Origin of the sequence: Paraburkholderia phymatum (assembly GCF_040965635.1) — a bacterium.
GTDB classification, from domain to species: Bacteria; Pseudomonadota; Gammaproteobacteria; order Burkholderiales; family Burkholderiaceae; genus Paraburkholderia; species Paraburkholderia phymatum_B.
The window spans coordinates 172,661-403,346 of record NZ_JBFRCH010000005.1; the positions used below are offsets into that span (position 1 = coordinate 172,661).

198 protein-coding genes, 6 tRNA genes and 3 pseudogenes are annotated in these 230,686 nt (G+C 63.6%); 147 read left to right on the forward strand and 60 right to left on the reverse strand.

What is annotated here, in order from left to right; translation table 11 throughout:
* Positions 1-72 precede the first annotated feature (72 nt).
* The 5 genes and pseudogenes from AB4Y32_RS12495 to fixL form a co-directional block, all read right to left on the reverse strand.
* On the reverse strand, positions 73-1,071 hold the full coding sequence (locus tag AB4Y32_RS12495) for a DUF2950 domain-containing protein (RefSeq protein ID WP_368721644.1): 999 nt from the start codon (positions 1,069-1,071) through the stop codon (positions 73-75).
* Positions 1,072-1,145: 74 nt separating this feature from the next.
* Positions 1,146-2,360 carry a DUF3300 domain-containing protein gene (locus AB4Y32_RS12500; protein WP_439899783.1) on the reverse strand — a complete coding sequence of 405 codons (1,215 nt, stop codon included), beginning with the start codon at positions 2,358-2,360 and terminating at the stop codon, positions 1,146-1,148.
* Positions 2,361-2,536: 176 nt separating this feature from the next.
* Positions 2,537-2,743, reverse strand: a pseudogene (locus tag AB4Y32_RS12505) (DUF3300 domain-containing protein); the annotation flags it as partial.
* Between the two features lie 274 nt (positions 2,744-3,017).
* Positions 3,018-3,662: an oxygen response regulator transcription factor FixJ gene (fixJ, locus tag AB4Y32_RS12510; RefSeq protein ID WP_087735494.1), complete on the reverse strand. Its 645-nt coding sequence runs from the start codon at positions 3,660-3,662 to the stop codon at positions 3,018-3,020.
* On the reverse strand, positions 3,659-6,175 hold the full coding sequence (gene fixL / locus AB4Y32_RS12515) for an oxygen sensor histidine kinase FixL (protein WP_368721645.1): 2,517 nt from the start codon (positions 6,173-6,175) through the stop codon (positions 3,659-3,661). Before fixL ends, fixJ begins: the two co-directional genes overlap by 4 nt.
* Before the next feature lie 275 nt (positions 6,176-6,450).
* On the opposite strand from fixL, the gene aceE reads away from it, so the two are divergent.
* The 4 genes and pseudogenes from aceE (at position 6,451) to lpdA (ending at position 13,147) form a co-directional block, all read left to right on the forward strand.
* Complete coding sequence (aceE, locus tag AB4Y32_RS12520; protein ID WP_368721646.1) at positions 6,451-9,150, forward strand: pyruvate dehydrogenase (acetyl-transferring), homodimeric type; 2,700 nt, start codon at positions 6,451-6,453, stop codon at positions 9,148-9,150.
* A gap of 85 nt (positions 9,151-9,235) precedes the next feature.
* Positions 9,236-10,915 carry a dihydrolipoyllysine-residue acetyltransferase gene (aceF, locus tag AB4Y32_RS12525; RefSeq protein WP_368721647.1) on the forward strand — a complete coding sequence of 560 codons (1,680 nt, stop codon included), beginning with the start codon at positions 9,236-9,238 and terminating at the stop codon, positions 10,913-10,915.
* A 177-nt stretch (positions 10,916-11,092) separates the two neighbouring features.
* Positions 11,093-11,254, forward strand: a pseudogene (locus tag AB4Y32_RS12530) (biotin/lipoyl-containing protein); the annotation flags it as partial.
* Positions 11,255-11,410: 156 nt separating this feature from the next.
* Positions 11,411-13,147, forward strand: a complete 1,737-nt coding sequence (gene lpdA / locus AB4Y32_RS12535) for a dihydrolipoyl dehydrogenase (protein ID WP_368721831.1) — start codon at positions 11,411-11,413, stop codon at positions 13,145-13,147.
* 391 nt (positions 13,148-13,538) lie between these two features.
* Here lpdA and AB4Y32_RS12540 read toward each other — a convergent pair whose 3' ends face one another.
* Positions 13,539-14,123: a phasin family protein gene (locus AB4Y32_RS12540; protein ID WP_368721648.1), complete on the reverse strand. Its 585-nt coding sequence runs from the start codon at positions 14,121-14,123 to the stop codon at positions 13,539-13,541.
* 767 nt (positions 14,124-14,890) lie between these two features.
* Between AB4Y32_RS12540 and pbpG the strand changes: the two genes are divergently transcribed.
* Positions 14,891-16,054 (forward strand): D-alanyl-D-alanine endopeptidase, encoded by a 1,164-nt coding sequence (pbpG, locus tag AB4Y32_RS12545; RefSeq protein ID WP_368721649.1) that lies wholly within the window; start codon positions 14,891-14,893, stop codon positions 16,052-16,054.
* Between the two features lie 120 nt (positions 16,055-16,174).
* Here the strand turns inward: pbpG and AB4Y32_RS12550 are convergent, their stop codons facing one another.
* On the reverse strand, positions 16,175-16,984 hold the full coding sequence (locus AB4Y32_RS12550) for an IclR family transcriptional regulator (protein WP_087735487.1): 810 nt from the start codon (positions 16,982-16,984) through the stop codon (positions 16,175-16,177).
* 200 nt (positions 16,985-17,184) lie between these two features.
* On the opposite strand from AB4Y32_RS12550, the gene AB4Y32_RS12555 reads away from it, so the two are divergent.
* Both AB4Y32_RS12555 and AB4Y32_RS12560 read left to right on the forward strand, forming a co-directional pair.
* Positions 17,185-17,907 carry a (Fe-S)-binding protein gene (locus AB4Y32_RS12555; RefSeq protein WP_368721650.1) on the forward strand — a complete coding sequence of 241 codons (723 nt, stop codon included), beginning with the start codon at positions 17,185-17,187 and terminating at the stop codon, positions 17,905-17,907.
* Positions 17,908-17,989: 82 nt separating this feature from the next.
* Positions 17,990-19,402, forward strand: a complete 1,413-nt coding sequence (locus tag AB4Y32_RS12560; RefSeq protein ID WP_368721651.1) for a lactate utilization protein B — start codon at positions 17,990-17,992, stop codon at positions 19,400-19,402.
* Between the two features lie 127 nt (positions 19,403-19,529).
* Here AB4Y32_RS12560 and AB4Y32_RS12565 read toward each other — a convergent pair whose 3' ends face one another.
* Entirely contained in the window at positions 19,530-19,955 is a 426-nt protein-coding gene (locus tag AB4Y32_RS12565) for a hypothetical protein (protein WP_368721652.1), read from the reverse strand.
* A gap of 318 nt (positions 19,956-20,273) precedes the next feature.
* Here AB4Y32_RS12565 and AB4Y32_RS12570 point away from each other — a divergent pair, with 318 nt between their 5' ends.
* The 10 genes from AB4Y32_RS12570 (at position 20,274) to iscX (ending at position 27,407) form a co-directional block, all read left to right on the forward strand.
* The gene (locus AB4Y32_RS12570; RefSeq protein ID WP_368721653.1) at positions 20,274-20,510 is read left to right on the forward strand and encodes a hypothetical protein; all 237 of its coding nucleotides are present in this window, start codon (positions 20,274-20,276) and stop codon (positions 20,508-20,510) included.
* Between the two features lie 103 nt (positions 20,511-20,613).
* Entirely contained in the window at positions 20,614-21,141 is a 528-nt protein-coding gene (locus AB4Y32_RS12575; protein WP_368721654.1) for a low molecular weight protein-tyrosine-phosphatase, read from the forward strand.
* 110 nt (positions 21,142-21,251) lie between these two features.
* Complete coding sequence (iscR, locus tag AB4Y32_RS12580) at positions 21,252-21,776, forward strand: Fe-S cluster assembly transcriptional regulator IscR (RefSeq protein ID WP_368721655.1); 525 nt, start codon at positions 21,252-21,254, stop codon at positions 21,774-21,776.
* Between the two features lie 69 nt (positions 21,777-21,845).
* Positions 21,846-23,069: an IscS subfamily cysteine desulfurase gene (locus AB4Y32_RS12585; RefSeq protein ID WP_368721656.1), complete on the forward strand. Its 1,224-nt coding sequence runs from the start codon at positions 21,846-21,848 to the stop codon at positions 23,067-23,069.
* Between the two features lie 56 nt (positions 23,070-23,125).
* The gene (gene iscU, locus AB4Y32_RS12590; RefSeq protein WP_368721657.1) at positions 23,126-23,542 is read left to right on the forward strand and encodes a Fe-S cluster assembly scaffold IscU; all 417 of its coding nucleotides are present in this window, start codon (positions 23,126-23,128) and stop codon (positions 23,540-23,542) included.
* A 149-nt stretch (positions 23,543-23,691) separates the two neighbouring features.
* A complete protein-coding gene (gene iscA, locus AB4Y32_RS12595; protein WP_013588922.1) occupies positions 23,692-24,015 on the forward strand; it encodes an iron-sulfur cluster assembly protein IscA in 324 nt (107 codons plus the stop codon).
* 115 nt (positions 24,016-24,130) lie between these two features.
* The gene (hscB, locus tag AB4Y32_RS12600) at positions 24,131-24,658 is read left to right on the forward strand and encodes a Fe-S protein assembly co-chaperone HscB (RefSeq protein ID WP_152757626.1); all 528 of its coding nucleotides are present in this window, start codon (positions 24,131-24,133) and stop codon (positions 24,656-24,658) included.
* A 137-nt stretch (positions 24,659-24,795) separates the two neighbouring features.
* Positions 24,796-26,667 carry a Fe-S protein assembly chaperone HscA gene (gene hscA / locus AB4Y32_RS12605; protein ID WP_368721658.1) on the forward strand — a complete coding sequence of 624 codons (1,872 nt, stop codon included), beginning with the start codon at positions 24,796-24,798 and terminating at the stop codon, positions 26,665-26,667.
* A 185-nt stretch (positions 26,668-26,852) separates the two neighbouring features.
* Positions 26,853-27,194 (forward strand): ISC system 2Fe-2S type ferredoxin, encoded by a 342-nt coding sequence (gene fdx, locus AB4Y32_RS12610; RefSeq protein WP_368721659.1) that lies wholly within the window; start codon positions 26,853-26,855, stop codon positions 27,192-27,194.
* Positions 27,195-27,209: 15 nt separating this feature from the next.
* Complete coding sequence (gene iscX / locus AB4Y32_RS12615; protein ID WP_087735476.1) at positions 27,210-27,407, forward strand: Fe-S cluster assembly protein IscX; 198 nt, start codon at positions 27,210-27,212, stop codon at positions 27,405-27,407.
* A gap of 114 nt (positions 27,408-27,521) precedes the next feature.
* Here the strand turns inward: iscX and AB4Y32_RS12620 are convergent, their stop codons facing one another.
* The 6 genes from AB4Y32_RS12620 to AB4Y32_RS12645 all read right to left on the reverse strand — a co-directional run bounded on the left by AB4Y32_RS12620 (position 27,522) and on the right by AB4Y32_RS12645 (position 35,180).
* Positions 27,522-28,349, reverse strand: a complete 828-nt coding sequence (locus AB4Y32_RS12620; protein ID WP_368721660.1) for a glycine zipper 2TM domain-containing protein — start codon at positions 28,347-28,349, stop codon at positions 27,522-27,524.
* 391 nt (positions 28,350-28,740) lie between these two features.
* Positions 28,741-30,282 (reverse strand): lysine--tRNA ligase, encoded by a 1,542-nt coding sequence (gene lysS / locus AB4Y32_RS12625; protein WP_368721661.1) that lies wholly within the window; start codon positions 30,280-30,282, stop codon positions 28,741-28,743.
* A gap of 103 nt (positions 30,283-30,385) precedes the next feature.
* Positions 30,386-31,490, reverse strand: a protein-coding gene (gene prfB / locus AB4Y32_RS12630; RefSeq protein ID WP_368721662.1) for a peptide chain release factor 2 whose coding sequence is annotated in 2 segments (ribosomal slippage) — positions 30,386-31,408 and positions 31,410-31,490 — 1,104 coding nt in all. Because the reading frame shifts where the segments join, the coding sequence is not laid out codon by codon here.
* A gap of 480 nt (positions 31,491-31,970) precedes the next feature.
* Positions 31,971-32,273, reverse strand: coding sequence for a hypothetical protein (locus AB4Y32_RS12635; protein WP_368721663.1), 303 nt, complete (start codon positions 32,271-32,273; stop codon positions 31,971-31,973).
* A gap of 53 nt (positions 32,274-32,326) precedes the next feature.
* Positions 32,327-34,033, reverse strand: coding sequence for a single-stranded-DNA-specific exonuclease RecJ (gene recJ / locus AB4Y32_RS12640; RefSeq protein WP_368721664.1), 1,707 nt, complete (start codon positions 34,031-34,033; stop codon positions 32,327-32,329).
* 46 nt (positions 34,034-34,079) lie between these two features.
* Positions 34,080-35,180 carry a regulator gene (locus AB4Y32_RS12645; RefSeq protein WP_368721665.1) on the reverse strand — a complete coding sequence of 367 codons (1,101 nt, stop codon included), beginning with the start codon at positions 35,178-35,180 and terminating at the stop codon, positions 34,080-34,082.
* A gap of 307 nt (positions 35,181-35,487) precedes the next feature.
* Here AB4Y32_RS12645 and AB4Y32_RS12650 point away from each other — a divergent pair, with 307 nt between their 5' ends.
* The 9 genes from AB4Y32_RS12650 (at position 35,488) to ftsB (ending at position 46,597) form a co-directional block, all read left to right on the forward strand.
* On the forward strand, positions 35,488-36,741 hold the full coding sequence (locus AB4Y32_RS12650; RefSeq protein WP_368721666.1) for a lipoprotein-releasing ABC transporter permease subunit: 1,254 nt from the start codon (positions 35,488-35,490) through the stop codon (positions 36,739-36,741).
* Positions 36,734-37,489 (forward strand): lipoprotein-releasing ABC transporter ATP-binding protein LolD, encoded by a 756-nt coding sequence (gene lolD / locus AB4Y32_RS12655; protein WP_439899779.1) that lies wholly within the window; start codon positions 36,734-36,736, stop codon positions 37,487-37,489. The genes AB4Y32_RS12650 and lolD overlap by 8 nt, the downstream gene beginning before the upstream one ends.
* 53 nt (positions 37,490-37,542) lie before the next feature.
* On the forward strand, positions 37,543-38,331 hold the full coding sequence (locus AB4Y32_RS12660; protein WP_368721667.1) for a TatD family hydrolase: 789 nt from the start codon (positions 37,543-37,545) through the stop codon (positions 38,329-38,331).
* 99 nt (positions 38,332-38,430) lie between these two features.
* Positions 38,431-40,965, forward strand: coding sequence for a DNA internalization-related competence protein ComEC/Rec2 (locus tag AB4Y32_RS12665; RefSeq protein ID WP_368721668.1), 2,535 nt, complete (start codon positions 38,431-38,433; stop codon positions 40,963-40,965).
* Between the two features lie 60 nt (positions 40,966-41,025).
* The gene (locus tag AB4Y32_RS12670) at positions 41,026-41,820 is read left to right on the forward strand and encodes an alpha/beta fold hydrolase (RefSeq protein ID WP_368721669.1); all 795 of its coding nucleotides are present in this window, start codon (positions 41,026-41,028) and stop codon (positions 41,818-41,820) included.
* Between the two features lie 236 nt (positions 41,821-42,056).
* On the forward strand, positions 42,057-43,718 hold the full coding sequence (locus AB4Y32_RS12675; protein ID WP_368721670.1) for a CTP synthase: 1,662 nt from the start codon (positions 42,057-42,059) through the stop codon (positions 43,716-43,718).
* Positions 43,715-44,575, forward strand: a complete 861-nt coding sequence (gene kdsA / locus AB4Y32_RS12680; protein ID WP_368721671.1) for a 3-deoxy-8-phosphooctulonate synthase — start codon at positions 43,715-43,717, stop codon at positions 44,573-44,575. The genes AB4Y32_RS12675 and kdsA overlap by 4 nt, the downstream gene beginning before the upstream one ends.
* Positions 44,576-44,716: 141 nt before the next feature.
* Entirely contained in the window at positions 44,717-46,000 is a 1,284-nt protein-coding gene (gene eno, locus AB4Y32_RS12685) for a phosphopyruvate hydratase (protein ID WP_368721672.1), read from the forward strand.
* A 168-nt stretch (positions 46,001-46,168) separates the two neighbouring features.
* Positions 46,169-46,597, forward strand: a complete 429-nt coding sequence (ftsB, locus tag AB4Y32_RS12690) for a cell division protein FtsB (protein ID WP_090864899.1) — start codon at positions 46,169-46,171, stop codon at positions 46,595-46,597.
* A 159-nt stretch (positions 46,598-46,756) separates the two neighbouring features.
* Here ftsB and AB4Y32_RS12695 read toward each other — a convergent pair whose 3' ends face one another.
* From AB4Y32_RS12695 to AB4Y32_RS12705, 3 genes are all read right to left on the reverse strand, one after another.
* Complete coding sequence (locus AB4Y32_RS12695; RefSeq protein ID WP_368721833.1) at positions 46,757-47,104, reverse strand: hypothetical protein; 348 nt, start codon at positions 47,102-47,104, stop codon at positions 46,757-46,759.
* A gap of 175 nt (positions 47,105-47,279) precedes the next feature.
* Positions 47,280-48,230, reverse strand: a complete 951-nt coding sequence (gene hslO / locus AB4Y32_RS12700; protein ID WP_368721673.1) for an Hsp33 family molecular chaperone HslO — start codon at positions 48,228-48,230, stop codon at positions 47,280-47,282.
* 62 nt (positions 48,231-48,292) lie between these two features.
* The gene (locus AB4Y32_RS12705; protein ID WP_368721834.1) at positions 48,293-48,817 is read right to left on the reverse strand and encodes a gamma carbonic anhydrase family protein; all 525 of its coding nucleotides are present in this window, start codon (positions 48,815-48,817) and stop codon (positions 48,293-48,295) included.
* Between the two features lie 190 nt (positions 48,818-49,007).
* Here AB4Y32_RS12705 and AB4Y32_RS12710 point away from each other — a divergent pair, with 190 nt between their 5' ends.
* The 10 genes from AB4Y32_RS12710 (at position 49,008) to AB4Y32_RS12755 (ending at position 58,022) form a co-directional block, all read left to right on the forward strand.
* Entirely contained in the window at positions 49,008-49,862 is an 855-nt protein-coding gene (locus AB4Y32_RS12710; protein ID WP_368721674.1) for a ferritin-like domain-containing protein, read from the forward strand.
* A 90-nt stretch (positions 49,863-49,952) separates the two neighbouring features.
* A complete protein-coding gene (locus tag AB4Y32_RS12715; protein WP_368721675.1) occupies positions 49,953-50,837 on the forward strand; it encodes an alpha/beta fold hydrolase in 885 nt (294 codons plus the stop codon).
* Positions 50,838-50,923: 86 nt separating this feature from the next.
* Positions 50,924-51,754 (forward strand): 3',5'-nucleoside bisphosphate phosphatase, encoded by an 831-nt coding sequence (locus AB4Y32_RS12720; RefSeq protein WP_368721676.1) that lies wholly within the window; start codon positions 50,924-50,926, stop codon positions 51,752-51,754.
* A gap of 78 nt (positions 51,755-51,832) precedes the next feature.
* Positions 51,833-52,468: an L-threonylcarbamoyladenylate synthase gene (locus tag AB4Y32_RS12725; protein ID WP_368721835.1), complete on the forward strand. Its 636-nt coding sequence runs from the start codon at positions 51,833-51,835 to the stop codon at positions 52,466-52,468.
* A gap of 58 nt (positions 52,469-52,526) precedes the next feature.
* Positions 52,527-53,189 (forward strand): site-2 protease family protein, encoded by a 663-nt coding sequence (locus AB4Y32_RS12730; RefSeq protein WP_368721677.1) that lies wholly within the window; start codon positions 52,527-52,529, stop codon positions 53,187-53,189.
* 9 nt (positions 53,190-53,198) lie between these two features.
* Complete coding sequence (locus tag AB4Y32_RS12735; RefSeq protein ID WP_368721678.1) at positions 53,199-54,401, forward strand: tryptophan--tRNA ligase; 1,203 nt, start codon at positions 53,199-53,201, stop codon at positions 54,399-54,401.
* A gap of 19 nt (positions 54,402-54,420) precedes the next feature.
* The gene (locus AB4Y32_RS12740; protein ID WP_368721679.1) at positions 54,421-55,035 is read left to right on the forward strand and encodes a class I SAM-dependent methyltransferase; all 615 of its coding nucleotides are present in this window, start codon (positions 54,421-54,423) and stop codon (positions 55,033-55,035) included.
* A 42-nt stretch (positions 55,036-55,077) separates the two neighbouring features.
* Positions 55,078-55,986 carry a 4-hydroxy-tetrahydrodipicolinate synthase gene (gene dapA / locus AB4Y32_RS12745; RefSeq protein ID WP_368721680.1) on the forward strand — a complete coding sequence of 303 codons (909 nt, stop codon included), beginning with the start codon at positions 55,078-55,080 and terminating at the stop codon, positions 55,984-55,986.
* Positions 55,987-56,091: 105 nt separating this feature from the next.
* A complete protein-coding gene (gene bamC / locus AB4Y32_RS12750) occupies positions 56,092-57,240 on the forward strand; it encodes an outer membrane protein assembly factor BamC (protein WP_368721681.1) in 1,149 nt (382 codons plus the stop codon).
* An 8-nt stretch (positions 57,241-57,248) separates the two neighbouring features.
* A complete protein-coding gene (locus tag AB4Y32_RS12755; protein WP_368721682.1) occupies positions 57,249-58,022 on the forward strand; it encodes an MBL fold metallo-hydrolase in 774 nt (257 codons plus the stop codon).
* A gap of 120 nt (positions 58,023-58,142) precedes the next feature.
* Here AB4Y32_RS12755 and AB4Y32_RS12760 read toward each other — a convergent pair whose 3' ends face one another.
* The gene (locus AB4Y32_RS12760; RefSeq protein WP_090864886.1) at positions 58,143-58,841 is read right to left on the reverse strand and encodes a Bax inhibitor-1/YccA family protein; all 699 of its coding nucleotides are present in this window, start codon (positions 58,839-58,841) and stop codon (positions 58,143-58,145) included.
* A gap of 300 nt (positions 58,842-59,141) precedes the next feature.
* On the opposite strand from AB4Y32_RS12760, the gene ndk reads away from it, so the two are divergent.
* The 17 genes from ndk (at position 59,142) to AB4Y32_RS12845 (ending at position 78,841) form a co-directional block, all read left to right on the forward strand.
* Entirely contained in the window at positions 59,142-59,567 is a 426-nt protein-coding gene (gene ndk, locus AB4Y32_RS12765; protein ID WP_368721683.1) for a nucleoside-diphosphate kinase, read from the forward strand.
* 115 nt (positions 59,568-59,682) lie between these two features.
* A complete protein-coding gene (rlmN, locus tag AB4Y32_RS12770; protein WP_368721684.1) occupies positions 59,683-60,831 on the forward strand; it encodes a 23S rRNA (adenine(2503)-C(2))-methyltransferase RlmN in 1,149 nt (382 codons plus the stop codon).
* A gap of 210 nt (positions 60,832-61,041) precedes the next feature.
* Positions 61,042-62,151, forward strand: a complete 1,110-nt coding sequence (locus tag AB4Y32_RS12775) for a helix-turn-helix domain-containing protein (RefSeq protein ID WP_368721685.1) — start codon at positions 61,042-61,044, stop codon at positions 62,149-62,151.
* 124 nt (positions 62,152-62,275) lie between these two features.
* The gene (ispG, locus tag AB4Y32_RS12780) at positions 62,276-63,589 is read left to right on the forward strand and encodes a flavodoxin-dependent (E)-4-hydroxy-3-methylbut-2-enyl-diphosphate synthase (protein ID WP_368721686.1); all 1,314 of its coding nucleotides are present in this window, start codon (positions 62,276-62,278) and stop codon (positions 63,587-63,589) included.
* 32 nt (positions 63,590-63,621) lie between these two features.
* Positions 63,622-64,962: a histidine--tRNA ligase gene (hisS, locus tag AB4Y32_RS12785; RefSeq protein ID WP_368721687.1), complete on the forward strand. Its 1,341-nt coding sequence runs from the start codon at positions 63,622-63,624 to the stop codon at positions 64,960-64,962.
* A gap of 88 nt (positions 64,963-65,050) precedes the next feature.
* A complete protein-coding gene (locus AB4Y32_RS12790) occupies positions 65,051-65,680 on the forward strand; it encodes a tetratricopeptide repeat protein (protein WP_368721688.1) in 630 nt (209 codons plus the stop codon).
* Positions 65,681-65,748: 68 nt separating this feature from the next.
* Entirely contained in the window at positions 65,749-66,894 is a 1,146-nt protein-coding gene (gene bamB, locus AB4Y32_RS12795) for an outer membrane protein assembly factor BamB (RefSeq protein WP_152757563.1), read from the forward strand.
* 517 nt (positions 66,895-67,411) lie between these two features.
* Positions 67,412-68,749 carry a ribosome biogenesis GTPase Der gene (der, locus tag AB4Y32_RS12800; RefSeq protein ID WP_368721689.1) on the forward strand — a complete coding sequence of 446 codons (1,338 nt, stop codon included), beginning with the start codon at positions 67,412-67,414 and terminating at the stop codon, positions 68,747-68,749.
* A gap of 165 nt (positions 68,750-68,914) precedes the next feature.
* On the forward strand, positions 68,915-69,151 hold the full coding sequence (gene hfq, locus AB4Y32_RS12805) for an RNA chaperone Hfq (RefSeq protein ID WP_007580427.1): 237 nt from the start codon (positions 68,915-68,917) through the stop codon (positions 69,149-69,151).
* Between the two features lie 73 nt (positions 69,152-69,224).
* The gene (hflX, locus tag AB4Y32_RS12810; protein WP_368721836.1) at positions 69,225-70,454 is read left to right on the forward strand and encodes a GTPase HflX; all 1,230 of its coding nucleotides are present in this window, start codon (positions 69,225-69,227) and stop codon (positions 70,452-70,454) included.
* 30 nt (positions 70,455-70,484) lie between these two features.
* Positions 70,485-71,900 carry an FtsH protease activity modulator HflK gene (hflK, locus tag AB4Y32_RS12815; protein ID WP_368721690.1) on the forward strand — a complete coding sequence of 472 codons (1,416 nt, stop codon included), beginning with the start codon at positions 70,485-70,487 and terminating at the stop codon, positions 71,898-71,900.
* 11 nt (positions 71,901-71,911) lie between these two features.
* Complete coding sequence (gene hflC / locus AB4Y32_RS12820; RefSeq protein WP_368721691.1) at positions 71,912-72,832, forward strand: protease modulator HflC; 921 nt, start codon at positions 71,912-71,914, stop codon at positions 72,830-72,832.
* Positions 72,833-72,875: 43 nt separating this feature from the next.
* Complete coding sequence (locus tag AB4Y32_RS12825) at positions 72,876-73,067, forward strand: DUF2065 domain-containing protein (protein WP_087735440.1); 192 nt, start codon at positions 72,876-72,878, stop codon at positions 73,065-73,067.
* Between the two features lie 279 nt (positions 73,068-73,346).
* Entirely contained in the window at positions 73,347-74,498 is a 1,152-nt protein-coding gene (locus AB4Y32_RS12830; RefSeq protein ID WP_368721692.1) for an ATP phosphoribosyltransferase regulatory subunit, read from the forward strand.
* Between the two features lie 224 nt (positions 74,499-74,722).
* Positions 74,723-76,069, forward strand: coding sequence for an adenylosuccinate synthase (locus AB4Y32_RS12835; protein WP_368721693.1), 1,347 nt, complete (start codon positions 74,723-74,725; stop codon positions 76,067-76,069).
* A gap of 3 nt (positions 76,070-76,072) precedes the next feature.
* The gene (locus tag AB4Y32_RS12840) at positions 76,073-76,657 is read left to right on the forward strand and encodes a phosphoribosyltransferase (protein ID WP_087735437.1); all 585 of its coding nucleotides are present in this window, start codon (positions 76,073-76,075) and stop codon (positions 76,655-76,657) included.
* Between the two features lie 297 nt (positions 76,658-76,954).
* Complete coding sequence (locus AB4Y32_RS12845) at positions 76,955-78,841, forward strand: potassium transporter Kup (protein WP_368721694.1); 1,887 nt, start codon at positions 76,955-76,957, stop codon at positions 78,839-78,841.
* A 176-nt stretch (positions 78,842-79,017) separates the two neighbouring features.
* On the opposite strand, the gene AB4Y32_RS12850 is transcribed toward AB4Y32_RS12845, so the two are convergent.
* A complete protein-coding gene (locus tag AB4Y32_RS12850) occupies positions 79,018-81,354 on the reverse strand; it encodes a Tex family protein (protein ID WP_368721695.1) in 2,337 nt (778 codons plus the stop codon).
* A 162-nt stretch (positions 81,355-81,516) separates the two neighbouring features.
* On the opposite strand from AB4Y32_RS12850, the gene AB4Y32_RS12855 reads away from it, so the two are divergent.
* The 3 genes from AB4Y32_RS12855 (at position 81,517) to AB4Y32_RS12865 (ending at position 85,211) form a co-directional block, all read left to right on the forward strand.
* Positions 81,517-82,548 carry a colicin transporter gene (locus AB4Y32_RS12855; protein WP_368721696.1) on the forward strand — a complete coding sequence of 344 codons (1,032 nt, stop codon included), beginning with the start codon at positions 81,517-81,519 and terminating at the stop codon, positions 82,546-82,548.
* Between the two features lie 116 nt (positions 82,549-82,664).
* On the forward strand, positions 82,665-82,883 hold the full coding sequence (locus tag AB4Y32_RS12860) for a DUF465 domain-containing protein (RefSeq protein ID WP_087735434.1): 219 nt from the start codon (positions 82,665-82,667) through the stop codon (positions 82,881-82,883).
* A gap of 69 nt (positions 82,884-82,952) precedes the next feature.
* Positions 82,953-85,211 carry an ATP-dependent DNA helicase gene (locus tag AB4Y32_RS12865; protein ID WP_368721697.1) on the forward strand — a complete coding sequence of 753 codons (2,259 nt, stop codon included), beginning with the start codon at positions 82,953-82,955 and terminating at the stop codon, positions 85,209-85,211.
* A gap of 279 nt (positions 85,212-85,490) precedes the next feature.
* Here AB4Y32_RS12865 and AB4Y32_RS12870 read toward each other — a convergent pair whose 3' ends face one another.
* Together AB4Y32_RS12870 and AB4Y32_RS12875 are read right to left on the reverse strand one after the other, a co-directional pair.
* Complete coding sequence (locus AB4Y32_RS12870) at positions 85,491-85,763, reverse strand: hypothetical protein (protein ID WP_368721698.1); 273 nt, start codon at positions 85,761-85,763, stop codon at positions 85,491-85,493.
* A 231-nt stretch (positions 85,764-85,994) separates the two neighbouring features.
* Positions 85,995-87,242, reverse strand: a complete 1,248-nt coding sequence (locus tag AB4Y32_RS12875; RefSeq protein WP_368721699.1) for a JmjC domain-containing protein — start codon at positions 87,240-87,242, stop codon at positions 85,995-85,997.
* 32 nt (positions 87,243-87,274) lie between these two features.
* Between AB4Y32_RS12875 and AB4Y32_RS12880 the strand changes: the two genes are divergently transcribed.
* Positions 87,275-87,826 carry a peptidylprolyl isomerase gene (locus tag AB4Y32_RS12880; protein ID WP_368721700.1) on the forward strand — a complete coding sequence of 184 codons (552 nt, stop codon included), beginning with the start codon at positions 87,275-87,277 and terminating at the stop codon, positions 87,824-87,826.
* On the opposite strand, the gene AB4Y32_RS12885 is transcribed toward AB4Y32_RS12880, so the two are convergent.
* The 4 genes from AB4Y32_RS12885 to AB4Y32_RS12900 form a co-directional block, all read right to left on the reverse strand.
* Positions 87,806-89,194, reverse strand: coding sequence for a hypothetical protein (locus AB4Y32_RS12885; RefSeq protein WP_368721701.1), 1,389 nt, complete (start codon positions 89,192-89,194; stop codon positions 87,806-87,808). The two genes, AB4Y32_RS12880 and AB4Y32_RS12885, sit on opposite strands and share 21 nt — an antisense overlap.
* A complete protein-coding gene (gene mutS / locus AB4Y32_RS12890) occupies positions 89,181-91,859 on the reverse strand; it encodes a DNA mismatch repair protein MutS (RefSeq protein ID WP_368721702.1) in 2,679 nt (892 codons plus the stop codon). Before mutS ends, AB4Y32_RS12885 begins: the two co-directional genes overlap by 14 nt.
* Before the next feature lie 126 nt (positions 91,860-91,985).
* A complete protein-coding gene (gene lplT / locus AB4Y32_RS12895; RefSeq protein ID WP_368721837.1) occupies positions 91,986-93,284 on the reverse strand; it encodes a lysophospholipid transporter LplT in 1,299 nt (432 codons plus the stop codon).
* A 204-nt stretch (positions 93,285-93,488) separates the two neighbouring features.
* Positions 93,489-94,292, reverse strand: coding sequence for an inositol monophosphatase family protein (locus AB4Y32_RS12900; protein WP_368721703.1), 804 nt, complete (start codon positions 94,290-94,292; stop codon positions 93,489-93,491).
* Positions 94,293-94,716: 424 nt separating this feature from the next.
* Between AB4Y32_RS12900 and AB4Y32_RS12905 the strand changes: the two genes are divergently transcribed.
* Together AB4Y32_RS12905 and cysE are read left to right on the forward strand one after the other, a co-directional pair.
* The gene (locus AB4Y32_RS12905; RefSeq protein ID WP_439899780.1) at positions 94,717-95,538 is read left to right on the forward strand and encodes an RNA methyltransferase; all 822 of its coding nucleotides are present in this window, start codon (positions 94,717-94,719) and stop codon (positions 95,536-95,538) included.
* Positions 95,539-95,883: 345 nt separating this feature from the next.
* A complete protein-coding gene (cysE, locus tag AB4Y32_RS12910; RefSeq protein ID WP_368721704.1) occupies positions 95,884-96,702 on the forward strand; it encodes a serine O-acetyltransferase in 819 nt (272 codons plus the stop codon).
* A gap of 158 nt (positions 96,703-96,860) precedes the next feature.
* On the opposite strand, the gene AB4Y32_RS12915 is transcribed toward cysE, so the two are convergent.
* The 4 genes from AB4Y32_RS12915 to AB4Y32_RS12930 form a co-directional block, all read right to left on the reverse strand.
* On the reverse strand, positions 96,861-97,661 hold the full coding sequence (locus AB4Y32_RS12915; protein WP_368721705.1) for a UDP-2,3-diacylglucosamine diphosphatase: 801 nt from the start codon (positions 97,659-97,661) through the stop codon (positions 96,861-96,863).
* 68 nt (positions 97,662-97,729) lie between these two features.
* A complete protein-coding gene (locus AB4Y32_RS12920) occupies positions 97,730-98,224 on the reverse strand; it encodes a peptidylprolyl isomerase (protein WP_368721706.1) in 495 nt (164 codons plus the stop codon).
* A gap of 274 nt (positions 98,225-98,498) precedes the next feature.
* The gene (locus tag AB4Y32_RS12925) at positions 98,499-99,080 is read right to left on the reverse strand and encodes a peptidylprolyl isomerase (protein WP_368721707.1); all 582 of its coding nucleotides are present in this window, start codon (positions 99,078-99,080) and stop codon (positions 98,499-98,501) included.
* Positions 99,081-99,155: 75 nt separating this feature from the next.
* Entirely contained in the window at positions 99,156-99,959 is an 804-nt protein-coding gene (locus tag AB4Y32_RS12930; RefSeq protein ID WP_368721708.1) for a tetratricopeptide repeat protein, read from the reverse strand.
* A gap of 274 nt (positions 99,960-100,233) precedes the next feature.
* Between AB4Y32_RS12930 and cysS the strand changes: the two genes are divergently transcribed.
* From cysS to AB4Y32_RS12995, 13 genes are all read left to right on the forward strand, one after another.
* A complete protein-coding gene (cysS, locus tag AB4Y32_RS12935) occupies positions 100,234-101,631 on the forward strand; it encodes a cysteine--tRNA ligase (protein WP_368721709.1) in 1,398 nt (465 codons plus the stop codon).
* Positions 101,632-101,678: 47 nt separating this feature from the next.
* Positions 101,679-102,758, forward strand: a complete 1,080-nt coding sequence (locus tag AB4Y32_RS12940; protein WP_368721710.1) for a DNA-3-methyladenine glycosylase — start codon at positions 101,679-101,681, stop codon at positions 102,756-102,758.
* A gap of 123 nt (positions 102,759-102,881) precedes the next feature.
* The gene (locus AB4Y32_RS12945) at positions 102,882-103,853 is read left to right on the forward strand and encodes an acetyl-CoA carboxylase carboxyltransferase subunit alpha (RefSeq protein ID WP_368721711.1); all 972 of its coding nucleotides are present in this window, start codon (positions 102,882-102,884) and stop codon (positions 103,851-103,853) included.
* 45 nt (positions 103,854-103,898) lie between these two features.
* A complete protein-coding gene (tilS, locus tag AB4Y32_RS12950) occupies positions 103,899-105,326 on the forward strand; it encodes a tRNA lysidine(34) synthetase TilS (protein ID WP_368721712.1) in 1,428 nt (475 codons plus the stop codon).
* Between the two features lie 469 nt (positions 105,327-105,795).
* Positions 105,796-107,046: an aspartate kinase gene (locus AB4Y32_RS12955; RefSeq protein ID WP_368721713.1), complete on the forward strand. Its 1,251-nt coding sequence runs from the start codon at positions 105,796-105,798 to the stop codon at positions 107,044-107,046.
* A gap of 206 nt (positions 107,047-107,252) precedes the next feature.
* Positions 107,253-107,346 (forward strand) — tRNA-Ser (locus AB4Y32_RS12960).
* Between the two features lie 647 nt (positions 107,347-107,993).
* Complete coding sequence (locus AB4Y32_RS12965) at positions 107,994-108,182, forward strand: hypothetical protein (protein WP_368721714.1); 189 nt, start codon at positions 107,994-107,996, stop codon at positions 108,180-108,182.
* A gap of 156 nt (positions 108,183-108,338) precedes the next feature.
* On the forward strand, positions 108,339-108,629 hold the full coding sequence (locus AB4Y32_RS12970; protein WP_368721715.1) for a hypothetical protein: 291 nt from the start codon (positions 108,339-108,341) through the stop codon (positions 108,627-108,629).
* Positions 108,630-108,995: 366 nt separating this feature from the next.
* Positions 108,996-109,979, forward strand: coding sequence for a hypothetical protein (locus tag AB4Y32_RS12975; RefSeq protein ID WP_368721716.1), 984 nt, complete (start codon positions 108,996-108,998; stop codon positions 109,977-109,979).
* Positions 109,933-111,483, forward strand: a complete 1,551-nt coding sequence (locus tag AB4Y32_RS12980) for a hypothetical protein (RefSeq protein WP_368721717.1) — start codon at positions 109,933-109,935, stop codon at positions 111,481-111,483. The genes AB4Y32_RS12975 and AB4Y32_RS12980 overlap by 47 nt, the downstream gene beginning before the upstream one ends.
* Positions 111,480-111,782, forward strand: coding sequence for a hypothetical protein (locus AB4Y32_RS12985; RefSeq protein WP_368721718.1), 303 nt, complete (start codon positions 111,480-111,482; stop codon positions 111,780-111,782). Before AB4Y32_RS12980 ends, AB4Y32_RS12985 begins: the two co-directional genes overlap by 4 nt.
* Position 111,783: 1 nt before the next feature.
* Positions 111,784-112,335 (forward strand): hypothetical protein, encoded by a 552-nt coding sequence (locus AB4Y32_RS12990; protein ID WP_368721719.1) that lies wholly within the window; start codon positions 111,784-111,786, stop codon positions 112,333-112,335.
* Between the two features lie 625 nt (positions 112,336-112,960).
* A complete protein-coding gene (locus AB4Y32_RS12995) occupies positions 112,961-113,308 on the forward strand; it encodes a hypothetical protein (RefSeq protein ID WP_368721720.1) in 348 nt (115 codons plus the stop codon).
* Positions 113,309-113,437: 129 nt separating this feature from the next.
* Here the strand turns inward: AB4Y32_RS12995 and fabI are convergent, their stop codons facing one another.
* A complete protein-coding gene (gene fabI / locus AB4Y32_RS13000) occupies positions 113,438-114,229 on the reverse strand; it encodes an enoyl-ACP reductase FabI (RefSeq protein ID WP_368721721.1) in 792 nt (263 codons plus the stop codon).
* A 109-nt stretch (positions 114,230-114,338) separates the two neighbouring features.
* Here fabI and AB4Y32_RS13005 point away from each other — a divergent pair, with 109 nt between their 5' ends.
* The 5 genes from AB4Y32_RS13005 to AB4Y32_RS13025 all read left to right on the forward strand — a co-directional run bounded on the left by AB4Y32_RS13005 (position 114,339) and on the right by AB4Y32_RS13025 (position 120,936).
* Positions 114,339-116,261 (forward strand): extracellular solute-binding protein, encoded by a 1,923-nt coding sequence (locus tag AB4Y32_RS13005; RefSeq protein ID WP_368721722.1) that lies wholly within the window; start codon positions 114,339-114,341, stop codon positions 116,259-116,261.
* A gap of 77 nt (positions 116,262-116,338) precedes the next feature.
* Positions 116,339-117,379: a microcin C ABC transporter permease YejB gene (locus AB4Y32_RS13010; RefSeq protein ID WP_368721723.1), complete on the forward strand. Its 1,041-nt coding sequence runs from the start codon at positions 116,339-116,341 to the stop codon at positions 117,377-117,379.
* 1 nt (position 117,380) lies between these two features.
* Positions 117,381-118,487 (forward strand): ABC transporter permease, encoded by a 1,107-nt coding sequence (locus AB4Y32_RS13015; protein WP_368721724.1) that lies wholly within the window; start codon positions 117,381-117,383, stop codon positions 118,485-118,487.
* A gap of 23 nt (positions 118,488-118,510) precedes the next feature.
* Positions 118,511-120,115, forward strand: coding sequence for an ABC transporter ATP-binding protein (locus AB4Y32_RS13020; RefSeq protein WP_368721838.1), 1,605 nt, complete (start codon positions 118,511-118,513; stop codon positions 120,113-120,115).
* 149 nt (positions 120,116-120,264) lie between these two features.
* Positions 120,265-120,936: a C40 family peptidase gene (locus AB4Y32_RS13025; RefSeq protein WP_368721725.1), complete on the forward strand. Its 672-nt coding sequence runs from the start codon at positions 120,265-120,267 to the stop codon at positions 120,934-120,936.
* Positions 120,937-121,082: 146 nt separating this feature from the next.
* Here AB4Y32_RS13025 and AB4Y32_RS13030 read toward each other — a convergent pair whose 3' ends face one another.
* Entirely contained in the window at positions 121,083-122,036 is a 954-nt protein-coding gene (locus AB4Y32_RS13030) for a patatin-like phospholipase family protein (RefSeq protein WP_439899781.1), read from the reverse strand.
* Between the two features lie 404 nt (positions 122,037-122,440).
* Between AB4Y32_RS13030 and gltX the strand changes: the two genes are divergently transcribed.
* The 7 genes from gltX to AB4Y32_RS13065 all read left to right on the forward strand — a co-directional run bounded on the left by gltX (position 122,441) and on the right by AB4Y32_RS13065 (position 125,366).
* Positions 122,441-123,850, forward strand: coding sequence for a glutamate--tRNA ligase (gene gltX / locus AB4Y32_RS13035; protein WP_368721727.1), 1,410 nt, complete (start codon positions 122,441-122,443; stop codon positions 123,848-123,850).
* 141 nt (positions 123,851-123,991) lie between these two features.
* Positions 123,992-124,067 (forward strand) — tRNA-Ala (locus AB4Y32_RS13040).
* A gap of 143 nt (positions 124,068-124,210) precedes the next feature.
* A tRNA-Glu gene (locus tag AB4Y32_RS13045) sits at positions 124,211-124,286 on the forward strand.
* Between the two features lie 79 nt (positions 124,287-124,365).
* Positions 124,366-124,442 (forward strand) — tRNA-Asp (locus tag AB4Y32_RS13050).
* 66 nt (positions 124,443-124,508) lie between these two features.
* Positions 124,509-124,584, forward strand: a tRNA-Glu gene (locus AB4Y32_RS13055).
* A 75-nt stretch (positions 124,585-124,659) separates the two neighbouring features.
* Positions 124,660-124,736 (forward strand) — tRNA-Asp (locus AB4Y32_RS13060).
* A 165-nt stretch (positions 124,737-124,901) separates the two neighbouring features.
* Positions 124,902-125,366: a GNAT family N-acetyltransferase gene (locus tag AB4Y32_RS13065; RefSeq protein WP_368721728.1), complete on the forward strand. Its 465-nt coding sequence runs from the start codon at positions 124,902-124,904 to the stop codon at positions 125,364-125,366.
* A 108-nt stretch (positions 125,367-125,474) separates the two neighbouring features.
* On the opposite strand, the gene AB4Y32_RS13070 is transcribed toward AB4Y32_RS13065, so the two are convergent.
* Positions 125,475-126,362 carry an AraC family transcriptional regulator gene (locus tag AB4Y32_RS13070; RefSeq protein ID WP_368721729.1) on the reverse strand — a complete coding sequence of 296 codons (888 nt, stop codon included), beginning with the start codon at positions 126,360-126,362 and terminating at the stop codon, positions 125,475-125,477.
* A 167-nt stretch (positions 126,363-126,529) separates the two neighbouring features.
* Here AB4Y32_RS13070 and rraA point away from each other — a divergent pair, with 167 nt between their 5' ends.
* Together rraA and AB4Y32_RS13080 are read left to right on the forward strand one after the other, a co-directional pair.
* Positions 126,530-127,024 carry a ribonuclease E activity regulator RraA gene (gene rraA, locus AB4Y32_RS13075; RefSeq protein ID WP_368721730.1) on the forward strand — a complete coding sequence of 165 codons (495 nt, stop codon included), beginning with the start codon at positions 126,530-126,532 and terminating at the stop codon, positions 127,022-127,024.
* A gap of 47 nt (positions 127,025-127,071) precedes the next feature.
* Positions 127,072-127,479, forward strand: coding sequence for a gamma-glutamylcyclotransferase (locus tag AB4Y32_RS13080; RefSeq protein WP_368721731.1), 408 nt, complete (start codon positions 127,072-127,074; stop codon positions 127,477-127,479).
* 201 nt (positions 127,480-127,680) lie between these two features.
* On the opposite strand, the gene aceB is transcribed toward AB4Y32_RS13080, so the two are convergent.
* On the reverse strand, positions 127,681-129,273 hold the full coding sequence (aceB, locus tag AB4Y32_RS13085; protein WP_368721732.1) for a malate synthase A: 1,593 nt from the start codon (positions 129,271-129,273) through the stop codon (positions 127,681-127,683).
* Between the two features lie 90 nt (positions 129,274-129,363).
* Positions 129,364-130,164 (reverse strand): haloacid dehalogenase type II, encoded by an 801-nt coding sequence (locus AB4Y32_RS13090; RefSeq protein WP_368721733.1) that lies wholly within the window; start codon positions 130,162-130,164, stop codon positions 129,364-129,366.
* Between the two features lie 154 nt (positions 130,165-130,318).
* Between AB4Y32_RS13090 and AB4Y32_RS13095 the strand changes: the two genes are divergently transcribed.
* Complete coding sequence (locus tag AB4Y32_RS13095; RefSeq protein ID WP_368721734.1) at positions 130,319-131,221, forward strand: LysR family transcriptional regulator; 903 nt, start codon at positions 130,319-130,321, stop codon at positions 131,219-131,221.
* A 258-nt stretch (positions 131,222-131,479) separates the two neighbouring features.
* Complete coding sequence (locus AB4Y32_RS13100; RefSeq protein WP_368721735.1) at positions 131,480-131,914, forward strand: universal stress protein; 435 nt, start codon at positions 131,480-131,482, stop codon at positions 131,912-131,914.
* Between the two features lie 311 nt (positions 131,915-132,225).
* On the opposite strand, the gene aceA is transcribed toward AB4Y32_RS13100, so the two are convergent.
* The 3 genes from aceA to AB4Y32_RS13115 form a co-directional block, all read right to left on the reverse strand.
* Entirely contained in the window at positions 132,226-133,533 is a 1,308-nt protein-coding gene (gene aceA / locus AB4Y32_RS13105; RefSeq protein ID WP_368721736.1) for an isocitrate lyase, read from the reverse strand.
* Positions 133,534-133,924: 391 nt separating this feature from the next.
* Positions 133,925-135,598: a DEAD/DEAH box helicase gene (locus AB4Y32_RS13110; protein WP_368721737.1), complete on the reverse strand. Its 1,674-nt coding sequence runs from the start codon at positions 135,596-135,598 to the stop codon at positions 133,925-133,927.
* A 400-nt stretch (positions 135,599-135,998) separates the two neighbouring features.
* Complete coding sequence (locus AB4Y32_RS13115; RefSeq protein ID WP_368721738.1) at positions 135,999-136,268, reverse strand: acyl-CoA-binding protein; 270 nt, start codon at positions 136,266-136,268, stop codon at positions 135,999-136,001.
* Positions 136,269-136,427: 159 nt separating this feature from the next.
* Between AB4Y32_RS13115 and tsaB the strand changes: the two genes are divergently transcribed.
* The 4 genes from tsaB to AB4Y32_RS13135 are packed head-to-tail and all read left to right on the forward strand — an operon-like array spanning position 136,428 to position 139,783.
* Complete coding sequence (gene tsaB, locus AB4Y32_RS13120; RefSeq protein ID WP_368721739.1) at positions 136,428-137,258, forward strand: tRNA (adenosine(37)-N6)-threonylcarbamoyltransferase complex dimerization subunit type 1 TsaB; 831 nt, start codon at positions 136,428-136,430, stop codon at positions 137,256-137,258.
* Positions 137,255-137,749 (forward strand): ribosomal protein S18-alanine N-acetyltransferase, encoded by a 495-nt coding sequence (rimI, locus tag AB4Y32_RS13125; RefSeq protein ID WP_368721740.1) that lies wholly within the window; start codon positions 137,255-137,257, stop codon positions 137,747-137,749. Before tsaB ends, rimI begins: the two co-directional genes overlap by 4 nt.
* The gene (locus AB4Y32_RS13130; protein ID WP_368721741.1) at positions 137,736-138,803 is read left to right on the forward strand and encodes a uracil-DNA glycosylase; all 1,068 of its coding nucleotides are present in this window, start codon (positions 137,736-137,738) and stop codon (positions 138,801-138,803) included. Before rimI ends, AB4Y32_RS13130 begins: the two co-directional genes overlap by 14 nt.
* A complete protein-coding gene (locus AB4Y32_RS13135; protein ID WP_368721742.1) occupies positions 138,800-139,783 on the forward strand; it encodes a DUF1853 family protein in 984 nt (327 codons plus the stop codon). Before AB4Y32_RS13130 ends, AB4Y32_RS13135 begins: the two co-directional genes overlap by 4 nt.
* Before the next feature lie 56 nt (positions 139,784-139,839).
* On the opposite strand, the gene thiD is transcribed toward AB4Y32_RS13135, so the two are convergent.
* Complete coding sequence (gene thiD, locus AB4Y32_RS13140; protein ID WP_368721743.1) at positions 139,840-140,646, reverse strand: bifunctional hydroxymethylpyrimidine kinase/phosphomethylpyrimidine kinase; 807 nt, start codon at positions 140,644-140,646, stop codon at positions 139,840-139,842.
* Between the two features lie 115 nt (positions 140,647-140,761).
* Positions 140,762-142,069 carry a lysophospholipid transporter LplT gene (gene lplT / locus AB4Y32_RS13145; RefSeq protein WP_368721744.1) on the reverse strand — a complete coding sequence of 436 codons (1,308 nt, stop codon included), beginning with the start codon at positions 142,067-142,069 and terminating at the stop codon, positions 140,762-140,764.
* Positions 142,070-142,288: 219 nt separating this feature from the next.
* Between lplT (AB4Y32_RS13145) and alr the strand changes: the two genes are divergently transcribed.
* The 3 genes from alr to AB4Y32_RS13160 all read left to right on the forward strand — a co-directional run bounded on the left by alr (position 142,289) and on the right by AB4Y32_RS13160 (position 145,200).
* Complete coding sequence (gene alr, locus AB4Y32_RS13150; protein WP_368721745.1) at positions 142,289-143,359, forward strand: alanine racemase; 1,071 nt, start codon at positions 142,289-142,291, stop codon at positions 143,357-143,359.
* 59 nt (positions 143,360-143,418) lie between these two features.
* Entirely contained in the window at positions 143,419-144,795 is a 1,377-nt protein-coding gene (gene radA / locus AB4Y32_RS13155) for a DNA repair protein RadA (RefSeq protein WP_368721746.1), read from the forward strand.
* Between the two features lie 141 nt (positions 144,796-144,936).
* Entirely contained in the window at positions 144,937-145,200 is a 264-nt protein-coding gene (locus AB4Y32_RS13160; RefSeq protein ID WP_368721747.1) for a DUF2866 domain-containing protein, read from the forward strand.
* A gap of 93 nt (positions 145,201-145,293) precedes the next feature.
* On the opposite strand, the gene AB4Y32_RS13165 is transcribed toward AB4Y32_RS13160, so the two are convergent.
* Together AB4Y32_RS13165 and AB4Y32_RS13170 are read right to left on the reverse strand one after the other, a co-directional pair.
* Entirely contained in the window at positions 145,294-146,364 is a 1,071-nt protein-coding gene (locus AB4Y32_RS13165; RefSeq protein WP_368721839.1) for a CaiB/BaiF CoA transferase family protein, read from the reverse strand.
* Between the two features lie 89 nt (positions 146,365-146,453).
* Entirely contained in the window at positions 146,454-148,406 is a 1,953-nt protein-coding gene (locus AB4Y32_RS13170) for an ATP-binding cassette domain-containing protein (RefSeq protein ID WP_368721748.1), read from the reverse strand.
* Positions 148,407-148,534: 128 nt separating this feature from the next.
* Between AB4Y32_RS13170 and AB4Y32_RS13175 the strand changes: the two genes are divergently transcribed.
* Positions 148,535-149,026, forward strand: coding sequence for a glutathione peroxidase (locus AB4Y32_RS13175; protein ID WP_368721749.1), 492 nt, complete (start codon positions 148,535-148,537; stop codon positions 149,024-149,026).
* Positions 149,027-149,111: 85 nt separating this feature from the next.
* Here the strand turns inward: AB4Y32_RS13175 and AB4Y32_RS13180 are convergent, their stop codons facing one another.
* The 6 genes from AB4Y32_RS13180 to dapC all read right to left on the reverse strand — a co-directional run bounded on the left by AB4Y32_RS13180 (position 149,112) and on the right by dapC (position 155,794).
* A complete protein-coding gene (locus tag AB4Y32_RS13180; RefSeq protein ID WP_368721750.1) occupies positions 149,112-150,704 on the reverse strand; it encodes a cardiolipin synthase in 1,593 nt (530 codons plus the stop codon).
* A gap of 339 nt (positions 150,705-151,043) precedes the next feature.
* Positions 151,044-151,928 carry a 50S ribosomal protein L3 N(5)-glutamine methyltransferase gene (gene prmB / locus AB4Y32_RS13185; RefSeq protein ID WP_368721751.1) on the reverse strand — a complete coding sequence of 295 codons (885 nt, stop codon included), beginning with the start codon at positions 151,926-151,928 and terminating at the stop codon, positions 151,044-151,046.
* A 15-nt stretch (positions 151,929-151,943) separates the two neighbouring features.
* Complete coding sequence (gene dapE / locus AB4Y32_RS13190; protein WP_368721752.1) at positions 151,944-153,083, reverse strand: succinyl-diaminopimelate desuccinylase; 1,140 nt, start codon at positions 153,081-153,083, stop codon at positions 151,944-151,946.
* Between the two features lie 182 nt (positions 153,084-153,265).
* On the reverse strand, positions 153,266-153,637 hold the full coding sequence (locus AB4Y32_RS13195; RefSeq protein ID WP_368721753.1) for an ArsC family reductase: 372 nt from the start codon (positions 153,635-153,637) through the stop codon (positions 153,266-153,268).
* Entirely contained in the window at positions 153,637-154,464 is an 828-nt protein-coding gene (dapD, locus tag AB4Y32_RS13200; protein ID WP_087735384.1) for a 2,3,4,5-tetrahydropyridine-2,6-dicarboxylate N-succinyltransferase, read from the reverse strand. The genes AB4Y32_RS13195 and dapD overlap by 1 nt, the downstream gene beginning before the upstream one ends.
* A gap of 103 nt (positions 154,465-154,567) precedes the next feature.
* Positions 154,568-155,794, reverse strand: coding sequence for a succinyldiaminopimelate transaminase (gene dapC / locus AB4Y32_RS13205; RefSeq protein ID WP_368721754.1), 1,227 nt, complete (start codon positions 155,792-155,794; stop codon positions 154,568-154,570).
* 515 nt (positions 155,795-156,309) lie between these two features.
* Between dapC and AB4Y32_RS13210 the strand changes: the two genes are divergently transcribed.
* The 3 genes from AB4Y32_RS13210 to AB4Y32_RS13220 all read left to right on the forward strand — a co-directional run bounded on the left by AB4Y32_RS13210 (position 156,310) and on the right by AB4Y32_RS13220 (position 162,369).
* Positions 156,310-157,275 carry a DMT family transporter gene (locus tag AB4Y32_RS13210; RefSeq protein WP_368721755.1) on the forward strand — a complete coding sequence of 322 codons (966 nt, stop codon included), beginning with the start codon at positions 156,310-156,312 and terminating at the stop codon, positions 157,273-157,275.
* 174 nt (positions 157,276-157,449) lie between these two features.
* Positions 157,450-160,968: a chromosome segregation protein SMC gene (gene smc / locus AB4Y32_RS13215; protein ID WP_368721756.1), complete on the forward strand. Its 3,519-nt coding sequence runs from the start codon at positions 157,450-157,452 to the stop codon at positions 160,966-160,968.
* Between the two features lie 162 nt (positions 160,969-161,130).
* On the forward strand, positions 161,131-162,369 hold the full coding sequence (locus AB4Y32_RS13220; RefSeq protein WP_368721757.1) for a cell division protein ZipA C-terminal FtsZ-binding domain-containing protein: 1,239 nt from the start codon (positions 161,131-161,133) through the stop codon (positions 162,367-162,369).
* 184 nt (positions 162,370-162,553) lie between these two features.
* Here AB4Y32_RS13220 and AB4Y32_RS13225 read toward each other — a convergent pair whose 3' ends face one another.
* On the reverse strand, positions 162,554-163,396 hold the full coding sequence (locus AB4Y32_RS13225; protein WP_368721758.1) for a hypothetical protein: 843 nt from the start codon (positions 163,394-163,396) through the stop codon (positions 162,554-162,556).
* A 208-nt stretch (positions 163,397-163,604) separates the two neighbouring features.
* On the opposite strand from AB4Y32_RS13225, the gene ligA reads away from it, so the two are divergent.
* Positions 163,605-165,656, forward strand: a complete 2,052-nt coding sequence (gene ligA, locus AB4Y32_RS13230; protein ID WP_368721759.1) for an NAD-dependent DNA ligase LigA — start codon at positions 163,605-163,607, stop codon at positions 165,654-165,656.
* Positions 165,653-166,186: a peptide deformylase gene (def, locus tag AB4Y32_RS13235; RefSeq protein ID WP_368721760.1), complete on the forward strand. Its 534-nt coding sequence runs from the start codon at positions 165,653-165,655 to the stop codon at positions 166,184-166,186. Before ligA ends, def begins: the two co-directional genes overlap by 4 nt.
* 80 nt (positions 166,187-166,266) lie before the next feature.
* On the opposite strand, the gene AB4Y32_RS13240 is transcribed toward def, so the two are convergent.
* The 4 genes from AB4Y32_RS13240 to map form a co-directional block, all read right to left on the reverse strand.
* Positions 166,267-167,595, reverse strand: a complete 1,329-nt coding sequence (locus tag AB4Y32_RS13240) for an IS4 family transposase (RefSeq protein ID WP_368721761.1) — start codon at positions 167,593-167,595, stop codon at positions 166,267-166,269.
* Between the two features lie 142 nt (positions 167,596-167,737).
* Positions 167,738-169,621 (reverse strand): pseudouridine synthase, encoded by a 1,884-nt coding sequence (locus AB4Y32_RS13245; protein WP_368721762.1) that lies wholly within the window; start codon positions 169,619-169,621, stop codon positions 167,738-167,740.
* A gap of 6 nt (positions 169,622-169,627) precedes the next feature.
* Positions 169,628-172,207 carry a [protein-PII] uridylyltransferase gene (locus AB4Y32_RS13250; RefSeq protein WP_368721763.1) on the reverse strand — a complete coding sequence of 860 codons (2,580 nt, stop codon included), beginning with the start codon at positions 172,205-172,207 and terminating at the stop codon, positions 169,628-169,630.
* A gap of 19 nt (positions 172,208-172,226) precedes the next feature.
* Positions 172,227-173,039 carry a type I methionyl aminopeptidase gene (gene map, locus AB4Y32_RS13255; protein ID WP_368721764.1) on the reverse strand — a complete coding sequence of 271 codons (813 nt, stop codon included), beginning with the start codon at positions 173,037-173,039 and terminating at the stop codon, positions 172,227-172,229.
* Positions 173,040-173,477: 438 nt separating this feature from the next.
* Between map and rpsB the strand changes: the two genes are divergently transcribed.
* The 16 genes from rpsB to AB4Y32_RS13335 all read left to right on the forward strand — a co-directional run bounded on the left by rpsB (position 173,478) and on the right by AB4Y32_RS13335 (position 189,799).
* The gene (rpsB, locus tag AB4Y32_RS13260; protein WP_087735373.1) at positions 173,478-174,230 is read left to right on the forward strand and encodes a 30S ribosomal protein S2; all 753 of its coding nucleotides are present in this window, start codon (positions 173,478-173,480) and stop codon (positions 174,228-174,230) included.
* A 187-nt stretch (positions 174,231-174,417) separates the two neighbouring features.
* Complete coding sequence (gene tsf / locus AB4Y32_RS13265; RefSeq protein ID WP_368721840.1) at positions 174,418-175,299, forward strand: translation elongation factor Ts; 882 nt, start codon at positions 174,418-174,420, stop codon at positions 175,297-175,299.
* A 244-nt stretch (positions 175,300-175,543) separates the two neighbouring features.
* Entirely contained in the window at positions 175,544-176,257 is a 714-nt protein-coding gene (gene pyrH / locus AB4Y32_RS13270; protein ID WP_090864794.1) for a UMP kinase, read from the forward strand.
* A gap of 96 nt (positions 176,258-176,353) precedes the next feature.
* Positions 176,354-176,914 (forward strand): ribosome recycling factor, encoded by a 561-nt coding sequence (gene frr, locus AB4Y32_RS13275; RefSeq protein ID WP_209930341.1) that lies wholly within the window; start codon positions 176,354-176,356, stop codon positions 176,912-176,914.
* Positions 176,915-176,987: 73 nt separating this feature from the next.
* Positions 176,988-177,770 carry a polyprenyl diphosphate synthase gene (gene uppS, locus AB4Y32_RS13280; protein WP_368721765.1) on the forward strand — a complete coding sequence of 261 codons (783 nt, stop codon included), beginning with the start codon at positions 176,988-176,990 and terminating at the stop codon, positions 177,768-177,770.
* Complete coding sequence (locus AB4Y32_RS13285) at positions 177,764-178,585, forward strand: phosphatidate cytidylyltransferase (protein ID WP_368721766.1); 822 nt, start codon at positions 177,764-177,766, stop codon at positions 178,583-178,585. Before uppS ends, AB4Y32_RS13285 begins: the two co-directional genes overlap by 7 nt.
* A gap of 22 nt (positions 178,586-178,607) precedes the next feature.
* Positions 178,608-179,813, forward strand: coding sequence for a 1-deoxy-D-xylulose-5-phosphate reductoisomerase (locus AB4Y32_RS13290; RefSeq protein ID WP_368721767.1), 1,206 nt, complete (start codon positions 178,608-178,610; stop codon positions 179,811-179,813).
* Between the two features lie 7 nt (positions 179,814-179,820).
* Complete coding sequence (gene rseP / locus AB4Y32_RS13295) at positions 179,821-181,212, forward strand: RIP metalloprotease RseP (protein WP_368721768.1); 1,392 nt, start codon at positions 179,821-179,823, stop codon at positions 181,210-181,212.
* A 65-nt stretch (positions 181,213-181,277) separates the two neighbouring features.
* Complete coding sequence (bamA, locus tag AB4Y32_RS13300; RefSeq protein ID WP_368721769.1) at positions 181,278-183,590, forward strand: outer membrane protein assembly factor BamA; 2,313 nt, start codon at positions 181,278-181,280, stop codon at positions 183,588-183,590.
* A 41-nt stretch (positions 183,591-183,631) separates the two neighbouring features.
* Positions 183,632-184,183: an OmpH family outer membrane protein gene (locus AB4Y32_RS13305; RefSeq protein ID WP_439899782.1), complete on the forward strand. Its 552-nt coding sequence runs from the start codon at positions 183,632-183,634 to the stop codon at positions 184,181-184,183.
* A 126-nt stretch (positions 184,184-184,309) separates the two neighbouring features.
* Positions 184,310-185,386, forward strand: coding sequence for a UDP-3-O-(3-hydroxymyristoyl)glucosamine N-acyltransferase (lpxD, locus tag AB4Y32_RS13310; protein WP_368721771.1), 1,077 nt, complete (start codon positions 184,310-184,312; stop codon positions 185,384-185,386).
* Between the two features lie 151 nt (positions 185,387-185,537).
* The gene (gene fabZ, locus AB4Y32_RS13315; RefSeq protein WP_087735362.1) at positions 185,538-185,999 is read left to right on the forward strand and encodes a 3-hydroxyacyl-ACP dehydratase FabZ; all 462 of its coding nucleotides are present in this window, start codon (positions 185,538-185,540) and stop codon (positions 185,997-185,999) included.
* A 204-nt stretch (positions 186,000-186,203) separates the two neighbouring features.
* The gene (gene lpxA / locus AB4Y32_RS13320) at positions 186,204-186,992 is read left to right on the forward strand and encodes an acyl-ACP--UDP-N-acetylglucosamine O-acyltransferase (protein ID WP_368721772.1); all 789 of its coding nucleotides are present in this window, start codon (positions 186,204-186,206) and stop codon (positions 186,990-186,992) included.
* Between the two features lie 3 nt (positions 186,993-186,995).
* Positions 186,996-188,165: a lipid-A-disaccharide synthase gene (gene lpxB, locus AB4Y32_RS13325; protein WP_368721773.1), complete on the forward strand. Its 1,170-nt coding sequence runs from the start codon at positions 186,996-186,998 to the stop codon at positions 188,163-188,165.
* Complete coding sequence (gene rnhB / locus AB4Y32_RS13330) at positions 188,162-188,914, forward strand: ribonuclease HII (RefSeq protein WP_368721774.1); 753 nt, start codon at positions 188,162-188,164, stop codon at positions 188,912-188,914. Before lpxB ends, rnhB begins: the two co-directional genes overlap by 4 nt.
* 84 nt (positions 188,915-188,998) lie before the next feature.
* Positions 188,999-189,799 carry a TrmH family RNA methyltransferase gene (locus AB4Y32_RS13335; RefSeq protein ID WP_368721775.1) on the forward strand — a complete coding sequence of 267 codons (801 nt, stop codon included), beginning with the start codon at positions 188,999-189,001 and terminating at the stop codon, positions 189,797-189,799.
* Between the two features lie 17 nt (positions 189,800-189,816).
* On the opposite strand, the gene ppsR is transcribed toward AB4Y32_RS13335, so the two are convergent.
* The gene (ppsR, locus tag AB4Y32_RS13340; protein WP_090864781.1) at positions 189,817-190,632 is read right to left on the reverse strand and encodes a posphoenolpyruvate synthetase regulatory kinase/phosphorylase PpsR; all 816 of its coding nucleotides are present in this window, start codon (positions 190,630-190,632) and stop codon (positions 189,817-189,819) included.
* 429 nt (positions 190,633-191,061) lie between these two features.
* Here ppsR and ppsA point away from each other — a divergent pair, with 429 nt between their 5' ends.
* From ppsA to AB4Y32_RS13355, 3 genes are all read left to right on the forward strand, one after another.
* A complete protein-coding gene (gene ppsA / locus AB4Y32_RS13345) occupies positions 191,062-193,467 on the forward strand; it encodes a phosphoenolpyruvate synthase (RefSeq protein WP_368721776.1) in 2,406 nt (801 codons plus the stop codon).
* A gap of 118 nt (positions 193,468-193,585) precedes the next feature.
* On the forward strand, positions 193,586-194,035 hold the full coding sequence (locus AB4Y32_RS13350) for an NfeD family protein (RefSeq protein WP_368721777.1): 450 nt from the start codon (positions 193,586-193,588) through the stop codon (positions 194,033-194,035).
* 90 nt (positions 194,036-194,125) lie between these two features.
* Positions 194,126-195,052, forward strand: coding sequence for an SPFH domain-containing protein (locus AB4Y32_RS13355; RefSeq protein ID WP_368721778.1), 927 nt, complete (start codon positions 194,126-194,128; stop codon positions 195,050-195,052).
* Between the two features lie 113 nt (positions 195,053-195,165).
* Here the strand turns inward: AB4Y32_RS13355 and smpB are convergent, their stop codons facing one another.
* Positions 195,166-195,612, reverse strand: a complete 447-nt coding sequence (gene smpB / locus AB4Y32_RS13360; protein WP_368721779.1) for an SsrA-binding protein SmpB — start codon at positions 195,610-195,612, stop codon at positions 195,166-195,168.
* 131 nt (positions 195,613-195,743) lie between these two features.
* Here smpB and AB4Y32_RS13365 point away from each other — a divergent pair, with 131 nt between their 5' ends.
* Entirely contained in the window at positions 195,744-196,181 is a 438-nt protein-coding gene (locus AB4Y32_RS13365) for a type II toxin-antitoxin system RatA family toxin (RefSeq protein WP_090864776.1), read from the forward strand.
* A complete protein-coding gene (locus AB4Y32_RS13370) occupies positions 196,178-196,510 on the forward strand; it encodes an RnfH family protein (RefSeq protein WP_368721780.1) in 333 nt (110 codons plus the stop codon). The genes AB4Y32_RS13365 and AB4Y32_RS13370 overlap by 4 nt, the downstream gene beginning before the upstream one ends.
* 131 nt (positions 196,511-196,641) lie before the next feature.
* Here the strand turns inward: AB4Y32_RS13370 and AB4Y32_RS13375 are convergent, their stop codons facing one another.
* Positions 196,642-197,628, reverse strand: coding sequence for a DMT family transporter (locus tag AB4Y32_RS13375; RefSeq protein WP_368721781.1), 987 nt, complete (start codon positions 197,626-197,628; stop codon positions 196,642-196,644).
* 285 nt (positions 197,629-197,913) lie between these two features.
* Here AB4Y32_RS13375 and guaB point away from each other — a divergent pair, with 285 nt between their 5' ends.
* From guaB to AB4Y32_RS13395, 4 genes and pseudogenes are all read left to right on the forward strand, one after another.
* Positions 197,914-199,374, forward strand: coding sequence for an IMP dehydrogenase (guaB, locus tag AB4Y32_RS13380; RefSeq protein WP_368721782.1), 1,461 nt, complete (start codon positions 197,914-197,916; stop codon positions 199,372-199,374).
* Between the two features lie 6 nt (positions 199,375-199,380).
* Entirely contained in the window at positions 199,381-200,163 is a 783-nt protein-coding gene (locus AB4Y32_RS13385; RefSeq protein WP_368721783.1) for a hypothetical protein, read from the forward strand.
* Between the two features lie 254 nt (positions 200,164-200,417).
* Positions 200,418-202,001, forward strand: a complete 1,584-nt coding sequence (guaA, locus tag AB4Y32_RS13390) for a glutamine-hydrolyzing GMP synthase (RefSeq protein ID WP_368721784.1) — start codon at positions 200,418-200,420, stop codon at positions 201,999-202,001.
* Positions 202,002-202,547: 546 nt separating this feature from the next.
* Positions 202,548-202,761: pseudogene (locus tag AB4Y32_RS13395) on the forward strand (tetratricopeptide repeat protein); the annotation flags it as partial.
* 230 nt (positions 202,762-202,991) lie between these two features.
* Here AB4Y32_RS13395 and AB4Y32_RS13400 read toward each other — a convergent pair.
* Positions 202,992-203,648 carry a glycine zipper 2TM domain-containing protein gene (locus AB4Y32_RS13400; RefSeq protein ID WP_368721785.1) on the reverse strand — a complete coding sequence of 219 codons (657 nt, stop codon included), beginning with the start codon at positions 203,646-203,648 and terminating at the stop codon, positions 202,992-202,994.
* Positions 203,649-203,930: 282 nt separating this feature from the next.
* Here AB4Y32_RS13400 and AB4Y32_RS13405 point away from each other — a divergent pair, with 282 nt between their 5' ends.
* The 11 genes from AB4Y32_RS13405 to AB4Y32_RS13455 all read left to right on the forward strand — a co-directional run bounded on the left by AB4Y32_RS13405 (position 203,931) and on the right by AB4Y32_RS13455 (position 213,306).
* Positions 203,931-204,329, forward strand: coding sequence for a DnaJ family domain-containing protein (locus AB4Y32_RS13405; RefSeq protein ID WP_368721786.1), 399 nt, complete (start codon positions 203,931-203,933; stop codon positions 204,327-204,329).
* A gap of 98 nt (positions 204,330-204,427) precedes the next feature.
* Positions 204,428-205,036: a tRNA adenosine(34) deaminase TadA gene (gene tadA, locus AB4Y32_RS13410; RefSeq protein WP_368721841.1), complete on the forward strand. Its 609-nt coding sequence runs from the start codon at positions 204,428-204,430 to the stop codon at positions 205,034-205,036.
* A gap of 1 nt (position 205,037) precedes the next feature.
* Positions 205,038-205,964 carry a muramoyltetrapeptide carboxypeptidase gene (ldcA, locus tag AB4Y32_RS13415; RefSeq protein WP_368721787.1) on the forward strand — a complete coding sequence of 309 codons (927 nt, stop codon included), beginning with the start codon at positions 205,038-205,040 and terminating at the stop codon, positions 205,962-205,964.
* A 346-nt stretch (positions 205,965-206,310) separates the two neighbouring features.
* Positions 206,311-207,027, forward strand: coding sequence for a GntR family transcriptional regulator (locus tag AB4Y32_RS13420; protein WP_368721788.1), 717 nt, complete (start codon positions 206,311-206,313; stop codon positions 207,025-207,027).
* A 379-nt stretch (positions 207,028-207,406) separates the two neighbouring features.
* Complete coding sequence (locus AB4Y32_RS13425; protein WP_368721789.1) at positions 207,407-208,903, forward strand: NCS1 family nucleobase:cation symporter-1; 1,497 nt, start codon at positions 207,407-207,409, stop codon at positions 208,901-208,903.
* A 44-nt stretch (positions 208,904-208,947) separates the two neighbouring features.
* The gene (locus AB4Y32_RS13430) at positions 208,948-209,832 is read left to right on the forward strand and encodes an aspartate/glutamate racemase family protein (RefSeq protein ID WP_368721790.1); all 885 of its coding nucleotides are present in this window, start codon (positions 208,948-208,950) and stop codon (positions 209,830-209,832) included.
* A 155-nt stretch (positions 209,833-209,987) separates the two neighbouring features.
* Positions 209,988-210,941, forward strand: coding sequence for an allantoinase PuuE (gene puuE / locus AB4Y32_RS13435; RefSeq protein WP_368721791.1), 954 nt, complete (start codon positions 209,988-209,990; stop codon positions 210,939-210,941).
* Positions 210,938-211,459 carry a 2-oxo-4-hydroxy-4-carboxy-5-ureidoimidazoline decarboxylase gene (gene uraD, locus AB4Y32_RS13440; protein ID WP_368721792.1) on the forward strand — a complete coding sequence of 174 codons (522 nt, stop codon included), beginning with the start codon at positions 210,938-210,940 and terminating at the stop codon, positions 211,457-211,459. The genes puuE and uraD overlap by 4 nt, the downstream gene beginning before the upstream one ends.
* A 97-nt stretch (positions 211,460-211,556) precedes the next feature.
* Complete coding sequence (gene alc / locus AB4Y32_RS13445) at positions 211,557-212,570, forward strand: allantoicase (RefSeq protein WP_368721793.1); 1,014 nt, start codon at positions 211,557-211,559, stop codon at positions 212,568-212,570.
* Entirely contained in the window at positions 212,567-213,079 is a 513-nt protein-coding gene (locus AB4Y32_RS13450; protein WP_368721794.1) for an ureidoglycolate lyase, read from the forward strand. Before alc ends, AB4Y32_RS13450 begins: the two co-directional genes overlap by 4 nt.
* Before the next feature lie 44 nt (positions 213,080-213,123).
* Positions 213,124-213,306, forward strand: coding sequence for a hypothetical protein (locus tag AB4Y32_RS13455; protein ID WP_368721795.1), 183 nt, complete (start codon positions 213,124-213,126; stop codon positions 213,304-213,306).
* Between the two features lie 310 nt (positions 213,307-213,616).
* On the opposite strand, the gene AB4Y32_RS13460 is transcribed toward AB4Y32_RS13455, so the two are convergent.
* Positions 213,617-214,810, reverse strand: a complete 1,194-nt coding sequence (locus AB4Y32_RS13460; protein ID WP_368721796.1) for a urate hydroxylase PuuD — start codon at positions 214,808-214,810, stop codon at positions 213,617-213,619.
* A gap of 226 nt (positions 214,811-215,036) precedes the next feature.
* On the reverse strand, positions 215,037-215,390 hold the full coding sequence (gene uraH, locus AB4Y32_RS13465) for a hydroxyisourate hydrolase (protein ID WP_368721797.1): 354 nt from the start codon (positions 215,388-215,390) through the stop codon (positions 215,037-215,039).
* A gap of 612 nt (positions 215,391-216,002) precedes the next feature.
* On the opposite strand from uraH, the gene AB4Y32_RS13470 reads away from it, so the two are divergent.
* The gene (locus tag AB4Y32_RS13470; RefSeq protein ID WP_368721798.1) at positions 216,003-217,412 is read left to right on the forward strand and encodes an 8-oxoguanine deaminase; all 1,410 of its coding nucleotides are present in this window, start codon (positions 216,003-216,005) and stop codon (positions 217,410-217,412) included.
* 76 nt (positions 217,413-217,488) lie between these two features.
* Here the strand turns inward: AB4Y32_RS13470 and AB4Y32_RS13475 are convergent, their stop codons facing one another.
* Positions 217,489-218,418, reverse strand: coding sequence for a LysR substrate-binding domain-containing protein (locus AB4Y32_RS13475; RefSeq protein WP_368721799.1), 930 nt, complete (start codon positions 218,416-218,418; stop codon positions 217,489-217,491).
* A 268-nt stretch (positions 218,419-218,686) separates the two neighbouring features.
* Between AB4Y32_RS13475 and AB4Y32_RS13480 the strand changes: the two genes are divergently transcribed.
* From AB4Y32_RS13480 to AB4Y32_RS13495, 4 genes are all read left to right on the forward strand, one after another.
* A complete protein-coding gene (locus AB4Y32_RS13480) occupies positions 218,687-220,312 on the forward strand; it encodes an ABC transporter ATP-binding protein (RefSeq protein ID WP_368721800.1) in 1,626 nt (541 codons plus the stop codon).
* A gap of 131 nt (positions 220,313-220,443) precedes the next feature.
* Positions 220,444-221,544, forward strand: a complete 1,101-nt coding sequence (locus AB4Y32_RS13485) for an ABC transporter permease (protein WP_368721801.1) — start codon at positions 220,444-220,446, stop codon at positions 221,542-221,544.
* Between the two features lie 22 nt (positions 221,545-221,566).
* Entirely contained in the window at positions 221,567-222,496 is a 930-nt protein-coding gene (locus AB4Y32_RS13490) for an ABC transporter permease (protein WP_368721802.1), read from the forward strand.
* Between the two features lie 73 nt (positions 222,497-222,569).
* Positions 222,570-223,664: a BMP family ABC transporter substrate-binding protein gene (locus tag AB4Y32_RS13495; RefSeq protein WP_368721803.1), complete on the forward strand. Its 1,095-nt coding sequence runs from the start codon at positions 222,570-222,572 to the stop codon at positions 223,662-223,664.
* A 231-nt stretch (positions 223,665-223,895) separates the two neighbouring features.
* On the opposite strand, the gene AB4Y32_RS13500 is transcribed toward AB4Y32_RS13495, so the two are convergent.
* Positions 223,896-224,105 carry a dodecin gene (locus AB4Y32_RS13500; RefSeq protein ID WP_342937153.1) on the reverse strand — a complete coding sequence of 70 codons (210 nt, stop codon included), beginning with the start codon at positions 224,103-224,105 and terminating at the stop codon, positions 223,896-223,898.
* A gap of 188 nt (positions 224,106-224,293) precedes the next feature.
* Here AB4Y32_RS13500 and AB4Y32_RS13505 point away from each other — a divergent pair, with 188 nt between their 5' ends.
* The 5 genes from AB4Y32_RS13505 (at position 224,294) to AB4Y32_RS13525 (ending at position 230,606) form a co-directional block, all read left to right on the forward strand.
* The gene (locus tag AB4Y32_RS13505) at positions 224,294-225,187 is read left to right on the forward strand and encodes an NAD(P)-dependent oxidoreductase (RefSeq protein ID WP_368721804.1); all 894 of its coding nucleotides are present in this window, start codon (positions 224,294-224,296) and stop codon (positions 225,185-225,187) included.
* Positions 225,188-225,282: 95 nt separating this feature from the next.
* On the forward strand, positions 225,283-226,875 hold the full coding sequence (locus AB4Y32_RS13510; protein ID WP_368721805.1) for an ABC-F family ATPase: 1,593 nt from the start codon (positions 225,283-225,285) through the stop codon (positions 226,873-226,875).
* Positions 226,876-227,047: 172 nt separating this feature from the next.
* A complete protein-coding gene (locus tag AB4Y32_RS13515) occupies positions 227,048-228,484 on the forward strand; it encodes an aldehyde dehydrogenase family protein (RefSeq protein WP_368721806.1) in 1,437 nt (478 codons plus the stop codon).
* A gap of 195 nt (positions 228,485-228,679) precedes the next feature.
* Complete coding sequence (locus AB4Y32_RS13520; RefSeq protein WP_368721807.1) at positions 228,680-229,870, forward strand: NAD(P)H-dependent flavin oxidoreductase; 1,191 nt, start codon at positions 228,680-228,682, stop codon at positions 229,868-229,870.
* 91 nt (positions 229,871-229,961) lie between these two features.
* Entirely contained in the window at positions 229,962-230,606 is a 645-nt protein-coding gene (locus tag AB4Y32_RS13525) for an OmpW family protein (RefSeq protein ID WP_368721808.1), read from the forward strand.
* Positions 230,607-230,686 lie beyond the last annotated feature (80 nt).

Genomic DNA, 230,686 nt, shown 5'->3' on the forward strand with positions numbered 1-230,686 from the left:
CGAGGCAAGCGGCCAGTGCGACGCGTGGTCATCGCGAAGATTGCAACGCGCGTCCGGGGTACGCTCGCGCGTTCAGGGCTGCGTCGCCGTCCACGACGAATCGGGATTGAACGACGTGATCGCGCTCGCCGCGTGTGACGTCTGCGCGCCGAGATTCTTCTGGTAGACCTGACCGTTCTGGTTGACGATGAAACTCATCACGCCCGTCTTGCCGTATTCCGCCGGCCACGCGACGAGGCCGAAGCCTTTCGACAGCGCGCCGTCCTGCACGTAGTTCTGTGCGCCGCCCTCGGCGTTCGCGCCCTGCGACGTGAGGATGCGGTAGTGATAGCCGTTGTACGCCTCGCCCGGCGCGACCTGATGCGGCATCGTCGCGGCAAGCGGCCCAAGCGGGCTTTCGGGCTCGCCAGGCGCCGTGGGCCAGTAGAGTCCGTCGCGCTGGCCGGGCGAGCTGATGAACTTTTGCGCGTAGCGCTGCATCTGGCTTCGATAGTCGTTTTGCGCATCGACGTATGCGAGCGACGTGAGAATCGCCGCGCGCTCGTTGCGGCCGATGCGGCGCGTGAGCATTTCGTCGGTGGCGGCGGGCGTGTCGAATTGCCAGCCGCGCGCATTCTGCACGATCGGAATCGGCAGCGTCCATCCGTCCGTGCCGACGGCCAGATGCACGCTCTTGCGGCCGTGGCGCGGCGCCGGATCGTCGACGATCTGATGGCCATTCGCCCATTGCCCGAGGAACGCATAGATGTCGTCCTCGCCGATGTTGGTGGTCGGGATGTAGCGGCCGTAGTTCTTGCCGAGCACTTTCTCCATCGCCGGATGGTCGTTCGTTGCGAGGGCGTCGGCAAATGCGCTGGCGGCGGCGTCGGGCGTCGGATAGACGGCCTGTGCAGCGGCGGGTTGCGCGGCGGCGAACATCGTCACCGTGACGACGGCCGCGAGCGCATTCGATGCGCGCGCAACCGGCAAGACGGCTGAATCGGGTGGAACCTGTGAAAGGGCAGCGCGCGACGCAGTCTGACGCGCGCGAAGCAGCGCGCGCAGTGCGCGGCAGGTCGAAATGCGGATCATGTGTGCCTCCTGTCGATCGTTCGTGATCGCTAGCGACGTGTTGCGATTGCTCGTGACGGTTCGTGATCATTCGCTCAGCGGCGATGGAACTGGCGTCCACCGCCACCGCCCGCGCCGCCGCCAAAGCCGCCACCGCCCCTGCTTCCGCCGCCTGCGCCGCCGCTGAAGCCGCCGCCTGCCTGTCCTGCGCCGCCGGCCCCGAGCCGGCCGCCTCCCGCCTCGCCGCCGCCGAACTGCTGACCGCCGCCGCCCGCGCCGACACGGTTGCTCGCGCCACCGTTGCTTGCGAGCGACTGACGGCTCGCCTGTCCGCGCTGTAAATCCTGCCGCGAGCCCGCGCTATCTCCCGCGCCGCGCAACGCGTTGTCGCGGTTCAGGTTCTGCGCGCTGTTGCGAATCTCGCCCGCGTTCGCGCCGCCCTGATGGATGTTCTGCACGCGCTGGCTCGCGTTGCCGCTCAGGTTCTGGCCGGTGCGGTTCTGCAGCGTCTGCTGCGCCTGCGCGCGCGATGCGTCGCGTCCGCGATATTGATCGCGTTGCGCAGCCAGATTGTTGTTGACGTTGGCATTGTTGCGATTGATGTTCGCGTTGTTGCGGTTGACATTCGCGTTGCGATTCCAGTTGGAGGTCGCGGTGTTCGAATTGATCCGGTTGTTGACGTTGACGTTGTTGTAACGATTGACGTTGATGTTGACGTCATGGTTGTTCCAGTTGAATCCGCCCCATAGCGAATTGACGACGGCCACGCCCGCACCGAATGCAAGCCCCGCCGCGAAGCCCGACGCGATCGCGTAACCGGGAGGAGGCGGCACATAGACGGGCGGATAGGCGGGATAAGGCCACGCGCCGTACACGACAGTCGGGTTGTACGTCGGCACATAGACCACTTGCGGATTGGCCGGCTGGATCTGGATCGTGTTCTGCTCGACGATCACCTTCTGCTGCTCAGTCGTCTTCAGATTGCCTGACGACTGCGCCTGCTTGCGCAGCCGCTGCACGGAGTCCATCACATCGTTCGGCTGCGCGAGAAACGCATTGCCGAGCTGCGTGACCCAGTCGGGCTTCGAGGCCATCGTCGCGAGCACTTGCGGGAATGCGACGAGCGATTGCACGCTCGGGTCCCACGGTTCCGATGCGACGGCTTTGACGGCATCGTCGCCCTTGTACTGCGAGTTCGACTTCGACCACGCGGCGGCCGCATCGACGTCCTGCGGAAAGGCTCCTTGCTGCGTTCTGAGCGCGGCGGGTGTCAGTGAATTCCGACATGCCGCGACGCGCGTTGTGGCAATGGAGCGATGGGGGAACGACGATGTAAATCGACTGATAATGGAAGTGACGTGCGCGCGCAAGCGCGATGTTGAACCGGCGATATGCGCGATGTCAGCGCTGTATGTCACGTGCATCGCAGCAGCGTTGATGGCGGAAACGGCGACAGAGCGAGGACGACGTATGAAAACGCGGTTCGGGTCGACGCCATCAGCACCTGCGCGAGCAGCGCATCCGGGTAGAGGGCGATGGGCGCCGTCAGCGAATCGAGTTGCTGGCTCGAGATTTTCGCGGGTGTCTGCGCGACGGCGTCAACGGGCGCGACGATGCCCGCGGCGAGCGGTATGCCCGCAAGCGCCGCACAAAGCAGCCATGTGCGGGGCCGGTAGCGTTCGTATCGATTCACGGTGAGAACCGTCGTGCGATCCGGTTTAGTCTGGATGACTAATGAAGGGCGTCATGCGCGAGCGACGGGAGCCGATGGAGGCGGAGCGCGAAGACGCGTGAAGCGGCGTAAAGAGGGGGCGCGACGAATCGACGAAGGACGCCGCGAAAGCAGCGCCGCGTGATGGTGTCAACGATGCTTCGGACGCCCGCGCAACACGCAAGAGAAACGGCGGGCGAGGGCTCCGGGCTGCGGGGCCGCCATCACGCGATGACGCCCGCATGGCGCGCCGGCGTTATTGCGCCTGCTGCGGCTTGTTAGACAACGCGAGACGCAGCAGGTCGGCCACCGTGTTCACGTTGAGCTTTTCCATGATGTTCGCGCGGTGCGCTTCGACCGTCTTGATGCTGATGCCGAGATCGTCGGCGATCTGCTTGTTCAGGCGGCCCGCGATGATGCGCTCGAGCACCTGATGCTCGCGCGCCGTGAGCTTGCCGAGGCGCTCGGCGGCGGCGCGCTGCTGCTGGACGCTGCTGCTTTCGCTGCGGGCCTTGTCGAGCATGCGCTCGACGAGCTTGCGCAGTTCGGCTTCGTCGAACGGCTTCTCGATGAAGTCCATCGCGCCCTTCTTCATCGTCGACACGGCCATCGGCACGTCGCCGTGACCCGTCACGAAGATGATGGGCAGCAGCGTGTTGTCGGCGATCAGGCGCTCCTGCAATTCGAGGCCGCTCATGCCCGACATCCGCACATCGAGAATCAGGCACGCGATCTGGCCAGGATGCTGATGCGGCTGCCATGCGTCGAGGAACTGCTCCGCGGCGGAGAAGCATTGAACGCGATAGCCGTTCGCCTCCAGCAGCCAGCGCAGCGAATCTCGCACCGCTTCGTCGTCGTCGACGACAAACACGGTTTCCTGTGTGGTAACTGGGGTGTTCATAGCTCTCCCGTAACGGTTTGTGGTGTCGGCGCCTCGGACCCGCCGTTGCTCGGGCCGTCAGGCTCTCCAATAGGCAGACTGCAATGGAAAGTGGCGCCCGTGATGTGGCCGTCGGATTCGACGTTGTTCACCACCCACAGGCGTCCGCGATGCGATTCGATGATCGAACGGCAAATGTTCAGCCCCATGCCCATGCCGTCGGACTTGGTGCTGTAAAACGGTTCGAAGAGACGCTCGGCCGTGGCTTCGTCGACGCCCGGACCCTGATCGACGACGCTGATGCACACGAAGCCGGAGTCGAGCCGTACGACGACGCGAATCACGGGATCGACGGCATCGGGCCGCGCGTCGTGCATCGCTTCGGCCGCGTTCTTCAGCAGGTTCACGAGCACCTGTTCGATCAGCACGGGATCGACATAGATGACGGGCAGGCGCGAGCGCATGTCCGTCACGATGCGGATGCGGCGCTTGCGCGCTTCGATCTCGGCGAGACCCACGGCGTCGGCGACGATGTCGGCGACGCGGGTAGCCTGTCGTTTCGGTTCGCTGCGTTTCACGAATTCGCGGATGCGCTTGATAATCATGCCGGCCCGAACCGCCTGCTGCGCAGTCTTTTCGAGGACTGGTAACAGGTTGTCGGGAGTTGTCCGACCAGATTTAACCAGCGCCACGGTTCCAGAGCAATAGTTATTGATGGCCGCGAGAGGCTGGTTCAGCTCGTGCGCGAGCGACGACGCCATCTCGCCCATGGTCATCAGGCGGCTCGTGAACTGCAGCTTTTCGTCCTGCTGGCGCGCGAGTTCCTGCGCCTGCTTGCGCGTCGTGATGTCGGTTGCGATCTGCATCTGCGCGAGATGGCCATCGACCCACTGGATGTACTGGCGGCGTACTTCGAACCATTTCTGGATGCCCTGGACGTAGACTTCCTGCGCGTCGGCGGTGCTTTCGGTGAGCGCGGCGGCGGGCAGGCCCGCGAATGCGTCGACCATGTCGATCGAGTCCGACGACGCAGCGGAGCTGTCGAAGCTGCCGCCGCCCGCGAGTTCGAGATGGCCGTCGGGGCGGATGCCGAACAGATGCCGGTAATAGCGGTTCGCGAACAGCAGTTCGGCTTCGTCGGCGGCGAGCACGGAGACAGCGGCATCGAGGCTTTCGAGCACCGTCGTGAAGCGTTCGTGCGCGGCGGCCAGTTCTTCGCGCGCGCGCTTCGGCTCCGTGATGTCCGTCATCGACGACATCCAGCCCGTTTGCCGTCCTGAACTGTCGATCAGCGGCGACACATACAGGCGCGCATGGAACAGCGAGCCGTCCTTGCGGCGCACGCGCAGCTCGAAACCGGAAGAGGGCGCCTTGCCGCGCAGCGTCATGTCGAGCTGCCGCTGCATCTCCGGGTACGAGTCGCGCGGCCAATACGGAAACGGCGCGTTCTTGCCGACGAGATCGCTTTCGTCCCAGCCCGTCATCCGGCAGAAAGCCGGGTTCACGTGCGTGATGCGGCCGTGCATGTCGAGCACGCGCATGCCGATCAGCACGGAGTTTTCCATCGCACGCCTGAAGAACGCCTCGGCGTACAGCGCCTGCTGCGCCTCGAAGCGCTGGCGCGTGTGCTTCCATAGGCTCCACAGACTCCACAGCACGAAGCACGACAGCCCCGCGACCAGCCACACGAGCGTGTTGTTCGTGAAGTTGGTCATCTGCGGATACGCGTAGACGCGCACCGACACGCCCTGGCCGGGCGGATCGAGCGGCAGGTCGTAGTATGCGTCGCGCGGCAGGCGCGGGCGCGTCGACGTCGTGGCCAGCTCGCGGTTGTTGACGTCGATGATCGAGATCTTGTACTTCGCCGACAGCTCGGGCGGGATGTCGCGCTTCAGTATCCCTTCGATCGAGAACACGGCCGCGATCGTGCCGAGGAAGTCGCGGTCGCGATAGACAGGGGTTTGCAACGTGATGTAGCCGTTGCCGACATCGTCGTACATCAGCGGCGAATAGACCTGGCGGCGCGTGTTGCGCGCTTCGGCGAAAGCGGCCTTGACGGCTTCGTCCATCTGCTGGTCATTGGGCTTCGCGAGGCGCTGGCCCAGGCCGGGCAGCGCGTTGTTCGGCCAGCGCGGCTGTTGCGCGCTCGTGTACCAGTTCATGTAGAGGATTTCGGGATGCCCCTGCATGATGTCGGCCGTCGACACCTGGAAAGAATGCGGGTCTGCGCGGCCGGAGACGAGATCGCGCGAAAGCGCCTGCAACTGCTCCTGCGCGCCCGTCATCGACAGCCGGATCTGCTGCTGCGCCCACGCGACATTGCGGTAAAGGGTGTCTTCCTGCTGCTGCTGTTCGCGCCGGTTCAGGCTCCACAAAATCAGGCTCATGACGACCAGGAAAACGAGGATCGACAGGAGCGGCGTCAGCAAATAGGAATTCGACCACCAGGGTCCGTGGTGCCAGCGAGAGGGCGACGAGTCCGCCGACGAACCGGCGGAACGCGCCGAGCGTGCGAAAAGCCGATCGGTCAACATGGCTCGCATTGTAGCGCAGCGGCTGACACGTAATTGCCGCAAAAAAGCGATGAAAGTCGCGCAATTCGGCGCAAACTAGCCGACGTACTCGCTGATGGGCAGTCAAACCAGGGTGCGCCGCAACAATTTTCCGCATTATGAGAAACGCTCTCGTAATCCGAAAATTTCCTTGCGCAGGCGTTGTGGGCCTTATTACAATCGGCCGGAAGCTGCCGCGGTCGAGGTTCGTCCGCGTCGCATGTTCACAGTGCGTTCCCCATATCCAGGAGACGAGCATGTCCGCTGTACCCGACGAAGTCATGAAGTACGTCGCCAACACCAAAGACGATGGCGACCCGCAAGAAACCGCCGAATGGCTCGAAGCGCTAGATGGCGTGATTTCTGCTGTCGGTCCCGACCGCGCTCACTACCTCATCGAGAAGCAGATCGAATTTGCCCGCGTGCATGGCGAGCATCTGCCGTTCTCCGCCAACACTCCGTACATCAACACGATCCCTGTCTCGAACCAGGCGAAGATTCCCGGCGACCAGGACGTCGAGCACCGCATCCGCTCGTACACGCGCTGGAACGCGATGGCGATGGTGCTGCGCGCCGGCAAGGAAACCAACGTCGGCGGCCACATCGCATCGTTCGCGTCGGCCGCGACGCTGTACGACGTCGGCTTCAACCACTTCTGGCACGCGCCGTCGCAAGATCACGGCGGCGACCTCGTGTTCGTCCAGGGCCACTCGTCGCCGGGCGTCTACTCGCGTGCGTTCCTGCTCGGCCGGTTGTCCGACAAGCAGCTCGACAACTTCCGCCAGGAAGTGGGCGGCGAGGGCATCTCGTCGTATCCGCACCCGTGGCTGATGCCCGATTTCTGGCAGTTCCCGACGGTGTCGATGGGACTCGGCCCGATCATGGCGATCTACCAGGCGCGCTTCATGAAGTACCTGCAGGCGCGCGGCATCGCGAAGACGGACGGCCGCAAGGTGTGGGCGTTCCTCGGCGACGGCGAAACGGATGAACCGGAATCGCTCGGCGCGATCGGCATGGCCGGCCGCGAGCGTCTCGACAACCTCGTGTTCGTCATCAACTGCAACCTGCAGCGCCTCGACGGTCCCGTGCGCGGCAACGGCAAGATCATCCAGGAACTGGAAAGCGAATTCCGCGGCGCAGGCTGGAACGTCATCAAGGTGATCTGGGGCAGCCGCTGGGATGCCCTCTTCGCGCGCGACAAATCGGGCGCGCTGATGCGCCGGATGATGGAAGTCGTCGACGGCGAATACCAGACGTACAAGTCGGAGTCGGGCGCGTTTGTTCGCGAGCACTTCTTCAACACGCCGGAGCTGAAGGCGCTCGTCGCCGACTGGTCCGACGACGACATCTGGAACCTGAACCGCGGCGGCCACGATCCGCACAAGATCTACGCGGCATTCCACGCCGCGACGCACAAGAAGGGCCAGCCGACCGTGATCCTCGCGAAGACGATCAAGGGCTACGGCATGGGCGAAGCCGGCCAGGCGATGAACATCACCCACCAGCAGAAGAAGATGCAGGTGGAGGCGCTCAAGCACTTCCGCGACCAGTTCCGTCTGCCCGTCTCGGACGACGAGATCGCGCACGTGCCGTACCTCACGTTCGAGGAAGGCTCGAAGGAACTCGAGTACATGCGCGCCCGTCGCCAGGAACTGGGCGGCTACCTGCCGGCGCGCCGCCAGAAGGCGGAATCGCTGCCCGTCCCGGCACTCGACGCATTCGAGCCGCTCCTGAAGGGCACGGGCGAAGGCCGCGAGATTTCGACGACGATGGCGTTCGTCCGCATCCTCAACATCCTGTTGAAGGACAAGGCGATCGGCAAGCGCGTCGTGCCCATCGTGCCGGACGAATCGCGCACGTTCGGCATGGAAGGGCTGTTCCGCCAGATCGGCATCTGGAATCAGGACGGCCAGAAGTACGTGCCGGAAGACTCCGACCAGCTGATGTTCTACAAGGAATCGGAAACCGGCCAGATCCTGCAGGAAGGCATCAACGAAGCGGGCGGCATGTCGGACTGGATCGCAGCGGCGACGTCGTACTCGACGCACGGCGAGATCATGATCCCGTTCTACATCTTCTACTCGATGTTCGGCTTCCAGCGCATCGGCGATCTGGCCTGGGCCGCGGGCGACATGCGTTCGCGCGGCTTCCTGCTGGGCGGCACGGCGGGCCGCACGACGCTCAACGGCGAAGGCCTGCAGCACGAAGACGGCCACTCGCTGCTGTGGGCGGCATCGGTGCCGAACTGCCTCAGCTATGACCCGACGTTCGGCTACGAACTCGCCGTCATCATGCAGGACGGTCTGCGCCGCATGGTGCAGGAGCAGGAAGACGTGTTCTATTACGTCACGGTGATGAACGAGAACTACGAGCACCCGGCGATCCCGCAGGGCGAGAGCGTGGCGAAGGACATCATCAAGGGCATGTACGCGTTCCGCAAGGGCGCGGACAACGCGAAGGCGCCGCGCGTGCAGCTGATGGGCGCGGGCACGATCTTCAACGAAGTGATCGCCGCCGCCGACCTGCTGAAGAACGACTGGGGCGTTGAGGCCGACCTGTGGAGCGTGCCGAGCTTCACGGAGCTCGCTCGCGAAGGCCACGAAGTGCAGCGTCAGAACCTGCTGAACCCGCTGGCTGAGAAGAAGCTGTCGCACGTCGAGAAGCTGTTGAAGGACGCGAAGGGCCCCGTCGTCGCCTCGACCGACTATGTCCGCGCGCTCGTCGAGCAGATCCGCGCATTCGTGCCGCAACGCTTCGTCGTGCTGGGCACGGACGGCTTCGGCCGTTCGGATACGCGCGAGAAGCTGCGTCACTTCTTCGAAGTCGACCGCTACTGGACCACGGTCGCTGCGCTGAACGCGCTGGCCGACGAGGGTGCGATCGAGCGCAAGGTCGTGGCCGACGCGCTGAAGAAGTACAACCTCGATCCGTCCAAACCCAACCCGATGACCGTCTAAGGCATCGCCCCCGCGAGCCCCTGACGCGCACCTCGTCGCCCGAAGCGGGCGGCCGAGGTGCGCGCGGCCCTGGAGACAGAAAACAATGAGCCAAGCGATCGAAGTCAAGGTACCGGACATCGGCGATTACAAGGACATTCCTGTAATCGAGGTGCTGGTGAAGGCGGGTGATACCGTCGAGAAAGAGCAATCGCTCGTCACGCTGGAATCCGACAAGGCGACGATGGATGTGCCGAGCCCGGCGTCGGGCACGGTGAAGGAAGTGAAGGTCAAGCTTGGCGATACGGTGTCGGAAGGCACGCTGATCGTGCTGCTCGACGGCGAAGGCGGCGCAGCCGCCGCGAAGCCCGCGCGAGGCAACGGAGCGGCCGCGCCCGCGCCTGCCTCAGCGCCTGCTCCGGCTCCCGCTGCAGCCCCGGCTCCCGCTCCCGCTGCTGCATCGAAGGCAGGCGGCGGCGTGCAGGAAATCAAGGTGCCGGATATCGGCGACTACAAGGACGTGCCCGTGATCGAAGTCGCCGTGAAGGTCGGCGATCGCGTCGAGAAGGAGCAGTCGCTCGTCACGCTCGAATCGGACAAGGCGACGATGGACGTGCCGAGCCCGGCGGCCGGCGTCGTCAAGGAAGTGAAGGTCAAGGTCGGCGATGCCGTTTCCGAAGGCACGCTGATCGTGTTGCTCGAAGCGGAGGGTGGAGCGGCTGCACCGGCTCCCGCACCCGCTGCCGCGAAGCGCGAAGAAGCGCCGTCCGACGCGCCCGTCGCGCCGTCGCCGGCTCCCGCTCAACCGTCCGCGCTCGCGCAGGCGCCCGTCATTCCGGCGGGCGAAGGCGGCGCGTATCGCGCGAGCCATGCGTCGCCGTCGGTGCGCAAGTTCGCGCGCGAACTGGGCGTCGACGTGTCGCGCGTGCAAGGCACGGGTCCGAAGGGACGCATTACGCAGGACGACGTCACCGCGTTCGTCAAGGGCGTGATGACGGGGCAGCGCGCGGCGCCTGCTGGGGCTGCCGCGCCGGCTGCCGCGGGTGGCGGCGAGCTCGGCCTGCTGCCGTGGCCGAAGATCGACTTCACGAAGTTCGGCCCGATCGATCCGAAGCCGCTGTCGCGCATCAAGAAGATTTCCGGCGCGAACCTGCATCGCAACTGGGTGATGATTCCGCATGTCACGAACAACGACGAAGCGGACATCACCGACCTCGAAGCGCTGCGCGTGCAGCTGAACAAGGAACACGAAAAGGCCGGCGTGAAGTTCACGATGCTCGCGTTCGTGATCAAGGCCGTCGTCGCGGCGCTCAAGAAGTTCCCGACGTTCAATGCGAGCCTCGATGGCGACAACCTCGTGTTCAAGCAGTACTACCACGTCGGGTTTGCCGCCGATACGCCGAACGGTCTCGTCGTGCCCGTGATCCGCGATGCGGACAAGAAGGGTCTCGTCGATATCGCGAAGGAAATGGCGGAGCTGTCGAAGCTCGCTCGCGAGGGCAAGCTCAAGCCCGATCAGATGCAAGGCGGCTGCTTCTCGATCTCGTCGCTCGGCGGGATCGGCGGCACGAACTTCACGCCGATCATCAATGCGCCCGAAGTCGCGATCCTCGGCCTGTCCCGCGGCGCGATGAAGCCGGTCTGGGACGGCAAGCAGTTCGTGCCGCGTCTGACGCTGCCGCTGTCGCTGTCGTATGACCATCGCGTGATCGACGGCGCGGAAGCCGCGCGCTTCAATGCGTATCTTGGGTCGATTCTTGCCGATTTCCGGCGTGTGATTCTTTGATTGTTGAGTGACGGCCGCCGCCTGAACGTCGCATCGATGCGTGCGTTCAGGCGTCTTCGCTGAACCCGCTTTGCCGTATCGCCTTTGCCGGTGGACGGCATCGGGGCTGCGCTTCGTGTCGCGGGTTCAGCGTTTTCGCGGCCTCTTTCAACACGGTCAATAAGAGAAGGGGACACTATGAGTCTCGTCGAAGTGAAGGTGCCGGACATCGGCGATTTCAAGGACGTCGATGTCATCGAAGTCAATATCAAGCCGGGTGACACGATCGAAAAAGAGCAGTCGCTGCTGACGCTCGAATCGGATAAGGCGTCGATGGAAGTGCCGAGCGACACCGCCGGCTCGGTCAAGGAAGTTCGCGTCAAGGCCGGCGACAAGGTCTCGCAGGGCACCGTCATCGCCCTCGTCGAAACGTCGGGTGAAGCCAAAGCCAGCAAGGAACCGGAGAAGGCCGCACCTGCGCCCGCGCCCGCTGCCGCATCGACGGCTGGCGGCGGCGTGCAGGAAATCAAGGTGCCGGATATCGGCGACTACAAGGATGTGCCCGTCATCGAAATCGCCGTAAAGGCCGGCGACCGCGTCGAGAAGGAGCAGTCGCTCATCACGCTTGAATCGGACAAGGCGACGATGGACGTGCCCAGCCCCGCGGCTGGCGTGGTCAAGGAAGTGAAGGTCAAGGTCGGCGATACCGTTTCCGAAGGCGCTGTGATCGTGCTGCTGGAAGGCGCGGGTGGCGCGGCTGCGGCCGCACCGAAGGCAGCGGCTCCTGCGCCGGCTCCCGCTGCCGCGCCTGCGCCGCAAGCGGGCAGCTATTCCGGCTCGGCCGACATCGAGTGCGACATGCTCGTGCTCGGCGCGGGCCCCGGCGGTTACTCGGCTGCGTTCCGCTCGGCCGACCTCGGCATGAAGACGGTGCTCGTCGAACGCTATCCGACGCTTGGCGGCGTGTGTCTGAACGTCGGCTGCATTCCGTCGAAGGCGCTGCTGCACACGGCGCTCGTCATGGACGAAGTGGACGAACTCGCCGCCCACGGCATCTCGTTCGGCAAGCCGCAGATCGATCTCGACAAGCTGCGCGACTTCAAGTCGGGCGTCGTCAAGAAGCTCACGGGCGGTCTCGCCGGCATGGCGAAGGCGCGCAAGGTCGAAGTCGTCACGGGCGTCGGCACGTTCGTCGATCCGCATCACATGGAAGTGCAGGGCGAGGGCGGCAAGAAGGTCGTCCGCTTCAAGCAGGCGATCATCGCGGCCGGCTCGCAAGCCGTGAAGCTGCCGTTCATTCCGGAAGATCCGCGCGTCGTCGATTCGACGGGCGCGCTCGAACTTCCTCAGATTCCGAAGCGCATGCTCGTGATCGGCGGCGGCATCATCGGGCTGGAAATGGCGACGGTTTATGCGACGCTCGGCGCGCAGATCGACGTCGTCGAAATGCTCGACGGCCTGATGCTGGGCGCGGACCGCGATCTCGTGAAGGTCTGGGAGAAGTTCAACAGCCAGCGCTTCACCAACGTGATGCTGAAGACGAAGACCACGGCCGCCGAAGCGAAGGCGGACGGCATCTATGTGTCGTTCGAAGGCGAGAAGGCGCCCGCCGAGCCGCAACGCTACGACCTCGTACTCGTCGCCGTGGGCCGCAGCCCGAACGGCAAGAATATCGGCGCGGACAAGGCAGGCGTGGCCGTGACGGATCGCGGCTTCATCGAAGTCGACAAGCAGCAGCGCACCAACGTGCCGCACATCTTCGCAATCGGCGACGTCATCGGCCAGCCGATGCTCGCGCACAAGGCCGTGCATGAAGGCCACGTCGCGGCGGAAGCGGCGCATGGCGAGAAAGCGTACTTCGATGCACTGCAGATTCCGTCGGTGGCCTATACCGATCCGGAAGTGGCGTGGGCGGGCAAGACGGAAGACCAGTGCAAGGCCGAAGGCATCAAGTATGGCAAGGCTGTGTTCCCGTGGGCCGCATCGGGCCGCGCGATCGCCAACGGTCGCGACGAAGGCTTCACGAAGCTGATCTTCGACGAGGAGACGCATCGCGTGATCGGCGGCGGCATCGTCGGCCTGAATGCGGGCGACCTGATCAGCGAAGTGTGCCTCGCGATCGAGATGGGTGCCGATGCAACGGATATCGGCAAGACGATCCATCCGCACCCGACGCTCGGCGAATCGATCGGCATGGCCGCCGAGCTGTATGAAGGCGTCTGTACGGATCTGCCGCCGCAGAAGAAGAAGTGAGCGGCGGCGGCGTGAGCTCGTCGCGCCGCTTTCGCGTTCAGTGCATGTGATAACGGCGCGTCCCTCGAAAGAGGGGCGCGCCGTTTTTTCATGGTGTCGCGATTGCAGCCGCCATGCGTTTGCGCCTTTGCACGAAATGCGCGGCAAGGAAGATGGCGAAGCGAACGCTCACCGAGCGGGAAAAAAAAATCCCGGCCTGAGCCGGGGAAACGATACGCTGTTTAACGTATCGGAGCGTCTGGCCGCCCGGTCGCCGAAGCGTTGACCGTGCGGCGCCATTCCGCTCCACCAGTCACTTCGACAGTGTCTCTGGCGGCTGCGCCTCGACGGATGATGGGGCATCCGTCAGGCGCGGGTGAGGCCCGATCCGTTGAAACCGTTTCGTTGATTCTTAGACAGCAGCCTTCTTGGCCGATGCTGCCGTACGCGAAGCCTGAGCAGCAGCTTGCGAAGCGGCCTTCGATGCAGCCGTTGCAGCCGCGTTGAAGTTGCTTTCAGCGATTTCGACAGCTTGCTTCGTTGCCTTTTGAACCGTTTCGTACGTCGTGTTAGCGGCCGTGATGGCCGACTTGATCACGGCGACGGCCGTTTCCGAACCAGCAGGTGCGTTCTTCGCGACGTTCTCGACGAGCGCTTGCACCTTCTTGTTCTGCTCTTCGTATTGAGCTTCAGCGACGCGTGCGAATTCAGCTTGCGTAGCCGATGCGATTTCGTACAGGTGACGGCCATACGACAGAACCTTCTCTGCCACGGGCTGCGTCAGGCCCGCTTGCAGCGCGAGCAGTTCTTGCGCGTCTTTCACCGACAGCGCGCGTTGTGCGTTTTCCTGGCTTTCCGCGATTGTCGACTTGACGACTTGAAGATTCAGCTCGACCAGCTTTTCGACGCCTTCGAATGCCTTCGAGGTCAAGCCGAACAGGGTTTCGAGGTTGGCCTTCTGCGCTGCGGCGAATTGCTCAGGGGTCAGCAGAGTCATGTTTACGCTCCTGGATTACCGGCCCGTCTATTGCGGACCGAGTTGGGTTAACTGCAGATCGTGATGGGTTCGCTGTTCCGCAGTGCGTTGTGCGTCGCAGCAACGGTTCCCATTTTAGGACGGCTCTGATGGAAGTCAAGAATTATTTGGTGCAACGCACAACGCATAGAAATTGCCGTTAAAACAGCAGGTTATGTAGCGTTTATGACATTGTGGTGAAGCGTCCGCACACTAGGGTTTGCACTGATGTGGTGCCGCAAAATACGCGCTCTCCCAAGCCGCGAAAGGCGGTGACGCACCAGCGGCGCGTTTTCGGTCAAAAAGGTAAAATTCTCAAGTAAACCGAAAACCGTAGCGGAACGTTAAAACTCCATTCCGGTCGAATGCGCGATGTGCTGTTTCCAGTAGTCGCTTAAAAGTCGGGCGGCTTGCAGTGTCTGCGAAACTCGCATTAGGTGCGGACGGCAACGTTCCGGGACGTTTGCGGGTCGGATCGATTCTCTACCGTACGCGACCGTACTTCCCCTGATCAAGTTTGTGTCGAATATGCCGATATGCTGATCGAGTGAGTCCCGTTCAGTGGCAAGGCAGTGGCGACGTGCCGGCGTGTCATTGGCATTTTCGATGGCGCACGCGTGGCTTATTGTCTTTCTTAACGAAGCGTAACAACTTGGTTTAAGGAAGGTCGATAAGTGCTTAATATTGCTAATTTTTAACTGTTTTACTACACTGGCGAAAACTCTCTCGCCGCTCCAACCAGAACACCAATGAAAACCGACATGTTTTCGTCACTAAAAGTGATGCACGGCGCGGCGCTCGGCACCGCTCTGTCGGTGGCCGCCTCGGTGGTCATCGCAGCGGCTTTTGCCGCCCCCGTCGACGCGTTCGCCGCGTCCGCCACGGCGCCCGCCAAAACCGCGAAAGCAGGCAAGAAGTCGTCTAAAAAGGCGGCCGCTGAGAAGGTCTCCAGCCGGTCGTCGAAAGCCGTAAAGGCAGCGGCCGCCGACGACGAAGAATCCCGTCCCGTTGCGAAGAAGCGCCGTGTCGCGTACACGATGAACGGCCGGCATCACACGGCTGTTCGCCGGGTCGCGTTCGAGCCGCGTCAGCCGTCCGTCGGCACTGCGTTCGGGCTGCACGAAACCCCGGACGCGCTGATGCTGCGCTCGAGCGTCGCTTACGTGGTCGACCAGAACACGTCGGAGACGCTGTTCGACAAGAACTCGCGCGCGGTCGTGCCTATCGCGTCGATCACCAAGCTGATGACCGCAATGGTCGTGCTCGATTCGAAGGCGCCGATGACCGAGCAGATCGAAGTCACGGACGAAGACCGCGACTACGAGAAGAACACGGGCTCGCGTCTGTCCGTCGGCTCGGTGCTCTCGCGCGAAGACATGCTGCATATCGCGCTGATGGCGTCGGAAAACCGCGCGGCCGCCGCGTTGTCGCGTTATTTCCCGGGCGGCCGTCCCGCTTTCATGTCGGCGATGAACGCGAAGGCGAAAGCGCTCGGCATGACGGATACGCACTTCGAGAACCCGACGGGCCTGACGAGCCAGAACGTTGCGAGCGCCCGGGATCTCGTGAAGATGGTCAACGCCGCGTATCAGTATCCGATGATCCGCAGGTTCTCGACGGATCGCAGCTACGATGTCTATACGGGCAAGCGCACGATCGCGTACAACAGCACGAACGCGCTGGTGCGCAATTCGTCGTGGGATATCGGCCTGCAGAAGACGGGCTTCATCAACGAAGCGGGCGAGTGCCTCGTGATGCAGGCAACGATTCACGATCGTCCGATGATCCTGGTGCTGCTCGACTCGTCGGGAAAGTACTCGCGATTCGCGGACGCTCAGCGTCTGCGCACGTGGCTCGATAACGGTGGCGAGCAGCGCATCACGAGCGCGGATGCCAACGGCGCAGGTACTTGAGCGCACGCCGCATCTCGACGAAACACAACAGAAAGCCCCGCATCAGCGGGGCTTTTTGATTGCGTCGGTTCTGACGGCTTGCGGGTGTGCTTGCGAGCTTATTACGCGGCAAATCGTAAATCACGCGGACTGCGCCGACGATGCAGCCGCCTGTTGCTCCTGCGGGTGATAGCCGAGCGACTCGGAAATCACGAGCGCCGTCTTGCTGAGCTGACCGAGCCACGAATCCTGTAGACGGTCGGCAGGCGCGGAAAGCGACAGGCCCGCGACCAGCTTGCCCGTGTCGTCGTAGATGCCCGCCGCGATGCAGCGCACGCCCAGTTCCAGCTCCTCGTTGTCGCGCGCGCAGGCCTGCTGGCGTACGTGCAACAGCTCGCGTTCGAGCTTCGCGAGATCGGTGATGCTGTTCTGCGTATGGCCGGACAGGCCGGTGCGCGTCGCGTACGCGCGCACACGGGTCGATTCGTCCGCGGCGAGGAAGAGCTTGCCGACGGACGTCAGATGCAGCGGCGCGCGGCCTCCGATCGCGCGCACGACCTGCATGCCCGAGCGTTCGGAGTAGGCGCGTTCGATATAGACGATCTCGTCGCCCTGGCGCACCGACAGGTTCACGGTCTGGCCAGTAAGCCGATGCAGTTCGCGCATCGGCATCAGCGCGGCGTCGCGCACCGACAGGCGCGCCTTCACGAGATTGCCGAGTTCCAGCAGCCGCATGCCGAGGCGGTACGTGCCGGGGTCCGAACGGTCCACGAGCCGGCACGTCACCATGTCGTTCAGGATTCGGTGGGCGGTAGAGGGGTGAAGATCGGTGCGCTGCGCGAGTTCCTTCAGGCTGACAGGGTCGCTGTGCGCGGCGAGGGCGTCCAGCAGGCGCATCATGCGTTCGATCACCTGGATCGAGGTTTTGGGGTCCGGGTTCGTGTCGCTCATAAGACTAAACGGTTGACGCGTCAAACAGCGGAAGACCGATTGTATCTCGTATTGTGAAAAAAGCGAACGTCGGTCGACATTGTCGTCGGGGCGTGGCATCGCGCGGCGCATTGCGGATTCATTGCGCGTAGGGGCCGTCACGCGTTGGTATTGCGCGCCAAACAGCGGATAATCAGGGACGTTTCCCCGGAGGAGCACTCATGCGAGTCGGTTTTTTCGTCACCTGCCTGATCGATCTGATGCGCCCCGAAATCGGCTTTTCCGCGATCAAGCTAATCGAGCGCGCGGGCTTCGAAGTCTTCGTGCCACCGGCGCAAACGTGCTGCGGGCAGCCGGCCTACAACTCCGGCGACCGCCGCATTGCGCGCGATCTCGCGGAAAAGACGCTGCGCGAATTCGAGCAGTACGATTACGTAGTCGTGCCGTCGGGGTCTTGCGGCGGAATGATCCGCACGCACTACGGCGATCTCTTCGCGGACGATCCCGAGCTGATGGGCCGCTTCGCGCGTCTGCGTCCGAAGGTCTACGAGCTGACCGATTTTCTTGCCACCGTCGCGAAGATCGAATTGACGCCAGGCGAGTTCCGGGGACCCGTCACGTATCACGATTCGTGTTCGGGGTTGCGCGAACTGGGCGTCAAGCAGCAGCCGCGCGCGCTGCTCGCGCAGGCGGGCGTCGTCGTGACCGAGATGAAGAACTGCGAGCACTGCTGCGGCTTCGGCGGCACCTTCGCGCTGAAGTTCGGCGATATCTCGACGGCGATCGTCGACGAGAAATGCGGCAACATCCAGGCAAGCGGCGCGAATACCGTCGTGCTCGGCGACCTCGGCTGCATGCTGAACATCGAAGGGCGCCTGCGCCGCACGGGCGATACGACCACGCGCGTGCTGCACATCGCGCAGGTGCTGGCGGGCGACGCCTAAGGCGCGCGTTCTGGCCTGAGCACGCAGTCAACGGCAGTCAGCAACTGGCAATCAACATCGATAACCCGATCCCAAGGCCGTCATGCAAGTCCAAACGATGCAGTTCAAGGCGCGCGCGGGCCAGAAGCTCGCCGATCAGCGCCTTCAGCAGAATCTGACCAAGCTGTCGACGAAATTCGTGTCGGCGCGTGCTTCGGCGATGACTGCGATCGACTTTCCGGCGACGCGCGCCGCGCTCAAGGAGCGCCGCAACCGCGCGCTGGAGAACCTCGACGTCTGGCTCGAAACGTTCGAGCGCGAGGCGACGCGGCGCGGCGTCACCGTGCTGTTCGCCGAGACGACGCAGGACGCCGCGAAGCTCGTCGCCGATATCGCCCGCAAGCACGACGTGAAGAAGGTGATCAAGACGAAGTCGATGGTGTCCGAGGAAATGCGCCTGAACGAGGTGCTCGGACAGATGGGCGTGCAGTCGATCGAAACCGATCTCGGCGAGTACATCCTGCAGATCAACGACAACGAGCCGCCGAGCCACATCATTGCGCCCGTCGTTCACAAGGACAAGGAAGAGATCGCCGATCTGTTCGCGAAGACGCACCAGCGGCCGCGCCTGACCGAAATCCCCGAGATGACGCGCGAAGCGCGCGAGATGCTGCGTCCGCATTTCATGACGGCCGACATGGGCGTGACGGGCGGCAACTTCGTGATCGCGGAAACGGGCTCGGTCGCGCTCGTGACCAACGAGGGCAACGAGGGCATGTGCACGGTGATGCCGCGCGTGCACGTCGCGGTCACGGGCATCGAGAAAGTGCTGCCGACGCTCGAAGATCTCGCGACGGCCATGCGTCTGCTGCCGCGCTCGGCGACGGGGCAGGACATCTCCAATTATTTCTCCGTGCTGACGGGGCCGCGCGCCGCGGACGATCAGGACGGGCCAGAGCATATGTACGTGGTGCTCGTCGACGGCGGGCGCACCGGGCTGATCGGCGGCGACTTTCAGGAGATGCTGCGCTGTATCCGATGCGGCGCGTGCATGAACCACTGCCCGGTGTATCAGAAGGTCGGCGGCCACACGTACGGCTGGGTCTATCCGGGGCCGATGGGCTCGGTGCTGACACCGAGTTACGTCGGCATCGAGAAGGCGCTCGATCTGCCGCAGGCCGCGACGCTTTGCGGCGAATGCAATAGCGTGTGTCCCGTCGGCATTCCGCTGTCGGACCTGCTGCGCAAGCTGCGCGAGCGGCAGATGGAGCGTCACCTGCGGCCGTGGCAGGAGCGGTTCGGGCTCGCCGTCTGGGGCTATCTCGCGATGCACCCGACGGCTTACGGACTCTTTACCAGGCTCGGCGTGCGAATCCTGGAGCGGATGGGCGGCAGCAGGAAGTCGATCGCGAAGCTACCGCTCGGCGCAGGCTGGACGAGTACGCGCGAGATGCCCGCGCCTGTCGGGCGCACGTTCCGCGAGCTGTATGCCGCGAGCAAGACGCATATCGGATAGCGGGCTGCCTGCTCGTCGAAGGCATCGGTACCAGCATCGAAGGCATCAACAGAAAGAGGCTGCATCGCGTGAGCGATGCAGCCTCTTATTCTTGGGCCCCTGATAGAAGCCTGTTGGCGGGCGCTCGTCAGTGCCAGGTGCTGGTTTGGCCGCCTGCTCTGCGATCTCCGCCGCCCGGGTTGCCGCCTTGCGGTTGTACCCCGCCCGGCTGAACGGGTGGCCGGACGCCGTGCCCGCCGCCGCCCGCGTTCATCGGAGGGCTGTTCGCTTGCGGCGGCGGCCCGTGCGGCGCGCCGCCGCCGTTCGGTCCTCGGTGATCGTTCCCGTTTCCGCGATCGTGATCATGGCCACGGTCGCCCCAGCCGCCCCAGTGACGGTGGTCGTAGTCGCGGTAACCGCCACCGCCGAAGCCGAGGAACAGGCTCGATTGCACGGGCGGCTCTGCATAGCCGTATGCCGGCGCGCCGTACGGATCGTAGTAGCCATCGCTGTAGCCATAGGCGGGCGCTCCGCCATACGGATAGGCGGCACAGCCACCGAGTGCGGCGGCCACGCAGACAACTGCGGCAACGGGTGCGAGAGAAGGAATAAGACGTTTCATTTGAGTGTTAGACAGACAGACAAAAGGCACATTACCCATACCTTATTTGTAGCGCCAGCTGAGTATTACCTGTGTGTGCTTTTGTAAGGATTTCTTTCGGCTCCCGAAAGGCACAAGCTGGCGGCTGCAAATGGATCAGTGGTCCGACTGTTCATCCGATTGCAACGCAGTGTTGTCCTGCGGTGAGTTTTTCCGGATTGCACTCTCAACTACCATTTCGACTGGGCGAGGTGCGCCTATGCACCTCGGTCCCCTTGAGAGAACGACATCATGAAAAAGAAAATATCGGTGTATTGGCCTTGGGCCATCGTCGTGCCGCTTGCGGCCGCTGCGTATCTGCATCTGCACAACGACGCGGGTGCGCAATCGTCGCAGTCGCCGCTCGCTGCCGACCGCGTGTCGGCGGAACTGGCGCGCACGGTGTCTTACGGATTTGTCGGCGGCGAAGCGTCGATGCCCGCCACCACGATGCACCCGGCCGCCCGCATGCCTGCGCAGCCGCTCTGATCGGCAAGGCTGGCGCGGCGCCGGCGTGATTTTGCACGGCTTTGTATAATCGCGGCACTGTTTCACCTTTTATGACATATGCGGCTGGGCCGCTCAGCCATCGATGAATACCGTCGCCATCTGCTTCGTGTGCCTTGGGAACATCTGCCGTTCCCCGACTGCGGAAGGCGTCATGCGGCACATGCTGGCCGAGGCGAAGCTGACTGATCATGTGATCGTCGATTCGGCGGGCACGGGCAACTGGCACATCGGCGAAGCGCCCGATGAACGCGCGCAGCGTGCAGCCAAAAGCCGCGGTTACGATTTGTCGACATTTCGTGGCCGTCAGATCACCGCTGCCGATTTCGAACGCTTCGATCTGATCATCGCGATGGACGACAAGAACGTCGCGGCGCTCAGACAAATCTGTCCACCGGGGCAGGGCGACAAGATTCGTCTGCTTATGGAATTCGCGACGGACAGGGCCGTTTCGGCCGCGAACGAAGTGGAAAAAGTTACGCCAGGTTTCGATATGCGCGAAGTCGTCGACCCGTACTTCGGTGGCGGCGAGGGATTCGAAACCGTGCTGGACCAATGCGAAGCCGCCTGTCGTGGTCTCATCGGGGCACTTCGGCCCCGACTGACCCTGTAACAAAAGTTTTCGTTAAGCGAATGACCCAAATCACGCTGGGGATACTTGACTAAATTCGTCATGTATTTATACTTGACCAAACTTGTCGAGAATTGCGGTTCCCACCACATATGAGACTCACCACGAAAGGCCGTTTCGCCGTCACGGCGATGATCGACCTGGCTTTGCGCCAGGAGCAGGGCCCGGTGACGCTTGCGGGTATCAGCCAGCGCCAACACATCTCCTTGTCCTACCTCGAGCAGTTGTTCGGCAAGCTGCGCCGGCACGAGATCGTCGAATCCGTGCGCGGGCCGGGCGGCGGCTACAACCTCGCGCGTCGCGCCGAGGATGTGACGGTGGCGGACATCATCATCGCCGTCGACGAGCCGCTCGATGCCACGCAATGCGGCGGCAAGGGCACGTGCGAGGGCACGAAGCATCACGACGGCCATTGCATGACGCACGAGCTGTGGTCGACGCTGAATCAGAAGATGGTCGAGTATCTCGACTCCGTTTCCCTGAAAGACCTGGTCGAACAGCAGCGCTCGCGCGAAGGCGCAACGGCCGTGCTGCGCGACCGGCGCACCGAAGCGCCCGCCGTCGAGCCGCGCGCGGTGCCAAAAGGTCCGAATTCCGTTTTCAATATGGCCGGCTGACAGAGCGCGCAATCAGACGCGCACGCCAGACCCGCAAAGCCAAATGCACTGATGTCCCCGGAGCGATTGATGAATAACGACATTCCCCACCTGCCCATTTACATGGACTACAGCGCGACGACGCCTGTCGATCCGCGCGTGGTGGACAAGATGATTCCGTATCTGCGCGAGCAGTTCGGCAACCCGGCATCGCGCAGCCATGCGTATGGCTGGGACGCTGAGCGTGCCGTCGAGGAAGCGCGCGAGAACGTCGCGGCGCTCGTCAACGCCGACCCGCGCGAAATCATCTGGACGTCGGGCGCGACGGAATCGGACAACCTCGCGATCAAGGGCGCTGCGCACTTCTACAAGTCGAAGGGCAAGCACGTGATCACGGTGAAGACCGAGCACAAGGCCGTGCTCGACACGTGCCGCGAGCTCGAGCGCGAAGGCTTCGAAGTGACGTATCTGGACGTGAAGGACGACGGCCTGATCGATCTGGAAGTGTTCAAGGCAGCGCTGCGCCCGGACACGATTCTCGTGTCGGTGATGCATGTGAACAACGAGATCGGCGTCATCCAGGACATCGAGACGATCGGCGAGATCTGCCGCGAGAAGGGCATCATTTTCCACGTCGACGCGGCGCAGGCGACGGGCAAGGTCGAAATCGACCTGCAGAAGCTGAAGGTCGACCTGATGTCGTTCTCGGCGCACAAGACGTATGGCCCGAAGGGTATCGGCGCGCTGTACGTGCGCCGCAAGCCGCGCGTGCGCATCGAAGCGCAGATGCACGGCGGCGGCCACGAGCGCGGCATGCGCTCGGGCACGCTCGCGACGCACCAGATCGTCGGCATGGGCGAAGCGTTCCGTATCGCGCGCGAAGAAATGGCGACCGAAAACGAACGCGTCCGCATGCTGCGCGACAAGCTTCTGCGCGGGCTGCAAGAGATCGAAGAAACGTATGTGAACGGCGACATGGAGCAGCGTGTGCCGCACAACCTGAACATCAGCTTCAACTTTGTCGAAGGCGAATCGCTGATCATGGCGGTGAAGGATGTTGCGGTGTCGTCGGGCTCGGCGTGCACGTCGGCTTCGCTGGAGCCGTCGTATGTGCTGCGCGCGCTCGGCCGCAACGACGAGCTGGCGCACAGCTCGATCCGCTTCACGGTCGGCCGCTTCACGACGGAACAGGACGTCGAATATGTGATCAACCTGCTGAAGAGCAAGATCGCGAAGCTGCGCGATCTGTCGCCGCTGTGGGAAATGCACAAGGACGGCATCGATCTGTCGACGATCCAGTGGGCCGCGCACTGAGCGCGCCCGAATCAGTCGATCACGAACGCAGGTTGAATCGAACAAGGAGTGACAACATGGCATATAGCGACAAGGTTCTGGACCACTACGAAAACCCGCGCAACGTCGGCTCGTTCGCGAAGGACGACGATGCCGTCGGTACGGGCATGGTCGGCGCACCCGCTTGCGGCGACGTGATGAAGCTGCAGATCCGCGTCGGCGCGGATGGCGTCATCGAGGACGCGAAGTTCAAGACGTACGGCTGCGGTTCGGCCATCGCGTCGAGCTCGCTCGTCACGGAATGGGTGAAGGGCAAGACGCTCGATCAGGCGCTCACGATCAAGAACACGCAGATCGCCGAAGAGCTGGCGCTGCCGCCCGTGAAGATCCACTGCTCGATTCTCGCGGAAGACGCGATCAAGGCAGCGGTTGCCGACTACAAGCAGCGTCATGGCGAAACGGCCGCAGCAGCGAGCGTCGAGCAGTCGGCGTAAGCACGCGTTGCGCGTTGCTTTGAGCGCGATAGTGGCGCGGCGGGACGATCGATGCTTGAAATCGTCGCCCGCCGGAACGATTTGAGATGCAGGCAGGGTCGCGACACGGGTCGTGAGGAACGACGGCGTGCCGCACATTGAGAAACGCTATGGCAATTACGTTGACCGAAAAGGCAGCACAGCACGTGCAGAAATATCTGACCCGGCGCGGCAAGGGTGTCGGACTGCGCCTCGGTGTGCGCACGACGGGTTGCTCGGGCCTCGCATACAAGCTCGAGTACGTCGATGAACTCGCACCCGAAGACCAGGTGTTCGAATGCAATGGCGTGAAGATCGTGGTCGACCCGAAGAGTCTCGCCTATATCGACGGCACCGAACTCGACTTCGCGCGCGAAGGGCTGAATGAAGGCTTCAAGTTCAATAATCCGAACGTGAAGGACGAATGCGGCTGCGGCGAATCGTTCCGCGTGTAAGCGCGCGAATTACGCGGAAAAGGCGGCCTGTGCCGCCTTTTTTCAATTTCGCCATGAACACCGCAAGATGCCTGCCTGACCTTCGCCACGCGCTTTCGACGGACAAACCAAACTGATGGCCTCGCTGAACGACAGTCACTTCAAACTCTTCGATCTGCCCGAGCAGTTCGCACTCGACGCTTCCGCGCTCGACCACGCGTACCGCACGGTGCAGGCGCAGGTGCACCCCGACCGCTTCGCCGCGGCGGGCGACGCGCAGAAGCGCATCGCGATGCAATGGGCGACGCGCACGAACGAGGCGTATCAGACGCTGCGCGATCCGCTCAGGCGCGCGCGCTATCTGCTGTCGCTGCGCGGCGTCGACGTCGGCGCGGAGAACAACACGGCGATGGAGCCGGCATTCCTGATGCAGCAGATGGAATGGCGCGAGAGCATCGAAGACGCGTCGGCGGCGAAGAATGTCGATGCGCTCGACGCGCTGCTCGCGGAACTGCGCGACGAAGAGAAGGCGCGCTTCGCGAAGCTGGCCGCGTTGCTCGACAGCGGCTCGAACCAGGCGGCAGGCGAAGCGGTGCGGCAACTGATGTTCATCGAGCGCGTGGCGTCGGAGATCGGCACGCAGATCGAACGGCTCGACAGCTAGCGCGGCGCGCAGAATTGCGCCGCGCGCGAATCGAGCCGTCTGACTAACGCAGCCCGAACGAACACGCGAACCTACATGATCAGGACTGGGGCCTAATCGACCACGATGGACCCCGACGGACCCGAAGAAGATTCCAGATGGCTTTACTGCAAATTTCCGAACCCGGCATGGCGCCCGCGCCGCATCAGCGGCGGCTCGCCGTCGGCATCGACCTCGGCACCACCAACTCTCTCGTCGCGGCCGTGCGCAGCGGCGTGCCCGACGTTTTGCCCGATGACGACGGCCACTATCTGCTGCCCTCCGTCGTGCGGTATCTGGAGAAGGGCGGCCGGCGCATCGGGCGCGTGGCGAAAGCGGAAGCCGTCATCGATCCGCGCAACACGATCGTCTCCGTCAAGCGCTTCATGGGTCGCGGCAAGAGCGAAGTCGAGCACGCGGAAAACGCGCCGTACGATTTCGTCGACGCGCCCGGCATGGTGCAGATCCGCACTGTCGACGGCGTGAAGAGTCCCGTCGAAGTGTCGGCCGAAATTCTCGCGACGCTGCGCTATCGCGCGGAAGACACGCTAGGCGACGAACTCGTCGGCGCTGTGATCACGGTGCCAGCGTATTTCGACGAAGCGCAGCGCCAGGCGACCAAGGATGCCGCGCGTCTTGCGGGCCTCAACGTACTGCGTCTGTTGAACGAGCCGACGGCGGCCGCGATCGCGTACGGTCTGGACAACGGCGCCGAAGGTCTTTACGCGGTGTATGACCTCGGTGGCGGCACGTTCGATCTGTCGATCCTGAAGCTGACGAAGGGTGTTTTCGAAGTGCTCGCGGCGGGCGGCGACTCGGCGCTCGGCGGCGACGACTTCGATCACGCACTGTATCGCCACGTGCTGGAAAAGGCGAACGTCGCGTCCCCATCGCTGACGCCCGAGGACGTGCGCCAGTTGCTCGACACGGTGCGCGAGGCGAAAGAGGCACTGTCGTCGGCGCCCAGCGCGGCTGTCCGGGTCACGCTCGCGAGCGGCGCGAAGATCGACGTCGCCGTCGATGAACCGACGTTCGAAACCATCACGCAGGCGCTCGTGCAGCGCACGCTCGGACCCACGAAAAAAGCGCTGCGCGATGCGAAAGTGACGCCCGCCGACATCAAGGGCGTCGTGCTGGTCGGCGGCGCGACGCGCATGCCCGTCATTCGCCGTGCCGTCGAAAACTTCTTCGGCCAGCCGCCGCTGACGAATCTCGACCCCGACCAGGTGGTCGCGCTCGGCGCTGCCATTCAGGCCGATCTGCTTGCGGGCAACCGTGGCGCCGACGGCGACGACTGGCTGCTGCTCGACGTGATCCCGCTGTCGCTCGGCGTCGAGACGATGGGCGGGCTCGCCGAGAAAATCATTCCGCGCAACTCGACGATTCCGACCGCGCGTGCGCAGGAATTCACGACCTTCAAGGACGGCCAGACGGCGATGGCGATTCACGTCGTCCAGGGCGAACGCGAACTCGTGTCCGATTGCCGTTCGCTCGCGCGCTTCGAGCTGCGCGGCATTCCGCCGATGGCGGCGGGCGCGGCCCGCATCCGCGTCACCTATCAGGTGGATGCTGACGGTCTGCTGTCCGTGTTCGCGCGCGAGCAGCATTCGGGCGTGGAAGCGTCGGTGGTCGTGAAGCCGTCGTACGGTCTTGCCGACGACGACGTCGCTCGCATGCTCGAAGACAGCTTCCAGACGGCGGAAGTCGATATGCGTGCCCGTGCGTTGCGCGAGGCGCAGGTCGAAGCGCAGCGTCTGATCGAAGCGACGGGAGTGGCGCTTGCCGCCGACGGCGAGTTGCTCGACGCCGACGAGCGCGCGACGCTCGACGGCCTCGTCGAGGCGCTGCGCAAGGTCGCGCCGGGCGATGACGTCGACGCGATCGAAACGGCAACGAAAGCGCTCGCCGAGGGCACCGACGAATTCGCCGCGCGCCGGATGGACAAGAGCATTCGCCGCGCGCTCGCGGGCCGCAAGCTCGACGAGATTTGACGTGGCGTTTTGACAGCAAGGCGGGCATCGATACGCGCCTCGCGCAACAGCGCGAGGCAGTCAAAACGCGATTCATGCGTCGCCGAAGAATCACGCAGCGTGTGCCAAAAACGGCCGCGCGATCAGTAAAATGGTACGGTGCCTGAAGGGCGGCGTCCGTGCCCCACAGACCAAACGGAATTTGTATGCCTCAAATCGTTGTGCTGCCTCACGTCGAACTGTGTCCGGACGGCGCGGTCATCGACGCCGTGCCGGGCAAGAGCATCTGCGACAACCTGCTCGACAACGGCATCGAGATCGAGCATGCATGCGAGAAGTCCTGCGCGTGCACGACGTGTCACGTGATCGTGCGTGAGGGCTTCAACGCGCTGGAAGCGTCGGAAGAGGACGAGGACGATCTGCTCGACAAGGCATGGGGTCTCGAGCGCGAGTCGCGGTTGTCGTGCCAGGCGATCATGCCGGGGGACGACGATCTCGTTGTCGAGATTCCGCGTTATTCGATCAACCACGCGAAGGAAAATCACTAACAGGAGCATGCAGCCATGAAGTGGACCGACACGCAAGACATCGCGATGGCGTTGACGGACAAGCATCCGGAAATCGACCCGCAACAGGTGCGCTTCACCGATCTTCACCGCTGGGTGATGGAGCTGGACGGTTTCGACGACGATCCGAATCGATCGAGCGAAAAGATCCTCGAAGCGATTCAGGCGGCATGGATCGAAGACGCGGATTACTGAACGCGTTCCGTCCGTTGCGTGCCGTCTCACGCACGGCGAAAGAAAAGGCGACTCACGTGTGAGTCGCCTTTTTTCGTGTGCGATACGTGAATGGGACGCACCGGATCGTTTCGCCTAGCCGGCCACCAGCGTGCCGTTCTGCACGCGCACGCGCTGGCCTTGCTGGAACGGCGGCGCCTCGTGATAGGTGAAGTAGCGCGTCTTGCCGTTCTCCATGCGCACGCGCACCGAGTAGCTGGTCGTGCTGCGCAGATGTTTTTCTACCGAATTGCCGGCGAGTCCGCCGCCGAGCGCGCCGAGCAGCGTCATCGCGGTACGGCCATTGCCGCTGCCGAACTGGTTGCCGACGACGCCGCCCGCCACCGCACCGCCGACAGCGCCAATGCCAGTGCCATGCCCTTCCTGACGCACGGCCGAGATAGCCACGACCGTGCCGCAAGTCGAGCAATGGGCCGGTTGTGCTGGCTGTTGCGGCGCATATTGCTGCTGCGGCTGTTGCGCGTACTGCGGCTGTTGCGCGTATTGCGGCTGTTGCGACTGTTGCGCATATTGCGGGCTCGTCGGCGCCGGCGCGCGCGGGGCCTGCTCGGTCTGTTGCGCCTGCTGGGCTTGTTGCTGTGCAGCCTGTTGCTGGGCTTGTTGCTGCGCCGCCCGCTGGTCAGCGCCTTGCTGCTCAGCCGCCTGTTGTTGAGCGGTGGCCTGCGGCTGCGGCTGCGCCGGCAGACGGGCCGGCTGCGCGGTATCGACGACAGTTTGCTGCTGCTGTGTGACGGCGGCCGATTGCGTCTGATCGTTGGCCGCGCCGTTGCTCGACGCCTTCGGGAATAAGCCCGTTATGGCCGCCGTGGCGGCGAGGCTGGCGATGATGACGGCGCCCGCCGCCACCGCAATGAGCGGGTGAAGGCGGCGCGGAGAAGTTTGCGGGTTATTCGGATTGTTCATGGTGATTGGCCTCCGTCTGGACAGACTTGCCCTTCGAGACTTAGGTGAGGCATAGGACGCGCCAAAAGGCCCAGTCCTTAGTGTCGGACACGCCATTCGTGCCGGGGTTTCAATTTGTAACGTTACCCATGCGCGGTATTTGCGCGTACGAAATGCAAGGAGTGCACCGAGTGTTGCCGCCGGCGTCGTCTGTGCGTTTCAGCAGGCTTCGAACAAGCGGGCTCGCGCTGACATCGCGCAGCTTTTACGGATGGTTACAAACGACCGGTCGGCGTCGGCGGGAAAAGGGAGGGTGTGAGGCTAGGGGAGCGCGCACGGCCTGAGAACATTGGCCGTGCGCGAATGCCGCTATGCGGGACAACGGTGAGATAGCGGCGAGACAGCGTCGCGATCAGTCTTCTCGGCGCAGATGGGGGAACAGAATGACGTCGCGGATGCTCGGGCTGTCGGTGAGCAGCATCACCAGACGGTCGATGCCGATGCCGCAGCCACCCGCAGGCGGCATGCCGTATTCGAGCGCGCGGATATAGTCGGCGTCGTAGTACATCGCTTCCTCGTCGCCGGCGTCCTTCTGGTCGACCTGCTTCTTGAAGCGCGCGGCCTGGTCTTCCGGATCGTTCAGCTCCGAGAAGCCATTGGCGATTTCGCGGCCCGTGACGAACAGCTCGAAACGCTCGGTGATGCCGTCGACGCTATCCGATGCACGCGCGAGCGGCGACACTTCGATGGGGTAATCGATGATGAACGTCGGCTCCCACAACTGCGATTCCGCCGTTTCCTCGAAGAGCGCCAGTTGCAGCGCGCCCGTGCCCGCATTCAGGAATTGCGGCTGCGTCGTGTCGACGCCGAACTTCTTCAGTTCGGTGCGCAGGAACGCGCCGTCCGTCAGTTGCGCGTCCGTGTACTGCGGCGCGTACTTCTGGATCGCCTGCGTGATCGTCAGCCGATGGAACGGCTTCGACAGATCCAGCTCGCGGCCCTGATACGCGATCGTTGCGGTGCCGAGCGCGTCGACGGCGGCCTGGCGGATCAGTTGCTCGGTGAAATCCATCAGCCACTTGTAGTCGGTGTAAGCGGCGTAGAACTCCATCATCGTGAATTCCGGGTTGTGACGCGGCGACACGCCCTCGTTACGGAAATTCCGGTTGATCTCGAACACGCGCTCGAAGCCGCCGACCACCAGCCGCTTCAGATACAGCTCGGGCGCGATGCGCAGGAACATCTGCATGTCGAGCGCATTGTGGTGCGTGACGAACGGCTTCGCCGCCGCGCCGCCCGGAATCGGGTGGAGCATCGGCGTTTCGACTTCCATGAAGTTCGCGTCGGCCATGAACTTGCGGATCGACGACACCGCCTTCGTGCGCGCGACGAACGTCTTGCGCGCTTCCGGCGTGACGATCAGATCGACGTAGCGCTGGCGATAGCGCATTTCCTGGTCCGCGAGACCGTGGAACTTGTCGGGCAGCGGGCGCAGCGCCTTCGACAGCAGACGCAGCTCCGTGCAGCGCACGGACAACTCGCCCTTGTTCGTGCGGAACAGCACGCCCTTCGTCGCGACGATGTCGCCCAGGTCCCACTTCTTGAAGGCTTCATACGTCGCTTCGCCGACGTCGGCGGGCGTGATGAAGAACTGGATCTGGCCCGAACCGTCGCGCACCGTCGCGAAGCTCGCCTTGCCCATCACGCGCTTGAGCATCATGCGGCCCGCGAGCGCGACTTGCAGCGCCTGCGCTTCGAGCGCGTCCTTGTCGGTGTCCGCGAATCCTGATTGCAGATCGGCGGCATGGTGGGTCGGACGGAAGTCGTTCGGATAGGCGACGCCTTGCTCGCGCAGCGCGCGCAGCTTTTCGCGGCGCTCGGCGATGATCTGGTTGTCGTCCAACTCGGCGACGGCGTTCAGCGGGGCCGCATTCGGCTGGGTCGGTTCGGTCATGGTGATGATGGTCGGTGTTCGGTGCCTCGTGCGCGCCTTCAAGGCGTGGGCGCACGGGCGGTCAAAAAATTCGGCGCGGCGGAGTGCGCCGCGCCCGTTGCGCTCAGATGCCCTGTTTCAGGCTTGCGCTGATGAACGCGTCGAGATCGCCGTCGAGCACGCTCTTCGTGTTGCTGATTTCGACGTTGGTGCGCAGATCCTTGATGCGGCTGTTGTCGAGCACGTACGAACGGATCTGGTGGCCCCAGCCCACGTCCGACTTGCCCGCTTCGAGCTTGTCCTGCTCCGACTGACGCTTGCGCATTTCGGCTTCGTACAGGCGCGACTTCAGCATCGCCATCGCTTCGGCGCGGTTGCGGTGCTGCGAGCGGTCGTTCTGGCACTGCACGACGATGCCCGACGGGATGTGCGTGATACGCACGGCGGAGTCGGTCTTGTTGATGTGCTGACCGCCTGCACCCGAAGCGCGGTACGTGTCGATGCGCAGATCGGCCGGATTGACTTCGATTTCGAACGACTCGTCGATTTCCGGATACACGAACACCGACGAGAACGACGTGTGACGGCCGCCCGACGAGTCGAACGGCGATTTGCGCACGAGGCGGTGAATGCCTGTTTCGGTGCGCAGGAAGCCGTATGCGTATTCGCCTTCGACCTTGATCGTCGCGCTCTTGATGCCCGCGACGTCGCCTTCCGATTCTTCGAGCACTTCGGCCTTGAAGCCCTTGCGTTCGCAGTAGCGCAGGTACTGGCGCAGCAGCATCGACGCCCAGTCGCACGCTTCCGTGCCGCCGGCGCCTGCCTGGATGTCGATGAACGCGTTGTTCGGGTCGGCCGGATTCGAGAACATCCGGCGGAACTCCATGTCTTCGATGCGTGCCGTCAGCTTCGTGGCGTCTTCTTCGCACGCGACGAGCGTGTCCTCGTCGTTTTCCTCGCGCGCCATGTCGAAGAGATCCTTCGTGTCGCGCAAGTCGTTATCGAGCGAACCCAGCACCTCGACGACGCCTTCGAGCAGCTTCTTTTCCTTACCGAGCGCCTGCGCGTGCTGCGAGTCGTTCCAGACGTTCGGGTCTTCGAGTTCCTTGTTGACTTCGATCAGCCGTACTGCCTTGGCATCGTAGTCAAAGATACCCCCGTAGCTCGCCCGCGCGCGCGCGCAGGTCGGCCAGAGAGGCTTCGATCGCGTTGAGACGTTCCGCTTCCATGTCGATCCACTAGTAATAAATAAGGTTTTTTGTCTGCGACGCTTGATTCGGTTTTTTTGCCCTTGCGCTGGCATCCGCGATGCGCCTCGCGGCGCGGGCGTTGCCCCTGTGCGGGGCGGCACCTACTTTTCTTTGCAGCGGCAAAGAAAAGTAGGCAAAAGAAAGCCGCTCACACCGCCAGTGCTCTGTATTACCCACGGGCTCTCAACGTCCCCATCCTTCAGCCGGCAGCACACATGGCTCATGTTCGTTGCCAGCGCACTACCTGAACGCCTCACCCGCTTCATGCACCCGCGTTGCGGCCCGCGACACCGAACGTTCCCGCGCCCCTTTGCGGCAAACTGTGTGCGGGCATTCGCGCCACACAGGAAACCATCGCTACGCGATGCGCCTGCGTACTGCGGGCGGCGTCCTGTACGACGCAGCAACCTGCATTCACTACCGGCATGCGGTGCTGGAACAGCGATACCCTCGGCCGTGTCACGCGTGCATGAAGCGGGTCAGGCGCTTAGCCAGAGCGTTGGCGACGAACGCAAGCCAGCACACTGCCGTATGAAACTCGGGGACGTTGAGGGCCCGTGGGTAATCGTCAAGCACTGGCGGTGTGAGCCCGCTTTCTTTGCTTACTTTCTTTGCGGCGGCAAAGAAAGTGAGTGCCGCCCCGCACAGGGGCAACGCCCGCGCCGCGAAGGCGCAAACGCGGATGCCCGCGCAGGGCAAGGCGAACCGCATTGCGGATGCCGGCGCAAAGGCATCAAAAACCACAAACAGCGTCGCAACCAAAAACCAAAATTATAGCGGATCAAGGCGCCGGACGGCCGGGCGCCGCTACCGGCCTACAACACCGCGTGCTCGACGATCAACTGCACCCGCGATACGCCGTTCCACGTATCAGCAGCAAGCCGATAGGCGACCACCGTCCGCGCAGGCAACGGCTGCGTGTGATTGAACCAGATCGCGCTGAAGCGCTGCCGGCCGCGCATCAATTGCAGCTTCAGGTGCTTGTCCTTCACCAGCGCCTGCGACGTCACATCGAACTCGCCCGAGAAAACGGGCGCCGGAAAGCCCTGTCCCCAGACGGCTGCATCGAGCATCTCGACGAATTGCGGCGTGAAATAGGCATCTTCGAGATCGCCGTCCGTCTCGACCGTGCGCGCGAGCACGTCCTCGGTCAGCCATTCGCGGCCGACCCGCTCGAAGGCCGCCGTAAAGCGCGGGACATCCATGGTCGCGATCGTCAGGCCCGCCGCCATCGCATGGCCGCCGAACTTCAGGATCAACCCCGGCTCGCGCTTCGACACGAGATCGAGCGCGTCGCGCAGATGGAAGCCCGGAATCGAGCGGCCCGACCCCTTGACGGTCGCGCCGCTGACGTCTGCGGGCGCGAAGGTGAACGACGGTCGGTGGAATTTTTCCTTCAGCCGTCCCGCGACGATGCCGATCACGCCCTGGTGCCAAGCCTGATTGAAGAGCGTGATCGTCGTCGAGCCGGCGGGATCGACCGTCGACAGATCGTCGAGCGCCTGCTGCTGCATGCCCGCTTCGATTTCGCGCCGCTCGCGGTTCATCGTGTCGAGCTGCTGCGCGAGTTCCCATGCGCGTCCGACGTCGTCCGTGGTCAGGCATTCGATGCCCAGCGACATGTCCGACAGCCGTCCCGCCGCATTCAGACGCGGCCCGAGCGCGAAGCCGAGATCGAAGCCCGACGCGCTGCGCGCATCGCGGCCTGCCGCGCGAAAGAGGGCGGCGATGCCCGGCTGCATGCGTCCGTTGCGGATGCGCTGCAAGCCTTGCGCGACCAGCACGCGATTGTTGCCGTCGAGCTTGACGACGTCGGCGACCGTGCCGAGCGCGACGAGATCGAGCAAGCCGTCGAGGCGCGGCTCCGGGCGCGTGTCGCCGAACGCGCCGCGCCGGCGCAGTTCCGCGCGCAGCGCGAGCAGCACATAGAACATCACGCCGACGCCCGCCATGCACTTGCTCGGAAACGTGCAGCCCGGCTGGTTCGGATTGACGATCGCGCGCGCCGGCGGCAGTTCGTCGCCGGGCAAGTGGTGATCGGTGACGAGCACGTCGATGCCGAGCGCGTTCGCCGCCTCGACGCCATCGACGCTCGCGATGCCGTTGTCGACGGTGATCAGCAGATCGGGCCGGCCGCCCGGACCTTGCGCTGCCAGCGCGACGATTTCCGGCGTGAGGCCGTAGCCGTACTCGAAGCGGTTCGGCACGAGGTAGTCGATCTGCGCGCCGAACATCCGCAAGCCGCGCACGGCGACGGCGCAGGCCGTCGCGCCGTCGCAATCGTAGTCGGCGACGACGAGCATGCGACGCTTGCCTTCGAGCGCATCGGCGAGCAGCGTTGCCGCCATGTCGCAGCCTTTGAGCGACGCGGGCGGCGTGAGGCGCGCGAGGCCGGTTTCGATTTCATCGGGCAGGCACACGCCGCGCGACGCGTACAGGCGCGCAAGGACGGGATGCAGGCCGTGGCGGATCAGAGCTTCGGCGTCGGCGGGAGAGCAGGCGCGCGTAACGATTCGAGTCATGCGGCGAGACCAGGAAGAAGCGCAGAAGAGTACGCAGAAAAACGGTTCATTCGATAAAGAGTGACGCGAAAAGACGTCGTCGCCAGAATTTGCGCAGATCGCCGCGCGTGATGGCGAGCGTCACCGAGCCGGTGTCGCCGCACAGCGTGAGACCGAGCTCGCCGAGCGCGCCCCCTTGCAACGCGTTCAGCGCGGGCGCGAACCAGTCGCGCTCGAGCGTCGCGAACGCGTCGTTCCAGCAGCCCCAGTCCTGCTCGATGAACGGCGCCGAGAACGGATCGAGTTCGATCAGCGTGGCGGCCGCGCTGCCGTTGGCGCCATTTGCACGCCATGCGTCGAAGGACGCGGGCGGCGCGCCCGTCGCCGCTTTTGCCGCGAGCGCGAGACCGCGCGTCGCCGCCGCATCCGACAGCACGCGCGTAAAGCTGCTCTTGACCGGCTGCGCCGCGCCTTGCGCATGGAACCAGATCGAGTTGACGGCGGGCAGGCCGCGCGCCTCGCGCGCTTCGTTCACCGGGTGCTCGAACCAGGCCATCTGCACTTCGTTCTGCAGCTTCATCCACGCGCGCGAGCGCTCGCCCGTGTGCGCTTCGTGCGGCAGCCAGATTTCGATATTGCGGCCGCTCGCGCGCAGCGGCGACGCACCCGCCAGCGTGCCGAACGCCTCGCTCGACAGGTACCAGCGCGACGGCTGCGGCGCCTCGATGCGCACGCCCAGTTCCTCGATCAGCGGTCGCGCGACACCGAGCAGCGTACGCGCATCGTCGTCGGTCAGTTCCAGCGACGCGGGATCGATCAGCACCAGATGGTCGTGCGCGATCCGCACATGCACGGGCTGCACGCAGGCCCATGTCGCGTCGCCCGGATTGCCGCCGTCGGCGAGCAACATGTACGGCGCGAGCGGCGCCTCGTCGGCGGCGGCCGTTCCCGCGGGCACCGCGCCGAAGCTGCGCGCGACCCAGCGCTCGTGCGGCAGCGTGCGCTGGAAGTCCTCGCCGATCACGCGCTCGACGAGCGTCGCGCGGGCGACCAGTGTGTCGAGAGCCCGGATGTCGAGGGAATGCAGCGCGGTGGACGCATCGGCCGCGGCGGGCAGCGCGAAGGGCAGGAGGAGGTGCAGGCGGTTGGCGTTCATGATGCTGCGCATTGTATGGCAAACTTCGCCCCGTTGATCCGCGATGTCGGGGAACGGAAACGGCGACTTGTGCGCCAATGCGTACGATTCGCGCAATGATTGCGCGACCGGGCGCGCAGCGTTGGAATCGGGCACGACCCGGCACAATCCGGCACCGCGCATGCGTCGTATGAGGCAGCGGCCGCAAACCGCGTTCTGGAACCATCGGCCGTCATTCGCGCCCAATCGACACGGCTTTCGCGCTTGCAGCGGATTTTCCGCACGGCGCACGAAGGTCTCGCCCATGCAGAACAGCGCAAGCGCGCTGAAGAGGACTCGCTTGAAACTTCCATATGAATGGCAGATTGGCTGGCGCTACACGCGCGCCGGCAAACGCACCACGGGTAACGGCTTCATCTCGTTCATCGCGCTCGTGTCGATGTCGGGCATCGCGCTCGGCGTGGCCGCGCTGATCGTCGTGCTGTCGGTGATGAACGGCTTCCAGAGGGAGGTGCGCGACCGCATGCTGTCGGTGCTCGCGCACGTCGAAATCTTTTCGCCGACAGGCTCGATGCCGGACTGGCAACTGACCGCGAAAGAGGCGAAGCAGAACAAGGAAGTGATCGGCGCGGCGCCCTATGTCGAGGCGCAGGCGCTGCTGACGCGCCAGGACGCCGTGAGCGGCGTCGCGCTGCGCGGCGTCGAGCCGTCGGTGGAGCCGGAAGTGTCGGACATCGGCAAGGAGATGAAGGCGGGCAGCCTGAACGAACTGAAGCCCGGCGAATTCGGCATCGTGCTTGGCGCGGATCTCGCGGCGAACCTCGGCGTGATGGCGGGCGACAAGATCACGCTGGTCGCGCCCGAAGGCTCGATGACGCCGGCGGGCATGCTGCCGCGCCTGAAGCAGTTCAATGTGGTCGGCATCTTCGAGTCCGGTCACTACGAGTACGACAGCACGCTCGCGCTAGTCAACATCAAGGATGCGCAGGCGCTCTTCCGTCTGCCCGCGCCGACGGGCGTGCGGCTGCGGCTCAAGGACATGCAGCGCGCGCCGGAAGTCGCGCATCAGCTGGCGCGCACGCTGTCCGGCGATCTCTACATCCGAGACTGGACCCAGCAGAACAAGACGTGGTTCTCGGCGGTGCAGATCGAGAAGCGCATGATGTTCATCATCCTCACGCTGATCATCGCGGTGGCGGCGTTCAACCTCGTGTCGTCGCTGGTGATGACGGTGACGAACAAGCAGGCCGACATCGCGATTCTGCGCACGCTCGGCGCGCAGCCCGGCTCGATCATGAAGATCTTCGTCGTGCAGGGCATGACGATCGGTTTCGTCGGCACGGGCCTCGGCGTCGCGCTCGGCTGTCTGATCGCGTGGAGCATTCCGTGGCTCGTGCCGATGATCGAGCACGTGCTCGGCGTGCAATTCCTGCCGCCGTCCGTGTACTTCATCAGCGAACTGCCGTCCGAACTCGTCCCCGGCGATGTCGTCAAGATCGGCGTGATCGCGTTCGTGCTGTCGTGTCTCGCGACGCTGTATCCGAGCTGGCGTGGCGCCAAGGTCCGTCCTGCGGAGGCGTTGCGCTATGAATGATCGTCCCAACAAGAATCTGATGGCTACTGACGAGACGGGTTTGCATCCGGGTTTGCACCCTTATGTGCTCGAAGCGACGGGCATTTCGAAAGCGTTCGTCCAGGGCGGCCTGAACGTGCCTGTATTGAGCAACACTGAGCTGTCGGTGCGGCGCGGCGAGAAGCTCGCGATCGTCGGCGCTTCCGGCTCCGGCAAGAGCACGCTGCTGCACGTGCTCGGCGGACTCGACGACCCGAGCGCTGGCCACGTCGAAGTGATGGGCAAGCCGTTCACGAAGCTCTCCGAGCGCGAGCGCAACGATCTGCGCAACCGCGCGCTCGGCTTCGTCTATCAGTTCCATCACCTGCTGCCGGAGTTCAGCGCGCTCGACAACGTCGCGATGCCGCTGCGCATCCGCCGCATGACGACGGAGGACGCACGCGCCCAGGCACTCGGCATGCTCGAACGCGTGGGGCTCGCGCATCGGGCGAAGCATCGACCGGGCGAGCTGTCGGGCGGCGAGCGCCAGCGCGTCGCGATTGCGCGCGCGCTGGTGACGAAGCCCGCCTGCGTGCTCGCCGACGAGCCGACGGGCAACCTCGACGGCGGCACGGCCGATACCGTGTTCAACCTGATGCTGGAACTGTCGAACACGCTGTCGACGAGCTTCGTGATCGTCACACACGATCCCGATCTGGCAGCGCGCTGCGACCGGACCTTGCGTCTGCGCGACGGCGTGCTGTACGAGGAGCCGACGGTTCCCGTCTGACGTCCGCGTTTTCATTCGACACTGGCCGACACGATCGGCACGAGGCTGCGCGCATGTGGATCGATACTCACTGTCATCTCGACGCTTCGGAATTCGACGCGGACCGCGACGCCGTCGCGGACGCGGCGCGCGAAGCAGGTGTGAGCCGGCTCGTGATTCCGGGCATTGCGCGTAGCAATTTCTCGACGGTGCGTGAACTCGCGCATCGCGTGAAGGGCGGAGCGTATGCGCTCGGCATTCATCCTCTCTTTACGCCGCAGGCGCAGCCATCCGATCTCGACGCGCTGCGCATGGAGATCGAGGCGAGTCTCGACGATCCGCTGTTCGTCGGGCTGGGCGAAATCGGGCTCGACTATTTCGTGCCCGGACTCGACGACGAGACCCAGCAGTTCTACTACAACGAGCAGCTGAAGCTCGCGCGCGAGTTCGATCTGCCCGTGATCTGCCATGTGCGCAAATCGCAGGATCAGGTGCTGAAGGGCTTGCGGCGCAACCAGGTGCATCGTGGCATTGCGCATGCGTTCAACGGCAGTTTCCAGCAGGCACAGGCGTTCATCGATCACGGCATGCATCTCGGTTTTGGCGGCAACGTGACGTTCGAGCGCGCATTGCAGATTCGCCGGCTCGCGGCGCAATTGCCGCTCGATGCGCTCGTCGTCGAAACCGATGCGCCCGATATCGCGCCCGCATGGCTCTACAGGCAGCGCAACACGCCGGATCAGATTCCGGCCATCGGCGCAATCCTCGCCGAGCAGCGCGGCATCGACAAAAACGAGCTTGCGATAGGCACAACGGCTAATGCGCACGCCGCATTGCCGCGGCTCGCGCTTTACTCTGCATAATTACTGTTTGGCTCGCGTTTGGGGGTTGTCGCCGTTGATAGTTCGGCTTCCTGATTAGTATCCCGGCGATGTAACGCGAGCATCAGGCGCGGAGGTGGCATGCGGGCAGTATGGTGCGGATTTGCGTTGGGCGTCGTGTGGCTGCAGCAGCAGGCGTCGCTGCCGGGATGGCTCGGGTTGCTGGGGCTTTGGGTCGTCATTGGCGCGCTGATCGTTATCGCGTGCATCTGCTTTCGACGCGGCGGCGCGTGGACGATCCGTGCGGGATGGTGCGCGGTGTTTTGCGCTGCCGGATGCATCGGCTTCGGCTACGCGTCGTGGCGCGCGCAGACGCGCCTTGCGTTCGAGTTGCCGCATGCGTGGGAAGGGCGCGACATCGTCGTGAGCGGATCGGTCAAAGGCTTGCCGACTCGCAGCGCGGACGGCACGCGCTTTCTCTTCTCGGTCGAATCGGCCGATGCACCCGTCGAACGCTTTCCCCGCACGCTGCAACTGTCATGGATCGCGGACGACGCGCCGGCTCCCGCGCTCGAGCCCGGCTCGCGCTGGCGCCTGAACGTGCGCCTCAAGCGTCCGCATGGCAATGCGAACTGGGGCGTGCGCGATGGCGAAGCGGCTCTGCTGGCGCGCGACGTTCGGGCGACGGGCTACGTGAGCGCGCCGTCGCAGGCCGTGCGGCTGCGGGGCATGGCGAACGGCGTGGGTATCGTGATCGATCGCTGGCGATGGGCGATTCGCGAGCGCGTTGCCGCCGTGTTGGGCGATGCGCCGCATTACGGCATCGTCGTCGCACTTGCGATCGGCGCCCAGGATGCCGTCAGCACCGCCGATTGGCTTTTGATGCGCCGCACGGGCACGAGCCACCTGGTCGCGATCTCGGGCTTGCATATCGGCTTTGTCGCGGGACTCGCGGGTTGGCTGATGAGTGCGTTATGGCGCCGCTCGTTTTTCATCGGGCGAAGCTGGCCGCTCTTCGTGCCCGCGCAGAAAGTGGCCATCGCGAGCGGAGCCTTGTTCGCCGCGTTTCATGCGGCGCTCGCGGGCTTCAACGTGCCCGCGCAGCGCTCGCTATGGATGGCGTGCGTCGTTGCGCTCGCATACGTCGGCGGAAGGCGCGCCGCGCCTTCGATGGTGCTCGCGTGGGCGCTCGGGCTCGTGCTGCTCGTCGATCCGTGGGCGGTGGTGTCGGCGGGATTCTGGCTGTCATTCTGCGCAGTCGGCGCGATTCTGTTCGCGATGTCGTCACGGATGCGCCTCGTTCGAAACGAGCCATCGGACCCGCAACGGGATGAAGCGCGCGAGCGTTCGATCGCCGCGCGTTGCGCCGATTTCATGCGCTCGCGACTCGGCGCAACCATCGAACGGATACGCAGCGGCGCTCGCGTGCAGTTCGCGGTGACGGTCGCCCTCGCGCCATTGACGGTGGTCTTCTTCTCGCAGATTCCGTTGATCGGCCCTGTCGCGAATGCGTTTGCGATTCCCTGGGTCAGCGCCTTCGTGACGCCGGCTGTGATTGCGGGCGTTGCGTTGCCGGCGCCGCTCGATGCGTTCGCGTTTCGCTTCGCGCATTGGTTGCTCGAATGGCTCGCGAGCGCGTTGCACATGCTGTCGGGGCCTGCCTGGACGATCTGGCAATTGCCGCAGCCGGGTGCGTGGGCGATTGCGTCGGCAGCCGTCGGCGTCGCGTGGTCTCTCGCGCCGTCCGGCTGGCCGTTGCGCTGGGCCGCTCCGCTCACGTGGCTGCCGCTGCTCGCGCCCGCGTCGTCCGCGCCCGCCGACGGAACCTTCCGCCTGACGGCGCTCGATATCGGCCAGGGCTCGTCGATCGTCGTCGAAACGGCGCGTCATACGCTGCTTTTCGACGCCGGCCCCGGTCCCGAATCGACGCATGCGGGCGAACGCATCGTCGTGCCATATCTGCAGTCGGCGGGCATTTCGACGCTCGATGCGCTGGTCATCAGCCACGCGGACTCCGATCATTCGGGCGGCGCGCCCGCCGTGCTCGACGCAATCGCCGTGCGGCAACTGCTGGCCGGTCTCGTGCCCGACAATCCGCTCTGGATTCAGGCGCGTCAGGCGGGGGCGCAAACCGTGCGCTGCGCGGCGGGCCAGCACTGGCGATGGGACGGCGTCGACTTCGCGATACTGTGGCCCGATCCGGGACCGTTGCAAGGCAAGCCGAACGCGCATTGCTGCGTGCTGCGCGTGAGCGCACCCGGCGCTCTTCATGACGGCGCGCGCGTTCAAATGCCCGTCGCCGCGAGAATGCCGATGACGGCCTTGCTGGCCGCGGACATCGAAGCGCCCGTCGAACGCACGCTGCTCGCGCGCGACCGCGCGGCGTTGCGCGCGCAGGTTCTGCTCGTGCCGCATCATGGCAGCAGGACTTCGTCGACCGAGCCGTTCCTCGACTCGATCGAGCCGTCCATTGCGGTATTTCAGGTAGGCTATCGCAACCGGTTTCATCATCCCCAATTGGGCGTCTACGAGCGGTACCGAGCGCGACGCATCGAACTCTCGCGCAGCGACGACGATGGCGCCGCGCGTATCGAGGCGGATGGCGCGACGTTGTCGCTGGAGCGGTACCGGCAGACGCATCGCCGGTACTGGATGGACACGATCACCGGCCCATGAAGGCGCGATTGAGAACGGACTAGAACGAACTAAAACGAACTAAAACGGAGGGGGCAGCGCTTGAAAAACATCATCCATTTCTCACATGCAAACGGGTTTCCGGCGTCCACGTATCGGACGATCTTCGCGGAGCTGGCAGATGACTACGAGTTGCGATTCATCGAGCGGATCGGACACGACGCGCGCTATCCCGTGACGCGCGACTGGCCGCATCTCGTCGAAGAGTTGCTGGATGACATCGAGCGTTCTTATGAGAATCCGGTGTGGCTGGTCGGGCATTCTCTGGGTGGCTATCTCTCGCTGAAGGCGGCGCTGAAAAAGCCGCAGTGGGTGCGGGGCGTAGTGATGCTCGATTCGCCCGTGATCGCGGGTTGGCAGAGCAGCATGCTGCGCGTGTCGCAGTGGACGGGGCTCGACGAAAGGCTGTCGCCGGCCGCGGCGACGCGCAAGCGGCGCACGCGCTGGGCCAGCCGCGACGAAGCGTGGCGCCACTTTCACGCGAAGCCGGCGTTCGCGCGGTGGGACGAGCGGGTGCTGTCCGACTACATCGAGTTCGGCATTCCGCAGGTCTCCGCGGACGGCACGCGCGAACTGGCCTTCGACCGGCAGACGGAATACCTGATCTACCGGACGTTGCCGCACACGTCCGGAAGCCGCCTCGCGCGGGGCGCGCCCGTGCCCGTCGGGTTCGTGGCCGGGACGCGCTCGCTGGAGGTGCGGCAGGCCGGTCTGCATGCGACGCGGCGGCTGACGGGCGACCACTTCGAGTGGATCGAAGGAAGTCATCTTTTCCCGATGGAGCGGCCGCTGGAGACGGCGCGTGCCGTGCAGCGGCTGCTGCGCGAGCTGGACTGAGGGCTGCTGAACATTGCCGAAGGTTGTCGAGCGTTGCTGAAACACCGCGCGGCAAGCTCACGAAAAAGCAAGAGAAAACCAAAAAGCGGGCGAAGCGCAAAGTCCCGATCCGCATATCGGGAGCGATGCCGCGGATGCGTCAAAAAGCACGTTCGATCGGGTGCGAGGGAGCCGCCTCAGGCTGGGCTGAAACGGCACGTTCGGGTATAATCCGTTTTTCCCGCGAGCATCCAGCGATGACCAAATATGTTTTCGTCACCGGCGGCGTAGTTTCTTCCCTCGGCAAGGGTATTGCCGCCGCTTCCCTCGCCGCGATCCTCGAATCGCGCGGTCTGAAAGTCACCCTCCTCAAGCTAGATCCCTACATCAACGTCGACCCCGGCACGATGAGCCCGTTTCAGCACGGCGAAGTGTTCGTGACGGAAGACGGCGCTGAGACGGACCTCGACCTCGGCCACTACGAGCGCTTCATCAGCACGAAGATGCGCAAGGCCAATAACTTCACGACGGGCCAGATCTACGAATCGGTGATCCGCAAGGAACGCCGCGGTGACTATCTCGGCAAGACGGTTCAGGTCATCCCCCACATCACGAACGAAATCCAGGCATTCGTCGAGCGCGGCGCGGCATCCGCGACGTGCGGCGAGCCGGATGTCGCGATCGTCGAAGTGGGCGGCACGGTCGGCGACATCGAATCGCTGCCGTTCCTCGAAGCCGCGCGTCAGATGAGCCTGCGCCTCGGCCGCAACAGCGCGTGCTTCGTGCACCTGACGCTGGTTCCGTTCATCGCCACCGCGGGCGAACTGAAAACCAAGCCCACGCAGCACAGCGTGCAAAAGCTGCGCGAAATCGGTATCTATCCGAACGTGCTGCTGTGCCGCGCCGACCGCCGCATCCCCGACGACGAGCGCGCAAAGATCTCGATGTTCTCGAACGTGCCGGAAGACGCCGTGATCTCGGTGTGGGACGTCGACAGCATCTACAAGATTCCGCAGATGCTGCACGACCAGGGCCTCGACGAACTGATCTGCGAAGAGCTGAAGCTGTCGGCCAAGCCTGCGGATCTGTCGATCTGGTCGGAAATGGTCGAGAAGCTCGAGAACCCGAAGAGCGAAGTGACGATCGGCATGGTCGGCAAGTACGTCGAACTGACGGAGTCGTACAAGTCGCTGATCGAGGCGCTGCGCCATGCGTCGATCCATACGTCGACCCGCGTCAACATCGAATACATCGACTCTGAAGAGCTGGAAGAAAACGGTGTCGACGGCCTCCGGCATCTCGATGCCGTGCTCGTGCCTGGCGGCTTCGGCCGTCGGGGCACCGAAGGCAAGATCAAGGCGATCCGCTATGCACGCGAAGCGAAGGTGCCGTATCTCGGCATCTGCCTCGGCATGCAGCTGGCCGTGATCGAATTCGCACGCGATGTCGTGGGCCTGAAGGATGCGAACAGCACAGAGTTCGACCCGGCTACGCCGCATCGCGTCGTCGCGCTGATCACCGAGTGGTACGACCGCGAAGGCAAGGTTGAGAAGCGTACGGAAGAATCCGATCTGGGCGGCACGATGCGCCTCGGCTCGCAGCGCTGCCCGATCAAGCCGGGCACGATGGCCGAAGAGATCTACGGCAAGGACGTGAACGAGCGCCACCGTCACCGTTATGAGGTCAATAACCGCTACGTGCCCCAGCTCGAAACCGGCGGCCTTATCATCAGCGCGCATACCCCGAGCGAAGATCTGCCGGAAATGATGGAACTGCCGCGTTCGATGCACCCGTGGTTCGTCGGCGTCCAGTTCCACCCTGAATTCACGTCGACGCCGCGCGACGGCCATCCGCTTTTCAAGGCGTTCGTCGAAGCGGCGCGCGCGCATCGCGAAGCGAGCGTCGAGGAGCAAGTATGAAACTGGGCGATTTCGAAATCGGCCTCGATAAGCCGTTTTTCCTGATCGCGGGCACCTGTGTCGTCGAATCCGAACAGATGACGATCGACACGGCCGGCAAGCTGAAGGAAATCTGCGCAAAGTTGAAGATTCCGTTCATCTACAAGTCCTCTTACGACAAGGCCAATCGCAGCAGCGGCAAGTCGTTTCGCGGTCTTGGAATGGATGAGGGCTTGCGCATTCTGTCCGAAGTGAAGCGTCAGCTCGGCGTACCCGTTCTGACCGACGTTCACTCGGAAGAAGAAATCGGCCCGGTCGCATCGGTGGTCGATGTGCTGCAAACGCCCGCGTTCCTGTGCCGTCAGACTGATTTCATCCATGCGTGCGCGCGTTCGGGCAAGCCCGTCAACATCAAGAAGGGCCAGTTTCTCGCGCCGCACGACATGAAGAACGTGATCGACAAGGCGCGCGATGCGGCGCGTGAAGCCGGTCTGTCGGAAGACCGCTTCATGGCGTGCGAGCGCGGCGTGTCGTTCGGCTATAACAACCTCGTGTCGGACATGCGCTCGCTCGCGATCATGCGCGAAACGGGCGCGCCCGTCGTGTTCGACGCGACGCATTCGGTGCAGCTCCCGGGCGGGCAGGGCACGAGTTCGGGCGGCCAGCGCGAGTTCGTCCCGGTGCTGGCGCGCGCGGCCGTCGCGACGGGCGTCGCGGGTCTATTCATGGAAACGCACCCGAGGCCGGCCGAAGCGAAGTCGGACGGTCCCAATGCCGTGCCGCTGCATCGCATGGCCGACCTGCTCGAGACGCTGATGACGCTCGATCAGGCCGTGAAGCGCACGCCGTTCCTCGAGAGCGATTTCAATTTCAACTGATGCGCGGGCGCGCGAGCTTCGCCATGATCAGGCGTGGCCCGCGCGCACCAACCCGATGGTCGTCGAACGCGTCCGGACGCGAGTAGTCCAACTGAACCGGACGTCTCACCTTAAGAATTCATCGTCATTTCAGAGGAAACCATGAGTGCTATCGTAGATATCATCGGTCGCGAGATTCTCGATTCGCGAGGCAACCCCACCGTCGAATGCGACGTGCTGCTCGAATCGGGCACGATGGGCCGCGCGGCCGTTCCGTCGGGCGCATCGACGGGCTCGCGCGAAGCGATCGAACTGCGCGACGGCGAAGCCGGCCGCTACAGCGGCAAGGGCGTGCTGAAGGCCGTCGAGCACATCAACACTGAAATCTCCGAAGCGATCATGGGTCTCGACGCTTCCGAGCAGGCATTCCTCGACAAGACGCTGCTGGAGCTGGACGGCACCGACAACAAGTCGCGCCTGGGCGCGAACGCGATGCTGGCCGTGTCGATGGCCGTCGCGAAGGCCGCCGCTGAAGAAGCCGGCCTGCCGCTGTACCGCTATTTCGGCGGCTCGGGCGCGATGCAGTTGCCCGTCCCGATGATGAACATCGTCAACGGCGGCGCGCACGCGAACAACAGCCTGGATATCCAGGAATTCATGATCGTCCCCGTCAGCCAGCCGACGTTCCGCGAAGCGCTGCGCTGCGGCGCCGAAGTGTTCCACGCGCTGAAGAAGATCCTGTCGGACCGCGGCATGAGCACCGCAGTCGGCGACGAAGGCGGCTTCGCGCCGAACTTCGGCAGCAACGACGAGTGCCTGTCGACCATCCTGCAGGCGATCGAGAAGGCCGGCTACCGCGCCGGTGAAGACGTGCTGCTCGCGCTCGACTGCGCAGCGAGCGAGTTCTACCACGACGGCAAGTACCAGCTGGCGGGCGAAGGCCTTCAATTGTCGTCGGCGGAATTCACGGACTATCTGTCCACGCTGGCCGACAAGTTCCCGATCGTCTCGATCGAAGACGGCATGCACGAAGGCGACTGGGAAGGCTGGAAGCTGCTCACCGACAAGCTCGGCAAGAAAATCCAGCTGGTCGGCGACGACCTGTTCGTGACGAACACGCGCATCCTGAAGGAAGGCATCGAAAAGGGCATCGCGAATTCGATCCTGATCAAGATCAACCAGATCGGCACGCTGACGGAAACCTTCGCGGCAATCGAAATGGCCAAGCGCGCGGGCTACACGGCCGTGATTTCGCACCGCTCTGGCGAAACGGAAGATTCGACTATCGCGGACATCGCGGTCGGCTTGAACGCCGGTCAGATCAAGACGGGCTCGCTGTCGCGCAGCGACCGTATCTCGAAGTACAACCAGCTGCTGCGCATCGAGGAAGATCTGGGCGATATCGCCAGCTACCCGGGCAAGTCGGCGTTCTACAACCTGCGTTGAACGACGCCCGATCGGCACCCTTCGAGACAGGTCGACGCGCGAGAGTGACGCTTGCCGTCAACAATTTGTCTCAATAACCGTTAAAACGGTTATGCTTCGCTACTGACTCACCCTTGCCGCCCTGCGTACAGCGCAGGGCGGCTCGTATTCCACCCTGCAATTCAATTCATGCGGCTCGTCACCGTCGTTCTGCTCGTCCTGCTGGTGCTGATCCAATATCCGCTGTGGTGGGGCCATGGCGGCTGGCTGCGCGTTCACGAGCTGCAACAGGAACTCGCGCAGCAGCTGAAAAAGAACGCCGACGAGAAGACGCGCAACGAGCGCATTCAGGGCGAAGTGCAGGATCTGCAGAACGGCTCGGCCGCCGTCGAAGAGCGTGCCCGCTACGAAATGGGCATGGTCAAGGACAGCGAAGTGTTCGTGCAGTTCGTGTCGCCGAACGCGCCGCTGTCCGCTTCGAGCGCCGCGCAATCGAATACGTCGACGCGCGGGCAGATCACGGGCGCGCCGTTGCGCGTGGTGCCGAACCCGGAATCGCGCGCGAAGCCAGATCGCAAGCACTCGAAAAAGGATGCAAAGGAGAAGAAGCCGGGTTGATGTCCGGCGCGGCGTGACGAGAAGGCGGTGCGGTTGCAACGAAAAAGGCGCGGTTCGTCATGAACCGCGCCTTTTGTTTTTGATCGTGCTGGTCGATCGAGCGGGACGGGTTGCGCCCGTTCACGCAAGCAGTCAGTTCAAGTCAGTTCAAGGGGTGTATTACCAGCCCCAACCCCAGCCCGGCGCGTACCCATAGCCGATGCCCGTGCCCCAGCCATGTCCCCAGCCGCCGCTGGAGTAACTGCCGTAGACAGTGACGGGGGGCGCGGCGTAGCGCGACCAGGCCTGCGCAGCGGCATCGGCGGCCATGGCCTCGTTTTGCTCGATCATCACCTGCCTGTCGATTGCGTCGTAACGCGCGCGCTCTTCCGGCGTGAGCGGATGCGCAGTCGCCGCGACGCCTGACTGGTCGGCGGGCAAGCGGCTGTAAATCGGCGACGGACCAGGCGGGTCCATCATGCAGCCGGACAAAGCGATAGCGCTGGCAACAAGCGCAAGCGCGGACATCCGGAATGGACGAGCGGCGAGTAACAGGGCAAGGGTATTCATTTCGACCTCCATCGATCGGATGCCTAAGCAATTCCGCTATCAGCGCTTTCGATAATCAGGCAACCGCCAATGTCCGATGATACTGCGCCGCTCGCCGGCGAGAGCGGCTTGCGGCGACGCAGTCTGTTCCGGCTCAATGCCGCTGGTCGGCGGCCGGCGCCACTCCCTGTGAGAGCCCGCTCGCGACGAAAAGCTGCGCCACGTCGACGGGGTCGAACTCATACCGCTGATTGCAGAACTCGCAATGAATCTCGACGTGACCGCGCTCTTCGATCACGCTGTCCACTTCCTCGCGTCCCAGCATCTTCAGCATGCGGCCGACTTTTTCGCGCGAGCACGTGCATTCGAAGCGCGTTCTCGCCGGCTCGAAATGCTGGACGTTTTCTTGCCAGAACAGGCGCCGGAACAGCGTGGTGGGTTCTTCGCCCAGCAGTTCGTCGGTCGACAGCGTGCCGCCGAGCGTGCAGAGGCGATTCCACGTATCGGCGTCGATTTCGCTGGGATGCGGGACGATGCCGCCGTCGCCGGGCAGTTTCTGCAGCAGCATGCCGACCGCGCGTTGGTCGTTCGCCGCGAGCCACAGACGCGTGTCGAGCTGTTCCGAATGGCGCATGTAGTGCTCGAGCACTTCCGCCATCGACTTCAGCGGCCCATCCAAACCCGACAGTGGCACGATGCCCTGATACGGCTGCTGGCCGGGCGTCTTGCTCTTCGGATCGAGCGTGATCACACAGCGGCCATGGCCGCCCGCATTGACGAGATCGACGAGCGTGAGATCGTCGGCGATCGTGTGCGCGACGTCGCCCGCGAACTTCGCGGTCGCGCGCATCGACAGGTCCGAATTGCATTGCACGACGAGCATCTTCACGGGGCCGTCGCCGAAAATCTGCATGATCAGCGTGCCGTCGAATTTCAGATTCGCCGACAGCAGCGCGCACGCGGCCATCATTTCGCCGAGCACGTTCCGCACGGGCGCGGGATAGCTCCGGCGCGTCAGCACTTCCTGCCACGTATTGGCCAGCGAAACGATCTCGCCGCGAACGGGCGCCGCGCTGAACATGAATTTTTGCAACTGATCACTCACAACTTTTCCTCGGTCGAACCGCGCGGTGGGAGGTCCGCGCTTGACGCGTCGTGCCGCAGGCCTTAGCCGATGCGGACGAGTTGCGCCTTGAAATAGTCCCTGCGCTCGATGTAATTATCGGCGATGCGCTGCAGGCCTTTGATATCTGCTTCAGTCAATTCTCGGACGACCTTTGCGGGTGCACCGAGAATCAGAGAATTGTCGGGAAAAACCTTGCCTTCAGTAACGACGGCGCCCGCTCCGACAAGACAATTGCGGCCGATCACCGCTCCGTTCAAGACCACAGCCTGGATGCCGATCAACGCGCCTTCCTTCACAGTGCAGCCGTGCAACATCGCCTGATGACCGACCGTCACATTCGCTTCGAGCATCAGCGGAAAGCCAGGATCGGCATGCAGCACGGCGCCTTCCTGAATGTTGGTGCCCGTGCCGATGGTGATCGGCTCGTTGTCGCCGCGGATCGAAGCGCCGAACCAGACGCTCGCGTTCTCTTCGATCGTTACTTTACCGATGATGGTCGCCGTGTCTGCGACGAACACGCTTTCGTGAATGATCGGGGCTGCGTCCCCCAGCTTGTAGATTGCCACAGTGTCTCCTCGGTCGTCGGACGCCTTGCCGCCGCGCATCGGCGGCCGGTGCGGCAGTTGCGCGCGATGGCGGCATCCCGCGCTGCATGGTCGGATCGCGTATTGTAAACGGTTGTGCAATAAGCCCGCGCGCCAAGCCGTGGCGGCATCGCTGTCCTCCCTTTTTCACGTATCGCTTTCGTAACGCGCCATGCATTCCCCCGATTCCGCCCGTACCGATGCCCCGATTTGCGCCCGCACCGAAGCGCTGGCCCTGCTGGGCGAGCGCGTGCCCGCGACGAAGGCAGCCGCGGCGCAGGCCCTCTATGCGCGCGTGCAGGGCAGTACGGCGGCCGTGTCGCCGGAACGGGTGCTGGATGAGCCAGTCGGGCTGCCCGGGCGTCCCGCGCGTCCCGAACTCGTCGAGCCGCGCAAGCTCGGCAGACGCAGCATGCAGTCGCCGGAAGGGCGCGCGGTGTTGCTGCACGCGCTCGCGCATATCGAGTTCAACGCGATCAATCTTGCGCTCGACGCCGTGTGGCGCTTCAGCGGCATGCCGGAGGCGTTTTACGTCGACTGGATGAAGGTCGCGTCGGAGGAAGCGCATCACTTTTCGCTGTTGTCCGCGAGGCTCGCGGAGTTCGGTCACGCGTACGGCGACTTCCCGGCGCACGACGGCCTGTGGGACATGTGCGAGCGCACGCGTGGCGACGTGCTCGCCCGCATGGCGCTCGTGCCGCGCACACTGGAGGCGCGCGGACTCGATGCGTCGCCGCCGATCCGGGCGCGGCTGCAACAGGCGGGCGATCATGCGTCGGCGGCGATTCTGGACGTGATCCTGCGCGACGAAATCGGCCATGTGCTGATCGGCAATCGCTGGTTCCGGCATCTGTGCGACGAGGCGGGCGTTGATGCGCATCGGACTTATCTGCGTCTGTCCGATGACTATCGCGCGCCGAAATTGCGCGGGCCCTTCAATTTTGAAGCGCGGCGCAGCGCCGGCTTTGAAGAGGCGGAACTGGCGGCGCTGGCCGGCCTCGAAGCGCAGCCGCGCGACGACGACTGAAGCGGACTTCCACTCGCCCGCACGCGGCGGCCTGGCTATCTCGATATAATCGAACGATCATTCTTTTCAGGCCGCCCCATGGATCGTCCTTTGAATCCCTCCGTTTCCGAATTCGTCACCGTGCGCGGCGTGCGCCTGCACGTGCGCCGCTGGGGCAACCCCGATGCGCCGATGCTCTTCATGCTGCATGGCTGGATGGACGTCGCGGCATCGTTTCAGTTCGTCGTCGATGCGCTCGCCGGCGACTGGCAGGTGATTGCGCCCGATGCGCGCGGTTTCGGGCTGTCCGACTGGCCCGTCGCGGGGAAAGGCGGCGGTCACTACTGGTTCCAGGAGTATCTGGCCGACCTCGACGCGCTGCTCGATCACTACGCGCCGACGGGCGAAGTGAATCTCGTCGGGCACAGCATGGGCGCGAACGTCGTCTGTCTGTACGCGGGCGTGCGGCCGGAGCGGGTGCGGCGCGTGGTCGACCTGGAAGGGTTCGGGCTCGCGCCGTCGAAGGCATCGCAATTGCCGCGCCGTCTCGCGACTTGGCTCGACGAATTGCGCGAGCCACCGTCGCTGCGCCCGTACGCGACACTCGACGATGTCGCCGCGCGCCTCATCAAGACCAACGCGCGACTGGCCCCGCAACGCGCGCGTTTTCTCGCGCAGCACTGGTCGAAGCCGGACGGCAAGGGCGGCTACGTGCTGCTCGCCGATCCTGCGCACAAGATTCGCGGGCCGCTGCTGTACCGGCTCGACGAAGTGATGGCCGTCTGGGCGAACGTGCGCGCGAAGGTACTGCACGTGGAAGCGACGGCATCGCCGACGCTCCCGGTGCTGGCGGGCGACATTCCGCTCGACGAATTCAAGGCGCGCTTCCGCGCGTTTGCCGACTGGCGCGAAGCGTTCGTCGACGATGCGGGCCACATGGTCCATCACGATCAGCCCGAGCGGGTTGCCGCGCTGATCGAAGGCTTTTGCGCGTAGCGCGAGTCGCGGATCGGGCCGCTGATTCCTCTGCGTTTGCTTACTGCGTTGCAGTAGAATGAGACGTTCAGCTTATCCATACGACGATGAACGCCGACTTGCATTGCCATTCCACTGTGTCCGACGGCGCGTTTGTGCCCGCCGAAGTCGCGCGCCGCGCGCATGCGGGCGGCGTGACGCTGTGGGCGCTGACCGATCACGACGAAGTGGGTGGTCAGGCGGAGGCGCGCGAGGCTGCCGAGGCGCTAGGCATGCAGTATCTGGACGGCGTCGAGATCTCGGTCACATGGGCGTCGCGCACGATTCACATCGTCGGCCTGCATGTCGATCCCGCCTGCAAGGAACTGCTCGACGGGCTCTATCGCACGCGCAACGGGCGCGCCGCGCGGGCCGAAGCGATCGGCGATCAGCTGGCCACGCTCGGCATTCCCGACGCGTATGAAGGCGCGCTGAAATACGTGTCGAATCCCGACATGATCTCGCGCACGCATTTCGCGCGCTTCATGGTCGAGCAGGGCCACGCGAAGGATACGCAGGATGTGTTCTCGCGCTTTCTCGGCGAAGGCAAGCCGGGCTATGTGCCGCATCGCTGGTCCAAGCTCGCCGACTCCATCAGGTGGATCAAGGCTGCGGGCGGCGAAGCGGTGATCGCGCACCCAGGCCGCTACGCATACACGCCGACCGAATTCGACGCGTTGTTCGCCGAGTTCATTGATCTCGGCGGCAAGGCGATCGAAGTCGTCACGGGAAGCCACACGCCTGATCAATACCGCGAATATGCGGACGTCGCGCGTCGCTTCGGCTTCGAGGCATCGCGCGGGTCCGATTTCCATGCGGCGGGTGAAGGCCGCGTCGAACTGGGCGGCCTGCCGCCGCTGCCGTCGGATCTGAAGCCAGTCTGGGAACGTTGGCTGTAAGCTCTGAATTCGCGCCCGCGCGGGCACGCGCGCTGCGTGAATACGCTGTCGCTGTTCCCCGACTTCCTGACCGACATCATGTCCCAATACTTTCGGCTACATCCGGACAATCCGCAGCCGCGTCTGATCAAGCAGGCGGCCCAGGTCATCGAAAGCGGCGGCGTGGTCGCGCTGCCGACTGATTCCAGCTATGCGCTCGCGTGCCAGCTCGACAACAAGACCGCTGTCGACCGCGTGCGGCGCATCCGCGGCATCGACGAGCGGCAGTTGCTGTCGCTGCTCGTACGCGATCTGTCCGAGCTGGCGAACTTCGCGATCGTCGACAACCGCCAATACCGTCTGATCAAATCGGTGACGCCCGGCCCCTACGTGTTCGTGCTGCAGGCGACCAAGGAAGTGCCGCGCCGCCTGTCTCATCCGTCGCGCAAGACGATCGGCCTGCGCGTGCCGGACCACGCAATCACGCTTGCGATACTCGAAGAACTCGGCCAGCCGCTGCTCGGCTCGACGCTGATCATGCCGGGCGAAACGGAGCCGCTGAACGATCCGGAGGAAATCCGCGAAAGGCTCGAAAAACAGCTCGATCTGGTGATCGACGGCGGCGCGTGCCCGTGCGAGCCATCGACGGTGATCGACCTGACGGGCGAGGAGCCCGTGCTGGTGCGAGCGGGGCGCGGCTCTCTCGCGCCGTTCGGTCTCGAAGAGACGGCCTGATCGTTACATGAGCGAAAGCCGACAGGGCCGCAAGACGGCGTTGTTACAATAGAGCAATATGGATTCCTCCCTGATACAGACCATCGTCGTCTACGCGCTCCCCGTGATCTTCGCGATCACGCTGCATGAGGCTGCGCACGGCTACGTCGCGCGCATGCTCGGCGACAACACCGCTTACGTGCTCGGGCGCGTGTCGTTCAATCCAATGCGCCACATCGACCCGCTCGGCACGATCTTCATTCCGCTGCTGCTTTACTTCGCCACGAGCGGCGCGTTCATGTTCGGCTACGCGAAGCCCGTGCCCGTCGCGTTCGGCAATCTGCGCAATCCGCGCTGGGGCTCGCTGTGGGTCGCGCTCGCGGGCCCGGTGTGCAACTTCGTTCAGGCGCTCGTGTGGGGCGTGTTCGGCGTGTCGCTCGCCCTCATGCACGTCGACGAGCCATTCTTCACGCGCATGGCGGCCGCGGGCGTCGGCGTGAATCTCGTGCTCGGCGTGCTCAATCTCTTTCCGCTGCCGCCGCTCGACGGCGGACGCGTGCTGACGGCGCTGCTGCCCGTGCGTCCGGCGATGATGCTGGCGCGCCTCGAGCCGTATGGCTTTTTCATCGTGATGGCGCTTGTGATGACGGGCACGTTGACGCGCTTCTGGCTGCGTCCGCTCGTCAATATCGGCTATGAAGCCGTCACGGCTATCCTGACTCCTCTCGTTTCGCTTTTCTAATCCAAAACCATGTACCCCGACCGTATCTTCTCCGGCATGCGGCCCACCGGCTCGCTGCACCTCGGCCACTATCACGGCGTGCTGAAAAACTGGGTGCGCCTGCAGTCCGAGTATCCGTGCTTTTTCTGCGTGGTCGACTGGCATGCGCTGACGACCCACTACGAAACGCCCGACGTGATCGAAAAGAACGTGTGGGAAGTGCTGATCGACTGGCTCGCATCGGGCATCGATCCGGCGCAGGCAACGCTCTTCATCCAGAGCCGCGTGCCCGAGCATGCGGAGCTGTCGCTGCTGCTCGGTATGAGCGCGCCGCTCGGCTGGCTCGAACGCGTGCCGACGTACAAGGAGCAGATGGAGAAGCTGAAGGACAAGGATCTGTCCACGTATGGCTTCCTCGGCTATCCCGTGCTGATGGCGGCCGACATTCTGCTGTACCGCGCGTCGCTCGTGCCCGTCGGCGAAGACCAGGTGCCGCACGTCGAGATGACGCGCGAACTCGCGCGCCGCTTCAACCATCTGTACGGCCGCGAGCCGGGCTTCGAAGAGAAGGCGCTGGAAGCTGCGAAGAAGCTGGGCGGCAAGCGCTCGAAGCTGTATCACGAGCTGCGCAACGCGTATCAGCAGGAAGGCGACGATGAAGCGCTCGAGCAGGCCCGTGCGATGTTGCAGGAGTCGCAGAGCCTGTCGATGAGCGATCGCGAGCGTCTGTTCGGCTATCTCGAAGGCTCGCGCAAGATCATCCTCGTCGAGCCGCAGGTGCTGTTGACGGAAGCGTCGCGGATGCCCGGCCTCGACGGCCAGAAGATGTCGAAGTCGTACGGCAACACGATCGGTCTGCGCGAGGACGCGGAGACGATCACGAAGAAAGTCCGCACGATGCCGACCGATCCGGCGCGCGTGCGCCGCACCGACCCGGGCGATCCCGACAAGTGCCCGGTGTGGCAGCTGCATCAGGTCTACACCGACAAGGACACGCACGACTGGGTGCAGAAGGGTTGCCGCTCGGCGGGCATCGGCTGCCTGGAATGCAAGCAGCCGGTGATCGAGGGCATCCTGCGCGAGCAGCAGCCGATGCTCGAACGCGCGCAGAAGTACATGGACGATCCGTCCTTGCTGCGCGCGATCGTCGCCGACGGCTGCGACAAGGCGCGCCGTTTCGCGTCGGAGACGATGCGCGACGTGCGCGAGGCGATGGGCCTCGCGTACACCTGATGCCAGCGACAGGCGGACGATGAGCAGCGAGCTTCCCGGCGTGAATTGCGCAAGCCATGTGGCCATCGGCGAGCCGTCGCGCTGGGTGAAGCGCTGGGCACATCTGGTGGAAGGCGGCGGCGCGGTGCTCGACGTGGCGTCGGGCGCAGGGCGCCATGCGCGTTTTTTCGCGTCGCGCGGCCATCCCGTGACGGCCATCGACCGCGATGCGGCCGCACTGGCCACGATGGACGGCGTTTGCAGCATCACGACGCTCGCCGCCGACATCGAAAACTGCCCATGGCCGCTTGCCGCTGGCGTGCGCTTCGCGGCCGTCGTCGTGACCAACTATCTGCATCGTCCGCTCTTTCCCCAATTGCTGGACGCGCTGGCGCCCGCCGGCGTGCTGATCTACGAAACCTTCGCGCGGGGCAACGAAGCCGTCGGCAAGCCGTCGAACCCCGCATTTCTGCTCGCGCCCGGCGAGCTGCTCGGCGCGGTGCGCGGAAAGTTACGTGTCGTTGCATTTCAGGACGGTTTCCTCGCGGAACCGCGTCCCGCCTACGTCCAGCGGATCTGCGCGATTCGCGAGCCGGACAGATCGCTCAACACGGATAGTACGGGTCTTCCCCCGCGTTACGATTTGACCGGTTAATCCGCTACAATCGCAGTTTATTGAACAAATTCATGGCGTTTCATGGCTAACGGCACTCAGCAAGACGGCGTCGCGATTCGCGGCAGCATTCCCGCCATCATCACCCCGATGCTCGAAGACGGCAGTCTCGATCTTCCGGCCTTCCGCAAGTTGATCGACTGGCATATCGAAGAGGGCACGAACGCGCTGGTCGTGGTCGGCACGAGCGGCGAATCGGCGACGCTGTCAGTCGAAGAGCACGTGCTGATGGTCAAGACGGCCGTCGAACAGGCGGCCGGCCGCATCCCCGTGATCGCGGGCGCGGGCGCGAATTCGACGACGGAAGCGATCGAGCTGACCGAGCAGTCGAAGAAAGTGGGCGCCGATGCCACGCTGCAGGTCGTGCCTTACTACAACAAGCCGACGCAGGAAGGTATCTACCGCCATTTCGCGAAGATCGCCGAAGCCGTCGATCTGCCCGTGATCCTCTACAACGTGCCGGGCCGCACGGTCGCGGACATGTCGAACGAAACGATCCTGCGCCTCGCGAACGTGCCGGGCATCGTCGGCGTGAAGGAAGCGACGGGCAACATCGACCGTGCTGCTCACCTGATCAAGGCGGCGCCGGCGCACTTCGGCATTTACAGCGGCGACGATCCGACGGCGATCGCGCTGATGCTGCTGGGCGGCCACGGCAACATCTCGGTGACGGCGAACGTCGCGCCGCGTCTGATGAGCGAGCTGTGCAAGGCCGCGCTTGCTGCCGACGCGAAGACGGCGCGCGAGATCCATCTGAAACTTCTCTCGCTGCACAAGAACCTCTTCATCGAATCGAACCCGATTCCGGCGAAGTGGGCCTTGCAGCAACTGGGCCGCGTCAAGGGCGGCATTCGTCTGCCCCTCACGCCGCTCGACGCGCGCTACCACGACGTAGTCCGCGACGCGCTGCGCGAGGCGGGGCTGCTTGGCTGAGCGCCTGAGATTTCAGGCGCCTCCCGGCATTTTTTCAACTGACGTCGATATCGCCCCCGGTCCCGCACCGAACCAGGCAGCGCGTTTAGCTTCACGAAGGACCCCATGAAACGTTCCGCACTTTCCCTCCACGCAACGCGCCTGGCGGCGTTGACGCTTGCGGCTGGCACGGTTGTGTCGCTTTCTGGCTGCGAATCGCTGAACGACGTGCTCGCGTCGGATCGCGTGAACTACAAGGAGACGACGAGCGCGCCGCCGCTCGCCGTGCCGAGCGATCTGACGGCTGCGCAGATCGACCAGCGCTACGTGGCGCCGCCCGTCGGCACGGCGCTCGGCGGCGCGCCGCAGCGGGCGAAGACGCAGGCGGGCAACCTGACGGAAGGCGTGCCGAATGCGCAGGACCCGCTCGGCATGCACGTCGAGCGCGATGGCGACCGCCGCTGGCTGGTCGTCGACGGCCGTACGCCGGAACAGCTGTGGCCGCAACTGAAGGAATTCTGGACGGAGAACGGCTTCTCACTGAGGACCGACGCGCCGACGACGGGCATCATGGCCACCGACTGGGCCGAGAACCGCGCAAACATTCCTGACGACTGGTTCCGCCGCACGGTGGGGAAGGTGATCGATTTCGCGTACTCGTCGGGTACGCGCGACAGCTTCCGCACGCTCGTCTCGCGCGATGCGACAGGCGCGACCGACATCTCGATCACGCACGCCGCGATGGAAGAGGTGCTGACGGGGCAGGACAAGACGTCGTCGCGCTGGGTCGAGCGCCCGCGCGATCCGGCGCTGGAAGCCGAGTTCCTCGCCAAGCTGATGCAAAAGTTCGGCCTCACCGACGCGCAATCGAAGCAGCTTCTGACGGACGCGCGTCCGTCGACGGTGCATGCGCAGCTCGCCAGCAACGCGGGTGGCGCGACGCTGGATCTACCCGAATCGTTCGACCGCGCATGGCTGCGTGTCGGCCTCGCGCTGGATCGCACGAACTTCACAGTCGATAACCGCGATCGTGAAAAGGGCATTTACTACGTGCGTTACGCGGATTCGATGCAGGAACTCAAGCGCGACGGCATCTTCGGCAAGCTGTTCTACAGCGACAAGAGCACGAAGAAAGATGCCCACGAATTTCTCGTGAACGTGCGCTCGAAGAGCGACACGTTGACGCAGGTTGCCGTCGTCGATGCAAGCGGCCAGGTGGATACGTCGTCGGATGCGCAGCGCATCGTGTCGCTGCTGCACGCGCAACTGAACTAAGGCGGCTCGTGCGATTTGCCAGTCTGGGAAGCGGCAGTGAGGGCAATGCATTGCTGGTCGAGGCCCAAAGCGGAGCGACCACGACACGGGTTCTGCTGGATTGCGGCTTCTCGGCGAAGGAAGTCGCCCGACGGCTGGAGCGGCTGGGCGCGGGTGTGGATGAACTCGACGCCATTCTCATCACCCACGAACATAGCGACCACATCGGCGGCGCACTGACGCTCGCCCGCAAGCTGTCGATTCCGCTTTACATGAGCTGGGGCACCGCGCGCGCCGTTGGCGCGGACGAGGCCGATGTCGATCTGCATGTGATGTGGAGCGACGAAAACGTCGCGATCGGCGATCTGAGCGTGCTGCCATACACCGTTCCTCACGATGCGCGCGAGCCGTTGCAATACGTGTTTTCCGATGGCGCATCGCGCCTGGGCGTGCTGACGGACGTCGGTGCGTCGACGCCGCATATCAGCGCCGTGCTGAGCGGCTGCGACGCGCTCGTGCTCGAATGCAATCACGATGTGCAGATGCTTGCGGCATCGCGTTATCCGCCATCGCTGAAGGCGCGGATCGGCGGGAATCATGGGCATCTGAACAATGACGCGGCGGCGGAAATTCTTGCGTCACTGGACCGCTCGAAGCTGCGGCATCTGGTTGCGGCGCACCTGAGTCAGCAGAACAATCTGCCGGAGCTCGCGCGAGCGGCGATGGCGGCCGTGCTCGGCGCTGCGGCGACGGAAGTGGTGGTCGCGACGCAAAGTGAAGGGTTCGGTTGGCTGAGTCTCTGAAGGTCCCGGTCGCTACGGCAGCAGCGCTTGCGGCGTTCTACACGAAGACAGCAAAACAGCAAAACGCCCGTGATGATTGCTCGTCACGGGCGTTTCGTTTTGGTTCAGGCGTTGCGGCGATCAGTTGCGGTTGCCGCCGAAGATGCCGAGGATCGACAGCAGGTTCACGAACACGTTGTACAGGTCGAGGTAGATCGCCAGCGTGGCCGTGATGTAATTCGTCTCTCCGCCGTTCACGACGCGCTGCACGTCGAACAGCATGTAAGCCGAGAAGATCACGATCGCGAGCACCGATACCGTCAGCATCAACGCGGGCAGTTGCAGAAACAGGTTCGCGACCATCGCCAGCAGCAGCACGATCACGCCGACGAATAACCACTTGCCGAGGCCCGAGAAGTCGCGCTTGCTGACCGTGGCGACCGTCGCCATTGCGGCGAAGATCACGCCAGTGCCACCGAACGCGAGCATGATCAGCGACGGCCCGTTCGAAAAGCCGAGAATGAAGCTCAACAGCCGCGACAGCATCAGGCCCATGAAGAACGTGAAACCGAGCAGCACGAATACGCCGGCGGCGCTGTCTTTCGTCTTCTGAATCGCGAACATGAAGCCAAAGGCGATCGCGAAGAAAGCGAGCATGCTCATGGCCGGGCTTGTCGCGGCAAACAGCGAGAAGCCGGTCGCGACGCCCACCCACGCGCCGATTACCGTCGGCACCATCGACAGCGCGAGCAGCCAATAGGTGTTGCGCAGTACGCGGTTGCGGGTTTCGGCCGTGGTGACGGAACCGCCCCGGCCGAAGTTATAGGGATATTCGTTCATGGTCTCTCCTTGCGTCGGACGCAGTGTTGCTGGGTGGCTTGCAACGGTTTTCGTACGCTGCCGGCAGGCGGGTTGCCACCGGCACGCGAATCCACAACCCTAAGATTAACGCCAGGACGAGGAGTTTCAACGCTGGGGAATTCACCCGCTATTACGTTTTGTTACCCGCCGGCCCGAATCTTCGGGACTGGAGCCTCAATCCTTACAGTATCGTAAGGGTTCAATCGCAATCATACACGGGAACATGCTACAATAGCGGATTCATTTAAATCTGTAACCTCTTAATTTTCTGGAGTTTTTATGGCGATCGAACGCACCCTGTCGATTATCAAGCCGGACGCAGTGGCCAAGAACGTGATCGGCCAGATCTACAGCCGCTTCGAAAACGCTGGCCTGAAGATCGTGGCATCGCGCATGGTTCAACTGTCGCGCGCCGACGCAGAGAAGTTCTACGCTGTGCATGCAGAGCGTCCGTTCTTCAAGGACCTCGTCGAATTCATGATCTCCGGCCCGGTGCAGGTTCAGGTTCTGGAAGGCGACAACGCCGTCCTGAAGAACCGTGACCTGATGGGTGCGACGGACCCGAAGAAGGCTGAGAAAGGCACGATCCGTGCTGACTTCGCCGACAGCATCGACGCGAACGCAGTCCACGGTTCCGACGCAGCAGAAACGGCTCGCGTAGAAGTCGCGTTCTTCTTCCCGGAAGTCAACGTCTACTCGCGCTAAGCAGATAGGCTCCAGTAGGACAGCAGTAACAGCAGCAGGAGCGGGCGCGAGCGGTATCCGTGTTCATGCAGCTTGTTGCATGAACGCAGTCTCGCACTGAATGGCAGGATTCGATATGACGAGCAGTCCAACCGTCAACCTTCTCGATCTCGACGCCGCAGGCCTTGTCGCGTATTGCGACAGCCTCGGCGAAAAGCCGTTTCGCGCCAAGCAATTGCAGCGCTGGATTCACCAGTACAACGCTGCCGACTTCGACGGGATGACCGATCTCGCGAAGTCGCTGCGCGAAAAGCTGAAGGGCCGTGCATCGATCACGATGCCCGGCATCGTCAGCGACCATATTTCCGCCGACGGCACGCGCAAGTGGCTCGTCGACGTCGGCAACGGCAATGCCGTCGAAACCGTCTTCATCCCGGAAGAGACGCGGGGCACGCTGTGCGTGTCGTCGCAAGCGGGGTGCGCGGTCAACTGCCGGTTCTGTTCGACCGGCAAGCAAGGGTTCTCACGCAATCTCACCACGGGTGAAATCATCGGCCAGCTTCGCATGGCCGAATTTGCGCTGCGTGCGTCGCTCGGCGAGGCCGGCGGCCGCGCGACGGGCGGTGAGGGCAAGGGCGAGCGTGTCGTCACGAACGTCGTGATGATGGGCATGGGCGAACCGCTGCTCAACTACGACGCCGTCGTGCCGGCGATGCGCCTGATGCTCGACGACAACGCATACGGCCTGTCGCGCCGGCGCGTCACGTTGTCCACCTCGGGCGTGGTGCCGATGATGGACAGGCTCGGCGCCGATTTGCCCGTGGCGCTCGCCGTCTCGCTGCACGCGCCGAATGACGCGTTGCGCGACATGCTCGTGCCGCTCAACAAAAAACATCCGCTGCGCGAGCTGATGGCCGCGTGTCAGCGGTATCTGAAGGTCGCGCCGCGCGATTTCATCACGTTCGAGTACTGCATGCTCGACGGGGTGAACGACAGCGAGGCGCATGCGCGCGAGTTGCTGGCCGTTACGCGTGACGTGCCGTGCAAGTTCAACCTGATTCCGTTCAATCCGTTTCCGGAATCGGGTTTGTTGCGCTCGAAGAACGAGCAGATCAAACGGTTCGCGCAGGTGTTGATCGACGCAGGGGTCGTCACGACAGTGCGCAAAACTCGCGGCGATGACATCGACGCCGCCTGCGGCCAGCTGGCCGGCGCGGTCAAGGACCGCACGCGCCTTGCGCAGCGCACGGGGAAAGCGAAAGTCATCGAAGTTCGCGCGGTGTAAGGCTCGTGACAGGCGAATCGGTCGAGATGTTAGCCAGCCGGCATATCTGGCTTGGGCCTGATCGCGCGGAGTGAAAAGAAAGTTTGCAAAAGCGATCGGAAGCGGCACGCACAGCCGCGCATTTTGTTATAAACGGTCTGCGAAACCGGACGAAGCCAAGCGCCGCCGGTTCGCACGAGTGAAAAAAGAATCGACGCGAAAGGATTTGGGATGAGTGAGCCGCAGCACCCGCAACCGCACGACGTGGATACGCATTCGGGTCGCCCGCTGTCGGCGGCACCGGCAGCAGTGCAGCCGACAGCGCCGGGCGGGTTCGATTCGCTGGCTGCCGTCGGGGCAAGGCTCGCGCAGTTGCGCGAATCGAAGGGCATGTCGGTAGAGGATGTGTCGGCGCGTCTGAAGGTCGCGCCGGGCAAACTGCGGGGACTCGAAACGGGCGATCTCAGCCAGTTCCCGGATACCACGTTCGCGCTCGGTGTCGTGCGCAGCTACGCGAAGGTCGTCGGCGCCGATCCTGCCCCGATGACCCAGGCGCTGCGCCGCGAAAAAGGCGTACCTGAGCCGGCGCTGACGATGCCGGCGTCCGCGGGCACGGACTTGCCGCGCGGGAAGGTATCGTTGTCGCTGGGCGGCGGCGCGCCGCGCCGCCGTTCATGGATCTGGGGCGTGGCGCTCGCGATTGTCGTGCTGATCGCGTTGGCCATGTGGCATACGAACAATGGCGAGTCGACCGCGTGGCTCGCGCGGCTCAAGGGAATCGCGGGCGTCCCTGCGACGACCGACAAGGCGTCGGCGGTTGCGGGCGAGTCTGCCAGTGGCGCAGCCGCGACGGGCGAGACGGCTGCATCGCAGACACAGACGGATACGCAGGCGGCCGCAGCCGATGGCGCGTCGGCCACGCCGATGCCCGCGCCGTTGCCGATGACAGGCGCCGCGTCGGCTTCGACGGCTGCATCGGCCGGGTCGGCGTCCACGCCGGCTGCCGCCGCGCCAAAAGCGGCGAGTGCCGCGCCCGCAGTCGCGGCTGCCGCGTCGGCGTCCGCTGCGAGCGAGCCCGCAGTCGCGGCGGCGGGTTCGTCGACGGTCGCGCTGGCCGTCAGGCAGGACAGCTGGTTCAGCGTGCGTCAGAAGGACGGCAAGGAAATGTTCTCTGGCCTCGTGCACGCGGGCGAGACGAAAGAGGTAAGCGGGTTGCCGCCGCTCAAGGTGACGGTCGGCAACAAGGCGGGTCTGGAGTCGATCACGCTGGATGGCCAGCCGGTCGACCCGGCCAAATATGCGTCGGCGAAGGGCAATGTGGCACGCTTCGCGTTGCCCTGACGCAGCTCAATCGTGTGCGTCGCGGCTTATGGGGTCGCGACGCTTTTTCAATTCACGCGTCGCATTCAGCAATTGGCCGGGACGTTTTCCGGGCCACGAGCGGGCGGCGTAAGCGGGTTTATCGATGCACTCCGATCAAGTGAAGTCCAGCAGTCAGATTGTTTCGAACGTGCCGGTGTTCGGCGGTCACGCACCGCGTCGTCGCTCGCATGCCGTCGACGTCCGTTGGGGCGGCCAGCTCGTGACGATCGGCGGCGACGCGCCCGTGCGCGTGCAGTCGATGACGAACACGGATACGGCTGACGCGATCGGCACCGCCATCCAGGTGAAGGAACTGGCGCAGGCGGGTTCGGAGCTCGTGCGCATAACCGTGAACACGCCGGAAGCGGCGGCGGCCGTGCCCGCGATTCGTGAGCAGCTCGACCGCATGGGCGTGACGGTGCCGCTCGTCGGCGATTTTCACTACAACGGTCATCTGCTGCTGCGCGACTATCCGGGCTGCGCGGAATCGCTGTCGAAGTACCGGATCAACCCGGGCAACGTCGGCCAGGGCGCAAAGCGCGACACGCAGTTCGCGCAGATGATCGAAGCCGCCGCGAAGTACGACAAGCCGGTGCGCATCGGCGTGAACTGGGGCAGCCTCGATCAGGATCTGCTCGCGAAGATGATGGACGAGAACGCCGCGCGCGCCGAGCCCTGGGAAGCGCAAAGCGTGATGTACGAGGCGCTGATCCAGTCGGCGATCGGTTCGGCGGAACGCGCCATCGAGCTCGGTCTCGGCCGCGACAAGATCATCCTGTCGTGCAAGGTGAGCGGCGTGCAGGACCTGATCGCCGTGTACCGGGAACTCGCGCGCCGTTGCGATTTCGCGCTGCACCTGGGTCTGACGGAAGCGGGCATGGGCTCGAAGGGCATCGTCGCGTCGACGGCGGCGCTGTCGGTGCTGCTGCAGCAGGGCATCGGCGACACGATCCGCATTTCGCTGACGCCGGAGCCGGGCGCATCGCGAACGGGCGAAGTGATCGTCGGCCAGGAAATCCTGCAGACGATGGGTCTGCGCTCGTTCACGCCGATGGTCATCGCGTGCCCGGGCTGCGGCCGCACGACGAGCACGCTGTTCCAGGAGCTGGCGTCGCAGATCCAGACGTATCTGCGCACGCAGATGCCCGTTTGGCGCGGCACGTATCCGGGCGTCGAGAAGATGCACGTCGCCGTGATGGGTTGCATCGTCAACGGTCCGGGCGAATCGAAGCACGCGAACATCGGCATCAGCCTGCCTGGCTCGGGTGAGAATCCGGCCGCGCCTGTCTTTATCGACGGCGTGAAGGTCAAGACGCTGCGCGGCGAAAACATCGCGCAAGAATTCCAGCAGATCGTGAGCGATTACGTCGAGCGCAGTTATGGTCCCAATGCGGTCCGCGCCGAAGCGACGAACTGATTCGCTCCACCCAATTCGTCAACCGAAGACAGATGACTGAACAGAAGAAACGGCTTGAAAAGTTGTCCGGCGTGAAGGGCATGAATGACATCCTTCCGCAGGACGCCGGCTTGTGGGAATTTTTCGAAACGACGGTCAAGTCGATGCTGCGTTCGTATGGATACCAGAATATCCGCACGCCGATCGTCGAGCACACGCAGCTCTTCACGCGCGGCATCGGCGAAGTGACCGATATCGTCGAGAAGGAGATGTACAGCTTCACCGACGCGCTGAACGGCGAGAACCTGACGATGCGTCCGGAGAACACGGCCGCCGTCGTGCGCGCGTCGATCGAGCACAACATGCTGTACGACGGCCCGAAGCGCCTCTGGTACATCGGGCCGATGTTCCGCCACGAGCGTCCGCAGCGCGGCCGTTATCGCCAGTTCCATCAGGTGGGCGTCGAGGCGCTCGGCTTCGCCGGCCCCGATGCGGACGCCGAAATCATCCTGATGTGCCAGCGCCTGTGGGACGACCTCGGCCTGACGGGCATCAAGCTCGAAATCAACTCGCTGGGTCTCGCCGAAGAGCGCGCGAAGCATCGCGTCGAGCTTATCGCGTATCTCGAGAAGCACGTGGACGCGCTCGACGACGACGCACAGCGCCGCCTGTACACGAACCCGCTGCGCGTGCTGGACACGAAGAATCCGGCCATGCAGGAAGTCGCGCAGAACGCGCCGAAGCTGATCGACTTTCTCGGCGAGGAATCGCGTGCGCACTTCGAAGGACTGCAGCGCCTTCTCAAGGCGAACAACATTCCGTTCACGATCAACCCGCGTCTGGTGCGCGGCCTCGATTACTACAATCTGACCGTGTTCGAATGGGTCACGGACAAGCTCGGCGCGCAAGGCACGGTCGCGGCGGGCGGCCGTTACGATCCGCTGATCGAGCAACTGGGTGGCAAGCCGACGGCCGCGTGCGGCTGGGCGATGGGCGTCGAGCGCATTCTCGAGCTGCTGAAGGAAGAAAATCTGGTGCCCGAAGCGGAAGGCTGCGATGTGTACGTCGCGCATCAGGGCGAGGCGGCTCGCGAGCAGGCGTTCATCGTCGCCGAGCGTCTACGCGACACGGGGCTCGACGTGATTCTGCATTGCAGTCCTGACGGTCAGGCAGCGAGCTTCAAGTCTCAGATGAAGCGCGCCGATGCGAGCGGCGCCGCATTCGCGGTGATCCTCGGCGAAGACGAGATCGCGAACGGCGCGGCAGGCGTCAAGGCGCTGCGCGACACGGTGCAAAGCGGCGCGAAGAGCGAGCAGCAAACGGTGCCGCTAGAAAACTTGACCGAACATCTAATCAATGCGATGGTTGCGTCCACCGAAGACGGCGACGACTGATCGCGGCGCCGCGCATCATCGTTAAACGGGCCGCACACGCTGCGGCCCCAATCAGACAAAGCACCAGGAAAGAGGAAATCGCGTCGCGATGAGTTACCACGACGAACAGGAATCGATTGAGAGCGTGAAAGCATGGTGGGCGCAATGGGGTAACGCGACCACGTGGATCGTGCTGGTAGCGCTCGTGGCCGCAGCGGGCTGGAACGGCTGGAATTACTGGCAGCGCCACCAGGCGGCGGAAGCGGCCGTGCTGTACGACCAGGTCCAGCAAGCGGCAGCGGGCACCGACAAGGCGATCATTATGCGCGTCGCCACGGACATGGAAGACAAGTTCGGCGGCACCGCGTATGCGCAGATGACGGCGCTCACGGCCGCGAAGGCACTGTACGCAGCGGGCGACGAACCGGGCGCGAAGGCGCAACTCCAATGGGCCGTCGATCACGCGAAGGACGACGAATTCAAGCAGATCGCCAAGCTGCGTCTCGCGTCGCTTTTGCTCGACGAAAAGGCCTATGACGCCGGTCTTGCGTTGCTTGGCGAGCCGCAATCGGCCGCGTTCAAGGGCGTGGTCGCCGACCGCCGCGGCGATCTGCTCGCCGCCGAAGGCAAGCGCGACGACGCGCGCGCCGCGTATAAGCTCGCGCTCGACGCGCTGTCGAAGAACGATGCGTCCGCCCGTCAGCTGATCCAGTTCAAGCTCGACGCGCTGGGCGGCTGAGCGTTGCTGGCTGTTGCAGCGTCTGCCGTTTCCTTTTGATCACTAGAACCTACATGCTTCGCTCACCGATGAATCTGCTGAAACGTTACGCCGTGCCCGTTGCCTGTGCGATGACCGTGCTTGCTCTGACGGCCTGCTCATCGTCGAAAGACGAGCGCCGCGTGCCCACGCCGCTCACCGAGTTCAAGCCCGTGCTCGATGTCCAGCAGACGTGGACGGCTAGCGTCGGCAAGGCCGGGCGCTATATGTTCTCGCCCGTTGCCGTAGGCGATGCGGTGTATGCGGCGGGCGCGAACGGCTCCGTCGCGAAGATCGACGCGAAGACGGGCAAGGACGTCTGGCGCACGAAGCTCGACGGCGACCTGTCGGCGGGCGTCGGCACGGACGGCACGCTCACGGCTGTCGGCGGCCTGAAGGGCGAAGTGTTCGTGCTCGACCAGAACGGCAAGCTGTCGTGGAAAGGCACGGCGCCGGGCGAAATCCTGTCGCCGCCGCTCGTCGGCAACGGCCTCGTCGTCGTGCGCACCGTTGACGGCCAGATCACCGCGTTCAATGCGCAAACAGGCGAGCAGAAGTGGAACTATCGCAATCGCGCGGTGCCGCTCAATCTGCGCGTGTCGTCGGGCATGACGTTCGCGGGCGACGCGGCTGTGCTGGCCGGCTTTCCGGGCGGCCAGTTCGCGGCGATCAACCTGCAGACGGGCGACGCTTACTGGACGACGCCTGTGTCGTATCCGAAGGGCGTGACGGAAGTCGAACGCATCAATGACGTGACGGGCCCGCCGACGCTGGTCGGCGCCGAAACCTGCGCGGTGACGTTCCAAGGGCAGCTCGGCTGCTTCGACGCGAACTCGGGCCGCGCGCTGTGGGAAAAAGCATTCTCGAGCACGAGCGGCCTCGCACAGGATGACCGTGTGGTGGTGGCGGGCGATGACTGGGCGATCGTCTCGGCGTTCGACGCTACGACGGGCCAGCAGTTGTGGCGCAACGACCAGTTGAAGAGCCGCGACGTCAGCGTGCCGCTGCTGCTCGGCCATGCCGCCGTGGTGGGCGACTACAAGGGCTTCGTGCACTTCCTGTCGCGTGACGACGGCACATTCGTCGCTCGCGCGAAGACAGATGGCAGCGCGATCACGGCTGCGCCCGTGCTGGCCGGCGATACGCTGGTCGTCCAGACGCATGACGGCGACCTGTACGGTTTCCGTCCGCGTTAAAGGCGTTGGGCTGTGCGGCGCGTTTGATTCCCAGCGCGTCGCGCGGTGACATGCGGGCCGGCTTTGCCGGCCGCATGCATTTTGTTGGTGCCAATGGTCGTATGGGTCGTCGATAGCGCCTGAGGATTCGGCGAATGGTCGCTGCCCAGAGTTCTGTCGGACGGGGCCAGGCGGACCGCCTTCGATGCCGTCAAAATTCGAGATCGTCAGTCGGGCTGCGCGGGCGATCGTTCAATGTGCGTTGTGCTGCCGTCGTTGGTGAACGATTACAACGAGGCGGCGGCGCAATCGCTGCGTCGTGCATCCGACGCAATGCGTACCGAGCCTTGTGCTCAGCGCTCGACGCAGCCACCCAGGCAGCCAACCTGAAATCCGTTCGTATGCGCAAGCTCCGCGCGTCCGAAACGGGTCAAATTCGTGATAATTTTCGTCAAACGCAGCCGTGCAACGGCCGCATGGCGTTGCCAGTGCGGAAGGTCGGGTTTTCGACGCCGCGCTTCACTGTGAACAACATCTGATGAAACCCGTTATTGCCCTCGTCGGGCGCCCCAATGTGGGGAAATCCACGCTGTTCAACCGGCTCACGCGTTCGCGCGATGCGCTCGTCGCCGATCTGCCGGGCCTCACGCGCGACCGTCACTATGGCGAAGGGCGCGTCGGCGACCGGCCCTATCTCGTCGTCGATACGGGCGGCTTCGAACCCGTCGCGAAGGACGGCATTCTGCACGAGATGGCGCGCCAGACGCGCCAGGCCGTCGAAGAGTCGGACATCGTCGTCTTCATCGTCGATGGCCGCAACGGTCTTGCGCCGCAGGACAAGTCGATCGCCGACTATCTGCGCAAGACGGGCCGGCCGATTTACCTGGTCGTCAACAAGTCCGAGGGGATGCGCTATTCGGCCGTGGCCGCCGACTTCTACGAACTCGGCCTCGGCGACCCGCGCGCGATTTCCGCTGCGCACGGCGACGGCGTCGCGGAGATGATCAACGAGGCGCTCGACGCTGCGTACGCCGACCACCCGGAAGAGAGCGACGAAGAGAAGCAGGCGCACGGCATCAAGATCGCGATCGTCGGGCGGCCGAACGTCGGCAAATCGACGCTCGTGAACACGCTGATCGGCGAAGACCGCGTGATCGCGTTCGACATGCCCGGCACGACGCGCGATTCGATCTACGTCGACTTCGAGCGCCAAGGCAAAAAATACACGCTGATCGACACGGCCGGCCTGCGCAAGCGCGGCAAGGTGTTCGAGGCGATCGAGAAGTTCTCGGTCGTGAAAACGCTGCAATCGATCTCCGACGCCAACGTCGTGATCCTTCTGCTCGACGCGCGCCAGGATATTTCGGAGCAGGACGCGCATATCGCGGGCTTCGTCGTCGAGCAGGGGCGCGCGCTCGTGGTCGGCGTGAACAAGTGGGACGGGCTCGATCCGCATGTGCGTGAGCGCACGAAAAACGATCTTCAGCGCAAGCTAAAATTCCTCGAGTTCGCGAAGTTCCATTTCATTTCCGCAGCCGAAAAGACGGGAATCGGCCCGCTGATGCGCTCTGTCGACGACGCGTACAAGGCCGCGATGTCCAAGCTGCCTACGCCGAAGCTCACGCGCGCGCTGATCGAAGCCGTCGAGTTCCAGCAGCCGCGCCGCCGCGGCCCCGTGCGTCCGAAACTGCGCTACGCGCACCAGGGGGGACAGAATCCGCCGATCATCGTGATCCACGGCAACGCACTCGATGCCGTCACCGACACGTATAAGCGCTACCTCGAAAACCGCTTCCGGGAAACTTTCGCGCTGACGGGCACTCCATTGCGAATAGAGTTCCGATCGTCGACGAACCCCTACGCGGACAAGGGCTGAAACGCGCCGGCGACCGGGCCCGAACCCGCATGTAGACTGGCTCCTGGCCGAATGGCCAGGCGAAGCGCTGGTCAATAAAAATCGGCTATAGTGTAGCGATTGACGGCGGATTTCTTTTTCTTCGCCGGCAATTAAGTCAACCTGCAAAAAAATACGGAGTTTGCTATGAGCAACAAAGGGCAATTGTTACAAGACCCGTTTTTGAACGCACTGCGTAAAGAGCACGTGCCGGTCTCGATCTATCTCGTCAACGGCATCAAGCTTCAAGGGAACATTGAATCGTTCGACCAGTACGTCGTGTTGCTCCGGAATACGGTGACCCAGATGGTGTACAAGCACGCAATCTCGACCGTCGTGCCTGCCCGTCCTGTGAATTTCCACCCTGATTCCGAATCATCCTAACCTCTCGTCGCGGCCGGTCGAGCGTCGTCGGCTGGCGACACTGACCGGCCGCTTCATTTTGACATCCACCAATTTGATCAACGCAGCGCTTGTCGGCATCGACTTCGGCAAAATCGATTTCGAAGCCAGTCTCGAAGAACTCAGTCTGCTCGCGCAAAGTGCGGGCGCCCATCCTGCCGTCACCCTCACCGGACGCCGGTCGAGCCCCGATGCCGCCATGTTCGTCGGCAGTGGCAAAGCCGAGGAATTGCGCGTCGCGTGCGAGGCGAACGACATCGAAATCGTCATCTTCAATCACGCACTCGCGCCGGCTCAACAGCGCAATCTGGAGCGTGCGCTTAACAGGCGCGTCGTCGACCGCACGAGCCTCATTCTCGACATCTTCGCGCAACGCGCGCGCAGCCACGAAGGCAAGCTGCAGGTCGAGCTCGCGCAGCTGCAATATCTCGCGACGCGGCTGATTCGCGCGTGGACTCACCTGGAACGGCAAAAGGGCGGTATCGGCCTGCGCGGCCCCGGTGAAACGCAGCTCGAAACCGACCGCCGGCTGATCGGCGATCGGATCAAGATGCTCAAGGGGCGGCTCGAAAAGCTGCGTCGCCAGCACGGCACGCAGCGCCGCGCGCGCGCCCGCAACCAGACGATGTCGGTGTCGCTCGTCGGCTATACGAATGCGGGCAAGTCCACGCTGTTCAATGCGCTGACGAAAGCGCAAGCGTATGCCGCCGACCAGTTGTTCGCGACGCTCGATACGACTTCGCGCCGCGTTTATCTCGGCGAGGAAGCGGGGCAGATCGTCGTATCGGACACCGTAGGATTTATCCGCGAGCTGCCTCACCAACTGGTAGCGGCATTTCGAGCGACGCTCGAAGAAACCATTCACGCCGACCTGCTGCTGCATGTTGTGGATGCATCGAGTGCGGTGCGGCTCGATCAGATCGACCAGGTCAACGACGTCTTGCGCGAGATCGGCGCGGACACGATCCGGCAGGTGCTCGTGTTCAACAAAATCGACGCTGTGCCGGAACTGGCGGCCCGAGGCGACGCGGTCGAGCGGGACGAGTATGGTAATATTTCGCGCGTCTTTTTGAGCGCACGCACGGGGCAAGGGCTGGACACGCTGCGCGCTGCCATCGCCGAAATCGCAACGGCCGAACATCTTTCGGAATCTGGCAGTCTACTGTCGAAGGGAGACCCGAGAGCGGCGGCATTTCAACAAGATCAGCGCGATGATGCGGGCGAAGACCACCGCGAAGACCGCAAGATCCCAGACACGGGCATGGACCCGTTTCAATTGCATTGACCCGCTGTCTACTCTGGTGAACGAACACAGGTGAACGATTACAACGAGCGGAGTATCTGGCTGCGTCTGCGCGCCATCTTGTCGCTGAACGACCCGCGGTGGGGCCGGGGCGATAGCAATGGCGACCGCCAGCGTCTGAACGATTCGAAGCGTCCGCCCAACGGCAAGGAAAGCGAAGGCCCGCCCGATCTGGACGAAATGTGGCGCGACTTCAACCGTCGCCTGTCACGCATGTTCGGCCGCAAGGGCGGAGGCGGCGACCGTCGACCCGACAACGGACGCGGCGCGCGCATCGGCGTCGGCATCATCATCGGTGTGTTGATCGCGATCTATCTCGGCAGCGGCGTGTTCGTCGTGCAGGACGGCCAGGAGGCTGTGGTGCTGCGCTTCGGCCAGTTGCGCGGCACGGCTGCGCAGGGCGTGCACTGGCGTCTGCCTTATCCGTTCGAATCGCATGAAGTCGTCAATGTCGGCCAGGTGCGTTCCGTCGAAATCGGTCGCAACAACGTCGTGCGTCTCGCGAACGTGAAGGACGCGTCGATGCTCACGCACGACACGGATATCGTCGATGTGCGCTTTGCCGTTCAATACCAGATTCGCAAGCCGACCGACTACCTGTTTCGCAGCGCCGACCCCGACCTCAGCGTGATGCAGGCGGCGCAGGCGGCCGTGCGCCGGATCGTCGGCTCGCGCAGCACGAACGACATCCTCTCTCAGGACCGCGAAGCCATCCGCGCGCAACTGACGGAAGCGATCCAGCATTCCCTGGATGAATACCGCACGGGTCTCGCCGTCACGGGCGTGACGATCCAGGGCGTGCAGGCACCCGACCAGGTGCAGGCTGCATTCGACGACGCCGCGAAGGCGCATCAGGACCGCGAGCGGGCGAAGCGCGATGCGCAAGCCTATGCGAGCGATCTGCTGCCGCGCGCGCAGGCGGAAGCCACGCGCATGATCGACGAAGCGAAGACCTACAGCGACCGTGTGGTCGCGCAGGCGCAAGGCGATGCCGAGCGCTTCAAGGAAGTGTACGCACAGTACTCGAAGGCGCCCGCCGTGATCCGCGAGCGCATGTACCTCGAAACGATGCAGCAGATCTATTCGAATACGACGAAGGTGTTTGTCGACAGCAAGTCGGGCAGCAACGTGCTGTATCTGCCGCTCGACAAGCTGGTCGAACAGACGCGCCAGCGCGCGGCCGAAGCGGCTGCGGCCGCTGCGGCTGGCCCGGCATCGGGCGCCCAGGCCGCGCCGTCGGCAGTCAATGCACCGGGCGCGTCGAATCCGTCGAACGCGCAGCCGGCAACCCAGGGTGGCAACCCGCCCACCATCGTCACGCCGCCCGCCGCGCCCGTGAGCAGCGCAAGCCAGGCCGCGGCCGCGAGCGACGCATTCCGTTCGCGCGATTCGTTCCGCAGCCGCGGGCGCGAAGACGATCTGCAATAAGGAGCGCGAACATGAACAAAATTGTTGCGCTCGTCGTAGCCATTGTGATCGTGCTGTTCGCGGCATCGTCGATGGTGTTCGTCGTCGATCAGCGGCACATGGCCGTCGTCTCCGCGCGCGGCGATGCCGCGCCGACGCTTGCCGGTCCCGGCTTGCACGTGAAGTTGCCGCCGCCGTTGCAGACGGTGACGTCGGTGGATACGCGCATCCAGTCGCTCGATTCGCCCGAGGAGGACCACTACGCGACGTCCGACAAGACGGAAGTGCTCGTGAATCCCGTCGTGAAGTTCCGTGTGTCCGATCCCGTGAAGCTGATCGCGGAAACCAAGGGCGACTTGCAGAGCCTGCCTGATCGTCTTGCGCTGCTCACGCGCGGCGCACTCGGCGACACATTCGCGAAGTACTCGCTGCCCGACGCGCTCGCGAAGCAGGACGCGATCGCAACCGAGGCGCGCGACGGCATGCAGAAGGGCGCGGCGTCGCTGGGCGTGGATGTCGTCGACGTGCAGCTTACGCGCATCGATTTCCCCGCTGCGATGGCGGACACGGTCTACAAGCGGATGATCGCTGCGCGCGAAGAGGCGGCCAGCAAGGAGCGCGCGCAAGGCGCGGCGGAAGCTGATCAGATCAAGGCGGATGCCGGCCATCAGCAGCAGGCGATCCTCGCCGACGCATACAAGCAGGCGCAGTCGATCAAGGGCGACGGCGATGGCAAGGCCGCGTCGATTGCCGCAGACGCATTCAGCCGCGACCCGCAGTTCTATCAGTTCTACCAAAGCATGCAGGCCTACAAGAACAGCTTCAAGCCGGGTGACGTGATGGTCGTCGACTCGAGCAGCGAGTTCTTCCGCTTCATGCGCAGCCCGGACGGCGCAGCCGCCGCTGCTCAACCGACTTCCGGCGCGTCGACGGGCGCGCACAACAAACACTGATTACGGGAGCGCCGCGGCATACGCATCGCGGCGGCCGCATCGCATGGACATAGCCGGCTCGTTTTTGCTCGCGATCGCACTGATGCTGATCATCGAGGGGATGTTCCCGTTCGTATTTCCGAGCGCCTGGCGCGACACGTTTCGTAAAATAGCGGAGCGCCCGCCGCACCATATCAGGATCGGCGGACTGATCGTCATGGTGCTCGGGCTGTTGCTGCTGATGGTCGCGACATGACGAAGGGTCCATGCGGCTTCGGACGGTGCTCATGAGGCGCGGTTCGTACTCGAGCTTCACGCATTGAGTTTGCGGCATCGCGCGCCGTTGTCCGTTTCGATCGCGCGCTGAGCGCCGTGGCGCCTCCGGGCAGCATCGATCGGCCAGCTATTCGCCGCCTCTGGCCAAAAGCAGCGCGCAACGCCGGCACGAAGTTTCGTGTCCACATGCCCCGCGCGCCATTCATATTTCCAACGGCGTTTGCCATGACGCCGGATTCACCGTCGTAGGACCGTATCGATGTCGACCTGGTTACTTCCCGAGAACATTGCCGACGTGCTGCCGTCGGAGGCACGCAAGATCGAAGAACTGCGCCGCCGGCTGCTCGACCGTTTTCGCGCATACGGCTACGAGATGGTCATGCCGCCGCTGCTCGAATACCTGGAGTCGCTGCTGACAGGCGGCGGCAGCGATCTGAACCTGCGAACCTTCAAGCTCGTCGATCAGCTGTCGGGCCGCACATTGGGCTTGCGCGCCGACATCACGCCGCAGGTCGCGCGCATCGATGCGCACCTGCTGAACCGCCAGGGCGTGACGCGGCTGTGCTATGCGGGCAACGTGCTGCACACGCGTCCGCGCGGCCTGCACGCGACACGCGAGCAGATCCAGATCGGCGCTGAAATTTACGGGCATGCGGGCCTCGAAGCGGATCTGGAGATCCAGCAACTGATGCTCGATGCGCTGCATCTCGCGGGCCTCGGCAGGGTGCGTCTCGATCTGTGTCACGCGGCCGTGCTCGCCGCGCTGATCGACAACGAGCCGGCTGCCGCGTCGCTCGGGGAATCGCTGTTCGAAGCGCTCGCGGGCAAGGACGTGCCGCTGCTGAACGAACTGACGGCGAATCTCACGCCCGTCACGCGCGACGCGCTGCGCGCGCTGCCCACGCTCTACGGCGACGCGTCCGTGCTCGAGGAGGCGCGCGCGCGACTGCCTAACGCGCCGGAAATCTCGCGCGCGCTCGACGATCTCGCGTTCCTCGCGCAACAGGTCGGTGGCGCGGAAGTGATGATCGATCTCGCCGATCTCCGTGGCTATGCGTACCACAGTGGCGTGATGTTCTCGGCGTATGTCGACGGGGTGCCGAATGCCGTCGCGCGCGGCGGCCGTTATGACAAGGTCGGTCAGTCGTATGGCCGCGCCCGCGCGGCAACGGGCTTTTCGCTGGACCTGCGCGAAGTCGCGCGCATTTCGCCCATCGAGGCGCGCAGCAGCGCGATTCTCGCGCCGTGGCAACACGACGACGCGCTGCGCACGAGCGTTGCCGCGCTGCGCGATGCGGGCGAGGTGGTGATCCAGGCGCTGCCGGGCCACGATCATGCGCTCGACGAATTCGCGTGCGACCGCGTGCTGGTCGAGCGCAACGGCCAGTGGGTCGTCGAAGCGAAGCCTTGAGTGTCGTGCTCAATGTCGTGATTACGCACTGCGTCATATGAAACGTGACGCCGCAACCATCGGGATGTGTGTCGCCGCGAGCCGCGCGTGACAGCGCCGAAGCGCGTCGCCGCATCCCATGCCTTTGAGCCGAAACGGAAAAATCCCGCTATCAGTCGGTGAAAAAATCGGGAACCGTCGTCGAACATAGGTAAAATACGTTTTTAACCAGCTTAAGAATCAACATGTCTGCCAGCGCAGTGAATGTGAACCCTGGGCGCAATGTGGTCGTCGTGGGTACCCAGTGGGGTGATGAGGGCAAGGGCAAGATCGTTGACTGGCTGACGGACCACGCGCAAGGCGTCGTTCGTTTCCAGGGCGGTCACAACGCCGGACATACGCTCATCATCGGCGGCAAGAAAACCATCTTGCGTCTGATTCCGTCGGGCATCATGCGCCCGGGCGTCGCCTGCTACATCGGCAATGGCGTCGTGTTGTCGCCGGAGGCGCTCTTCAAGGAAATCGAAGAGCTGGAGTCCGCCGGCGTCGACGTCCAGAAGCGTCTCTTCATTTCCGAAGCCACCACGCTGATCCTGCCGTATCACGTTGCCATCGACCAGGCCCGCGAAGCACGCAGCGGCGCCGGCAAGATCGGCACGACGGGTCGCGGCATCGGCCCGGCATATGAGGACAAGGTCGCGCGCCGCGGTCTGCGCGTGCAGGACCTGTTCGAGCCGAAGGCATTCGCTGAACGTCTGCGCGCGAATCTCGACTTCCACAATTTCGTGCTCACGCAATACCTCGGCGCGCCTGCTGTCGATTATCAGCAGACGCTCGACATGATGCTCGGCTACGCCGACCGTCTGAGGCCGATGGTCACGGACGTCTCCCGCCGTCTGTACGACGAGAACCACGCCGGCCACAACCTGCTGTTCGAAGGTGCGCAAGGCACGCTGCTCGATATCGACCACGGCACGTATCCGTTCGTCACGTCGAGCAACTGCGTCGCGGGCGCGGCCACGTCGGGCGCGGGCATCGGTCCGCAGAAGCTGGACTACATCCTCGGCATTACGAAGGCGTACTGCACGCGCGTCGGTTCGGGCCCGTTCCCGAGCGAGCTGTACGACGCGGACAACGCAAGCCGCCAGGAAGAAGTCGGCCTGACGCTCGCGAAGGTCGGCAAGGAATTCGGCTCGGTCACGGGCCGTCCGCGCCGCACCGGCTGGCTCGACGCCGCCGCGCTGCGCCGCTCGATCCAGATCAACGGCGTGTCGGGCCTGTGCATGACGAAGCTGGACGTGCTCGACGGCCTCGATGAAGTGAAGCTGTGCGTCGGCTACACGGTCGACGGCAAGGATGCCGACATCCTGCCGCGCGGCGCATATGAAGTGTCGCGCTGCGAGCCCGTCTACGAGACGTTCGGCGGCTGGAAGGAAAGCACCGTCGGTATCAAGGAATGGGACAAGCTGCCCGCGAATGCCCAGGCGTATCTGGCGCGCGTGCAGGAAGTGGCGGGCGTGCCGATCGACATGGTGTCGACGGGCCCGGACCGCGACGAAACCATCCTTCTCCGTCACCCGTTCAAGGCTTGATACATGACGCAGGGTGTACCGATGATTGCGATGAAAGACCCACGCAACGATGACCGCAATCTGTGGGTCGGCTGGGACGAATATCACCGGCTGATCGAAATGCTCGCGCTGAACGTGCACGAATCCGGCTGGAAGTTCGACAAGATCCTGTGCCTCGCGCGCGGCGGCCTGCGTGTCGGCGACCAGCTCTCGCGCATCTATGATCTGCCGCTAGCCATTCTCGCGACCAGTTCGTATCGCGAAGCGGCGGGCACGGAGCAGGGCGAACTCGACATCGCGCAATACATCACGATGACGCGCGGCGAACTGTCGGGCAACGTGTTGCTCGTCGACGATCTGGTCGACTCGGGCGTGACGCTCGCGCGCGTACAGCAGCATCTGAAGGAGCGTTATCCCGCCATTACGTCGGTGCGTTCGGCCGTGCTGTGGTGGAAGGCGTGCTCGAAGGTGAAGCCGGACTATCACGTCCAGTATCTCGCGACGAACCCGTGGATCCATCAGCCGTTCGAGGAGTGGGATACGGTGCGTCCGCACAACCTCGGCGCGTGGATCAAGCGTGGCCAGGAGCGTTCGTCGGACGCAAGCTAGTCAGCCTCGTGAACGACGTCGCGCATCGATGCGGCGGTCGGCAGCGAATCGAGCGGAGCCCTTTGTGGCTCCGTTTTTTTCGTCTGAAATCCGGGCGAAGGCGTGGCGGGAAGATTTAACAATCACGTGATTGACATGCGCCAATGCCCGGCCCGAGCGGGAGCGCGATGCTACACTGCTCTCACGAAGCGTTGCTACGTGGCGTTTGCACAACGGGTCGAATGGTGGGCTTTGACGCCCATATTCTTTAGAATAGCGTTCGTTTTTGCCGCTCAGGAACGGATTCTTTTCGCGTTTATGACAAACAATCATCACGTCCCGAAGCAGCCGTTGCCATCGCTTGCAGTCGCTGCGATCGGCGTGGTTTTCGGAGACATCGGCACTAGCCCGCTGTACTCGCTGAAAGAAGCCTTCAGCCCCTCCCACGGCATTCCTCTTACCGACGGTTCCATTCTCGGCGTCATTTCGCTGTTGTTCTGGGCGATCATCGTGGTCGTGAGCATCAAGTATGTGATGTTCGTGATGCGCGCGGACAATAACGGCGAAGGTGGCGTGCTCGCGCTGATGGCGCTGTCGCTGCGCTCGTTCGACGCGAAGAGCAAGGCGGCCGGCCTGCTGATGATGCTCGGCATCTTCGGCGCGTGCATGTTCTACGGCGATGCGGTGATCACACCGGCCATTTCGGTGATGTCGGCCGTCGAAGGTCTGGAGATCGCCGCGCCGAAGCTCACGCATCTGGTGCTGCCGCTGACGATGGTGATCCTGATGCTGCTGTTCTGGATCCAGCGCCACGGCACGGCGATGGTAGGCCGGCTGTTCGGCCCCATCATGGTGATCTGGTTTCTCACGCTGGCCGTGCTCGGGCTGTCGCATATCGTGCAGTCGCCCGAGGTCATCAAGGCGCTCAATCCGTATTACGCGGTCTCGTTCATGGCAGCGCACGTGCTGCAGGCATACGTGGTGCTCGGCTCGGTCGTGCTGGTGCTGACGGGTGCCGAAGCGCTTTACGCCGATATGGGCCACTTCGGCGCGAAGCCGATTCGTTGCGCGTGGTACGCGCTCGTGATGCCGTCGCTGGTGCTGAACTACTTCGGCCAGGGCGCGCTTCTGATGCACGACCCGAAGGCTATCGAAAATCCGTTCTATCTGCTCGCGCCGGAGTGGGCGCTGCTGCCGCTCGTCGTGCTGTCGACGGTCGCGACCGTCATTGCATCGCAAGCGGTGATCTCGGGCGCGTATTCGCTGACGAGCCAGGCGATCCAGCTCGGCTACGTGCCGCGCATGAAGATCCTGCACACGTCCGAGCTGGCGATCGGGCAGATCTATGTGCCCGTCGTCAACTGGATGCTGCTCTTCATCATTCTGTGCATCGTCGTCGCGTTCAAGAGTTCGGATAACCTGGCCGCTGCGTACGGTATCGCCGTGACAGCGACGATGGTGATCACGACGGTCCTCGCGAGCGTCGTGATGGTGAAAGTGTGGAACTGGAACAAGGGCATCGTGGCACTGATCATCGGCGCACTGATGGTCGTCGACCTCGGCTTCTTCGGCGCGAACCTGCTGAAGGTCGCGGAGGGCGGGTGGCTGCCGCTTTGCATCGGCGCGCTACTGTTCTTCCTGCTGATGACCTGGTTCAAGGGCCGCATGATCGTGAAGGAGCGCACGGCCGCCGACGGCATTCCGCTGATGCCTTTCGTGCAGGGTCTGCTTGCGCATCCGCCGCATCGGGTGTCGGGCACGGCGATCTATCTGACGGGCAGCGCGACGCTGGTTCCCGTTAGCCTGCTGCACAACCTCAAGCACAACAAGGTGCTGCACGAGCGCACGATTTTTCTGACGTTCATCACGCGCGATATTCCCTACGTCGACGACAAGGACCGGCTGACCGTCAAGGACGTGGGCGGCGGCCTGTTCCTCGTGAAGGCCGCGTATGGCTTCAACGAAACGCCCGATGTGAAGGCGGTGCTCGAACAGATCAGCGTGACGCACGACATGTCGTTCGAACTGATGGACACGTCGTTCTTCCTTGCGCGCGAAACGGTGGTGCCGACGCAATTGCCGGGCATGTCGGTGTGGCGCGAGCGCGTGTTCGCGTGGATGCATCAGAACGCCGCGAAGCCGACGGATTTCTTTAGCATTCCGGCGAATCGCGTCGTGGAGCTGGGGACGAAGATCGAGATTTGATCGGGCCAGCGCGTCCCGCGTCAGACGGGGCGCCTTGATCGGTAAAGACAAAGGCCCACGCATTTTCATGCGTGGGCCTTTTGTTTTGCTTGTTCCGCGCGGTGGCTTCGAGGCGATCGGCGGCAGCGAGAGATATGATGCCGCCGACCTGTCGAACAGGCGCTTCGAAAGCGCGCTTAACGCTTCAGCTTTGCAAACGCCGCCGCCATCGCGTTGACAGGCTCGGGTTCGCGCGAGCGTTGTTGCGGACGTCCGCCGCCTGCACGACCTCCCATCCCGGCGCGCTCCTGCTGGCTGCCTGCGCGTGCGGCTGAAGCCGGCGAGAAGTCGTCGTCGAGACGCATCGTCAGCGAAATGCGCTGGCGCTTCACGTCGACTTCCAGCACCTTCACTTTGACGATTTGCCCCGCCTTCACGACTTCGTGCGGGTCCTTGATGAACTTCGTCGACATCGCCGACACGTGCACGAGACCGTCCTGATGCACGCCGATATCGATGAACGCGCCGAACGCGGCCACGTTCGTCACGACGCCTTCCAGCACCATGCCGGGCGACAGGTCCGAAATCTTCTCGACGCCTTCGCGGAATGTCGCCGTCTTGAACTCGGGGCGCGGGTCGCGGCCGGGTTTTTCGAGTTCGGAGAGAATGTCGCGCACGGTCGGCAGACCGAAGCGATCGTCGACGAATTCGGTGGGCGACAGTTTGCCGAGCGCGTCGCGATTGCCGAGCACTTCGCCGATGCTCTTGCTGATTTTCGCAAGCATCCGCTGCACGACGGGATACGCTTCCGGGTGCACCGACGAGCGGTCGAGCGGGTTCTCGCCGCCGTTGATGCGCAGAAAGCCCGCTGCCTGCTCGAACGTTTTGTCGCCGAGACGCGGCACCTTGCGCAGATGGTCGCGCGTCGGGAAGGGGCCGTTCGCGTCGCGGTAATCGACGATGTTGCGCGCGAGCGTCGCGTTCAGTCCGGACACGCGGGCGAGCAGCGCGACGGATGCCGTGTTCGCATCCACGCCCACCGCGTTCACGCAGTCCTCAACGACGGCATCGAGCGAGCGCGCGAGTTCGCGCTGGTTCACGTCGTGCTGATACTGGCCGACACCGATCGCCTTCGGCTCGATCTTCACGAGTTCGGCGAGCGGGTCCTGCAGACGGCGCGCGATCGACACGGCGCCGCGCAGCGACACGTCCAGTTCCGGGAATTCCTTCGCCGCCAGTTCCGACGCCGAGTAGACGGAAGCGCCCGCTTCCGATACGACGATCTTCTGCAGCTTCAGCTCAGGATGGCGCGAGATCAGTTCGCTCGCGAGCTTGTCCGTCTCGCGAGATGCCGTGCCGTTGCCGATGCTGATCAGTTCCCCCTGCGTCTGCGCGGCGATGCGCGCGAGCTTCGCGAGCGAGCCGTCCCAGTCGCGGCGCGGCTCGTGCGGGTAGATCGTATCGGTGGCGAGCAGCTTGCCCGTGCGATCGACGACGGCGACCTTCACGCCCGTGCGCAGGCCCGGGTCGAGGCCGATCACGGCCTTAGGGCCCGCCGGCGCGGCGAGCAGCAGATCCTTCAGGTTGCGCGCGAACACGCGGATCGCTTCGCTTTCGGCTTCCTCGCGCAGATTCGTCAGCAGTTCGTTTTCGATGTGCGGCTGCACCTTCACGCGCCAGCACCAGCGGCACACGTCCGAGAGCCATTTGTCGGCGGGACGGCCCTGATTCGCGATGCCGAAGTGGCGCGCGATCATCGCTTCGCCCGGATGAGGCACCTGCGCGTCGAGCTCTTCGCCCAGGCCGAGCTTGATCATCAGGACGCTTGCATTGCGGCCGCGGAACAGCGCGAGCGCGCGGTGCGACGGCACGGTGCGAATCGTTTCCGAATAGTCGTAGTAGTCGCGGAATTTCTCGCCTTCTTCGCCTTCCTTGCCTTCGACCACCGTCGACACCAGCACGCCCTGGTTGAACAGATAGTCGCGCAGCTTGCCGAGCACTTCAGCCGTTTCGCCGAACTGCTCCGAGAGAATGTCGCGTGCGCCGTCGAGCGCGGCCTTCACATCGGCGACGCCTTTCTCGGCATCGACGTATTGCGCGGCTTCCGTCTGCGGATCGAGCAGCGGGTTTGCGAGCAGCGCGTCGGCGAGCGGCTGCAGGCCGGCCTCGCGGGCGATCTGCGCGCGCGTGCGCCGCTTCGGCTTGTACGGCAGATAGAGGTCTTCGAGCACCTGCTTGCTGTCCGCGCTTTCGATCGCGGCGCGCAGCTCGTCCGTCAGCTTGCCCTGTTCGTCGATGCTCGCGATGATCGCGGCGCGGCGGTCTTCCAGTTCGCGCAGATACAGCAGTCGTTCTTCGAGCGTGCGCAGTTGCGTGTCGTCGAGATTGCCGGTGACCTCCTTCCGGTACCGGGCGATGAACGGAACGGTCGCTCCTTCATCGAGTAGTCCCACCGCGGCCGCGACCTGGCGCGGCTGGACGGTCAGTTCTTCGGCAATGCGCTGTACGATCTTGAGTGCTACGGTGTCCGTCATAGGGTCTTGATATTCCTGCCGGATTCGACTGGTGGCCCACCTGCGCGCAGGCGAGGCGGCCGGATTGCTGAAAGGTCGCTAAAGCTCGTGAAAGCTTGCTGGAGCGGGGCATTTTGCCATAAATGACCGAGCGCTCAACCGTGGGGTGATAGAATTTCAGGCATGTTCCGTTGCCCATCTACGACGTTGCCGACCTCCCGCATTTCGCCCGGATCTCCACGCCGATCTCCGCTCGCATCGCCCGTCTTCGGGCCGCGGATTGCACCCGTTGCCTTCGGGTTTGCCGCTATCGCCCGTCGTATCGCGGTTGCGGCGTCGCTTGCATTTGCCGTCGCTACGCCGGCGTTCGCGCAGCAGACTTCTGGGGCGGCACCGATGGTCGTTGCGGCTTCGGATGCCGCTGCCGATGCCGGGTTGCCCGGCGGTGCATCGGGCGTGCCGGCGAAGCGTATGGATGCAGGCTCGCAAGCTCCCGCAGCGAACGACTTCGACACGCGGCAAAAAGCGCTCGATGACCGCACGGCAGAGAACAACTACCGTTACGCCGTTGCACAGCACAACTGCTATAGCAAGTTTTTCGTCAATCACTGCCTGAACTCGGCGCGTGACGACATGCGCGTCGTCGCTGCCGACATCCGCAAGGAACAGCTCGCGCTCGACGACGAAAAGCGCGTCGAGCACGCGCGTCAACGCGACGACCAGGCGGCCGTCAAGCGCGCGCAAAACGAAGCCGACGCGCCCGCGCGTGCCGCGCAGGACGCGCGCAACGCGCAGGCTTACGACGAGAAGCAGCGCCAGCATCAGTTGAATCGGGCGCAGCGCGAAGCGGAAGCGCCGCAGCGTGCCGCGAACGAGAAGGCTTATCAGCAGAAGCAGCAACAGCACGCGATCGATCAGGCGCAGCGGGGCATCTCGCCGTCGCAGGCGGCGGCGAACCAGAAGGCCTATGACGCGAAGCAGGCCGACTTCCAGCGCAAGCTCGACGAGGCGCATCAGCAGGCCGCGCAGAAGGCGCAGGAGCGTGCGGAGAAGCAGCAGCGCTTCGAGCAGAAGCAGAGCGAAGCCACGCAGCACAAAGCCGACGTCGAGGCGCGCCAGAAGCAGGCCGCCGAGAAGGCGCGGCAGAAGCAGGAAGAGCAGGCGAAGCAGCAACAGCAACTCGACCAGCAACAGAAGCAGCAACCGCAGCAGTGAGCAACAAGTAGTCAGCAACGAGCACCATCAGCCGTAACGCGTTTCAGGCCGGACAGCAACCTCGAGCGGAGCGACTGCACGACGCGGCCTTCGCCATTTCGAAAGAGGAGGCGAGCATGCGCGACCATCATCGCGTCATCAACTCGGACACACTGCGCGACCGCATTCTGCAACTCGAATCGGAGCACAGCGGACTTGACCGGTTGATCGACAGGATGTCCGAGGAACCCGGCATCGACGACCTTGAGATACAGCGACTGAAAAAGCGCAAACTCAAGGTCAAGGACACCATCATCTTGCTGCAATTGCAGCTTGAACCGGAAGCGCGCAGCTGACAGAGCGGCCAGGCCGGCGCCGGCCGCGTTCAGTTCGTCGCGCGCCCGACTTTGCAGGAAACGCTTGCCTTGAATTCACCGCTTCAATCTTCTTCGCGCGCGGCGCCCGCCGACGACGCGCCCGCACGCGACGAGCGCGCCGCGAAACCCGCATCGGGCGGCGGCGCGCTGGTCGCGTCGCTGAGTCACAAGCACTCGTCCGAACTCGCTGATATCTTCGCCGCCGACGGGCTGCTCGCCCGCCAGATCGACGGCTACCGGCCACGCGCGTCGCAGATCGAGATGTCACGCGCCGTTGCGGCCGCAATGGAAGCGTCGGGCCGCGCGATGCCCGAGCCCGCGATGTTCGAAGCGCAGAAGCGCCCGGCGCGGCGGCTGCAGCAGCCGGCATCCGCTTCAGCGGCAGCTTCGGACGATGCCGCGCCGACGGACGCCAATGTGGACGGCGGCGAGAACACGCTGATCGTCGAGGCCGGGACGGGCACGGGCAAGACCTATGCGTATCTCGTCCCCGCGATGCTGTGGGGCGGCAAGGTCATCGTCTCGACGGGCACGAAACACCTCCAGGACCAGCTCTATCAGCGCGACATTCCGACCGTGCGCGATGCGCTCGCGGTGCCCGTCACCGTCGCGATGCTGAAGGGGCGCGCGAACTATCTGTGCCATTACTATCTGCAACGCACGGCGGACAACGGACGTCTGCCGTCGCGGCAAGAAACGTCGTATCTGCAGGACATCATCCGCTTTGCGAAGATCACGCGCACGGGCGACAAGGCCGATCTCGCGAGCGTGCCGGAGACGGCGGCTGTGTGGTCGACGGTGACGTCGACGCGCGACAACTGCCTCGGCCAGGAATGTCCGCATTACAAGGACTGCTTCGTGATGCAGGCGCGCCGAGAGGCGCAGCAGGCCGATGTCGTCGTCGTCAATCACCATCTCTTTTTCGCCGACATCATGTTGCGCGACACGGGCATGGCCGAACTGCTGCCGACGGCGAACACGGTCATCTTCGACGAAGCGCATCAATTGCCTGAAACTGCGACGCTCTTTTTCGGTGAAACGCTCTCGACCACGCAGTTCCTCGAACTCGCGCGCGACTCGGTCGCCGAAGGTCTCGGCCATGCGCGCGATGCCGTCGACTGGGTGAAGCTCGGCGCGGCGCTCGAGCGCTCGGCGCGCGATGTGCGGCTCGCGTTCAAGGAAGATTCGGTGCGTCTGTCGATCGGACAACTGCCCGACGATCATCCGCTATTCCCCGCGCTCGAAGCCGTCGAAACTGAGCTGGATGCGCTCGCCAGCGCGCTGGCGGGGCAATCGGAGCGTGCCGAGTCGCTTGGGGCGCTGTTGCGTCGCGCGCGCGAGTTGCAGGACGTGCTGGCGGGTTGGACCACGCCGCCGACCGCGACGGAGCGCGATGCGGCGTCCGGTTCAGCGTCGCAGGCGAACGATGCGAATGATCCGAACGAGAAGGTTCGCTGGATCGAAGTCTTCTCGCATACCGTGCAACTGCATGAGACGCCGCTGTCAGTCGCGCCGATCTTCGCGAAGCAGCGGGCGGGCGTGCCGCGCGCGTGGGTCTTCACGTCGGCGACCCTTTCCGTGCGCGGCGACTTCACGCACTATGCGGCGCAGATGGGCTTGAACGCCCGTCGCTCGATGACGCTGCCCAGTCCGTTCGACTACGGCACGCAGGGCCTGCTGTACGTGCCGCGCAACCTGCCGCAGCCGTCGTCGCCGATGTTCACCGATGCCGTGTTCGACGCCGCGTTGCCCGCGATTGAAGCGTCGGGTGGCGGCGTGTTCATGCTGTGCACCACGCTGCGTGCCGTCGATCGCATCGCGTCGAAGCTGCGCGACGTGATCGAATCGCGTGGCTGGAATATGCCGCTGCTCGTACAGGGCGATGCGAGTCGCACGGAACTGCTCGACCGTTTCCGTTCGTATGGCAATGCGATTCTCGTGGGCAGCCAGAGCTTCTGGGAAGGCGTCGATGTGCGCGGCGATGCGCTGTCGCTCGTCATCATCGACAAGCTGCCGTTCGCGCCGCCTGACGACCCTGTGTTATCCGCGCGGCTCGATGCGTTGACGAAGAAGGGCTTGAGTCCGTTTGCGGTTCATCAGCTGCCGCAGGCCGTCATTACGCTCAAGCAGGGCGCGGGGCGTCTGATTCGCTCGGAGACCGATCGCGGTGTGCTGATGATCTGCGACACGCGTCTCGTCGACAAACCGTATGGACGCCGTATATGGCAAAGCCTGCCGCCCTTCAAGCGTACGCGGGAACTCGACGTGGTGCGGGAATTCTTCGAAGAGAACGCGCAAGCTCAGTGAAGCGCGAGACGCTCGTCGCATCGATACGCGATGTTGCCGATGCAACGGGCACGTAATCGCGATGAAGGCAATTCGGCGTCGCCGTTTGAATTCATTCGAAAGTCAAATACAAGTCGAAATGCATCGAATACATGCAGACCGAATAATATCGATATAAAAGACCGCGCATAAAACAAAACGCCACGGACTGAAATCCGTGGCGTTTTGTTTTTCCGCCCGGGAAGCCCTGTGGACCTCCCGTTGCAGTTTTCGCCCTGAGGGCGAACCCTGTGCTACAGCTTACTGGCTTGCGCCCGAAGCCGGAGCAGCTGCCGATGCAGCACCTTCCGAAGCAGCAGCGCCTTCCGAAGCAGCAGCAGCCGGTGCCGATGCGGGGGCTTCGCTCGCAGCAGCAGCGCCCGAAGCAGCAGCGCCCGTATCCGAAGCAGCAGCAGCCGGTGCCGAAGCAGCAGCAGCGTCGCTAGCCGGGGCAGCCGCCTGGTCGCTGCTCTTGTTGCATGCAGCCAGTGCCACAGCTGCCAACAGGGATGCTACGAGGAGGGATTTCTTCATGATCACGTCCTTTTATGGTTAAAGGTAAGCAACAGCGCAAAATAATACCGGTAATGTGCTCCAACACCGACCTGGGCCGCTGGTGGAGACCGCACTTCATGAGCGTGAATCTTCCCTACGGCTTGGGCGGAAATTATATGCACTTTCGTATCGACCGTCGACAAATCCGGGGCCAATACGTTGTCTTTCTCAGACAATTTTTCGCTATACGGTATAACAGCGGAGCGAATCTTATCGCAGTTCACCCGTCTGTATCCAGCCCGCACGATACCACTCGTGAAGTAGTGCTGTCATCGACGATTGCGGTGAGAGTGTTACAAAGCGTTTCGCACTCAGAGAGCGGTTGTCGGCGAGTTCAATCACCCAGTTTTTCACGTCTGCAAGCCTGCTTTCTTCTCCATTCAGGTAATAAGAGCGGCTGTCGTAAAGCAGCACAGTTTTACGGTCGAGCCGCACGCCTTCCTTCATCGCGCGCCTGATGAAACGCGCTTCATCGAGCGGACGTTCGGGCGGATCGAACACGACGCTCGGCTTCGGCTCGCTCAGATACGTGCCGAGGAACGACGAGACGTCCTTATCGCTCCAGTCGACCTTAGCAAGGATCGCGCCCACGCGATCGACGAGCGCGGGAGGCAGTTCCGCCGGGCGTTCGACAGCGGCTTGCTGCGGATCGCGATAGAGCGCGGAACCATTCGGCGACGCATGTGCCTCACCGCGTTCGGCGAGGTAATAGAGGAACTGCGCAGCCAGCTCGCTCGTGGAGGGCGCGCGAAAGCCGATCGAGCAGGTCATGCATTCGCCTTGCGCGACGCCGTCATGCGCGATATGCGGAGGCAGGTAAAGCATGTCCCCGGGCTCCAGGACCCATTCATCTTCCGGCTCGAAGTGCTGTAGCACTTTCAACGGCAGGCCCGGCTGCAACGACAGATCACGCTGCGCGCCGATGCGCCAGCGTCGTTTGCCATGAACCTGCAACAGAAAGACGTCGTAGGAATCGAAGTGAGGACCGACGCCGCCGCCGTCCGTCGCGTACGAAATCATCAGATCGTCGAGGCGCGCGTCGGGCACGAAGCGGAAGCGGTCAAGTAAGGCGCGTGCGCGGTCGTTATGCAGATCGACGCCTTGCACAAGCAGTGTCCACGCACGTTGCTTGATGGAAGGCAATTCGTCTGCAGCAAACGGGCCATGTTCGAGTTGCCACTTGCTGCGAAAGTGCGTGATGAGGCGCGATTCGACGTCGTCCTGATCGGCGAGTTCGAACAGCTCGTCGCGCGCCAGCGGCGCGACGATGTCGGGGATCGCGTGGCGGATCAGAAAGGGCTTTTTCTGCCAGTAACGTCGCATGAATTGCGACGGCGTCAGGTTGCCTAACAGAGGCGTGGGCTGGTCAGGCGAAGCTGCCGACGAAGCGGAAACGGAAGTAGGGGAAATACGCGCTGAAGCTTTGGCAGCGGGGTAGTCAGGGGGCCGCACGGGCATCGTATAATGTGAGTCGTAATCTGGAGAATCGAATGAAAATCGTAAAGAACACCGTCGTATCGGTCGCGTACAAGCTGTCGGATGCGCAAGGCAATCTGATCGAGGAAAGCGACGAGCCGATGGTTTATCTGCACGGCGGCTATGATGGCACGTTCCCCAAGATCGAGGAAGAGCTCGACGGCCATGAGCCCGGCTTCGAAACCCAGATCCAGCTGGAGCCGGTGGACGCGTTCGGCGAGTACGATCCTGAGCTCGTGAAGATCGAGCCGCGCAGCCGTTTCCCGGAGCCGCTCGAAGTCGGCATGCAGTTCGAAGGCACGCCTGAAGAAGGTGATGAAGACCTCGATTCGCTGATCTACACGGTGACGGACGTCGCCGAGGACAAGGTCGTGCTCGACGGCAATCATCCTCTCGCGGGCATGGCGCTGCGTTTCAAGCTGATGGTGAAGGACGTGCGTGAAGCAACGGAAGACGAAATCCAGCACGAGCACGCACACGGCGCGAGCGGCCTCGAAATCGCCGATGAAGACGACGACGAAGACGATGCCGACGACGCCGCACCGTCACGGCCGACGCTGCACTGAACTCGCAGGATTGGCGCCCGGGCTGATGCCGGGATAGACGCCGGAAGGCTGGGCAGTTCCCGAAGCGGGCGCGTAAGCGCCCGTTGTCGCATCTGGCGGGACGTATCGGTATGTTGTGCCGTTGCTCGTGCTGCCGGCGTCGTTGCCGTTGCTCGAATCGGGCGACGGCGCTCGCGGCGGTTCGGGCAGAATCGGCGGCAATTCGGAAGCGGGTGTGGAGCCTGGCACAGCGGGCATCGAAGGCGGCATCGGCGGTGCCGTGTACTCGTTATGCGAGGGTAATGCCGGCACCGCGGGCAGCGGCAGACTCTTCGGGACGTTCTGCACGCTTACGCGAAATGGCGGCCGCTTCGCGAGATCAGCATCGATCTGTATCCACTGGTTCTGAGGATTGCGCGGTGCGAATGCGATGCGCGTCAGATTCGTCACCAGGTCGCCCTTATCGTTGCGCAACGGTTGGTCGATCATGAAGCCCGCGTGCATTCGGTCGTTATCCTGATGAATCACGACGACGGGTCCATGAAAGGTCTCGGCCAGCTTCACGAGGCTGCGCTTGAATTCGAGGAAGCCGTCGCGCTTCGCCTTGCGGCCGAAGCGCAGCCACGCGAAACGTTCGGGACGCTCGTAACGTTCGGGGTCGAAGTCGCCCTGAAGCAGCACGACGATCGCGCGCGCGTTGTGGCGCTTCGCATATTCGGCGGCGTGGTCGAGCCAGAACGCGTTGGCGATCACGCGGTCTTCGAATTCGCCGTTGCGTCCGCCCGCGTACAGGAAATGATTGTTCGGTCCCGGCACGTTCAGGCCGACGAACATGGTATCGTCGACCTGCCAACGCACGTTCTCCCGATACGTACGGAAGCGCAACACCTCGCTTTCACGCACGAGCGGAATCGGGTTTTGCCCCATCGATGACGTATCCGCGAAGAGCGTCTGCCGCAGCAGATCGAGCCGTTCGACGGGGTCATAGCCGCCCGCTTCCTCCGTGCCGCAATCGGCCCAGTCGTGCTGTCCCGGAATGAAAACGAGCGCGGGCTTCGACATTTCGAGCAGCGTCTGGCGCGTAGCGAATAGCGAGTCGCGGCACGCTTCCTTACCGCTTTTCAGGTTGCCGTCGTAGACGATGAACGAAATGTCGGACTCGCGCCCGATCGCCTCGAGCAGCCGTTGCGTTTGCGGTTCGTCAGCGGGACTTTGCAGTGTGCCGCCGATGACGGCAAACGAGTAGCGCGGCTCCGATTCCTTCGCGAACGACGCGCGGCCGGGCAAGGCCAGCGACGCAGCGGCCGCGAGCATGACGGCCAGCGCCGTGCCGCGCGAACGGCGACGCCTCGCCGACGCGTGGCGAGCGCAAGCGTCAGTGCTGCGCATCTGGCGACTTGGCCAGTTCATGCAGTTCGAACAGCAGGTCGAGCGCATCGCGTGGACGCAGATCGTTCGGATCGATCTCGCGCAGCCGCTCGACGAGCGCCTGCATGGCGGGGGCCAGCGCGGGCGGCGCGGGTTCATCGTCGGCGTCTTCGAGCACCGACACGGGCGCTGCGAACAGATCGAGTTGCGGCGCAGGCCGCGCGGCCGACTGCTGCTCCAGATACGCGAGATGCTTGCGCGCCGCGCGAATCACCGCGTTCGGCACGCCCGCCAGTTGCGCGACCTGCAGACCGTAGCTCTGATTGGCGGGGCCTTCGTTGACAGCGTGCAGAAACACGATGCCGTGCCCATGCTCGACGGCCGACAGGTGGACGTTCGCCGCATGCGGAAACTCGGCGGGCAGTTGCGTCAGCTCGAAGTAGTGCGTCGCGAAGAGCGTGTGACAGCCGTTGTGCGCGAGCAGATGGCGCGCGATTGCCCACGCGAGCGCAAGGCCGTCGAACGTCGACGTGCCGCGGCCGATTTCGTCCATCAGCACGAGGCTTTGCGGCGTCGCGTCGTTCAGGATCGCGGCGGCTTCCGTCATCTCGACCATGAAGGTCGAGCGGCCGCCCGCCAGATCGTCGGCGGCGCCGATGCGCGTGAAAATGCGATCGATGGGTCCAAACGACGCGCGGCGCGCCGGCACGTAGCTGCCCACGTACGCCATCAGCGCGATCAACGCCGTCTGACGCATGAAGGTCGATTTACCGCCCATGTTCGGGCCGGTGATCAGCAGCAGCTTGCGTTCCGGGCTGAGCGTGCAGTCGTTTGCGATGAACTGTTCGACTTGCGCCTCGACGACGGGATGCCGTCCCTGTTCGATCTCGATGCCGCCCGTCGGCGCAAAGCCTGGCGCGACCCAGTCGAGTGCGCGTGCCCGTTCGGCGAACGCGGCGAGCACATCGAGTTCGGCGAGGGAGGAAGCGACGCGCTGGCAATCGGCGATGAAAGGCAGCAGCGCCTGCAGCAGCGCGTCGTACAGCGCCTTCTCGCGCGACAGCGCGCGTTCCTGCGCGGACAGCGCCTTGTCCTCGAATGTCTTCAGCTCGGGCGTGATGTAGCGCTCGGCGTTCTTCAGCGTCTGACGGCGGCGATAGTCGTCGGGAACCTTGTCGGTCTGGCCGCGCGTCACTTCGATGTAGAAGCCGTGCACCTTGTTGTACTCGACACGCAGATTGCCGATCCCCGTCCGCGCGCGCTCGCGAGTTTCGAGGTCGATCAGGAACTGTCCGCAGTTCTCCGAAATATCTCGCAGTTCATCGAGTTCGGCGTCGTAGCCGCGCGCGATCACGCCGCCGTCGCGTACCATCGCGGCGGGTTCCTCCGCGACCGCGTGCTTCAGCAGATCGACGCACTCGGCCGGCGGCTCTAGTGCCGTATCGATACGCGCGAGCGAATCGGCGGCCTGGGCGACAGCGGCCAGTTGCGCGCGCAGTTCGGGCAACGCGATAAACGTGTCGCGCAAACTCGACAGATCGCGCGGACGCGCCGACAGCAGCGCGAGCCGTCCCGTGATCCGTTCGATATCCGAGATCTGCCGCAATGCGCTGCGCAGCAAGTCGAGACTGGCCTGGGGCGGCGCGTCGAGCAGCGCGCCGATCGCCTGCTGGCGCGCCTGGGCAATCGCGGCATCGCGCGGCGGATGATGTAGCCAGTGACGCAGCAGACGGCTGCCCATCGTCGTGCAGCACGTGTCGAGTAGCGAGCACAGCGTGGGTGAATCCGTGCCGCGCAGCGTTTCCGTCAATTCAAGATTGCGGCGTGTGGATGGATCGAGCCCGATGTACTCCGATTCGTATTCGACCTTGAGGCTGCGCACGTGACGCAGCTGCTGGCCTTGCGTCGCTGCCGCGTACAGCAGCACCGCGCCCGCCGCGCCGCACGCGCATGACAGCGAATGCGCGCCGAAACCATCGAGGCTCGCGACTTCCATTTGGTCACACAACCGCTGCGTGCCCGACGCGACGTCGAAATGCCACGCCGGTACGCGCGTCATTGCGCCGAAGCTGGAAGGCAGCGTCCACGCGTTCGATTCGGTGGGCGAGGGCGTGTCGGCGACGAGAATCTCCGCCGGACGGATTCGCTCGAGCGCGGCGGCGACCTGATCGGGCGCGACTTCGGCAAGACGCAGTGCGCCGCTCGCCAGATTCAGCCAGGCGAGGCCGACGGCCGTCACCACGCCACGCCGGTTGTGCGCCGCGCACACCGCGAGCAGATACGTGTCGCTTTTGTCGGAGAGCAGCGCTGCGTCTGTCAGCGTGCCGGGCGTGACCACGCGCACGACCTTGCGCTCGACGGGTCCCTTCGATGTCGCCGGATCACCGATCTGTTCGCAGATCGCGACCGACTCGCCGAGCTTCACCAGTTTCGCCAGATACTGTTCGACGGCGTGATGCGGCACGCCCGCCATCTTGATCGGATTGCCGCCCGACGCGCCGCGCCGCGTGAGCGTCAGATCGAGCAGGCGCGCGGCCTTTTCGGCGTCGTCGAAAAAGAGCTCATAGAAATCGCCCATCCGGTAGAACACGAGCGTGCCCGGATGCTCCCCTTTAATGCGCAGATACTGCTGCATCATTGGAGTGTGTTGCGCGATGTCGTTTGCGGCTGCGGTTTGAGTGCCCATCCTCGTGTCTTTCTTGCGTGACTGTTCAGGGCGTGAGTTTAACCCGGCGAAGCGTTGCGCGAACCTGGCCGGATGGCCAGGTTGCCGTCGCGATCTTCGCGCGGCTATGCTGCGCTCAGTCTTCGTTCATTCCTCGATCAGCGCGTGCATATCGACCTTTTGCGCATTCGCGGCGCTGCGGCGTTTGGCGAGCCACATCATGCCCGTGATGAAGAGTCCGAACACGGCGATGATCCACTGCACGGGCATCGCCGCCGTCAGCAGGATCGCGTAGGCGCCGAGCATCAGCAGCACGGCGAGGTTCTGATTGAAATTCTGCACGGCGATCGAGTGGCCCGCCGTCAGCAGCGTCGCGCCGCGATGCTGGAGAATCGCGTTCATCGGCACGATGAAGAAGCCGGACAGCGCGCCGAGCAGGATCATCAGCGGATACGCGAGGATGATGTAGGCGGGCGCGAAGAGGGCGCCGACGCGCAGCCCCGCGCCGGGCGGAAATAGGCTCTTGCTGTAGAACGCCATCGCGACGGCGACGGCGCCCATCAGCAGCCCGACGGGCAGCACTTTCAGCGAACTGCGCAACGGAATCCATGCGGCGGCGGCCGCCGCGCCGATTGCAATGCCGAAGCCGGCCACGCCCTGCATTACGGCCGCCTTCGACAACGACAGCCCGAGGTTCGCATCCGCCCATTTCAGCACGAGCAGTTGCAGCGTCACAGCGCCGCCCCACATCAGCGTCGTGACCCACAGCGCGATCTGCGCGAGGCGGTCGGACCAGAGCACGTTGAAGCAGCGGATGAATTCGCCGAGCAACTGGCCGGGCTCGACGAGCCGGTTCGGATAACGCGCGCCCGTGTCCGGAATGCCGACATTCAGCGCCGCCGCAATCGCATACGTGATCATCACGGCGAGCATCGCGAGGTCGGCGGCCGTGTGAATCAGCGGCAGTTGGGCATGCTGGACGAAGTGCGACGCGTACGTGCTGATCAGCGCGCCACCCAGCATCGTGCCGGCGATCGTCGACAGCACGGTCGCCGATTCGAGCCAGGCGTTCGCAACGACGAGCCGTTCGGCGGGCAGCAGCTCGGTCAGAATGCCGTACTTCGCGGGCGAATACGCGGCCGCGCCGAAGCCGACCACGCCGTACGCGATCATTGGATGCACGCCCGCGACCATCATCAGACAGCCGCCTGCTTTCAGCGCGTTCGAGATGAACATCACGTGGCGCTTTTGCAGCGCATCGGCGAATGCGCCGACGAACGGCGCGAGCAGCACATAGGAAATCGTGAAGAAAATCTGAAGCAGCGGCGTTACCCATGCGGGCGAGCGAATCACGGCAAGCAGCGCGATCGCCGCGATCAGGAGCGCGTTATCAGCGAGCGACGACACGAATTGCGCCGCGATGATCGTATAGAAGCCTTTCTTCATCGTTCCGATTGGAACACAGCGACGGCGTTCGTGTGCGGCGAGCCCATCTGGCAGCCCATACGGCAGCCCATACGGCAGCGCATACGGCAGCCCATACGGCAGCCCATACGGCAGCGCATCTGGCAACCTGCGGCGCTGCGCAGCAAAAGCGGCGCCCCATACGAAAAAAGCGGCCGAAGCCGCTTGTCGAATGCGTGCAGCGTCTTAGGCTGCTTGTTCTTTCGTGCGCGTGTAGCGCGACAGGATCGGAATCATCTGCGCGTATATCTTCGGGTTGCCCGCGACGATCTCATGCTTGTGCAGGAAGTCCGAATCGCCCGTGTAGTTGCCGACGAGGCCGCCCGCTTCCGTGATCAGCAGGCTGCCCGCTGCCATGTCCCACGCGCTGATGCCTTGCTCGAAGAAGCCGTCGAGGCGGCCCGCCGCGACGTTCGCCAGATCGAGCGCAGCCGCGCCCGGGCGGCGCAGGCCCGCGCACGCTTGCGTCATTTCGGCGAAGAGCCGCGTGTACGGCTCGAGCGAGTCCTTTTCGCGGAACGGGAAGCCCGTGCCGATCAGGCCGTCGGCGAGCCTGTCGCGGCGGCCTACGCGGATGCGCCGATCGTTCAGATACGCACCGCGGCCGCGCGATGCCGTGAAGAGATCGTTGCGCGTCGGGTCATAGACGACAGCTTGCGTGACGATGCCCTTGTGTGCGAGCGCGATCGACACGCAGTAGTACTGGAAGCCGTGGATGAAGTTCGTGGTGCCGTCGAGGGGATCGATGATCCACTGGAACTCGGACTCCTTGCCCGATTCGCCGGATTCTTCGGCGAGGATCGCATGATCGGGGTAGGCGGTGGTCAGCGTTTCGATGATTGCCGCTTCCGACGCCTTGTCGACCTCCGTGACGAAATCGTTGTGCTGCTTCTTGCTGACCTGCACGAGGTCGAGATCGAGCGACGCGCGGTTGATGATCTGCCCGGCGCGGCGAGCGGCCTTGACAGCGATATTGAGCATGGGATGCATGAGCCTGATCCTTGTGCCGGACGCGTATGGAGGCTGTCCGGTGTTGAGCTGAAAATAAGCTGTAAATCACGCGAAACGGGCGCCGGGCGAGACTGGGTCGAAGCCTGGACACACATTCCGTCGACGGAGACGAATTGAAGAAGAGCGATGCGCAGTGGCGTGAGTGCCCTGCGAAGGGCGGGAGGGCACGGCGCGAATGTCGGAATTTTACCTGAGTTTTATCTGGCTTTTGCCTGGACATCACGGGTCTCAGGCGGAATGGAGCCGGCCGGGGCGAACGGGACAAGGAGAACTACAAGGCGAACGGCAGGGCGAGCGACAGGGCGACAAACGTGCGACAAGCGAAACATTAGCCAAACGGCAGATGGCAAGGCAGCACGGCTTGGCGCTACCATTACTGTTTCCTTGCCATCCAATCTTTATCGTGGTTCAAACGCCTTCGTCACTCCAATCCAGCACCGCTTCCGACAATGCGAACAGCATCGGCGGCGGCTTTACGTCGACACGCTTCGTGCTCGTCCAGCCAAGTCATCCGGGCAACGTCGGCGCGGCGGCGCGCGCGCTGAAGACGATGGGATTCTCGCGGCTCGTGCTGGTTTCGCCGCGCTCGCCCGACGTGAAGAACGATCCGGATGCGATTGCGATGGCGAGCGGCGCGGACGACGTGCTTGCGTCCGCACATGTCGTGCCGACGCTCGCCGATGCGCTCTCGGGCGCGCAATGGTCGCTCGCGCTGACGGCGCGCGCCCGCGAGTACGGGCCGCCGCAGCTCCCGCCGCGCGCCGCCGCGATGCAGGCCCGCGAGCATGCCGCGCACGGCGACATCGCGCTCGTGTTCGGCAATGAGCGTACAGGGCTGTCGAACGAAGACGTGGAGCGGTGCAGCGCGCTCGCGCATATTCCCGCCAATCCCGCGTATAGCTCGCTGAATCTCGCGCAGGCCATCCAGGTGCTGTCGTATGAGTTGCGCATGGCGTATCTGGTCGAAGGCGAGGGCTCGGAGCCGCCGTCCGGCAGCACGGGTACGTTTGCCCCCAGCGACGAGATCGAGCGTATGTACGTGCACCTGGAAAACGCGTTGATTGCGCTCGACTTCCTCGATCCCGGCAATCCGAAGAAGCTGATGTCGCGCTTGCGGCGGCTCTTCGCGCGCTCGGGTCTCGAACGCGAGGAGGTCAATATCGTGCGGGGTATCGCGAAGCATATTCTGCTGAAAGCCAAAGGGCGCGACGGCGAGCAGGAGTGAGTGCAGGCCAGCCAGCGTTGCGTCCCGATACTAGTCTTTGGTGTCGGCGTTTTGCGCCAGCTTTTGCGTCCGTTGGCGCTTCGTGTTGAAGCTGTTGCGCGGCGGTGGACGGTCGCAGCAACCGGGCAGCGCAGGAAAAGCGCCAGCAGACAGCCTTCACTGCCCGATGCCGATGCACTTTCGCTCCTGGTATGGTGCGCAGGATCTCAAGCCTTATCGATCGCGTGGACTTCCGGCAGCGTTTGCACATTCGCCCTACAATGACCCGAAAACGTCATAAGCAAAGCGCTACGTCTGCAATGGATGCCAACGGCGGCGCTCAATCCCTACGACAGCCTCACTGCCATGTTCACGAGACTCCGAGAAGACATTGCCACGATCCGCGAGCGCGATCCCGCCGCCCGCAGCGCCTGGGAAGTCCTCACATGCTATCCGGGCTTGCACGCGCTGATGTTCCATCGCTTCGCGCATGCGTGCTGGCGCGCGAAGCGCCGGTGGCTCGCGCGCTTCGTATCGCAGTTCGGCCGCTTCATGACGGGCATCGAGATCCACCCGGGTGCGACTGTCGGGCGGCGCGTGTTCATCGATCACGGCATGGGCGTCGTGATCGGCGAGACGGCTGAAATCGGCGACGACTGCACGATTTACCAGGGCGTCACGCTCGGCGGCACGTCGCTAACACGCGGCGCGAAGCGCCATCCGACACTCGAGCGCGGCGTGATCGTCGGCGCGGGCGCGAAGGTGCTCGGCGGCTTCACGATCGGCGCGGACGCGAAGATTGGCTCGAACGCCGTCGTCGTGAAGCCCGTGCCAGCGGGCGGCACGGCCGTGGGCAATCCGGCGCGCGTGATCGTGCCCGCCACGGCGGCGACGGCTGCCCGTTCGCCGGCCGCCGACGCAAAGGCCGCCGACGCCAAAGCGCCTGCGCGCGCTGCTTTCTGCGCGTACGGCATCACGCCGAATGCCGACGATCCCGTGTCGCTCGCGATCCACGGGCTGATCGACCACGCGGCGACGCAAACGCAGCGCATCGACGAAATCGTCGCCGCGCTCGAGCGCCTCGGCGCGAGTCTCGAAGCGCTCCAGGGCGCCGACGTGGCGCTGCTGGATTTGCGTCGCCTGTCGGCGGCGATCGACGGGAAGGTCGAGGAAGCGGCGCGCTGATCCGGCGCTCGTTGCAACCGGGACTGAAGGCACGCGCGACGCATGTGCCCGTCAGTTCCGAACGGGGCGCTGCGCTGCCGTGAATGACGGGTATGAACTGGTTGGCCGGCCGCGAACCGCTCCCGTGCATGCTCGCGCGCCAACCGGGTCACGCTGCGCTACTTGTCCAGCCGCAGCGCCTTGATCCCTTCGGAATCGATACGCACGTAACCTCCACGACGCTCGCCGTGATCGAGGTCCCAATCGGGCAGTACCCAGCGCATGCCGCCTTTTTCATGATGCAGCGCGGGCCGATGCGTATGGCCATGAATGATCGTTGCCGTCTTCGTTTTCTTGAAGAGCGCGGCGATGCCCTCCGACGTCACGTCGTAACGCGGTGTTACGGGACGCACGCGTCCCGACTCGCTCGAGCGGCGCATCTTTTCGGCCAGCGCCTTGCGCCAGCGGTACGGCCACACCAGAAACAACCACTGCGCCAAATGATTGCGCGCGAAGCCGCGAAAGTGCTGATAGCGGCGGTCCGCGGTGCATTGCGCATCGCCATGCGTGAGCGCGATCTTCGTGCCGAATGCAGTGATGACGAACGGATCGGGCAGCCAGATCGCGCCCGCCGCTTTCATGAAGCGCTTGCCCAGCAGGAAGTCGCGGTTGCCGTGCATGATGTAGAGCGCGATGCCGCGCTCCGACAGCGTATGCATCAGCTTCGCCATGCGGGCGGGGAAGGGTTCGGCGAGCATGTCGTCGCCGATCCAGTATTCGAACAGATCGCCGAGGATGAAAACGGAATCGGCGTGCTCGGCCGTCACGTTGATGAAGTGCTCGAACGCGGCAACCGTGTGCGGGATCGACTCGCTCAGGTGCAAGTCCGAGATGAAAAAAAACGGGCGCGCCGCATGCGGGCGTTTGCCCTCGCCAGGCACGCCCGCAGCGACACTCCGCAGCGGCGTTTCTTGCAGCATTTGAAGTGTGCTTCTCTCAGTTTGCTCAGCGCTTCGATAAGAAGTTGCTGACCGTTTGAGTAATCGTCTTACTCGACCACGATGGCCTTTTCGATGATCACGTCGTCGACGGGCACGTCCTGGTGAAAGCCCTTCGAACCCGTTTTCACCTTGCGGATCGCATCGACGACGTCGAGGCCTTCGACGACCTTGCCGAACACGGCATAGCCCCAGCCTTGCGGCGTCGGCGACGAGTGGTTCAGGAAGTCGTTGTCGTTGACGTTGATGAAGAACTGGGCCGTCGCCGAGTGCGGGTCGTTCGTGCGCGCCATCGCGATCGAACCCTTCACGTTCTTCAGGCCGTTGTTCGCTTCATTCGCGATCGGCGCGTTGGTCGGCTTCTGCTGCATGCCGGGCTCGAAGCCGCCGCCCTGGATCATGAAGCCGTCGATCACGCGATGGAACACCGTATTGTCGTAATGGCCGGCCTTCACGTACGCGAGGAAGTTCTCGACCGACTTCGGCGCCTTCCCGGCGTCCAGTTCCAGCTTGATGACGCCGTGGTTCGTGTGCAGTTCAACCATGATGTTTTCCTTTAGGTCTAAGTGAGTGGGGAGCGCGGTGCCCGGCCATTTGAGCGGCCAGCAACCCGCGCCCGTGGCATGGTTAATTCCGGTGTAGCGCGAGCATGCGGTGCCCGGTTCGACCCATGCGGCTTGCGCGTCACCCTGTTTGCAAATGCTTCGTCCGCTATCGGGCGCCTTTCCCTGACGGCGGGCTCCCGTTTCCGCCCGGCCGTCATGCTACCTGTCAACAAGACTGGCCGGCAGCGACCTGCCGGCAGTCACTTGCCAACCGTCATTTACCGACAATTGTCGCCGACTGGATCACGATCTGCTTTTGCGGCACATCGCCCATCGGGCCGCGCGAGGTCGTCGGCGTTGCTTCGATCTTCTTCACGACATCCATCCCCGATGTCACCTTGCCGAACACCGCATATCCGTTGCCGTCCGGATTCGGATAGTCGAGGCCCGCGTTGTCGACCGTGTTGATGAAGAACTGTGCCGTCGCCGAATTCGGGTCGCTCGTGCGCGCCATCGCGATCGCGCCGTTCATGTTCTTCAGCCCGTTGCGGCTTTCGAGCGGGATCGGCGCGCGCGTCGGCTTTTCTGCGAAGCTCGTCGTATAGCCGCCGCCCTGGATCATGAAGCCGGGAATCACGCGATGAAAGATCGTCCCGTTATATTGACCGGATTTCACGTAGTCGAGGAAATTGGCTACCGTTTTCGGCGCTTTCTCAGGATACAACTCCACGCGGATATCGCCTTCCGACGTCTTCAAGAGAACGGACGGATGCGCAGCCTGTGCACCGTTCTGCGCAAAAGCCGGTGCGTTTGCGATCAGGGCGGCGCTGCCGAGCGCCAACGTCAACCATTTCATGTAAATCCTCGGGGTGAACTCAAATGAGAAAAACGGCGGCCAACGCGCTGCCCGAAGGCATGCGCGAAAGCGCGCTCACTGCGACGGTGCAACGTACGGTGGAGTCGCCAGCGATCCGTTGGGGCCGCCGAACTGGAAGCCCGGCGTGTTGGTGATGTTCGACGTGGCCCGATTCGTGTAATCGACAGCTTCGGCGGAGGGCCGCACGGTCTTTTTTGCAGCCGTCTTGCGCGGCGTCACGATCTTCTCGATATCGGCGATACGCTGGTTCGTCGCGCCGTTCGCGCTGCCCAGACTCTGGGCGCGTCGATAGGCCTGATCGGCCATGCGCAGATACAGGTCGCCGAGATTTTCATACGCGAGGCCGTAGCCGGGGCTCGCCTTGACGGCCGTTTCGAGCGCGGCGCGCGCTTCCGTATAGCGGCCCTGCTTCGCGTAGAGCGCGGCGAGATTGTTGTACGGTTCGGGCAGTTCGGGGTAGGTTTGCGTGAGTTCGGTGAAGGCGGCGATGGCTTCGTCGTCGCGATTCAGGCGGGCAAGCACGGTCGCGCGCTTGAACTTCGCCTGGGCGTCGCGCGGATTTGTGGCGATGCGCGCGTCGAGCTGCGCAAGGGCGGCCGTCCAGTTTTTCTGCTCGATGGACGCATCGGCGTCCGGCGTCACGTCGCGCACGGCGGCGCCGTGTGGAATGGTCGAAGCCTTTTGCGCCAGAGCCGATGAAACGGGCAGCACCGTGAGGGCGAGACCGCAGCAGACCGTGCCCGCTGCCGCGCTCAAAGCCGCCGCAAAAGTCGGGCGGAACGTGGCGCGAAACTTTGAACGGAGCGCCGTCGCGAAGAGGGGCTTGGCGCCTCGCGCGCGGCCGCTGGAGTGTTTCATAGGCTCAGGTCAGGATGTTATACTCCGACCCATTCTAACAAAAGGTCTGCGCGTTCCGTCGAGCCTCAGACTGTCTTTCGCCACTCGTGGTCGTCCCCGCCTTGACGTCAGCCTGATTCCGCACGCGGTGCGCAACATGCTGTCAGTCATGCCGCGCCGCCTGTGTTCGTGCATGGGGTTACATGCCTGGATTGCACGACTGGGTTGCTTGCTTTTATCGGGCGCGGTATGAACGAACACCAAGCGGATTTCTTTCGGCCCACGCATCGTCTCTATGGAATCTCTGCGCATCTACAACACGCTCGCGCGTGACAAGCAAATTTTCGTGCCGCTTCATGAAGGCGAAGTGCGTATGTATGTCTGCGGGATGACGGTGTACGACTACTGTCACGTGGGCCATGCGCGGGTCATGGTGGTCTTCGACGTCGTGCAGCGCTGGCTGCGCACGCTGGGCTACAAGGTCACCTATGTGCAGAACATCACCGACATCGACGACAAGATCATTCGCCGCGCGGTCGAAAACGGCGAGACCATCAAGTCGCTGACCAATCGCTTCATCGCGGCGCTGCACGAGGATGCGGCCGCGCTCGGCATCGAGCGTCCCGATCTCGAACCGCGCGCGACGGATTTCATTCCGCAGATGCTTGGCATGATCGAGAAGCTGGAAGCGAACGGCTACGCATACCAGGCCACCGACGGCGACGTGAACTACGCGGTGCGCAAGTTCGCGCACTATGGCGCACTGTCGGGCAAGTCGCTCGAAGACCTGCGCGCGGGTGAGCGCGTGGCCGCCAACGACACAAAGCAGGACCCGCTCGACTTCGTGCTGTGGAAGCAGTCGAAGCCCGACGAGCCCGCCGACACCGGCTGGGATTCGAAGTATGGGCGCGGACGTCCCGGCTGGCACATCGAGTGCTCGGCGATGGGCTGCACGCTGCTCGGCGATCGTTTCGACATTCATGGCGGCGGACAGGATCTGCAGTTTCCGCACCACGAGAACGAGATCGCACAAAGCGAAGGCGCTACGGGACAAACCTTCGTCAATTACTGGATGCACAACGGCTACGTGCAGATCGACAATGAGAAGATGTCGAAGTCGCTCGGCAACTTCTTCACGATCCGCGAAGTGCTCGCGAAGTACGATGCCGAAGTCGTGCGTTTCTTCATTGCACGCGCGCATTACCGTTCGCCGCTGAACTACAGCGATACACATCTCGACGATGCGCGCAGCGCGCTCACGCGTCTTTACACGGCGTTGAAGGACACGGCGCCGGAAGCGGGCGATGTCGACTGGAACGAAGCGTACGCGCAGCGTTTTCGCACGGCGATGAACGATGACTTCAATACGCCTGTCGCCGTTTCCGTGCTGTTCGAACTGGCAAGCGAAGTCAACCGCACACGCGATGCGGCGCTTGCACGGCAATTGCGGGCCCTTGCGCACGTGCTCGGGTTGCTCGACCGCGAGCCGCGCGCGTATCTGCAACAAGCGGCGGGGAGTGAAGGCGAGGGCGCGCTGGATGTGGCAGCGATCGAAGCGAAGATCGCCGCGCGCGTCGCCGCGAAGCAGGCAAAGGACTACGCCGAGGCAGACCGGATCCGCAAGGAATTGCTGGACGCCGGTGTTGCGCTCGAAGACAAACCGGGCGGGTTGACCGAGTGGCGGCGCGTTTGAGCGCACCTCGTACTTCCCACTGATCGACTCGCCAGGCAGGAGGCAGGATGTCAACGGCCACGAAGACGGCGGCTAAACGGGCCACGTCTCAATCAAACGCGTCAGCAAAGGTAAAGGCAGTGCGTGCGCGAAGCGGCGTCGCCGCGAAGGGCGCAGCGAAGGTGGCAACGAAATCGGCATCGGCGAAAGGCGTGAAGGCTGGCCAACATGCCTCGCGTAAAACGGGCACGGGCACGGCGAATGCGCAGGGCGCGCTCGCGAAGCAGGCGTCGGCCAAACGCCTGCCGAACGGAGCGGACTTGCCCGAGGCACGCGCTGCCAAGACGTCGCGTACGCGCGCCGCGCAGGTCAAGGGCAACGGATCGCTCCCGCCCGAACTCGCGAGCGACCTGCAGGAACTCGCGCGCGAAAGCCAGGATGGCGAAACGTCGCGCAAGTCGCGCGCTGCATCGTCGTCGGCGGACGGTGACGATGCCGCGGCGCAAAGCGATGCAACGGCCCCGACCGTCACGCGTCCCGCGTACTGGGACAAGGCGTGCGCCGATCTCGTCAAGCGCGATCGCATTCTCAAGAAGCTGATTCCGAAGTTCGGCCCCGTCCATCTGTCGAGCCGCGCCGATCCGTTCGTCACGCTCGCGCGCTCGGTGGTCGGCCAGCAGATTTCCGTCGCCTCGGCGCAGGCGATGTGGCAGCGCATCCTCGCGGCGTGTCCCAAACTCGTGCCGCAGCAGATCATCAAGCTCGGCCAGGACAATCTGACGGGTTGCGGCGTGTCGAAGCGCAAGGCCGAATACATTCTCGATCTCGCGCATCACTTCGTCTCGGGCGCGCTGCACGTCGGCAAATGGACGTCGATGGAAGACGAGGACGTGATCGCCGAACTCACGCAGATTCGCGGCATCAGCCGCTGGACGGCGGAGATGTTTTTGATTTTCGACCTGTCGCGTCCGGACGTGCTGCCGCTCGACGATCCGAATCTCATCCAGGCGATCAGCCACAACTATTTCAGCGGGGAGCCGGTGACGCGCAGTGAAGCGCGCGAAGTTGCCGCGAACTGGGAGCCGTGGCGTACCGTCGCGACGTGGTACATGTGGCGCAGTCTCGACCCGGCGCCCGCCGGCGGATGACGGAAAAAGGCGATTGCCGACTCGGACTATTGATTTGTTAAAACCAATAGTTTTGAGACGGTCTTGACACGGGCGCGCGCGGTTAGAATACGCGCTGCCGGTAAGTCCAAGGATTAAAAACCAATGAAGACCACCTTTCTGGATTTCGAGCAGCCGATCGCCGAGCTCGAAGCGAAAATCGAAGAATTGCGCTTCGTGCAGGACGATTCGGCCGTCGATATTTCGGAAGAGATCGAGCGGCTGTCGAAGAAGAGCCAGCAACTCACGAAGGATCTGTATACGAACCTGACGCCGTGGCAGGTTTCGCAAATCGCACGTCATCCGCAGCGTCCGTACACGCTGGATTACGTCAACGAACTGTTCACCGATTTCCACGAACTGCATGGTGATCGCTCGTTTGCGGACGACCTGTCGATCGTCGGCGGCCTTGCGCGTTTCAACGGCCAGCCGTGCATGGTGATCGGCCATCAGAAGGGCCGCGACACGAAGGAGCGCGCGTTGCGCAACTTCGGCATGCCGCGCCCTGAAGGCTATCGGAAGGCCGAGCGCCTGATGCGTCTCGCCGAGAAGTTCGGCCTGCCGCTTTTCACGTTCATCGACACGCCGGGCGCGTATCCGGGCATCGGCGCGGAAGAGCGCGGTCAGTCGGAAGCGATTGGCCGCAATCTGTACGTGATGGCCGAACTGAAGACGCCGATCATCTCGACGATCATCGGCGAAGGCGGCTCGGGCGGCGCACTGGCGGTCGCCGTCGCCGACAGCGTGCTGATGCTGCAGTTCTCGACTTACTCGGTGATCTCGCCGGAAGGCTGCGCGTCGATTCTGTGGAAGAGCGCCGCGAGGGCGCCCGAAGCGGCCGAAGCACTGGGCCTGACCGCGCATCGTCTGAAGGCGCTGGGCCTGATCGACAAGATCGTCAACGAGCCGCTCGGCGGCGCGCATCGCGATCCTAAGGGCATGGCCGCGCTGCTGCGCCGCGCGCTCGCCGACTCGCTGCGCCAGTTCCAGGGCATGAGCACGAGCGACCTGCGTGAACGCCGTTTCGAGCGCCTGATGGCCTACGGCAAGTACAAGGAAACGACGCCGGGCGCGTAAGCGCGCACGCGTCCCGTCCGAAGGCGCTTTGCGCGCCATTACACCGTGACCCCCTCAGCTGACACATCCGCCGACCGCTTCGTTATCGACGCGGTCGGCGTGGCGTTTGCGGCCTTGCCCGCTGACGCGCGCGTCGCGATCGCGTATAGCGGCGGCGTCGATTCGACGGTGCTGCTCGATGCGGCCGTGCGGGTCGGCGGCACGGTGCGCTGCATCGCTTTTCACATCCATCACGGTCTGAGTCCGAACGCCGACGATTGGCTCGCGCATTGCGAGGCGTTCGCACGCGAGCGGGGCGTCGAGTTCGCTTCGCTGCATGTCGACGTGCAGCGTGCGACGGGCGTGAGTATCGAAGCGGCGGCGCGCGATGCGCGCTATCGCGCGCTCGAAGCGTTGTGCGCGCAGCATCGGGTGCAGGTGCTGTGGCTTGCGCAGCACGCGGACGATCAGGCGGAGACAGTGCTGCTCCAGTTGTTGCGCGGAGCGGGGCTTGCGGGGCTCGCGGCGATGGCGCCGGAGCATTTGCCTTCAGGGGCCCCTGTGACGCGCGTACGTCCGCTGCTGCATCTGCTGCGCGCGCAACTCGAGCGTTACGCGCACGCACGCGATCTGCGCTGGATCGACGACGAGTCGAACGCCGACACGCGCTATGCGCGCAACGCGTTGCGTCACGATGTGCTGCCTGCGCTTGCCGTACACTTCCCGGGCTTTCGCGATGCGCTCGCGCGCACGGCGGCACACGCGGCTTCGGCGCAGCGTCTGCTCGACGAACTCGCGCGCATCGATTTGCAAGCGCTGCGCAGCGACGAAGCGGACGCGCTCTTGCGCGATGCGCTCCTCGCGCTCGATGACGATCGAGCCGCGAACGTGCTGCGTTACTGGATGCGCACGCTCGGATTTCCGGCTGCATCGACGGCGCGTTTGACGGATGCGCTGCGCCAGTTGCGCGAAATCGGCGACGCGCACAGCTTGCGCGTCGATCACGCAGGCCACGCGTTGCGCAGCTATCGCGGGCGAATTTACTGGGAAGCGGGCGACAGCGCCGATCCCGCCGACGAAACCGCGCTCGTCGAGCGCGCGGAGAGCGTGCTGAGCTGGCAAGGCGAAAGCGTGTGGCGCCTGCCGCAATGGCGCGGCACGTTCGTGTTCAGCGATGCTGCCGCCGACGATCCCGACGCGATTCCCGTCGCTGTGCTCACGCAGGCGCCGCTCGCCGCGCGTTCGCGCAAGGGCGGCGAACGGATGCGCTGTGCGCCGAACGGCCCGAGCCGCACGCTGAAAAATCTCTTTCAGGAACGCGGCGTGCCGTCATGGAAGCGCGACGTGCCGCTGATTTTCGTCGGCGATGACCTGCTGTTCGTGCCGCTGATCGGCGTGAATCGCACCGTGCTTGACGAAGGCGGGCAGCCGGCGAAGGCACCGAATGCGCGTTTCGTCCGGATCGAGTGGCGCGAGGATCTGACGCTCGCGTAGCGCGCCGGTGTGGGCGCGCGGCGCAAACCATGTGCACGACACGCACGACGCTCACACGCGACCGACTACGCGACGGTCAACGGTCACACGCACGCAACATCGGCCGTAAATCCTTCTCCGACAAGCATTTGCGAAGGCTTTTGCCGGGATTTCGGCTTGTCTTTTTAGCCCCGATCGGGTAGTGTAACTTGTTTGCCCGACTCGCTTTTTGTCGCGTTTCCCGGCTGTTCTTATGCGAATGCCCGGGCGCGCTCCAAGCCGTTAGCCACCCCGTTAGCGTCCGTCAGTCCTGTCGATCGACAGGGTTACAGGGCAAATCCCGCGCGTACTGCACGCGCGCTGCATCTGTGCCGCCACACTCCGCCGTCGTTCCCGAACGTTGTGCCCTGTGCTTATTGTGCGGCCGTCTCCAGCGCGCGGTGCGCGCCGGTTCGCGTAGCTCCAGTTTCTCCTTCAGTTCAGAACGACAATGGCACTCATCGTACACAAATACGGCGGCACATCGATGGGCTCGGTCGAGCGCATCAAGAACGTCGCGAAGCGCGTCGCGAAATGGCACAAGGCAGGCCACAAGATGGTCGTCGTGCCCTCGGCGATGTCCGGCGAAACGAACCGCCTGCTGGGTCTCGCGAAAGAGATCGCGCCCCAGCCCAGCCCACGCGAACTCGACATGATCGCGTCGACGGGCGAACAGGTCAGCGTCGGCCTGCTGTCCATCGCGCTGCATGAGGCAGGCGTCGATGCCGTCAGCTACACCGGCTGGCAAGTGCCCGTGAAAACGGATAGCGCGTTCACGAAAGCGCGCATCAGCAATATCGACGGCGATCGCGTGCTGCGCGATCTCGACGAAGGCAAGGTCGTCGTCATCACAGGCTTCCAGGGCATCGACCCGGAAGGCCACATCACGACGCTCGGCCGCGGCGGCTCGGACACGTCGGCGGTCGCGGTGGCCGCGGCGCTGAAAGCGGATGAATGCCTGATCTACACGGACGTCGATGGCGTCTACACGACGGACCCGCGCGTGGTCGAAGAAGCGCGGCGCCTCGATCGCGTGACGTTCGAAGAGATGCTGGAAATGGCCAGCCTCGGTTCGAAGGTGCTGCAGATCCGCTCGGTCGAATTCGCCGGCAAATATCAGGTCAAGACGCGCGTGCTGTCCAGCCTGACCGATCCGCTGATGTCGCTCGACGAAGAAATGAAGTCGGGCACTCTGATTACTTTTGAAGAAGACGAAACCATGGAAAAAGCAGTCATCTCGGGAATCGCGTTTCAGCGTGACGAAGCCCGTATCGCCGTGATGGGTGTGCCCGACAAGCCGGGCATCGCATATCAGATCCTCGGCCCCGTCGCCGACGCGAATATCGATGTCGACATGATCATTCAGAACCAGAGCGTCGAGGGCAAGACGGCGTTCACGTTCACGGTCGGTCGCGGCGACTATCAGCGCGCGATGGACATCCTCACGAACCAGGTGAAGGACCACGTGAGCGCGGAAAAAGTGCTCGGCGATCCGAAGGTATCGAAGGTATCGGTGGTCGGCGTCGGCATGCGTTCGCACGTCGGTATCGCGAGCAAGATGTTCCGCACTCTGTCGGAAGAGGGCATCAACATCCAGATGATCTCTACGTCGGAGATCAAGATTTCGGTGCTGATCGACGAGAAGTACATGGAGCTCGCCGTGCGCGCGCTACACAAAGCGTTCGAACTCGATCAGGCATGATGCGCTCGTGTATGTCCGAATCTCGGCGACAGACATTCGCGTGAGGGTTGTTAAAGATAGAGCGGCGCAGTGTGCGAAGGTCGAGGAAGTGGCATCGAATTGACGTTCCTGGCACAAAAAGTGTGAAGTAAAAATTGACCTCGGCCCGCGAACCCGCTATTATGTTGGCTTCGTCGCGCTGCCTCCCTGGTGCGAGCGAAGATTTGGGAGACGTGGCCGAGAGGTCGAAGGCACTCCCCTGCTAAGGGAGCATCTGGGCCAAAACCTGGATCGAGGGTTCGAATCCCTCCGTCTCCGCCAACGAAGGCGGCTGAAACCCCGTAAGTTCAAGGACTTGCGGGGTTTTTGTTTTTGCTGGCCCATCAACGAACTATTCACGGACGATCATGGGACGACGCTGGACGAAGGAACAGCGGGCACGACAGGCCGAAGCGATACAGCGCTGGAAACCGTGGGAAAGCGCAACGGGACCCGCGACTGAGGCGGGCAAGGCCGCATCATCGCGCAATGCGACTGTGCATGGCATGGCAAGCACGCGCTGGCGGGCCGAACTGCGCGAACTGAATGCCCTGTTGCGCGAGTGCAAACGACGGCTTCGGTCTTGAATCTCCGCCCGTAAAAATGGCAACCAGAAACACGAAGGGGCATGCCCGCCAAGTTATCGATTGAAGCCCGGCAGCTCGCGCGGGTCCTTCCCGGCCTGGTCTGCGATGCGGGCGCGAAGAGGCGCGTATTCGCAGTAGCTATGATCTTACGCACTACGCGTGGGTTCGCATCCACCCAAGGCCGAAGGGATCCGGCGCGGGCCGGTTTGCAAGTGCGGACGAAGCGCGAATGTCCCACGGACAAATGCGGACACTACTCATCTTTTTACGGACTCCTACGCATGTCGCAATTTTTGGTGCAACATACGTTGCGTCGAGAATGATTTTCGCAACGGAGGCATTATGAACAACGGCGAAGCAGGAGAGGCGGTGTTTGAGCGCGTGCGCCGCGAAATCGAGACCGGACGCGCGCATTGGGCCGAGCGCGAAGTCGCGCATGGCCCGTATCGCTTGCGGGCGAGCCGCCAGACAGGAGCCGACGACGAAGACGAGGACTGCGGCGAATACTCAGACGGCAACGCGCCCGTCTAAAGTAGAAGTGAGTAGACATGGTTAGAAGGGGCTTAACATGGCGAATGGTTTCAAAAGTGGCGGTAGATTGCGGGTACGCCGAACAGAACGACAACGAAGGCGCGGCAACTCGCCGGAGAGCATGGCCCCGCCACCGTCTGTGTGTTGGTCGAAATCATGACGCACGGCGCTACCGACGCGTCGAGGCTTGCCGCTGCGCGTGAGGTCGTGGACCGTGCCTATGGCCGCCAAGCCGTTTGCGCCGAGACCGACGATGACGACAGTCTGTTCGCCAACCTGTTTGAATTTGATGCGCTCCCCATTGCCAAACTACCGCCAACGGTTCGCCGTGCAGGAACAAAGCGCGAGCGCGAATCGGAAATGGCACAGGTAGCCAACACGATAAAGCGGATGAAGGCACGACCACATAAGCGAATCTTCTGCCCCAAAAAGAGCGCGTCGAAGTGATACCGCTTTAGATGGGATTCGAGTCAGTCCGCCAGCAGCATTGCGGCTTGACAATAATTGACCAATTTTCAGACGTTTCCGTATTGAGGTGGTCCAATCTTGCGGGTTATAAGCCGTGCCGGGCTGAAATAGCTCCGTATCGCGGCCAGCCTTGTCTTTGTAGTCCTAACGTATCAGGCCGCGTCTCCCACAACCCAGCAAGGAGGCCAGCCTATTCATGGCGACACATCACGGTCACCCGCATCACCCCGCCGCACCGGAAGCGCCCGCAAGCCCGCCGCCCCACAATAGCAACCCCTGAACTGGAGCTTTCCTTTTGCTCCCATCAGCGGCAATGATGCCGATCCGCAAACGTGGCTCAGTGCCTTGGCGAATTCGGATGGCGGGTTCTATCCGCTCGGCCTGAATGGCATGTATCACGGCGGCATCCACTTCGACGCGGGCACGGGCGGCAAACTCAAGCAGCGCGATGGCGTCAGGGCGATTGCCGATGGCGAGGTGGTGGCCTACCGGCTCGATTCGACGTATCCCGAACTGACGTATCCGACCACGCCGCCGCGCTATACCCTGTACTCGACGGGCTTCGTGCTGATCCGCCACAGGCGCGTGCTGCCGCGTAGGCCGAACACATCGGGGACATCCGGGCCGTCGGGCGGAACATCAACGGCGGAAGCCCCGGCTTCGGGTGCGCCGGCAACGCCCGCTGGCGGCCCGCAGGCTTACCAGCCGCCTGCCGATGACGTGCTGGAGTTCTACAGCCTATACATGCACCGGCTTGACTGGAAGGGTTATCAGGACGCGCAGACGGAGAGCGGCAACGGGTCCGCGCCACCAATCCATCCACTGCCCTTCTGGCAAGGCAACCGGCTTTTCCGGGTCGGCGCGAAAGCAAAAAACAAGGTGCCCGTCCCGCGAGACGATCCGGCTGACGCTTCCCAGACTCCCGATACGCCGCAGGCCGGTGCTCGCATCTGCGACCGCGCATCAGGCACGGTAATCGGCCTGTTGCCGCGCGGTGGTGAACTCAGCATTGTCGGCAATAGCACAAAAGGCTGGGCGCAGATCGCGACCATCACGAAGGGTACGCCGGTCGCAACCGTCGGAGGCGGCACGCCCGACCCGAGCGCCGCCACGGGCTGGGTAAATCTTGACGAATTCGACGCAGCTATCGATCCCAAACCGCTGGATACGGTTGTTGTGCTCGATCCCGCCAAGCCGTTCAAGGTTCGCGCTGGCGATGTTGTGGGCTACCTTGGCGAGTATCAGAACTCCACCCTGGCGAGCATACTTCCGTCCCACGCCGATGCGTCCGCTGCTGCACGTCGAAGTCCTCACGGGCGCCCAGATTAATGATTTCATCAGAAAGAGCCAGGAGCGCGCGAACAAGCTGGGCGATAAGGTGCCCGGTGGAAAGCCACTGCTAGTGATCCAGCAGCGAGCAAAACTTGTCAAACCAGCCGATCCGCAGAGTAATACCGGGCTGGCGGGGCTTACTCTTGCTCTCGCAACGGGCAAGCAGGGCGATCCGGGCAAGGGACTATGGGCGAAGGTTCAGCCTACGCGGATTGCGGCGCAATCAGGCACGCATGCCCACGGTCACGGGCATGGGCACGCCCATCCCGCCAGCGGGACGCCCGTAGGTGACCCGCTTTGGGTTGAGCGCACCAAGTATGCGGGCAAGGTTGCAGGCGCAACGGTCCCGACCTGGACTAACTTTCCGCTGCAGCTCGCCAATGCCCAAGCTCCGTCTGTTGGATACCAACAGGTGTTTTTGCGCGCCCAGCTTGACCAGGGGCGCGAGATTCACAGGGCGACTGACGATCAAGGCGTGCAATGGTGGTCAATTACGGCGGGCGACGATGACGGGAGGTCGATTACGCGATGGGTGTGTGAAAAGAGCCACCCGGATACGCTCTGGCAAAGCCCGTGGGCGTGGCCTGGGTTCGATATGGTGGATACCACCAGCGTTCCGCTGTTCGACATGTACCGGCGCAGCCTGTTTGAGACGAAGCAGTTACTCGACGGCGAGGAACAGGAGTTCAGCGCCGTTGCTGCCAAGATAAATGCCAGTCCGTTTATCGCGAAGCTGGAGAAGGCGACAAAGCGACAAGGTAGCGGCAAGGGGAACGTGGTTCCGGCTGATCTGAAGAGGGCATTGACCGTGCGCTGGCTGGCGGGGGCGGTCTCGCACTTGATTTTTCGCTACGAAAGCGAATGGGGCGGCGATATGAGCAAGTGGGAAGCGCTATCGTCAATCATGGGTGAAGACGGCAAGCCGATCTGGCAGGCCGAGATGGAGCGCATCGAGAAGCTGCAATGGTGGAGCAAGGTGAGCGCGATTAATGGCTTTCCCGCCAGCCCGGATGTTTGGCATATTCACCCAATCGGATTGGTGGGGAATTTCTCAAGCAAGCCCGAACTTATAACTTTAGAAATGCTTGAGGCAGTCGATCCGAGAGGCGATAAATTTTACCACACGCAAATTCTCCCAGCCCTTAATAAATATGCGAGTGGCTATCAGGTAAACACGCCTCGACGGATTGCTCATTTTCTCTCCCAGATTGTAGTGGAAAGTAACTTTAAAAATGTCGAAGAGCAACTTTCTTATTCGGTAAAGAGGATGAAGCAAATGTTTGGCTGCAAAGCTGCCCTGAGAGGAGCGCATCAGAGAGCGTACACAGAGGCGGCGGGGGATATAGTTTGTAATTTTGGCCGACTTCGCGATAAATTGTGGACTCAAACTAGTAATTACGAGCACAATCCAAAAAATTTAGTCAGCTATGTGTATGCCGGGCGTTATGGAAAGGGTGACGAAGCTACGGGGGTGGTTACAAATATCGTGGGAGAGGGTTGATTCAAACGACATTTAAGGATAATTATCAGGTTTTAATGGATGAGCATAATCGACGATTCCCAGACGATCATCGTGATTTTGTCGCTGACCCAGATCTAGCCTTAAGTGATCTGGCGTATGGCGTGGAGTCAGCCTTTGCTTACTGGGCAGTTACGCGCGCAGTAAATGCCGTGGCTGACACAGGCGACGTGCGTGCAGTTACTCACGCTGTCAATGGTGGCGAGAATGGGTATGCTTATCGAAAGATTGCATACAATAATGTGGCGCCGATTTTGGGATTGACTTTAGAAAGGGTTTGAGATGCGTGCGCTCAGATTTTTTGCATATTTTTTTATTCTTTCGAGGTACATCGGGCAAGCAGTTGGCGGCGAATTCAATATGCAATGTCCTCAATCGAATCCGCGGGCCAATATTTTTGATGCATCTCGGTTATCTGACGACTCTCGAATTGCTATCGAAAAGCGCAGCGGGGACGATCCTGTTATTTTGGCGTTCTATCGTCAGAATCAGGCTGGATGCAGTCGGTCTGTCTTTGCTCGGTATTCGATTGAAGGCGGCGAGCCTTTCGTGGAATCTCTATTCTTCTATAGAATTGATGGCAAGGTGAATGTTCTTGTGATTGTTTCGTGGCAAATAAATAACCGAGGCGAGGAAACCTACGGGAAACTCTACCAAATTTATGCTTACTATATAAAATTCGATGGCTCGATCGTCGAAAACTCGTTGGTTAGCGACGACGATCACATGACGGGGATCGATGGCGTTGAGCAAGGGCAGGAATCCAAATTTCAATACAAAACGGCAGCGGGCGTGAAACGATATTTGAAAAATAAAAAATACGTAGCGCCATGAATTTCGGCGAATTCGAAATAAATATGAAGATGCAATGCGTTATTTATGAGGGCGATGTCCCGAACCTCCGCCGGAAGGATCTGGGACGGGGAACTAATTTGCAAAGCGGTTTTGTAACGCGCATCGCATCGAATGCGGTCGGTGCAAGCTCTTGCCAATAGGACGGTTCTTCAGTTAGTCAAAACATGCGCCGCCCACGCGTCCATCATCGGGCGGCGCAGTTCCAGCAGGTCGGTCCGGTGATAGGCTGCCTCAACCTTGTTCGCCACGGTACGCGCTATGTCCGTAAACATCGGTGCGGATACAATGTCTTTCCATCGAGCGCTAGAGGTGCCGGCAGCATGCGCCGGATTTATCAATCGCTCTTTACCTGGGATAACCAAACGAATCGCCTATGCGCTTTGCAAATCGAACGCCCAAGCGGCGAGATTTGCGCGAATGCGACAACGAAAACAGGCGTCGATATCACCAAAATCGGTCGCATGTAACGGCAGATTACGACGTGTCCTCCTATGCGATGTTATGCATCAGTTATTACAAAGTTGAAATACGCGTTCAATGTTGCTTTGTTATATTCGCATCAAGCAGTCGATAAACACAAACAACTCCGCAAAAAGGTGAAACCATGAAGTCCATGTGTGTTATCCCGTTGATCGCTGGCGTGCTGGCGATTGGCGCGTCGAATGCGGCGGTGGCTGGGGGACTGAACGTCGGTGTCAACATCGGTATTCCCGCTCCCGTCTACGTCGCGCCGGCGCCCGTTTATGCGCCGCCTCCGCCCCCGCCGCCGCCCGTCATCTATCAACCGGCGCCCGTCGTGGCTGCGCCTGTCGTCGTAATCGGCTGGCACGGCGACCGTTACTGGGATGGCCGCCGTTACTGGGGTCGTGACGAATGGTATCGGCATCACGGCGATGGCTATCGTCATGATCACGGTCATTGGGACAACGGCCGTCACAACGGATGGCATTGATTCGAGTGGCCAGTTGTTCGCGCCAATAAAAAAACCGCCCCAAAATTGGGGCGGTTTTTTATCCTGTTGCGCAGGCAACGAGAAGGAGGCAAACACGCAGATCGCATGCGCGCGCGCCTCACAACATCATTACTCGCCGACAGCAGCCATTCCGCCGACCACAGCGCTGAAGCCGCTGTCGACGTGCATGATCTCAGCCGTTACGCCGGCAGCGAGATCGGACATCAAAAACGCCGCCGCATTGCCGACCTGTTCGATCGTGACGTTGCGCTTGAGCGGCGCGTTGCCTTCGACGAAATCGAGAATCTTGCCGAAGCCCTTGATGCCGCTTGCCGCGAGGGTCTTGATGGGGCCTGCCGAAATGCCGTTGACGCGAATGCCCTTCGCGCCCAGCGACACGGCCAGATAACGCACGCTAGCTTCGAGCGATGCCTTCGCGAGACCCATCGTGTTGTAGTTCGGGATCGCCTTTTCCGCGCCGAGGTACGACAGCGTGAGCAGCGCCGCGTCGTTCGACAGCATCGGCAGCGCGGCCTTCGCGAGAGCCGGGAAGCTGTACGCGGAGATGTCGTGCGCGACGCGGAAGTTCTCGCGCGTCATGCCATCGAGGAAGTCGCCCGCGATCGCTTCGCGCGGCGCAAAGCCGATCGAGTGAACGAGACCGTCGAGGCTGTCCCAGTGCTCTTTCAGCGACGCGAACAGCGCATCGATTTGCACATCGTCGGCGACGTCGCACGGGAACACGAGATTGCTGTCGAATTCGTTCGCGAACTCGGTGATACGGTCCTTGAAGCGGTCGCCGACATACGTGAACGCGAGTTCTGCGCCTTCGCGCTTGCAGGCCTGCGCGATACCGTATGCAATCGAACGGTTCGACAGGAGGCCCGTCAGCAAGATTCGTTTACCAGCGAGGAAGCCCATGAATTCTCCTAATGAGGTCAGCGCGCCGCGATGACAGAGTGCGGGAACGCGCAGGATTTTGGGTAGAATTCTCTCACATTGCAACTGCCCACCTACCAATAAGGCCCCCATGACGACAGGCACGCGACGGGTTGAAGCGCCGCGCTCGATATGGCGCACATTGATTCGTCTCGTGTCGCGTGCCTGTTGCGGGACGATGCCGCGCGCCGCATTGGCTATGTGCGCGGGTTCGCTGATCGCCGTGTCGCCTTTGGGCATGCAGCATGCTCGGGCCGCATACGCGATCGCGCAATATGGCAACCCGAAGTATCCGCCCGACTTCAAGCACTTCGATTACGTCAATCCCGATGCGCCGCGCGGCGGCACGCTGGTGCTCGCGAATCCCGACCGCTCGACGAGCTTCGACAAGTTCAATCCGTTCACGTTGCGCGGCAGTGCGGCGCCCGGCATCGGGCTGCTGTTCGAAAGCCTGACGACGGGCAGCGCCGACGAAGTTGCCTCTGCCTACGGCCTGCTTGCCGACGATATCAACGTCGCGCCCGACGGACTGTCGACGACTTTTCACATCAACCCGCACGCGCGCTTTTCGAACGGCGATCCCGTCACCGCCGAGGACGTGAAGTTCTCGTTCGATACGTTGAAGAGCCCGCAGGCCGCGCCGCAATTCGCTGCGTATTTCGCGGACATCACGCGCGTCGTGATCGTCGATCCGGTGACGGTGCGCTTCGAGTTCAAGCAGCGCGACCGCGAGTTGCCGCTGCTCGCGGGCGGCATGCCCGTGTTCTCGCGCAAGTGGGGCATGAAGGCCGACGGCAGCCGCACGCCGTTCGATCAGCTCGCATTCGAGAAGCCGATCGGCAGCGGTCCGTATCTGATCGAGAGCTACGACAACGGGCGCACGATCACGTACAAGCGCGACCCGAACTACTGGGGCAAAAACCTGCCCGTGCGCGTCGGCACCTATAACTTCGAGCGCATCAACTACAAGCTGTACTCGGATGCGACCGCGCGTCTCGAAGCGTTCAAGGCGGGCGAGTACGATGCGCTCGTCGAGAACATCGCGCGCAACTGGGTGCGCCGCGACGTGGGCAAGAAGTTCGACAGCGGCGAGCTCATCAAGCGCGAATTTCCGCATCACAACGGCACGGGGATGCAGGGCTTCATCCTCAACCAGCGACGGCCGATTTTCTCCGACGTGCGCGTGCGCAAGGCGCTCGATCTCGCGCTCGATTTTCAATGGCTCGACCGGCAACTGTTCTACAACCAGTACAAGCGGATCGACAGTTTCTTCGTCAACACCGATTTGCAGGCGAAGGGATTGCCATCGCCGGGCGAGCTGAAGCTGCTCGATCCGTGGCGAGCGCAGTTGTATCCGTCCGTGTTCGGCGTTCCGCCGAAGCAGCCCGACACGGACCCGCCGGGCTCGTTGCGCGCGAATCTGCTCGAAGCGCGCGCGCTGCTTGCGCAAGCGGGCTGGACGTATCGCGACGGCGCGCTGCGCAACGCGAAGGGCGAGCCGTTCGTGTTCGAGATACTCGACGATTCGGGTTCGTCGGCGGCATTCGAGCCCGTGATCGCGCCGTATGTGCGCAATCTGCAGAAGCTCGGCATCGAGGCGCGCTTTCGCGTGACGGACTTCGCGGTTTATCAGAAGCGTCTCGACGCGTTCGACTTCGATGTGACGACGATCCGCTTTCCGGATGTGCAGGTGCCGGGCGCTGACATGATCGACCGCTTCGGCAGCAAGGCCGCCAGTGAGCCGGGCTCGGGCAATCTGATCGGACTGAAGTCGCCTGCCGTCGATGCGATCCTGCGCGCGCTCGTCGCCGCGCAGACGCGCGAGCAACTGGTCGACGCCGTGCATGCGCTCGATCGTGTGCTGATCAACGGCTACTACATCGTTCCGCACTGGTACAGTGCGACGCATCGCGTGGCGTTCAAGCGCGGGCTTGCGTGGCCGAAGACATTGCCGCTGTACTATACGGCGGACGCCTGGATCACTTCGATGTGGTGGTTCGCGCAGCCGCAATGATCGCGCCGCGCACGTTCACACCACGCCTTCTTGATCAACGCGCCGCTCTTCCGATCGACGCCTAACGGACCGCCGCCATGTGGAGCTATATCCTCAAACGTCTGCTGTTGATGATCCCGACGTTGATCGGCGTGCTGACGCTGACCTTCGTCGTGATCCAGTTCGTGCCGGGCGGCCCCGTCGAACAGGCGGTGCACGAACTGCGCCGCAGTACGGCCGAAGGCGGCGCGCCGTTTGGTCTGCGCGCGCATAGCGGCGTCGACGCGCAACAGGTCGCGCAACTCAAGGCGCTCTACGGTTTCGACAAGCCGCCGCTCGAGCGCTACTGGCTGATGCTCAAGCGTTTCTCGCACTTCGATCTCGGGCAGAGCTATTTCCGCCACCAGAGCGTGTGGTCGCTGATCGTGTCGAAGCTGCCCGTGTCGATCAGCATCGGCCTATGGACGTTCTTCCTCACGTATCTGATCTCGGTGCCGCTCGGCATCGCGAAAGCGGTGCGCAACGGCTCGCGCTTCGATATGGCGACGAGTCTCGTCGTGCTGATCGGCTACGCGATTCCGGGCTTCGTGCTCGGCGTGCTGCTGCTCGTGCTGTTCGGCGGCGGCACGTTTTTGCAGCTCTTTCCGCTGCGCAATCTCACGTCCGACAACTGGGACCAGTTGAGCTTCTTCGGCAAGATCTTCGATTATCTGTGGCACATCGCGTTGCCGATCGTCGCGTCGGTCGTCGGCAGCTTTGCCGTCGTCACGATGCTCACGAAGAACGCTTTTCTCGACGAGATCCGCAAGCAATACGTGCTGACGGCGCGCGCAAAAGGACTGTCCGAGCGGCGCGTGTTGTGGAAGCACGTGTTCCGCAACGCGCTCTTGCCGCTGATCGTCGGTTTTCCGGCGGCGTTTATCGGCGCGTTCTTCACGGGTAGTCTGCTGATCGAAACGCTGTTCTCGCTCGACGGCCTCGGATTGCTGTCGTATGAATCGGTGGTGCGGCGCGATTATCCCGTGGTGCTCGGCACGCTGTATCTGTTCACGCTGATCGGGCTCGCGACGAAGCTCATCTCCGATCTCTGTTACGTGTGGGTCGATCCACGCATTCAATTCGAACAACTGGAGCGCTGATTTGAGCCGCGTTCGTACCGATGCCGAAGTGTCGTCGCGCGCGCAGCCAGTGCGCGCGTTCGTATCGCCGACGCCCGCGCGCCGCGTGTGGTTGCGCTTCAAGCAGCAGCGCCTCGGCTACTGGAGCCTGATCGTGTTCGTCGTCGCGTTCGCGGCGAGCCTTGCCGCGCCGCTCTGGTCGAACGACAAGCCGCTCGTCGTGCACTATGGCGGCCACTACTATTTCCCGCTCGCGAAGGACTACGCGGAGACGACGTTCGGCGGCGACTTCCCGACGCCCGCCGATTATCTCGATCCGTACATCAGGCATCGCTTCGATTTGCCGGGTAACTTCGCGATCTATCCGCCGAACCCGTACTACTACGACACGCTGAACTACTTCTCGAAGGTGCCGAACCCGGCGCCGCCTTCGCGCGACAACTGGCTCGGCACCGACGACCGCGGCCGCGACCTGTTCGCGCGGCTCGTGTACGGCTTTCGCGTGTCGGTCGAATTCGCGCTCGTGCTGACGTTCATCGGCACCGTGCTCGGCGTGCTGGCGGGCGCGGTGCAGGGCTATTTCGGCGGCAAGACGGACATCATCGGGCAGCGCCTGATCGAAATCTGGAGCGCACTGCCGGAGCTCTATCTGCTGATCATCTTCGCGTCGATCTTCGAGCCGGGCTTCATCCTGCTGATCGTGCTGTTGTCGCTGTTCGGCTGGATCGGCCTGTCCGATTACGTGCGCGCCGAATTCCTGCGCAACCGGCAACAGGACTATGTGCGTGCCGCGCGCGCGATGGGGCTGTCGAACTGGCAGATCATCTGGCGGCACGTGCTGCCGAACAGCCTGACGCCCGTCATCACGTTCCTGCCGTTCCGCATGAGCGGCGCGATTCTCGCGCTGACGAGCCTCGATTTTCTCGGCCTCGGCGTGCCGCCGCCGACGCCGAGTCTCGGTGAGCTGCTCGCGCAGGGCAAGGCGAATCTCGACGCGTGGTGGATTTCGGTAGCGACGTTCGGCGTGCTCGTCGTGACGCTGCTGCTGCTGACGTTCATGGGCGACGCGCTGCGCAACGCGCTCGACACGCGCATCTCGGACGCGATGAAGGCAGGGGGCAATCAGTGAGCGACTCAGTCAGCGCCACGCCGATGAACAACGAAGGGCCGCTGCTCGAACTCGATCACCTGCGCGTGACGTTCGGCGACACGATCGCGGTGAACGACGTGTCGCTCGCGATCGGGCGCGGCGAGCGCGTCGCGCTGGTCGGCGAGTCCGGCTCGGGCAAGAGCGTGACGGCACTGTCGATCCTACGCCTGTTGAACGATGCGCAGACGAGCGGGACGATCCGCTTCAACGGCGAAGAGCTGCTCGCGAAGAGCGAGCGCGAGATGCGCGGTCTGCGCGGCTCGGACATCGCGATGATCTTCCAGGAGCCGATGACGGCGCTCAATCCGCTGTACACGATCGGTGAGCAGATCGCGGAAACCATCGTGCTGCACGACGGCGTGCCCTCGAACGAGGCGCGCAAGCGCGCCGTCGCGCTGCTCGAACGCACGGGCATCACCGAGCCGGGCAAGCGCGTGAACAGTTATCCGCATCAGCTGTCGGGCGGACAGCGGCAGCGCGCGATGATCGCAATGGCGCTCGCGTGCCGTCCACGCCTGCTGCTCGCCGACGAACCGACGACGGCACTCGACGTGACGATCCGCGCGCAGATCGTCGAGTTACTGCTGGAACTGCAGCGCGATGAAGCGGAAAAACGCGGGATGGCCGTGCTTCTGATCACGCACGATCTGAACCTCGTGCGGCACTTCGCGCAGCGCGTCGCGGTGATGGAGAAGGGTGTGCTCGTCGAAAGCGGGCCCGTCGAGATGCTCTTCACGTCACCGCAGCATCCGTATACGCAACGTCTGCTGCAAAGCCGTCCGGAACGTACGGCGGTGCCCGTGCTGCCGATTTCGCCCGTGCTGCTCGATGCACGCGACGTCTGCGTCGACTTCAAGACGAAGCTGCCTGGCTTCGCGGGCTGGTTCCGCTCGGGCCGCTTTCGTGCTGTCGCGGACGCGACGGTGTCGGTGCGGCAGGGAGAGACGCTCGGCATCGTCGGCGAATCCGGCTCGGGAAAATCCACACTCGCAATGGCGCTGCTCGGCCTGCAACGCACTGCGCACGGCGCGATCGAGTTTCAGGGCCGGGCGCTCGGCAGCTACCGGGGCCGTGACCGGACGGCGCTGCGCTCGAACATGCAGGTCGTCTTTCAAGATCCCTTTAGTTCGCTTTCGCCGCGACAGACGATCGAGCGGATCGTCGGCGAAGGGCTCGCGTTGCATCGGCCGCGGCTCGGCGTCGACGCGCGGCGCGACAAGGTGATTGCCGTGCTGCGCGAAGTCGGCATCGACCGCACGGCGCTGCACCGTTATCCGCACGAATTCTCGGGCGGACAGCGCCAGCGCATAGCGATTGCGCGCGCGCTCGTGCTCGAGCCGCGCATCCTGGTTCTCGATGAGCCGACCAGCGCGCTCGACGTCTCGATCCAGCAACAGGTGTTGAAACTGCTCGCCGGTCTGCAACGCAAATACAACCTGGGTTTCGTGTTCATCAGCCACGATCTGGCCGTCATCGGGGCGATGGCGCATCGGGTCGCGGTGATGCAAAACGGCGAGGTCGTCGAGTCGGGCGAGGTGGAGCGGATCTTTGCCGAACCGGCGCACCCTTACACGCGAAAGCTCTTGAAAGCGGCGTATACGAGCTGACATTCCCCAATTGGGTGCGACGAGTCATTGTATTTTTCTATTTGTTTTGACATGTGAATACTTAATGGCTAGTATCGACCAAACTTTTTCCTAGCCTATTGATTTTCAGGCAAAAACACCTGCATCAACCGATACCAACCACCAGACCAATGCAGCACCGACACCTAACCCAGGCATGCACGCGCGTTGTCGCCGGGATGTTCATTGGCGTACTGATGGCCGCGGCTCCCGGCGCGTTTGCCGATGAAGTGACCAGCTTTAACCAGAATGCCTCATATTCGACCGGTTCCGCGTCGAATTCCTTGTCCTTCACCACGCAAGCTGCACAAAGCGCCACCTCGAATTCCGAGAGCGGCGCCCGCTCGTTTCTGTCGGGCGTTGCCGGCAAGGCAGGCGACGTCGTCGTCGGCGCGCTGAACATGATCGGCGTGCGCTACCGTTGGGGCGGCGATACGCCCGATTCGGGCCTCGATTGCAGCGGGTTCGTCCGCTACGTGTTCCAGGATACGCTGGGCATGGCGCTGCCGCGTCGCGCCGAAGAGATGAGCCGCGTCGGCGAGAAGGTCCGCGTCGCCGATCTGAAGCCGGGCGATCTCGTGTTCTTCAACACGATGCGCCGCACGTTCTCGCACGTCGGCATTTACATCGGCGATAACAAGTTCGTGCATTCGCCGTCGACGGGCAGCACGATCCGCGTCGACGATCTGGATAGCGGATACTGGGAAAAGCGCTTCACGGGCGCGCGTCGCATCGAGACGTCGGTTCCGCAGCAGCAGGAGCTTCGTCAGCGCGTGAGCGCGACGATCGGCAACGATAACTAAGACGGTTCTCCGTCAGCCAGTTTCATGCAAAAGGCCCGCTTCGAAAGAAGCGGGCCTTTTGTTTTCTGGCTTCGCGAATTATTGCTTGAGCCTGGCGACGATGACTGGCGGCCGCATCCGGCGGCAGGCGCCCTTTGCGGCCTCGATCAGGCGGTCGCGCGTGCCGCCGCCAGCTTGCTCAGCAACTCAGGCGCGATGCGCGCAGCGGCTTCCTCGCCCGCGAGGATCGCAGCATTTCGCTGTCCGAAGTCGGTGCCGCTCATCGCATTCAGGTTCGGACGAATCACGACGTCGGCGTATTTGTCGAGTTCGTATGCCTTGATCGTCTGACCCATGATCGTGAACGTCTGCATCAGCATATCGAACGAACTTTCCGTGACGGCCGTCTCGGGCCGCGCGGAGATATCGACGGCAATCACGAAATCCGCGCCCATCTTGCGCGCGAACGACGCGGGCACCGGGCTGACGAGACCGCCGTCGACGTACTCGTGGCCGCCGATCTTCACCGGCTCGAACACGGACGGCACGCTCGACGACGCGCGCACCGCGATCCCCGTGTTGCCGCGCTGAAAGAGAATCGGCTGGCCCGTCTTCAGATCCGTCGCAACGACGCCGAGCGGTTTCGCCATCTTCTCGATGGGGCGGTTGTCGAGCGTCCGGTTCAGATAGTTTTGCAGCGCGACGCCTTGCAGAAAACCGCGCGTGCGGAACGGCATCGCCCAGTCGCTGATCGACGCTTCGTCCATCGTCAGCGCCAGCTTGTTGAGCGCGAAGCCGTTCAAGCCCGATGCGTACAGCGCGCCGACCACCGACCCTGCGCTCGTCCCGCACACCAGATCGATTTTGATGTTGCGCGCCTCCAGTGCCTTGATCACGCCGATGTGCGCGAAGCCGCGCGCGGCACCGCCGCCGAGCGCGAGCCCGACGCGCAACGGGCGCTGCGGCTTGATAATGGGCGGCGGAGGATTGTTCAACGCCGTGCTGGGCGTCGGCGTGACGTTTTCGGGCTTGTTGCCCGTCGACGCGCAAGCAGAGAGGACAGCGGAGGCCGCGGCAATCGAGAAAGTGCGGCGGGACAGACGTGGCGATGACGGTTTCAACGAGTTCTCCAGCGACGGCGCCCGCGTCCATGTGAATGCGTCGCGCCGCGTGTCATGCAAAGATGATCGCCCATGGCGATCGTAGCGCGCTGCGTCGATGCGGATAGCGGCGCGCGCACATCATAATGCAAAGCGATCATGCGGCGACAATCCGTTGAGGCCGCTCGAGGGAATCGTCTACACATGCGGCGACACGGGCTCGGCGCCAGTCGCGATGCGAACACATGACCAGGTGGAGATGTCGTCGGCGGTTATAATTTCGGCTCTCTCTTTTTCAATCGCGTCCGCACTGAGCCATCGGTTGTTCTCAGCTGCTGTTGCCCGTGGCAGGCGCGAACCGTTTTCGTTGCCGCGCCCGGTTTCGATGTTCGCCGGCGCTGGCGTCCGTCTTCGAGTTACCACACATGACCACTCCCGTTCGCACCCGCTTTGCACCGAGCCCAACCGGCTTCATTCACCTGGGCAACATCCGCTCTGCGCTGTATCCGTGGGCGTTCGCGCGCAAGATGAAGGGCGTGTTCGTGCTGCGTATCGAGGATACCGACGTCGAGCGCTCGACCGAGCAGTCCGTCGATGCAATCCTCGAAGGCATGCAATGGCTCGGCCTCGACTACGACGAGGGTCCGTTCTACCAGATGCAGCGCATGGATCGTTACCGCGAAGTGCTCGCGCAGATGCAGGAACAGGGGCTCGCGTATCCGTGCTACATGTCGACGGAAGAACTCGACGCGCTGCGCGAGCGTCAGCGCGCCGCGGGCGAAAAACCGCGCTACGACGGCACGTGGCGTCCCGAGCCCGGCAAGGTGCTGCCGACGCCGCCCGCCGGCGTCCAGCCCGTGCTGCGCTTTCGCAACCCGCTGACAGGTGTGGTCGCGTGGGACGACGCCGTGAAGGGCCGCGTCGAAATCTCGAACGAAGAGCTCGACGATCTCGTGATCGCGCGTCCGGACGGCACGCCGACTTATAACTTCTGCGTGGTCGTCGATGACCTCGACATGAAGATCACGCACGTGATTCGCGGCGACGACCACGTCAACAACACGCCGCGCCAGATCAACATCCTGCGCGCGCTCGGCGCGGAGCCGCCCGTCTATGCGCACTTGCCGACGGTGCTGAACGAGCAGGGCGAAAAGATGAGCAAGCGACATGGCGCGATGAGCGTGATGGGCTATCGCGACGTGGGCTATCTGCCCGAGGCCGTGCTGAACTATCTCGCGCGGCTTGGCTGGTCGCACGGCGATGCCGAGATCTTCTCGCGCGAGCAGTTCGTCGAATGGTTCGATCTCGAGCATCTGGGCAAGTCGCCCGCGCAGTACGACCACAACAAGCTCAACTGGCTGAACAACCACTACATCAAGGAAGCGGACAACGCGCGCCTTGCTGAACTGAGCAAGCCGTTCTTCGCGACGCTCGGGATCGACGACACGGCGTTCGCGAAGGGCGCCGATCTCGCGGACGTGATTGCGCTGATGAAGGATCGCGCATCGACCGTGAAGGAGATCGTGGACAACGCCGCGATGTTCTATCGCGAGCCCCAACCGGATGCCGAATCGCTCGCGCAACATCTGACGGACGCGGTGCGCCCCGCGCTTGCCGATCTGGGCGCCGCGTTGAAGACCTGTGACTGGACGAAAGAGGGCATCGCCGCCGCATTGAAGGCGACGCTCGGCGCGCACAAGCTGAAGATGCCGCAGATCGCGATGCCGGTGCGCCTGCTGGTCGCGGGCACGACGCACACGCCTTCGATCGATAGCGTGCTGATGCTGTTCGGCCGCGATGTCGTCGTGAGCCGCATCGAAAAGGCGCTCAGGTGAGCCTCGTTCCGTAATGAACTGGATGGGTCAACGATGCCGCGGTGCGCGCACGCCGCGGCATCGCAAAAAAATTGCGGGAAACGCTCAAGGGCTATTTACAAAGCGAAAATTGCTCTCTACAATCTCGCTTCTGTTCTGCAAGGGGGTATAGCTCAGCTGGGAGAGCGCTTGCATGGCATGCAAGAGGTCAGCGGTTCGATCCCGCTTACCTCCACCATCAGAACAAAGTGAAGTCGTTCCGGTAAGCCGGAAGTTGTAGCAAAAAAACTTCACAAGCGGTACTAGAGCAGTTAGAATAGCGGTCTTCGCTGCTGATGAGTGAAGTTAGCAGCAAGAACGAGACAAATCTGAAAAGATTATGTCCCCTTCGTCTAGAGGCCTAGGACATCACCCTTTCACGGTGAGTACAGGGGTTCGAATCCCCTAGGGGACGCCAAATACTGGCGTTGCTTGATGAGATTCAAGTGATGCGCTTGCGAGAAGTAACCGACGCTCGCGAGTCAGGTAGCAAGACTGGAGTGGTAGTTCAGTCGGTTAGAATACCGGCCTGTCACGCCGGGGGTCGCGGGTTCGAGTCCCGTCCACTCCGCCAGATTAAGCCCGTTCGGTGAGCGGGCTTTTTCGTTAAAGGTGTAAGCAGTAGTGTGTGAAGTATGTTGTCCCCTTCGTCTAGAGGCCTAGGACATCACCCTTTCACGGTGAGTACAGGGGTTCGAATCCCCTAGGGGACGCCAGATACTGGCGTTGCTTGAGATTCAAGCGATGCGCTTGCGAGAGCTAACCGACGCTCGCGAGTTGGTAGCAAGACTGGAGCGGTAGTTCAGTCGGTTAGAATACCGGCCTGTCACGCCGGGGGTCGCGGGTTCGAGTCCCGTCCGCTCCGCCAGAAACATGAAGCCCGCTGAATCGTCAGCGGGCTTTTTTGTTTTTGCACGCAAACCTTGCGTGCTGCGTCTGTCACGCCGCTCGCATCGCTGTCGGGCAAACAGCCATTGCCAGCGCGTTCCGCCTGTCTTAACGTTGTGCGGACCGAATCTTTCGTCCCCGCGCGATGCTCGACCCGACCGACGATCCGTCTCCCTTCTACTTGCGCAAGGCCAGCATGGACGACTTTCAGTTCGCTGAGGCGCTGACGCGCAACAACATGGGCGGATATTATCGTCGGCATCACCTTGTGTGGCGCAGCGACCTGTTTCTCGCGAGCTGGCGCGAGTCGGAAAACTTCATACTCGAAGTGGACGGCGAACGCATCGGCGTGCTGCGCATCACCGAGGAAGGCGACTCACTGCACATCCGCGATGTGCAGATTGCCGAAGGCCACCGGCGGCGCGGCGCGGGCACCTATCTGCTGAATACGTCGCATCGCTGGGCGCGGGCTCGCGGGCTCTCCGAACTTCAATTGAGAGTGTTCGTCGACAATCCCGCCGCGCGTCTCTATCAACGGATGGGCTATCGGCTCGCGGGACCGCGTCTCGCGCAACTGGGCTCGATCCGGCATATGTCGCGGCGCGTCTGAGGGCGTCAGCGGCGCTCGATAGATCGGAGCGCAAATCGCGATCGGCGCGCGCGTTCAGCCAGCCGTCGAGTTCTGCCTTCACATCGATGCGTGCCCCCCTCCGCATGCTCACATCGAAACATCGTCATTCTCTTCGTGCTCCGGCTCGTCGCGCCGATGCTCCGCGCCGCGCAGCATGAACGCTCGCGGACTTTCTCCGAACGCGCGCCTGAACATCGCGGAAAACGCACTTTGGCTTTGATACCCCAACTCGCGCGCGACATGCGACAGCGGACGCCCTTGGCTGAGCAACGGAATCGCGCGGGCGAGCACGGCCTGCTGACGCCATTGCGAAAAGCTCACGCCCAGTTCCTGCCGGAAGAGCCGCGCGATCGTGCGCGTGCTCGCGCCGACCGTCGACGCCCATCGCTCCAGCGAGTCGGCATTCGCAGGATCGGCGAGCACCGCTTCGCATAAGGCGCGCAGGCGCTTTTCCGTCGGCATCGGCACGGACAACGGCAGCGGCTGCGAGCGCGTGATCTCGTCGAGCGCAAGCGAGCCTAGCAGCCGCTCGCGGTCGGGCTGCAGACCCGGGGTATCGAGTGCGGCGATCACTTCGCGCAGCAGCCCCGAGACCTCGACGACCCGGCACGTATCCAGCCCCGCCGGCACGGCCGCCTCGTTCACGTAGAGCGTGCGCAGAAACGCATCTTCGACGATCACCACTTCGTGCAGCACATATGGCGGTACCCAGATCGCACGCGACGGCGGCACCATCCACGTGGTGCCGAACGTGCCGACGCGAAGTACGCCGCGCGACGCATACGCGACCTGCGCCCACGCGTGCGTGTGCCGCGCGATGCGCACGCCTGCGGGCATCGGCCGCGAGCGCACGCGGATGGGATGCGTCGGCGTCGGCGCAAACTCGGGCGGAATGTCGGCGAAATCGACGCGTGTGGATAGCTCAGCCGGGGCTTTCGCGGCGGCGGGCGGGGTTGAACGGGCGGCTTCAGTCATGACGTAATGGGCTGGAAGGCGGGGCTGGCCGGCGGCGCGGGCGGGGCGAGGCGATGCATATCATTGTAGGGGCCGGCGCGTAGCCCCGGCATTAGCCGAACGGCCGATGGGACATCGCAAAAATGGCGCGGCATAATGCACCGGATTCGTTTCGACAGGGGACGCTAATGAATTTTGCAACCGCAGATCTGTGCGATGCACATGAAGACCAGCTCGCCGCGGGCACGTTACGCGTGCTCGATCCCGTATTCAGCCGTTTCGGCCGCGCGGCGCGCTTTGGCGGCGAGGCCGTCACGCTGAAGGTTTTCGAGGACAACACGCTGGTGCGCGCGACGCTCGAAGAAAAGGGCGCAGGGCGCGTGCTGGTCGTCGACGGGGGCGGCAGCCTGCGCTGCGCGCTCGTCGGCGGCAACCTGGGCAAGCTCGGCGAGAAGAACGGCTGGGCGGGCATTGTCGTGTTCGGCTGCGTGCGCGATGCGCTCGAACTCAACGAGTGCAATATCGGCATCGTTGCGCTGGCGACGAATCCGCAGCGCAGCCAGAAACGTGGCGGCGGCGAGCGCGATGTGCCCGTGCGCCTGCCCGGATCGGTGGTGCGTCCGGGTGAATGGGTCTATGCGGATATCGACGGCGTGCTGGTCGCAAGTGCATCGCTCGCCTGATCGCGACGGCGGCACGCAAGTCTGATTTGATCGAGGATAGTGAAAGGATGCAAAACGTCTTTGTGTATGGCACCTTGCGTGCCGGCGAAATCAACGACATCGGCGCCGCGGCGGTGCGCAACGATATCGCGGCGCCCACGCTGGTCGGTTCGGCCACTGTACGTGGGCGTCTCTTCGACTTCGGTGCCTATCCGGGTCTCGTGCCCGATGACGCGGGAATTCATGTGCAAGGGGATGTCTACGAAATCGACGAAGGACTGGTTGCCGTGCTCGATGAGATCGAGGAGGTCTATCCGGGTGTCGAGGGGCTGTTTTTGCCGCGTGAAGTGACCGTCGAGGTCGAAGGTGCGCCCATCACGTGCCGCTACTATCCGGTGCAGCGCGAAGCGGTCAAAGGGTTGCCGGAGATTCGCTCCGGCGACTGGGTTGCGCACCGGCGTTCGAACGGGCGTTGATTGGAGGGGATCGCGTTTGTTGCGCGCATCCCCGCCCGTGGAACTCGAAGCGACAAAAGCAGCGCTGGAAAAAAGAACGGCCCAGCAGGCATGACGCCCGCCAGGCCATTCCCGGTCGGTCAATCGTCGAGCGATCGCGTCTCGCGCGCCTGGCGGAAAGGCCGCAAGCAGCGGCTTTCCGTTCGGTGCGCATCGCTACGCTCAGAGTTCTTCGTAAAGCGGCAGTGTCAGGAATTCGGTGAAGTTCTCCGATGTCGACATCTCGCTGAAGATCTGCGCCGCGCGATCGTAGGGCTTCGTATCGCCGGCCATCACGGCCTTCACCTTGTCGAGTTCCTGCGCCGTCAGTTCGCACACGAGATCTGCCGTCACCTTGCGTCCGTCTTCGAGCGTGCCCTTCGGCGAACGAATCCACTGCCAGACCTGCGAGCGCGAGATTTCCGCCGTCGCCGCGTCTTCCATCAGGTTGTGAATCGGCACGCAGCCATTGCCGGCGAGCCACGAGCCCAGGTAGTGAATGCCGACGTTGATGTTGTTGCGCAGGCCTGCCTCGGTGATGGGCGCTTCGGGGCGGAAGTCGAGCAGGTCATCGCCCGTTACCTGCACGTCGTCGCGCTGCTTGCCGATCTGGTTCGGCTTGTCGCCGAGCACCTTGACGAACTCGTCCATCGCGATGGGCACGAGGCCCGGGTGCGCGACCCAGCCGCCGTCGTAGCCGTCCGTCGCGTCGCGCGCTTTGTCGGAGCGCACGCCGGCCATCGCTTTCTCGTTCGCGGCCGCGTCGTTCTTGATCGGAATCAGCGCGCTCATGCCGCCGATCGCAGGCGCGTTGCGGCGGTGGCACGTCTTCAGCAGTTGCAGCGCATAGGCGCGCATGAACGGCACCGTCATCGTGATCTGCGAGCGATCCGCGAGGCAGAAGTCCTTGTCGTTCTTGAACTTCTTGATCGCCGAAAAGATGTAGTCCCAACGTCCGGCGTTCAGGCCCGAGCTGTGTTCACGAAGCTCGTACAGAATCTCATCCATTTCGAACGCGGCCAGGATCGTTTCGATCAGCACGGTTGCGCGAATCGTGCCGCGTGGCACGCCGACGGCTTCCTGCGCGGCGATGAAAATGTCGTTCCACAGGCGCGCTTCGAGATGGCTTTCCATCTTCGGCAGATAGAAGTACGGGCCCGTGCCGCGCGACAGTTGCTCCTTCGCGTTGTGATGCAGGAACAGCGCGAAGTCGAAGATGCCGCCCGATACGCGCTGGCCGTCGACGGTCACGTGCTTCTCGTCCAGATGCCAGCCGCGCGGACGCACGATCAGCGTCGCGATCTCGTCGTTCAGCTTGTACGACTTGCCGTTCTGCTCCAGCGAGATCCTGCGGCGCACGGCTTCTTTCAGATTGATGTGACCGGTGATCTGGTTGTCCCAGCTCGGCGCATTCGAATCCTCGAAGTCGGTCATGTAGGAGTCCGCGCCCGAATTCAGCGCGTTGATGATCATCTTGCGGTCGACGGGCCCCGTGATCTCGACGCGGCGGCAGTGCAGGTCCTGCGGCAGCGGCGCGATCGTCCAGTCGCCTTCGCGGATGCTCTTCGTTTCCGCGAGAAAGTCGGGGCGCTCGCCGGCGTCGAGACGCTTTGCGCGCTCGGCGCGCGCTTTCAGCAGCTGCTGGCGGCGCGGCTCGAACGTGCGGTGCAGGCTGGCAACGAGTTCGAGCGCTTGCGGCGTGAGAATGGTCTCGAATCCGGGCTTGATCTCGCCGGTGATGGTCATGCCCTGCGGCAGCGGCAGCGTGTTCGCCATGAGTTCTCCTTGGTCGGTCAGTTTTAAAGATGCTTGTTGATGCAATTGCAATGCGTCGTCTCTGGTGGATTCGAATGGGATGGCATGCCGTCATGCGCCGGGACTGCGGCGTGCGCGGCGGCTGCCCGACTCCCGTTTGCCAGCTTTCTTCGCTGTCCCGGGCGACGCGAGGCTGTCGATAAACGCGATCAGTTCGTTCATGCTCCTGCCCGTGCCATGCGGCGCGACGCCCAGTTCCTCGGCGGGCGCGCCCTGGCGGTTGAGCCAGAAGACCGTGTAGCCGAACCAGTTCGCGCCGCCCGCGTCCCAGCCGTTCGACGACACGAACACGATCTCGCGCGCGCTCGTGCCGAACGCCTGTGTGCCGAGCGCGTAGCTCGCGGGCGCCGGCTTGAACGCGCGCACGGTATCCACCGACAGCACGTGATCGAACATTCCCGCCATGCCCGCGCTTTTGACAGCGATGTCGAGCATCTGCGGATTGCCGTTCGAGAGAATCGCGAGACCGATCTGCGCGGCGCTTTCTGCGGCGCGCATGCCGCGTAGCTGCCGCAGCGCGGGCAGCACGTCGGGAAACGCCGAAAGGCACGCGTATTCGTCCATCAGGCGCTTTTCACCGGACGCGGTCAGCGCGAGGCCCAGCTTGCGGGCGGAGAAGCGCAGCGCGTCGAGCGTGACGTTCCAGAATGGCTGGTAGTGCGCGCCGGCCGGATCGGACAGCGTGCGCAGCTGCGCGTATTCGATCTGCTTTTGCCGCCACAACTGCGAGAGCGCATCGCCGCAGCCGGGAAACATCTGCTCCGCCGCCGCGACGACGGAATGCACGTCGAACAACGTGCCGTACGCATCGAAAATCACTGCTTTCGGGAAGGGTGTCGTTGTGGCCGACATCGCCATGCGCTCCATTCAGAGGTCGGGTTCGATTCTATTCGTGACGGCATCTGCTCAAAAGACTCTAAAGATCACTTGATCTTTTACTTTCATCAACCTAATCTGACGCGCATCACCCAATTCGTGCGCAATCGACGCGCCCAGTCATCCGCAGATGGACCGCTTCAAGCAGATTGAGACTTTCGTGACCGTCGCGGCGCGCGGCAGCCTGTCCGGGGCAGCGCAGGTCGAAGGCGTCGCGCCCGCGATCATCGGCCGCCGCATCGACGCGCTCGAAGAGCGCCTCGGCGTCAAGCTCCTCGTGCGCACGACTCGCCGGATCACGCTGACCTACGAAGGCTCGGCGTTTCTCGAAGACTGTCAGCGCATCATTCACGACATGCAGAACGCCGAGGCCAGCGTGTCCGCAGGCGGCGTGAAGGCGAGCGGCCATCTGCGCGTCACGGCGCCGGCTGGTTTCGGTCGCCGGCATGTCGCGCCGCTCGTGCCGACGTTCACGGTCGCGCATCCGGACGTGACGATCTCTCTCGATCTGTCGGATCGCATGGTCGATCTGGTCAACGAAGGATTCGACTGCGCGATAAGGCTCGGTGAATTGCCCGATTCGTCGCTCGTGTCCTTGAGACTGGGTGAGAACAAGCGAGTCTGCGTCGCGTCGCCCGCCTATCTGGCGCGTCGTCCCGCACCGCAGACACTCTCGGATCTCGCGCATCACAACTGCCTCGCGCTCGGCGCGAGCGCGAACCAGCAGCGCGGCTGGATGTTCCAGCAGGGCGACAAGGTCGTGACGATCAAGGTGTCGGGCACGATGGAATGCTCGGACGGCGCAGTGCTGCACGAATGGTGTCTCGAAGGCTATGGACTCGCGTGGCGTTCGTGGTGGGAAGTCGGCATGGATATCGCGGCGGGGCGCCTCGTCAGTGTGCTCGACCAATTCGCCGCGCCGCCCATCGGCATTCATGCGGTGTTCCCGCAGCGACGTCACCTGCCGTTGCGCGTACGACTTTTCCTCGACTTTCTCAAGCATACGTACGGCGATCCGGCGTATTGGGGTTGATTTCGGCGTGTCCCGTGCCGCAAGCCGAACGTCAGAGCCCGCGCGGGTTTCCGATATGCGGACAAGCCCGCACGCGCCCGTTGCACGACATTTCGGCGCACTACAATCGTTTTGACGGCCTGCCGCTCCGCTTCGCTGCCGGCGCGGCGCAGGCGATTCAGATCGCATGAGCGCTCGCATCTGCGCGCTCGTGACGATGCACAGCGGCGAGCGGCAACCGGGCGTTTCCCACACCTGCAGTCGACGACGGAGGGCACCATGTTCAAGCACATCCTCGTACCGACCGATGGTTCGGAACTGTCGAAGAAAGCGATCGACGGCGCGATCGATCTTGCTCAGGCAGTCGGTGCGCGCGTCACCGCGTATGCGTGCCTGCCGCAATATCCGTACTCGCCGTTTTCCGAAGTCGTGATCGAACCGCCCGTCGACTTTCAGGACCGCAGCGAGCGCGAAGCGCGTCAGCATCTGCAGGAGGTCGAGGAGGCGGCGCGCGGCGCGGGTGTCGAATGCACGAGCCAGACGAGTGTGCATCCATCGCCGTATCTCGGCATCATCGAAGCGGCCGAGCAGGGCGGCTGCGATGTGATCTTCATGGCGTCGCATGGGCGGCGCGGACTCGGCAGTCTGCTGATCGGCAGCGAGACGCAGCGCGTGCTCACGCATACGAAAATTCCGGTGATTGTCTATCGATAGCGCGCGTTTTCTGCCCACGTTGGCCTTCTGTCGGGCAGTCCACGGTTTTGGCTCGATACGTCTGAAAGGACGCGCGCCAGCGGATAGCCGGCGCGCGCATTTCCAATTTGCGTCGGCGCGTGGTACGTGCCGACTTTGCTTCCGTGTTGTATCTCTCAGGTTCGTTGCATCCGCGCTCTGACGGCGCATAGCGACCGTCCGAGCCGGGTAGGGAAGCGGCCCTGTGCGGGGCCGCTTTTCCACGATGCTGCGTGCGAAAGGCGCATATCTTCGGCCGTTGAAGCCGCCGACGTCAGACGACGTCAGCCCGTTCAGGCGACCTTCTTGTTATCGAAGAACTGCTCGTCTTCCGTCGAGCCGTGCAGGGCCGTCGTCGATGCTTCGCGCTCGACCGTCTGCGTGACGGCATCGAAGTAGCCCGTGCCCACTTCGCGCTGGTGCTTCACGGCTGTGAAGCCCTTCTCGGCTGCCGCGAACTCGGCCTGCTGGAGTTCGACGAATGCGCTCATCTGTTGGCGCGCATAGCCGTGCGCGAGGTTGAACATCGAGTAGTTCAGCGCGTGGAAGCCGGCGAGCGTGATGAACTGGAACTTGTAGCCCATCGCGCCGAGTTCCTTCTGGAACTTCGCGATCGTCGCGTCGTCGAGGTTCTTCTTCCAGTTGAACGACGGCGAGCAGTTGTACGACAGCATCTTGCCCGGGAACTCCTTGTGGATCGCCTCGGCGAATTTCTTCGCGTATTCGAGGTCCGGCTTGCCCGTTTCGCACCAGATCAGATCGGCATACGGCGCGTACGCGAGACCGCGCGACACGGCCTGCTCGAGGCCCGGCTTCGTGCGGAAGAAGCCTTCGATCGTGCGCTCGCCCGTGAGGAACCGCTTGTCGTTGTCGTCGACGTCGGACGTGATCAGGTCGGCAGCTTCCGCGTCGGTGCGCGCGATCAGCACGGTCGGCACGCCGCATACGTCGGCGGCGAGACGCGCGGCCGTCAGCTTTGCGACGTTCTCACGCGTCGGCACGAGCACCTTGCCGCCCATGTGGCCGCACTTCTTCACGGAAGCGAGCTGGTCTTCGAAGTGCACGCCGGCTGCACCCGCTTCGATCATCGCCTTCATCAACTCGAACGCGTTCAGCACGCCGCCGAAACCGGCTTCGGCGTCGGCGACGATCGGCGCGAAGTAGTCGATATAGCCTTCGTCGCCCGGATTCTTGCCTTCCGACCACTGGATCTGGTCAGCGCGCGTGAGCGTGTTGTTGATGCGCTTCACGACGAGCGGCACCGAGTTCGCCGGATACAGCGACTGGTCCGGATACATTTCGCCCGCCACGTTGGCGTCACCCGCGACCTGCCAGCCCGACAGGTAGATGGCCTTCAGACCGGCCTTGACCTGTTGCATCGCCTGGTTGCCCGTCAGCGCGCCGAGCGCGTTGACGAACGGCTCCTCCTTCATGCCGTTCCACAGGCGTTCGGCGCCGCGGCGCGCGAGCGTGTGCTCGGGTTGCAGCGAGCCGCGCAGGCGCACGACGTCTTCCGCCGTGTAACCGCGCTTGATGCCTTTCCAGCGGCTGTCGGTTTCCCACTGTTGTTGAAGTTGCTTTGCCTGTTCGTTACGCGACATGGTGTGCTCCTTTTGCCTGAAGAGGGTTCGGTGGACTCGTGACTTCCACGAAGCGAGGGCTGCCGTAGGCATCTCGTTGGGTGAAGTCTTATATAAGAGTCTAGGCAAAAGGCGTCGGCCGGAACAGACATCACCAAGTCTTTTTCGGCGATTTTTATTGGTTATTTTTCAATATGTTATGTCTCATATCCCGCATTGAGAAACGAAATTTTCCATCTTGCAACCGCCGTTCTTGTGCTACGCAGCACGATTTTTTACGAGGCAAAAAAATTTTTCGCATCGTGAAAAGCGAGCTGAGGCGTAAAAAAACCGACGCCGGGGCGTCGGTTCTTCATGTCTTGCTGTTCTCGTCCACCTTTGTCAGGCGTTTGAGAACCCGAATGCAAGTGTTTTAGTCGCCTCGGCGCGAGTTGCGCGGGCCGTCGTTGCGGCGCGCGCCGTAGCCGCCGTCGCGCGAATAGCTGCCGCCTTCGCGGTTGCCACGGTAGCCTTCGCTGCGATAACCGTCGCGCGAACCGCCGCCGTAGCCGCCTTCACGCGAGCCGCTCGCCGGTCGGTTGTTGCCCCAGCTACGGCCGCCATTGCCGCCTTCGCGCGCACCGTAGCCGTTGCCGCCGTTGCCTTCACGTGCGCCATAGCCGCCGCCGTTGCCGTCGCGCGAGCCGTAGCCCGGCTTGCCGCCGAAGCGCCGGCCGCCGTTGCCGTTGCCGTTCGGACGGCCACGGCCGCCGAACCCGCCGCGGCCGTTCGCCGGCGGCGCCTTGCGCGGCTCGAAGCCGGCAATCACGTTGACGGGCAAGGGCGAGCGCACGAAGCGCTCGATGCGCTTGAGCGCACCCTGCTCGGCGTGATGCACGAGGCTCACTGCCGTCCCTGAGCGGCCCGCGCGGCCCGTGCGGCCGATACGGTGCACGTAGTCTTCGGCGAACTTCGGCAGGTCGTAGTTGAACACGTGCGTGATGCCGGGGATGTCGATGCCGCGAGCAGCGACGTCGGTGGCCACCAGCACGCGCACGCGGCGCTCGCGCAGCGCGCGGATCGTCCGGTTGCGCGCGCCTTGCGGCAGATCGCCGTGCAGCGCAGCCGATTCGAAACCGGCGTCGGCGAGACGGCCGGCCAGCATATCGGCATCGCTCTTGGTCGCCGTGAAGACGATCGCCTGATCGAGGCTCACGTCGCGCAGCAGATGGTCGAGCAGGCGATCCTTGTGATCGCGGTCGTCCACGTAATGCACGGTCTGCGCGATGTTCGTGCGCTGCTCGATGCGTTGCGTGATCTCGATGCGCTCCGGGTCCTTCAGCAGACGGCCCGTCAGCGAGCCGATCTTGCCGTCGAGCGTCGCCGAGAACAGCATCGTCTGACGCGTGGCGGGCGTTGCGGCGACGATCGTCTCGATGTCGTCGATGAAGCCCATGTCGAGCATGCGGTCGGCTTCGTCGAGCACGAGCATCTGCAACTGCGACAGGTCGATGCGGCCGCGCTCCAGATGGTCGAGCAGACGGCCCGGCGTGGCGACGAGAATTTCGGGGTTCTTGGCGAGCAGCATCAGCTGCTGGCCGTACGCGACACCGCCGAGGATGCTGACGGTGCGCAGGCGGCGCAGGTGCTTGCCGTAGGTCGAAGCGGCCGTCGTGACCTGCATCGCGAGTTCGCGGGTCGGCGTGAGGACCAGCAGGCCAGGACGCGCGACGGGCATCGGACGGCGGCCGCGGCCACCGCCGTTGTTTTCGCGCGGCTCACGCGGCTGATTGGCTTGCGTCTTTTGCAACTGGGCGAAACGCTCGATGGCGGGCAGCATGAACGCAGCCGTCTTGCCCGAACCCGTCGGGCTCGACACCAGCAGATCACGGCCGGCGATGCCGGCGGGAATCGCGCGCTGCTGAACGGGCGTCGGCGTCTTGTAGCCGGCTGCCGTCAGCGCGGAAACGATCTCCGCCGACAGACCCAGCTCAGCGAACGTCGGGCCTTCAGGTTCGGGGGCTTGCACGGACGTGTCGGGCGTGTCGAGACCGAGGGCTTGATCGGCGATGGCGTTCAGGGGGCTGGAGGTATTGCTCGAAGTCATGAGAATCCTTGAAACATGGGAAGTAACACGTCGGCGCCAATCGGCATACCCAAGTCGTCGGATTCAGCGAGCAAAGAAGCAGCGAGCAAATCGAAAAACGGGGGCAACTCGCGACAGTGAAGGCGAGTTTCTCGTTAGAAGCTGTATCGAATGCGACAGGCCGGGATTGGCTTGCCGCCAGCCTGGACTTGACGGCCCGTGGGGCCTTGCAGGAGGGGACAGGTTCTAAACTGGATTGGAGCAAAACGCTACGAGGCGCTTTTTCCCGCCAAAGCGGTGAAGCGCAGACCGCATTATATCGATATTTGCTGCACTGCGCCACCATTAAGACTCGTCTCAGCGAAAGCCGCCGATTCGTAAGATGAATTGGCGGCTTGCTCTGCCCGTATCGCGGTATTGATCAAGCCGCGCCGCCGTTCCTGAGCGACTCGACCAGTTCGACATATTGCTGTTTCGCCGTGTCGGGCGTGGTGCCTTGCAGCGCTGCCCAGGCGTCGTACTTGTACTTGCCGACTATATCGGTGAAGCCGGGCTTGTCGCCGTGCACGTCGCCATCGGTGGCCTGCTTGAAGAGCGCGTACAGGCGCAGCAGCGTGAGGTTGCCCGGACGCTCCGGCAGTTGCTTCACGTCTTCCTGTGCCTTCGCGAAGAGACCGTCCACGTCGCTCATCAGATCCTCCATGCTTTTTCGAGATAAGGCGTCGATCATAGCAAGCGATACCCGGCGCGCGGCCCGGTGAGGCTGGAGCGATCCTTCCAAACGCGTCCCTGCGCAGGCTGGGTCGTGTTCGCATCCGGCGACGCTGGGCGCCGCATTACAATAGCGGTCATGACGAAAACCGTGCTGCTTGCCCTCGATACTTCGACCGAATTTTGCTCGGTCGCCCTGTTGTCCACTGAATCCGCCGACGACACCTCATCGGCCGACGACGCGGACGCGTCTGCTCCCAAACCGCTTGTCTGGGTACGCCATGAATCGACGGGCGCCGTCTCGAGCACGCGGCTACTTCCCGCGATTCGCGAGCTGTTCGACGAAGCGGGCCTCGCGCTCGCCGACTGCAATGCGATCGCGTTCGGCGCCGGGCCCGGCTCGTTCACGGGCTTGCGCACCGCGACGGGCGTCGCGCAGGGACTCGCATTCGGACTGAATTGCCCCGTGGTGCCGATCGGCACGCTGCTCGCGTGCGCCGAAAGCGCGCGCCGGCGCGACCCGTCGGCCACGCGCGTGCTTGCCGCGCTCGATGCGCGCATGGACGAGGTCTATTGGGCCGACTACGCGTGGGATGCCAACGCGCGCGAGTGGCGCACGGTCCACTCCGCCGCGCTCGGCTCGGCCGATGCGCTCGACTTGCCGGACCAGCCGTTCACGCTGGCGGGCAATGCCGCTGCGGCGTTCGGCGATCGTCTGAAGGCGGCGAGCGTCGCGCGAACCGTCGATCACGAAGCCGTGCCGCACGCGCTGCCGATCGCATTCGCGGCGCTGCGCGCGTTCCGCGCGGGCCGCACGCTGCCCGCCGATCAGGCGGCGCCCGAGTACATCCGCGACAAGGTCGCGCAGACCACGGAAGAGCGCCTGGCCGCGAAGGCCGCGCAACATGCGCAAACGGCAGCGTCATCGGCGCATGCGGCCCATACCGCCGAGGGCGAGGGCCGGCGATGAGCGGCGTGCTGCTGGCGGACCGCTACATGTCGCCGATGACGGAGGGCGATCTCGACGAGGTCGCGGCTGTCGAAAAGCTCGCTTATGAATTTCCGTGGAGCCGCGGCAATTTCGAAGACTCGCTGCGCAACGGCTACTTCGGCATATGTCTGCGGCACGTGACGGGCACGCTGATCGGCTATTGCGTGCTGATGCCTGTCGTCGACGAAATGCATCTGCTGAACCTGTGCGTCGCGCCTGCCGCGCAGCACGCGGGAGCGGGCCTTGCGCTGTTGCGCGAAGCCGTCCGGATCACGCGCAGCGAAAGGCTCGCCGGGATGCTGCTCGAAGTACGGCCGTCGAACCATCGCGCGATCAAGCTGTACGAGCGCTTCGGCTTTGCGTCGATTGGCCGCCGCAAGAATTATTATCCGGCGCGGCATCGCAGCCGGGAGGACGCCATCGTGATGCGTTTCAGTTTCGAGAAGGAGGGCGCAGATGGCGCTGCATGAATCCGCGCTGGAAGAACTCGGCCTCGCGCCGATTTGGATGCGCCGAGGGATCGCACGACACGCGGCCGTGGCTGACGACGCGCACGCGCAGGCGGAAGGCGCCGATGCCGCAACTCGTGCCGCGGCGAGCGTCGATGTCGAGGCCCGCGGCGAAGATGTGGCTGTTCGAGCCGCCGCCGTGAGCGCCGATAACGGCACCGGCAACGGCAACGGAGCGGCCCGCGCCGCTCTCTCGCGCGAAGCAGGCGAATCGCAAACAGAACCGCAAGGTGCGGCCGCGTCACGCCGCGAAACAACGTCGGACGAAGCTCACCGGACGCCGCCGCAGCCAGCCCGCCGCGCGTCCGCGCCCGACGCGGAAGCAGCGCCGCCCGACGACGACTTCGCGTGGTTCGACGACCTTCCCGCCGAACCGCCGTCGCACACGGAAGCGCAAGTCGCCCGCCCGGCGCAGCCTGCCGTCGACACGCTCGACTGGAGCGCGCTCGAAGAACGGGTGTCGGCGTGCGAGCACTGCCGTCTCTGCGAGAAGCGCACGAACACGGTTTTCGGCGTCGGCGATCGCGAAGCCGACTGGATGCTGATCGGCGAGGCGCCCGGCGAAAACGAGGACAGGCAGGGCGAGCCGTTCGTCGGCCAGGCGGGCAAGCTGCTCGACAACATGCTGCGCTCGCTCGGCCTTGCGCGCGGCATGAACGTGTATATCGCCAACGTGATCAAATGCCGCCCGCCCGGCAACCGCAATCCTGAGCCGGACGAAGTCGCGCGTTGCGAGCCGTATCTGCAACGGCAGGTGGCGCTCGTGAAGCCGAAGCTGATCGTCGCGCTCGGCCGCTTCGCCGCGCAGAGTCTGCTGAAGACGGACGCGAGCATTTCGTCGCTGCGCGGACGCGTCCACGAGTACGAGGGCGTGCCCGTGGTCGTCACGTACCATCCGGCGTATCTGTTGCGCAGCCTCGGCGACAAGGCGAAGTCGTGGCAGGACCTGTGTCTCGCCCGCGATACCTGGCACAACGCGGCGCCGCAAGACACGCAGGCGGGTGCTTCGAAATGATGGACGCCGCCGGGCCGACCGCTTCGTTCGAGGCGCCATCGACGGCCCGGCTCGACGCGCTGTCCGACGCCGCCGTGCGCGACATCGCGTGGCTCCTGTTCAGCCCCGATCTGTTGCGCTCGCAACCGCCGTCCGGCGTGCTCGCGGCGCCGTTCGAATCGTCCGATGCAGCGGCTGCGACGATCGACTGGCTCGAAGCGCAAGACGCCGATCCCGCCGCTTTGCACCGGCATATCGCGGCCGCGCGCGTGACGCGCCTCGGCCGCTACGCCGAGTGTCTGCTCGCGTGGTTCCTGACGTACGGCCCGGCCGCCCGGCTGGTCGCCGCGAACGTGCCGCTGCGGCGCAAAGGCATCACGCTGGGCGAATGCGATTTCCTCGTCGAGACGCCGACGGGCCGGCGGCTGCATTGGGAACTGGCCGTCAAATGCTATCTGCACGCGGGCGACGGGCGCGGAGAACTTGCCGATTACGTGGGCCCGAATCTGCAGGACCGCTTCGATCTGAAGCTCGCGCATCTGCTCGATCATCAGTTGCGGTTGAGCGCTCGCGAGGAGTTTGCGTCGCTGGGCCATCGCGGGCCGTGGGACGCGCAGATGTTCGTTAAAGGCTGGCTCTTCTATCGCAACGGCACGAACGAGCGCGATCCCGCCGAAATCGAGCCGGCGCACGCGCGCGGCTGGTGGTCGACGCGAGCCGACTGGCCGTCGTTTTCCAGCGGCCATGCGGATGCGTGGATCGTGCTGCCGAGGCTCGAATGGCTTTCGCCGCGCATCCACGACAGCCAGCACGCGTCGAGCTTCGTTTCCGCCGATGTGCTCGCGCAGCAGCTGATGCAGCAGACGGCGCCGACGATGGTCGCCGCATTCGTCGGGAATGCAGAAGGACATTGGGTCGAGCGCTCGCGCGGCTTCATCGTGCCCGACGACTGGCCCGAGCGGGCGCAAGCGTTTGCGCGGCGACCGACGCGTCAGGCGTGACGTAAATCGACGCCTGAAGCATCGACGCGTGACACCGCGCCGCTACCGTCCCGCCGCTACCACCACCGATAGAAGTGATGCACCGGTCCGACGCCATGACCGACGTCGAGCCGGCTGCTCTCTTCGAGCGCGCCCGTCAGATAAGCCTTCGCATCGGCGACAGCGCTTGCGAGATCGTCGCGCTGCGGAATCAATGCCGCGATCGCCGACGATAGCGTGCAGCCCGTCCCGTGCGTGTTCTTCACGGGCACGCGCGGACCGGCGAGTCGCATCGTGCCGCTGTCCTGGATGAGCCAGTCGGGGCTGTCTGCGGCGGCGAGATGGCCGCCCTTCATCAGCACCGCGCGCGCGCCGAGCTTGCGCAGCGCTTCGCCCTGATCGACCATCGCGGCTTCTTCCGTGGCGCTCGACGTGCGAAGCAGCGCGGCTGCTTCCGGCAGATTCGGCGTCAGCAGATCGGCGAGCGGCAGCAGTTCGTCGCGCACGGCATCGACGGCTTCGGGCGCAAGCAACGCATGATTGCTCTTCGAGATCATCACGGTGTCGAGCACGACATGCTTCGGCTTGTGGCGGCGCAGCGCGTCGGCGACGGCGCGCACGATCGACGCGTTGGCCAGCATGCCGATCTTCACGGCATCGATGCGGATGTCATCGAACACGGCGTCCAGTTGCGCGGTGACGAAAGCGGGATCGGGCGTGTGAATCGCCGTCACGCCGCGCGTGTTCTGCGCCGTCAACGCGGTGATCACGCTCGCGCCATACGCGCCGAGCGCCGAGAAAGCCTTCAGATCGGCCTGAATGCCGGCGCCGCCGCCGGAATCGGAGCCGGCGATCGTCAGGACGTTGGGAATGGGTCGGGTCATGGAAAAACCTGCAATACCTGAAAAGCGAAGGGCGCGTGATGCACCCTCAGACGACGCTCGGACAACGCCTGGTCAACGTGCAGATACGAACAAGCAGCGGGTCTGCGAATGGATCTCAGTGATGCGCTTCGCCGATCAGCGATACCGAATCGAACGCACGCTGGTTGGCCTGATGGCGGCGCATCACGAGCCACATCATCACGCAGACGAAGGTGCCGAACAGCACGATCACGACCGTGACGGGCACGTCGAGCCACACGAGCACGGCGTAAAGACACAGCATCACGAGCACGGACAGGTTCTCGTTGAAGTTCTGCACGGCGATCGAGTGGCCCGCCGACAGCAGCACATGTCCGCGATGCTGGAGCAGCGCATTCATCGGCACGACGAAGAAGCCCGACAGCGCGCCGACGACCATCAGGAAGACATACGCAAAGATCAGATAGCCGGGGATGTGCATCCTGCCGTAGTACACGCCCCAGTGAGCCGGAAACAGATGCTTCGTATAGAAGGCCATCAGCATCACGGCGATCCCCATGATGACGCCGACGGGCAGCACCGTCAGCGACTTCTTCAGCGGCACGCGCGCGGCCGCGATCATCGCGCCCGCCGCGACGCCGACGGCGACCACGGCCTGCAGGATCGCGCCTTCCGACAGCGACATGCCGAGCGACACTTCGGCCCATTTCAGCACGATGAACTGCAGCGTCGCGCCCGCGCCCCAGAACAGCGTCGTGACGGCGAGCGAAATCTGTCCGAGCTTGTCGCGCCAGAGCACGAGAAAGCAGTCGGCGAAATCGGTGATGAGCTTGATCGGCCCGTGCTGCTGGCGCGGATAGCGGGCGCCCGTGTCGGGGATGCGCAGATTGAAAAGCGCCGCGATCACGTAGATCAGGATGATAATGAGCATCGCCGCTTCGGCGGGCGTATGGATTGCGTGGGGCGTGTGCCTGATGATGTGCGAGGCGATGTGCGGGCTGATCAGCGCGCCGCCGAGCACGGTGCCGAGAATGATCGAGCCGACCGTCGTGCCTTCGATCCAGCCGTTCGCGGCGACGAGTCGGTCAGGCGGCAGCAGCTCGGTGAGAATGCCGTACTTGGCGGGCGAATACGCGGCCGCGCCGAAGCCGACGATGCCATACGCGAAAAGGGGATGAGCGCCGACCAGCATCACCACGCAGCCGACCACCTTGATCGTATTGGTCACGAACATTACGCGGCCCTTCGGACGAGAATCCGCGAAGGCGCCGACAAAAGCCGCGAGCACGACGTACGACAGCACAAAAAACAGCTTGAGCAGCGGCGTCATCCAGTTCGGGGCGTGAAGATCTTTCAGCAGTGCAATAGCAGCGATCAGAAGCGCATTGTCGGCCAGCGAGGAAAAAAACTGCGCGGCCATGATGGTGTAAAAACCTTTTTTCATCTGATGCGATGCTGTCCTCGCTGCGGTCCGTCCGCCCCGGCCGTCAGTGGCGCGTCCGGGCTTATTCCGTTCGAAATGGGTTGTGCGCACGGCTTTATATCACGAAAATAGACAAATCCCGACTAGCAGTATCCTTGATCGCGTTGTCACGTCAGCCTCCGAAGTGTTGAAAACGCACTGTAAGATCCTGATTCGACAATGTCTTTACGAAAAAATCCCATGCCGCGCCCAGTCTCAGCCACTATTCACACCGCCGCCCTCGCCAATAACCTCGCAGTTGCACGCCGTTATGCGCCAAAGTCCAAGATCTGGGCCGTCGTCAAGGCCAACGCCTACGGTCACGGTCTCGCCCGCGCCTTTCCGGGGCTGCGCGCAACCGATGGCTTTGGTTTGCTCGACCTCGAAGAAGCGGTGAAGTTGCGCGAATTGGGCTGGGCCGGCCCGATTTTGTTGCTCGAGGGCTTTTTCCGGCCGACGGATATCGACGTCATCGACCGCTACAGCCTCACGACTGCGCTGCATTCGGACGAGCAATTGCGCATGCTGGAAATGGCGCGGCTGTCGAAGCCCGTCAATATCCAGCTGAAAATGAACAGCGGCATGAACCGGCTGGGCTACATGCCCGACAAGTTCCGCGCCGCGTGGGAGCGCGCGCGCGCGTGCCAGGGTGTCGGCCAGATCACGCTGATGACCCATTTCTCGGACGCGGACAGCGAGCGCGGCATCACTCACCAGATGGAAGCGTTCGAACGCGGCGCGCAGGGTATCGCGGGCGCGCGCAGCCTCGCCAATTCGGCGGCGACGCTGTGGTATCCGGAAGCGCATTTCGACTGGGTGCGGCCGGGCGTGATGCTGTACGGCGCGTCGCCGTCGGGCGTCAGCTCCGCGATCAAGGACACGGGCCTGCAGCCCGCAATGACACTCGCCTCCGAGCTGATCGCCGTGCAGACGCTGGCGGAAGGCAGCACGATCGGCTATGGCTCGATCTACACGGCGCGCGAAGGCATGCGCATCGGCGTCGTCGCGTGCGGCTATGCGGACGGCTATCCGCGCATCGCGCCCGAAGGCACGCCGATCATCGTCGACGGCATCCGCACGCGGATCGTCGGCCGCGTGTCGATGGACATGATCACCGTCGACCTCTCGCCGTGCCCGCAGGCGAACGTCGGCTCGCGCGTCGAACTGTGGGGCGCGCAACTACCCATCGACGACGTCGCGCAGGCATGCGGCACGATCGGCTACGAGCTGATGTGCGCCGTCGCGCAGCGCGTGCCCGTGCGTGCCGAATGACGGGCGCCGGGCTCGCGACATAACGAGATGTAACGAACAACCACGCGTGACGAAACAAGTTGGCTAAACAGAAAACGTTGTACACCTGTACGGAATGCGGCGGGCAGGCGCCGAAGTGGCAGGGCCAGTGCCCTGCGTGTCACGCGTGGAATACGCTCGTCGAAACGGTTGCGGAATCGCCTTCCGCGCATCGCTTCCAGTCGCTCGCGAAAAGCCAGCCCGTGCAGCGGCTCGCGGATATCGAGGCGTCGGACGTGCCGCGCTTCTCGACGGGCGTCGGCGAGTTCGACCGCGTGCTGGGCGGCGGGCTGGTCGCGGGCGGCGTCGTGCTGATCGGCGGCGATCCGGGCATCGGCAAGTCGACGCTGCTCTTGCAATCGCTTGCGCAGATCGCGAGCGAACGGCGCGCGCTCTATGTGAGCGGCGAGGAATCGGCGGCGCAGATTGCGTTGCGCGCGCAACGGCTGTCGCTGCTCGAACCGGGCTCGCACGCAAGCGAGCTGAAGCTTCTCGCCGAAATCCAGCTCGAAAAAATCCAGGCGACCATTGCCGACGAAAAGCCGGACGTCGCCGTCATCGACTCGATCCAGACCATCTACTCGGAAGCGCTCACCTCCGCGCCGGGTTCCGTCGCGCAGGTGCGCGAGTGCGCCGCGCAACTGACGCGCGTCGCCAAGCAGTCGGGCACGGCCATCATCATGGTCGGCCACGTGACGAAAGAGGGCAATCTCGCGGGCCCGCGCGTGCTCGAGCATATCGTCGATACCGTGCTGTATTTCGAGGGCGATACACACTCGTCGTTCCGGCTCGTGCGCGCGTTCAAGAACCGCTTTGGCGCCGTCAACGAACTGGGCGTGTTCGCGATGACGGAGCGCGGTCTGCGTGGCGTCGCGAATCCGTCGGCGCTGTTTCTGTCGCAGCACGAGCAGATCGTTCCGGGCTCGTGCGTGCTCGTGACGCAGGAAGGCACGCGGCCGCTGCTCGTCGAAGTGCAGGCGCTCGTCGATGCGGCGAACGTGCCGAATCCGCGCCGGCTTGCCGTCGGCCTCGAACAGAACCGGCTCGCGATGCTGCTGGCCGTGCTGCATCGTCACGCGGGCATCGCCTGCTTCGATCAGGACGTGTTCCTGAACGCGGTGGGCGGCGTGAAGATCAGCGAGCCCGCCGCCGACCTCGCCGTGCTGCTCGCAATTCACTCGTCGATGCGCAATAAGCCGCTGCCGAAGGGACTGATCGTGTTCGGCGAAGTGGGGCTGGCGGGCGAGATCCGTCCGTCGCCGCGCGGCCAGGAACGTCTGAAGGAAGCCGCGAAGCTCGGTTTTTCGATTGCGCTGATTCCGAAGGCCAACGCGCCGAAGCAAGCCATCGACGGACTGCAGGTGATCGCCGTCGAGCGCATCGAGCAGGCTATCGACCGAATTCGTACGCTCGAATAATTGGCGTCAGACGCCACCAGAACGCACCCGCTTTTCGCCGTAATGCGCTGTAAATTTCTCGGCTGAGTCTGTAACCCAGGCGCCTTTCGTTTTCCCTATCCTCGTCAGATGCACTGTCACGACTGGAAAAAGGAAGACGTCTTGAAACAGTCTCATCAAACGTCGGACGAGCTTCTGTCGAATCTGCGCGGCTGTCGCGTCTCAGCGCCGATTCACGGGCTTTGGGGCGGCGGCTGCCGGATCGTCGAATGGATCGATACGGCGGGCCAGATTTCACGGCGCGTCGTCGCGGAAAACGTCACGGCCGACGAGGTCAGGGCGACGATCCGCCATCATGTAGAAGGGCGCAAGCACCGGCTGGTCGACGACGAACGGGAACCGCGGCAGACCTTGCCACGGCGCTAAAGGTCCGTTCGGTCCTGGCGGGCGGTAAGCCGGGCGATCCATGCGCCGCCACGTTGCGCCACACCTCACGTGCCACACCTCCTGCGCCGCTCGTCACTTGCCGCTCGTCAGACGGTCCGCATCTTTATCACCCGCCTGCTGCGCAATCAGCGCCTCGCACGCGGCCGCATTGAACAACGGGTGCCCGGCCGCTTCCGCCGCCGTCAGCACGGGCGACACGCAGCAATCCAGCGGCACCAGCAGTTCGACCCATTCCGCGAGCGGCCGCGTCGCGATCAGCTCGGCCATGTCCTCGATCAACTGCGCGGCATCCGGCCCGGCGATCGCCTGGCCGAGACTCCAGTGGCGCGTCGCCCAGTCCGGGCGATCGAGCGCCATGCACAGCGTTTCCCAGAACTTGAGCTCGAGTGCGCCGACGGCGAGCCATCGCTCGTCGAGCGTGCGATACAGGTTGTAGCAGGGCACGCCGCCATTCAGCAGGCTGCTGCCTGCGGCGGGCGCCGCGCCATCGTTGGCAAGCGCGACCTGCGCGACGACGTTGTGCGCGTACGTGCAATGCGCCATCGACACTTCGACGAAGCGCCCGTCGCCGCCGCGCGCGACCGCCCACAATGCCGCGAGTATCTGATTGACGGCCGACAGCGCGCCGCCCAGCAGATCGGCGATCTGGAAGTTGGGGAGGATCGGCGTGCCGTCGCGCGCGGCAAGCTGGTCGAGCACGCCCGCGTAGCCGATGTAGTTCAGATCGTGTCCGGCCAGTTGCGAATACGGCCCCTGTGCGCCATAGCCCGAAATCGCGCAATAGACGAGTTTCGGATTGATCACGCGCAGCACGTCGTAACCGAGGCCGAGCCGATCAATCACGCCGGGCCGGAAGCTCTCGATCAGCACGTCCGCTTCGCGCGCGAGCGCCATCAGCACGGTGCGTCCGCCTTCGGACTTCAGGTCGAGCCGCGTTTCGCGCTTGCCGCGATTCAACTGGCGGTAGAAGGCGCCGGGACGCCCCGCGACGCGGTCGGCGCTGCTTTGCATCATCACGCGCGACGCGTCGCCGGCGCCCGGCGCTTCGATCTTCAACACGTCGGCGCCCATTTCCGCGAGCCGGAGCGTCGCGGCGGGACCGGGCAACAGGCGTGTCAGATCGAGCACGCGCAAGCCCTTCAGTGCGGCAGTAGACGACAATGCCCAGCCCTCCGTGGATGCTGGCGCGGCCTCGCTTTCCTCATGAATTCCTTCGCCACGCGAAGGGGCCGCTAGCCGATTTGTTCGAGTTCCTCGTGCGCTTCGAGCCATTCGGATTCGAGCGTTTCGAGGCGTGCATTGACTTCCGCCTGACGGCGTATCGTTTCCGTCAGCCTGGTTTTCTGCTCGGCGCCATAGCTGGCGGGATCGGCGACAAATGTATCGAGAGTCGCCTTTTCCGCATTGAGCGCGTCCATCTCCTTTTCGATCTTCGCGATGCGCGTCTGCAATGGCTTCTTCAGATGCGCGAGCTTCTGCCTTGTTTCCGCTTCCTGGCGACGCTGCTCCTTGCGGTTCACCGACGCATCCGCGCCATTTGCATTGCCGCCGTTCACGGTCGTCGCGTCCGATGCGGCCTTCAGCGCGGCGCGTTGCTCGGCGGCGTGCTGCAACAGCCAGTCGCGATAGTCGTCGAGATCGCCGTCGAACGGTTGCAGCTTGTGCTTCGCGACAAGCATGAACTGGTCCGTGGTTGCCCGCAGCAAGTGGCGGTCGTGCGAGACGAGAATCAGCGTGCCTTCGAACTGCGCGAGCGCCATCGTCAGCGCGTGGCGCGTTTCGAGGTCGAGGTGGTTGGTCGGCTCGTCGAGCAGCAGCAGGTTTGGCTTCTGCCAGATGATCAGCGCCAGCGCGAGCCGCGCCTTCTCGCCGCCCGAGAAGGGCGCGATGGCCGTGGTCGCCATATCGCCCGAGAAGTTGAAGCTGCCGAGGAAGTCGCGCAGTTCCTGCTCGCGCGTGTCGGGCGCGAGGCGCGCCAGGTGCTGCAACGGCGAATCGTCGGGGCGCAGCGTTTCGAGCTGATGCTGCGCGAAGTAGCCGATCTTCAACCCCTTGCCTTCGCGCACGTGGCCGCCGAGCGGCTCAAGCGTGCCCGCGAGCGTCTTGATCAGCGTCGACTTGCCCTGGCCGTTCGCGCCGAGCAGGCCGATGCGCTGTCCGTTCTGGATCGACAGCGCGACGCGCTGGACAATCGGAATCTCGCCGCCGTTCGCCGCGCGATAACCGCAACGCACGTCTTCCATCACCATCATCGGATTCGGCGCGGAGTCGGGCGCGCGGAACTCGAACGTGAACGGTGACGCGATATGTGCGGGCGCAATCAGTTCCATCTTTTCTAGCGCCTTCATCCGGCTTTGGGCCTGGCGCGCCTTGGTCGCCTTCGCCTTGAAGCGGTCGACGAAGCTTTGCAGATGCTCGATGGTCTTGCGCTGCTTCTCGTAAGCGCTCTGTTGCAGCGCCAGTTGCTGCGCGCGCTGCACTTCGAACTGCGAGTAGTTGCCGCCGTACCGCTTGATCTGTTGGTTTTCGAGATGCAGCGTAACATTGCAGACCGAATCGAGGAATTCGCGGTCGTGCGAGATCACGATCAGCGTGCCCGGATAGCGATGCAGCCAGTCTTCGAGCCAGACGATCGCGTCGAGGTCCAGGTGGTTCGTCGGTTCGTCGAGCAGCAGCAGATCCGAGCGGCACATCAGCGCCTGCGCGAGATTCAGGCGCATGCGCCAGCCGCCTGAGAAACTGCTCACGCTCGCGCGCGTCTGTTCGAGCGTGAAACCGAGGCCGAGCAGCAGCGCTTCGGCGCGCGCGGGCGCCGTGTAACCGTCGGCATCGGCGAACCCGGCGTGCGCCTCGGCTTCGGCCGCGCCATCATGCGTTGCCGAAGCCACCGCGATGCGCGCTTCGATCGCGCGCAATGCCGCGTCGCCGTCGAGCGTATAGTCGAGCGCGGTTTTATCGGCGGCGGGCGTTTCTTGCGCGACGTGCGCGATCTGCCACGACGGCGGCATCGAGAAATCGCCTCCGTCGGCGTGCAGTTCGCCGAGCAGCACGGAGAACAGAGTCGACTTGCCCGCGCCGTTTGCGCCCACGAGGCCCGCCTTCTCGCCGGGATTGAGCGTGAAGGTGGTCTGTTCGAAAAGCGGCTTGGTGCCGCGCGCGAGGCTGAACTGATTGAAACGGATCACAACGAGGCCGGCTTGAATAAAAACGCTATTTTAGACTGCGCGGCGCAAGCTCCGGCATCGGCCGTTCGGCCAGGGTGGCGCGCGGCGCGATAGTCCGTAGACTGGCGATATTCCTGGAGAGCAAAAACATGGCAGCGGACAAGTCTTCTATCTATTCCTTTTCGGCGCGCTCGCTGGACGGCGAGCCTCTCAGCCTCGGCCTCTACGACGGCAAGGTCATGCTGATCGTCAATACGGCGAGCGAGTGTGGGTTCACGCCGCAATATGCGGGCTTGCAGAAGCTGCACGAGCAGTACGGGGTGCGCGGCCTGCAGGTGCTGGGCTTTCCGTGCAACCAGTTCGGCAAGCAGGAGCCGGGCGACGCCACGCAGATCGGCTCGTTCTGCGAGAAGAACTACGGCGTCACGTTCCAGATGTTCGACAAGATCGAGGTCAACGGCGCGGATGCGCATCCGCTTTTCAAGTATCTGAAAGACGAGGCGCCTGGCGTGCTCGGGCTCGAAGCGATCAAGTGGAACTTCACGAAGTTTCTGATCGACCGCAACGGCAAGGTCGTGAAGCGCTACGCGCCGACCACGAAGCCCGAAACGATCGCGGACGATATCGAAGCTCTGCTGTAGCGTGGCGATGCGGCCGCCTGACGCGGCCAACGCGGCCATATCACATAGCCCGCGCGTTAAGCAGTCGCGCGACGCACGCTACGCGTCAAAGAATCGGCGCGAAAAGCCGCGCGACGTGCATCGCTACGCGCCGCAGCGCGGGCGCATTGCGATATTCTCCGCGGTCGATCTCGAACGATTCATCGAAGTCGCGCAGCAGCATCGCTTCGACCTCGGCGGCGAAGTTGCTGTCGACGGTCAGCACCATGATCTCGAAGTTCAGGCGGAACGAGCGGTTGTCGAGATTCGCGCTGCCCACGGCGGCGGCGATATCGTCGATCAGCACGACCTTCTGATGCAGAAAACCCGGCCGATAGCGGAAGATGCGCACGCCCGCGCGGATCGAATCGTACGCGTACAGCTTCGACGCCTCGAACACGACCCGGTGATCGCGCCGGCTCGGGATCATGATGCGTACCTCGACGCCGCGCAGCGCCGCGAGCCGCAGCGCGGCGAACACGGCCTCGTCGGGGATGAGATACGGCGTCGTGATCCAGATGCGCTCGCGTGCCGCGTTGATCGCTTCGACGAAGAAGAGCGAGCAGGTTTCCTGCTTGTCCGCGGGGCCTGTCGGAATGACGAGACAGTGCATGCCGTCGCCTGCTGCGACAGACGGCGAAACGGACAGTGAAGCGGGCGGCGAGGTGGCCGGAGCAACGGACGGTGAAGCGGGCGGCGAGGCGGCTGGAGCAACGGACGTCAAAACGGACGGCAAAACCGATGGTGAAGCAAGCGGTGAGACGGCCGGCGAGACAGGTGACGAAACGGGCGCCGGGTCGAATTCCGGCAGTTGCTGTGTGGCCCAGTACCAGTCTTCCGTGAACACGAACTGGATGCTCGCGACGGCGGGTCCGCGCACGTCGATATGTGTGTCGCGCCACGGCGAGAGGGGGGGCTTTCCGCCCAGGTACTCGACGCCCACGTTGTGCCCGCCCACGAACGCGCGCTCGCCGTCCACCACGACGATCTTGCGGTGATTGCGGAAGTTGAGCTGGAAGCGGTTGACGAACCTGCGGTTCGTCGCGAACGGATGCATCTGCACGCCGCCCGCCAGCATCGAAGCGACGTACCGATGCGGCAGATCGAAGCTGCCGATGCTGTCGTACAGCACGTACACGCGCACGCCTTGCATGGCCTTCGCGATCAGCGCGTCCTTGAGCATCTCGCCGAGCGCATCGGCGCGCACGATGAAGAACTGCACGATCACATAACGCGTCGCGTTTTCGATCGCATCGAAAATCGCGGCGAAGGTCGCCTCGCCGTTCACGAGCGTGCGCACGCTGTTGCCGGGCAGGAAGGGCATGCCGCCCAGGCGCGTGAGCGAGCGCACGAACTGTTGTCCCAACGCTTCCGTCGGCCGGCCCGGCGAAGACGCTTCGCGATCCCATTCCGGTGGATTCGCGCGCGTGCGCAGCATTTTGTTTTCGATGCGGCGCGCATCTGCATAGCCGGCGAACTTGCTGCGCCCGAGAAAGAGATAAGGGACCAGCGTCAGATAGGGCATCGCGACGAGCGACACCGCCCACGCAATCGCGCCCTGCGATGTGCGGGTGTGCAGAATGGCATGGCACGCGGCGATCACGCCCAGCATATGAGCGAGAAACACAAGCGGGCCGACGTGAAGCAGATCGAATTGCATAAGCGTGCGAACGATGATCGTCGCGCTGCGCGTGGTTGACTTCGTCGTGAGTGCTACCTCATGTTGCCTGAGGTCGCGTGGTGTTGCCTGGTGTTGTCTTAAGTTGCGTTCTGGATGCGGCAGCGCGGTCGCGCTCATATTACCGAAAGCGTTCGCGTCGCGGTCTGCCCGTCGGCAATCGGCAGCAGGCTTTTTGCATGATCCGGTGACGATTCGACGAGCCGAAGCGCACGTCGTGGGCCGGCTGAAAAGCACACAACGCACGGCGTCCCGCTGGACAGCGTGCGTTGTGCGATGCGACGAGAAGGCGCCTGCGGCGGGGCAGGCGCTGGTGCCGGATCAGGTGGGCAGATCGTTCGCCTGGATCAGGAAGACGTTGTCGTCGCCGGCGCTCGTGGACATCCACACGAGGTCGAGACCGCCGAACGCCGCTTCGACATGCGCGCGTTCGTTGCCGATTTCGACGACGAGCACGCCATCGTCGGTCAGCCAGTTGTGCGCGTCGCCGATGATGCGACGCACGATGTCCATGCCGTCCGCGCCGCCCGCCAGCGCCATTTCCGGCTCGTGCCGGTATTCGGCCGGCAGCGTCTTCATCGCTTGCGCGTTCACGTACGGCGGGTTCGTGATGATCACGTCGTAGCGGCGCTCGGGCAGCGGCGCGTACAGATCGCCTTCGAAGAGCGCGATGCGATCGTCGAGATGGTAGTCGTGGACATTGCGCGTCGCCACTTCGAGCGCGGTGGGCGACAGATCGACGGCATCGATGTCGGCATTCGGGAACGCATGCGCTGCGAGAATCGCGAGGCACCCGGAGCCCGTGCACAGCTCGAGCACGGCGGCGACCTGTTCGGGGTCCTCGACATACGGCTGCAGACCATCTTGCAGCAGTTCGCCGATGAACGAGCGCGGCACGATCACGCGCTCGTCTACATGAAAGCGGTAGCCGTGCATCCACGCTTCCTGCGTGATGTAGGCGGCGGGCACGCGATCCGTCGCGCGTCGCTCGATCACCTTCAGCACCGCGTCGATTTCCTCGGACGTGAGGCGCGCGTCGAGAAACGGATCGAGCAGATCAATGGGCAGATGCAGCGTGTGCAGCACGAGATAGGCGGCTTCGTCGTAAGCGTTCGACGAGCCGTGGCCGAACGACAGCCCGGCCTGATTGAAGCGCGACACCGCGTAGCGCAGCACATCGCGAACCGTGGAAAACGGATGAGTCATGATGGAGGCCCTCCGTCAGGCGATCAGTTGTACGAGCACGCGGCGATAGATGTTCTTGAGCGGCTCGATGTGTGCGATTTCGATATGTTCGTCGATCTTGTGGATGCTCGCATTCAACGGCCCGAACTCAACGACCTGCCTGCAGATGCGCGCGATGAAGCGGCCATCGGACGTGCCGCCCGTGGTCGACAGTTCCGTCGCGATGCCCGTCTCGTCGCGGATCGCTTTTTCGAGCGCGTTCGACAGTTCGCCTCGCGGCGTGAGGAAGGGCAGGCCGCTCACGGTCCAGGCCAGGTCGTAGTCGAGGCCGTGCCTGTCGAGGATATCGTGCACGCGCTTTTGCAGCCCTTCGACCGTGCTCGCCGTCGAGAAGCGGAAGTTGAACATCACGTCCGCGTGGCCGGGAATGATATTGGTCGCACCCGTGCCGCTGTGCAGGTTCGACACCTGCCATGTGGTGGGCGGGAAGTACTCGTTGCCGTCGTCCCAGCGTTCGGCGACGAGATCGGCGAGCGCCGGCGCGAGCAGATGGACGGGATTCTTCGCCAGATGCGGATAGGCGATATGCCCCTGCACGCCCTTGACGATCAGCTTGCCCGTCATCGAGCCGCGCCGGCCGTTCTTCACCGTGTCGCCGAACAGCGCGCCCGACGTCGGCTCGCCGACGACGCAATAGTCGAGCCGCTCGCCGCGCGCCTGCAACGCTTCGACCACTTTCACGGTGCCATCCGTCGCGGGACCTTCTTCGTCGCTCGTGATGAGGAACGCCAGCGAGCCGCGATGCTGCGGATGCGCGGCGACGAATTCTTCGCTCGCCACCACGAAGCCGGCGATCGATGCCTTCATGTCGGCGGCGCCCCGGCCATACAGCTTGCCGTCGCGATGAGTCGGCTCGAATGGCGCCGACGACCATTGATCGAGCGGGCCCGTCGGCACGACGTCGGTATGGCCGGCGAACGCGAGCAGCTTGCCCTCCGCGCCCATCGTGCCGCGCTTCACGGCCCACAGATTGGTTACGCCGTTCGATTCGATCGTTTCGCATTCGAAGCCGATTGCGGCCAGGCGCTCGACAAGGAGACGCTGGCAGTTCTGGTCGTCGGGCGTCACGGACGCGCGCGCGATCAGGGCTTCCGTAAGGGCAAGAGTGCCGGACATCGATTCAGTTCCTTCCAACCAACTGGCAGATGAGATGCGCAGACCGTGTCCACGCTTGAAACCCAGGTGAAAAAATGCCGGCCTGAGTGGGCCGGCAACAGCATGCGTATCTACGCGCGCGGTGCGCTTTCCGCGCTCAGTGCGCGCTCGCGCCGCGTCTCAGCGCGAAAAAACGCGGACGCTCAGTCGAACAGCGACGCGTACTGATCCGCCGAAAAGCCCAACGTCTTCAAGCGCCCGTCGACCACGACGACAGGCCGCTTGATGACGGAGGGCTTCTCGATCATCAGCGCGATCGCGCCGGCTTCGCTGTCGGCGGAGGCCTTCACGTCCTCGTCGAGGCCGCGCCAAGTCGTGCCGCGCCGGTTCAGGAGCGCATCGAGCGGCACGTCCTTCAGCCAGCCCTTCACGAGCGGCGCGTTCACGCCTGCTTTCTTGAAGTCGTGAAACTCGAACTCGACGCCATGCTCTTCGAGCCACACGCGCGCCTTCTTCACGGTGTCGCAGTTCGGAATGCCGTAGACGACGGTCGTCTTCGCCGCAGCGCGCGCCATCAGTCGCCTCGTAGCAGTTCGTTCAGGCCGACCTTCGCGCGCGTCTTCGCGTCCACCTTCTTGACGATCACCGCGCAGTAGAGGCTGTGCGTGCCGTCCTTCGACGGCAGGTTGCCCGCGACCACGACCGAGCCCGCCGGAATGCGGCCGTACGACACTTCGCCCGTTTCGCGGTCGTAGATCTTCGTGCTCTGGCCGAGGTACACACCCATCGAGATCACCGAGTTCTCCTCGACGATCACGCCTTCCACGACTTCCGAGCGCGCGCCGATGAAGCAGTTGTCTTCGATGATGACCGGGTTCGCCTGCAGCGGTTCCAGCACGCCGCCGATGCCCACGCCGCCCGACAGGTGCACGTTCTTGCCGATCTGCGCGCACGAGCCGACGGTCGCCCACGTGTCGACCATTGTGCCTTCGTCGACGTAGGCGCCGATGTTCGTGTACGACGGCATCAGCACGACGTTCTTCGCGATGAACGAGCCGCGGCGCGCGATGGCGGGCGGCACGACGCGAAAGCCACCTGCGGCGAAGTCTTCAGCCGTGTAGCTCGCGAACTTCGACGGCACCTTGTCGTAGAACTGCGAGTAGCCGCCTGCCGGCATCGGCGCGTTGTCCTCGAGGCGGAACGACAGCAGCACGGCCTTCTTGAGCCACTGATTGACGACCCAGTCGCCATCCTTCTTTTCGGCGACGCGCAGCGCGCCCTTGTCCAGTTGCTCGATCGCGTGCGCGACGGCTTCGCGCACTTCGGCGGGTGCGGCCTTCGGCGACAGGTCGGCGCGGTTGTCCCAGGCGGTATCGATGATCTGCTGAAGTTGTTGCGACATGTTCGTGGTGTAAGAAGAGAAAGGTTTGAAATCGGAAAGCGGATGAGGGCGCAGCGGCGGTGCTTTCGTGCGGCGTGTTGATTGGCCGGAATCAGTCCCGATGCTAGCCCCGATGCTGGCCCTTCAGGGAGCGGCAGAAATCGACGATGCGCTGTGCGCCCTCCGTGCATTCATCGACGCCGGCGACGAGCGCGAGGCGGACGAAATCGCGGCCGGGGTTCGTGTCGTGCGCGGTGCGCGCGAGATACGAGCCGGGCAGAACCGTCACATTATAGTCGGCGTACAGGCGGCGGGCGAACTCGGTATCCGACAGGCCCGTGCGCGCGACGTTCGCCCACAGGTAGAACGCGGCGTCGGGCAGCTTGACGTCGAGCACGTCGGCGAGCATCGGCGTGACGGTCGAAAACTTTTGCACGTACTTCGCGCGGTTTTCGCGCACATGCGCCTCGTCGCTCCACGCGGCGATGCTCGCGGCCTGAAAGACCGTCGACAGCGCCGCGCCGTGATAGGTGCGGTAGAGCAGGAACTGCTTGAGGATCGTCGCGTCGCCTGCGACGAAGCCCGAGCGCATGCCGGGCACGCTCGAGCGCTTCGACAGGCTGGACAGCATCACCAGCCGCCCGAAGCCGCGGCCCAGCCGGTGCGCCGCTTCCAGTGCGCCGAGGGGCGGGCGCGCTTCGTCGAAGTAAATCTCCGAGTAGCACTCATCGGATGCGATCACGAAGCCGTGGCGATCCGACAGCTCGAACAGCTCGCGCCAGTCGTCGAGCGTGAGCACGGCGCCCGTCGGGTTGCCCGGCGAGCAGACGTAGAGCAGTTGCGTGCGCGCCCAGACGTCTTCGGGAATGGCGGGGTAGTCACACGCGAAGTTGCGCTTCGGGTCGCTGTTGGCGAAATACGGCTGCGCGCCCGCGAGCAGCGCCGCGCCTTCGTAGATTTGGTAGAACGGGTTCGGACAGAGTACGATCGCAGGCTCGCCCTGCGCGTTCTTCTTCGGGTCGATCACTGTCTGCGCGAGCGCGAACAGCGCCTCACGCGAACCGGACACGGGCAGCACCTGGGTGGCGGCATCGACGGGCAGGCCGTAGCGCTTCGTGATCCACTTCGCGATCGCTTCGCGCAGCGCCGGCGTGCCGACCGTGGCGGGATACGACGCAAGACCGCCGAGCGAATCGATCACGGCGTCGCGGATCAGGTCCGGCGTCGGGTGTTTCGGCTCGCCGATCCCGAAGCTGATGTGCGCGAGGCCGGCGGGCGGCGTGACATCCTTGAAGAGCGCGCGCAGCTTTTCGAAGGGATAGGGCTGAAGGGAGTCGAGTAGCGGATTCACTTGGCGGTTCGGGCGTGTGTTCGGCGTGTTGCGGGACAGACTGAAACAGGTGAAGGCGGCGGCGCGCGGCGGCTGCGATGCTTGGCCAGGCGTCTGATGCGAAAGGCCCGGAAGCGGCTGCGGCGCGTGCCCGATCGGACACGGCAGCGGCGGCGGGGCATCCAGTGGACAGGCATCGGCGCGGCACCGGCGACGGGCGATCGATTATAGCGTGTCGGCGGGCAGCGGAACGGCGCATCGTCTGATCGGACAAGGCGTCGCGGCGCGCCAGGAACGGCGCGGCAGGCGCGATGCAGGTGATGTGCGCGACGCAATGAAGAACGCAGCAGCGAAGAGCGCAACGAAGAAGACGGAGACACAATGCGGGCGGTATCCCGACACGGCGGCAAAGGGTTCAGCGGCAACGGCTGGCGGCGATCACGCGCCGCCGTCGCCCGAAACGGACAAAGCAGACAAGGCGGACAACGCATGCAGCACAAGCTGGACATGTTGGACTTCGCGGGGAGCGGCCCGCGATGAACCTCTCGCTTCGCAACACGTGGCCGACGCTCGCGATCATGATGGGCGCGTCGGTGTGGGGCATGGTGTGGTATCCGCTGCGGATGCTCAACGCGCTCGGCATGACGGGCACGGCGGCGAGCGCGCTGACGAGCGGCGCCGGCTGCCTGTTCGTGCTGCTGGTCCGGCGCAACGCGATCAAGACCGTCCGCTGGCACTGGCTGTTGCCCGCGCTCGCGCTGTTCGCGGGCATCACCAATCTCGGTTTCGTGTGGGGCGCGATCCACGGCCAGGTGATGCGGGTGCTGCTGCTGTTCTATCTGACGCCCGCCTGGACCGCGCTCTTTGCGCATTTCATCCTGCACGAGCGGCTGACGTGGGCGGGCGCGGGGCTCGCCGCGCTGTCGCTGGCGGGCGCGATGATGATGCTGTGGTCGCCGCAGCTCGGGCTTCCCGTGCCGGGCAGTCTCGCCGAATGGGCGGGGCTCGCGGCCGGGATGAGCTTCGCGATGAGCAACGTGCTGATCCTGAAGACGAGCCGCGAACTGCCCGACATGAAGGCCGAAATGCGCACGGCGATCATCTTCGGCGGCGCGGCGATCTTCGGCGGATGCGCGTCGCTGTTCGAAGCGATGCCGACGCCGCCGACGGGCGCTCATCTTGGAACGGCGGCGCTGCTCGTGCTCGCGATCGGCTTCGTGCTCGCGACCAACAACATGCTCGTGCAGTACGGGCTCGCGCGCGTGCCCGCGAACCGCGCGTCGATCATCATGCTGTTCGAGATCGTCGTGACGGCGCTCACGGCCTGGCTTTTCGCCGGCGAAGTGCCCGGTCCGCGCGAGTGGGCGGGCGGCGTGTGCATCGTGCTGGCCTCGGCGCTGTCGAGCTGGGTGCATCGGGCGAAGCCCAATGAAGATGCGAGCGCCGGCAACGACGGAAACGCGAATGACAACGGTAAGAATCGCCCGCGCGCGATGGTATGATTGCCCCTCATTGGCCGGCGGTGCAGCGTAGGGCGCGCCGCGGCGCCGGAATCGCAGCGGGCCCGCGCTCCGTTGTGCCGCTCGCAGGCTTTGTACCCTGAAGCGGTCCACATACGAACACGCACGAACCGCGCGTTCCGTTTCCACAAATCACTTTCAAACAGCGATATCGCCGTGCGTCTGACCTCGATTAAACTCGCTGGCTTCAAGTCATTCGTCGATCCCACGCATTTCCAGGTTCCGGGCCAGCTTGTCGGCGTGGTCGGTCCCAACGGTTGCGGCAAGTCCAACATCATCGACGCCGTGCGCTGGGTGCTCGGCGAATCGCGCGCCTCTGAGTTGCGCGGCGAGTCGATGCAGGACGTGATCTTCAACGGTTCGACGGCGCGCAAGCCGGGCAGCCGCGCCAGCGTCGAACTCGTGTTCGACAACGCCGACGGCCGCGCGGCGGGCCAGTGGGGCCAGTATGCCGAGATCGCCGTCAAGCGCGTGCTGACGCGCGACGGCACGTCGAGCTACTACATCAACAATCTGCCCGCGCGCCGCCGCGACATCCAGGACATCTTTCTCGGCACGGGTCTCGGCCCGCGCGCGTACGCGATCATCGGACAGGGCATGATCGCGCGGATCATCGAGGCCAAGCCCGAAGAACTGCGCGTGTTCCTGGAAGAAGCCGCTGGCGTCTCGAAGTACAAGGAACGCCGCCGCGAAACCGAGAACCGTCTGCACGACACGCGCGAAAATCTGACTCGCGTCGAAGATATCGTCCGCGAACTGACGGCGAATCTGGAAAAGCTCGAAGCGCAGGCGGTCGTCGCGACGAAGTTCAAGGATCTCCAAGCCGAAGGCGAAGAGAAACAGCGCCTGTTGTGGCTGTTGCGCAAGAACGAAGCGGGCACCGAGCAGGACAAGCAGAAGCGCGCGATCGAACAGGCTCAGATCGACCTCGAAGCGCACACGGCGAAGCTGCGTGAAGTCGAGGCGCAACTCGAAACACTGCGCGTCGCTCACTATTCCGCCAGCGACGCGATGCAGGGCGCGCAAGGCGCGCTGTACGAAGCGAATGCCGAGGTGAGCCGCCTCGAAGCCGAGATCAAGTTCATCGTCGAATCGCGCAATCGCGTGCAGGCGCAGATTGCCGCGCTGACCGCGCAGCGCGAGCAGTGGCTCGCACAGGCGCAAAAGGCACAGGACGATCTCGAAGACGCCGAAGAGCAGCTTGCGGCGGGCGACGAGAAAGCCGCGATCGCCGAAGAAGCGGCCGCCGCGAAGCACGACGCGATGCCCGCGCTCGAGGCGCGCTGGCGCGACGCGCAGGCGCAACTGAGCGACGAACGCGCCGGGATCGCGCAGACCGAGCAGGCGCTCAAGCTCGAAGCCGCGCATCAGCGCAACGCCGACCAGCAGTTGCAGCAGCTTCAGCAGCGCCAGGAACGTCTGAAGACGGAAGCGGGCGGCCTCGACGCGCCGGACGAAGGGCAGCTCGAAGAACTGCGCATGCAACTGGTCGAGCACGAAGAGATTCTGCGCAACGCGCAAGAGCGTCTCGCCGACGCGCAGGACACGCTGCCGCGCCTCGACGCCGAGCGCCGCGCCGCGCAGGAGCGCGTGCAGGCGGAAAGCGCGCAGATCCACCAGCTCGAAGCGCGGCTTGCAGCGTTGCGTCAGCTGCAGGAGAACGTGCAGACGGAAGGCAAGATCCAGCCGTGGCTCGACAAGCACGAGCTGGGCGCGCTGCCGCGTCTGTGGAAGAAGCTGCATGTCGAAGCGGGTTGGGAAACCGCGCTCGAATCGTTGCTGCGCGAGCGTCTTGCCGCGCTCGAAGTGTCGAATCTCGACTGGGTGAAGCACTTCGTCAGCGACGCGCCGCCCGCGAAGCTCGCGTTCTACGCGCCGCCCGCGGCCGGTCAGCCGGTGGCCGCGCCGCCGTCGCTGCGTCCGTTGCTGTCGCTCGTGCGCATCGACGATGCAGGCATTCGAGCCGTGCTCAACGACTGGCTCGGCAACGCGTTCGTCGCCGACGATCTGCCCCAGGCGCTCTCGATGCGCTTGCAATTGCCCGAAGGCGGCGCGTTCGTCGTGAAGGCGGGGCATGTGGTGACGCGCGTCGGCGTGCAGCTGTACGCGGCCGATTCCGAACAGGCGGGCATGCTCGCGCGCCAGCAGGAAATCGAAAATCTGACGCGTCAGGTGCGCGCGCAGGCGCTGCTCGCCGAAGAAGCCAAGGCTGCTGCGATTCGCGCCGAGGCCGCGCATACGCAGGCATCGAATGCACTGGCTGAAGTGCGCCAGCAGACGGAGCGCGCGACACAGCGCGTACACGCGCTGCAGATGGACGTGCTCAAGCTAACTCAGGCACACGAGCGCTACACGCAGCGCAGCACGCAGATCAGCGAGGAACTCGAAGAAATCACCGCACAGGTTGAAGAGCAGCGCGCGCTGCGTGCCGAATCGGAAGCGAATTTCGAGCGGCACGACGGCGAACTCGCCGAACTGCAGGCGCGCTTCGAAGACAACCAGCTTGCGTTCGAAGCACTCGACGAAGAACTGGGCCAGGCGCGCAACGAATCGCGCGATCTCGACCGTGCCGCCACCGATGCGCGCTTTGCCGCGCGCAACATGGCGAACCGCATCGACGAGCTGAAGCGCACGATTCAGGTCGCTCACGAGCAGAGCGAGCGCGTCGCGGGCTCGCTCGAAGACGCGCGTGCCGAACTCGAAACGATCAACGAGCAGACGGCGCATACGGGCTTGCAGGACGCGCTCGAAATTCGCCGCGTCAAGGAAGAGGCGCTGCATGCCGCGCGTCTCGAACTCGACGATCTGACGGCCAAGCTGCGCCAGTCCGACGAGCTGCGCCTGACGAGCGAACGCGCGTTGCAGCCGCTGCGCGACCGCATCACCGAATTGCAGCTGAAGGAGCAGGCGGCGCGGCTGAACGCCGAGCAGTTCATCGAGCAGCTGACGGCGGCAGGTGTCGACGAAGTCGAATTGCAGGCCAAGCTTACGCCCGACATGAAGCCGTCGTACCTGCAAGGCGAAGTGACGCGCATCAACAACGCGGTCACGGCGCTCGGCCCCGTCAACATGGCCGCGCTCGACGAGCTGAAGGCGGCGACGGAACGCAAGACTTTCCTCGACGCGCAGTCGGCCGATCTGACGAACGCGATCGAAACGCTCGAAGACGCGATCCGCAAGATCGACCAGGAAACGCGCACGCTGCTGCAAGGCACGTTCGACGAAGTGAACCGCCATTTCGGCGAGCTGTTCCCGCGTCTCTTTGGCGGCGGCCAGGCGAAGCTCATCATGACGGGCGACGAGATTCTCGACGCGGGCGTGCAGGTGATGGCGCAGCCGCCCGGCAAGAAGAACTCGACGATCCACTTGCTGTCGGGCGGCGAAAAGGCGCTGACGGCGACGGCACTCGTGTTCGCGATGTTCCAGCTGAATCCGGCGCCGTTCTGTCTGCTCGACGAAGTGGACGCGCCGCTCGACGACGCGAACACCGAGCGTTTCGCGAACCTTGTGCGCGCGATGTCGGACAAAACACAGTTCCTGTTCATTTCCCACAACAAGATCGCGATGGAAATGGCCCAGCAACTGATCGGGGTGACGATGCAGGAGCAGGGCGTGTCGCGAATCGTTGCCGTCGACATGGAAACGGCTGCGGGATTTGTCCAGAATATCGTTTAAACGTCCACTCGCGCGTGGTTGTTGGGGCCGCGTGCGGGTGTTGCTGAACACAGAATCGAATTCGCTGTGCGTCGGCGACCGCAGCGGCGGCACGCAGTGCGTGCAGGCCGCGCGAGCCAGGCGCGGCGTGCAGCGGCGAAAAGAATTGCAGATGGAGCGTGCATGGACGAGTTGACACTCGGTTTGATCGGCGCGGGCGCCGTGGTGGTCGGGGGCGTGGTGGTCTACAACGCGTGGCAGGGCGCGAAGGTGCGTCGCAGGATGCCGCGGCCGATGCCCACCGACACGGCGGAACCCACGGCTCGGGACGAGCACGTCGAGCAGAGCCCATTCATCGAACCGGCGCGCCCGACGACGCGCCGCGAACCCACATCGGGCGAGCATGTCGAACCGGCGCGCGTCGAGCCGACCTTCGGCGGCGTCGCTCCCCTCGATACGCCCGCCGACATCCAGGCCGAAAACACGTCGCCGAACGGCTTCCCTGAAGACGATGAACGCGAGCAGCAGGCCGTCGAGCGCGAGGCCGACGACGAGCGCAACGAGCCGATCATGCCCGCCGCCACGACGATTTCGTCGGCGCCGCCGGCGATCGTCGACCGCCGCATCGACTGCATCGTCCCCATCAGGCTTTCCGCGCCTGTCGCGGGCGACAAGGTGCTGCCGCTCGCGCAGCGTCTGCGCCGCGCGGGCAGCAAGCCGGTGCATATCGAAGGCAAGCCGGAAGGCGGCGGCGCGTGGGAGCTGCTGCAAAACGGCGTGCGCTACGAGGATTTGCGCGCGGCCGCGCAACTCGCGAACCGCAGCGGTCCGCTCAACGAACTGGAGTTCTCCGAATTCGTGACGGGCGTCCAGCAGTTCGCCGACGCGCTCGATGCTTCCCCCGAGTTTCCGGACATGATGGAAACGGTATCGATGGCGCGTGAACTCGACGGCTTTGCCGCGCAGTGCGACGCGCAGCTGTCGATCAACGTACTGTCCGACGGCGCGCCGTGGTCCGCGAACTACGTGCAGGCCGTCGCTTCGCAAGACGGGCTGCTGCTGTCGCGCGACGGTACGCGTTTCGTCAAGCTCGACGCGAAGCAGAGCCCCGTGTTCATGCTGCAATTCGGCGACACCAACTTCCTGCGCGACGATCTCACGTACAAGGGCGGCCAGATGATCACACTGGTACTCGACGTGCCCGTCGCCGACGAAGATATCCTGCCGTTCCGCCTGATGTGCGATTACGCGAAGTCGCTCGCCGAACGTATCGGCGGGCGCGTGGTCGACGATGGCCGCCGGCCGCTGCCGGAAAGCGCGCTGCTTGCGATCGAGAAGCAACTGATGACGCTGTACGCGAAGCTCGAACAGGCTGGCATTCCGGCCGGCTCGCCTGCGACGCGGCGACTGTTCAGCCAGTAGGCGCGCGACGCTGCTTTACGCATGACGCGGCGGCTTATGCTGCCGTCGATGACACCGCCTGACGCATGGCAATGCTTCGGGCGGTTTTCATTCGGGCCGCGCGCTTTCATTTGAAGCCGCGCGGAAAGCACTATGGCGTTCGCCAAACGCCAGGCACCGATCACGACGCGTATGCCTTGCCCATTTATCCCACGTCGTCAGGCCACGGTCGTCCGCTGATCCACGCCTTGACGGCAGCGACGACGGCCTCTTCACTTTCGTAGAACCCGTGATGCGACATCGCCTCGCAGGGCTTGCTGCGCGCGTCGCCGCCGTGCACGGTGATCAGCGCATATTGACCGCTGTCGGTGATGCACTTTAGCGCTTCATAGGAACAGAGATAGCAACCGTCGTCCGCGTGGTGGACGAACAGCTGGCGCGGACGAATCGCCCTGTAGTCGAAACCGATCAACGGTGTGGCCTGGCCGCGCGCGGGACTGCTGAGCGTCGACATGTGCACGACGGCGTTCCACACATCGGGCAAAGCGCGTCCCACGTAAGCCGACGATATCGTGCCGCGGCTCGTGCCCGCCAGCACGAGCTTCGCCTGTGGGAAGCGCGCACGCAGGTTCGCCGCGACCTGTGCGAGATCCTGCGCGGAACGCGGCGACGCACGAAACGCATCCGAATAGCCGCCCGGATGATCCGATGGCGCATCGACGATGGCCGTCGCGAACAGCGAATCCACAAAGAGGTTGCGCGCACGGATCAGGAAGTTGTTCTTCTCATGCATGTGGATCGTGCCGTCCGGCTGCTGCGACAGTTCGAGATCGCCTTCGCTGCCCGGAAGCATTACGAGCACCCACTGCGGCTGGCTGCCGTCCTGTTCGGTCAGCAGATAGGAGATCGATGCGCCTTGACCGAGCGGCACGTCGACCACCAGTTCGCTCGCCATCGCGCCTCGCGCATGGCACGCGGCGAGCGTGGCCAGCACGATGGCAAGCACGATGAAGGGACAGCGTATGAAGCGGGCGAAGGGGGCAGGCATGTTGGTGGCTACGCGATGGACGGTACGCGACAAGTTCGTATTGCGGCCGGCGCGCTGTCAACGGCTTGCGCATCGATTGGCCGATCGGCCAGGATCGGCAGGCCATGTTGGGTTTGCGCGCGCACCAAACTGGCCATTCGGCCGATGTCATGGGAAGCGCTTCCTGAGATAATCTGACATCCATTACATACGCCGAAACGCCGACAGCATGGCCCGAACCAAAGTCCCTGATCCTGCAACCAGCGCACCCGCCGAGCGGGCGTTGCGGCTGCGCGCCGAACTCGAACGCGCGAACCACGCGTACTACGTGCTGGATCAGCCGGATTTGCCCGACGCGGAATACGACAAGCTGTTCAAGGAACTTCAGCAGATCGAAAGCGAACATCCGGATCTGATCACGCCTGATTCACCGACGCAGCGGGTCGGTGGCGAAGCGGCGAGCGGATTCAGGCCCGTCGTGCACGACATGCCGATGCTGTCGCTGAACAACGGCTTTTCGGATGAAGACATCGCGGCCTTCGACAAGCGCGTATCGGACACGCTACATCATTCGCCCGTCGATTACGCATGTGAACTGAAGTTCGACGGCCTTGCGATCTCCTTGCGCTACGAGGACGGCAAGTTCACGCAGGCGGCCACGCGCGGCGACGGCGCAACGGGCGAAGACGTCACCGAAAACGTCCGCACCATCCGCTCGATTCCGCTCAAGCTGAAAGGCAAGCGCGTGCCGAGGCTCATCGACGTGCGCGGCGAAGTGCTGATGTTCAAGCGCGATTTCGATCGCCTGAACCAGCGTCAGCGCGATGCGGGCCAGCGCGAGTTCGCGAACCCGCGCAACGCGGCGGCGGGCAGCTTGCGGCAGCTCGATTCGAAGATTACGGCGCAACGTCCGCTGTCATTCTTCGCGTATGGCATCGGCGTGCTCGATGGCGTCCAGATGCCGGCGACGCACAGCGAATTGCTCGACTGGTATCACGAGATGGGCTTGCCCGTGAACAGCGAGCGGGCCGTCGTTCAGGGCGCCGAAGGGCTGCTCGGCTTCTTTCATAAGGTCGGCGAGAAGCGGGAGACGCTGCCGTACGACATCGACGGCGTCGTCTACAAGGTCGACCGGCGCGATCAGCAGGACACGCTGGGATTTGTTTCGCGCGCGCCGCGCTTTGCGCTCGCGCACAAGTTCCCGGCACAGGAAGCGCTCACGAAGCTCGTTGCCATCGACGTGCAGGTCGGCCGCACGGGCGCGATCACGCCTGTCGCGCGGCTCGAGCCTGTGTTCGTCGGCGGCGCGACGGTGACGAACGCGACGCTGCACAACGAGGACGAGATTCGCCGCAAGGACATTCGCATCGGCGATACCGTGGTCGTACGGCGCGCGGGCGACGTGATTCCCGAAGTGGTGAGTGCGATGCTCGATCGCAGGCCAGCGGACGTGCGCGAGTTCGTGATGCCGACCGAGTGCCCCGTATGCGGCTCGGCCATCGAACGTTTGCCGGACGAAGCGATTGCGCGCTGCACGGGCGGGCTCTTCTGTCCGGCGCAGCGCAAGCAGGCGCTGTGGCATTTCGCGCAGCGCCGTGCGCTGGACATCGATGGCCTGGGCGAAAAGATCATCGATCAGCTGGTCGAACTGAATCTCGTGCGCACGCCCGCAGACCTCTTCAATCTGGGTTTCACGACGCTCGCGGAACTCGACCGCTTCGCAGAAAAGTCCGCGCAGAACCTGCTCGACTCGCTCGAAAAAGCCAAGCACACGACGCTCGCGCGCTTCATTTACGCGCTCGGCATCCGGCACGTCGGCGAATCGACGGCGAAGGACCTGGCCAAACATTTCGGCTCGCTCGATCCCATCATGAACGCGACGGTCGAAGAGTTGCTGGAGGTCAACGACGTCGGCCCCATCGTCGCCGAAGCCATTCATCAGTTCCTCGCCGAGGAGCACAACCGTACGGTTATCGATCAGTTGCGCGCGCCCGGCAAAGTGACATGGACGGAAGGCCCGCCCGCGCCGAAAGCGCCACAGGGCGTGCTGGCGGGCAAGACTGTCGTGCTGACGGGCACGCTGCCGAACATGGGCCGCGACGAAGCGAAGGAGTTGCTGGAGGCGGCCGGCGCGAAGGTGGCCGGTTCGGTGTCGAAGAAAACAGATTACGTGGTGGCCGGCGCGGAAGCGGGCAGCAAGCTTGCGAAAGCCGAGGAACTTGGCATCCCCGTGCTCGACGAAGATGGTATGCGTAAGCTCCTGGAGGGGCACACAACATGATTCACGAAATCCTCAAGATGGGCGATCCGCGTCTGTTGCGCATCGCCAAGCCCGTCGATCACTTCGACACGCCCGAGTTGCATGACCTCGTCCGGGACATGTTCGAGACGATGCACGATGCGAACGGCGCAGGGCTCGCAGCGCCGCAGATCGGCGTCGATCTGCAGGTCGTGATTTTCGGGTTCGGCCATAACGAGCGCTATCCGGATGCGCCGTCCGTGCCGGAGACGGTGCTGATCAACCCGACCATCACGCCAGTGTCGCTGGATACGGAGGAGGGCTGGGAAGGGTGCCTCTCCGTGCCGGGGCTGCGCGGCGCCGTGACCCGCCTCTCGATGATCCGCTATCACGGCTTCGATCAGTTCGGCAAGCCGATTGATCGCGTCGCGGAAGGCTTTCACGCGCGCGTGGTCCAGCACGAGTGCGATCACCTGATCGGCAAGCTGTATCCGATGCGGATCACGGATTTCGCCAAGTTCGGCTATACCGAGGTGCTGTTTCCCGACCTCGATCCGCAATCCGACGAATGAGCGGACGACAGGGCCACAGCGAGCAGTAGCTTTGGCCCTCTTGTCGGAAAAGAAAAAACCCGCATGCGCGGTAATGCCGTTCAGTTAATGTCCTTGTTAAGGTATCGAACGGTGTAACGTTTGGGGCGGGATTTGACGACCCGGTCGCATGCGCGGCCGGGTCGCTTTTCATTGGGAAGAGACTTGAGCCGGTCCCGCAGACGCTGAAGGCATGCAGGCAATTTTGCGTAGGCCGGCGTGAGGGCGGCCCACATCATTTCGTGCTGGATCGTATGGAGCGCTCGCACGAAGCTGATATCGGTCGGCGCGAGTTTCGCTTCCCATGCGGCGCTGGCGATCTCACGGCGGATCAGGTTGTAGGCGATCAACGCGCCCCAGATCTCCTGATAAACCCCTTCGACGGTACGACTGCGCAAGGTCAACTCTGAACCCAGCATCGATTGCTTGAGCTCCCCGTAACTGGTTTCGATTCGCCAGCGGCGCTCGTAGCAAGCAACGATATCGGCGGGTTTAAAGCGTCGGCGATCCCTCAGCGAAGTCAGTAGCACGCGTTCGCGTCCGCGCGCGTCGATGGCCCGGATCGCTCGCGCATTCCAGAATTCGGGCAAGGCCGGACACTTCTTGCGCGCCTGCTGCGCGACGCGCATGCGCACCATTGCATCGTCTGCCGTACCGGCGATCACTTCCCAGCAGGTATTGGACTTGGCGGGAATCAGAAAGTGGCGATTACGTCCGTTCATCGTCAGGCCGCACAGGATCTCGGCGGCCAGAAAGCCCTTGTCGAACACCGTCAGCGAATCGTCTGGTATCTGCGGCAGCAGGCTCTTGGCGTACACCATTTCGTTGGTGTCGTAGCAGCCAAAGTTGATGTCGGCCACCAGATGCGTCGGGATCGCAGTCAGCGTTACCGCACGCACCTGTGGATAGCTGGCCACCTTGCCACTCGCATAGCCCTGCGCGCCAAAGTGCTCACGGTTGGCCGCACTGTCGGGCGTGCGCAGCGTGGTGCCGTCCATCGCCCACAGACTTAACCCCTTGAACGCATGGTGAGCCGCGTCCTGAGTCGTCCACGCCCGCGCCGTCTGCTCAAACAGCCAGGCCATCGGTGCCTCGCCGATGCGTTGGCGTGCCTGCACCACCGCACTCTTGCTGACAAATGGCGCGGCTTCGTTGGGCAAGGCCAGATCGAGACTGTCGAGCACCTCGCTAATCGACCAGTGACGGTACATCGCCAGCGCGATTACCAGCCAGACCACCTGCTCAGCAGGCAAGCGCCGGCGCCGAATACTCGCCGCCCCCGTAGCCTGCACCGCCCGTTCGATCCATTCGTAGGGCAGATGCTCAGCCAGCCGGCTGAGGTCGGCCGGCTGTTGCGCATCGAGCAGGAAGGTCAGGTGACTGGAGAGCATCGCGCCGAAAAGCTAACAGCTCGGCGCGTCGTTTACAACATCTTCCCGGAACAAAAACAAAAATGCCGTTCAGTGCTTAACTGAACGGCATTACCGCATGCGCGGGTTTTTTCATACAGACGATATGCGACGGCGGCGGGCTTCAGAACGACTCGTCAGGGCCCAAATAGCGCCATTGCCCAGGCGGCAGCGCGCCGAGCATCACGTGGCCCATCCGCACGCGCTTGAGGCCCATGACATGCAGGCCGACCAGTTCGCACATGCGGCGAATCTGGCGCTTCTTGCCTTCACGCAGCACGAAGCGCAATTGCTCTCCGTTCTGCCAGCTGACCATCGCGGGCTTGAGCGGCACGCCGTCGAGTTCGAGCCCGTGGCGCAGTTTCGCGAGACTCTCCGTCGGGAAATGGCGCTCGACATCCGTTTCGACATCGCCGTACGCGACGCGCACGAGATATTCCTTGTCGATCGGTGAGTTCCCGCCGATCAGCTGCTTGGCGACGCGGCCGTCCTGGGTCAGCACCAGCAGCCCGGTTGAATCGATATCGAGGCGGCCCGCTGGCGCCAGCTGTCGCAGATGCGCGGCCGAAAAGCGGATATCGGTGCGGTCGCCGTCCCAGCGGTTTTCGGGCTTGACGAGCGTCACGGCGGGTTCATAGCCTTCTTCCGCCTGGCCAGAGACGTAGCCCACCGGCTTATGCACGAGGATCGTCACCTGCTTGAGCTGCGCGGCCTGGGCGGCGGGGTCGATCTGGATATCGGCGTCGGGGCGGACCTTCGTGCCGAGCGTATCGACGACGACGCCGTCGACCGTCACCCAGCCTTTTTCGATCCACTCGTCGGCTTCGCGGCGCGAGCACAGGCCGAGCTCCGACATCAGCTTCGACAGGCGCAGATTGCCGGGCACGTCGTTGTATTCGCCTTCGTCGCGGCGGCGCGGCTCTACGGAAGGGCGCGGTTTGCGCGCGGGCTTTCCGGCGGGGCGATCGAATATCGCGGGACGGTCGAAGCTGTCCGCGATCGAGCGGATATCGCGCTTTGCCTTGTTAGTGCGTTGCGCGGGTGCCGGCTTGGGCGACGCGACTTCGTCGCGGTTCGCGTAGGTGCTCTTGACGGGTTTTACGTAGGCGCGTTCGCTTCGGGCCGAAGTTTCGTCGCCGCTTGCACGGCGTGCGGCGCCTTCGCTCCGAGGGCGGCGATGTTGCGACGCGTCGCGGCCGTCAGACGTGGCTTTGACGGGGCGTGCATAGGTGCGTTCGCGCGACGATTCGCTATCCGGAGCGCGGGCCGTACGCGCCGCGCTGCGGCGCTCTTCGTTGTCGCGCGGGGCGCGACGCGCGCGGGGTGCGTCATCGTCGCGCGAAAAGCGCGGCGCGCGTTCGCCCGCCGACGCGCCGCGCGACGGGCGATCAGACGAAAAGCGCCGATCGGCAGTAGCCTCGGCATTGCGGCGGAAACTACCGCTCGCGGACGCGCCTTGCTTGCGCGGCGGCCGGTCGTCCGCAGAACGGCGTTCAAATGAGCCGGATTCGCTTCGTGCGCGCGTCTGTGCGCCCGTCGCGCGCGCGGGGCGGTCGCCCGCGGAACGGCGTTCAAATGAGCCGGATTCGCTTCGTGCGCGCGTCTGTGCGCCCGTCGCGCGCGGCGGCCGGTCGTCCGCGGAACGGCGTTCAAATGAGCCGGATTCGCTTCGTGCGCGCGCCTGTGCGCCTGTCGCGCGCGCGGGCCGATCACCGGAGCGCGCGCCAGCGCCGCCCCGCGTCGCCGTGGACGAGTTGCGGCGCTTACCCGCCGCGCCCGCCGTCTTGCCGAACGAGCGCTTCTCGGGGGGCGCCGAGCCCGTCTCGCTGCGGTGCGCGGCCGCCGACGTCGAAGAACCGGCGTCACCGCGCGGCCCGGTGGACGGAGTGCCCTTGGCGGCCGGCGCGGTTGGCCGTGCCGGCTTGCGCGCAGTCGTGCTGCCCGGACGGACGGGGGCGCGTTCGGACGAAGCCGGCCGCGGATGCTTGGCTGTCAGTTTGACTCGCATGAAATCTCACACTGCGATCGCGCGCAGCAGCTCGGTTTCGACCTGGATTTGTCGTCGGTTGTCCGAGAGTCCGTGTCCATCGAGTAGGAACACGTCCTCGACGCGTTCGCCGAGCGTATTGATCCGCGCCGCGTGGACGCCGACCCGGTGCTCGGCCAGCACGCGCGCGATCGAATAAAGAAGGCCCGGCCGGTCGTTTGCCGACACGGACAGGATGTAGTACTGGCCACGCTCGTCGGCCCGCAGATCGACGCGCGGCGTGACGGGGAACGTACGTGACAGGCGCGACAAACGGCCCTTCGACGGCTCCGGCAGCAGCGTGCCTTCCGCCGCGAGGCGCTCCGCCAGTTCCTGCTCGACAAGGTTGGCGATGTCGCGATAGTGGACGTCTCGCTCCGTATGCGCGACAAGGAAGTTGTCGAGCGCGTAGCCGTGCTTCGTGGTGCTCACGCGCGCATCCAGCACGGACAGCGCATTGCGGTCGAAATACGCGCAGATGCCCGCGAACAGATCGGGGCGGTCCTTCACGTAGACCAGCACCTGCAGCGCTTCGCCGATGGGCGACGGACGCGCGCGCACGATCGGCGTCGCGGTTTCGACGTGCCGGTACAGCACGCGTGTCTGCCAGGCGATATCGGCGGCGTCGTGCCGCAAAAAGTAGCCGACGTCGAGCTTGTCCCACAGTGCGCGGTGCGCGTTCTCGGGGACGGTCTCGAGCCGTAGCAGCGCGAGCGCCTCCTCCTGGCGCTGCTTCAATTCCGAATGTGCATCGGGACGGGCGCCGCCGAGCACGGCAAGCGTCGCACGGTACAGGTCTTCGAGCAGCTTGCCCTTCCACGTGTTCCAGACTTTCGGACTGGTGCCGCGAATATCGGCGACCGTCAGCAGATACAGCGCCGTCAGGCGCCGCTCGGTGCCGACCAGATCGGCGAAACGCTTGATCACCTCCGGGTCGCTCGTGTCCTGCTTCTGCGCGACCTGGCTCATCGTCAGGTGATGCTGGACCAGCCATACGACGAGCGCCGCGTCGTCGGCGAAAATGCCGTGCTCGCGGCAAAAGCGCCGCGCGTCGGCCATGCCGAGCGTCGAGTGATCGCCGCCGCGGCCCTTGGCGATGTCGTGAAAGAGGGCAGCGACGTACAGCAGATACGGACGCTCGAAATTCGCGATCAACTGGCTGCAGAACGGGTATTCGTGCGCATGCTCGGCGACGGCGAAACGCCGCATGTTCCGCAGCACCATCAGGATGTGCTGATCGACGGTATAGACGTGATACAGATCGTGCTGCATCTGTCCGACGATACGGCGGAAGTTCAGCAGATAACGCCCCAGCACGCTCGTCTGGTTCATCAGACGCAGCGCATGCGTGATGCCTTGCGGCTGCTTCAGAATTTCCAGGAACAGCCCGCGGTTTTCCGGATCGCGGCGCCAGCGATGGTCCATCTTGTCGCGCGCGTTGTAGAGCGCGCGCAATGTGCGCGCCGACAGTCCTTTGACGCCCGGCGTTTTTTCGTACAACAGGAACGCTTCGAGGATCGCATTGGGCTCGCGTTCGAACACGTCGTCGCTGGCGATCTCCAGCATGCCCTGTTTTTCGACGAAACGATCGGACAAAACGCGCGTGATGCCGCTCGTGTTCGGAAAGAGCTGGGCTTCGATGTTCTGGATCAGAATGGTCGAAAGCTGCGTGACGGCTTTCGCGGCCCAGTAGTAACGGCGCATCAGCTGCTCGCTGGCGCGGCGGGTGGCCGTGGCCTTGAAGCCGAAGCTCTCGGCGAGCGGAGTCTGCAGGTCGAAGACGAGAATGTCCTGGCGGCGTCCCGCAAGCACGTGCAGGCGCGCGCGCAATGCCTTCAGAAAACCTTCGTTGCGACGCAGTTCGCGCGCTTCGCGATCCGTGATGAGGCCGCGCGTGTCCAGTTCGCGCCAGCTACTGCCGAATCCGGCCGCTTGCGTGACCCATAGAATCAGCTGGAGATCGCGTAGGCCTCCTGGGCTTTCCTTGATGTTGGGTTCGAGCGCATAGGGCGTGTCCTGGAACTTCGCATGCCGCTGGCGCATTTCCAGTACTTTTGCCTGGAAGAACGCGCGCGGATCGAGCGCGTCGCGGTAGCGCAGCGAAAAGCCTTCGAACAACGTCGTGCTCCCGACGACGCGCCGCGCTTCGAGCAGCGACGTCTGCACGGTCACGTCGTTCGCGGCTTCTTCGATGCACTGCGACACCGTGCGCACGCTGCTGCCGAGTTCCAGTCCCAGATCCCACGCCAGTCCGATAAAGCGCTCGATGCTGGCTTCGAGGTGCGGGACGGGCTCATCGGGTAGCAGAACGAGAATGTCGATGTCGGAATGCGGGGCCAGTTCGCCGCGCCCATAGCCGCCGACAGCGAGCAGCGCCAGCGACGCAGGCAGATCGCACGCGGCCCACGCGCCGCGCAGCGCGTCGTCGGTGATGCGCGCGAGCGAGCGCATCAGCGTGTCGACATTGGATGCCGTCCGGAAGCGATCGATCAGCGGAGTCTTGGCCACCTTGTAGTCCGCCTTGAGCGACGTGGCATCGGAAAGGGCGACGGCGGAAACGCTGCTCATAGGCGAAGGGGCGAAAAAATCAGGCAGTGGCGGCGGCCACGATTTGCGGACGCGCGGGCGTGCCGGCCGAGACGGTCAGCACTTCATAGCCCGTCTGCGTGACGAGAATCGTGTGCTCCCACTGCGCGGACAGGCTGCGGTCCTTCGTCTTGACGGTCCACTGGTCGGGCATCGTGCGGATCTCGCGGCGGCCCGCGTTGATCATCGGCTCGATAGTGAAGATCATGCCGGCCTGCAATTCGATGCCCGTGCCGGGACGGCCGTAGTGCAGGACTTGCGGCTCATCGTGGAAAACCTCGCCGATGCCGTGGCCGCAATATTCGCGCACCACGCTATAGCCCTGACCCTCCGCGTGCTTCTGGATCGCGTAGCCGATGTCGCCGAGATGCGCACCCGGGCGCACCTGCTCGATGCCGAGCCACATGCATTCGTAGGTGGTCTGGATGAGGCGCTTCGCCATAATCGAGCCTTCGCCAACGATGAACATACGGCTCGTGTCGCCGTAGTAGCCGTTCTTGATCACGGTGACGTCGATATTGAGCACGTCGCCGTTCTTCAACGTCTTGTCGCCGGGAATGCCGTGGCAGATCACGTCGTTCACGGACGTGCAGACCGCCTTCGGAAACGGCGGATAGCCGGGCGGCTGATAGTTCAGCGGCGCCGGAATCGTGCCTTGCACGTTCGTCATGTATTCGTGGCAGAGCCGGTCGAGTTCGCCCGTCGTGACGCCGGGCTTCACAAACGGTGTGATGTAGTCGAGGACTTCGCTCCCGAGCCGTCCGGCGACGCGCATCTGGGCGATATCGTCTTCGTTTTTGAGCGTAATAGCCATGAGTCGAGCCTGAAAACCGTGTATCGCGTAATTATCGCACCTTATTTCCGTGATCGCTGGCTTTTGCTAGGAGGGGATGGCCAGGCGCGGCGCGGGCCGCAGCGCATATCGGTGAGGTGCCGCCCGGCACCGGGTGCAACCTGACGCAATCGCACGTGCTACCGCGCAGGTTGAGTCGTGCAATGCACGCGTGCTATACTCTCCGGCTAAGTCAATCGCCAGTTCGAATATTTTCAGAATATTCATATCGGCGGCGGACTTTCCTCGCGAGCTGCCCATAACATGCAAGACCAATGTATGTGGCAAGTGGCGCAATTCGCGAGATTCGCAAGCCGGCGCACCCAGGGTGTTCGCGGCGTCAGGTCTTCCCGAAGAGTGCGGAAGGCGGCGCGGCGGATACGGCAGCCGGCTTAAGACCCAACCCTAGCGGAGATATTCATGGCAGTTACCATGCGTCAAATGCTGGAAGCCGGTGTCCACTTCGGCCACCAGACGCGCTTCTGGAACCCGAAGATGGCCCCCTTTATTTTCGGCCATCGCAACAAGATTCACATCATCAACCTCGAAAAGACGCTGCCGATGTACAACGACGCGCTGAAGTACGTGCGTCAACTGGCAGCGAACCGCGGCACGATCCTGTTCGTCGGCACGAAGCGTCAGTCGCGCGACACGATCGCTGAAGCGGCGCAGCGCGCTGGCATGCCGTATGTCAACGCACGCTGGCTCGGCGGCATGCTGACCAACTTCAAGACGCTGAAGGTTTCGATCAAGCGCCTGAAGGACATGGAAGCGGCAGTCGAGGCAGGCGAGCTCGAGAAGATGAGCAAGAAGGAAGCGCTGCTGTTCGAACGCGAAATCGCCAAGCTGCAAAAGTCGATCGGCGGCGTGAAGGACATGGGCGGCATTCCGGATGCGATCTTCGTGGTCGACGTCGGGTATCACAAGATTGCCGTGACGGAAGCGAACAAGCTGGGCGTGCCCGTCATCGCCGTGGTCGATACGAACCACTCGCCGGAAGGCGTGGATTACGTGATCCCGGGCAACGACGACGCGAGCAAGGCCGTCACGCTGTATGCGCAAGGCGTGGCTGACGCGATCCTCGAAGGTCGCGCGAATGCGGTCAACGAAGTCGTGCAGGCTGCTCGCGGTGGCGACGGCGACGAGTTCGTCGAGGTCAACGGGGAAGCGTAAAGCACCCTGTGTCCGGCAAAAAAGGGGGCTCTCGATAGGCCCCCTTTTTTTAAGCCGCGACGATCTGGAGCGTGCGGCAATTCGCACGCGGCGGCGCCGGAAATAAAAGTGCGCTGCGCGGAAACGAAATTCTGCCGCCGGCATCGAATGCGGGCGGCGTGTGACAGACAGACTCAAGGAGCGAATGATGGCGGCAATTACCGCAAGCATGGTGGCAGAACTGCGCGCGAAGACCGACGCGCCGATGATGGAATGCAAGAAGGCGCTGACGGAAGCTGACGGCGATATGGCGCGCGCTGAAGAGTTGCTGCGCGTTAAGCTCGGCAACAAGGCGTCGAAGGCGGCGTCGCGCGTCACGGCTGAAGGCGTGATCGCTTCCTTCATCGAAGGCGGCGTCGGCGCGATCGTCGAGCTGAACTGCGAAACCGACTTCGTTTCGAAGAACGACGACTTCATTGGTTTCTCGAAGAAGGTTGCCGAACTGGTCGTCAAGCAGAACCCGGCTGACGTCGCCGCGCTGTCGGCGCTGCCGCTGGAAGGCTCGACGGTTGACGCAGTGCGTTCGGCGCTGGTCGGCAAGATCGGCGAAAACCTGTCGATCCGCCGTTTTGCGCGCTTCGAAACGTCGAACAAGCTGGCTGCATACCTGCACGGCACCCGCATCGGCGTGCTGGCCGAGTACACGGGCGCGGACGAGCAGGTCGGCAAGGACGTCGCGATGCACATCGCGGCGATGAAGCCGGTCTCGCTGTCGTCGGACGACGTTCCCGCCGACCTGATCGCCAAGGAGCGCAGCATCGCCGAGCAGAAGGCGGCCGAATCGGGTAAGCCGGCTGAGATCGTCGCGAAGATGGTCGACGGCTCGGTGCAGAAGTACCTGAAGGAAGTGTCGCTGCTGAACCAGCCGTTCGTGAAGAACGACAAGCAGACGATCGAGCAGATGCTGAAGGCTGCAAGCTCGAGCGTGCAGAAGTTTGCGCTGTTTGTCGTGGGCGAGGGCATCGAAAAGCGTCAGGACGACTTCGCAGCTGAAGTCGCGGCGCAAGTTGCTGCTGCGAAGCAGCAATAAGCTTCGTTTAAGTTTTACGCGGTACCGTTTGACCCGCGGCGGGGCTGGACCTCGCCGCGGCCGGTAGCGCCGCCGGGGTTGCGCGTGCGCGAAGCGCACGGCGGCCGGATCTCGACTCGCCTCGGTCGGTTGTTGAGGCGCATCAACCTGGCGGCGCTTGCCCGAATTCGTATTTCACCCCTACAGTTAGTTCCTTGTTGTTTCGCGGCTTTTTGGCCCTGCTCAGCGCAATCTGGATATCTCTATGCCCACTGCCTATAAACGCGTCCTCCTCAAACTCTCTGGCGAAGCCCTGATGGGCGACGATGCATTCGGCATCAATCGTGCGACGATCGAAAGAATGGTGGCGGATGTGGCCGAGGTTGTGCGGCTCGGTACGCAGCTGGCGGTGGTGATCGGTGGCGGCAACATCTTTCGTGGTGTGGCGGGCGGCGCAGCAGGTATGGACCGTGCGACGGCCGATTACATGGGCATGCTGGCCACGATGATGAACGCACTGGCGCTGCAGGACGCGATGCGCCACGCAGGTATCGAAGCGCGCGTGCAGTCGGCGCTGCGCATGGATCAGGTTGTCGAGCCGTACATCCGTCCCCGCGCCATCCGCCAGCTGGAAGAGGGCAAGGTCGTGATCTTTGCGGCCGGCACGGGCAACCCGTTCTTCACGACCGACACGGCGGCTGCGCTGCGCGGCTCGGAAGTCGGCGCCGAAGTGGTGCTGAAGGCGACCAAGGTCGACGGCGTCTATTCGGCTGATCCGAAAAAGGACCCGTCCGCGACGCGCTATTCGACGATCAGTTTCGACGAGGCGATTGGCCGCAACCTGCAGGTGATGGACGCCACCGCGTTCGCGCTGTGCCGCGACCAGAAGCTGCCGATCCGCGTGTTTTCGATCGTGAAGCCGGGCGCGCTAAAGCGCATCGTGCAGGGCGAGGACGAAGGCACTCTCGTCCACGTGTAAACTCTCTTTCACGTCTGTGGGCTTGAACGCGGGCTTCGGCGCCGCCTCGCGCGCGCTGTCGGGCCCGCATCGTTTTGAAGGTTCGGAGGTTTAATCATGTCTGTGGCTGACATCAAGAAAGGCGCTGAGCAGAAAATGCAGCGCTCGCTCGACGCGTTCAAGAACGATCTGTCGAAAATCCGCACGGGCCGTGCGCACACGGGCCTGCTCGATCACATCCAGGTCGACTACTACGGCTCGCCCGTGCCGATCTCGCAGGTCGCGAACCTGACGCTCGTCGATGCCCGCACGATCGGCGTGCAGCCGTGGGAAAAGAAGATGGTCTCCGTGATCGAGAAGGCGATCCGCGAATCGGATCTCGGCCTGAACCCGGCCACGCACGGCGATCTGATCCGCGTGCCGATGCCCGCGCTGACGGAAGAGCGCCGCCGCGAACTGACAAAGGTCGTCAAGAGCGAAGGCGAGACCGCGAAGGTGGCCGTGCGCAACCTGCGCCGCGACGCGAACGAGCAGCTGAAGAAGCTCGTGAAGGACAAGGAAATCTCCGAAGATGACGAGCGCCGCGCCGGCGACGACGTTCAGAAGCTGACGGACAAGTTCGTCGCGGAAATCGATAAGCTCGTGCAAACCAAGGAAGGCGAGATCATGACGGTTTGATGGTCTGGCGCACACCAGACCCGAGAACGTTCACTGACCATCCTTTCTTTATTTGCTGCTTTACCCGACGGCCATGACCTATACAAGCTCAACCGTTCGCGTCCCTGACGTCTCAGCCGTACCGCGTCACATCGCGATCATCATGGACGGCAATGGCCGTTGGGCGACTCAACGCCGTCTGCCGCGCGTGGCGGGCCATACGCGTGGCCTCGACGCCGTGCGCGCGGCCGTCGACGCCTGTGCCCGGCGCGGCGTTCAGTATCTGACGCTGTTCGCATTCAGTTCCGAAAACTGGCGCCGTCCGGTCGACGAGGTGTCGTTCCTGATGCGCCTGTTCGTCACCGCGCTCGAGCGCGAAATCGGCAAGCTGCACGCGAACGGCATCCGTTTGCGCGTGGTCGGCGATCTGTCGATGTTCGACAAGAAGATCCAGGATCTGATCACCCGCGCCGAAACCAAGACGGCGAAGAACACGCGCCTTACGCTGACCATCGCCGCGAACTACGGCGGCCGCTGGGACATCATGCAGGCCACGCGCAAGCTGGTCGAGCAGTCGGTGGCCGCGGGCCGCTCCGTCGAGGTCAACGAAGACGCGTTCGCCCAACACCTTGCCATGGCTTACGCGCCCGAGCCGGATCTGTTCATCCGCACGGGCGGCGAGCAGCGCATCAGCAACTTCCTGCTGTGGCAGCTCGCGTACACCGAGTTCTATTTCACCGATACCTACTGGCCGGATTTCGACGCTGACGCGCTTGGCCGCGCGATCGCGTCGTACACCGAGCGCGAGCGCCGCTTCGGCCGCACGAGCGCCCAGCTCGAGCCGCAATCGCAAAACGCCGATTCGCTTCCATGCTAAAAACCCGTGTCATCACGGCGATCGTCCTGCTGGCCATTCTTCTCCCCGTCACGCTGTGGGCGCCGATCGGCGGCTTCGGCGCGCTGATCGCGTTCGTCGTCGTGTTTGCCGCATGGGAGTGGGCGCGGCTGCTGAAGCTTCCGGGCGCCGGCCCCGTGGTTTACGCGATCGTTGCCGCACTGGCGCTGGTGGCCAGCACGAAGCTCGGCACGGGCTTCGCGGCGCTACGGCCGCTCTTCGAAGCTTCGTCGATCTTCTGGGTATTCGCGGGGCCGTTTGTACTGTTGCGCAAGCCGGCGCTCGCGCAGGGCGCCTGGCGGCCGTTCCTGCTGCTGGCGGGCGTCGTCGTGTTCGCGGCCTGCTGGCATGCCCTCGTCGCCGCCCGCATCGAGGGCGTGCCGTTCGTGCTTTCCCTGCTCCTCGTGGTCTGGTTGGCCGATATCGGCGCATACTTTACGGGTAAGGCGTTCGGAAAACACAAACTCGCGCCCTCGATCAGCCCCGGCAAGACCTGGGAGGGGGCCGCCGGCGGGTGGATCGCGGTGATGATCGTCGCGGCCGCTGCCGTCGTCACCCACGCGTTCGTGCCAACCCTGTTTTCCGCGCTGCTCGAGCATCTCGGCGCCGCGCGCGCATTTGCCACGCTGACGCTGCTGGTCGTGTTCAGCGTGGTGGGCGACCTGTTCGAGTCGATGCTCAAGCGCCAGGCAGGCGTGAAGGATTCGAGCAACCTGCTGCCCGGACACGGCGGCGTGCTCGACCGCATCGACGCCTTGTTGCCGGTGCTGCCGCTCGCGATGCTCGTATTGTCGTAGCCCATCGGCTAGAGAAAGAGATATGCAAAAACGACTCACTTTGCTCGGTTCCACGGGCTCGATCGGAGACAGCACGCTCGACGTCGTCGCGCGTCATCCCGAGCGTTTCTCGGTGTATGCGCTGACCGCGCATCGCAACGGCGACAAGCTCGTCGAACAATGCTTGCGCTTCAAACCTGAAGTGGCCGTCGCCGGCGATGCCGACACGGCCGCGAGCGTCGCCGCGAAGCTGCGCGCCGCGGGTTGCAGGACGGAAGTCACGTACGGCCCGCAGGCGCTCGTCGACGTATCGAAGAGCGACGGCTGCGACACTGTCGTCGCGGCGATCGTCGGCGCGGCGGGTCTCGAGCCGAGCCTCGCGGCGGCGCGCGCCGGCAAGCGCATTCTGCTCGCGAACAAGGAGGCGCTCGTGATGTCGGGCGCGATCTTCATGGACGCGGTGCGCGATAACGGCGCGATCCTGCTGCCCGTCGACAGCGAGCACAACGCGATCTTCCAGTGCCTGCCGCGCGAATCGGCGCTGCATGGCGGCGTGTCGAAGATCATCCTGACGGCGTCGGGCGGCCCGTTCCGCACGCGCGAGCCGTCGACGCTCGTCGACGTCACGCCGGAAGAAGCGTGCAAGCATCCGAACTGGGTGATGGGCCGCAAGATTTCCGTCGACTCCGCAACGATGATGAACAAGGGCCTCGAAGTCATCGAGGCGCACTGGCTGTTCGGCCTGCCCGGCGAGCGCATCGACGTGCTGATTCACCCGCAGAGCGTGATTCACTCGCTCGTGTCGTACGCGGACGGATCGGTGCTCGCGCAACTAGGCAACCCGGACATGCGCACGCCGATCGCGCACGCGCTGGCTTTCCCGGACCGCGTCGATTCGGGCGTCGCGCAGCTCGATCTCGCGCAGATCGCGTCACTGTCGTTCGAGAAGCCCGATTACGCGCGCTTCCCGTGCCTCGCGCTCGCGATGCAGGCGCTGGCCGAAGGCGGCGTCGCGAGCGCCGCGCTGAACGCAGCGAACGAGATTGCCGTCGAGGCGTTCCTGTCGCGCCGCATCGGCTTCATGGCGATTGCCCGGGTCGTCGAAGCCGTGCTGAACACATTGCCCAATCGCGAGGCGTCGAGCCTCGCGGACGTGGTCGACGCGGACGCCGCTGCGCGCCGCGCAGCCCACGCTTTGATCGACGGTCTGCCGGCGGGCGCTCGCCTCACGGAACGCGCCGTCCAGTGAGGCGTTTATGAACGTGCTGATCGAACTGGTCGCCTTCGCAGTCGCGATCGGCGTACTGGTGGTCGTCCATGAGTTTGGCCACTACAGCATCGCGCGCCTGTGCGGCGTCAAGGTACTGCGTTTTTCGATCGGCTTCGGCAAGCCGCTTGCGCGCTGGGTCAGCGCGAAGACAGGCACCGAGTGGATCATCGCGTCGCTGCCGCTCGGCGGCTACGTGAAGATGCTCGACGAGCGCGAAGAGGGCGCGCCGATTCCGCCCGCCGATCTGCCGCTCGCGTTCAACCGACAGTCGGTCGGCAAGCGCATCGCGATCGTGGCGGCAGGCCCGATCGCCAACTTCATTCTGGCCATTGTGCTGTTCGCAGCCGTGTTCGCGACGGGCGTCACCGAGCCTGCCGCAATCGTCGCGGCGCCCGTTGCCGATACTGTCGCGGCACGCGCGGGCTTCGAGGGCGGCGAAACCGTGGTCGGCGTGCGTGACGCGGATGGCGGCGACTCCGAGCGCGTTCGCTCGTGGTCGGACTTGCGCTGGAAGCTCCTGGGCGCCGCGTTCGATCACAAGCGCGTCATATTGAGCGCGAAGGACGGCGGGCACGGCACGTTTGACTTCCCGCTGGACTTGCAAGGCCTTACCGACAAGGAAGTCGACGACGACTTCATGTCGCGGCTCGGCTTCGAGCCAGGCGGCGGCACGTTGTCGGTGGCGGGCGTGCAGCCGGGCAGCGCGGCGTTGCGCGCGGGCCTGCTCGCGGGCGACCGGATCCGCGCCGTCGACGGACGTCCCGCCGATAACGCCACTACCTTCATCAACTACATCAAGTCGCACGCGGGCAAGCCTGTCGTGCTGCAAGTCGAGCGCGGCGCGAAGAACCAGCAGCCGGGGGCGTTGCAGAGTCTGACCATCGTGCCGGGCGTGCAGCGCGACGAGATGACGGGTCAGCAGGTCGGCCGCATCGGCGCCGAGCTCGCGACGCAAGTGCCTTCGATCGACGTGCGCTACGGTCCCGTCGAGAGCGTGCGCCTCGGCGCGCGTCGCACATGGGACCTTGCTGTGTACTCGGTGCGGATGTTCGGCCGGATGATCATCGGCGAGGCTTCGCTCAAGAATCTGTCCGGTCCCGTGACCATCGCGGACTACGCGGGCAAGAGCGCACGACTCGGTCCATCAGCATTCCTGTCGTTCCTCGCGCTTGTCAGCATAAGCCTCGGCGTCCTCAACCTTTTACCAATACCGGTATTGGACGGGGGGCATCTGTTATATTATCTGGTTGAAGCTGTTACCGGCAAAGCCGTATCGGATCGCTGGCAGCTCGTTCTTCAAAGAGCGGGACTGGCTTGTATCGTCGCCTTGTCGGCGATTGCGCTGTTCAACGATCTTGCTCGTTTTATCCATTTTTAAAGTGTCTGGCGGCGTACGATGGCGCCCGCCTGACCTGATGCAGCTATACACACTGGGGAAGCACGTTGTTTAAACCTCATCGCTTTGTTCCAAAGACGGTTGTAGCCGCGGCATTCGCCGCGCATGGGCTGGTAGCTCACGCGACGACACCCTTCGTGGTGAAAGACATTCGGATCGAAGGGCTGCAACGGGTAGAACCCGGCACGGTGTTCTCCTATCTCCCCATCAAGCAAGGCGATACGTTTTCCGACGAAAAGGCTTCCGAAGCCATCCGCGCGCTGTACGCAACGGGCTTCTTCAACGACGTGAAGATCGCTACGGAAGGCGATGTCGTGGTGGTGCAGGTGCTGGAGCGTCCCGCCATCGGCACGATTGATTTCTCCGGCCTGCATGAATTCGAGAAGGACAACCTGATCAAGGCGCTGCGCGCGGTCGGCCTGTCCCAAGGCCGTTACTACGACAAGGCGCTCGTCGACAAGGCCGAGCAGGAACTGAAGCGCCAGTATCTGACGCGCGGCTTCTACGCCGCCGAAGTCACGACTACGATCACGCCGATCGATCGCAACCGTGTTGCGGTCCTGTTCGCCGTGATCGAAGGTCCTAGCGCGAAGATCCGCCAGATCAACTTCATCGGCAACAAGGCATTCAGCACGGGCACGCTGCGCGACGAAATGCAGCTGTCCACGCCGAACTGGTTCTCGTGGTACACGAAGAACGACCTGTATTCGAAGGAAAAGCTCACCGGCGACCTCGAGAACGTCCGCTCGTATTACCTGAACCGCGGCTACCTCGAGTTCAACATCGAATCGACCCAGGTGTCGATCACGCCGGACAAGAAGGATATGTATCTGACGGTGACGCTGCACGAAGGCGAGCCGTACACGATCAACAGCATCAAGCTCGCGGGCAATCTGCTCGATCGCGAAGCCGAGCTGAACAAGCTGATCAAGATCAAGCCGGGCGACCGTTTCTCGGCGGAAAAGCTGCAGGCCACGACGAAGTCGATCGTCGACAAGCTCGGCGAATACGGCTACGCGTTCGCGACCGTGAACGCGCTGCCGCAAATCGACCAGGAGCATCACAAGGTCGACCTGACGCTTCAGGTCGATCCGAGCCGCCGTGTGTACGTGCGTCGCATCAACGTGAACGGCAACACGCGCACGCGCGACGAAGTGGTGCGCCGCGAAATGCGCCAGCTCGAAAGCTCGTGGTTCGATTCGAACCGCCTCGCGCTGTCGAAGGACCGCATCAACCGTCTCGGCTACTTCACGGATGTCGACGTGACGACGGTGCCCGTCGAAGGCACGCCGGACCAGGTGGACGTCGACGTCAAGGTTGCCGAAAAGCCGACGGGCGCGATCACGCTGGGCGCGGGCTTCTCGTCGACGGACAAGGTGGTGCTGTCGGCGGGCGTGTCGCAGGACAACGTGTTCGGTTCGGGCACGAGCCTGTCGGTGAACGTGAATACCGCGAAGACGTACCGTACGCTGACGGTCACGCAGGTCGACCCGTACTTCACGGTCGACGGCATCAAGCGCATTACCGACGTCTACTACCGCACCTACGAGCCGCTGTATTACTCGACGGATTCGAGCTTCCGCATCGTCACGATGGGCGGCGACCTGAAGTTCGGCATTCCGTTCTCGGAAGTGGACACGGTGTACTTCGGCGCGGGCTTCGAGCAGAACACGCTGGACGTCGACGCAAATACGCCGCAGGCCTACAAGAACTATGTGCAGGACTTCGGCCGCGTGTCGAACAACGTGCCGCTGACGGTCGGCTGGTCGCGCGACGCGCGTGACAGCGCGCTGGTGCCGAGCCGCGGCTACTTCACGCAGGCGAATGCCGAATACGGCACGCCGATCGGCGGCACCGAGTATTACAAGGCCGACTTGCAGGCGCAGTACTATTATTCGTTCGCTCGCGGCTTCGTGCTGGGCTTCAACATCCAGGGCGGCTACGGCAACGGCATCGGCAACGCGTATCCGATCTTCAAGAACTACTACGCGGGCGGTATCGGTTCGGTCCGCGGCTATGAACCGAGTTCGCTGGGTCCGCGCGACAAGGTCACGAACGATCCGATCGGCGGCAACAAGATGTTCGTCACCAACGTCGAACTCACGTTCCCGCTGCCGGGCACGGGCTATGACCGTACGCTGCGGGTGTTCACGTTCCTCGACGCCGGTAACGTGTGGGGCGATTCGCGTCAGGGCGGCAATACGACGGTCGGCTCGAACGGCTTGCGCTACGGCTACGGTCTCGGTCTCGCGTGGATTTCGCCGATCGGGCCGCTCAAGCTGTCGCTGGGTTTCCCGTTGCAGAAACACGCGGGCGACCAGTATCAGAAGTTCCAGTTCCAGATTGGGACGGCGTTCTGATCGCGCGCTCGAGAACCGGAACCCCTTACAGCATCGAGAGGATGACTTTGCTAACTGGTATGTTTTCGAAACGTGTGGCGTGCGCAATGGCCCTGGTCATGACGCTCGGCGTGGGCGCAGCGAATGCCGCGCAGGCGCAGGAAGCGCGGATCGCCGCGGTGAATTCCGATCGCATCCTGCGGGAATCGTCGGCGGCGAAGGCGGCGCAGACCAAGCTGGAAGCGGAGTTCGCGAAGCGCGACAAGGACCTGCAGGATATGGCGCAGCGTCTCAAGTCGATGTCCGACTCGCTCGACAGGAACGGCGCGTCGATGGCGCCCGCCGATCGCGCGCAGAAGCAGCGCGATCTGTCGCAGCTCGACACGGACTTCCAGCGTAAGCAGCGCGAGTTCCGCGAAGACCTGAACCAGCGGCGCAATGAAGAGCTGGCAGCCGTGCTCGATCGCGCGAACAAGGTAATCAAGCAGATCGCCGAGCAGCAGCACTACGACCTGATCGTGCAGGAAGCGGTCTACGTGAGCCCGCGCATCGACATTACCGACCAGGTGCTGAAGGCGCTGGCGTCGTCGGGCAACGGCAGCAGCGGCAACTGATAAGCACTGAGGCGCGCAAGCGCAGCGCAATCCCCGCGCATATGCGGTGCAAGGCCGTCCCGCGAACACCCCCGGCGCGCGGTTCGGGCGCAAGGCAGGCAACTGAACAGCAGGAGCAGTACACGCATGGCATTCACGCTCGAGGAGATCGTGCAGCGGTTCGGCGGCGAAGTCGTCGGCGATCGCGCGCACCGCGTCGGCAATCTGGCGCCGCTCGACCAGGCTGGCCCGGATCAACTGGCGTTCCTCGCCAACCCGAAGTATCTGGCGCAGGTCGAAACGACGCGCGCGGGCGCGGTGCTGATCAACGCGGCGGATCTCGCGAAGCTCGCTTCGCGCGCCGGTCGCAACTTCATCGTCACGCCGAATCCCTACGCTTATTTCGCGCGTCTCGCGCAGGCCTTCATCGACATGGCCGCGCCGAAGGCGCAGCCGGGCGTGCACGCGAGCGCGACCATCGACCCCTCCGCGCAGATCGCCGCGAGTGCCGTGATTGGCCCGAACGTGACGGTCGAAGCGGGCGCCGCAATCGGCGATAACGCGCGGCTCGACGCGAACGTGTTCATCGGGCGTGGCACGAAGGTGGGCGCGGGCTCGCATCTGCATCCGAACGTCGCCGTCTATCACGGCTGTACGATCGGCGAGCGCGTGATCGTTCATGCTGGTGCCGTGATCGGCTCGGACGGCTTCGGCTTTGCGCCGGATTTCGTCGGCGAAGGCGACGCGCGCACGGGCAGTTGGGTGAAGATTCCGCAGGTCGGTGGCGTGTCGATCGGGCCCGACGTCGAAATCGGCGCAAATACGACGATCGACCGCGGCGCGATGGCCGATACCGTGATCGAAGAATGCGTGAAAATCGACAACCTCGTGCAGATCGGCCATAACTGCAAGATTGGCGCCTATACGGTGATCGCGGGTTGCGCGGGCATCGCCGGCAGCACGACGATCGGCCGTCACTGCATGATCGGCGGCGCGGTCGGCATTGCCGGCCACGTCACCCTGGCCGACTACGTGATCGTCACGGCCAAGTCGGGCGTGTCGAAGTCGCTGTTGAAACCCGGCATGTACACGAGCGCGTTCCCGGCCGTGAATCATGCCGACTGGAACAGGAGCGCCGCCTTGATGCGCAATCTCGACAAGCTGCGAGACCGTATCAAGGCACTCGAAGCCGTCGTCGCCAGCGCCTCCGGAGACAAGGCGTAAGCGCTGGCCGGCGGGAAGCGCCGGCGCATGCGGCCGACAGGCGGCGTGCGGTCGGCACAAGAACGGGCGGCAGGACGCGGTTCGTCATCGATGCGCCAGCACCCAGCATTCGCAGTCATCATCGCGCAACCAATGCGTGAGCAGAAACACCATGAGCACCGAAAAAATCAATCTCGACATTCACAAGATTCTCACGCTGCTGCCGCATCGCTATCCGATCCTCCTCGTCGATCGGGTGCTCGAACTCGAGCCGCACAAGAGCATCAAGGCGCTGAAGAATGTGACGGTCAACGAACCGTTCTTCATGGGCCACTTCCCGAAGCGCCCCGTGATGCCCGGCGTGCTGATTCTGGAAGCGCTCGCGCAGACGGCCGCGCTCCTGACCTTCTCGGAAGAGCCGCATGATCCTGACAACACGCTGTACCTGTTCGTCGGCATCGACAACGCGCGCTTCAAACGCGTCGTTGAACCGGGCGACCAGCTGATCCTGAACGCCACGTTCGAACGTCATATGCGCGGCATCTGGAAGTTCAAGGCGCGCGCCGAAGTGGACGGCCAGGTGGCGGCCGAAGCCGATCTGATGTGCGCCGTGCGCCAGACGGACAGCGAGTGACGGAAAGCAACAGGCCGTGGCGGGCGGACGGCAGACGGAAGGGGCTCATGCTCCGTTACGTCGCGTAACGCCGGCGGCAGAACAATCGAAACTTCGGGCTGTCACAAGATGGATTGCATCGTGACGGCTTGAACGTGCTGGACGGCGCCGCAGCGTCATCCGCGCCATGTAACGGAAATACAGCGGGAAATACAGCGAGGGCGCATGAGCAGGATTCATCCTACTGCGATCATCGAATCGGGCGCACAGCTCGACGAATCGGTCGAGATCGGACCGTACGCAATCGTCGGCGCGCACGTCACGATCGGTGCGCGCACCACGGTCGGTTCTCACAGCGTGATCGAAGGTCATACGACGATCGGCGAAGACAACCGCATCGGCCATTACGCGTCGGTTGGCGGCCGGCCGCAGGACATGAAGTACCGGGACGAGCCCACGAAGCTCGTGATCGGCAACCGCAACACGATCCGCGAATTCACGACGATCCACACGGGCACCGTGCAGGATCAGGGCATCACGACGCTCGGCGACGATAACTGGATCATGGCGTACGTGCATATCGGCCACGACTGCCAGATCGGCAGCAACGTGATTCTGTCGAGCAATGCGCAAATGGCGGGCCACGTGATCATCGGCGATTACGCGATTGTCGGCGGCATGTCGGGCGTGCACCAGTTCGTGCGCATCGGCGCGCATTCGATGCTGGGCGGCGCGTCGGCGCTCGTGCAGGACATTCCGCCGTTCGTGATCGCCGCGGGCAACAAGGCCGAGCCGCACGGCATCAACGTCGAAGGGCTGCGCCGCCGCGGCTTCTCGGCGGACGCCATTTCGGCGCTGCGCTCCGCGTATCGTCTGCTGTACAAGAACAGCCTGTCGCTCGAAGAAGCGAAGGTGCAATTGCGCGAACTCGCGACGGCGGGCGGCGACGGCGACGAGCCCGTGCGCGCGCTCGTCGAATTCGTCGAGCAGTCGCAGCGCGGCATCATCCGCTAACCGATGCCGTTGCCTACCAGTCCGCTGCGGCTCGCATTGGTGGCCGGCGAGCCGTCGGGCGACCTGCTCGCGGCGTCGCTGCTGGACGGGCTCGCGGCCCGTCTGCCGCACGGGACGCAGTACTTCGGCATCGGTGGCCCGCGTATGATCGCGAAGGGCTTCGACGCGCATTTCCCGATGGAAAAGCTGTCGGTGCGCGGCTACGTCGAAGCGCTAAAGCACATTCCCGAGATTCTCGGCATCCGCAACGAGCTGAAGCGCCAGTTGCTGGCTGAGCCGCCGTCGGCGTTCATCGGCGTCGATGCGCCGGATTTCAACTTCGGCCTCGAGCACCCGTTGCGCGATGCGGGCATTCCGACCATTCACTTCGTCTGTCCATCGATCTGGGCATGGCGAGGCGGCCGGATCAAGAAGATCGTCAAGGCCGTCGATCACATGCTGTGCGTATTCCCGTTCGAAAAGGCGCTGCTCGAAAAGTCGGGCGTCGCGGCGACCTATGTCGGCCATCCGCTCGCGGATGAGATCCCGCTCGAACCGGATATGGCAGGCGCGCGCCGCGTGCTCGGCCTGCCCGAAAGCGGTCCGGTGATCGCCGTGCTGCCGGGCAGCCGCCGCTCGGAAATCTCGCTGATCGGACCGACGTTCTTCGACGCGATGGACCTGATGTTGCAGCGCGAGCCGGGCGTGCGCTTCGTGATGCCGGCTGCAACGCCCGCACTGCGCGAACTGCTGAAGCCGCTCGTCGACGCGCACCCGAAGCTGCCACTGACGCTGACGGACGGCAACGCTCAGCTTGCGATGACGGCCGCTGACGTGATCCTCGTGAAAAGCGGCACAGTCACGCTGGAAGCGGCGCTGCTGAAGAAGCCGATGGTGATTTCGTACAAGGTGCCCTGGCTGACGGGGCAGATCATGCGCCGCCAGGGGTATCTGCCGTACGTGGGCTTGCCGAACATCCTCGCCGGGCGTTTCATCGTGCCCGAAATCCTGCAGCACTTCGCGACGCCCGAAGCGTTGGCCGACGCCACGTTGACTCAGTTGCGCGACGACGCAAACCGGCGCACGCTGACGGAAATCTTCACCGAGATGCATCACGTGCTGAAGCAGAACACGGCGCAGCGAGCCGCGGAAGCGGTCGTCAGCGTCGTCGAAACGCGCCGGGGGCGTCCATGACGGGCTCGACGGGCAAGGCCGCGCTGCGCCGCAAGGCGGCTGCGACGATCACGAAACAGGCCGGCCTCGATTTTTCGTCGCCGGAAGACGTCATTTGCGGCGTCGACGAAGCAGGGCGCGGCCCGCTCGCGGGCCCCGTGGTGGCCGCCGCCGTCATTCTCGATCCGACGAAGCCCCGCATCCGTGGACTCGGCGATTCAAAGGCGCTGCCAGCGAAAAAGCGCGAAGAGCTGTACGACAAGATCATCGAACGGTCGCTTGCGTATTGCGTCGCGTCGGCGTCGGTCGAAGAGATCGACACGCTGAACATCCTGTACGCGACGATGCTCGCGATGAAGCGCGCCGTCGAAGGCTTAAAGGTCGCGCCGACGCTCGCGAAGATCGACGGCAACCGTTGCCCGGTGCTGAGCATTCGCAGCGAGGCGATCGTCAGCGGCGATGCGCTCGTGCCGTGCATCTCAGCGGCGTCGATTCTCGCGAAGGTCACGCGTGACCGGATGCTGCTCGAACTGCATCAGACGTTCCCGATGTACGGCTTCGACGCGCACGTGGGCTACGGCACGCCGCAGCATCTGCTGGCGCTGCGCGACCATGGTCCGTGCGAGCATCACCGGCGCTCGTTTGCGCCCGTGCGGGACGCGTATCTGCGGCTCGGCATGGCCGTCGATTTGCCTGAGAATGTCGTAATCGTGCCGCCCGTCACCGATGATGACGATGTGCTCATCGCCGACGACAGCGCGCCGTTCTGACGCCTGGCAGAAACGACTCAAGCGCCTTCGGGCGCTTTTCTTTTCACCGCTTTTCTTACCGTACCGATACGGTCTTCGCTGCCAGTGAAAGCCATTACCTCGCGGGACAATCCGCTCTACAAACGTCTGAAGGCATTGGCCGGCTCGACGCATCAACAGCGCAGGAGCGGCCATGCGTTGCTCGAAGGGTTTCATCTCGCGAGCGCCTATCTCGATGTCGCGGGGCAGCCCGAGACGTGTGTCGTCATGGAAGGCGCGCTGCGCCACGACGAAGCGCAGGCCATCGTCGCGCGCATCGATGAGCGGCGCATCGTCACGCTGCCCGATGCACTCTTCGGACAACTGTCGAATGTCGTGAATGGCGTCGGCATGCTGCTGCTCGTCGAGAAACTCGACGTGGCGGTGCCCGAACGCGTGACGCAAGGCTGCATCGTGCTCGACGGCGTGCAGGATGCAGGCAATGTCGGCTCGATTCTGCGCAGCGCGGCGGCGGCGGGCATCGGCCACGTGTTTTGCGCGCCGGGCACCGCGTACGCATGGTCGTCGAAAGTGCTGCGCTCCGGCATGGGCGCGCATTTCCTGCTGCACATTCATGAGGATGTCGAACCGCAGACGCTGATCGAGCGGCTCGACGTGCCCGTCGCGATCACGGACTCGCACGGTGCGCAGGCGATTTACGACACCGATCTGTCGGGCCCGGTCGTGTGGGTGTTCGGCAACGAAGGGGCGGGCGTGTCGCAGGCGTGGCGCGACGCTGTCACGTATCGCGTGACGATTCCGCAGCCGGGCGGAATGGAATCGCTGAATGTCGCAGCGGCCGCCGCCGTGTGTCTTTTCGAGCAGTGCCGGCAGCAGCGCGGGCACGAGCCGCGCGCTTCCAGCTAACCTTCACAGCGGCTGCATCAATACGACGAGCGGTCGAGCCTGATTTCCTGCAGGATGGTCGTCGCAATTTCCTCGATCGACTTGTGCGTCGACGACAGCCACTTGATGCCTTCGCGCCGCATCATCGTCTCGGCTTCGTTGATCTCGTAGCGGCAGTTTTCCAGCGCGGCGTACTTGCTGCCGGGGCGGCGCTCGTTGCGGATTTCCGAAAGCCGTTGCGGATCGATCGACAGCCCGAACATCTTCGTACGATGCGCGAGCAGCGGCGTCGGCAGCTTGCCGCGCTCGAAATCTTCGGGAATCAGCGGATAGTTCGCCGCCTTCACGCCGTACTGCATTGCCAGATAGAGGCTCGTCGGCGTCTTGCCGCTACGCGACACGCCGACCAGGATCACATCCGCTTCTTCCAGATTGCGATTCGACTGGCCGTCGTCGTGGGCGAGCGAGAAGTTGATCGCCTCGATCCGGTTCTTGTACTCCTCGGTATCGGCGTTCTGGTGGCCGCGGCCCATCGCGTGGCTCGACTTCAGCTCCAGCTCCAGTTCGAGCGGCTCGACGAAGGTCTGGAACATGTCCAGCACGAGCGCGTTCGAGTCCTTCACGATCTGGTTCGACGCGCTGTTCACGAGCGTCGTGAAGACGATCGGGCGGCGGCCTTCGTGATGGGCGGATTCATTGATTTTTTCGAGCGTGGCGTACGCTTTTTCCGTCGAATCGACGAACGGCACGCGGACCAGGCGAAATTTCTGGTCGAACTGGGAGAGGATCGAATGCGCGAAGGTTTCGGCAGTAATCCCGGTACCGTCGGAGACGATGAATACGGTGGGCGGCATCAGTGGGGGCAGGGAACGCGAGCGTCAAAATCCGCTCAAATCAGACATCGCCGCGCGGCGCCCGCTGGCCGGCGGCTGGCCGGAACCTTGCAGCGGCGCCGTTCGAGGCGCAATTCTTGTCCGACTGTCACATTTCGAGAGTCGGCACGGTAGAATAGCGGCAACCTGTTGGATAAGCAATTGCAGCCAAATCGCGTAACTATCCGCTATCCGCACCTGGATTGCGTCGCGATTCGTTCGTATCTTGCGCGGCTAAGCCGCAAGTTCGTTCAATCTCCTGCTTCGTCGGGCTTCATGTCGAGCGCCAAGCCCTTCCGCGATTGCTTTTCCAACAGGTTGCGCAAGGCCATGAGCCCACGCTTCCAATGAGCGCCTCGTGTTCAAGCCCACTTGCGCAATCCAGCATTTTTTTCACACTTAGGGGCTTGTATGACTAACGCAGTTAACGTTGCTAAGGATCAGGCGTATGTAGTTCCATTCGAGCAGTTGCGAATGACCGACGTGGAAATCGTCGGCGGCAAGAATGCTTCGCTCGGCGAGATGATCAGTCAGCTCGCGGAAGCGGGCGTGCGCGTGCCGACCGGCTTTGCAACGACGGCGCTCGCATTCCGCGAGTTCCTGCATCACAACAACCTGACCGAACGCATCGCGCAACGCCTGGAGACGCTCGACGTCGACGACGTGAAGGCGCTTGCCGCTGCGGGCAAGGAGATCCGTCAGTGGATCGTCGATACCCCGATGCAGCCGCGTCTCGAGCAGGAAATTCGCGCGGCGTTCGAAACGCTCTCGAAGAGCTCGCCTGAGGAACTGTCGTTCGCGGTCCGTTCGTCGGCAACGGCGGAAGACCTGCCGGACGCATCGTTCGCGGGCCAGCAGGAAAGCTACCTGAACGTAGTCGGCATCGAAGACGTGCTCGATCGGATGAAGCACGTGTTTGCGTCGCTGTACAACGACCGCGCCATCTCCTATCGCGTCCACAAGGGCTTCACGCATGCTGAAGTCGCGTTGTCGGCGGGCGTGCAGCGCATGGTGCGCTCGGACGTCGGCGCAGCGGGCGTGATGTTCACGCTCGACACCGAATCGGGCTTCAAGGACGCCGTCTTCATCACGTCGAGCTATGGCCTTGGTGAAACCGTCGTGCAAGGCGCGGTGAATCCGGACGAGTTCTACGTCTTCAAGACGACGCTCGCGCAGAACAAATACCCGATCATCCGCCGCTCGATCGGCTCGAAGCTCATCAAGATGGAGTTCACGAAGGCCGGTGAACAAGGCCGCGTGAAGACCGTCGACGTGTCGCACGAGCAGCGCAACCGTTTCTCGATCACCGACGACGACGTGATCGAACTCGCGAAGTACGCGGTCATCATCGAGAAGCACTACGAGCGTCCGATGGACATCGAGTGGGGCAAGGACGGCCGCGACGGCAAGATCTTCATCCTGCAGGCGCGTCCCGAAACGGTGAAGAGCCAGGGTCACAACAAGGCCGAGCAGCGCTTCAAGCTGAAGGGCCAGTCGCAGGTGCTGGCGACGGGCCGCGCGATCGGCCAGAAGATCGGCGCAGGCCCCGTGCGCGTGATCCACGATCCGTCGGAGATGGAACGCGTGCAGCCGGGCGACGTGCTTGTCGCAGACATGACCGATCCGAACTGGGAGCCGGTGATGAAGCGCGCGTCGGCGATCGTCACGAACCGTGGCGGCCGGACCTGCCACGCGGCGATCATCGCGCGCGAACTGGGCGTGCCCGCCGTGGTGGGCTGTGGCGACGCGACCGACGTGCTGAAGGACGGCTCGCTCGTCACGGTGTCGTGCTCGGAAGGCGACGAAGGCAAGATCTACGATGGCCTGCTCGAAACGGAAGTGACGGAAGTCCAGCGTGGCGAACTGCCGGAAATCCCTGTGAAGATCATGATGAACGTCGGCAATCCGCAGCTCGCGTTCGACTTCGCGCAACTGCCGAACAAGGGCGTGGGTCTCGCGCGGCTCGAATTCATCATCAACAACAACATCGGCGTTCACCCGAAGGCGATTCTCGAGTACCCGAACGTCGATCAGGACCTGAAGAAGGCCGTGGAGAGCGTCGCGCGCGGTCATGCATCGCCGCGTGCGTTCTACGTCGACAAGCTGACGGAAGGCATCGCCACCATCGGCGCGGCGTTCTATCCGAAGCCCGTGATCGTGCGTCTGTCGGACTTCAAGTCGAACGAGTACAAGAAGCTGATCGGCGGCTCGCGCTATGAGCCAGACGAGGAAAACCCGATGCTGGGCTTCCGCGGCGCATCGCGTTACATCGCTGAAGACTTCGCGCAGGCGTTCGAAATGGAGTGCCTGGCGCTCAAGCGCGTGCGCGAAGAAATGGGCCTCGACAACGTCGAAATCATGGTGCCGTTCGTGCGTACGCTGAAGCAGGCGGAGCGCGTGGTGAACCTGCTCGCGAAGTACGGCCTGAAGCGCGGCGAAAACGGCCTGCGCCTGATCATGATGTGCGAAGTGCCGTCGAACGCGATTCTTGCCGAAGAGTTCCTGCAGTACTTCGACGGCTTCTCGATCGGCTCGAACGACCTGACGCAGCTCACGCTCGGCCTCGACCGTGACTCGGGCATGGAACTGCTCGCGGTCGACTTCGACGAGCGCGATCCCGCCGTCAAGTTCATGCTCAAGCGCGCGATCGACACGTGCCTGCGCCTGAACAAGTACGTCGGCATCTGCGGCCAGGGCCCGTCGGATCATCCGGATTTCGCGCAATGGCTGACGGACGAAGGCATCGCGTCGATCTCGCTGAACCCTGACACGATCATCGATACGTGGCAGGCGCTGGCGAAAACGACGGCGAAGTAAGCATTGCGCATCGTTTGCAGAGGTATGTAAAACGTACTTCAGCGAACGATAAAACGTCGACGCTTCATGCTATAAACACCCCGGTAGATCCGGGGTGTTTTGCTTTGTGGAGGCCGACGTGATGCATAGCGGGCTGTTCTGGTGGGTTGGCGCGGGCGTGCTGATCGTGCTCGAACTGATGCACGGCACGTTCTATCTGCTGATGGTGGCGCTGGGTTTTATCGCGGCGGCCATTGCGCGACTCGCAGGCGCCGACTTGCCGTGGCAGTTCGGCATTGCAGCCGTTGTCGCGCTCGGCGCGGTGCTCGTGCTGCGCAAGTCGCGCTACGGACGCAAAACGAAAACGCGCGCCGAAGCCGCACGCAATCCCGACGTCAATCTCGACATCGGCTCGACACTGACGGTGCCCGCGTGGCACGACGGGCGCGCTCGGACCAGCTATCGCGGCGCGTCATGGGAAGTCGAACTCTCACCCGGCGAGCCGGAAGACGCGAGTCTCTACGAAATCACTGCGCTGCGTGGCAACTGCCTGGTCGTTGTCGCAAGAAAGCACGCGGCTAGAACTTGAATAACGGAATCTGATTCAAGCGTCGTTCGGACGCAATTCGCGCGCATCGAAATGCGCACAACAATTCAAAAACAGATTGGGGGTGCAGGAATGGAACCGTCGAGCATCGTTGGGCTCGTGTTGCTGATCGTCGTGATCGTGACTGCCGCGAAGACGATCAAGATCGTGCCCCAGCAGCACGCGTGGGTGCTGGAACGGCTCGGCCGCTATCACGCGACGTTGACGCCGGGCCTGACGTTCGTGCTGCCGTTCATCGACCGGATCGCGTACAAGCATGTGCTCAAGGAGATTCCGCTCGATGTGCCGAGCCAGGTCTGCATCACGCGCGACAACACACAGTTGCAGGTCGACGGCGTGCTGTATTTCCAGGTCACCGATCCGATGAAGGCGTCATACGGATCGAGCAATTTCGTGTTCGCGATCACGCAGCTGTCGCAGACCACGCTGCGTTCGGTGATCGGCAAGCTCGAACTCGACAAGACCTTCGAGGAACGCGACTTCATCAATCATTCGATCGTGTCCGCGCTCGACGAAGCGGCTTCGAACTGGGGCGTCAAGGTGCTGCGCTACGAGATCAAGGACCTGACGCCGCCGAAGGAAATTCTCCACGCGATGCAGGCGCAGATCACGGCCGAACGGGAGAAGCGCGCGCTGATCGCGGCGTCGGAAGGGCGCAAGCAGGAGCAGATCAATATCGCGTCGGGCGGCCGCGAGGCGGCCATTCAGAAGTCCGAGGGCGAGCGCCAGGCGGCGATCAACCAGGCGCAAGGCCAGGCGGCGGCGATTCTGGCTGTCGCCGAAGCAAACTCTCAGGCAATTCAAAAGATTGCGGCCGCGATTCAATCGACGGGCGGCATGGAAGCCGTGAATCTGAAGGTCGCCGAGCAGTACGTGAATGCGTTTGCGAATCTGGCGAAGGCGGGCAATACGCTGATCGTGCCGGGCAACATGGCGGACATGAGCTCGATGATCGCGTCGGCGCTGACGATCGTGAAGCAGGGTAAGACGACTGCCTGAGCGTTTGGCGGGCGCGACATGAGCGCGCGTTTCACACCAGCATGGCGACAAGAAAAGGCCCGCATGTTACTGCGGGCCATCGTCCATCCGGTGATTGAAAAGGGCGCGCCGGCTCAGGTCGGCGTGCGCATCAGCCGCGCCTTTTCGCGTTCCCAATCGCGCTTCTTCTCGGTCTCGCGCTTGTCGTGCAGCTTCTTGCCCTTCGCGAGGCCAATCTCGCATTTGACGCGGCCGTTCTTGTAGTGAAAGTTCAGCGGCACGAGCGTGTAGCCGCGCTGCTCGACCTTGCCGATCAACTTGCTGATTTCTTCAGCGCGCAGCAGCAGTTTGCGCGTGCGGACGGGGTCCGGCTTGATATGCGTCGACGCTTCGGGGAGCGGGCTGATGTGCGTGCCGATCAGAAACAGTTCGGCGTTCCTGATCACGACGTAGCCTTCCTTGATCTGGCCGCGCCCGGCGCGCAGCGCCTTGACTTCCCAGCCCTCCAGCACGAGCCCCGCCTCGTAACGCTCCTCGATCGAATAATCGAAGAACGCTTTTCTGTTGTCGATGATGCTCATGAATGGAAACGGCCCAACTCGTTTAAAATCACGATTTTAGCAAAGCGGGCCGCCAAAAACCCGCTGCGGTGTCACTCAGTTGTCACGCGTTCGCTATTTCCCAATCACCGTTGCCACGCGCTGTTCAATTTATGGCAGATGTCCAGAAAACCGTGTTGATACGCCATTCGGCGGAACAGATGTTCGACCTCGTCACCGATGTCGCCGACTACCCCAATTTTCTTCCGTGGTGCGGCGGTGTCGAGATCCGCCGGCAGGAAGAAAATCTGATGGAGGCGAAGATCGACATCAACTTCAAGGGCATCAAGCAGCACTTCGCGACGCACAACACGCAGGAGCGTCCCACGCGCATCGACATGGAGTTCGCCGACGGTCCGTTTCGCAAGTTCACCGGCTACTGGCGCTTCACGCCACTACGCGCGGACGCATGCAAGATCGAATTCGCGCTGCACTACGAGTTCACGAGCGTCCTGCTGGAAAAGATCATTGGGCCGGTGTTCAACCATATCGCGAACACCTTCGTCGAATCGTTCGTGAAGCGCGCGGACCAGCGCTACGGCAAGGCATGAACGGCAATCTGACCATCGAAGTCTGCTACGCGCTGCCTCACGAGCAGACGCTGATCCAGCTCGAACTGCCGCAAGGCGCGACGCTCCGGCAAGCGATCGACGCGAGTGGCATCCTCGCGCAGCATCCCGATATCGATCTGACGAAGCAGAAGACAGGCGTGTTCGGCAAGCTCAAGCCGCTCGATGCCGTGCTGGCGGATCACGATCGCGTCGAGATCTACCGGCCGCTGATCGTCGATCCGAAGGTGTCGCGGCAGCGGCGTGTCGAGAAATCGCGCAGGGAAGGGTCTGTCGAGGGCCGCAAGTGGCTGCCCAAGGATTCGCGCTGACGCGAGGCTATCGAAGCAGCGTAAGAGCGTCAAACGGGCGCACCGCGTGACACGGTGCGCCGTTTTTTTCTGCTCGACGGCAGTGCGTCGTTTTTCTGGCCAAGTCGAAGGCTGAGTGCCGCGCGTCGTGTTCAGTGCACAGCCGCCTGGGCCTTTTCTTCGAGCGTCGAGCGGTCGGAACCGTCGCCTGCATGCTGGCGCACCGACCAGCTGACGCCCGCAACCAGCAGCACGATCGCCGCCAGTTCGAGCGGACGCGGCATGCGATGGTCGTAAATAAACGCGTAGAGCAGCGCGAACAGCGTCTCGAACACGATCAGCTGGCCCGACAGCGTGAGCGGCAGACGCTTGGACGCCGCGTTCCACAAGCCGTTGCCGAGCCACGACGCGCCGAACGCGAGCCCCAGATTCAGCAGCCAGAACAGATGCCAGCGCGTATCGGCGTGCGACGTATCGACAGTCGCCGATGGCAGCAACGCGACGACGAGCCATAGCAGCGCGCCGAGCAGGCCCGTGACGACGCCCCACAGCACCGACCATTCGTTGCCGCTGAAATGCGTCTGACGCTGCAGATAGCGCGCGTTTTCGACGGCAAACCACGTCCAGCAGGCGAGCGCGCCGACCGCGCAGGCAATCCCCACCAGCTTCGTCGCGATCGACACCGCCCCGGCCCCCGATGTCGTGCCCGACGCGCCGAACACATCGACATTGATGCACGCGATGCCCGCGACGACGAGCGCCAGCGGCCACACGAGCCGCGCGAGGGGCGCTGCGCCGTGGTCGCGCCGGCCGAGCAGCGTCACCGTGACGGGCAGCACGCCGACGATCAGCGAAGACGGCGCAATGCCGACGAGGTGAACGGCGCCCGTCAGCAGCAGGTAGTAAAGGAGATTGCCCGCGAGCGCGAGCTTGACGAGCGCGTGCAGGTCTTCGCGGGTGAGCCGGCGCAGCAACGAGCGCGCCGACGGCAACGCGGCGACGAGCGACACCACGCCGTACATCACGTATCGGCCGGCGCTCAGCAGCACGGGCGAAAAGTCCGGCAGCAGGCGCGGCACCAGAAAGACCATGCCCCACAACGCTCCCGCCAACATCCCGTACACCACGCCGCGCTGCATTGTCTGCCTCGAATCGAAAACTGAAAGTGTGCGAAGCATAGCGGGCCGCAGACGCCTGCGTCTTGTTCGATTCTGCACTTTGCAGGCATGGCAACTATGCTGATGAAAGCTCGCGCGCTCGAATGAGCAAACGAAACGCGATCGAACGCGAGCCGAACGCGGAAGCGAAATTCGGCCACCGCCCGATGCGAAAAAACGTTGAACAATTTCGCTAACTGACTGTTCGTGCAGTGAAAACCGGGGGTGTATCGCGTATAATTCGCTTTTGCGCCTATAGGATTTGCCATGCGTCTGATCCAAAAAGCACTCACGTTCGATGACGTGCTCCTCGTCCCGGCCTTCTCCGATGTTCTGCCGCGCGACACCAGCCTGAAAACCCGGCTGACCCGCAAGATCTCCCTCAATATGCCCCTCGTGTCCGCCGCGATGGACACCGTCACGGAAGCCCGCCTCGCCATCGCAATGGCGCAGATGGGCGGCGTCGGCATCATCCACAAGAATCTCACGGCGGCCGAGCAGGCTCGCGAAGTCGCGAAGGTCAAGCGTTTCGAATCGGGCGTCGTGCGCGATCCGATCACCGTCCCGCCGCAGATGAAGGTGAGCGACGTGATCGCACTGTCGCGCCAGCATGGCATTTCGGGCTTCCCAGTCGTCGAAGGATCGCAACTGATCGGCATCGTGACGAACCGCGACCTGCGCTTCGAAACGCGCCTCGACGAACCCGTGCGCACGATCATGACGCCGCGCGAGCGTCTCGTGACGGTCAAGGAAGGCACGCCGCTCGCCGAAGCGAAGGCGCTGATGCACAGCCACCGCCTCGAGCGCGTGCTGGTCGTCAACGACGCATTCGAGCTGCGCGGCCTGATGACCGTCAAGGACATCACAAAGCAGACGGAGCATCCAGACGCCTGTAAGGACGAGCACGGCAAGCTGCGCGCGGGCGCGGCCGTCGGCGTCGGAGCGGACAACGAAGAGCGCGTGTCGCTGCTGGTGCAGGCGGGCGTCGACGTGATCGTCGTCGACACGGCGCATGGCCACAGCAAGGGCGTGCTGGAGCGCGTCCAGTGGGTCAAGAAGAACTTCCCGCACGTCGAGGTGATCGGCGGCAACATCGCGACGGCGGACGCAGCGAAGGCGCTCGTCGAGTACGGCGCGGACGGCGTGAAGGTCGGCATCGGCCCGGGCTCGATCTGCACGACGCGTATCGTCGCGGGTGTCGGCGTGCCGCAAATCTCGGCGATCGCGAATGTGTCGGCGGCGCTCAAGGGCTCCGGCGTCCCCGTGATCGCGGACGGCGGCGTGCGCTTCTCGGGCGATGTCAGCAAGGCGCTGGCCGCGGGCGCGAATGCCGTGATGATGGGCAGCATGTTCGCCGGCACGGAAGAGTCGCCGGGCGACGTGTTCCTGTATCAGGGCCGCCAGTACAAGTCGTATCGCGGCATGGGCTCCGTCGGCGCGATGAAGGACGGCGCGGCTGACCGCTACTTCCAGGACAACTCCGCAAATATCGACAAGCTGGTGCCCGAAGGCATCGAAGGCCGCGTCGCGTACAAGGGCTCGGTCGGCGCGATCCTGTTTCAGCTGATCGGCGGCGTGCGCGCGAGCATGGGCTACTGCGGCTGCAACACGATCGACGAACTGCATGAGAAGGCCGCGTTCGTCGAAATCACGGCGGCGGGCATGCGCGAATCGCACGTGCACGACGTGCAGATCACGAAGGAAGCGCCCAACTACCACGTGGACTGATCGCCGATGAAGCCGCTGCTGCGTGCCGTACTGATCGTCGATGCGCTGATACTGCTGGCGTTCGGGCTGCTTTTCCTGCTCACGCCGTGGAAATCGCTGTACGACGCACTGCAGCTGGCGCAGACGGACCCTGTGCTGGTCGGTCAAGGCTTCGGCATCGCGCTGATAGGGCTCGCGTGGCTCGCGCTGCATGCGTCCATCGACGGCGCGATGACGGCGACGGCGGCCAAGGTCGTCGGCCATGTGAACTGGTTGACGGGCGTGCTGATGCTGGTCTGGCTGGCCGGGCTGCATACGCCGTCGCTGTCGGGCCTTGATCAACTGGTGGCAGTGGCGATGGGCGCGGTGCTGCTCGTCATCGGCCTGGGTGGCGTGAGGCTGGCGGGCGTCGTACGCCGGCGCGATCGGCTGGCGGGCACGGCGGCCGCCGAGCGTGCCGACCGCGTGGACGCTCGCGACAGCGCGAATGAAGCGCGCAAGGCCGATCGTGAACGCGAGCGCAACGCAGCGCGTCCTGGTGACGTCTATCCGGCGGGCGCGCCGCGTGCAGTCGAGCCGATGCCCGGCACGACGCGTTCCGGGAGCGCAGCGTCGCCCGTGAGTCCCGCGACGGGCCATCCCGTCGAACCGGATTTGACGGCGGCGGCGCCGGGCCCATCGGCGGCCCGGTCGCGTGAAGATGCGCTCGCGCGCGAGCGTGCGGCCGCTGCGGATGAAGAAGCCTCGGCGCGGGAGCGCGCCGCAGCCGACGCGAAGTCCGGCGCAACCCGGCCTCCGTTTCATGGCTGATCCGCGATACGACACGCTCTCAGCCGAAACAACCGGAATCCGTTTGCGCGAACGCCTTTTATTGATGGAGTTTCGCCGCTGCGAGTGCAACGCCGGGGCTTCGTCGATGATGCTTCGTCGCGATGTGCCCGTCATGTCGTCCGCACGACCGCTTGTACCAGCCGAGCCGGTCCGTTTTGAATACCACGCCGCGCGGTCGCGATGCGACTTGCGCGGCTTTCCCTATCCGTTCTTTTTAGATTCCGTCCGCTGCCATGCATGACAAGATCCTGATCCTTGACTTCGGTTCGCAAGTCACCCAACTGATCGCACGTCGCATCCGCGAAGCGCATGTGCTGTCGGAAATCCATCCGCACGACGTCAGCGACGAGTTCATCCGCGAATTCAAGCCGAAGGGCATCATCCTGTCGGGCGGCCCGAACTCGGTGACCGAGACGGACACGCCGCGCGCGCCGCAAGCGGTGTTCGAAGCGGGCGTGCCCGTGCTGGGCATTTGCTACGGCATGCAGACGATGGCCGAGCAGCTCGGCGGCAAGGTTGACAGCGGCCACCTGCGCGAGTTCGGCTATGCGGAAGTGCGCGCGCGCAACCATACGAGCTTCCTCGACGGCATTCAGGACTTCGCGACGCCCGAAGGCCACGGCATGCTGAAGGTGTGGATGAGCCACGGCGACAAGGTGCTGGAAATGCCCGCGGGCTTTCAACTGATGGCATCGACGGAATCGTGCCCGATCGCCGCGATGGCCGACGAAGCTCGCCATTTCTACGGCCTGCAATGGCACCCGGAAGTCACGCACACGGTGCAGGGCCGCGCGATGCTCGAGCGTTTCGTGCTGAAGATCTGCGGGGCGAAGCCCGACTGGGAAATGGGCAATTACATCGACGAGGCCGTCGAGAACATCCGCAACCAGGTCGGCGACGAGCATGTGATTCTCGGGCTGTCGGGCGGCGTTGATTCGTCGGTGGCGGCGGCGCTGCTGCATCGCGCGATCGGCGATCAGCTCACGTGCGTGTTCGTCGATCACGGTCTACTGCGGTTGAACGAAGCCGAACAGGTGATGGCGACGTTCGCCGATCACCTGGGCGTGAAGGTGATTCACGTCGACGCGAGCGAAGCGTTCCTGTCGAAGCTCAAGGGGGTGACCGATCCCGAGGCGAAGCGCAAGATCATCGGCGCGGAATTCGTCGAAGTGTTCCAGGCGGAAGCCGGCAAGCTGACGGACGCGAAGTGGCTCGCGCAAGGCACGATCTATCCGGACGTGATCGAATCCGCGGGCAAGGGCAAGAAGGCGGCGCACACGATCAAGAGCCACCACAACGTCGGCGGCCTGCCGGAAACGCTGAACCTGAAGCTGCTCGAACCGCTGCGCGAGCTCTTCAAGGACGAAGTGCGCGAACTGGGCGTGAAGCTGGGTCTGCCGCCGTCGATGGTGTATCGCCATCCGTTCCCGGGTCCGGGCCTCGGCGTACGGATTCTCGGCGAAGTGAAGCGCGACTACGCGGATCTGCTGCGCCGCGCGGACGCGATCTTCATCGAGACGCTGCGCACGTTCATCGACAAGGAAACGGGCAAGTCGTGGTACGACCTGACGAGCCAGGCGTTTGCGGTGTTCCTGCCTGTGAAGAGCGTCGGCGTGATGGGCGATGGCCGCACGTACGAATATGTCGTTGCGCTGCGCGCCGTGCAGACGCTGGACTTCATGACGGCGCACTGGGCGCATCTGCCGCACGATCTGCTCGGCCATGTGTCGAACCGGATCATCAACGAAGTGCGCGGCATCAATCGTGTCGTGTACGACATTTCGGGCAAGCCGCCGGCGACGATCGAGTGGGAGTAAGAAAAGAGGGCGCTGCGGCGCTCCTTCTTCGGAATCGCCGACCGGGAAAAGCCAACTGGCAGGCGAGCCCGCGCCTGTACATCGCATAACTTCCGAAGGCGGAGGTGAACGCAAGTAGTCCATCGAAAATGGACTTCATCGAACGGTTCGAGACGAAGGCGCCAGGTCTGCAGAATCATTCGCATGGCACTGCGTTCGCGGCATGTCGTTGCACTCGGATGCAACTGAACGCAGTTCCGGCTTGGCACTATTCTTCTGTTCATGTCCAGCGAAGCGGTACTTTGACACAAGTTCACAGCGGCATACCGGCGCGGTGCGATCATCGCGGCGCTCGAGCCCAACGACCACCAGAGAGGGCTCTCGACAACCGCTTCGTCTTCGCGCAGGACTTGATTGAATGACACCACATTCGGACATCAGACAGCTTTACGCCGCAGCCGAGCAGGCCTTCATCTCCGGTCAGAACGACATGGCGCGCGTGAACGCCGAGAGCATTCTCGAGGCGCAGCCCGAACATGCTGCCGCACTCCATCTGCGAGGGCTGCGTCAGTCGCGCATCTCGCGGCGGCGATGGGGCAAGCGCGTATGGCTGCTGAACCGTTACGCAGGATGCTGGCGCTGGCTGCGCGAGCGTACCGACAGTGCGTGGTATCCGGGGTTGCGCATGTTCAACCAGTCCGAGCGCGGCGATTGGAGCGACGTGCTGTCGAAGGTGATCGAAGCGCTGAAGGCGGAGCTTCCCGCGCGCGACGATTGCTGATCGCGCCTTGCTCATGCGCGGACACAAAACCCGGCGCGCACGAAAGCTCGGTGTCGGCTTGCAGTGCAGAGTGTTTGTGATCGCTGCGAGCCGGGGACAGTGCATGACGCCGACGCGCCGGCACGGCAACTGGGGTTCGCGTGGCGCGCCAGCATGATATTGCATGCGTTGAATGCGCGTCGCGGGCGTCCGACATAAGCGCGTACGCGCGGCACACATCAATCGGTGAATCAGTAGCGATCGAGCCGGTTGCCCGCGATGCGCACGCGGTCGCCCGGATGCAGGTCGCCGGGAGTGCTGACATCGAAAGCGCGCATTGAGCCGTCGTTCAGTTGCACGGAAACCCGATAACCGCCCGGCGACGACGCGCCCGCCTGTTGTCCAAGCTGGTTGCCCGCGACAGCGCCGCCCAGCACGCCGATAGCCGTCGCGGCATCGCGGCCATGACCGCGCCCGAACTGGTTGCCGATCACGCCGCCCACGACGGCGCCGATCACCGTGCCCGCGACGCCGCCCGCCGTCACGGCCCCCGGATTGGCCAGCGGCTGGATCGACGAAACGACGCCGTACTGCTCGCCGTATCCGTAGCCCTGCTGCGGTTGCTGATAGGCCTGGTTCTGGCCGTTCTGCCAGTCGGACTGATCGTACGCGGGTTGTTGTTGATACTGCGACTGTTGTGCGTAGGGCTGTTGATACTGCGGCGGCTGCGCGTAAGCCGGTTGGGCGTAGGCCGGTTGCCCGTAGGCCGGTTGTGTGGCGTACGACGAACCGTAAGCAGAACCGTAGGGCGCATTGCCGGGAACGACGCAGCCGGCAAGCGGCAGCGTGACGCAGAGCGCGATCAGCGACGTTCGGACGAGAGGGCGAGCAAAACGGGAGTGGGTCATGTTGCGTGATTGTCGTGGCGCCACCAGCTGTGGACGGCGACGAGTATAGGGAAACCCGCGTCGTTATTGACGAGCGCTCTGCGTAACAGTGTGTAAATTGCGCGTCGGAGAAAAACGACCGGGGCGATCGGGACGCACGAGCAGGAAACCGCAACGATATTTCGGCGCGGAACGCCATCCCATACGGGATTTCTTAAAACCTGACTGAGCATTCTAGGCGTCTGACAATTCCGTTTCGCGGCTCCTGATAAAATGCCCGAGCCGCAACGTAGTGGATTGCAAATGAGATTGCTTGATGCACTTGTCGAACAACGGATTGCCGCCGCAGTCGCGCGCGGCGAGTTCGACGATTTGCCGGGAGCCGGCGCGCCCCAGACGCTCGACGACGACGTACTAGTGCCCGAAGAAGTTCGAATCGCGAACCGCATTCTGAAGAATGCGGGCTTCGTGCCACCGGCCGTCGAACAACTTCGGGCGCTGCGCGACCTGCAGAACGAACTGGACGCGGTCAGCGACCGGTCCACCCGCTGTCGGTTGCAGGCGAAGATGCTGGCGCTCGACATGGCGCTGGAATCGCTGCGCGGCGGACCGCTCGTGATGCCGCGCGAGTACTGCCGCCGGATCGCCGAGCGTCTTTCGGAGCGTGCCGCCGACGCGGCCGCCGAGGCGGGGCCGGCGTGAGCATCGACGTCGATCCTTCCGCGTCGCGAACCGGTTTGCCCGCTGGTTCGCCGGCCCGGCCGGCCGCCGATCAGACGGGCGCACGGCCGCCGCTTGTCGTGCCTGCTACGGCCGCTCCGCACGCCGAAGCCGCCGTTCCTGCAGAGCTGACCAATATCTCCGAACGCGATCTCCACTTCATGGGCCTCGCACAGGCCGCCGCCGACGAAGCGCGCGCCGCGGGCGAAGTCCCCGTCGGCGCGGTGCTCGTGCGCGGCGACGAAGTGATCGCGAAGGGCTTCAATCATCCGATCAGCGGACACGATCCTTCCGCGCACGCCGAAATGGCCGCGCTGCGCGCCGCCGCGCAAACGCTCGGCAACTACCGGCTGCCGGGCTGCGAGCTTTACGTGACGCTCGAACCCTGCCTCATGTGCGCGGGCGCGATCATGCATGCGCGCATCGCGCGCGTCGTGTATGGCGCGCGCGACCCGAAGACGGGCGCATGCGGCAGCGTCGTCGATGCGTTTGCGAATCCGCAGCTGAACCATCACACGACCGTGATCGGCGGCGTGCTCGAAGACGAATGCGGCGATGCGCTGCGCTCGTTCTTCGCGGACCGCCGGCGCGCCGCGCGGGAACGGCGCGCAGCCGCCGCGCGCGACAGCGAACCCGGCGCGTCCGAACCGCTCCAAGACACCAATCCCGTCAACAGAACAACAGGCTGACATGGCCACGCATCGCACCATTGAACTGATCGCGCCTTCGGGCTATCCGCACGATCCGAACGCGATTCATCTCGCGCTGAAACGGTTGCGCGCGCAAGGACACCACGTCGAAAACGTCGGCGCGACGCAGCGGCGCTACCAGCGCTTTGCCGGCACCGACGGCGAACGCGCAGCGGAGCTGAACCGCCTGGCGGACCCGTCGCGCGAGTTGCCCGATATCGTGCTCGCCGTGCGCGGCGGCTACGGCGCGGTGCGCATTCTGCACGGGCTCGACTACGCGGGGCTGCAACGCCGCTTGCGCGATCAGCCGATCGCGTTCGTGGGTCACAGCGATTTCACCGCGCTCCAGTTGGCGCTGCTGGCGCAGGCGGGCGTGACGACTTTCGGCGGCCCGATGCTCGCCGTCGATTTCGGCGCGGAAACCGTCAGCGACTTCACGATGAAGCACTTCTGGCACGCGCTGACTTCGGATACCTACACGATTTCGGGCACGCTCCCGCAGGCGCAAACCGTCGATGTCAAAGGCACGCTGTGGGGCGGCAATCTGGCCGTGCTGGCGTCGTTAGTCGGCTCGCCATATATGCCGCCTGTCGAGGGCGGCATCCTGTTCGTCGAGGATGTCAACGAGCAGCCGTTCCGGATCGAGCGCCTGATCTATCAGCTGCATCTCGCGGGCATCCTTGAGCGGCAGCAAGCGCTCGTTTTCGGCGACTTTTCGGGCGGCAAGCCATTCGACTACGACAACGGCTACGATCTTCACGCGATGATCGAACAGGTGAGGTCGGTGATCGGCATTCCCGTCGTGACGGGCCTGCCGTTCGGCCACATTCCAGACATGGTGACGCTGCCCGTCGGCGCGCAGGCGCATCTCGTCGCGGGGACGCACGGGTTCAAGCTAACGGTGTCGGGACATCCCGTGCTCGGATAACGAACGTAAGGGACGGCGCGCGACGCGTCGCATTGCGTCGGAGCAAAGGCGAGGCGACTCGCCTTTGTTTTGGGCACCAGTCGCAACTAACGGTCTTGGCGATTCGCCGCCTGCCAATTCGCACCCGGCCGAAGTAGTTGCCAATTTTGTTGACAAAATGTTCGTCAGAGGAGGAGGGCTTTGACCGACGCGGTTGGTCGCTCAGCGGCACAGGGCGGCCATCAGAGACCGTTTCGGATAGTTTTTGGCGCGTCAGTCCAAACCGAAATTGTCGAAAATAGGCGGCCAAAATTGTTGACAATTTTTATGTCCGTCCTAAGATGGACTCCATAACAGCACGCTCATCATGTCAGAGACACCCAACGCCGCCGCAAGCAGCACGAAACCCGAAGCGATCGCCGAGCGCATCCGCGCCGCGATCCTCGAGCATCGGCTTGCGCCCGGCGCGAAATTGACGGAAGCCCAGTTGTGCGACGTGTTCGGCGTCAAGCGCGGACCGATCCGGCAGGCGCTGGCCCTGCTGGCCACTGACCACCTCGTGGATCTGGAGCCGAACCGCGGCGCATTTGTCGCGAGTCCGTCGCTGCAGGAAGTGCATGAAGTGTTCGAGATGCGCCGGATCATCGAGCTGGCCGTCGTCGACAAGATTTGCGCGAGTCAAGGCTCGCGGCGGTTGAAGAGCATCGGAGGGATGATCGCCCGCGAGCGCAGGGCGTTCGAGTCGCGTGACTTTCCAGCGTGGATCAGGCTGTCGGGCGAGTTTCATACGGAGCTTGCATCGCTGACGGGCAATACCGTGCTGTGCGATTGCCTGAACGGACTGGTCGCGCGTTCGACGCTGATCTCTGCGTTGTACGAATCGCTCGGCCGCAGCCCCTGTTCGTTCGAGGATCACGAAGCGATTCTCGCTGCGCTCGACGCGGGCGACGCGAAGACGGCGGGCGCGCTGATGTCGCGCCATCTGCAGAGCGTCGAACTGAAGATGCTGGATCGGCCGGCGAGCGGTGGAACTGATCTGCATGAAGTATTCGGCATGCGTGCGCCCAAGTTAGTCGTCGGCTGAATCGAAGTGCAAGCATGACGCCCGCCCGCGCTCGCAGGCGGTGCGCGCTGCACTGAAGTGAACTGTGTTTGATCGCAAAGTCGGCCGACAGGTCGACCGGGACATGAACCGATACGAGCCGCACCCGGCGCGTATCGAGACCGAAAGACCGTAAGGCGTGACCGCTCATCAAGCAGCCACGTCGACGCGGCAAAGCCTTGCAGGTATTCGCGGAGAGCCTGCCGGGCCATCAAAACAAGTACGTAAGTACGGAGACACCCGCGGCAACGTGCAAGCGCTGCGCATCGGCACGACCCATAGGGCGGGCCGGTCGCGCGCCTGGCATACACGATGCAGTGCTCGTCGATCCCCGTCGACGTTCCCACCTTAGGAGGAATCCATGGCTCAGTTCAGTGCAGCACCGGATAGTTCGGCAATTCCCGATTACGAGAGCGGCGCGCAAAGCGGTCACGCGCTTCCCGCGGGCTACAGCGAGCGTCTATACAACGAAGACCTCGCGCCATTGAAGCATCAGACGTGGGGCGCCTATAACATCTTCGCGTTCTGGATGTCGGACGTGCATAGCGTCGGCGGCTATGTGTTCGCGGGCAGCCTGTTCGCGCTGGGCCTCACGAGCTGGCAGGTGCTGATCGCGCTGCTCGTCGGCATCACGATCGTGAACCTGCTGTGCAACATGATCGCGAAGCCGAGCCAGCTGAACGGCGTGCCATATCCCGTCGCGTGCCGCGCGACATTCGGCGTGCTGGGCGCGAACGTTCCTGCAGTGATCCGCGGCCTCATCGCCGTCGCGTGGTATGGCATCCAGACGTATCTTGCATCGAGCGCGCTCGTCATCGTCGTGCTCAAGTTCTTCCCGCAGCTCGTGCCGTACGCGGACGTGCATCATCACGGCTTCATGGGCCTGTCGACGATCGGCTGGGCCGGTTTCATGTTGCTGTGGGTGCTGCAGGCATTCGTGTTCTGGAACGGCATGGAGACGATCAAGAAGTTCATCGATTTCGCGGGTCCGGCCGTGTATGTCGTAATGTTCATCCTGGCCGGCTACATGGTGTGGCGTGCAGGCTGGCAGAACATCGGCATCAACCTGGGCGGCGTGAAGTATCACGGCGCGGAAGTGATCCCGGTGATGATCACGGCAGTCTCGCTGGTGGTGTCGTACTTCTCGGGCCCGATGCTGAACTTCGGCGACTTCTCGCGCTACGGCAAGAGCTTTCGCAGCGTGAAGCGCGGCAATTTCTGGGGCCTGCCCGTCAACTTCCTCGCGTTCTCGCTGGTGACGGTCATCACGACGGCCGCGACGCTGCCCGTGTTCGGCCAGCTCATCACCGATCCCGTCGAAACGGTGGGCCGTATCGACTATCCGACGGCCGTGATTCTCGGTGCACTGACGTTCACGATCGCGACCATCGGCATCAACATCGTCGCCAACTTCGTGTCGCCTGCATTCGACTTCTCTAACGTCGCGCCGAAGCTCATCAGCTGGCGCGCAGGCGGCATGCTCGCTGCCGTCGCGTCGATCTTCATCACGCCGTGGAACCTGTTCAACAATCCGGCCGTGATTCACTACACGCTCGACGTGCTCGGCAGCTTCATCGGACCGTTGTACGGCATCCTGATCGTCGACTTCTTCCTCGTGAAGCGTCAGAAGATCGTGCTCGACGATCTGTACACGGTGTCGGCGAAGGGCGCGTACTGGTATCACAAGGGCGTGAACTATCGTGCAGTGGCCGCGCTGCTGCCGGCTGCACTGATCGCGGTGATCTGCGTGATGGTGCCGTCGCTGGACGGATTGGCGAACTTCTCGTGGTTCATCGGCGCGGGGCTCGGTGCAGTGTTCTACAGTGTGCTTGCCCGTAATCTGCAACGCGGTGCATGAACTCGCATGACAGCTCATCAAAGGGTGCAACAGGAGTTCCAGACATGCGTATCAAACTGATCAACCCGAACACGACGCAACGGATGACGGAGGCCATGGGCCGTTGTGCACGCAGCGTCGTTGCGCCGGGGACGGAGCTGGTGGCGGTGAGTCCGACGATGGGCCCGCCGTCGATCGAAGGCTATTACGACGAAGCGCTCGCCACGCCGGGGCTGCTGGCGGAAATCGAGGCGGGCGAGCGTGAAGGCTTCGACGGCTATGTGATTGCATGTTTCGGCGATCCGGGCCTCTATGCGGCGCGCGAGCTGGCGCGCGGCCCGGTGATCGGCATCGCGGAAGCGGCGATGCATGCGGCGAGCGTGCTCGCGCCGGGCTTCTCGGTGGTGACGACGCTCTCGCGCACCTGCGGGATGGCCTGGCATCTGGCCGAGCGTTACGGCATGAAGCGCTTCTGTCGCAACGTCCGCGCCACCGATGTCGCCGTGCTCGAGCTCGATCAGCCTGGCTCGGCGGCACGGCGCATCATTCTCGAAGAATGCCGCCGGGCGCTCGACGAGGATGGATCGGATGCGATCGTGCTCGGCTGCGCGGGAATGGCCGAATTGTGCGCGGAGATCGAGGACGCGCTGGGCGCGCCCGTGATCGAAGGCGTGACGGTCGCGGTCAAATGGGTCGAGGCGCTCGTCGCGTTGCGCCTCGCGACTGCGAAGCGCGGCGACTATGCGCGGCCGCTCCCGAAGCGCTACGACGGCGAGTTCGCGCGCTTCAGTCCGATGAGTGATGTGCCCGTCGACGCGGCACGCGAGCAACAAGCCGCGCCCGGCGTGAATGGTGTGACTGGCACGAACGGCGCGCTGCTGCGGGTCAACGCGAGCGCGCTGCGCGCCGACCCCGCCGCCGATATTGCGCCGCACATACATTCCGTCTGACACGCACTATCTGCCCGGGTGTATGGGCGCACCCGGGTGTTTTCGCTACACTGGTTCATCCCTGCCGGCCCTGCCGTAGCGCGTTTCCCCGCTTTCACGACGTTCGCCGGCGCAGACTCGCAATCGCTCACGTCAACCGCTGCGTCACTCACATCATGTCACTCGATTCGAACTATCCACGCGATCTGATCGGCTACGGCCGTTATCCCGTGCAGGCTGACTGGCCAGGACGCGCGCGCGTCGCGGTGCAGTTCGTTCTCAACTACGAAGAAGGCGGCGAGAACTGCGTGCTGCACGGCGATCCGGGCTCGGAACAGTTCCTGTCTGAGATCGTGGGCGCGGCGGCCTATCCGTCGCGTCACATGAGCATGGAGTCGATCTACGAATACGGCTCACGGGCCGGCGTGTGGCGCATCTTGCGCGAGTTCGAAAAGCGCGGCCTGCCGCTGACGGTATTCGGTGTCGGCATGGCGATCGAACGGCATCCGGAAGTCGCGCGCGCGTTTGTCGAGCTGGGCCATGAGATCGCGTGTCACGGCTATCGCTGGATTCACTATCAGGACATGTCGCCCGAACGCGAAGCCGAGCACATGCGCCTCGGCATGCAAGCGATCGAGCGTGTGACGGGCGAGCGGCCGCTCGGCTGGTACACGGGCCGCGACAGTCCCAACACGCACCGCCTCGTAGCCGAATACGGCGGCTTCCTGTACGACTCCGACTACTACGGCGACGATCTGCCGTTCTGGATGGACGTCGAAGTGACGGGCGGCGCGAAGATGCCGCAATTGATCGTGCCGTACACGCTCGACACCAACGACATGCGCTTCGCGACACCGCAAGGCTTTAATACTGCGGACCATTTCTTCACGTATCTGCGCGACGCATTCGACGTGCTGTACGAAGAGGGCGATGAAGCGCCGAAGATGATGTCGATCGGCATGCACTGCCGTCTGCTCGGCCGTCCCGGACGCTTGCGCGCGCTGCAGCGCTTTCTCGATCACATCGAAAAGCACGAGCGCGTCTGGGTTGCGCGCCGCGTCGATATCGCGCGTCACTGGCGCGAGCATCACCCTTATCAACCACAGGACAACCGCGGGGCGGCGGCATGAAGGCGATGCAATACACACTCGACCAATTGAACAGGATCTCCACCGACGCGTTCGTCGCGGCGCTGTCGGGCATCTTCGAGCACTCGCCGTGGGTCGCCGAAGTGGCAGCCGCGCAGCGTCCATATGACAGCATCGACACGTTGCACAAGACGATGTCGAACGCCGTCGAAACAGCGGGCGAAGCGGAGCAACTCGCACTGATCAACGCTCACCCGGAACTCGCGGGCAAGGCGGCCGTGCGCGGCGAGCTGACAGCCGAATCGACGCGCGAGCAGAGCGGCGCCGGTCTCGATCAATGCACGCAGGAAGAGTTCGACAAGCTGCTGCGGCTGAACGCGGCGTATCGCGAGAAGTTCGGCTTTCCGTTCATTCTCGCCGTGCGCGGCTATGACCGGCACGGGATCATCGCGAACTTCGAATCGCGTGTGAACAACAGCCGCGCCGACGAGCTGCGCGCGAGCCTCGACCAGATCTATCGCATCGCGCGTTTCCGTCTCGACGATCTGATCAGCGTGTGAGCGTCGCGCTCGCGGCGTGATCGGCATTCGCGTCGCGACACATCGCGCGCTCAAGGCACTCACACAAAGCAACAACCCGACAGCAAGGAAGACAACGATGGCACTCCCGATTCTCGATCCCAACGCACCCGAATTCACTCGCCGTTTCGTGAATCTCGCGGACCCGCGTCTTGGCGCACAGGCGCTCGAATCCAGCGACGATTTCTTCGCGCCGAAGGAGCGCATGCTGAATCCGGAGCCCGCAGTCTTCATCCCCGGCAAGTACGACGAGCATGGCAAGTGGATGGACGGCTGGGAGACGCGCCGCAAGCGCACGACAGGCTACGACTGGTGCATCGTGAAGCTCGCGCGTGCGGGCGTCGTCAAGGGACTCGATATCGATACGAGCCACTTCACGGGCAACTTCCCGCCGGCGGCATCGGTGGAAGCGGCGCGCGTAACGGATGGCGCGCCGAACCAGTCGACGCAATGGACCGGGATCGTTCCGTCGACGACGCTGCAAGGCAATAGCCATCACTACGTCGAAGTGGGCGACACGAACGCGTACACGCATTTGCGCGTGAACATCTATCCGGACGGCGGCATCGCGCGTCTGCGCGTGTACGGTCAACCGCAAGTCGATTGGGCGGGCGCGAGCCGCACCGATCTGTTCGATCTGGCCGCGATGGAAAACGGCGCGTATCTGGTTGCCGCGAACAATCAGCACTTCGGCGCGGCGTCGACGCTCTTGATGCCGGGCCGCGGCGTGAACATGGGCGACGGCTGGGAAACGCGCAGACGCCGCGAGCCAGGCAACGACTGGGCGATCGTCGCGCTCGCGCAGCCGGGCGTCATCACGAAGATCGAAGTCGATACAGCGCACTTCAAGGGCAACTTTCCCGATCGCTGCTCGCTCCAGGCAGCATACGTGACGGGTGGCACCGACAGTTCGCTGATCACGCAGGCAATGTTCTGGCCGGTGCTGCTCAGCGAACAGAAGCTGCAGATGGACAAGCAGCATTTCTTCGAAAGCGAGATCGCGGCGCTTGGCCCAGTCACGCATGTTCGCTTCAACATCATTCCGGACGGCGGCGTGTCGCGTCTGCGTCTGTGGGGCACGCTCGCATCATGAGGACATTCGCCATCGAACCGCTGACACGCGAAGCGTTCGCGTCGTTCGGCGACGTGATCGAACTGGAAGGCGCGAAGCAGATTCCGATCAATCTCGGCACGACGATCCGTTATCACGATCTCGCGAAAGTCGATGTCGCCGATCAGGACGGCCGCACGCTCGTCAATCTGTTTCGCGGGCAGCCGCGCGAGCTGCCGTTCGAAGTGAAGATGCTCGAACGGCATCCGCTCGGCAGCCAGGCGTTCATTCCGTTGAACGACAAGCCGTATCTGATCGTTGTTGCGCCGGCTGGCGCGCTCGACGAGTCGAAGATTCGCGCGTTCGTCACGAGCGGCTGGCAGGGCGTGAACTACGCGAAAGGTGTGTGGCACCATCCGCTGATCGCATTGGGCGAGGTGAGCGATTTCATCGTCGTCGATCGCGGTGGCGAAGGGCTCAATCTCAACGAGCAGGATCTCACGGCTTCGCTGTGGCTCACTGAAGAAGCGTTGAGCGCGGTAGCGGTTTGAAGAGGTGACGTGAAGCGCATCGCGTCGTGCGCGGTGCATCGGTGATGAACGAAAAGCCCATCGCGGATGAATGTCCGCGATGGGCTTTTTTGTTGGCGGGTGTGGGATCGGAGAAACCCGCCGTGTCGATTGCCTTCGACCTTGATGAGCCTTTTAACTGCATGCTCTTCTACGGGCTAAGCAGCGGCTGCCGGCGTATCGCGCTGCGTGTGGATTGGGCGCGATGAAAACTCGCTGCGGGGCAGATTGAGCAGCAAGCCGTCGAGGTTGTTGCTGTTGCCCTGACGAGATTTGCCGATTGTTGAAGTCGCGAGGGGCGCAATCCGAAACCGGCTTGTAGATCCAGGGCTGCGAAACCTCTGCTAAATGCGCGTGCTATAGCTTCGGGCTGCGAACACGCAGCGCATCGATTCATCCGCATGCAGACGTGCAGCCCCGCGCATTCGCCACACGCAAAAAAAAACGGGCTGCCGCTTGCGCGAACAGCCCGTCAACCTCGAAGAAACGGGCTTGCGCCCGTCATCGACACCTCGTCTGTTATTTCACTGCACCGCCCTGGAACCATGCGGCGATTTTTTGCCGTTCGCCATCGGTCATGTGCGTGACGTTGCCAAGCGGCATTGCCTTGAGCGTCACGGCCTGTTGATAGATGCGCTGCGCGTTCATCGAGATCTCGTCGGGCGTATCGAGCAGCACGCCGGCGGGGGCGCTTCCCATCAGCGTCGGATGCGCGGAGTGGCACGCCACGCAGCGTTGCTGCAACACGGGCACGATATCGGCCGTCTTCACGACGGGCGCATTCGCGGCTTCCGCGACGGGCACGACCGGCTTCGGCATCGTCCAGAACAGCGCGCCGAACATCAGCGCGACGCCGGCGAGGGGCAGATACCACAGCACCTGGCCGCGGTGACGCATCACGAAGAACTGGCGGATCATCGCGCCCGCCAGCATGATCACGACGAGCACGGCCCAGTTGTACGGATGCGTGTAGGTCATTGCATAGTGGTTCGACAGCATCGCGAACACGACGGGCAGCGTGAAGTACGTGTTGTGCACGGAGCGCTGCTTGCCGCGCTTGCCGTAGATCGGGTTCGGCGTCTCGCCCTTGAGCATCGCGTCGACCATCTTGCGCTGGCCGGGAATGATCACGAAGAACACGTTCGCCGACATGATCGTCGCGAGCATCGCGCCCATGATCAGATACGCTGCGCGGCCCGCGAAGATATGACATGCGAGGAAGGCGGCGATCAGCACATAAATGCCGACGCAGATGCCGAGCATCTTGTCCTTGTTGCCGAGGATGCGGCACAGCGAGTCATAGACGATCCAGCCTGCCGCGAGGAAACCGAGTGCCGAGAAAATCGCGACGACGGGGCCCATGTCGAGCACGTTCTTGTCAATCAGATACGTGTTCGGCGCGAACAGGTACAGCACCGTGAAGAGGCCGAACCCGGAAAGCCATGTCGTGTACGACGGCCACTTCGACCAGTGCAGGTCGTCGGGCATCTCGGGCGGCGCGACGGTGTACTTCTGCATGTTGTAGAAGCCGCCGCCGTGCACGTGCCACAGTTCGCCGAACACGCCGCGCCGGCGCTGGTTCGGGTCCGTTGGCGGCTTCAGGCTGTTGTCGAGGGCGACGAAATAGAACGACTCGCCGATCCAGGCGATTGCGGCGATCACATGAAACCAGCGAATCGCGAGATTCAGCCAGTCGGTAATAAAGCCTTCCATGAAACTCCTCCACTTCTGATTCGTTGTTCGCGCAGCATCTCGTGTACTGGACGCAATGCGGTGCTGTTGCGCCGCTGCATGTCCGCTAGGGGTTCAGTGCATGCAACGACAATAAGATGAACTCGGGTGCTGACGGATCGCGTCTGTCTGGTTTGCGCTTCGCGAATGTCTCCATGTCATCGGCGAAATGCACGCGCTGTCGCACGTGGCGCGACTGCGTTTCGCGTCAGCTGCCGCGATAGGTGCTGTACGACCACGGCGATACCAGCAGCGGCACGTGATAATGCGCGCCGGCTTCGGCGATGCCGAAACGCAGTACGACACGATCGACGAAGCGCGGCTCCGGCACTTTGGTGCCGATCGACGCGAAGTAGTCGCCTGCATGGAATACGAGTTCATATTCGCCGACGGTCATTGCATCGCCTTCGAGCAGCGGCTCGTTGCAGCGGCCATCGTGATTGGTGGTGGTGGTTTTGAGCGCACGGCGCGTGTCGCCAGAAAGCGCAAAGAGTTCAACCTTGATATCGGCGCCGGGACGGCCGTTTGCCGTGTCGAGCACGTGGGTAGTGAGCTTGCCCATTCGCGATTGTCCTTGTGTAGATGCGAGGTTTCAGCGGCGGCCCGATCCATCACAGTTTGCGGCGGATCGAGGCTCCACGTCAGTGGCTACATACCCGTCGGCGGATTGAAGCGAGCGCCGTGACATCCATTGTAGAAACATTGTTCATCTGCGCGGGCGAGCGATAGGAAAGATAATCGCTGCCGCATGACGGCCCACTGAAAGCCTCTGCATAGGTACGCCAGTGCAGTCTGGAACGGCATGGCTACGCGTGTCCGATCGTACCGGCGCCAAAAATACCGACTATATGCACTGCGTGAATCCGGGTATCGCAACCTCCCGGGTTGCCAGCGCAATTTTGTCGCCCGAAGGTTACGTCGATGCACGGCGCGGCCGTGCATCCCGAAGACGGCGGAGCACGCCGGGTAACCGGGCCAACTGCGTTCGAGCGGGACGCGGCGGCGCGGTGGCGTGCCGGCGACATCGCGTTCGAACGACTTTTGCACTCGCCCCGACTGCAGCGGACAGTGAGCACGCGCAGATCGATGCAGCAGGAACTGACAGCATGCAACCCTATGCAGTCGAATGCAGCGGCATCGCGCAGCGGCAAACAGGGCGGCACCGGAGAAACGAATGACGATGCAAACCCATGCAGCGGGCGCGGCGCGAGCAACCGGCCAGAGCGGCAAGACGATGCTGGTCCGACATGCCGACGTGCTCGTGACGATGGACGGCGAGCGACGCGAACTGCGCGACGGTGGCCTCTATATCGAGGACAACCGGATCGTCGCCGTCGGCAGGACCGCGGAACTGCCGGACACGGCCGACGAGATTCTCGACATGACGGGGCATCTCGTCATTCCCGGGCTCGTCAACACGCACCATCACATGTATCAGAGCCTGACGCGCGCAATTCCCGCCGCGCAGAACGCCGAACTGTTCGGCTGGCTGACGAACCTGTACAAGGTGTGGGCGAATCTCACGCCGGAAATGATCAGGATTTCGACGCTGACGGCGATGGCGGAACTGCTGCTCTCAGGCTGCACGACGTCGAGCGATCACCTGTACATCTATCCGAACGGCAGCCGTCTCGACGACAGCATCGCCGCCGCGCGCCGCATCGGCATGCGTTTTCATGCAAGCCGCGGCAGCATGAGCGTCGGACAGAAGGACGGCGGCCTGCCGCCCGATTCCGTCGTCGAAAGCGAAGCGCATATCCTCAATGACACGCAACGTCTGATCGAGACGTATCACGACGAAGGGCGTTACGCGATGCTGCGCGTCGTTGTCGCGCCGTGCTCGCCGTTCTCGGTGAGCCGCGACCTGATGCGCGAATCGGCTGCACTGGCGCGGCGCTACGGCGTGTCGCTGCATACACACCTCGCCGAGAACGTGAACGATATTGCATACAGCCGTGAGAAGTTTGGCATGACGCCGGCCGAGTATGCCGAAGACCTGGGCTGGGTCGGCCGCGACGTATGGCATGCGCACTGTGTGCAACTCGACGATGCCGGCATCGGCCTCTTCGCGCGCACGGGCACGGGCGTCGCGCACTGTCCGTGTTCGAACATGCGGCTCGCGTCGGGCATCGCGCCGGTAAAGAAGATGCGGCTGGCGGGCGTGCCCGTCGGGCTGGGCGTCGACGGATCGGCGTCGAACGATGGCGCGCAGATGGTCGCCGAAGTGCGTCAGGCGTTGCTGCTGCAGCGGGTCGGTTTCGGGCCCGGCGCGATGACCGCGCGCGAAGCGCTCGAAATCGCGACGCTCGGCGGCGCAAAGGTGCTGAACCGCGACGATATCGGCGCACTGGCTCCCGGCATGGCAGCGGATTTCGTGTCGTTCGATCTGCGCCAGCCGCTTTTTGCGGGTGCACTGCATGATCCCGTCGCGGCGCTCGTGTTCTGCGCGCCGTCTCAGGCATCGACGAACGTGATCGATGGAAGGATCGTCGTGAAGGATGGTGTGCTGACGACGGTGGATCTCGGCCCCGTGATCGAACGGCACAACAGTCTTGCGAAGTCGCTGTACGAAAGTGCCGGTTGAACGCGAAGCGGCACTTTTCAAATGCGAAGCGGCGGTTTCATAACCGCCGCCTGCAACATAGTGCTTTCTTGTCGCTTTACTTGTCGACGAGCGTCTTGGTCGCCTCCGCGACGAGGCTGCGCAACCAGCGCACTTCATCGGAGTAGTGCACGCGCTCGTGCCACAGCTGGTAGTACTGCATCGGCGGGAAGTCGAGCGGCGCGGGCACGACGGTCAGCGGCAGGAACTTCGCATAGTAGTCGGCGAAGAGGCGCGTCGTCGTGAAGATCAGGTCGGACTTGATCAGCACGTAAGGCGCGAGGTTGAAGTACGGCAGCGTGACGACGACATGGCGCTTCAGGCGCTCGCGGGCCAGATGGACGTCGATCGCGCCGCGCTGGCCGACGGAATAGGGCGTCGGCGCGAGATGCGGCGCGTTCAGGTACTGGTCGAGCGTCAGGTTGCCGCGCCGGGCGAACGGGTGCGTGTTGCTCATCAGGCACACGATCTGGTCGACGAACAGGTTCGACAGGTGCAGCTGCTCGGGCGGTTCCGGCCAGTTGCCGACGACGATATCGAGCTTGCCGTCCTCCAGCGCCAGTTCATAGTCGAACGCAGGCCCGAGCGAGTGGAACTCGAGTGTCGCGTTAGGAGCGGCCTGGCGGAAGCGCTCGACGACAGTCGGCACGAACAGCACGTTCAGATAGTCGGGACAACCGATCCGGTAGCAGCGGATCGACGTAGCGGGGTCGAAGTTGTGCTGCTGAAATTTAATGCGTTCGATCTCGCGCAGTGCATTCTGGACGGGTTCGAGCAGGCGCAGCCCATACTCGGTCGGCACCATGCCGGATTTGCCGCGCACGAGCAGCGGGTCGCCGGTGATGTCGCGCAGCCGTCGCAGCGCGGCGCTGATGGCGGGTTGGGACTGGTTCAGCTTGACGGCGGCGCGCGTGACGCTGCGCTCCATCAGAAGAGTGTGCAAGACGCGCAGTAGGTAAGTGTCGATCGCCTCGCGTTGTTGGCTCATGAATTCTCCGAAATATATGTTCAGGCTGATCGAGCTGGCATGGGGCTATATGCGTTTTAATATAGAGATAAGGAAGCGTCAAGGGAGGGATACCCGCAAACCGTGCATTGGCGCGGCTCCGCGGGAATTTTGGCGGCTCGACTGATGGGGTCGATTTCGGTATCGTCGATCGGCTGCGGCACCACGACACGCGCGTCCAGGCGGGCAATTCAATCGGGGAAGCGCGTGAGGCCGCGTGCTGGCGGGACCACGCGTAATACGGAACAACATGAGCGACACATCTTCAGTCAGCCCGACGGGCGGCAGCGCACACGCAAACGGCGCAAACCGTAGCGGCGGCGCCACACCGCGCCTCGCGCTCGCGGGCATCAGCAAGCAGTATCCCGCCGTGCGCGCCAACGACGAGGTCACGCTGATCGTCGCGTCCGGCGAAATCCACGCGGTGCTCGGCGAAAACGGCGCGGGCAAGAGCACGCTGATGAAGATCATCTACGGCGCGGTGCGGCCGGACGCGGGCGAAATCCGCTGGGAAGGGCAGCCCGTCGAGATCGCGAGTCCCGCTGCCGCGCGTAAGCTCGGCATCGGTATGGTGTTTCAGCACTTCTCGCTGTTCGAGACGCTGACGGTTGGCGAGAACATCGCGCTCGCTCTCGACGAGCCGTTCGATCTGAAGGCGCTCGGCAAGCGCATCCGCGAGGTGTCAGCGGACTATGGGCTCGACATCGATCCGCAGCGTCACGTGCACAGCCTCACGGTGGGCGAGCGGCAACGCGTCGAGATCGTGCGCTGCCTGTTGCAGAACCCGCGCCTGCTGATCATGGACGAGCCGACTTCCGTGCTTACGCCGCAAGCCGTGCGCAAGCTGTTCGAGACGCTGCGCCGTCTCGCGTCGGAAGGCTGCAGCATTCTCTACATCAGCCACAAGCTCGACGAAATCCAGGAGCTCTGCGACACGGCGACCGTGATGCGCGGCGGCAAGGTGACGGGCCACGTGAAGCCGCGCGAAGAAACGCACGCGTCGCTGGCGCAACTGATGGTCGGCCATTCGCTGCCCGATTACGAGCGCCGCGCGCACATGCCGGGCGACGTGCTGCTCGATGTGAAGCATTTGTCGTCATCGAGCGACGATCCGTTCGGCACGTCGCTCGACGATGTGTCGTTCAGCGTGCATGCCGGCGAGATATTCGGCATCGCGGGCGTGTCGGGCAACGGGCAGGCCGAGCTGCTCGCCGCGCTCTCGGGTGAGCACAAGGGCAACAACAAGGGACATCGCGCGGATGCCGTGACGATCTGCGGCAAGCCCGCCGGCAAGCTGGGCGCCGCGGCGCGCCGCAAGCTGGGCTTCGCGTTCGTGCCAGAAGAGCGTCTGGGACGCGGCGCCGTCCCCGCGATGTCGCTCGCGGAGAATGCGCTGTTGACCGCGCACCGGCAGCAGATGGTCCGCTCGGGCTGGATCGACGCGGGCGCGATGCGTGCGTTTGCGAAGCGCTGCATCGAAGCCTTCGACGTGCGCTGCGGCGGCGAGGGCGCGCTCGCGCAGAGCCTGTCGGGGGGCAATCTGCAGAAGTTCATCGTCGGACGCGAGATCCTGCAGGCGCCGAAGGTGCTCGTCGTCGCGCAGCCGACATGGGGCGTCGACGTCGGCGCGGCTGCATTCATCCGGCAGCAGTTGCTGGATCTGTCGGCGCGCGGCGTCGCGATTCTGGTGATCTCCGAGGAACTCGAAGAGCTGTTCGACATTTGCGATCGCCTTGCCGTGCTGGCGCGCGGGCGTCTGTCGCCGTCGCGCAAGACGGGCGACACGAACGCTGAGGAAATCGGCCGCTGGATGGCCGGTCTCTTCGGCGACCGCGAAGGTGCGCCGCCGTCGGCCGGCCAACCGGCGCATGCATGACAGTGCATGAATGACAATGCATGAATGACGAGGCGCATGCATAACGGCGCACGCAATCGGCACATGCACGATTCGACGCGCGTCACGCGAGCCTGCATCAAACCGCAGATACCCCATCGACCAGGCACACCATGATTCTTCCGTACCGACTCGAAGCCCGCACGACGCCCTCGCGAACGATGCAGCTCGCCGTGCCGCTGATCGCCGCGCTCCTGACGCTCGTGATCGGCTTTCTGATCTTCAGCCTCGTCGGCCGCGATCCCGTGCAGGCAATGGTCGCGTTTTTCGTCGAGCCGCTTTCGAGCGTCAACGGCTGGTCCGAACTGCTGCTGAAGGCGTCGCCGCTGTGCCTGATCGGCCTGGGTCTGGCGATCGGCTATCGCGCGAACGTGTGGAACATCGGCGCGGAAGGGCAGATGGTGCTGGGCGGCATCGCCGCGAGCGGCGTCGCGATCTACTTCGATCAGGCGACGGGCTGGTGGATCCTGCCGACGATGATGATCGCGGGCATGCTCGGCGGCATGGCGTGGGCGGCGATTCCCGCGCTGCTCAAGAGCCGCTTCAACACGAACGAGATTCTCACGAGCCTGATGCTCACCTATGTCGCGACGCAACTGTTGATCTATCTGGTGAGCGGCCCGTGGCGCGACCCGCAGGGCATGAACTTTCCGCTCTCCGAAATGTTCACGGGCGACGCGCTGTACCCGACGCTCTACGGCGACTGGCACTGGAAATTCATGCGCGGCACGCGGCTGAACGCATCGATCTTCGTGACGATCGTGGCGATCCCGCTCGTGTGGCTCTTCATGCGCAAGAGTTTTGCTGGCTTCCGGATGAACGTGGGCGGTCTTGCGCCGCTCGCCGCGCGCTACGCGGGCTTCTCGGACAAGAAGACGATCTGGACGTCGCTGCTCATCAGCGGCGCGCTGGCGGGCCTCGCGGGCATGGGCGAGATCGCGGGCCCGATCGGCCAGTTGCAGGCGACGTGGTCGCCGGGCTATGGCTTCACCGCGATCATCGTCGTGTTCGTGGGACGGCTGCATCCCGTCGGCATCGTGCTCGCGAGTCTGCTGATGGCGCTGCTATACCTCGGCGGTGAAGCCGTGCAGACGTCGATGCAACTGCCGCAGGCCTTGTCCGGCGTGTTCCAGGGGCTGCTGCTGTTCTGCCTGCTGGGCGCCGACCTGTTCGTCAACTATCGCGTGCGCCGTCGCGGCATCGCGGCATCGTAACAACGCTCGAAACGGGATCAGCATGGACATTCAACAAGCTAGCTCGCTGACGTCGAGCGCGGTCGTCGCGGCGATTCCGCTGATGTTCGCGGGCATCGGCGAACTCGTGACCGAGAAGTCGGGCGTGCTCAACCTCGGCGTCGAAGGAATGATGCTGATGGGCGCCGTGACGGGCTACGCGGTGACGTCGATCACGGGCAACCCGTGGCTCGGCGTGCTCGCCGCGATCGGCGCGGGCATTGCGATGTCGCTGCTGTTCGCGTTCCTCGTGCTGTCGATGCTTGCGAACCAGGTCGCCACGGGCCTCTCGCTGACGATCTTCGGGATCGGCCTTTCGGCGTATGTCGGCAAGCCGTACACGTCGGCGGCCGTGCGCGAGTCGATCGGCATTTGGGTCATTCCCGGTCTCTCGAAGATTCCGGTGCTAGGCCCCGCATTGTTCAGCCTCACGCCGCTCGACTATCTCGCGTTCGTGATGTTCGCCGTCGTCGGGTGGTTCCTGTACCGCACGCGCGCCGGGCTCGTGCTGCGCTCGGTCGGAGAGTCGCCGCAGGTCGCGCACTCCGTCGGTTTTCCCGTGATCGGCGTGCGCTACGGCGCGACGCTCTTTGGCGGCGCGATGGCGGGGCTCGCGGGCGGCTACTACTCGATCGTCAATCTGCACTTGTGGCAGGAGCAGTTGACTTCAGGTCGTGGCTGGATCGCGCTTGCACTGGTCGTATTCGCAACGTGGCGTCCGGGACGATTGTTGATCGGTGCACTATTGTTCGGCGCAGTGACGGGCCTGCAGTTTTACGCACAGGCGATCGGCGTTCCAGTGCCGACGCAGTTTCTTGCGATGCTGCCTTACCTTGCGACCGTTGTTGTACTCGTGCTGATTTCGCGCAATCCGAACACGATCCGCCTGAATGCACCTGCGTCTCTCGGCAAGCCGTTCTTCGCGGCGGGCTGAGCGCCTGAACGAATCCATACGCGGGGCCCATGCGTCCCGGTTCATCAATCGAAACCCAACGACAGGAGAAAACATGAAAAAAAGAACCATGCTGGGCGCACTTGCGCTGGCGGCTGCGTCGCTGGCTGCCAGCAGCGCGCTGACGCAGACGGCTCGGGCCGCCGATGTACCCGGCGTCGCATTCGTGTACCTCGGCAATCCGGGCGACGCGGGCTGGACGTTTGCGCACGACCAGGGATCGAAGGAAGCGGAAGCGAAGTTCGGCAACAAGATCAAGATCACGCGCATTGAAAACGTGCCGGAATCCGCGGACTCGGAACGAGTGTTCCGCGATCTGGCGAACAAGGGCAACAAGATCATCTTCGGTTCGAGCTTCGGCTATCAGGACTTCGAGTTGAAGGTGGCGAAGGACTTCCCGGACACCGTTTTCCTGCACGCAACCGGCTACAAGAAGGCAGCGAACTTCGGCACGTATGACGTGCGCATGTATCAGGGTGCATACCTCGCAGGCGTCGCTGCGGGCTATGTGACGAAGACGAATACACTCGGCTTTGTCGCGTCGGTGCCGATTCCTGAAGTGGTGCGCAACATCAATGCATACACGCTTGGCGCGCGCTCGGTGAATCCGAAGGTGCACACGAAAGTCATCTGGATCAACAGCTGGTTCGATCCGGGCAAGGAAAAGCAGGCGGCAGAAACGCTGATCGGCCAGGGCGCCGACGTGCTGCTGCAGAACACCGACTCCAGTGCGACGCTCGCAACGGCTTCCGAAAAGCATGTGCATGCATTCGGCTGGGATTCGGATATGAAGAAGTTCGGTCCCGATGCGCATCTCGGCTCGGTGGTCGCGCACTGGGGTGTGTATTACTCGGCCGCCATCCAGCAGGTGCTGGACGGCAAGTGGAAGAACGACCCCGTGTGGTGGGGCATTCCGCAGAAGGCTGTCAATCTGGAAGACCTGAACACGTCGGCGATCCCGGCCAATGCGCTGAAGGAAGTCGAAGCGAAGCGCACGCAACTGTCGGGTGGCAAGTGGGACGTCTTTACGGGCCCCATCAAGGATCAGACGGGTGCAGTAAAGGTGCCGGCCGGCAAGACGCTGACCGATCCTGAACTACAGCGCCTGAACTGGTACGTCGAGGGCGTGGACGGCTCGTTGCCGAAGTGACGTGATGAGGTGAATCGCGGAACTGACGTGCCGAAGTGACATGGCGATGTGAATCGAGCGCTGCATGCGGGGTTTGACGCGGCGCGTAAGTTTCCATGCACGTGGTTTCGCGCAGCGCGTGCGGACGCTGAGGCTGCATAGGGCTCCCGGTCCTATGCAGCTTTTTTCATGAGGTACGCGAATCGAGCGACAGCGTTTTCACGGCCGCATGCATGCAGGCCTACGCCGGCATCAATCCTCGATGCGCAAGCCAACCTTGAGCGTCACCTGCCAGTGCGAAACCTTGTTGTCTTCGATCTGGCCGCGCGTTTCGACGACTTCGAACCAGTGCAGATTGCGCAGTGTTTTGCTGGCCTTTTCGATCGCGCAACGGATCGCGTCGTCACTGGACTTCGTCGACGAACCGGTTAGCTCGATCTGCTTGTACACGTGGTCGCTCATGATTCACCTCCTTGTGGTCGAAAAGAGTATAGGCAATGCGTGTCGTGTGAACGAACCAGAATTCATGCCGCACGTCGCGTGCCCGGCACGATGCATTGCGATGCCGCCGGTATCATTGACGCTTCGTGTGCCGCACGACGACGGCTGTAATCCGGTGCGTTTGTTTGAATTGAACAGAGGAGAAACAAGTGGAGATCGGTTTTTGCGGACCGGGACTGATGGGTGCGCCGATGATCCGGCATCTGCTGAGTGCAGGACATGCAGTGCAGGTGTGGAACCGCACGCGCGCCAAGGCGGACGTGCTAGTGGCTGATGGCGCGACCGTCGCGTCGACACCTGCGGAATTGTCCAGTCGGGCTGAAGCCATTTTCCTGTGCGTGCTGGATGCACCGGCAGTCGAGGAAGTCGTGTTCGGCACGAACGGCGTGGTGCAGGGTGTCAACGAGTCGAACGGAGCGAGCCCTGTTCGCTGGATCGTCGATCACGGCAGTATTCCGCCGTCGGCGACACGCGTCTTTGCGAGGCGGGCCGCCGAAGCGGATATCGGCTGGATCGACGCCCCCGTGTCGGGCGGCGTTGCAGGCGCAATCGCGGGCACGCTCGCCGTGATGGCGGGTGGAGACGCCGCCGACGTCGAGGCGGTGACGCCCGTCATCGGGGCCTATGCGACGCGCGTCACGCGTATGGGCGCGGCGGGCGCGGGACAGACGACCAAGCTGTGCAATCAGGCGATCGTCACGTCGACGGTGGCGGCGATCGCCGAAGCCGTCAGTCTTGCGCAACGCAGCGGCATCGACGCCGCACATCTGACGCAGGCGCTCGCCGGCGGCTGGGCCGACTCGGTGCTGTTGCAGACCTTCGTGCCGCGCATGACACAAGCAGGCCAGCCGCCCATCGGCGCCTTGAGCACGTTCCAGAAGGACGTCGATACGATTGCAGCCGCCGCATACGAAACAGGCACTCCAATGCCGGTTTCTGGCACAGTGCAGCAGCTACTGCGCCTGGGTGCAGCCATGGGACTGGCGGACGCCGATTTGTCCGGTTTCATCGACGTGTTGCACACGCCGCGCAAAAAAGCGTAGCGGGGCACCGCGGTGGCCCGGGGAGCGGCGCGTTCCATGCGATAACCTGCTAAAATATTTGGTTTTTCGCCGATCTACATTCAAAGGGACGCGCCGTGCTGTCTACTGCCAACATCACCATGCAATTCGGGCCGAAGCCCCTGTTCGAGAACATCTCGGTTAAATTCGGCGAAGGCAACCGCTACGGCCTGATCGGTGCGAACGGTTGCGGCAAATCGACGTTCATGAAAATCCTGGGCGGCGACCTGGAGCAGAGCTCCGGAAATGTAATGCTTGAGCCGAACATTCGTCTCGGCAAGCTGCGTCAGGACCAGTTTGCGTACGAAGACGTTCGCGTGCTCGACGTCGTGATGATGGGCCACGCGGAAATGTGGGCGGCGATGACCGAGCGCGATGCGATCTACGCGAATCCGGAAGCCACCGACGACGACTACATGCACGCGGCCGAACTCGAAGCGAAGTTTGCCGAGTACGACGGCTACACGGCGGAAGCGCGCGCGGGTGAACTGCTGCTCGGTATTGGCATCGCGATCGACCTGCACAATGGTCCGATGAGCAATGTCGCGCCGGGCTGGAAACTGCGCGTGCTGCTGGCGCAGGCGCTGTTCTCGAAGCCTGACGTGTTGCTGCTGGACGAGCCGACCAATAACCTGGACATCAACTCGATCCGCTGGCTTGAGGACGTGCTGAACGAATACGACTCGACGATGATCATCATCTCGCACGATCGTCACTTCCTGAACCAGGTCTGCACGCACATGGCGGACATGGACTACGGCACGCTGAAGGTCTACCCGGGAAACTACGACGACTACATGCTCGCGAGCACGCAGGCGCGCGAGCGCCAGCAGGCCGCGAATGCGAAGGCGAAGGAGCGCGTCGCCGACCTGCAGGACTTTGTGCGCCGCTTCTCGGCCAACAAGTCGAAGGCGCGTCAGGCAACCAGCCGCCTGAAGATGATCGACAAGATCAAGATCGAGGAATTCAAGCCGTCGTCGCGTCAGAATCCGTTCATCCGCTTCGAGTACGAGAAGAAACTGCACAATATTGCAGTGGTCGCGGAAGAGATCACGAAGAAATACGATCGCACGATTTTCCGGAAGTTCAACTTTAGCGTGCAGCCGGGCGAGCGCATTGCGATCATCGGCGAAAACGGCGCGGGCAAGACGACGCTGTTGCGATCGCTGTATGGCAATCTCACAGTCGACCACGGCACGATCAAGTGGGCCGAAAACGCGAACGTCGGGTATATGCCGCAAGACACGTACGAAGAGTTTCCGGACGACGTCACGCTCATGGACTGGATCGACCATTACCGCAAGGAAGGTGACGACGAGCAGATGGTGCGCGGCACGCTTGGTCGCCTGCTTTTTAATGCAGACGACATCAAGAAGTCGGTGAAGGTGCTTTCCGGTGGCGAGAAGGGCCGGATGATCTGGGGCAAGCTGATGCTGGGCCGGCATAACGTGCTGCTGATGGACGAGCCGACCAACCACATGGACATGGAGTCGATCGAATCGCTGCAGATCGCACTGGAAAAGTACGACGGCACGCTGATTTTCGTTTCGCATGACCGTGAATTCGTGAGCGGCCTCGCCAACCGCATCATCGAAGTGAAGACGGACGGCACGCTGAACGATTTCGGCGGCAATTACGAAGACTTCCTGGCGAGCCAGGGCGTGCAGTAAGCAAGCGTTACCGCTTGGCTTCTTGCGGAAACCCGCTTCAGACGAAGCGGGTTTTTTATTTCGAGCGGTAACGCTATGGTGTTGCCCGGACCGATTAGTCTTGCGTGTGTCTGAATGCGTCCTATGCCGGCGAGTAAAATAAACCCATTATCCGGGCGACAGGACAGAAGACATGAAGACCTTTGAGCACTTCTACATCGACGGCAAATGGATCAAGCCATGTGGCACCGGCGCGATCGACGTGATCGATTCGGGCACCGAGGAGATTTTGGGCCGCATTCCCGAAGGCATCGAAGCGGATGCCGAAGAGGCGATCAACGCTGCGCGTGCCGCATTCGACAGTTGGGCGGCGACGCCACCCAGGGAGCGCGCCAGGTACCTGCAAAAGATTGCCGATAACCTGAAGGCGCGTACCGATGAACTCGCCGGCTATATCTGCGGCGAAGTCGGCATGCCGATCAAACTTGCGCGTGCGATTCAGGTGGGTGGTCCCGTGTACAACTGGAATGCCTACGCAAAGCTGGCAGGTGAATTCCTGTTCGAAGAGCAGGTCGGCAATTCGCTCGTCGTGCGAGAACCGGTCGGTGTCGTGGCCGCGATCACGCCGTGGAACTATCCGCTAAACCAGATCACGCTGAAGGTTGCAGCGGCGCTTGCTGCGGGCTGCACTATCGTGCTCAAGCCGTCGGAAGTCGCGCCGCTGAATGCGTTCGTGCTCGCCGAAGCGATTCATGATGCAGGACTGCCCGCTGGTGTATTCAATCTCGTCTGTGGGTACGGACCGGTTGTCGGCGAAGTGCTCGCCAGTCACCCGTCCGTCGACATGGTGTCGTTCACGGGCTCCACGCGCGCGGGAAAGCGCGTATCGGAACTGGCAGCGGCATCGGTGAAGCGTGTCGCGCTGGAACTGGGCGGCAAGTCGGCGTCGGTGATACTCGACGATGCGGATTTTGCAGCGGCGGTCAAGGGCACGGTGAACGCGTGCTTCCTGAATTCGGGGCAAACCTGTTCCGCGCATACACGCATGATCGTGCCGGAATCGCACTATGACGAAGTGCGCGAACTTGCGAAGAAGGCGGCCGAGGTCTTCGTGGCGGGCGATCCGCGTGCCGAGACGACGCGTCTTGGTCCGCTCTCTTCGGCTGCACAGCAAGCGCGCGTGCAGCACTATATTGCGCGTGGCATTGAGGAAGGCGCGGATCTCGTGACAGGCGGTCTGGGCATGCCGGACGGAGTGTCCAAAGGCTTCTTCGTCAAGCCGACGGTGTTCGGCCGTGTGCATCCGAAAGCAACGATCGCACAGGAGGAAATCTTCGGGCCCGTCCTGACGATCCTCACATACAAGGACGAAGACGAAGCCGCGCGCATCGCCAATGATTCGCTATACGGTCTCGGTGGTGCGGTATGGGCGGGCAGCGACGAGCGCGCGATCGGCGTCGCGCGGCGCATCCGCACGGGGCAGGTCGACATCAATGGCGGCGCATGGAACATGGCCGCTCCGTTCGGCGGCTTCAAGCAGTCCGGGCACGGCCGCGAGAACGGTACGTACGGACTCGAAGAGTATCTTGAGTACAAGTCGATGCAGTTAAAGGTCAACAAGCCTGCGTAGATCTGCACCTATCTGCATGAACGCGATGCGCTGCGATTTATCTCGTCACCGCATGCACTGCAGATGACGAAGCGCAACCAAAGTGCGTGTCCTCGACGGGCGCGCACTTTTGTTTGACTTCACTCAACATACTGCATTCGCCAGTTGCGACCATCGAGGCTTTGCGTCGAATCCCATCGACGACGGAGGCCTCTCATGTTTCCCTCTCATCCGTTTGCGCCGCTCGTGATTCGTGGGCGGTCGCTGTTGCCCGTCGTGCAGGGCGGCATGGGCGTCGGCGTGTCCGCGCACCGCCTTGCAGGCAGCGTGGCGCGCGAAGGTGCGTTCGGCACGATCGCAAGTATCGACCTGCGCCACCATCATCCCGATCTGCTCGAACGCTGCCGCGCGATACCCGATCGCGCGACGCTGGAAGACGCGAATCGCACCGCGCTTGCGCGCGAAATCGTAGCCGCGCGCACGCTGGGCGAAGGGCGCGGAATGATCGCCGTCAATGTGATGAAGGCGGTCAACGCCCACGCGGATTACGTGCGGATCGCCTGCGAAAAGGGCGCCGATGCAATCGTCATGGGCGCAGGTTTACCGCTCGATCTGCCGGATATGACACAGGGGCACGATATTGCATTGATCCCGATCCTGTCCGATAGCCGCGGCGTCGGCGTCGTGTTGAAGAAGTGGATCAAGAAAGGCCGCTTGCCCGATGCGATCGTTATCGAGCATCCCGCTCACGCGGGCGGTCATCTCGGCGTGACGAATCTCGACGACATGTACGATGCGCGCTTCGAATTCGCGCGGGTATTGCAGGAGATCGACGAACTGTTCAATTCGTTGCAGATCAGCCGAACTGAAGTGCCTGTGATCGTTGCAGGTGGCATCAACAGTCATGCCGCTGTGCGCACCTGTCTGGAGGCAGGCGCAAACGGCGTGCAGATCGGCACGCCATTCGCCGTCACCGAGGAGGGCGACGCCCATCCGAATTTCAAGCGCGTGCTGGCTGATGCTAAGCCCGATGACATCGTGGAATTCGTCAGCGTGACGGGCCTTCCGGCGCGCGCAGTGAAGACGCCGTGGCTCGATCGCTATCTGCGTAATGAGACCCGCATTCGCACGAAGATCGGTGCACTCAAGCGCGCGTGTCCGACTGCACTCGAGTGTCTGAGTGCATGTGGTTTGCGCGACGGCATCGAAAAGTTCGGCCACTTCTGCATCGATACGCGGCTGGCTGCTGCACTGCGCGGTGATGTAGCCAACGGCCTGTTCTTCCGTGGACGCGAAGCACTGCCATTCGGCAATGCAATTCGCAGTGTGCGGGATCTCCTGGAACTGTTGCTGACGGGTGTTGCGCGACCGGCTGTCGCAGGGCGCCTGGCATTTTCCCTGGGTTGACGGCGGTCAATGAGCGCACCCTGACGAGCTTCGACAATCGACCGCGCGTTACTACATTGGTCACGCAATCACAAAAAAATCAGGGTAGCTTATGACCGGAAACACTCGATTGATCGCGGCCACTCTCTGCGCAGCAGGGATAGCGCTGACGACTCCACACGCCTTCGCAGCAGACAGCGATTCGACTTCAGGCATTCATGCGGGCGACACACTCGTGCGCCTGCGCGCCATCACGATCGTGCCGCAGGTTCGCACCAGCGATATGTTGTCGACGCTCAACGTCGGCGTCAACAACGCAACCGTGCCTGAACTCGATTTCACGTACATGATCCGCGACAACATCGGCGTGGAACTGATTCTCGGCACGTCGCGGCATCAACTGACTTCGAGCCTCGGCGGACTGGGCGGTGTCAACGTCCTGCCGCCGACGTTGTTGCTGCAATATCACTTCAACCATCAGGGGCAGGTTCGGCCGTACGTCGGCGCGGGTGTGAACTATACGTACTTCTACAATAACGGGCTGCATGCGGGTGGTCAGGACATTTCGATCAAGCGCAGTAGTTTCGGTCCGGCACTGCAGATGGGCGTCGACGTGCAAGTGACGAAATCGGTATTCGCCAACGTAGATGTCAAGAAAGTCTGGATGAAAACGGATGCATCGCTCAACGGCACGCCGCTCGGCACGCTGCATATCGACCCGTTGATCGTCGGCGTGGGTGTCGGGATGAAGTTCTAAGCGCGACGAAGACCTCGATGCAATAAAAAACGCCGGCTCTCATACCAGCCGGCGTTTTGTTTTGTCGTCTTCACCGGGAC

Excerpts from the sequence above, each read along its gene's own strand:
- AB4Y32_RS12995 (WP_368721720.1), top strand. The coding sequence starts at position 112,961 with ATGAAGTCCATGTGTGTTATCCCGTTGATCGCTGGCGTGCTGGCGATT.
- gltX (WP_368721727.1), top strand. The coding sequence starts at position 122,441 with ATGACCACTCCCGTTCGCACCCGCTTTGCACCGAGCCCAACCGGCTTC.
- AB4Y32_RS13460 (WP_368721796.1), bottom strand. The coding sequence starts at position 214,810 with ATGGAAGGCTTTATTACCGACTGGCTGAATCTCGCGATTCGCTGGTTT.
- hisS (WP_368721687.1), top strand. The coding sequence starts at position 63,622 with ATGACTGAACAGAAGAAACGGCTTGAAAAGTTGTCCGGCGTGAAGGGC.
- AB4Y32_RS12555 (WP_368721650.1), top strand. The coding sequence starts at position 17,185 with ATGCGAGTCGGTTTTTTCGTCACCTGCCTGATCGATCTGATGCGCCCC.
- fabI (WP_368721721.1), bottom strand. The coding sequence starts at position 114,229 with ATGGGCTTCCTCGCTGGTAAACGAATCTTGCTGACGGGCCTCCTGTCG.
- AB4Y32_RS13090 (WP_368721733.1), bottom strand. The coding sequence starts at position 130,164 with ATGTCGGCCACAACGACACCCTTCCCGAAAGCAGTGATTTTCGATGCG.
- AB4Y32_RS12940 (WP_368721710.1), top strand. The coding sequence starts at position 101,679 with ATGTCAACGGCCACGAAGACGGCGGCTAAACGGGCCACGTCTCAATCA.
- AB4Y32_RS13405 (WP_368721786.1), top strand. The coding sequence starts at position 203,931 with ATGAGATTGCTTGATGCACTTGTCGAACAACGGATTGCCGCCGCAGTC.
- hscA (WP_368721658.1), top strand. The coding sequence starts at position 24,796 with ATGGCTTTACTGCAAATTTCCGAACCCGGCATGGCGCCCGCGCCGCAT.
- AB4Y32_RS12575 (WP_368721654.1), top strand. The coding sequence starts at position 20,614 with ATGAATACCGTCGCCATCTGCTTCGTGTGCCTTGGGAACATCTGCCGT.
- kdsA (WP_368721671.1), top strand. The coding sequence starts at position 43,715 with ATGAAACTGGGCGATTTCGAAATCGGCCTCGATAAGCCGTTTTTCCTG.
- AB4Y32_RS13450 (WP_368721794.1), top strand. The coding sequence starts at position 212,567 with ATGAGGACATTCGCCATCGAACCGCTGACACGCGAAGCGTTCGCGTCG.
- AB4Y32_RS13370 (WP_368721780.1), top strand. The coding sequence starts at position 196,178 with ATGAACGGCAATCTGACCATCGAAGTCTGCTACGCGCTGCCTCACGAG.
- AB4Y32_RS13210 (WP_368721755.1), top strand. The coding sequence starts at position 156,310 with ATGAACCTCTCGCTTCGCAACACGTGGCCGACGCTCGCGATCATGATG.
- AB4Y32_RS12955 (WP_368721713.1), top strand. The coding sequence starts at position 105,796 with ATGGCACTCATCGTACACAAATACGGCGGCACATCGATGGGCTCGGTC.
- AB4Y32_RS12900 (WP_368721703.1), bottom strand. The coding sequence starts at position 94,292 with ATGCATCCCATGCTCAATATCGCTGTCAAGGCCGCTCGCCGCGCCGGG.
- lpxB (WP_368721773.1), top strand. The coding sequence starts at position 186,996 with ATGCCGTTGCCTACCAGTCCGCTGCGGCTCGCATTGGTGGCCGGCGAG.
- AB4Y32_RS12925 (WP_368721707.1), bottom strand. The coding sequence starts at position 99,080 with ATGAAATGGTTGACGTTGGCGCTCGGCAGCGCCGCCCTGATCGCAAAC.
- AB4Y32_RS13095 (WP_368721734.1), top strand. The coding sequence starts at position 130,319 with ATGGACCGCTTCAAGCAGATTGAGACTTTCGTGACCGTCGCGGCGCGC.
- iscR (WP_368721655.1), top strand. The coding sequence starts at position 21,252 with ATGAGACTCACCACGAAAGGCCGTTTCGCCGTCACGGCGATGATCGAC.
- AB4Y32_RS12835 (WP_368721693.1), top strand. The coding sequence starts at position 74,723 with ATGTCTGCCAGCGCAGTGAATGTGAACCCTGGGCGCAATGTGGTCGTC.
- hscB (WP_152757626.1), top strand. The coding sequence starts at position 24,131 with ATGGCCTCGCTGAACGACAGTCACTTCAAACTCTTCGATCTGCCCGAG.
- AB4Y32_RS12860 (WP_087735434.1), top strand. The coding sequence starts at position 82,665 with ATGCGCGACCATCATCGCGTCATCAACTCGGACACACTGCGCGACCGC.
- aceF (WP_368721647.1), top strand. The coding sequence starts at position 9,236 with ATGAGCCAAGCGATCGAAGTCAAGGTACCGGACATCGGCGATTACAAG.
- iscX (WP_087735476.1), top strand. The coding sequence starts at position 27,210 with ATGAAGTGGACCGACACGCAAGACATCGCGATGGCGTTGACGGACAAG.
- bamC (WP_368721681.1), top strand. The coding sequence starts at position 56,092 with ATGAAACGTTCCGCACTTTCCCTCCACGCAACGCGCCTGGCGGCGTTG.
- AB4Y32_RS13525 (WP_368721808.1), top strand. The coding sequence starts at position 229,962 with ATGACCGGAAACACTCGATTGATCGCGGCCACTCTCTGCGCAGCAGGG.
- AB4Y32_RS12720 (WP_368721676.1), top strand. The coding sequence starts at position 50,924 with ATGAACGCCGACTTGCATTGCCATTCCACTGTGTCCGACGGCGCGTTT.
- rnhB (WP_368721774.1), top strand. The coding sequence starts at position 188,162 with ATGACGGGCTCGACGGGCAAGGCCGCGCTGCGCCGCAAGGCGGCTGCG.
- AB4Y32_RS12540 (WP_368721648.1), bottom strand. The coding sequence starts at position 14,123 with ATGACTCTGCTGACCCCTGAGCAATTCGCCGCAGCGCAGAAGGCCAAC.
- iscU (WP_368721657.1), top strand. The coding sequence starts at position 23,126 with ATGGCATATAGCGACAAGGTTCTGGACCACTACGAAAACCCGCGCAAC.
- aceE (WP_368721646.1), top strand. The coding sequence starts at position 6,451 with ATGTCCGCTGTACCCGACGAAGTCATGAAGTACGTCGCCAACACCAAA.
- alr (WP_368721745.1), top strand. The coding sequence starts at position 142,289 with ATGCCGCGCCCAGTCTCAGCCACTATTCACACCGCCGCCCTCGCCAAT.
- prmB (WP_368721751.1), bottom strand. The coding sequence starts at position 151,928 with ATGACTCATCCGTTTTCCACGGTTCGCGATGTGCTGCGCTACGCGGTG.
- AB4Y32_RS12710 (WP_368721674.1), top strand. The coding sequence starts at position 49,008 with ATGCATTCCCCCGATTCCGCCCGTACCGATGCCCCGATTTGCGCCCGC.
- AB4Y32_RS13175 (WP_368721749.1), top strand. The coding sequence starts at position 148,535 with ATGGCAGCGGACAAGTCTTCTATCTATTCCTTTTCGGCGCGCTCGCTG.
- ligA (WP_368721759.1), top strand. The coding sequence starts at position 163,605 with ATGGCCCGAACCAAAGTCCCTGATCCTGCAACCAGCGCACCCGCCGAG.
- AB4Y32_RS13115 (WP_368721738.1), bottom strand. The coding sequence starts at position 136,268 with ATGAGCGACGTGGACGGTCTCTTCGCGAAGGCACAGGAAGACGTGAAG.
- hflC (WP_368721691.1), top strand. The coding sequence starts at position 71,912 with ATGAACAAAATTGTTGCGCTCGTCGTAGCCATTGTGATCGTGCTGTTC.
- AB4Y32_RS12725 (WP_368721835.1), top strand. The coding sequence starts at position 51,833 with ATGTCCCAATACTTTCGGCTACATCCGGACAATCCGCAGCCGCGTCTG.
- cysS (WP_368721709.1), top strand. The coding sequence starts at position 100,234 with ATGGAATCTCTGCGCATCTACAACACGCTCGCGCGTGACAAGCAAATT.
- AB4Y32_RS12850 (WP_368721695.1), bottom strand. The coding sequence starts at position 81,354 with ATGACGGACACCGTAGCACTCAAGATCGTACAGCGCATTGCCGAAGAA.
- ldcA (WP_368721787.1), top strand. The coding sequence starts at position 205,038 with ATGGCCACGCATCGCACCATTGAACTGATCGCGCCTTCGGGCTATCCG.
- lplT (WP_368721837.1), bottom strand. The coding sequence starts at position 93,284 with ATGAAGAAAGGCTTCTATACGATCATCGCGGCGCAATTCGTGTCGTCG.
- lpxD (WP_368721771.1), top strand. The coding sequence starts at position 184,310 with ATGGCATTCACGCTCGAGGAGATCGTGCAGCGGTTCGGCGGCGAAGTC.
- AB4Y32_RS12930 (WP_368721708.1), bottom strand. The coding sequence starts at position 99,959 with ATGAAACACTCCAGCGGCCGCGCGCGAGGCGCCAAGCCCCTCTTCGCG.
- AB4Y32_RS12695 (WP_368721833.1), bottom strand. The coding sequence starts at position 47,104 with ATGTCCGCGCTTGCGCTTGTTGCCAGCGCTATCGCTTTGTCCGGCTGC.
- aceB (WP_368721732.1), bottom strand. The coding sequence starts at position 129,273 with ATGGCGAACACGCTGCCGCTGCCGCAGGGCATGACCATCACCGGCGAG.
- ndk (WP_368721683.1), top strand. The coding sequence starts at position 59,142 with ATGGCGATCGAACGCACCCTGTCGATTATCAAGCCGGACGCAGTGGCC.
- uraH (WP_368721797.1), bottom strand. The coding sequence starts at position 215,390 with ATGGGCAAGCTCACTACCCACGTGCTCGACACGGCAAACGGCCGTCCC.
- fabZ (WP_087735362.1), top strand. The coding sequence starts at position 185,538 with ATGAGCACCGAAAAAATCAATCTCGACATTCACAAGATTCTCACGCTG.
- AB4Y32_RS13245 (WP_368721762.1), bottom strand. The coding sequence starts at position 169,621 with ATGCGAGTCAAACTGACAGCCAAGCATCCGCGGCCGGCTTCGTCCGAA.
- rimI (WP_368721740.1), top strand. The coding sequence starts at position 137,255 with ATGAGCGGCGTGCTGCTGGCGGACCGCTACATGTCGCCGATGACGGAG.
- AB4Y32_RS13070 (WP_368721729.1), bottom strand. The coding sequence starts at position 126,362 with ATGACTGAAGCCGCCCGTTCAACCCCGCCCGCCGCCGCGAAAGCCCCG.
- ppsA (WP_368721776.1), top strand. The coding sequence starts at position 191,062 with ATGACTAACGCAGTTAACGTTGCTAAGGATCAGGCGTATGTAGTTCCA.
- guaB (WP_368721782.1), top strand. The coding sequence starts at position 197,914 with ATGCGTCTGATCCAAAAAGCACTCACGTTCGATGACGTGCTCCTCGTC.
- AB4Y32_RS13430 (WP_368721790.1), top strand. The coding sequence starts at position 208,948 with ATGCGTATCAAACTGATCAACCCGAACACGACGCAACGGATGACGGAG.
- aceA (WP_368721736.1), bottom strand. The coding sequence starts at position 133,533 with ATGTCGCGTAACGAACAGGCAAAGCAACTTCAACAACAGTGGGAAACC.
- dapA (WP_368721680.1), top strand. The coding sequence starts at position 55,078 with ATGGCTAACGGCACTCAGCAAGACGGCGTCGCGATTCGCGGCAGCATT.
- AB4Y32_RS12825 (WP_087735440.1), top strand. The coding sequence starts at position 72,876 with ATGGACATAGCCGGCTCGTTTTTGCTCGCGATCGCACTGATGCTGATC.
- lolD (WP_439899779.1), top strand. The coding sequence starts at position 36,734 with ATGAATGATCGTCCCAACAAGAATCTGATGGCTACTGACGAGACGGGT.
- AB4Y32_RS12980 (WP_368721717.1), top strand. The coding sequence starts at position 109,933 with ATGCGTCCGCTGCTGCACGTCGAAGTCCTCACGGGCGCCCAGATTAAT.
- mutS (WP_368721702.1), bottom strand. The coding sequence starts at position 91,859 with ATGGGCACTCAAACCGCAGCCGCAAACGACATCGCGCAACACACTCCA.
- rlmN (WP_368721684.1), top strand. The coding sequence starts at position 59,683 with ATGACGAGCAGTCCAACCGTCAACCTTCTCGATCTCGACGCCGCAGGC.
- AB4Y32_RS12775 (WP_368721685.1), top strand. The coding sequence starts at position 61,042 with ATGAGTGAGCCGCAGCACCCGCAACCGCACGACGTGGATACGCATTCG.
- alc (WP_368721793.1), top strand. The coding sequence starts at position 211,557 with ATGGCACTCCCGATTCTCGATCCCAACGCACCCGAATTCACTCGCCGT.
- AB4Y32_RS12760 (WP_090864886.1), bottom strand. The coding sequence starts at position 58,841 with ATGAACGAATATCCCTATAACTTCGGCCGGGGCGGTTCCGTCACCACG.
- AB4Y32_RS13470 (WP_368721798.1), top strand. The coding sequence starts at position 216,003 with ATGACGATGCAAACCCATGCAGCGGGCGCGGCGCGAGCAACCGGCCAG.
- AB4Y32_RS13180 (WP_368721750.1), bottom strand. The coding sequence starts at position 150,704 with ATGCAATTCGATCTGCTTCACGTCGGCCCGCTTGTGTTTCTCGCTCAT.
- ftsB (WP_090864899.1), top strand. The coding sequence starts at position 46,169 with ATGCGGCTCGTCACCGTCGTTCTGCTCGTCCTGCTGGTGCTGATCCAA.
- AB4Y32_RS13065 (WP_368721728.1), top strand. The coding sequence starts at position 124,902 with ATGCTCGACCCGACCGACGATCCGTCTCCCTTCTACTTGCGCAAGGCC.
- iscA (WP_013588922.1), top strand. The coding sequence starts at position 23,692 with ATGGCAATTACGTTGACCGAAAAGGCAGCACAGCACGTGCAGAAATAT.
- AB4Y32_RS13385 (WP_368721783.1), top strand. The coding sequence starts at position 199,381 with ATGAAGCCGCTGCTGCGTGCCGTACTGATCGTCGATGCGCTGATACTG.
- rpsB (WP_087735373.1), top strand. The coding sequence starts at position 173,478 with ATGGCAGTTACCATGCGTCAAATGCTGGAAGCCGGTGTCCACTTCGGC.
- AB4Y32_RS12665 (WP_368721668.1), top strand. The coding sequence starts at position 38,431 with ATGCGGGCAGTATGGTGCGGATTTGCGTTGGGCGTCGTGTGGCTGCAG.
- AB4Y32_RS12620 (WP_368721660.1), bottom strand. The coding sequence starts at position 28,349 with ATGAACAATCCGAATAACCCGCAAACTTCTCCGCGCCGCCTTCACCCG.
- AB4Y32_RS12885 (WP_368721701.1), bottom strand. The coding sequence starts at position 89,194 with ATGCGCAGCACTGACGCTTGCGCTCGCCACGCGTCGGCGAGGCGTCGC.
- AB4Y32_RS13305 (WP_439899782.1), top strand. The coding sequence starts at position 183,632 with ATGACTTTGCTAACTGGTATGTTTTCGAAACGTGTGGCGTGCGCAATG.
- AB4Y32_RS12585 (WP_368721656.1), top strand. The coding sequence starts at position 21,846 with ATGAATAACGACATTCCCCACCTGCCCATTTACATGGACTACAGCGCG.
- AB4Y32_RS12990 (WP_368721719.1), top strand. The coding sequence starts at position 111,784 with ATGCGTGCGCTCAGATTTTTTGCATATTTTTTTATTCTTTCGAGGTAC.
- AB4Y32_RS12830 (WP_368721692.1), top strand. The coding sequence starts at position 73,347 with ATGTCGACCTGGTTACTTCCCGAGAACATTGCCGACGTGCTGCCGTCG.
- AB4Y32_RS12855 (WP_368721696.1), top strand. The coding sequence starts at position 81,517 with ATGTTCCGTTGCCCATCTACGACGTTGCCGACCTCCCGCATTTCGCCC.
- guaA (WP_368721784.1), top strand. The coding sequence starts at position 200,418 with ATGCATGACAAGATCCTGATCCTTGACTTCGGTTCGCAAGTCACCCAA.
- lplT (WP_368721744.1), bottom strand. The coding sequence starts at position 142,069 with ATGAAAAAAGGTTTTTACACCATCATGGCCGCGCAGTTTTTTTCCTCG.
- map (WP_368721764.1), bottom strand. The coding sequence starts at position 173,039 with ATGGCTATTACGCTCAAAAACGAAGACGATATCGCCCAGATGCGCGTC.
- rraA (WP_368721730.1), top strand. The coding sequence starts at position 126,530 with ATGAATTTTGCAACCGCAGATCTGTGCGATGCACATGAAGACCAGCTC.
- AB4Y32_RS13480 (WP_368721800.1), top strand. The coding sequence starts at position 218,687 with ATGAGCGACACATCTTCAGTCAGCCCGACGGGCGGCAGCGCACACGCA.
- AB4Y32_RS13425 (WP_368721789.1), top strand. The coding sequence starts at position 207,407 with ATGGCTCAGTTCAGTGCAGCACCGGATAGTTCGGCAATTCCCGATTAC.
- AB4Y32_RS13005 (WP_368721722.1), top strand. The coding sequence starts at position 114,339 with ATGACGACAGGCACGCGACGGGTTGAAGCGCCGCGCTCGATATGGCGC.
- def (WP_368721760.1), top strand. The coding sequence starts at position 165,653 with ATGATTCACGAAATCCTCAAGATGGGCGATCCGCGTCTGTTGCGCATC.
- AB4Y32_RS12675 (WP_368721670.1), top strand. The coding sequence starts at position 42,057 with ATGACCAAATATGTTTTCGTCACCGGCGGCGTAGTTTCTTCCCTCGGC.
- AB4Y32_RS12570 (WP_368721653.1), top strand. The coding sequence starts at position 20,274 with ATGAAAAAGAAAATATCGGTGTATTGGCCTTGGGCCATCGTCGTGCCG.
- AB4Y32_RS13495 (WP_368721803.1), top strand. The coding sequence starts at position 222,570 with ATGAAAAAAAGAACCATGCTGGGCGCACTTGCGCTGGCGGCTGCGTCG.
- AB4Y32_RS12735 (WP_368721678.1), top strand. The coding sequence starts at position 53,199 with ATGTACCCCGACCGTATCTTCTCCGGCATGCGGCCCACCGGCTCGCTG.
- AB4Y32_RS13475 (WP_368721799.1), bottom strand. The coding sequence starts at position 218,418 with ATGAGCCAACAACGCGAGGCGATCGACACTTACCTACTGCGCGTCTTG.
- uraD (WP_368721792.1), top strand. The coding sequence starts at position 210,938 with ATGAAGGCGATGCAATACACACTCGACCAATTGAACAGGATCTCCACC.
- AB4Y32_RS12740 (WP_368721679.1), top strand. The coding sequence starts at position 54,421 with ATGAGCAGCGAGCTTCCCGGCGTGAATTGCGCAAGCCATGTGGCCATC.
- AB4Y32_RS13025 (WP_368721725.1), top strand. The coding sequence starts at position 120,265 with ATGCAGCACCGACACCTAACCCAGGCATGCACGCGCGTTGTCGCCGGG.
- uppS (WP_368721765.1), top strand. The coding sequence starts at position 176,988 with ATGACCTATACAAGCTCAACCGTTCGCGTCCCTGACGTCTCAGCCGTA.
- AB4Y32_RS12915 (WP_368721705.1), bottom strand. The coding sequence starts at position 97,661 with ATGCTGCAAGAAACGCCGCTGCGGAGTGTCGCTGCGGGCGTGCCTGGC.
- AB4Y32_RS13110 (WP_368721737.1), bottom strand. The coding sequence starts at position 135,598 with ATGACTTCGAGCAATACCTCCAGCCCCCTGAACGCCATCGCCGATCAA.
- thiD (WP_368721743.1), bottom strand. The coding sequence starts at position 140,646 with ATGACCCGACCCATTCCCAACGTCCTGACGATCGCCGGCTCCGATTCC.
- AB4Y32_RS13355 (WP_368721778.1), top strand. The coding sequence starts at position 194,126 with ATGGAACCGTCGAGCATCGTTGGGCTCGTGTTGCTGATCGTCGTGATC.
- AB4Y32_RS12875 (WP_368721699.1), bottom strand. The coding sequence starts at position 87,242 with ATGCCCGTGCGGCCCCCTGACTACCCCGCTGCCAAAGCTTCAGCGCGT.
- AB4Y32_RS13100 (WP_368721735.1), top strand. The coding sequence starts at position 131,480 with ATGTTCAAGCACATCCTCGTACCGACCGATGGTTCGGAACTGTCGAAG.
- cysE (WP_368721704.1), top strand. The coding sequence starts at position 95,884 with ATGTTCACGAGACTCCGAGAAGACATTGCCACGATCCGCGAGCGCGAT.
- fixJ (WP_087735494.1), bottom strand. The coding sequence starts at position 3,662 with ATGAACACCCCAGTTACCACACAGGAAACCGTGTTTGTCGTCGACGAC.
- AB4Y32_RS12660 (WP_368721667.1), top strand. The coding sequence starts at position 37,543 with ATGTGGATCGATACTCACTGTCATCTCGACGCTTCGGAATTCGACGCG.
- AB4Y32_RS13010 (WP_368721723.1), top strand. The coding sequence starts at position 116,339 with ATGTGGAGCTATATCCTCAAACGTCTGCTGTTGATGATCCCGACGTTG.
- AB4Y32_RS12945 (WP_368721711.1), top strand. The coding sequence starts at position 102,882 with ATGAAGACCACCTTTCTGGATTTCGAGCAGCCGATCGCCGAGCTCGAA.
- AB4Y32_RS13250 (WP_368721763.1), bottom strand. The coding sequence starts at position 172,207 with ATGAGCAGCGTTTCCGCCGTCGCCCTTTCCGATGCCACGTCGCTCAAG.
- rseP (WP_368721768.1), top strand. The coding sequence starts at position 179,821 with ATGAACGTGCTGATCGAACTGGTCGCCTTCGCAGTCGCGATCGGCGTA.
- AB4Y32_RS12965 (WP_368721714.1), top strand. The coding sequence starts at position 107,994 with ATGAACAACGGCGAAGCAGGAGAGGCGGTGTTTGAGCGCGTGCGCCGC.
- AB4Y32_RS12495 (WP_368721644.1), bottom strand. The coding sequence starts at position 1,071 with ATGATCCGCATTTCGACCTGCCGCGCACTGCGCGCGCTGCTTCGCGCG.
- AB4Y32_RS13400 (WP_368721785.1), bottom strand. The coding sequence starts at position 203,648 with ATGACCCACTCCCGTTTTGCTCGCCCTCTCGTCCGAACGTCGCTGATC.
- AB4Y32_RS13490 (WP_368721802.1), top strand. The coding sequence starts at position 221,567 with ATGGACATTCAACAAGCTAGCTCGCTGACGTCGAGCGCGGTCGTCGCG.
- AB4Y32_RS13485 (WP_368721801.1), top strand. The coding sequence starts at position 220,444 with ATGATTCTTCCGTACCGACTCGAAGCCCGCACGACGCCCTCGCGAACG.
- AB4Y32_RS13365 (WP_090864776.1), top strand. The coding sequence starts at position 195,744 with ATGGCAGATGTCCAGAAAACCGTGTTGATACGCCATTCGGCGGAACAG.
- smpB (WP_368721779.1), bottom strand. The coding sequence starts at position 195,612 with ATGAGCATCATCGACAACAGAAAAGCGTTCTTCGATTATTCGATCGAG.
- der (WP_368721689.1), top strand. The coding sequence starts at position 67,412 with ATGAAACCCGTTATTGCCCTCGTCGGGCGCCCCAATGTGGGGAAATCC.
- AB4Y32_RS13375 (WP_368721781.1), bottom strand. The coding sequence starts at position 197,628 with ATGCAGCGCGGCGTGGTGTACGGGATGTTGGCGGGAGCGTTGTGGGGC.
- AB4Y32_RS12970 (WP_368721715.1), top strand. The coding sequence starts at position 108,339 with ATGACGCACGGCGCTACCGACGCGTCGAGGCTTGCCGCTGCGCGTGAG.
- AB4Y32_RS12920 (WP_368721706.1), bottom strand. The coding sequence starts at position 98,224 with ATGGTTGAACTGCACACGAACCACGGCGTCATCAAGCTGGAACTGGAC.
- ispG (WP_368721686.1), top strand. The coding sequence starts at position 62,276 with ATGCACTCCGATCAAGTGAAGTCCAGCAGTCAGATTGTTTCGAACGTG.
- AB4Y32_RS13420 (WP_368721788.1), top strand. The coding sequence starts at position 206,311 with ATGTCAGAGACACCCAACGCCGCCGCAAGCAGCACGAAACCCGAAGCG.
- dapE (WP_368721752.1), bottom strand. The coding sequence starts at position 153,083 with ATGTCCGGCACTCTTGCCCTTACGGAAGCCCTGATCGCGCGCGCGTCC.
- pbpG (WP_368721649.1), top strand. The coding sequence starts at position 14,891 with ATGAAAACCGACATGTTTTCGTCACTAAAAGTGATGCACGGCGCGGCG.
- AB4Y32_RS12730 (WP_368721677.1), top strand. The coding sequence starts at position 52,527 with ATGGATTCCTCCCTGATACAGACCATCGTCGTCTACGCGCTCCCCGTG.
- AB4Y32_RS12790 (WP_368721688.1), top strand. The coding sequence starts at position 65,051 with ATGAGTTACCACGACGAACAGGAATCGATTGAGAGCGTGAAAGCATGG.
- fdx (WP_368721659.1), top strand. The coding sequence starts at position 26,853 with ATGCCTCAAATCGTTGTGCTGCCTCACGTCGAACTGTGTCCGGACGGC.
- hfq (WP_007580427.1), top strand. The coding sequence starts at position 68,915 with ATGAGCAACAAAGGGCAATTGTTACAAGACCCGTTTTTGAACGCACTG.
- lysS (WP_368721661.1), bottom strand. The coding sequence starts at position 30,282 with ATGACCGAACCGACCCAGCCGAATGCGGCCCCGCTGAACGCCGTCGCC.
- AB4Y32_RS12550 (WP_087735487.1), bottom strand. The coding sequence starts at position 16,984 with ATGAGCGACACGAACCCGGACCCCAAAACCTCGATCCAGGTGATCGAA.
- AB4Y32_RS13080 (WP_368721731.1), top strand. The coding sequence starts at position 127,072 with ATGCAAAACGTCTTTGTGTATGGCACCTTGCGTGCCGGCGAAATCAAC.
- bamB (WP_152757563.1), top strand. The coding sequence starts at position 65,749 with ATGAATCTGCTGAAACGTTACGCCGTGCCCGTTGCCTGTGCGATGACC.
- AB4Y32_RS13520 (WP_368721807.1), top strand. The coding sequence starts at position 228,680 with ATGTTTCCCTCTCATCCGTTTGCGCCGCTCGTGATTCGTGGGCGGTCG.
- AB4Y32_RS13220 (WP_368721757.1), top strand. The coding sequence starts at position 161,131 with ATGGACGAGTTGACACTCGGTTTGATCGGCGCGGGCGCCGTGGTGGTC.
- AB4Y32_RS13500 (WP_342937153.1), bottom strand. The coding sequence starts at position 224,105 with ATGAGCGACCACGTGTACAAGCAGATCGAGCTAACCGGTTCGTCGACG.
- lpxA (WP_368721772.1), top strand. The coding sequence starts at position 186,204 with ATGAGCAGGATTCATCCTACTGCGATCATCGAATCGGGCGCACAGCTC.
- AB4Y32_RS13290 (WP_368721767.1), top strand. The coding sequence starts at position 178,608 with ATGCAAAAACGACTCACTTTGCTCGGTTCCACGGGCTCGATCGGAGAC.
- AB4Y32_RS13195 (WP_368721753.1), bottom strand. The coding sequence starts at position 153,637 with ATGGCGCGCGCTGCGGCGAAGACGACCGTCGTCTACGGCATTCCGAAC.
- AB4Y32_RS13455 (WP_368721795.1), top strand. The coding sequence starts at position 213,124 with ATGAACGAAAAGCCCATCGCGGATGAATGTCCGCGATGGGCTTTTTTG.
- AB4Y32_RS13285 (WP_368721766.1), top strand. The coding sequence starts at position 177,764 with ATGCTAAAAACCCGTGTCATCACGGCGATCGTCCTGCTGGCCATTCTT.
- eno (WP_368721672.1), top strand. The coding sequence starts at position 44,717 with ATGAGTGCTATCGTAGATATCATCGGTCGCGAGATTCTCGATTCGCGA.
- AB4Y32_RS12645 (WP_368721665.1), bottom strand. The coding sequence starts at position 35,180 with ATGCGCAGCATCATGAACGCCAACCGCCTGCACCTCCTCCTGCCCTTC.
- AB4Y32_RS13020 (WP_368721838.1), top strand. The coding sequence starts at position 118,511 with ATGAACAACGAAGGGCCGCTGCTCGAACTCGATCACCTGCGCGTGACG.
- AB4Y32_RS12870 (WP_368721698.1), bottom strand. The coding sequence starts at position 85,763 with ATGAAGAAATCCCTCCTCGTAGCATCCCTGTTGGCAGCTGTGGCACTG.
- tsaB (WP_368721739.1), top strand. The coding sequence starts at position 136,428 with ATGACGAAAACCGTGCTGCTTGCCCTCGATACTTCGACCGAATTTTGC.
- AB4Y32_RS12845 (WP_368721694.1), top strand. The coding sequence starts at position 76,955 with ATGACAAACAATCATCACGTCCCGAAGCAGCCGTTGCCATCGCTTGCA.
- dapD (WP_087735384.1), bottom strand. The coding sequence starts at position 154,464 with ATGTCGCAACAACTTCAGCAGATCATCGATACCGCCTGGGACAACCGC.
- frr (WP_209930341.1), top strand. The coding sequence starts at position 176,354 with ATGTCTGTGGCTGACATCAAGAAAGGCGCTGAGCAGAAAATGCAGCGC.
- AB4Y32_RS12560 (WP_368721651.1), top strand. The coding sequence starts at position 17,990 with ATGCAAGTCCAAACGATGCAGTTCAAGGCGCGCGCGGGCCAGAAGCTC.
- AB4Y32_RS13135 (WP_368721742.1), top strand. The coding sequence starts at position 138,800 with ATGATGGACGCCGCCGGGCCGACCGCTTCGTTCGAGGCGCCATCGACG.
- ppsR (WP_090864781.1), bottom strand. The coding sequence starts at position 190,632 with ATGCCGCCCACCGTATTCATCGTCTCCGACGGTACCGGGATTACTGCC.
- AB4Y32_RS12840 (WP_087735437.1), top strand. The coding sequence starts at position 76,073 with ATGACGCAGGGTGTACCGATGATTGCGATGAAAGACCCACGCAACGAT.
- AB4Y32_RS13240 (WP_368721761.1), bottom strand. The coding sequence starts at position 167,595 with ATGCTCTCCAGTCACCTGACCTTCCTGCTCGATGCGCAACAGCCGGCC.
- fixL (WP_368721645.1), bottom strand. The coding sequence starts at position 6,175 with ATGTTGACCGATCGGCTTTTCGCACGCTCGGCGCGTTCCGCCGGTTCG.
- puuE (WP_368721791.1), top strand. The coding sequence starts at position 209,988 with ATGTCACTCGATTCGAACTATCCACGCGATCTGATCGGCTACGGCCGT.
- AB4Y32_RS12880 (WP_368721700.1), top strand. The coding sequence starts at position 87,275 with ATGAAAATCGTAAAGAACACCGTCGTATCGGTCGCGTACAAGCTGTCG.
- AB4Y32_RS13130 (WP_368721741.1), top strand. The coding sequence starts at position 137,736 with ATGGCGCTGCATGAATCCGCGCTGGAAGAACTCGGCCTCGCGCCGATT.
- pyrH (WP_090864794.1), top strand. The coding sequence starts at position 175,544 with ATGCCCACTGCCTATAAACGCGTCCTCCTCAAACTCTCTGGCGAAGCC.
- AB4Y32_RS13225 (WP_368721758.1), bottom strand. The coding sequence starts at position 163,396 with ATGCCTGCCCCCTTCGCCCGCTTCATACGCTGTCCCTTCATCGTGCTT.
- recJ (WP_368721664.1), bottom strand. The coding sequence starts at position 34,033 with ATGACTCGAATCGTTACGCGCGCCTGCTCTCCCGCCGACGCCGAAGCT.
- tsf (WP_368721840.1), top strand. The coding sequence starts at position 174,418 with ATGGCGGCAATTACCGCAAGCATGGTGGCAGAACTGCGCGCGAAGACC.
- AB4Y32_RS13515 (WP_368721806.1), top strand. The coding sequence starts at position 227,048 with ATGAAGACCTTTGAGCACTTCTACATCGACGGCAAATGGATCAAGCCA.